Below are 230,686 nucleotides of genomic sequence, written 5' to 3'. Positions count from 1 at the left end.
TCTACGACGTACCGTTGCCCGGTGGTGCGGAGATCGGTGACCATCCGTACCGGGTGACCGCGCATTTCGACGATGTGCTCGACCTGGTACCGCAGTCGGAAGTGCGCGTGGACGACATCCCGGTCGGCCGGGTGGAGGCTGTCGAGCTCTCCGACGACGGGATGATCGCGGAGGTATCGCTCCTTGTCGACGGTGATGTCCGGCTGCCTGCCGACGCCGTGGCCGAGCTGCGTCAGACGAGCTTGCTCGGGGAGAAGTTCGTCGAGCTGGCACCCCCGCCGGGTGAGGCTGCGGAGGGGCTCCTCCAAGACGGGGCGGTCGTTCCCGTGGAGCGTACCGGTCGCAACTTCCAGGTCGAGGAGGTGCTGGGGGCTACGTCGATGTTGCTCAACGGCGGTGGGATCGGACAGCTCAAACAGATCACCTCCGAACTCAACGGTGTCTTCGACGGCAACTCGGAGGAGTTGCGGGAGTTGCTCGGTAACCTGGAGGAGTTCGTGAGCGGGCTCGACGAGCATCGTGAGGAGATCGTACGTGCGATCGACGCCACCGAACAGCTGTCCGGAACGCTGAATGAACGTACCGACCAGATCGGCGAGATTCTCGACGAACTCGGTCCGGGAATCGAAGTGCTGTCCGAGCAGAGCGACGAGATCACCGAGATGTTCGTCGCGATGGACTCGCTGTCCGAAGTAGCCACCGATACGGTGCGGCGTAGCAAGGACGACCTGCTGGACAGCCTGCGCGCACTGGAGCCGGTGCTGAGCGAGCTCGCCGAGGCAGGCCATGACCTGCCGCGCGCGATGGAGTTGCTGTTGACCTATCCGTTCACGGACGCCTCTCTCGACGCCGTGCGCGGCGACTACATGAACGGGTTCCTGGAGCTCGATGCGAACACCGCCGGCTCGGGCGGGTCCGCATCGCCCGCCGGGTTACCCCTACCGTCCGTGGACGCACCGACTGCGCCTGCCGGGGGTGGGAGCTGATGCTGAGCAGGCTTGTCCGGGTCCAGGTGACGGTGTTCGCGGTGATCGCGCTGGTCGGCATGTCCTTCGTGGGCGCGCGGTACGCGGGGCTGGACTCGCTCTACGACGGCTCGGGGTACACGGTCACGGCCGAGTTGGCGGAATCGGGCGGGGTGTTCACCCACGCCGAGGTGACCTATCGTGGCGTCGCGGTCGGCAGGGTGGGCGAGATGCGGATGGCCGATGACGGCATCGAGGTCGACCTGCGCATCGACGGTGACGCCCCTCCGGTGCCCGACGATGTCGAAGTGGTGGTCGCCAACCGGTCGGCGGTGGGAGAGCAGTATGTGGACCTGCGACCACGCCGGGAAGGCGAACCGTACCTCACGGACGGCTCGGTCATCGACGAGGAGGACAGCACACTGCCGCTCTCCGTCGATCAGGTGCTGCTGACCATCGACGATCTGGTGGAGTCGCTGCCCGGCGACGATCTCCGTACGGTCGTTGACGAGCTGTACGAGGCGACGCGGGGAACGGCGCCGAGCTTTCAGGCACTTCTCGACGCGTTGGAGAGTTTCGTCGACACGGCGACCGAACACCTGCCGCAGACCAAGGAACTGCTTGCGGACGGAAACACAGTGCTCGGAACGCAGCTCGATACGTCCGAGTCGATCGCTGCCTTCGGTGAGAACGCCAGGTTGATCGCCGAGGAGATCGCAGACGCCGACGGGGACGTCCGTCGTGTGATCTCCTCGGGCCCGGGCGCCGCGGGCGAGATCAGCACGATGCTTTCCGAGACGGATCCCGACCTGGGTATGCTGGTGGCGAACTTGACCGCGACCTCGGAGGTTCTCGTCGCGAACCTGGACGGCCTGGACACCATGATGGTTGCGTCACCGGAGGTGGTGGGCGCGGGATCGGACGTCTTTTCCGGAGGCGTCGCGAATTTCGGGCTGGTGACGACATTCTTCGATCCGCTGCCGTGTACCGAGGGCTACGAGGGAACCACCTACCGGGAGGCCCGCGATACCTCTCCTGCACCGCTGAATACCGGAGCCGGCTGCGTGCGGTGACGCGCCGCGCGCCCCTGCGCGCGGCATGTGGCGTTCCACGCGGACGGGAGTAGGACTTTCACCCGCAGCCCGGCGAGGATGGACCGCCGGGGCCGGCTCGACAGGCATGGGAACTACTTCGCGCGGGTTGTGTCGTGCAGACAAACGTTCACTTCATATTTGTGTGTGCACGATCAACACATTGTCCTGCCTTTCCTCGACGTGTGAGATGCCTGGTATTCACCGTATCGAGTGATATGCTGCACAAGGCAGGCAAATCGGTCGGGGCGATTTATTCTGTCGAATTGTGATAATTGGGTGGCGACAATATTTCGCTGTTCGGGGGCAGTGCGTCCGCTATGCCTTGCCGGGCGCCGGGCGAGGTCGTCGCGGGTGCTTCCCGGCTAACGGGAAGGCCGAGTGTGTACAGGGAGGGCACGTTTGCGTGGCCGGCCTACGGGCCGGTCGATCGGTGGGTGAGGTTGCCCAAGAGGCAGCGCGCGGCCACCCACGGCGGCCGAACGTCGCTGCGTCGTCCTCGGCCGAGGCGATCAACGTGAACGGCCCGAGTTCCGAAAGGACTGTCCGGGAGTAGGAGCGTATGAGTTTTCGAGGAAAACATAGGCGCGGCATACGCGCGCTCGCGGTGACCACTGTATCTGGGGTCGTCGGGAGCATGGTCGGCGTGGCAGGAGTCATGGCGGCGGGTGTCGGTAACGCGGAGACCGCGTCGTTGACACTGGACTACGAATGTCCGTTCCCGCTGATCGGTGTTCAGCAGGTCGAGGTCGAGATCACCGCGAACATCCCCGGTGAGATCACGGTGGGGGAGCAGTCGCCGAGGTTCGACATCGACACCGTCAGTACGGCACCGCCGGAGGCGACGGAAGGGCTCAACCTGGTGGGGGCATCCACCATCGAAGGCGAGGCACTCGCCGAGTCCTACGTGGATGCTCCGGAGGCCACGCTGGACCTGGAGGTGCCTGCGAACATTCCGGTGCAGGACGTGCCCGACGAGGGCGAGCTGATCGTCGAAGCGTTCGGCGAGGCGCCGTCCCTGACGTTCAGCGAGCCGGGTGATGCGCAGATCGGTGTCGGCGATCTGCTCCTCGAAATGACCCCACGGGACGAGAACGGTGAGCTGACCGGGCTCGGCACGTTCGAGTCGGACTGCGTCCAGTTGCCGGACCAGGACAACATCCTTGCGGAGATCGAGATCCTGCCCGACGAGCCGCCGGAGGTTCCGGTTGTGGGTGATCATTCGTTCGAGGTCGCTCAGGATGAGGTGCTGAGTGTGGAGGCGCCTGGTGTGTTGGAGGGTGCTTCTCCGGAGGATGTGGATCTGACGGCGCAGGTGGAGTCGGGTCCGTCGGCGGGCAGTGTGGATGTGGCTGCTGATGGGTCGTTCACGTATGAGCCGGAGGAGGGTTTCTCTGGTGAGGATGCGTTCTCGTATTCGGCGTCGTATGAGGTTGATGGTCAGCAGGTGGTTTCGGAGCCGGGTTCGGTGACGGTCGAGGTTGTCGAGGCCGAGCCGGAGCCGGAGCCGGGCCTGGAGGTCGGCTTCGACCTGATGGGCGAGACGTACATCAATGCGGCCGACAGCATGGCACCGCTGAGTGGCGGTGTGGACGCCCGAGTCGACCTGGAGAGCGGTGACGTCGAAGCCGATCTCGAGCTCGACCGCACGTTCACCAGCTTCCGGGTTCTCTGGATCCTGCCTGCCAGCGCACACATCGACTTCGAGCAGGTCGGTGCGACTACCGGCACCTTCCAGGACGGCCGGCTGGAGACGACCTCGGAGATGTTCGTCTCACTGCCGCGCGTGAGCGTGTTCGGGTTCCCCATCTCCTCGGGCGACAGCTGCCGGACCGTCGAGTCGACGCAGGTGCAGCTCGCCTCGGACGGGGACTTCTCCCCCCAGCAGGGCGGTGCCCTGTCGGGTGACTACACCCTGCCGGATTTCGAGAACTGTGGCCCGTTGACCAGGCTGGTCAACCACTACGCCTCGGGACCGGGTAACACGATCGACCTCGAGCTTTCCGCGAGGTCGAGCGGCTGATGATCGCGCGGCACCGTGCCCCTGCCCGCTGCCGGGCGGGGGCACGGTGCCCGCCCTCGCCGCGCCCGGGACGCCAGGCCCACCGCCGGTGTCACTCGGGTGACGGCACTCTTCCCGTCACGAACCGGATCAGCGAAAGGACCAGGAATGACGCGACGCGCGAACGTCCGAGCAGGCGCTGCCGCACTGGGTGCCGCCACCGCGGCGGGTGCTGTCGTGCTCGGCGCACTGTCGGCGGGAGCCGAAGAAGGCGGCTCCGAGGCATTCGGCGTCGAGCTCGACGGTGCGATCGAGTTCGGACCCGAGCCCCACGTCGTGTACGCCGGAGGCGAAACGGCTTCGGATTCGCGTGCCGGCATCGAGCTTCCGAACGATCTCGGGCGGATCGGCGTTGCCGACGTGCGCGCGGGGCAGGACGAGTCGTCCGCCAGGCTCACCGACATCGAGTTGCACAGCGCGGACGGGCCGCTCGAGCTCTCCGCGCTCGAGGTCCGGTGCAGGGGTGACGAGGGTGGCATCAGCGCTCTCGAGCTCGCGGACGTGTCCGAGGGCATCGAGTTGCCCGAGGGTGTGGAGGCTCCGGAGGAACTCCAGCCGGGCGAGATCGAGCCGGACACCGAGCTCGGGGTTCCCGGCGTGGTGACCGTGACGTTCAACAAGCAAGGAACGGGGCCGGACGGTGCGTTGACGGTCGCGGGATTGGTGCTCGACATCGAGGCCACGGGACAGGTCGTCACGTTCGGTTCGGTGACGTGTGCCGGTGGCGGGACCGGCGACGGCGATCCCGGCGATGGCGACGGGGACCCGGGTGACAGTGACGGGGACCCGGGTAGCGGTGGCGATGACGGTACCGGCGATCCCGGCGCCGCGCCCGCGAAGCCGACCGCAACCGCGCCCGCGCCCGTGACGACGCGCCTGCCGGTGACGGGTTGAGCCGTACCGCGTCAATCCGCTTTGGCACGTTCCTACAGTCCGAGCTGTGGAACTTGTCCGCGGAGTTCAGGCGCGCGGCCGGACAGCCAACCAGCGGCGCGGTGGCATTGCCGTGAGCGACCGGTGGATCTACGGTCGGTTGGCCCGACTACGCCAGGAGGACAAGGACGATGTTGAGATCTCGCACAGCTGTGGCGGGAGCCGTGCTCGCCACGTTGCTGGCGGCAGGATGCGGGTCGGACGACGGTGCGGGCGAACCGCCCGTGGCGGATTCGAGCGGGACCCCGGAACAGGACGGCGCCTCGAACGGGGCCGATGTGGATGATGAGGTACTCGCCTGGACAGGAACGATCTGTACGGCGTTACAGGACAGCGGCGCCGCGATCGAGATGCCGGAGATCGACCCGACGCATCCGGAATCGGCGCGCGAGGGGTTCTTGGACTTTCTCGGCAGCCTCGATACCGAGTTCGGTTCGCTGGATGACACGCTCCGGGATGTGGGCCCTCCGCCTGTCGACGGCGGCGAGGACACCTACGACGCCGCCATGGAAACCCTGCAGGAATCCAGGGAGGCGGTGCAGGAGGCCATGGTGAGCCTGGAGGAAGCCGAGGTCACCGACGAGGAGAGCTTCCAGGCCGCGGTCGTCGAGGCAGGCGCGAAGATGGAGGAGCTGGGCTCGCGGGACGGGCCGTCCGGTGATCTCCGGGAGAACCCGGCGCTCGAGGCCGCTTTCCAGGAGGCTTCGGAGTGCCGGAACGTCTGACGGCATCGCCGATGCCGCGCGCCGAGCGCGGGCGGCATCGGCACTGTCACGTAGTGAAAACCGGCGCCGTCACTTTTGTCGGCACGGGCGTGTTCGGCACGCCGGATCGGTCACGTCCCGGAAACAGCTTCGTCCGCCGTCCCCGGCGCGGTTAGAGTTTCGGTAGCCGTGCGTATCGCACACGACCGTCGGAGGGAAGACGTGGGCAGACGAGATGCCGGCCAGGCGGGTGGCTACGGTCCCGCAGCGCCCGGGATCGCCCACGAAGATGGGATCAGGCGTTCACGGCGCAACCGCCACGTGCCTGCGACCGATCTACTGGCCAGGGAAGGCAGGCCGATCGACGAGGACGACGGGCCCGTCCTCGGGGAGGCTGTGGCCTCGGTCCGGCGGGGGATGCTCGGCGTCGCGGCCGCACTCGTCGTGGTAGCCGGCGGCGCACCGGTCGTCCACGATGCGCTGTTCGGCGGCGAGTCCACGGCCGGTAGCGAGGACGGGCATCGCGCGGAGACCCGCGACGAGTCGCCTGCCGAGGGGCGCGACACCGTCGAACCCGCTTCATCGAGCAAGACGACGACGTCGACGCCCTCGGCCGAACCCGATCCGGCGGAGGCGGCGCCACCGGAGGAGCCCGAGCCCCGTCAGGGCCGTGACTCCGAGCCGCACCAGCAGACGGACGACCGGCAGCCCTCCGGCAGCGCGCCCGACTGGCGCGAGGAGTGGCAGGAGTACGTACCCGACCAGTACGAGGAGTACGCGGAAGACGGCTCGGAGTACCAGCGACGGTACTGGGGCGAGTAGCGGCGCACGGACGCTCGCCGGCAGGCCGACAACCAGCAGGCCGGCGTCCGGTGTGCCGCCGCGATCGTCACCGCGTTCTCCGGATGCCGTGTGCGGCGGTGAGGATTCCGATCAGTGCTGCGCAACACAGCAGCGCCAGCGCGGCCGCCAGATCGGTACCGTATGGATCGCCGACCGTCAGCGCGCGTACCGCGTCGATCGCGTAGGTCAGCGGGTTGACGGTCGCGACGGCCTCCATCCAGCCCGGCATCGACTCGACCGGCATGTAGGCGCTGGTGGTGAACATCAGCGGGAAGATCACCACGAACGACGCCGCCTGCATGACCTCCTGCGAAGGCCGCCAGGTGGCGATCGCGATGAAGACCCATGACATACCCCAGCCGACCGCGGCGGTCAGCGCGCAGGCTGCCACCGACGCGACCCAGCTCGTGGACCGGAAATCCAGCACGAGGACGGCCACGACCATGGCCGCCGCCAGCTGTACGACGAGGCGTAACGTGTCGGAGATCGATCGGGCGAGCAGGACCGCGAACAGGCTGATGGGCATCGTTCGTAGCCTGCCGACGAAACCGGATGTGATCTCGAACATCAGTGCCGCCCCTGAACTCATCGCCGTGATGACGGCGATCGTCACCAGGGTCGCGGGCAGAAGGTAGTTGATGTAACTGCCGTAGGACGCCACGCCGGGAAGCTCGCTGACACCCGCGAAAGCCTGGCTGAACAACAGCATGATCACCACAGGCTGGAGTATCCCGAGGAAGATGAGCCGGTAGTGACCGAACGCGGTCCGGATCGACCTCAGTGCCAGGACCCACAGTTGGGTGCCGAACCCGCTGACACCCCAGTGCTCCCGGTGTGCGGCCGGCGGCGAGCGGCGGATCGGTGTCGTCGGGGAAGTGGTGATGTCCGGGCGTGGGCCGCGCACCGGAGCGGCGTGCCTGCTCATCCCGGGTGGTCCCCCGCGCCGTGGAGTGCGAGATAGACATCGTCCAATGTGGGCTCGCTGACCGTGAGGTCGCCGACATCGACGCCGGATCCGTCCAACGTACGCACCAGTGAAGCGATGTCTCCCGTACCGGACACCGGGATGCGCAGCAATGGTTCACCGGAATCCCGCACCGGCCGGAAGCCGTGCGAGGCCACGCACTGTGCCGCGTACTCGGAGGCCGTGAGGCTCGGGAACCGGATCGCGACGGTGCGGTTCCCGAGAGAGCGTTTGAGGTCGGCGGGCCTGCCCTCGGCGACGACCCGGCCCCGTGCGAGGACGATGAGCGTATCGGCGAGCACGTCGGCCTCGTCCAGGTACTGTGTGGTCAGCAGCACCGCGGTGCCCTGGTGAGCCAAGTCGGTGACGATCTCCCACAGTACGTTCCTGCTGACCGGGTCCAGACCCGTCGTCGGCTCGTCCAGGAACAGTACAGGCGGCCGTGCGACAAGGCCGGCCGCCAGGTCGAGCTTGCGGCGCATGCCGCCGGAGTACGTGCGCACCTTCCGTCTGGCCGCGTCGGCCAGCCCGAACGCGTCGATGAGCTCGTCGGCCCGATCACGCGCCGCCCGCCTGCCCGCGCCGTACAGGCGCGCGAGGAGGACCAGCTGAGCGCGGCCGGTCAGCTCCTCGTCCACGGTAGCGAACTGTCCCGCGACGCCTATGCTGCGCCGCACATGGTGCGGAAAGCGCACGACGTCCCAGCCGCAGATCGTGGCCGCGCCGCTCGTGGGGCGTGCTCCTGTGGTGAGTATGTCGATCAGGCTGGTCTTGCCCGCCCCGTTGTGCCCCAGTACCCCCAGCACGGACCCTTCGTCGATGGTGAACGATATCCCGTCGAGCGCGACGACCTTGCCGTAGGTCTTGCCGAGCCCGAGGACATGTACCGGCGCGTGCGTCGGCATGTCGGCTAGCCGGACTTGCCGGAGCGGCGACCGCGAGGTTTGGTTTCCGTCCCGAGTGCTTGTCGCGCGTGCAGCGCGATCTCGATCATCAGACGTTCCCCGGGGTCGTCGAGCTTCTCGCCCATCAGCTTGTAGATCTGTTGCATGCGGTAGCGGACGGTCTGTGGATGCACGTCGAGGTGTTTGGCGGTGTCGTTGACACTGCCACGTGTACCGAGCCAGGTCAGCAGCGTAGTGCTCAACCGCGCGCGCTGCTTGGCTGTGAGAGTCTCAAAGGGACGGAGGGCCTGGCAGGTGAGCTCGGTGAGCAGGAACTCGTCCGCGAGCAGCACGAGCATCGTGAGGTGCTCGTCGCAACGCAGTAACGCGCGGGACGGGAGGATGCCTCGCTGCGTCAGGGTAAGCGCGCGTCGTGCGGTGACGAGCGAGCGGTGGAGTTCGTGCAACGGCACGAACGGACCGACGACCGCGGCCCTGCCGGACAGGTTCTCCTCGATCTGGCCCACGTGCCTGTCCGGGTCGGTGATGACCAGGCAGGGCTCGTTGCTTTCCAGGTCGACGAGGATGTCCCCGTCCAGTGCGTGCTCGGCGAGATCGTACTGGCCCGGCTGCGGTTCCAGGGCCACCGCAGCCGCACGTTCCGGTACATGCCACTGGGTGGCCTGTGCGAGCTCGGCTACGGTCTGCGGTGACGCGGGGTGCTCGGAGACCAGTGTCTTGAGCAGCTGATGACGACGGCGGGTGAATGTCCCGGTCGCGTGAGCCTGCGCTTCGGAATAACCCGATACGGCGGCCGAACACAGCTCATCGGTGTAACCGAAGATCGCGTCCGCGAGCGCGAACAGGGTGTTGCCGGGCAGCCCTACCGCCGCTCCCGCCGCATGGACGTGCCGCCAGGACACCCGCGCGCCGATCCGGACCGACTTCTGCAACGCGTCCAGTGTCCGTCCCTCGTGAAACTCGACCTTGCCCACGTAGCGGAACCACTCGTACCACTCGGACTTGTCGACCTCGCTGCGTCCGAGGTTCTCGACGACCTGCAGTACCGACTTCTCCACGCAGGTCACCAGAACCTTGCCGAACGCGCCCTCGAGGGGTTGCGCGTACTCGGGGACGTTCTCGCGGACCTCACGGATGATGTCCTTGATCATCCGGTTGGCCATCGGCCTGATGTACTCCTCGAGCTGCTCGCGAGGAATCGCGGCGAAGACGCGCTGCGGGTCCAGGCTCGTCAGCCGCGAACCCTGTGGCTTGTCGGCGGACGGCATCGCTCCGTCACCGGCGTCGGCACCGTGCGCCGGGCGATCTGAGGCATCGAGCCGCTCCCCGGTGGCGCCACCGAGCTGATGCAGAGCAACGCTCATGGATCTCGCCCCCCTGTGTACTCGTGACAAGACGTGGATATGGCCTCGTTGCCATGGGAATGAATGTGTGTGAGGAACAATAAGCAGGGGTTAATTCCGTGTCAATTGCCGGGCACGTCACGCCGCGGCTTCACTCGCACGAATAGATGAGTAAGCATGTTTTCTGCGCACGGCGGCGCAACATCGCTTACGCCGGTTGTCCGGTGCTGACAAGTTCGTACCGGCGTGAATGCGGGTTAACGTGAACGAGCTTCATATTATCTGCGGCCGTGTGACACATCGCCTGATATGTCAACGCGTGGGAGCGCCCCTGGTTACGGGGCAGGTCCGCACACGGGTGAGGACCCGCCGCCGAGCGGCATCACGTGCGGTGTCCGGACGCGGGGTCACATCGTTCGAAGGGTTCGGTGTCGCACCATTCCGCCTGCTTGTCATGTGTAGCGGACCGGCACAGAATTGATTGTCCTTCCGGTATGAATTCGTTCCCTCGTGCGCACGGGAGTGGATAACCGGGAAGGTGCCGTGCAAGGATTCGCCGAACATTACGGAGTGCGGTGTGGCCACGTGGCCGATCCCTTCGAAATCGTGCCGATAACCGGGCCTGCCGGGAATGATGCGCGGGTGGGTCCGTCGAATTGGTCGGGAGGCTGAGTCGTGCGGAAAGTCGAGTCGGGCGTGGGCCGTTACGGGCGCTCGTTCCGCCGTGCCGGTGTGGTCGCGTCGATCGCGGCGTTGGCGCTGGTCGCGTTCACAGGCGCCGCGAGTGGGCAGGAGTCCGGTACGGTAGCGGAGGAAGGCGGGGGTGCCGGGCTCGCGGGACCCGGCGACGACCCGTTCTACCAGCCGCCCGACCCGCTTCCGGACGCCGAGCCGGGTGACATCATCGAGTCGAGGCCGTCCAAGGCAGGACCACCGACCGCTCGGGAGCTGGCCGATGCCTGGCAGGTGCAGTACCTGTCGACGGACGCTCACGGGGAAGCGAACGCGGTGACCGGGACGGTCCTCGTACCCAAGGATGTCGACCCGAGCCAGGCACCGATCGTCGGACTGGCGCCGGGAACGCACGGTCCCGCGGCCGAGTGCGCTCCGTCCAGGATGATCGATGTAGGCGCGTTCTACGAGCAGAACCCGCTCAACGAGTCGCTCCGGCAGGGCTATGCCGTCGCGGTGCCGGACTACGAGGGCTACCACGAGGACCCGCGTACCACGTACATGGTTGGCAGCTCGATGGGTCCGGCCACTCTCGACGTGATCCGTGCAGCGCAACGACTGCCCGATGCAGACCTTTCGGCGGATGCTCCTGTGGCGCTGCGCGGGTACTCGCAGGGCGGTGCGGCCGCCATGTGGGCAGGGCAGATGCAACCGGACTACGCTCCCGAGCTGGATCTCGTCGGCATCGCGGGCGGTGGCGTTCCTGCCGACCTGGTCCAGGTGTCGCTACCGCTGGACGGCACCTGGGGATTCGGTGTGCTGGCATACGGGCTCATCGGACTCGACAACGCCTATCCCGAACTGGATCTCGACTCCTATCTCAACGAAGCCGGGCACGAAGCGTTCGCCGAGATGAGCGACGGGGCCTGCACGGTCGAGCTGCTGACGCGTTATGCCGGGGACCGGTTACAGGACTACACCCATCAGAGTCCGGTCGTGCAGCCGGATTGGGTCGAACGTATCGAGGAGAACAAGCTCGGCGAAGTCGGCGTCGACGTCCCCGTGTACCTGTATCACGCGAGCAACGACGACCTGGTCGCGTTCAACCAGGCCAGTACGTTGCGCGAGGACTACTGTGCACTGGGCGTGGATGTGACCTGGCGGCAGTTCGACGTCGAGTCACCCGCCCCGCACATCACGATGATCAACATTGGTGACGACCCCGTGCAGCAGTTCATTGCCGATCGGCTGGCGGGCGAGCCCGCGCGGTCGAACTGCTGACGGCTCCGGCGTGCGGGGACAGGGAGGATTCTCGTCCCGTCCCCGCACGCCCGGACGCGGTGAGCCGGAACCCGCGCACCACGGTTCGGGTTCGTCACAAGGACGCTGCAGCGGCCCGTGCTGTGACCGAACCGGCGCCTGGGTCGGTACCGGAACGTACGCCGGGGAGTCGCTGTACCGGCGCGCCGAGCGCGCCCGGAGTCACGGCGTATCCCGGGAGGCCTACCCCGTGAGCAGTACCCCGAGATGGGCCGTCGCGATGTCTGCCGACCGCGCAGGAGCGGTCACTGGTTGCGGTTGCTGCCGGCGAGGTCACCACGCGGCACCTCATCGGCCCCGGACTTCTCGGTGCTCGGCCGGTCCTGCAGGTTGATGACGACGCGGACGGCGACGAACACGAGCACGCCGATGATCGCGATCCATTCGAGTACCATACTGATCTCCGTGGGTCGGGTTGTCTCGCGAAAGTCGGATACCTTCGGCCCTATTCCATTGCCGGGCGGTTCGCCACGTGTGACTCACACGGGGTCGGTCGCGCACTGCTCGTGGGCAGTACGTGCCAACCGAGGCGTGAACTGCCCGTACCGGCTTTGCCGATCATTCGCGTCTTCTCCATGAGTGGATTCACCCGCTGATTCCGCATTCTACCCCCGGTGGTGAAGCGGATGAACGGGTAATTCGTCGGTGAACACGAGAGTGTGACGGTGGCGGGGAAATTTGTTCTCAGCGGCCAACTCCGCCTGTCTCGTTTGTTGGTGCGCCGAACCGCTCACTCGGGGCTGACCTGCGATTCCGGTGTGTGGTGCTGATCGTGTAGCGGCGGGACGTCGCCGGGCACGTGGGTGCCACCGCCGCTGTCGCGCCCGACATGCCGCGCTCCGTAGGCTCGGGGCAGGAGAAGCGTGTGTGGTCCGAGAGAACGGAGAGGTCAGTGGGCTGGGAGTTCTGGATCGACCGGGGCGGTACGTTCACCGACATCGTCGCACGGCGGCCGGACGGCTCCGTGGTCAACCACAAGTTGCTCTCGGAGAACCCCGGTCGCTATGCCGACGCCGCCATCGCCGGGATCCGTCACCTGCTCGGTCTGGCAGGCAGCGAGCAGATTCCCGGGGACCGGATCGACCAGGTACGGATGGGGACGACGGTGGCCACGAACGCGCTGCTGGAGCGCCAGGGGGAGCGTACGGCGCTGGTGATCACCCGGGGTTTCGCCGATGCGTTGCGTATCGGCTACCAGAAGCGGCCGGGCATCTTCGACCGCCACATCGTACTCCCCGAGCTGCTCTACGAGCGGGTGATCGAGGTCGACGAGCGGGTCGCCGCGGACGGCACGGTACTGCGCGGGCCGGATCTCGACAAGCTGGCAGGCGAGCTGCGGCAGGCCCGCTCGGACGGGATCGGCGCGGTGGGGGTGGTGTGCATGCACAGCCACCTGTACCCGGAGCACGAGCGTGCGATCGCCGAGCTCGCCGAGCGTGTCGGGTTCGGGCAGGTGTCCCGGTCCAGCGAGGCCAGCCCGCTGATGAAGCTGGTGCCGCGGGGCGACACGGCGGTGGTGGATGCGTACCTGTCCCCGGTTCTCGGCAGGTACGTCGACCAGGTCGCCGCGGAGATGCCGGGTGTGCGCCTGATGTTCATGCAGTCCAACGGGGGCCTGACCGAGGCGGGGCACTTCCGGGGCAAGGATGCCATCCTGTCCGGGCCCGCAGGCGGCATCGTCGGCATGGCGCGGATGTCCGGGCTCGCCGGGTTCGAGCACGTCATCGGCTTCGACATGGGCGGCACATCCACGGACGTCTCGCACTACGCGGGCGAGTACGAGCGGGTTTTCGACGCGCAGGTCGGCGGGGTGCGGCTGCGCGCGCCGATGCTGGAGATCGACACGGTGGCCGCGGGAGGCGGTTCGATCCTGCATTTCGACGGCAGCCGGTACCGGGTGGGCCCGGACTCGGCCGGCGCCGATCCCGGTCCCGCGTGCTACCGGCGCGGTGGGCCGCTGACGGTCACCGATGCCAACGTGATGCTCGGGCACATCCAGCCGGCGCACTTCCCGCACGTGTTCGGACCCGACGGTGACCGGCCACTGGACGCAGGCACAGTGCGTGAGCGCTTCACCGAACTCGCGGCGGCGATCGCCGACGGGACCGGCGACCGTCGCGCACCGGAGGACGTCGCGGAGGGTTACCGGCATATCGCGGTGACGAACATGGCCAACGCGGTGAAGCGGATCTCGGTGCAGAAGGGCCACGACATCACCAAGTACGTGCTCACCACGTTCGGTGGCGCGGGCGGCCAGCACGCCTGCGCGGTCGCCGACTCGCTCGGAATCGACACCGTCCTTGTGCCGCCCATGGCCGGGGTGCTCTCGGCGCTCGGCATCGGGCTTGCCGACACGACCGCGATGCGGGAGCAGTCCGTCGAGGCGCCGCTGACCCCGGGCGCGATGGACACCCTGCACTCCGGGGCCGACGCGATCGAGGAGTCCGCGCGCGCGGAGCTGCGCGCCGAGGGGATACCCGAGGACCGGATCCGGGTGACGCGGCGCGCCCACGTGCGGTACGACCGCACCGACACGGTCGTTCCTGTGGAGCTGACCGGGTACGAGGAGATGGTCGCCGCGTTCGAGCACGGCCACCGCGCGACGTACTCGTTCCTGCTGGAGCGCCCGCTGATCGTGGAGGCGCTGTCGGTGGAGGCGACCGGGCTGACCGAGGCGCCCGACCTGTCCGCGCTCGGCAAGGCCGGTACGGAGCCTGCCGGGCCGGTGGACAGGGTCTCGCTGTACACGGGGGGCGCGTGGCACGAGGTGCCGCTGTACGAGCGGGACAGCCTGCGCGCGGGCGACGAGGTCGACGGCCCTGCCGTTGTCGCCGAGGCGAACGCGACGACGGTGGTCGACGAGGGCTGGAAGGCGTACCTGGCAGACGGTGGCCATGTGATCGTCGAGCGGGTGCGGGCCCGTTCCGGAGCGGACGTCGGTACCGAGGCGGACCCCGTCCTGCTGGAGATCTTCAACAACCTGTTCATGTCCATCGCCGAGCAGATGGGCTCACGCCTGGAGTCCACGGCACAGTCCGTCAACATCAAGGAGCGGCTGGACTTCTCCTGCGCGCTGTTCGACCCGGACGGCAACCTCATCGCCAACGCCCCGCACATGCCCGTGCATCTGGGTTCGATGGGAACCAGCGTCAAGGAGGTGCTGGACAGGCGTGCGGGCACCATGGCACCGGGTGACGTGTACGCCGTCAACGACCCGTACCACGGGGGAACGCACCTGCCGGACGTCACGGTGATCACGCCGGTGTTCGACACGCCGGGCGAGTCCGTACTGTTCTACGTCGCCTCCCGTGGCCACCACGCCGAGATCGGCGGGATCACGCCGGGGTCGATGCCCGCGCACAGCAGGCATGTCGACGAGGAAGGCGTGCTGTTCGACAACTGGCTGCTCGCATCAGGCGGGCAGTTCCGCGAGGAGGAGACCCGGCAGCTGCTCGCGGGGGCGACGTACCCCTCGCGGAACCCGGACACCAACCTCGCTGACCTGCGCGCACAGATCGCCGCGAACCAGAAGGGCGTTGACGAGGTCAACAAGATGATCGACCACTTCGGACTCGACGTGGTGCAGGCCTACATGCGGCACGTGCAGGACAACGCCGAGGAAGCGGTTCGCCGTGTGATCGACAGCCTGGAGGACGGGGAGTACACGTACGAGATGGACTCCGGGGCGGTGATCGCCGTGCGGATCACTGTGGACAGAAAGCAGCGCTCGGCGACGATCGACTTCACCGGAACCTCGGCACAGCTGCGCACCAACTTCAACGCCCCGGCGTCGGTGGCGACGGCGGCCGTGCTGTACGTCTTCCGCACGCTGGTCGCCGATGACATCCCGCTCAACGACGGCTGCCTGCGGCCGCTGCGGGTACGCATCCCCGCAGGGTCGATGCTCGCACCCAGCCATCCGGCGGCTGTGGTGGCCGGGAACGTGGAGACCTCGCAGGCGGTGACCGGCGCGCTGTACGCCGCGCTCGGCGCGCAGGCGGAAGGGTCCGGGACGATGAACAACATCACCTTCGGCAACGAGCGGTACCAGTACTACGAGACGCTCAGCTCGGGTTCCGGAGCGGGTAACGGATTCGACGGGACGGACGTGGTGCAGACGCACATGACCAACTCCCGGCTCACCGACCCCGAGGTGCTGGAGTGGCGGTACCCCGTGCTGCTCGAGGAGTTCGCGATCCGCCGCGGCAGCGGCGGGGCCGGCCGGTGGCGCGGCGGGAACGGGGCGTCGCGCAGGTTGCGGTTCGCCGAGGCGATGACCGTGTCCACGCTGACCGGGCACCGGCGGGTCCCGCCGTACGGCATGGCGGGTGGCGAGCCCGGGGCTCGCGGGGCGAACCGGGTGGAGCGTGCCGACGGGAGTGTGGTCGAGCTGGACGGGTGCGACTCGGTGGAGCTGTTCGAGGGCGACGTGCTGGTGGTCGAGACCCCGGGCGGCGGCGGGTACGGAGCGCCCGCCACCCCGTGACGGGCGCTCCGTACCCCGCGTCGGGCGGTCCGGCACCCCGCGTCGGGCGGTCCGGTTCTGCTGAGGAGGTGTCCGGCAGCGCCCGCTCGCCCGTCAGCTCCTGCGGGTGCTAGCGCACGAAGTCGCGCACGTCCCGGTACACCCGCGGATCCAGCGATAGCTGGATGTGCTCCATGCACGCCGTCTCCGTGTTCGACGCACCTTCGAGGACCGTGCTGTCCTGCGGGATGATGACCTCGTCGCAGGGTGACCACCAGGTCCCGTAGTTCACCGGACCGGGTGTCTCGTCCTCGGCGTTGAGCTCCGCGAGGAACTCCGAACCGATCCGCATCTCGCGGCAGGAGTCCGGTGTGAAGCAGAAGGGGGTGGACGCCCACACCGTGCCGTGGTTGGGGCCGCCGAGCGATACCCAGTCGTCGACGTACTCGGTTCCCCCGCCGAACTTCAGGTACCAGCGCGAGCTGACACCACCCATCGAGTGCGTGATGATATCGATCTCGGCCACGCCGTGCTCGTGCCGAATGTCGTCGACGTGCCGCGCCACTTTCTCCGCGATCTCCTGGTTGGATTCCGCGCTCACGTAATCCATCGTATGGAGCCGTTCCGGGTTCCAGCCGTCGGCGACAAATTGGGTGATGAACGAGGCCCACTGCGCGCTGTTCTCGTTCCACCCGTGGATGAACAGGATCGGATCATGCCCCGTGTCTTGCGCGCGAGCCTCCTGCGTACTTGCCGTGCCCAGCGCGACCAGGGAAAAGGCTGCGGCAGCGAGAGCGGTGACCAGACGTCTCGTCGGGGTCGCCATCGCTTTCCCTCCCGTGGCAGAGGTCCGTTATTGTGGATCGTCAATATAGGCAGCCACAATTCCGGGGTCAACAAGAATCCGGTTGAGCAGTGCGCGGGCACATCTCGGTGTTGTCCGGTTGGAGTCCGCCGACAACCTCGCGCTCGTTTTTTGTGCGACTTCGCGCGTCCGCTCCCGGTGCGACGTCCCCGCCCTGATGGGGTGTAAGGCCGTGCACGCTCGCCCGTCAGGAGGGGTGACGCGGCTGGATGGGCCAGCCGATCGGTGGAAGGAGCAGACATGTACACCAGGACGTCACCGACCGCACGGCAGCGCCTCTCGTGGACCGCGACCGTCCTTGCGGCCCTGTCCCTGGCATTCGTGCCGGTGGGGACCGCGTTCGCGCAGCCGGAGGAACCCTTGGAGCCCGGGGACGCGCTGCAACCGGATGACCTGCTGACACCGGATGATGACCTGCTGCAGCCGAAGGACCCGGGCGGCGAGAATCCGGAACTGGCGATTTCCGTGGAGCCGCAGTGCGAACCCGAGGCGGGAGTCGGCTACGAGATCGACGGTGAGGGAGTACCCCCCGGTCCGCATCTCTACCGCGCCGACTGGCAGGAGCTGCCCGCGGGGTCCTCCGGTTCGGAGAACGGCAAGTCGGGTTTCATCAGCACAGGCGAAGGCGAGTTCGAGGTGCGCGGCGTCGCGACCGGGGTCCTGGCCGGAGCCGACACGTACGAGACCGAGTGGCAGGTCGTCACGGTCGACTGCACGGATGAGGACGACGGCGAGGACGACGGTAAGGACGACGACGGCGAGGACGACGGCGAGGACGACAGCGGTAAGGACGAGGAGGACGGCGGCGGATCCGGCTCCGGTGTCTCCCGGGACATCGTTGAGGCCGCGCCGAACTTCACCGGCTGACAGCACGGCAGCACGTAGGCCCGCCCATGCTCGTGGGCGGGCCTACGCATGTCCGGCAGCCGTTTCCGGAAGCAGCGCCGCAGGGGTGTAAGGCCGGTTCGGATGGATCGTCAGGACGGGTGGCAGGGCCGGCAGGCGGCCCGCAGGTAGAAGACCCGGGAGGATCCGATGAACGTCACGACTCGCGACCCGGAAACCCGCATGCGCCCGGCCCTCGTGCTGGTCGCGGTCGGCACGCTGTTGCTCGTGGTGGCGGGAGTGGTCGCTGCCGTGCTGGTGGCGGGCCGGGCAGCGACCCCGGCCGAGGACGGCTCCGGCGGCTCAGCGCGGCCCGGCGATGCGTCGTCAGCAGGCCAGGACGGCCCCGGCGCGCTGGTGGCGCGGGCCACCGGAGAGACAGCGATATACGACGACCCCTTGGAGCAGACCCCGTCCGGGACGGTTCCGGAGGTGACCCCGTTCGGTACCGAAACGGTCATGCTCGTCACCGAGAACGGCGCGGCAGAGCACGACGGCTGGTTGGAGGTCCGTACCCCTGTGCGGCCCAACGACGCGACCGGCTGGGTCCGGGAGGACGCGGTCGAGGTCGACGAGGTCGATCTGGCCGTGGATATCGACCTGGACGGCAGGGAGCTGACCGTGCTCGACTCCGGCGAGGAACTGCTGAGCACACAGGCAGGTATCGGTGAGCCCGCGTACCCGACCCCACCCGGTCGGTTCTACGTCACGGACAAGCTGCAAACCCCGGAACCCGGCGGGGCGTACGGTCCGTACGCGCTCGGGCTGTCCGCGTACTCCGAGGTCCTCACCGAGTTCATGGGAGGCGACGGGCAGGTCGGCATCCACGGCACGGATACACCGAGCAGCATCGGGCAGGCGTCCTCACACGGCTGCGTGCGGATCTCCAACGAGTTGATCGAGGAGCTGGCGCACATGCTTCCGCTGGGTACGCCGGTGACGATCTCGTGAGACGATGAGAACCCGGTCCCGGGAGCGATTATGCGCGAGCACGCCGCACACTCCGAGCGGGGCGACGAGGAGCTCGTCGTCGCCTGCTGCGCGGGCGAGCGCGCGGCCTTCGGCGTCCTGGTCCAGCGCTGGTTCGACCGGTGCTGGAACGTCGCCTGGCGGATCCTGTACGACCGCGACCTGGCCTCGGATACGGCCCAGGACGCCTTGCTGGCGGCCTGGGAGGGGATCGACAGGTTGGATACGCCCGCCGCGTTCGGCGGCTGGATCCTCCGGATCGCGCGCAACCGTGCCCTTGACCGGCTGGACAAGGAGCGTCGAGCCGTGCCCACCGCTGATGAGGGGGCCCTCGAACCGGGTCCCGAGTCCAACACGCTTGCCGACCCCGAGGCCGAGCTCACCCGCGCCCAGCAGCACGACCTCGTGTGGGCAGCGTCCGCCGCGCTCGGTGAACGGGATGCCAGCCTGCTCGATCTGCACCTGCGATACGGCATGGAGCCGAATGAGCTGGCTGCCGAGCTCGGCGTGGCGCCCAACGCGGCGCACCAGGCACTGTTTCGGATGCGTAAGCGGCTGGGTGGCGCGGTACGCGCGTGGCTGCTGTGGCGGGACGGAAGCCCGGGATGCGTAGCGTTGCGTGCGGAGTTGGCCGCCGCCGGGATCGAGCGGTTCACGGCGGAGACCGCGCGCCTCGTCGACCGGCATGCCGGTGACTGTGCGGAGTGCAGCGACCAGCGCGAGCGGGTGAGTGCGCCGTCCGCGCTGTTCTCGGCTGTCCCGCTGATGGCTGTGCCGCTGGCGACGCGCGCGGCGGCCGTACGGGAGCTGGCTGCTTCCGGGGTACCGACGGGAGACGCGGCTCCCGGCACGGTCGAGCTGCCCGCAGCGCCGGACGGCGATCCGGGGGTTCCTCGCGATGTGCGGGGACCCGAGACGGCCGCGGGTACCTCGACCGCATCGTCGTGGCGCCGTCCCGTTCGCGTGGCGGCCGCGACGTTGCTGCTGGCCGTGGCGGGACTCGGGGGTTGGCTGCTGTGGGGCGGTGCGGGTGAGGTGGTGTCCGAGGGGAACCCGGTGCCGGAGGCCGGTGTGGTCGAGGACGCGGATCGCGACACCACCACGCCGCCGACGCCGCCGGAGACCGGGGTCCCCGCGGAACCCGCGCCGCCGGAGCAGCGAGAGCCCACCCGGGACGCACCCACCCGAGACACGCCGACGCGGCAGGCGCCGACCCAGCCGGCCACGGAGGTGGCCGAGCCCGCACAGCCCGAGCCCGCTCCCGAGGTCGTCCGCTTCGATGTGGAGAGCTCGCAGCAGCAGTGCAGGCGAGGCGATGACTCGGCGCAACAGCCCCTTTACGGTCTGGTCCACCGGCTCTCCTGGGAGTCGACCCGCGCCGACGCGGCCACGTTGACGGTCGATGACGCCGATCCGGTCGATGTCGCTGTCACCGGTACCCGGCAGGAGTGCGCGCCCGCGGATGCCACGTTCACCCTCGAGGTCACCGGTCCAGGCGGGACGGACACCGCGACGCGGTCGGCGAGTGAGGGTTGAGCCGTGCCGTGTCGGGCGGTCCGGCACGCCGTGTCGGGCGCCGAGCCACAGCGCGTTGACTAGCCCGGTGCGTAGCGCTGGGTGACTTCCGACCAGGACAGTGGGGACAGCAGGCCCTGCCTACTGGCACCGCCTGCGATGACCAGTTCGTCGCGCACCACACCGTACCCCGCCCCATGTACGGCGAGCATGGATTCCGGGCCCTCTTCCCAGGTGTCCGCGCCGGAGGGCAGCAGGAAGTGCCGCTGGAGTACCCCTCCGGTGAGCGGGCTCGGGTCTTCCCCGTCGACGACGTGGACGGAACCGTCGACGACGCCGACGGCCATGGCGCTGATCGGTTCGGGCAGTGTCGGGCCGGCACGCCAGGTGTCGGTGACCGGGTCGTACACGTCCACCCAGTCGAGCAGGCCGCCGGTACGGCCACCCATCGCCCAGATCTCGCCGTCCAGCGTGACTGCCCGGACATGCTCCCGGTTGTCGCCGAGGGGCGCGCCGCGCGACCAGCCGTCTCCCGGCTCGAAGACGAGTATCTCGGTCGCCGGACCGTCGCCTCCGAAGGCGTAGAGCCTGCCGTCCAGCGCCACGAGGGCGTGTCCCATGCGTCCCTCGGGCATCGGCGGCTCGGATCGCCACCGCTGCGCCCCGGTGTCCAGCGACCAGACGCCGATTCGGGGTGACCAGTCGGTTGCCGAGGCCGCGCCGCCGGTGACGTAGATGGTCCCGTCCAGTTCGGCCGCCGCGGCGTGATGCCGCGGCTCCGGCAGGTCAGGGGCGCTCCGCCACCCGTCCTCTGCCGGGTCGTAGGCCTGCACGGCCGTCGACGTGCGGCCGGGACCGGTGAGCCCGCCGAGGACGAACGGCTCGCCGCCCGTGACGGCGGAGGCCACCTCGCCGCGCTGCTGGGGAAGGTCGGCCCCGCGCTCCCAGGACGAGCCGTCCTCGGGTGCCGGGTTGGTGGCGATCAGGGTCACCGCGCCGCCCACCACGAGGACGGGGAGCGCCAGGACGGTGATCAGTACGGCGCGGAGCACTCGGTGGGCCGGACGGGTACGCCGTGCGACTGCCATCGGTCCAGGATCCCCCGGTGCCGGTACGCGTATGCGGATTCACACGAGCGGCGGCGTGGCGCCCCTCGACGCATCACCCGTCACGCGACCGTTGCCCGTTCCCGGCGCTGCCTGCCTGCGGCAGCCGTCACGTAACACCACGCGAACAGGGCCCAGGCCACCGCGAATACCACTCCGACCGAGAGGTAGCCGAGCGTCCACAACACCGCGGGCGTGTCTTCCTTACGCTCCCGCTGCAGGAACGAGATCTCGTGGATGAAGTCGCGTTCGCCGGACTCCGCGCGGATCTCGGGGGCGTCCGCCTCCGGGTCCTCCGGGGCGTACAGCGGGGCGATCGCCATCGTGCGTAGCGGCGTGTGCAGCCGCAGCCCCGTCTTCCACTCTCCGTAGACCGGTAACGGCTCGGTCGACCGGTACACGCCGTCGTCGACCCGCTCCAGCTCGACGTTGTAGAAGTCGCCGCCCTGCCAGGCCAGGAACCGGAGCCAGATCGCGCCCTCGTCGGCATCGGAGGGCCGCAGCGTGACGGTGGCGTGCACCCACCGCGGCTCGGCGTCCTCGTGCGGGTAGGCCACATCCTGAGACTCGTCGCTCTCGGTGACCTCGAACTCCGCGCTGAGGCCGTCCTCGGGGGGCTGTGGCGGGACCGCCACGAACAACAGAGCGGCCGCGAGGAGCGCACCGGCGAGCCCGACGGCGTGCCGCGAGCGGAACCGCCCGCCGGCGGAGCCCTCGACGCCCGATACGGTGGCGCGCAGCGGGTCGCGCCCGGCGATGGCCTCGACACGCTGGTGTTGCCACGCCCCGATCGCGGCACCCGCGAGTGCGGCGGCGGTGCCGAGCGCGACGAACGCCGGCATCAGCTCGGTCGGCCAGGCGTACGGCATCACCACGCGCGAGAAGCCCCAGTCGGCAAGCATGCCGAGCACGCCGCTGGCGAGACCGGCGACGAGCGCGAAGCGGTAACCCAGCTGCCTGCGGGCCATGGCCAGCGCGACGAGCTCCACGACGACGGCCTGCCCGATGTAGGGCAGGAACGGGGAGGTGGGCATGTCCAGCGCGGCGGGCAACACGGCGTACAGGGCTCGCGATGCGAAGAACACGGCCAGCGCGATCACCGTGGCGCCGGGGCCGAACTGCATCCGGGCGAAGACCAGCACCCACGCGGACAGCAGCCCGACAAGCACCACCTGGCTGGCCAGCGGGAACTGCGGCACGCCGATGTCGAACTCCATCAGGAACGCCGAGGCGCCCATCAGCCACGCCCCGGCGAGTACCGGGGAGAGCACGCGTACGAACCGCCCGGAGCTGCCCACCTGGCGGGACTCGGCCAGCAGGAGCTGCAGGCCGAGGACGACAATGACGCCCCCGCCCACCATGAGCACGTGTGTCGGGCCCCAGAGGGTGACGTCCTGCCCGAAGAGGCGGTGCCAGATGTCGTCCAGCGGGAAGCCGCCTACTGCGACGAGCCCGGTGGCCGTGATCAGCACACTGCCCATCGGCACGTGCCAGTTACCAGGCAGCCGCAGCGTGCGGGCGGGCAGCGGCTCCCTGGCCAGGGAGGCACTCATGACACCGGTCAGGAAGATCCCGATGAGGCCGAGGTAGATCGGGTAGTGCGACGGGTTGTCCAGTGGTCCCTCATCCCTGCCGAAGAAGATGTGGGATGGGACGTCCCAGTAGACCCCGACAAGGGCCGCCACGCCGGACAGCAGCGCGGTGCCCATCGGGAGGGCCGCCCACCGGGGCAGGCCCGTGAGCCGGGCGGCCCAGTCGCCCAGCCGTCCGAGCGGGGTCCTCCTCCCGCGGCGTTCGGCGATGCCGAGCAGTACCAGCGGTACCACGGTGACCAGGAAGATCCCGAACGCGATCAGTACCTGGTCGAGGGCCGCGCCACCTGCCGGTGGCGAGTGGGTGAGAAGCATCGTCGATTCCTTCCGCGCGCGTGGTGCGTGGGCACGTGCAGCCGATGGCCCGTGGCCCCGGGACACTGACGCCGGACACGCAGATGAAACTTATGGTAACTGTTACCGAAAGTAACATCCTAATGGATGGGTGTATGGCGGCGGTTCTTTACCCGCACGGGTTACGGTTTACGGGTGAGCAGCTCAGCGCAGGGGCATGAGGCGCAGGACGGCACCCGTACGAGCTCGTACGCGCGATTCGGCCAGGAGTTCTTCCGTCACGCGGTCACGGTCGAGCGGATCGCCGAGTCGGTGGGTGACCTCGCGGGGCGACCGATCGAGTTCGGCCCGATGAGTGCCGGGCCGGGCGGTCTGGCCAAAGTCTCCGCGCGGGGGACGGTCGGCGAGCCCGTGGCGAGGCGCATCGCCGATACGGAGCCGCTGCGCTTCCGGGTGCACATCCCGGTGGACCTGCGATTGACGATCTCGCTCGGCGGTACTGCCCACCGGTTCCGGGCAGCGGTGGTGATCCCCGTGGAGCTGACCGCGCGGGCTGTCGAACCGTTGCGTGTGCACGTCGACGCCAGCCCGCCCGAGAACGGCGATATCGACGTAACTCTGCACGCCGACGGGGTCGGTGCCGGAGTGCTGCGGCGCGTGGCCGGTATCGAGGACGAGCTGCGCCGGTTCGTGGCACGCTACGTCGCTACGGAGATCGACGACCCACGGTCGGTCGAGGCCCGGCACGTCGACATCGCATCGATCATCGAGCGCGGCACACACCGCTCGGGATGACCGAGGCGGTCCGGAACTGGTGGCGTGGGACTGGTGGCGTGGCGCAACGGAGGTGGTGATGAGCGGGCAGGCTGACGACCACATGTCGGCTGAACAGTTCCGCGCGCACGGCAAGCAGCTCGTGGACTGGATCGCGGACTACCTGGCGGGAATCGAGTCCCACCCGGTACGCGCTCCGGTGCGACCGGGTGACATCCGTGCGCGCCTGCCGGAGAGCGCGCCCGAACACGGTGAGTCGTGGGACCGGATCCAGGCCGATGTGGATCGGGTGATCATGCCGGGTATCACGCACTGGCAGCACCCGAGCTTCTTCGCGTACTTCCCGGCCAACGCCAGCGGCCCGGCGATCCTCGGCGAGCTGCTTTCCGCGGGGCTCGGCGCGCAGGGCATGTTGTGGGAGACCGGCCCGGCGTGCACCGAGCTGGAGTCCGTGGTCGTCGACTGGCTGGCCGAGCTGCTTGGGCTGCCCGCGACGTGGCGGACCGACGGGCCCGGCGGCGGGGTGATCCAGGACTCGGCCTCGAGCGCCGCGCTGGTCGCGCTGGTCGCCGCGCTTCGGCGGGCCGGGCGGGTGGACGCCGACCGGACGGCGTGCACCGTGTACGTATCCGCGCAGACGCATTCCTCGATGGCCAAGGCGGCCCGCATCGCGGGCATCACCACGCCGAACCTGCGCACCGTCGACGTCGACCCGGACACCCTGGCGATGCGCCCGGACCACCTCGAGGAGCTTGTCGCGGCCGACGTGGCCGCCGGGTCGGTGCCGACGATGGTGTGCGCCACGATCGGCACCACATCGACGACGGCGATCGATCCGGTCGGCGCGCTCGGCGAGGTCTGCAGCCGCCACGGGGTGTGGCTGCACGTCGACGCGGCCTACGCGGGCGTGGCCGCGGTGTGTCCCGAGCTGCGCTGGATCAACGACGGTGCCGCCGAGTACGCGGACTCGTACGTCACCGACCCGCACAAGTGGCTGCTGACCAACTTCGACTGCAGCGTGCTGTGGGTCGCCGACCGGGGGCCACTGGTCGACGCGCTGTCCATCCTTCCGGAGTACCTGCGCAACCCGGCGACCGCCTCCGGTGAGGTCATCGACTACCGGGACTGGCAGGTACCGCTGGGGAGGCGGTTCCGCGCGTTGAAGCTGTGGATGGTGATGCGATGGTACGGCGCGACGAGTCTGCGGGAACACATCCGCACCGGCGTGGCACTGGCCGACGAGCTGGCGGGCTGGTTTCGCGAGCACGAAGACTTCGCGCTGCTGGAACATCATCCGTTCGGGCTGGTGTGCTTCCGGCCGTTGTGGCCGGCTCTGTCCCATAGGGACGCGGAGACCGCGACGGCCGCGTTGCTGGCGCGGCTCAACGACTCCGGCGACCTCTACCTCAGTCACACCAACATCGGCGGGCGCACGACGTTGCGGATAGCCATCGGGGCACCCGCGACGACGCGTGAGCACGTGCGCGTGGCGTTCCGGCGTATCGAGCAGGAGTACCTGGCGCTGCGTGAGGAACAGGCGGCCTAGCGGGAAAGCCGATGCCGGGCCTGGGTCGCGAACTCAGCACCGTCCCGCCTCGCGGGCCTGTCGCGGGGTCACGCCGTACCGCGCCTTGAACGCCGTGCCGAACACGCTGAGCGAGCGAAAGCCGCTGGCGTGCGCGATGCTCGCGATGGTGCGTTCCGACGCGGGCTCGCCGAGCCACCTGCGGGCCAGGTCGAGCCGGGCGTCGCGTAACAGCTTGCTCGGCGTCGTCCCTGTTCGCCGCAGCGCGAGCTGGATCTGCCGTAGTGACCAGCCCAGCTCGTGGGCGATGATGGCCGGTGTCAGCGCGGGATCGTGCGCATTCCGCCGTACGTAGTCGCGGACCGCCGAATCCACCGAGGTCAACGTGTCCGGGAGTGCGCCGTGCGGCCGCCCGAGCAGTGCGATGAGGTCGGTGATGGTGTCCGTGACCGAGCGGAACGTCGCGCCGTCGACGTCGCACCGCTGCTCGGAGAGTTCGCTGATCAGTGATGCGATGATCGCGCCGGTGCCGCGCCGCACACCCATGCACAGCGGTCCTCCGGCAGTGGGCACTGCGCCCGCCGGCAGGTTCATGATCCAGGCGCGGGTCCGCCCGTCGTGGGCCACGTCGAAGGGGCGTGTTTTCGTCACAACCGCTGCGCTGCCCGGCGCCACCTCGGTCGCGACGTCGTCCTGGCGCAACCGCAGCATCCCGGTGATGGGCACCAGCAGCCGCAGGCTCTCGTCGGCGTCGCTGCGCACGTCGTCGACGGTGCGGGTGTAGCCGATGCCGTCGGACCAGAAGTCCACGAGCTGCCGGTCGGCGGCGCGTTGCACGATGGTCCGGCCGTGGAAGGCGTCCGGGTCACCGAAGGCGAACCGCAGCGTGCCGTGGTTGCGACAGACGTGCTCGGCCCAGTAAGCGCTGCGGTCCGCCGCGGGAAGCCGCGCGGTGTCGACGTGCTCGACCTGGTAGGGCTCGGCGGTTGTCATCTCTACGCTCCCGGCGTCCGTTCGCGTTCTCGACAGCACCGTGCGCGAATCCGGCAGCACAGCGCTGCGCGCGTCCCTAGCGTGCGGCGTGGGTACAGCGACGCAGGTCACATCAAGGAGGCAATATGTTGATGGCCGCTGTCAATGGCACAGATCTCGCCTACGTCGACGAAGGACCACGCGAGGGCATCCCGATCGTCTTCAGCCACTCGCTGTTCTTCGATCGTCGCATGTTCAACGACCACCTTTCCCGGTTCGCCCGAGACGGGTACCGGGTCATCGCCTATGATCACCGAAACCAGGGCGCCAGCGCGCCGGCTCCACGGGACCAACTCGACATGGACACTCTCACCGACGACGCGGCGGCGCTGCTGGAGCACCTCGAGCTGAGCCGGTGTCACTTCGTCGGCAACTCGATGGGCGGGTTCATCGCGCTGCGGCTCGCCGCCCGGCGTCCGGACCTGCTGCTGTCGGCGGTCGCGCTCGGGTCATCGGCCGAGGAGGAGCACAAGCTGGCGGAGTTCAGCCCGCTGGTCGAGCACCTTACCCAGTATGGACCCGCCGATGTCCTCGACACCCTGATGTACATCATGTTCGGCGACACCACACTGCGGGACCAGCCCGAGCTGTGCGCGTCCTGGCGGTCGTACATGTCCCGGTTGCCGGCCGGCGTCGGTGACAGTGCCGACGGCGTCATCCGGCGCGGCCGCATCGTCGAGGAGCTCGCCGGATGCCGGGTGCCGGTGCTGGCGGTAGCGGCCAGTGAGGATCACGCCTACCCGCCGCCGATCTCCGGTGCGAATATCGCCGCTGCTGCCGCGTGTGAGCATGTCACTGTTGAGGGCGCCGGGCACTCGGTCGCGCTGGAACAGGTCGACATCGTGGCAGGGCACCTCGAACGGTACTTCAGTCGGGTTGGCACCACCATGTAGCCGGTTCCACGAGTCGACGCCCGCGAGCGGTAGCGAGCATGTGCGAGCTGCCTGGCGGCGCATCGCGTCCGAGTACCGCGCGATGCGGCCGGGGGTGTGCGCGTAACGCCCACCCCCGGCCTGCCCGTACATCAGAAGCAGGGCTCGTCCATGGTGTGGCCCTCCGCGGTGGGGCCGGTGAAGAGCTCCTGCTCGACGGTGACGCCGGTAGGGGCGTCCTCATCGACCCGGCTGATCAGGCTCTGCCGGAACACGCCCTCGTTCGGGTCGGCGGCGTAGTTGCCCGCCTCCTCGGGCAGCAGGCCCTCGTAGTCCACACTCTCCAGCGAACCGGCTGCCTCACGCAGACCTTCCCTGGTGAGCTCGCCCTCGTCCACGGCACGCTCGATCGCGGCCTTCATCGGGTAGGACCAGGCCCAGCCCGCAAGGTAACCCTCGTTGGGCTCCACATCGGGCAGCGCATCGCGCATCGCCTGATGGGCCTCCGTGTCCGCGTCCCAGGGCTGCCACGGCCCCGCGTGCAGGAACATGTTCTTGAACGCGTCACCGGCCGGGCTGTTCAGCAGCTCGGGGTTCCACGTAGGTCCGCTACCGACGAACCTGCCCTCGTATCCACGCGCGGCCGCCTGCCCGACGATGGTCGCGACGTCGGACGGTCCGGCGGTGAGGGTGACCAGATCGGGCTCCTCCGAGACGATCGCGTTGATCGCGTCGGACTGGTTGTCGGTGCCGGGAGGTGTCTCCACCGCCTGGAAGTCCAACCCGCGCTCCTCGGCGGCGACCTCCGCGCCACCGGCGCCGTCCTCGCCGTAGTCACCGGCGTAGTGCACCGCGACCACCGACTCGACACCCTGCTCGTCGACCATGTAGTCGACCGCGTTCATCATCTCCATGCAGTAGTTGGTCCCGGACTGCAGGATCACGTCCTCGAACAACCACTCGGACGACCACGATGCCGGTGCGCCGATGACGTCGTTGTTCTCCATGTCGGGCAGGATCGCCGCGGTCTGCGGTGAGCCGAGGGTCTGGGCAAGGGCGAGGACCTCGTCCCGGATCTCCTGGTACACCTGGTTGTGGATCTCGGGGTTGTACTTGTTGTCGCGGACGAAGCTGGTCACGTCGATGTCGTAACCGCCGATACCGCCTTCCTCGTTCACCCGGGCCCAGAACGCCTCTTGCGCCTGCGTGATGGGCTGCGCGAGGGCGGCGAACGGCCCCTCGCTGAGATCCGAGATCGTGCCGAGGTAGATGCACCCGTTGTCCTCGTTCGGGGTGTCGGGGCACGCTTCCTCGGTCACGCCGACGTCGGTTTCGACGTCACCCCCGCGGATCCCGCACGCCGAGGCGACGAGTGCTGTGGTGGCGATGACCGCCACCAGCGGAGCTTTTCGTCGATACATGGTCGGTTCCTTTCCCTGTGGTTGACACGGACGTCGGACTATCCACAGTGTCTGATCGTGTTTTCAGTAGGTAAACGGCCAGGCCTTCCAGTAGTTGCGTATGCGAAGCCAGATCCCGAACAGGCCGCGGGGTTCGAAGAGCAGGAAACCGATGATGAGCGCACCGTAGAGAACGCCTTCGACGATGAAGATGTTGATGCTGGCAGAGGGGTCGGTGGTCAGCAGGGGGAGGAACTGTGCGAGCTCGCGCGTGACCGGCGGGAGCAGGGTGATGAACATGGCGCCGAGGATCGAGCCGGAGATCGTGGCGACTCCTCCGATCAGGATCATGGCGATGTACTGGACGGACAGCAGCAGGTTGAACGCCGTCGGGTCGAAGAACCCTGTGACGATGTAGAGCAGCGCGCCCGCGCACCCGGCGTAGAAGGACGAGACGGCGAAGGCGATGGTCTTGTACTTGGCCAGCTGCACGCCCATGATCGACGCGGCCAGGTCGCGATCCCGGATAGCGTGGAACGCCCTGCCGATCTTCGAACGTGTCAGGTTGCGCGCCGCTACGGCGAAGATGACCAGCAGCACGAGCATCAGCAGGTAGATCTTCTGGTCCCCGGTGAGGATGTCCCCGTTCTCGTCGAAGGAGAAGCCGAACAGCTCGGGTACCGCGGCTTCCCTGCCGACCTGGGGGCCGCCGGTGAGCTCGTCCCACTCGTTGAAGATGTGCTCGCCGAGGAAGACGAGGCCGAGCGTGACGATGGCGAGGTAGAGCCCGCGTAGCCTGGTGGCAAGGGGTGCGACGAGGATGCCGGCGATCCCGGCGACGATGCCTGCGGCGGGTAGCCAGATCAGGATGTTGGTGATGCCGAACCCAATGGTCCGACCGTCCGGGTCGCCGGACAGTGCCGCGGCCGTGTAGGCGCCGATCGCGAGGAAGAAGGCGTGCCCGAGCGAGACCTGTCCACAGTAGCCCGTGACGAGGTTGAGCCCGATGGCACCGATCGATGCGGCGAGGCCGAGCGCGAAGATCTGCAGCGTGGGGTCGTCGACTACGAATGTCACGGCTACCGCGACGACGACCAGCGCTGCTACGGAGCGGCGCTTCGGCGTGGTGTTGAGCATCCGCATGTTCTCGGCGTAGGAGGTGAACATGTCGGGACGCCCCGGGAGCCGCTGCGGGCGCCGCTGCGACGTGGTGGAGGCCGGCGTGCTCATACTCGCTGCACCTCCTTCGTGCCGAACAGCCCGTACGGTCGGACCATGAGGACGATCAGCATAACCACGTACGGCGAGACAACCGAGAAGTTCGAGCCGAGCCACGGGGCGAAATCACTCTGGTAGGTGGCCACCAGCGACTCGACGACACCAACGGTGATACCGCCGACGATCGCCCCCTCGAGTGACTCGAGGCCACCGATGATGATCGCGGGAAGCGCCTTGAGCGCGACGATCCAGATCTGCTGGTCGATGCCGGCGTTGGAGGCGACGAACACGCCCGCGACGGCGGCCATGCCGCCTGCGATCGCCCAGGACAGCGCGAACACCGTGCTCACCGATACGCCTTGGGAAAGCGCGGTTTCCTGGTCGAACGCCGTGGCCCGCATGGCCAGCCCGAGCCGGGAGTACTTGAAGAACAGGAACAGCACGGTGATGATCACCAGTGCGGTGAGCAGCATGGCGATGTGCCGTTCCTGCACGCTCACGCCTGCGAACCGGACGGACTGCAGTCCCCACGGCGAGCCGACCTGCCGCACGTCGGTTCCGATGAAACCGTTGACGACGTTGCGCAGCGCGATGTCGATCCCGATGGTGATGATCGCGATGATGAACACCGGCTTGCCGATCATGGGGCGGACGACGCTGCGTTCCAGTCCCAACGCCAGCATGGCAGTCGCGGCTACGGCCACCGCGACGGCGACGAAGAAGCCCAGCGGCCCGACGAGGTAGCTCACCAGCACGGCACCGGCGAGCATCAGTGCGGGCTGGGCGAAGTTGATCACGCGGGTCGACTTGTAGATGATCACGAATCCGAGCGCCAGTAACGCGTATACCGAACCCGTACCGACGCCGCGCAGCAGGCTGCTGATCAGCTCGGTCATCCCTCCGCCTTCCCGTACATGTCGTCGACCAGATCGCTGAACTGCTTGTGCAGCGCGGATCGCTTGACCTTCTGTGTGGCTGTCAATTCCCCGTCCTCGTGGTCGAGCTCCTTGGGTAGCATGCGGAACTTCTTGACCTGCTCCACCTGGGCGAACTGCTCGTTGACGTCGTCGACGATGCCCTGGACCAGATCGATGACCTCGGGGCGCTCGGCCAGGTCCCGGTATGTGGTGTACGGGATCTGGCGCTGCTGTGCCCACTCGCCGACCGTGTCGAGCTCGATCCCGATCAACGCGGTCAGGTACTGCTTGCGATCGCCGATCACGACGGCTTCCTTGATGTACTCGGAGGCCTTGAGGGAGTTCTCGATCTCGGACGGGGCGATGTTCTTGCCGCCCGCCGTGATGATGATGTCCTTCATCCGGTCGGAGATCTTCACGTGTGTCCCGTCGACCCATTCGCCGACATCCCCGGTATGCAGCCACCCGTCGGCGTCGATCATGGCTTCGGTGGCTTCGGCGTTGCGCCAGTAGCCGGCGAACACGCCGGGATGCCGTGTCAGGATCTCGCCGGTCTCGGGGTCGATCTTCAGCTCGATACCCGGTTGGGGCTCGCCGACGGTGCCGAGCCTGACCCGGCCGGGACGGTTGGCAGTGGCCACGGCCGTGTTCTCGGTCATGCCGTACACCTCGTGCATGGGTACGCCGATCCCCATGAAGAACTTCAGGACGTCCGGGGCGATCGGCGCGGCTCCCGACGCGGCGAACCGGACCTTGCGCATGCCGATCCGGTCACGCAGCGCCCGGAACAGGATCAGCCATCCGATGACGTAGAGCGCACGGCTCTTCAAGGTGTGCCTGCCACCTGTCTCGACAAGCACGTCACCGACCCGGTCGGCGAGGCGCAGTCCCAGGCGGGCGATCCTGCGTTTGACCGGAGATGCCGACGACAGCTTGATGTTGACCCCGGCCAGGATCTTCTCCCAGATCCGCGGGACTCCGAACAGGATGGTCGGCTGGATCTCGGCGAGGTTGGTCTGGACCGTCTCGAGCGACTCGGCGAAGTTGACCTGCACCCCGGTCGCCACGTTGAACCAGGTCGTGAAGATACGCTCCGCCACGTGGCACAACGGTAAGTAGGACAGCATCACATCCGAGGAGTTCGGCGGGGGCGACGTGAAGCCGCCGCCGTCGACGAGCTCGGAGATGCAGAACTCGACGTTGGCCACCGTCAACATGGCACCCTTCGGCGGCCCGGTCGTTCCGGACGTGTAGACGAGCGTCAGTACGTCCTCCGGCGTGGCATCCGACATACGCTTGTCAACCGCGTCCGGGAACGACTCGCGATGCTCGGCGCCGAGCGCGATGAAGTCGTCCCAGTACAGGAGTTTCGGGTCGGTGTAACGCCTGCGGATTCCTCGCGGTTCGATATAGACGATGCGCTCCAGATCCGGGAGTTCATCGATGACCTCGAGGGTCTTGTCGACCTGTTCCTGGTCCTCGGCGATGAGGATCTTCGATCCGGAGTGCGACAGCAGGTAGGACACCTCGGGTGACGGGTTGGTGGGGTAGAGGCCTACCGTCATGGCTCGTACTGCCGCGATGCCGAGGTCGCTGAACAGCCATTCCTTGCGGTTCTCCGAATGCACGGCGACCCGGTCACCGGGCTCGGTTCCCAGCGCGAGCAGGGCGTGCGCCACGAGCTGGACGTTGTCCCAGTACGCCGCCCAGCTGATCTCCTGCCAGATCCCGTGGTCCTTCTCGCGCATCGCGACGCCGTTCGGAGTGCTTGCCGCCCGGTCCCGCACCCGGGTCGCGATCGTCGTCGTCTTCGTGCGCGTGGTGGCGTCGGTGGTCATGACATGCTCTCCTGTCCAAGGTAGGCGCTGATCACATCGGGGTGTGACTGCACCTCGCTCGGGGTTCCCGTGGCGATCGCCTCGCCGAAGTCGACCGCCATCACCCGGTCGGCGAGATCCATGACCAGCCCCATGTCGTGCTCGACCATGATGATCGGGATGTCCAGCTCGTCGCGAATGTCGAGGACGAAGCGGGCCATGTCCTCGGTCTCCTCGAGGTTCATGCCGGCGACGGGCTCGTCGAGCAGCAGCAGCTTCGGCTGCATGGCAAGTGCGCGGCCCAGCTCGACACGTTTCTGTACCCCGTACGGCAGCAGGCCGACCGGGTACGTGCGCCAGGCTTCCAGTTCGAGGAAGTCCACGATGTCCTCGGCGGCGGCGCGTGCCGCGAGCTCGGCACGGCGCGCGCGACCGAACCACGCCAGCGCCGCGGGGACCCCGTACGAGATGTGCGTGTGCCGTCCCAGCATCAGGTTGTCGATCACGGTGAGGTTGGCGAACAGCTCGATGTTCTGGAACGTCCGCGCCACACCGAGCTCGGCGATCGCGTGGGGGCGGAGCCGGAGCACGTCCGTGCCGTCGAAGCGGACCGTGCCCTGGCCCGGCCGGTACACTCCGGACAGTACGTTGAAGATCGATGTCTTTCCTGCCCCGTTCGGTCCGATGACCGCGAACAGCTCGCGCCGTCCGACATGGAACGAGACACCGCTGATGGCCTTGACCCCTGCGAAGGCCAGATGCACGTCGTCGAACTCGACGATCGGCCGGTCCTGCCCTGTCGCCGTCATGACAGCCACCTCTTACGCCGCTTGTAGTGCTTGACGTCCCGGAAGGACTTCGTCGTGCCCTCCGCTCCGAGGCCGAGATAGAACTCCCTGATGTCGGAGTCGGCAAGTAGCTCCTCGGCCGGGGAGTCCATGACGACCTTTCCGGTCTCCAGCACGTAGCCGTGCTCGGCGATCGACAACGCCATCGTGGCGTTCTGCTCCACGAGGAGCACCGTGGTTCCCTGCTTGTTGATCTCCACGATGAGGTCGCGGATCTGCTGGACCAGCAGCGGTGCGAGCCCCAGGCTCGGCTCGTCCAGCAGCAGGTAGCGCGGTTCCGACATCATCGCCCGCCCCATCGCCAGCATCTGCTGCTCACCACCGGAGAGGTACCCCGCTGTGGCGCGTTCCCGCCCGCGCAGGGACGGGAACAGGTCATAGATCCGGTCGATGTTCTGCCTGGCGTTCCGTGGGTTGGTGTGCGCGCCGACCCGCAGGTTCTCGTCCACGGTCAGCTCGGAGAAGATCCGCCGCCCTTCCAGTACCTGCTTGATCCCCAGGTTGACGATCTTGGTCGGGCCGTGCTGGTGAATCGGCTCCCCGTCCAGCGTGACCGATCCCTTGGTGATCTCCCCGTCGTGAATGTCGAGCAACCCCGTGATTGCCCTGAGCAGGGTCGTCTTCCCCGCGCCGTTGGCGCCGAGCAGCGCCACGATCTGTCCGTCGGCGACATCGAGGCTGACTCCCCGCAGCACCAGGATCACGTCGTTGTAGACGACCTCAAGATTGCGGACAGCGAGCATGCCACCTCCGTGTGCGGGTCAGGGCCGCGATCACGATGCGGTTGACGTGAGCATTCGTCATTGCGGGATCCTGGCCAAGGTCTGGTGCCGAAACTGTTATCGATTCTGTTTTTCCTTCGGCCGTGTGCGCTATGCCACGGAACCATACCTACCGGTCGGTTTGCCGTCTAGTGCTGATCAGTCGTCGCGCGGTCCGCTGAGGAAGGGAAGCGAGTGAGCACGAGGCTAGCTCCGTCCGCCCGCAGTGCCCTCCTCCTTGTGGAGGAGGAGGGGTACGGGGTGGTTCACGCGATTTGTTGACGAACGGCAACGGATGTCGCAGGATCGTGCGTTAGCTGAGCAGACCCCACGGAGGTGTGGATGGCATCGGCCCGCGTGGATCAGTCGACGACGGGGGCTGCTTCCGGCGCGGATGCCGGGAGCGACATCGCCGAGCAGGTGCGTCGTGGGATGCGCGGGATAGCGCAGCTGGAGGGGGTCTCCGCGGCGATCGGCGGCGGGGTCGCCCGTAGCGGCGAGAAGCTGGTGCTCAGCGAGCTTCTCGAGATGCGTACCTGCCTGCTGCTGGGGTCGGTGATCAGGCCCGGTATCGGGCTCGGGGGGATGGCGTTGCAGCGCCGCAGGCCGGTCGTGGTCGACAACTACGTGGAGTCGACCGGGATCACGCACCATTTCGACAGGGCCGTCATCGCGGACAACCTCACCGGTGCCGTCGCGATCCCCCTCCAGGTGCGCGGCACCATCCGGGCGGTGCTCTACGGCGCGACTCGCGACGGTTCCGCATGGGGTGAGCGGACCGTGGATGCCGCGACCGCGACGGTGCGCAACCTGGCCAACGAGATCGCGCTGGAGGAGGAGGTCCAGCGCCGTGTCCGGCTGCACCTGCGGCAGCGCGAGGTCGAGCCTTCCACGGGACCGGATGCCCACGACCTGGCCGAGGTGCGCGCGGAGCTGGCCTCGATCGCGGACTCGATCACCGACGCCGGGACGAGGTCGCGGCTCGTCGCGCTGAGCGACCGCCTGGTCGCCGGGGGCGAGCGGGACGGTGGTACGCGAGCGCGGCTGTCCCCTCGCGAGCTCGAGGTGCTCAGGCAGGTAGCGGTCGGCAGGACGAACTCGGAGATCGCCGACTCTCTCGGCGTGCTTCCGACGACGGTGAAGACCCATCTGAAGAACACGATGCGCAAGCTCGGCGCGCGCAACAGGATGGAGACCGTCTCGGTCGCGCGCAACACCGGTCTGCTGCGCTGACGTCCACGTCGCTCGCCGCGCGCCCGCCGGCCCGCTGGCACCGGGGCGGGACCGTGTACGGCAGGCGGGCCGCCGACCGTCCCGCGCGGCTCCCGTCCGGCGTTACCAGCTCACCCCCGGTGTGGGGTGGTAGTCGATACCCTGGTTGTCCATCCGCTCCGCCTGCATCGCGAGCCTGCGCTGGAAGCTCTCCCAGTCCCTGTCCTGCTGCGGGGTCCAGCCGACTTCGGCGAGCGCCTGGAGCCGCGGGAACATCATGCGTTCGATATCGCTCTCCGACTCGACCAGTTCGGTCCAGAGTGCGGTTTCCACGCCGTGGACGGCCGACTCGCCGACGCCGGTGAGGAACCGGGCCGGATCCCACTCGTAGGCGGCGCGCACGTCGACAGCCCCGGCCCAGTCGTTGCCCCACGGGTCGCCGTCGTTGTACTTCATGTCCAGATACGACTTGTTCGCCGGGGACATGATGATCGAGTTCCCGTTCTCGGCCGACGCTGTCGTGTCGGGATGCTCGCTCTCGATCCGCCAGTACTGCACGATCGCGGGTTCGGGAAGGTCCACCTGGCCGTACTCGTGCCAGCCGACCGGACGCTTACCCGCCTCCGTTACCATCGGTAGCACCCGTTCGAAGAACCGCGCGTAGTCGGCTTCGCCGGTCACCTCCGCCTCGTCTCCGCCGACGTGCAGGTACTCGCCGGGAGTCAGCTCGGCGACCTGGGAGATCACGTCGCTGACGAACTCGTACGTCCGTTCCGAGTCGATGCACAGCGAGGAGAACCCGACGTGGGTGCCGGTGTAGGGTTCCGGTCTCGACCCGTCACAGTTGAGCTCGGGGTAGGAGATCAGGGCCGCGTTCGTGTGCCCCGGCATGTCGATCTCGGGCACGATCGTGATGCCGCGGTCGGCCGCGTAGGTCACGATGTCCCGGTACTCCTCCTGGGTGTAGTAACCCCCTGGGCCACCCCCCACCTCGGTGGCGGCGCCGATCTCGGTCAGCTTCGGCCAGCCCTCGATCTCGATCCGCCACCCCTGGTCGTCCGACAGGTGCAGGTGCAGATGGTTGATCTTGTACTGCGCCAGGCGGTCGATATGGCGTTTGACCACCTCGGGCTCGAAGAAATGCCGCGCGATGTCGAGCATCGCCGACCGGTAACCGAACCGGGGATGATCCACGATCCGGCCACCCGCGACGCCCCACGTGCGGTCCACGCGTTCGTTCGCCTCGATATCGGCGGGAAGTTGCTGCCGCAGGGTCTGCACGCCGGAGAAGAACCCGTCGGCCGAGTCGGCAGCCAGCGAGATCCCGCCCGCCGTGACCTCCAGGGCGTACCCGCCCTCGGGAAGGTCTTCGGGCAGCTGCTTTCCGTCGCGCAGCACGATCTCCCGCCCGGGCCGCGCGTCCCCGCCGTCGATCACAGGGAGTGCGAAACCGGTGGCGGGTTCCAGCAGGTCGACGAGGTACTCGGCGGCCCGGCGCGCTCCGGAGCCGTCGCTGTCCAGCCGGATCCGGGTCTGTGCGGTCAGCTCGAAGTTGCTGCTCTCGTCGCCGGTCGCCCGCACCGGGGCGGGGATGATCTCGCCGAGCGCGGGTGTGTCCTCGGGAAGTTCCTCCAGTGGCATGGGCTGCTCCTGTGTGGGCGCGGTACCGGTCTCGTCCGGTTGTGCGTCGTCGCCGCCGGTGCATCCCGCGAGCAGCAGCGCGGCGACGATCGCGAGGCTGCGGGCGAGTGGCATCACGGCCTCTTTCCTGCTCGGCGTGGCGTGGGATTCCGGTTGGTTCCGCCCGGGTCCGGTCGACCGACGCGAGCGGGTCAGCTCCTCACTCTAAGTGGGCGTGCCCGGGTAGCACCACGCGGACGGCAACGTACTGTTGTTGGACAGTGAGGTAAACCGTGAGGGGAGCACGAGTGGACGTGTTCGCAGAGCTCGCAGGTAGCTTGCTTTCCTGGGCCTACCAGGTCTTCAGCCCTGGCGTGTGCCCTGGCGACTGGGTCTACGCCACCAGCACGGCCGGTGCGCTCATCGGGCTGTTCCCCGTACTCGCGGCGTTCGTGATCGCGGTGATCCGCCGGTTCACGGCGAACCGGTACAACGCGGTGACGCTCGGAGTCTTCGGCGGTATCAGCGTGCTGTGCGTGCTCGTGGTTCCGTGGATGCTGCTGATCGCGATCTCCGATACGTACCGCACGGTGTTCGCCGGTGGCAGCGCGGCGCTGGATGAGACCCAGGTCGCCAACCTCAACACGACCTATTGCGGATTCATCGGTGACCAGAGCACCTACCTGGGCGGCGGCCGCACCGTGTACGAGACGGTGCTCCCGCAGGCGGGTGAGGGGCTGATGTACGTGGTGCACCTCGGCGGCGTCGTGGGGCTGCCGTTGCTCATCCTGCTGGTCGTCATGCTGCACGCTCGCCTCGCGTTCCGCAGGGGCCCTGCATGGCCCGCCCGGCTGTTCTGGGTCCCCTTCCTCGCCCTTGTCGTGTTCACAGCGGGGATCAGCGCCAACACCGCGATGCATGCGTGGATCGGCCTCCTCGTGGTGAGCGTGTTGGGGCTGGCTCCGGTGTCGATGGTCGGACCGCCGAGCCGCAAGGCCGTGCGGCGCAGCGAGCAGTCGCCGCACCCACCACCCCCGCCGTCACGGCCGGAGCCGGAACGGCCCCGCGGTCACCAGCCGACCGCCGTCGCGACCGCGATGGCGCCTGCCGCGGCGCACCAGGGAGGCGGCCGGTACAGGCGGATGCGCAAGCTGGGGCACGGCGGGTTCGGTACCGTCTGGCAGGCGCAGGACAGCCAGCTCGGCCGTACCGTCGCGCTGAAGATCGCGCACAACCCGGACCACGAGACGGTGGAGCGTATGCAGCGGGAGGCCCGTGCGCTCGCCGCGGTAGACCACCCCAGTTGCGTGCGCGTCTACGACCTCGCCGAGGAGCACGACGGGCTCGCGCTGGTGATGGAGTACCTCGACGGCAGCCCGCTGTCCTTCTCGGTCGACGAGGACGGGCCGGTGGACGACGTCCGGGCTGCCCGGCTGTGGTCGACCCTGGCCGCGGCGTTGCTCGCCGCGCACGACAAGCATGTGCTGCACCGCGACGTCAAACCGTCCAACGTGATCGTCGACCCGTCCGGCAGTCCCCACCTGATCGACTTCGGCATCGCGCGCAGCAAGGGTGACGCCTCGATGACCGCGACCGGCATGATGATCGGCACCCCGGACTACACCGCCCCCGAGGTCGCAGCGGGTGAGCCCGCCTCGCCTGCCTCGGACGCCTGGCAGCTCGCCGCCACCGTCAGCTACGCGCTGACCGGCAAGCCCCCGCGCGGTGTCCGGGAAACCGCGATGGCCGCGCTCTCGGCGGCAGCGCGCGCGGAGGCGCCCTCCGAGCTGCCGGAGCGTAGCGCGCACGCCGCCCTGCTCGCTCGGGCGCTCGACCCGGACCCGCGGAACCGACCCAGCCTGCGGGAAGTGGTGCGCGAGGTCGACGGGTGGCTGGCGCGGGCAGGCGCATCGGCGCAGGGGCCGGTGACGCGCGTGCTGCCACAGGGCGCACCCCGGCAGGGCAGCACGCGCATCCAGCCGAGGGAGGAGTGAGCCGAGCTAGGTGAGCTCGGCGAACTTCTCGGTCTCGGCGGACTTGCCCGCAACGATGAGCAGGTCTCCTCGCCGCACGACGGTCTCGGCCGTGGCGTAGGTGAAACCCTCGCCGCGGCGTTTGATGCTCACCACGGTCACCCCGTACTTGGAGCGCAGCTGGCTCTCCCCGAGCGGGCGTCCCACCGCCTCGGCCGGTGCGACCGTCTTCACCAGCGCGTAGTCGTCCTCGAACTCGATGTAGTCGAGCATGCGCCCCATCACAAGGTGCGCCACGCGCTCACCCATGTCGTGCTCCGGAAGCACCACATGATGCGCACCGACCCGCTCCAGGATCCGCGCGTGCTGGCGGGACAGTGCCTTCGCCCAGATGTTGGGGATGCCGAAGTCCGCGAGCAGCGAGGTGGTGAGGATGCTGGCTTCCAGGTCCGCGCCGATCGAGACGACGGCGCGTTTGAAGCGGTGTACACCGAGCTGGCGCAGCGCGTCCGGGTCGGTGGAGTCGGCCACCGCGGCGTGCGTGACCTCCTCGCTGTACTGGTCGATGAGCTTGGGGCTGGAGTCGATCGCCAGGACGTCGGTCTTCTGCCGGACGAGCTCGAGCGCGAGTGATCCGCCGAACCGCCCGAGTCCGATGATCACTGCACGGCTTCCTGTGCTGCTGTTCTTAGCCAACGATGGGTCGCTCCTCGGGTAGTTCGTACTTGCGGGGCCGGTCGCGGAGTGCGAGCGCGGTGGCCAGCGTGATCGGTCCGAGCCGGCCGATGAACATCAGCACGGACATCATGATGTGTATCCCCGGCGGTAGGTCGGCGGTGATGCCGGTGGACAGGCCGACGTTGCACACCGCGGAGATCGCCTCGAACAGCACCTCGTCCAGGGCGAAGCGGGATGCGGTGAGCATGGTGATCGTGGTGAGCATGACCAGCGCCACGGTCAGCAGCGCGATGGTGAGCGCCTGGCGCTGCACGGCTGCCGCCAGCCTGCGCCCCATCACGTGCACGGTGGGCTCGCCACGGATCTCGGCGAGGATGACGAAGGCCAGCAGCGCGAAGGTGGTGACCTTGATCCCGGCCCCGGTACTCGCGCTGCCGCCGCCGATGAACATCAGTACATCGGTCACCAGCAGGCTGGGCCCGGTCATGTCGCCGGTCTCGACGCTGCTGAACCCGGACGAGCGCGGCATGGTGGCCGCGAACAACCCGGCAAGCAGCTTGCCGCCGAACCCGAGTGGGGCCATGGTGTTCTCGTTGTTCCACTCGGCGGCTGTGATGAAGGCGAACCCGGCTGCCAGCAACACGCCCGAGGTGATCAGGGTGATCTTCGTGTGAATCGACCAGCGGTGTGCCCTGCGGCGGCGTAGCCTGCGTGCCACCTCGAAGATGACCGGGAAGCCGAGCCCGCCGAGGATCACCGCGATGATGACCGGCAACGAGATCCACGGGTCGGCGACGAACCGGGCCATGCTGTCGGAGTAGAGCGAGAAGCCGGCGTTGTTGAACGCGGAGACCCCGTGGAAGACACCGAAGTAGACGGCCTCGCCCGCGGTGTAGTCGTAGGCGACGAGTAGCCGCCCGGTGAACAGCACCGCCACGACGGTCTCGACAAGGAGGCTGACCTTGATGATGCCGCTCGCGACGTCGCGGACCTCACCCAGCTGCAGGCTCTTCGTCTCGCGCTGCGCGGACAGCTGCATGCGCAGCCCGAACCGGCGGGACACCAGCAGGACAAGGACCGAGGCCGCGGTCATGATGCCGATCCCGCCGATCTGGATGAGCCCGAGGATCACGACGTCGCCGAACGTCGACCAGTACGCGCCGGTGTCCACGACGATGAGCCCTGTGATGCACACCGCCGAGGTCGCGGTGAACAGTGCGGTCACGAACCCGGCCGAGGTCCCGTCCTCGCTGGCGACCGGCAGCATGAGCAGCACGGTGCCGATGGCGACGGCGACGGCGAACCCGCCCATCACCGTGCGGGCAGGGTGACCGGCCACCGGAAGTGGCTTCCGGAGGACGGACCGCACCCGCCTGTCCCGCCGCGAGCCGGGACGGTTGGCGTCGAGGCTACTCATGGAGAGGAGAACCCCGGCATGGTCAGCGTGACTGGCGCACGCACTCCTGCAACTCCTTCACCTCGTGGTTGTCCGTCCGGCCGGCTCACCCGCCTGCCGGGCCGCGCACCGCGGCCGGCTCGCCGGGCGCCGCCGTCGCGTACTCCCCGCCGGCGACGTGAGCCCGACGCGGGCGTGGGCGACCCGGCATACCGATACGCCTCGTTGTGCCACAGGGAAGCCTAAACCCGCTTCGTCCCGTCTGCACGTGCGGTCGTGGTGGCGAAGCGTTCCGGCAGCGGTGAGTTCGCTCACTTCCACGACGGCAGCCACAGCCGGGCGTCCCACTGCTGTGAGGTGATCGGTTCACCGTTGAGTACCGGCCACAGCCACACGAAGTTCGCCACGGCCAGGCCGATGTAGAGCGACACCGCGAGCAGCCCGGTGGCGCGGCGTTCGTGGCCGCTGCTGGCTCGCCCCAGCACATGCCCCAGTGCCATGGCGAGACCGATGACCAGGAACGGTGCCATCGGCGCCGCGTAGAAGAAGTACATCTGCCTGTCGATGTTGGCGAACCACGGCAGGAAACCGGCCAGGTAGCCGACGAGCACGACGCCGTAGCGCCAGTCGAAGCGCAGCAGCGCCCGCCACAACGCCCAGGCAAGCAGCGGGATCGCCAGCCACCACAGCGCCGGCGTGCCGATCAGCATGGTGGCCTCGACGCACTCGTCCTGGCCACATCCGGTGACCCCGGAGCCGGAGTCGTAGTAGTAGAGCATGGGGCGCAGCCCCATCGGCCAGGTCCACGGCTTCGACTCCCACGGGTGCGGGTCGCCGTCCGGGGTCTCCAGGGTGCTGTGGAACTGCAGTATCTCGAAGGTGTAGTACCACAGCGAGTGCAGCGCGTCCGGGACGAACCCGAACGCGCCCTGGTCCACCTGGTTGATCTCCGCGTAGTGGCGGTCGGTCGCAGTCTCGCTGCGCAGCCATGCCCACCAGCTACCCAGGTACACCAGCACGGATACGACACCGACGGCCAGCGCCGCCGGTACGAGGTCCAGCCGCAGGACCGCGCGCAGCGGGCGCTCGACCCCGGCCGTGCGCCGGGCCGTGTAGTCGAAGATCAGCACAAGCAGCCCGACGGCGACCACGAAGTACAGGCCGGACCACTTGACCGCGCAGGCCAGGCCGAGGCTCACCCCCGCGCCGATGCGCCACCAGCGCACGCCGAGGCGCGGGCCGTACGCCGACGTGCCGATCCAGCCGTCGCGCACGGCCTCGGCGAGCCGCTGGCGCACCTGCTCGCGGTCGCGCACGAGGCAACCGAACGCCGCCAGCACGAACAGCACCAGGAAGATGTCCAGCATCCCCATCCGGGACTGCAGGTGCAGCACACCGTCGGTGATGGCCAGTACGCCGGCGGCTGCCGCAAGGAACGTCGAGCGGGTCAGCCTGCGGGTGATGCGGATGATCAGCAGGACGATGAGCACGCCGGCGATCGCGGCGCTGAACCGCCAGCCCCACGCCGTGTAGCCGAACAGCCATTCACCCAGCGCGATCAGGTGTTTGCCGAGTGGTGGGTGCACGATCAGCGTGAACCCGTAGTTATCCTCGTACCCGCCGTTGCGCAGCATCTGCCACGCCTGGGGGACGTAATGCTTCTCGTCGAAGACCGGCGTCCCGCCATCGGTGGGTGACCCGAGGTTCCACAGTCGCACGACGGCCGCGATGCCGGTGATCACCAGCGTGACGATCCAGCTGCGTGCCCCGTCCAGCGGCATCGGCCTGCCGAGCAGGGCGAGCTCCCGGTCGGAGGGTTCGGCACGGCGGTGCGCGTGCCGCGAGCGCGTGTCAGTGGCTTCGGGCAGCGGTGCGCTCGACGAATGCTGCACGCTCATGAGGCGCCCCGCATCGTGACGACCGACCGCGTTCGCACGCGCATCGCGATAAGCACCGGCACGAGGGACAATGCTATGCGGCGCCGGTGCGCGGCCGGAGCCCGGGAGGCCCGTACACATGCCGGTCGGCGGGGCGTTCTTCCGGCGGCCGGACCAGAGCTCGAGGAGTGACAGCGGTAGCGTCGTGGCCGGTTCCGCGTGGGGACGAAGGGAAACATGTCGACAGATCACCAGAGCGTCGGGCGGCTCGTGCTGGCCGCGACGCCCCTCGGCGACTCGCGAGACGCCTCGCCCCGGCTGGTCGAGTCGCTGGCCTCCGCCGATGTCGTGGCCTCTGAGGACACCCGCAGGACCCGCTCGCTGGCAACCGCGCTCGGGGTCACGCCGCGCGGCAGGGTGGTGAGCTTCTACGACGCCGTGGAGGCAGCGCGCATTCCCGCCCTGGTCGAGGCGGTTCGGGCGGGCGAGACGGTGCTGCTGGTCACCGACGCGGGTATGCCCAGCGTCTCGGATCCCGGATACCGCATGGTGTCGGCGTGTGTGGACGAGGAGCTTCCGGTGACGTGCCTGCCGGGCCCGTCCGCTGTTACCACCGCGTTGGCGCTGTCGGGGTTCCCTCCGGACCGCTTCTGTTTCGAGGGGTTCGCCCCGCGCAAGCCGGGGGAGCGGGAACGTTTCCTCAGCGGGCTACGCGACGAGCCGCGCACGGCGGTGTTCTTCGAGTCCCCGCATCGGGTGGCGAGCACGCTCACGGATGCGGTACGGGTGTTGGGTGCGCAGCGGCGGGCGGCGGTGTGCCGTGAGCTGACCAAACCGTACGAGGAGGTGCGCCGCGGCAGCCTTGCCGAGTTGGCTGAATGGGCGGCCGAGGGCGTGCGCGGCGAGGTCACGGTCGTGCTGGCCGGGGCGGTCGCCAGGGAGCCGGACCTCGCGGAGCTCGTCGCGGTCGTGCGGCAGCGCACCGAGCGGGGCGAGCGTCTCAAGACGGCAGCCGCCGCGGTCGCCGCCGAGTACGGTGCCTCGAAGAACGCCTTGTACGCAGCTGTACTCGCCGCGCGTGCCGAGGAGTGACGCCGCGCTGGTAGTCCCGCGGCGGCTGGATCAACACTGCTGTACTCGCCGCGCGTGCCGAGGAATGAGGTCCGGCTGGTAAGCCATGCGGCGGCTGGATGAACACTGCTGTACTCGCCGCGCGCGCCGAGGAGTGACGCCCCCGCGCGGTGCCCCTAGTGCTGTTCCCGCGCGTCGAGCTCGCAGGACTGCTCGGGTGCCGGGTGCCGCGACCCTTCGGCGGGTGGAAGGGTCTCCCTGGCGGGCAGCCACACCAGGGCGGCGACGAGGCTCAGCATGCCGGTGACGAGGAACGCGACCGGGTAGGAGATGCCGTCGGCCAGCGCGCCCGCGGCGAGGGGGCCGATGATCGCGCCGATGTCGGCGGACATCTGGAACGTGGCCAGGACGGGGCCGCCGCGGCCTTGCGAGCCGACGACGTCGGCCACGGTGGCTTGCTTGGGCGGTTGCAGCATGCCGGTGCCGATACCGGCCACCACCGTGGCGATCATGAACTCGGTGATCGAGTCGCTGAACCCGATCCAGCTGGTGCCACCGGCCGAGGCCAGCAGCCCGAGCAGCACCAGGGGCTTGCGCCCGATGCGGTCGGCCACCCTGCCTGACGGCATGAGCATGACCAGGTTGGCCGCGGCGAACACCGCGAACGCGATCCCGGCGAAGGCTTCCTCCTGCCGCAGCACCTCGACGATGAACAGCGGGACCAGCGATACGCGCACGCCGAACACGGCCCAGCCGGTGGCGAAGTTGGCCAGCAGCGCCGAGCGGTAGGCGTGGTCCCGCAGCGCGTCCACCAGCCGGACGGCAGGGGTGTCGTTGCTGTCCACCTTGGCGATGAGGGGCGAGCGCCGCAGCAGGAGCCACACCAGCACCGTCGCGATGATCAGCAGCACGGCGTAGAACAGGAACGGGGCGCGCAGGTTGATGGTGATCAGGCCGCTGCCTGCCAGCGGTCCGGTGACGTTGCCCGCGAGGAAACCCGCCCCGAACAGGCCCGATGCCCTGCCGCGCAGCTCGGCTGGCGTGACCCTGATCAGCAGGGCGATCGCCGAGACGGTGAACATGGTCGAGCCGATACCGCCGAACGAGCGGAACAGCACGAGCTGGGTGTAGCTGGCGGCGAAGGCGGCCGCGCCGGTGGACACCGCGACGATGAGTAGCCCGCTGAGGTAGATGCGGCGCTCGCCGAGCAGGGATACTCCCTTGCCGGCTACCGGGGCGAACACCAGGCGGGCCAGGGCGAACGCGCTGACGACGAACGAGGCGGCCGTCAGGCTGACGTCGAAGGTGCGCGCGAACATCGGGATGGCGGGTGCGACGATGCCGAACCCGGCAGCGATCAGGAAGTTCGCGCTGGCCAGTACCCACACCTCGCGGGGAAGCGACCGTGCCGGCGCGGAGACGTCACGCGTGGACACCAACCGGGCTCCCTTCCCTGACTGTTTAGCTACGCAAACTATATGTGCCGGGGGGAGCCGAAGGTGACATCGGTTCCTTCTACGGAGCCCGATGTCACCTTCGGCTCCCCCCGGCGATGAGGCGTTCGGGCTCGTCACCGCGGCGTCCGGGTGTGGGCGGGGTGCCGAGCAGCCGTTCGAGAGGAGCGGCCTTGTGCAGGCACTCCTGCCATTCGAGCTCGGGATCGGACGACGCCGTGATCCCGCCGCCGACCCCGAGCTCGGCATCGAACGCGCCCGAGGCATTCCTGTGCAGCTCGAGCGTGCGGATCGCGACGTTGAGCTCCGTGCCCGCCACCGGCGACGCCAGGCCGATCGACCCGCAGTACACCCCACGCGGGGCGGGCTCGAGCTCGGCGATGAGGTCGAGTGCGCGCGGCTTGGGGGCGCCGGTCACCGAGCCGGGTGGGAACGTGGCCCGCAGCAGGTCCTCGTCGCTCGCCTCCGGGGCGAGGGTGCCCGCGACGGTCGACTCGAGATGCCAGACCCCGGGAGCCTCCCGGACCGTGAGCAGCTCGGGAACCTCCACCGTGCCGACCGTGCTCACCCTGCCCAGGTCGTTGCGGACCAGGTCGGTGATCATGACGTTCTCCGCGACGTCCTTCTCGGACTCGCGCAGGAGCCTGGCATTGGCGTCGTCGGCAGGTCCGCGTCGCGGCAGGGTCCCCTTGATCGGGGTGGAGTGCACCCTTGTGCCGTGCCGTGCCAGGAACAGCTCGGGGGACAGGGAGGTGACCGCACCCCAGGGGCCCGCGAGGTAGGCGGCCCTGCGTGGACGCATGGCGGTTATCCCCTCGGCGAACAGCTCAGCGGGGGACCCGACGAACGTGCCGGTCAGCCGCGTGCAGATATTGGTCTGGAAGACCTCGCCGCGCCCGATGGCGTCGATACACGCGGACACGGCCCTCCGGTGCGTCTCCCCGGGCGGGCGCCGCAGCGTGGCCGGTTCCCACCCGTGCGACTGCCTGGCGGGCTCCGGGAGGCGGAGCAACTCGCCCAGCTCGTCCGCGAGCTCGGTGGGGTCGCCGTCACCGTCCTCGACGAGGGCCTCGAACCACCACTGGCCGTCGTTGTCCAGGCGCAGCACATGGTCGACCCACCCCCAGCCGGCAGGGGGCAGGGCCCCTTGCCGCGCGGAGGGGTCGGTCAGGTCGTAGGAGAGGTACCCGATCCAGCCGCCGCCCACGGCCCCCGGCACGTCGCAGTCGACCTCCGGCTGGGCGGCGGGTACCGCGAAGGCCGCGTTCGCGCCGGGGCAGGCGGTGATGCGCACGGCAGGGGCGAGGACGGCCCGCGAACCGAACCACTCCCCGGTCAGCGCGGCGGGCGGCGGAAGGCCGGCGTCGCGGGCCCGCACGTCCAGCAGCGGGAGCACCTGCTCCGGCAGCTGGGTGGACGGTAGGGGCCTGCGCACCAATCGCATACCCCTATCGTCGCGCGCGCGTACCACCGCCGCTCACCCGGGAGGGTGTACACCGGCGTCCTCATGCGCTCTCCCTGCGCGGATGCGCGCCGAACAGCATGACGGAGGTGACTCACGTATCGCCGGGGGCGAGTGGCGCACGGGCGCCCGCGAAGGAAAGGCCACCGGCTACGCGGTGACGCCGTATCCGTAGGCTTGACGACCATGAGCACACCCGTGTTGACCGCGGTGGCCTGGCCCTATGCCAACGGTCCCCGCCACATTGGCCACGTTTCCGGTATCGGCGTTCCTTCCGACGTCTTCGCCCGCTACCAGCGAATGGTCGGCAACAACGTGCTCATGGTCTCCGGCAGCGACGAGCACGGCACACCGATCCTGGTGCAGGCCGAGAAGGAAGGGCTCACCCCGCGCGAGACGGCCGACAAGTACCACAAGGTCGTCGCCGAGGACCTGCGCGGCCTCGGGGTCACCTACGACATGTACACCAGGACCACGACCGGCAACCACTACGCGGTGGTGCAGGACATCTTCCGCGCGTTGCACCACAACGGCTACATCATCCCGAAGACCACCACCGGCGCGGTGAGCCCGTCGACGGGCCGGACGCTGCCCGATCGCTACATCGAGGGCACCTGCCCGCTCTGCGGTTCCGACGGTGCGCGGGGCGACCAGTGCGACAGTTGCGGCAACCAGCTCGACGCTGCCGAGCTGATCAATCCGGTCTCCCGCATCAACGGGGAGAAGCCGGAGTTCGTTGAGACCGAGCACCTGTTCCTCGACCTGCCCGCGTTCACGGATGCCCTCGGCTCGTGGTTGTCCACCAAGACGAACTGGCGATCCAACGTCCTGAACTTCACCAAGAACCTGGTCGAGGACATGCGGCCCCGGCCGATCACTCGTGATCTGGACTGGGGCGTGCCGATCCCGCTGGACGGGTGGCGCGACCAGTCCATGAAGCGCCTCTACGTGTGGTTCGACGCGGTGATCGGCTACTTCTCGGCGAGCGTGGAATGGGCGCGCCGCAGCGGCGACCCGGACGCGTGGCGGCAGTGGTGGAACGCACCGGACGCCCGCCAGGTGTATTTCATGGGCAAGGACAACATCACCTTCCACGCCCAGATCTGGCCTGCCCTGCTGCTCGGCCACAACGGCGCGGGTGACAGCGGGGGTGAGGTGGGGCCCTACGGCGAGCTGAACCTGCCGAGCGAGATCGCCTCCAGCGAGTACCTCACCATGAGCGGCTCCAAGTTCTCCACCTCGCGCGGCACCGTCATCTACCTGAGGGACTTCCTGCGGGACTTCGGCCCGGACACGCTGCGCTACTTCATATCCGCGGCCGGGCCCGAGACCCAGGACGTGGACTTCACCTGGGACGAGTTCGTCCGCAGGATCAACTTCGAGCTTGCCAACGAGTGGGGCAACCTGGTCAACCGGGCGGTATCGATGGCGCACAAGAACGTCGGCGCGATCCCGCGTCCCGGAACACCCACCCAGGACGACGAGGAGCTCAAGGCGACCGCACGGGCCGCTTTCGACACCGTCGGGGCCCACCTGGAACGTTCCCGGTTCCGCGCTGCCACGGCCGAGGCCATGCGGGTGGTCTCGGCGGCCAACAAGTACATCTCCGAGCAGGCTCCGTGGAAGCTCGCCGACGACACGGAGCGCAGGGACACCGTGTTGCACACGACCCTCCAGGTGGTCTCCGACGCCAACACGCTGCTGACGCCGTTCCTGCCGCACGCGGCCCAGCAGGTGCACGAGCTGCTCGGCGGCACCGGCGTGTGGGCGGCACAGCCTGAGCTGTCCGAGGTGGACGACCTGGACACCGATGGCCGGGTCAACACGATCATCACCGGGGACTACACCACCGAGCAGGCACGGTGGGAGTCCGTGCCGATCGCGGAGGACCGCCCGTTGAGCAAGCCGAAGCCCCTGTTCGGCAAGCTGGACCCTGCGCTGGCCGAGACGGGACCGGAATGGGCACCGATCAAGGAAGACGGGCACCAGGCATGAGCGAGGAGCTTCCCCCGGTGCCGGAGCCACTGCCTGCGCCGGTGATCGACGCGCACACGCACATGGATGCCTGCGGGGCCACGGACGCCGCGGACGTCACCGCGATGGTGGATCGGGCCGAACGTGCCGGGGTCGCCGGCGTGGTCACCGTCGCCGATGACCTGGCCGCCGCACGGTGGGCAGTCGACGCCGCCTCGTGGGATCCGCGCGTGCGTGCCGCGGTGGCGATCCATCCGACCCGCACCACCGATTTCGGAGCGCACGAGCAGCAGGCGATCGAACAGCTGTCACGTGTGGACGAGGTGGTCGCCGTAGGGGAGACCGGGCTGGACTACTACTGGGACTTCGCCCCGCCGCACGCGCAGCGGGAGGCGTTCCGGTGGCACATCGATCTCGCCAAGCGAGTCGGAAAGCCGCTCATGATCCACGACCGGGATGCGCACGAGGACGTGCTGCGCATCCTGGAGGAGGAAGGCCCGCCTGCCGACGTGGTGTTCCACTGCTTCTCCGGCGACGCCGACATCGCGCGGCGGTGCGTCGAAGCAGGCTACGTGCTGTCCTTCGCAGGGACGGTGACGTTCCGCAACGCCCGGCAGCTGCACGCCGCGGCCCGGCTCGTGCCGCGCGAGCAGATCCTGGTCGAGACGGACGCGCCGTACCTGACACCACACCCGTACCGGGGTCGGCCCAATGAGCCGTACTGCGTGGCGTACACGGTGCGCGGGCTGGCCGAGCTGCGCGAGGAGCCGGTCGCCGAACTCGCCGCGGCCACCACGGCGACAGCGCGCCGGATCTTCGGCGCCGGAGAGTGGGCCGGGGCTACAGCGCGCTCCGGGAGCGCGCCAGGTGAGCGGCGGGCACCCTGAGGACGCGTACCGATGGACGCGCAGTGGTCAGCCACGGATCGTGACATCGCGGTGAACGGACTGCGACGCCAGTGGCCTCAACTCGTCCACGCGTGGTGTGACGACGGACACGCCGCCGCGCGCGGTGATTGCGGAACCCGCTGCTGTCCGTTATTGTCCTGTGACCGTACCGTCCGGTCATGGAAAGCCGTGATCGGGATCGGGCTCATCAGCACTTCGGGGGGTGCGGAGCCACACGCCGGAACCGCTTGCGCGAAAGGGATACAGCCCTGTGACTGTTGATGAGTCGCGCGGAAACTCGCGCTACGGCAGTCGATGGCACACATCGGACGCCGCGGTATCGGGACCCGTCGGCACTCTCGCGCGGCCCCACCAGGACTGGCCCCAGCAGGACTGGCCGCAGCAGGACTGGCCGCAGCAGGACTGGCCGCGTGCCGACGTCGACCACCCTGAGTTCTCCGCCGAACCACGCATCACGTACCAGGATCTCCGTGCCGCACTCGGGCCGCAGGTCGACCAGATGATGGCCGAGGCCGACGTCGACGCCGACGAGCTGATCAGGCTGGTCAACGCGCAGACGACGGTCCTGCCTGTCATCCCGGACGTGCCCGACACGCCGGGTGGGCTCTACATCGACGAGGCCTTGACCACCGAGCTACCGGTTGTCGCAGAGCCGGAACCGGAGGAGTCCGGCCTCGGCACCGCGGTGAAGCAGTGGAAACGGCGCTTCCTCAAGGGCGCGGTCGCCGCGGTACTCATCACGCTGACCGGCGGTGGTGCCAGCGCGCTCGCGATGAACAAGAGCGTCACGGTCGAGGTCGACGGCCAGGAGCAGACGGTCCGTAGCTTCGGCTCCACGGTCGGCGACGTGCTCGACGACGCGGGTATCTCGGTCGGCACGCACGACGCGCTGTCCCCCTCGCCGGACGCCTCGGTCAGCGACGGCGGGGTGATCAGCCTCGAACGCGGCAGGCAGCTCGAGCTCATCGTGGACGGGGAGACACGGGAGTCCTGGGTACGCGCCACCACAGTGGACGAGGCCCTTGGCCAGCTCGGACTGGGCGACATGCTCGATGAGGGTGCCTGGGTCTCCGAGTCCCGCCGCAGCGAGGTGCCGCTGGACGGCATGACGCTCGAGGTCAAGTCGCTGAAGACCATCACCGTGGTCGACGGTGCGGAGGAGCCGCAGCAGCTGACCACCCACGCGGTGACCGTCCAGGAGCTGCTCGAGGAGCTCGGCCTCGAGCTTGGCTCGGACGACGCGGTCGCGCAGGGCGTCGGCACCGAGCTCAGCGACGGCGAAGAGGTCCGGATCAACCGCACGGGTACCTCCGAGATCGAGGTCACCGAGGAGATCGAGGCGCCCGTCGAGGAGGTCGAGGACACCGACCTCGGCGTGGGTGAGCGCGTGGTCGAGGAGGAAGGCGCAGCAGGCGAGAAGCTGGTGACCTACCGCGTGACCCAGCGCAACGGCGAGGAGGTCGCGCGGGAGGAAGTCAGCAGCGAGGTCCTGAGCGAGCCGGAGCCCAAGGTGGTCCGGGTCGGCCCGGAGAACCCGCCGATCAGCGACGCAGCCGTCTGGGACCGTCTCGCCCACTGCGAGTCGACCAACAACTGGTCCATCAACACCGGCAACGGCTACTACGGGGGCCTGCAGTTCGACAAGCCGACCTGGGACGAGTACGGCGGCACCCGGTACGCGGCTTACCCGCACGAGGCCAGCAGGGAGCAACAGATCGCGATCGCGACCAAGCTGCGGGACGCTCGCGGCGGTTACAGCGCCTGGCCTGCCTGTGCGGAGAAACTCGGCCTACCGACCTAGTGCCCGGCAGCCGCCGAGCCGCAGGCCTCCTCGGGTACCACATGTGCACCGGAGGGGCCCTTCGGCCTCCCGGGCACGGCCCTCGCGCCAGGCCGTAGGCTGGGCAGTGTGGCCGGAACCTCGGATGTGGCACTGCTCGGTCCGGCGGACGTTCGCTCCCTGGCCGCCGAACTGGGGATACGCCCGACCAAGAAGCTCGGGCAGAACTTCGTGCACGACCCCAACACGGTTCGCCGTGTCGCCGGGCTCGCCGAGCTCAGTGGTGAGGACGTCGTTCTCGAGGTCGGTCCCGGTCTGGGGTCGCTGACCCTGGGGTTGCTCGACACCGGAGCGAGCGTGGTGGCCGTCGAGGTCGACAGCGGGCTGGCCGGATGCCTGGCGCGCACGGTGGCAGGCCGTGCCGGCCGGCACAGCGACCGGTTGACGGTGCTGTGCGCGGACGCGCTGCGCTTGGAGGCCGCTGACCTGGAACGCCCTCCCACCACCCTGGTCGCCAACCTGCCGTACAACGTCGCGGTGCCCGTCGTGCTGCACCTGCTCGCCGCGTTCCCCTCGGTGCGTCGCGCCCTGGTGATGGTGCAGGCGGAGGTCGCGGACAGGATGGTGGCCGGGCCCGGCAGCCGGGTGTACGGGGTGCCGAGTGTGAAGCTGGCGTGGTTCGGCACCGCGCAGCGTGCGGGCGCCGTGCCGAGGTCGGTGTTCTGGCCGGTGCCCAACGTGGATTCCGCGCTCGTGCGGTTCGACCGTGGCGAGCCGCCTGCGTCCGGGGACCGCGAGACGACGTTCGCGCTGGTCGACGCGGCGTTCGCGCAGCGGCGGAAGATGTTGCGTGCCGCGCTCGCCCCGTGGTTCGGCTCCGCAGCGCGGGCCGCCGAGTCGCTGGTCTCGGCCGGCATCGACCCTGCTACGCGCGGGGAGCGTCTCACCGTGGCCGACTTCGCGCGGCTCGCCGCCCAGGTGCGGGCCGCGGATTGTGACGTAAGTCAATGAGGTGCCCCCGTGGCTTGCCAGCAGGCAACCAGATGCGCTGTAATACGTGAGGTATCCATCCCGAGCGGCTGAGAGACCTGGCTCGCTGAAGCCGCAGCAACCGCCCGCAGGGCCACGCCGGATCGCGTGCTCCCCGTCACCACGGGCAGGTGCTACCGCCAGGTTCGATGGAGGAGTGCATGTACGTATCACGACTGCTGACACGACGTCGTGTCGTCGACGAGGGACGTCGGACCAACAGCGCCTGTCGTCGCTGACCGGTCCGTCCCCGTCCGCCTTCATCCCGCCCGTTCCGGTAGTGAGCCTGCCGAGCCGCGCGCGGGAGACCTCATCGAGGAGCATGTCGTGATTTCAGCTGAGAGTATCTCCAAGTCCGCGGCCGTGCCGCATACCTCGCCGACCCCGTCCGGGGCCATGGCGCTCTACGACGTGAGTACCGAGATCCCCGAGGGCTCGCTGAGCGGGTTGCTCGGCCCTGCGGGGTCGGGCACGTCGACGCTCGCGGCGATCCTGGGACTGCACGACGCGCCGGACTCCGGCGTGGTCCGCTTCAACGGCGTCGATCCGGTCGCGCTGGAAGCGGGCAAGCGCCGGGAGCTGCGCGCAAGGATCGGCCGCGTGGACTCGCGCTACGTGCTGCACCCGGAACGCACGGCCGCCGGCAACATCGCGGCCCCTCTCGAGCGTGCCGGCCTCGACGGCCCGGCGCGCAGGAAGCGGGTCGCCGAACTGATCGACCTCATCGGGCTGACCCGTGGGGCTGCCCGCAGGCCTGCCGAGCTCAGCGAGGGGCAACGCAGGCGGGTGGCGCTGGCGCGGGCGCTGGCTTCGCGCCCGTCGTTACTGATCGCCGAGGAGCTGACCGACGACCTCGACGGGGAGCAGTCGGGCGGGGTGCTCGCCGCGCTGGACAGAGCGTGGGCCGAGTACGGCATCACCGTGCTGGTGGCCACCACGGATGCCGGCGTCGTGCGCAAGATCTGTGACCATGTCAGCGTGCTCTCCGGCGGGCGGCTGGTGGAGAGCGGTGCGCTGCTGGAGCTGCTCGGCGACCAGGACAGCGTGACGGCGCGCAGCGTGCTTCCTGCCGTGGCGCACTCGGGCGCGGCGGCGGGCTTCGACCGGCTGGTCGATGTCGTGCTGGTCGGGCACGCGACCGTGGCCTCGGTGCTCGGTGAGGCGAGTACGCGGTTCGGCGTGGAGCTGAGCACGCTCGGGGGTGGAGTCACGAGGGTCGGCGACACGCCGGTGGGGCGTTTCCGGCTGGGCCTCAGCGGCGCGGACAGCGATGCAGCGCTGCGCTGGATCTCCGAGCACGGCGGCAGGGTCAGCGAGGCCGACCTGGGCATGGCCGGGGTCGACGAGCTGCTCGCCCACCAGACCCGCAGCCTCGCGGGCGTCGCAGTGTAGGGCGCGCCGTTCCGGGCTGAGCTACACGCCTGCGGGGGGTGCCCAGGTACGCTGGGACCGTGCTAGCCGTTGTGCCGCCGCCCGTCACGGTCCGCGCGCCATCCAAGATCAACTTGCATCTGGGTATCGGGGACCAGCGCTCGGACGGGTATCACGAGATCAGCACGGTGTTCCAGGCACTGTCGCTGTCCGACGACGTGACCGTGGCCGCCTCCGAGGAGCCGGGCGTCGACGTTCAGGGTGAAGGCACGGGCACGATCCCGCGGAACTCGGACAACCTTGCGTGGCGCGCCGTCCGCTTGCTCGCCGACCACGTCGGGCGGCCGGAGGACGAGGCCGGGGTCCGGGTGATGATCCGCAAGGAGATCCCGGTGGCAGGCGGCATGGCAGGCGGGAGCGCGGACGCGGCAGCCGTGCTGGTCGGCCTGTCCGCGCTGTGGGACCTGGACGTCACACGGGAGGACCTCGGCACGCTGGCCGTGCAGCTCGGCAGCGACGTCCCGTTCGCCCTCTCCGGCGGCACCGCGCTGGGGACCGGGCGCGGCGAGCAGCTCGTTCCCGTGCTGTCCAGGCACACCTTCCACTGGGTGCTCGCCTTCGACAACCGGGGCCTGTCCACCCCGAAGGTCTACGGCGAGCTGGACCGGTTGCGTGCCGTGGGCGACCCACCGCGGGTGGGTTCCTACGACCCGCTGGTCGAGGCGCTCGCCTCCGGGGACCCCCGCCAGCTTGCGCTGCTGCTCGGCAACGATCTCCAGGCGGCGGCGGTGTCGTTGCGGTCGAACCTGCGCCGCACGCTGCGTGCCGGGGTGGAGGCCGGTGCGCTCGCCGGGGTCGTCTCGGGTTCCGGCCCGACGTGCGCCTTCCTGTGCACCGACGGCGACTCGGCCGTCGAGGTCGCGGCACAGCTCGCCGGAGCCGGGGTGTGCCGCACGGTGCGGGTGGCGCACGGGCCCGTGCACGGTGCGCGCATCGTCGACGGCGAGGACTCGCCGGAGCCGACACCCCCGCCGCAGGTCCACGCCTGAACGTCCGCGGTGAACGGGCCGCCGCGGCCGGGGACGTCGCAGGTTCCCGGCTGGGGTGAATGAGGTACCCGGACGGGACAATGGTCCAGAACGCTCGTCGAGAGGCTGGAATCCGTACATATGGCGAACCTGATCAACACCGAGTCGATTGCCAAGTCCTATGGCGACCGGGAGTTGCTGCGTGGCGTCTCGCTGGGCATCGACACCGGCGACCGGATCGGGGTCGTCGGCCTGAACGGGTGCGGCAAGACGACCCTGCTGGAGATCCTCGCGGGTGTCGAACCCCCCGACAGTGGCCGTGTCAGCTGGGCGCGCGACCTGCGGCTGGCCGTGGTGACGCAACGGACCGACCTCACATCCGGTGCGCGGGTCGGGGATGCGGTGCTCGCCGGTTACACCGCCGACCACGAATGGGCCGCGGACCCGCGGGTGCGCTCCATCGTGCACGGCCTCGGGATCGACACGCTCGGTTTCGACACCGATGTCAGCACGCTGTCCGGGGGCGAGCGGCGTCGGGTGGCACTGGCCGCGGAGCTGGTGCGCGAGCTCGACGTGATCGTGCTCGACGAGCCGACCAACCATCTCGACATCGAGGGCGTGAACTGGCTGGCCGAGCACCTGCTCGCGCGGCGTGTCGCACTGATCGTCGTCACGCACGACCGCTGGTTCCTGGACACGGTGTGCAGCCGCACCTGGGAGGTGGTCGACCTGTCGGTCGAGCAGTACGAGGGCGGCTACGCCGACTGGGTGTACGCGCGGGCCGAGCGGGCCCGTATCGCCAAGGCCACCGAGGACAAGCGCCGCAACCTGGCGCGCAAGGAGCTCGCCTGGCTGCATCGCGGGGCGAAGGCGCGGACCTCCAAACCGAAGTACCGGGTGGAGGCCGCCGAGGCGCTGATCGCCGACGTCCCGCAGCCGCGGGACACGGTCGAGCTGCACGCCTTCGCGCGGCGCAGGCTCGGCAAGACCGTGGTCGAGCTGGAGGACGTGACGCTGCACGCGGGGTCGGTCCCCATCCTGGACTCGGTGACCTGGCGTATCGGCCCCGGCGAGCGGATCGGCATCGTCGGGGTGAACGGCTCGGGCAAGACCACGCTGTTGCGGCTGATCGGCGGGGAGGTCGAACCGGACGAGGGCACCCGGGTACAAGGCAAGACGGTGCGGCTCGCGCAGCTGGTGCAGGAGCTGGAGGACCTGCCGGGTGAGCGGCGGGTGCTGGAGGCCGTCGAGGACGTCGCCCGGCGTGTATCGCTCGGCAAGCAGGAGTTCACCGCCTCGCAGCTCGCGGAACGGTTCGGATTCGGTTCCTCGCGGCAGTGGACACGGGTCCGCGACCTCTCCGGCGGCGAGCGCCGCAGGCTCCAGCTCGCCAGGCTGCTGATGAGCGAGCCGAACGTGCTGCTGCTCGACGAACCGACCAACGACCTGGACATCGACACGCTCCAGCAGCTGGAGGACGTGCTCGACTCGTGGCCGGGCACCCTCGTCGTCGTCTCCCACGACCGGTACCTGGTCGAGAGGGCGTGTGACTCGGTGTACGCGCTGCCTGGTGACGGGACGGTCACGCACCTGCCGGGCGGTATCGACGAGTACCTCGCGCGGCGCGGGCGGCACGTCGCGCCCGGGCACAAGGACACCGGCGGGGCAGGGCGCAAGGAGACCACCGGCTCCGCCGCTCAGGAGGCGGCCGCTACGCAGCAGCGGCCGGCCACAGCGGATCGGCCGAGCGCGGCCGAGCAGCGCGCGGCGCGCAAGGAGCTGGCCAAGCTGGAGCGCAGACTGGACACCCTGGCAGGCCGGGAACGTGAGCTGCACGAGGAGCTCGCGGGGGCGGCCACCGATCCCGATCGCCTGATGGAGCTGGACACCGAGCTCAAGTCCGTTCGGCAGGAGAAGGACGAGGTGGAGAACCGCTGGATGGCCACGGCCGAGCAGGTCGAGTGATCACCACGGGCACGGGCACAGATAAGCTCGGGGTCATGAGTCGCTTCGTTGACACGCTGACCGCGACGGCAGCAGGCGTCGGGCTGCGTACCGGGATGACCACCGGTGAGCCGCACGAGCCGGTTCGCAGGACCTGGGCAGAGGTGCACGAGCGGGCGCGCGGGGCAGCGGGCGGGTTGGTCTCCGCCGGTCTGCGCCCCGGAGCCGCGGTGGGTGTGCTCGCAGCAGCCCCCGCCCTGATCGCTCCGGTCGCTCAGGCCGTGTGGCTGGCAGGCGGCAGCGTCACGATGCTGCACCAGCCGACACAGCGCACCGACCTCGCCGAATGGGCAGAGGACACGATCCGCGTGCTGCGGATGATCGGCTCCGACCTTGTGCTGCTCGGCGACCCGTTCGAGCAGCTGGCTCCGGTGCTCGACGAGCACGGCATCCAGTACCGGATGATCGCCGACCTGCTCGACGCCGAGCCGCTCGCCGAGCCGGTCGGCGCGGCTGAGGACGATCTCGCGTTGCTGCAGCTGACCAGCGGCTCCACCGCGGAGCCCAAGGCCGTCAAGATCACGCACCGCAACCTCTACTCGAACATGACGGCGATGATGGAGCGCTCCGAGTTCGACCCGGAGTTCGACACGATGGTGTCGTGGTTACCGCTGTTCCACGACATGGGCATGGTCGGCCTGCTGACCGTGCCCATGACCTTCGGCGTGGAGCTGGCCAAGGTCACGCCCGCGGACTTCCTGTCCGGCCCGCTGCTCTGGCCCGAGCTGATCAGCAAGTACCGCGCGACCATGACGGCGGCGCCGAACTTCGCCTACGCGATCACGGGCAAGCGGATGGCCCGGGTTGCCGAGGACGATGCCTACGACCTGTCCAGCCTGCGTATCGCGCTCAACGGGGCCGAACCCGTCGACGAGGAGTCCGTGCGCACGTTCGTCGAGGCGGGGCAGCGCTTCGACCTGGACCCCGGGGCGATCTTTCCGGCCTACGGGCTGGCCGAGTCCACGCTGGCGGTGTCGTTCGCCCCGATCGGCTCGGGCCTGGAGATGGACGTGGTCGAGACAACGGCGCTGGAGACGCGGAACATCGCGGTCGCCGTCCCGGAAGGTGACCCGCGGCGCGGTACCGAGCAGGTCCGCTCGTTCGCCGTGCTCGGCAGGCCATTGCCGGGGCTCGAGGTCGTCGTGGTGGACGAGAACGGTGCCGAGCTCGGCGAGCGCGAGGTCGGCGAGATCAGGCTCAGGGGGTCGGCCATGACCCCGGGGTACCTGACCACCGACGGTCCGGTAGCCGCGCTGGACAGTGCCGGATGGTTCGCCACGGGTGACACCGGCTACCTGGTCGACGGGCAGATCGTGATCTGCGGTCGCAGCAAGGACGTCATCATCATGGGGGGTCGCAACATCTACCCGACGGACGTCGAGCGGGCGGTGTGTGCGGTGGACGGTGTGCGTGCCGGAAACGCCGTCGCGGTGCGGCTCGACGCGGGCACCCGCAGGGAACGGTTCGCGGTCGTGCTGGAGTCGAAGTCGGCAGGCGACGAGGAGGCCGAGCGGACCATCGCCAGGGAGGTCTCCAAGCGCGTGGTGGATGCCGTCGAGATGCGCCCCTACGCCGTTGTGGTGCTCGAGCCGGGCAGCCTGCTCAAGACCCCGTCCGGCAAGGTGAAGCGCGCGGCCACGGCGTCCCATTTCGCCGAGGAGATCACCCGGCGCGGCCACGTCTGACGGTCGGCCACGCCGGGCCCGCCGGCACACCGTGTCGACCCGTTCGGCACACCGTGTCGGGCTGGTCGACACCTCGTGTCGGGTCAGCGCGCGTGGAAGATCGTCTGTGCCGCCGCGAGACCCTTCTCCAGCAACGTCTCGACGGCGTCGGCGCAGGTCCCGATGTGCAGGTCGAGCTCGCGGCGCTCGGCCGCGGAGAAGTCCTTGAGCACGTAGTCCGCGGCGGGCATCCGGCCGGGCGGGCGGCCGACACCGAAGCGCACCCGGTAGTAGTCCTTCGTGCCGAGCGACTTGGTGATCGACCGCAGGCCGTTGTGCCCGCTCTCCCCGCCGCCGAACTTCAGGCGAACCGCACCGAAGTCGAGGTCGAGCTCGTCGTGCACGGCGACGACACCGGACGGCTCGATACCGAAGTACCGTGCGAGGCCGGATACCGGACGGCCGGTGAGGTTCATGTACGAGCGCGGCTTGGCCAGCACGACGCGACAACCTGCCAGCCTGCCCTCGATGACATCGGCGCGCGCCTTGTGCGACGTGAACTTCTCGCCCATCCGGGAGGCCAGCTCCTCGAGGACGCCGAAACCGATGTTGTGCCGGTTGCCGGCGTAGCCGGGGCCGGGATTGCCGAGGCCGGCGAGCAACACGCGCTCGCCGGCTCCGGGGACATCGCTGGGTTCGGTCACCGCTGGCGGCGCAGGTCAGTCCTGCTCGTCGCCGGAGGCGGAGCCCTCGGTCTCCGACGGGTCCTCGACCATGCCCGCGCCCTCGGTGTCGGCCTCGGCCTCCATCGACTCGGCGCTCGGGGCCTCGTTCACCGCGACGACCAGCGCCTCGGGGTCGGTGACCAGGTTGGCGCCCTCGGGAAGCTCCACGTCACCCGCGTTGACCTGGGTGCCGATGTCGGCGCCGTCGATCGAGACCTCGAGGTACTCCGGGATGTGCAGCGCGTCCACCTCGACCGACAGCGTGTCCAGGTCGTGGTTGACGAGGCTGCCGCTGATGGCCTCGCCCGTGATGTGCAGCGGGATGTCCACGGTGACCTTCTCGCCGCGCTTGAGCACGAGCAGGTCGACGTGCTGGATGTAGTTCTTCAGCGGGTGCACCGTGATGGTCTTGGTCAGCGCGAGCTGGCGCCGCGAGCCGTCGACGTTCAGGCTGAGCACCGCGTTGCGCCCGTTCTCCCGGATGACGCGGGCGAACTCGATGGTGGGCAGGGTGAGGTGCTTGGGGTCGGTGCCGTGCCCGTAGAGCACCGCCGGGATCTTGCCCGAGCGGCGGAAGCGGCGTGCGGCGCCCTTGCCGAACTCGGTGCGGGGTTCGGCGGTCAGACGTACCTCGGACACTGGTGTTCTCTCCTTGCGATCGTGGTGCGGATCGTGACCGGGTCGGCGGTCGAGCCGCTGACACAGGAGCGTGTTCGAGGCGCGCGAGCACATGCTGCCGCATACCGCCACGCCGATCACGCTGGGCCGTGCCTGCTTCGTTGGGCCCGCCTCGCCGGGGCAACTCACCCATCGTACCCGCCCCGCCGCGACCGGCCGGTCACCCCTCACCCTGCGGTGTGCTGAATGACGCTTTCAGTCCATCTCGTGGACTGAAAGCGTCATTCAGCCTTCCGAAGGGAATCAGGCTTGGCCGTCGAACATGCTGGTCACGGAGCCGTCCTCGAAGACCTGCTGGATGGCTGTCGCCACGAGCGGGGCGATGGACAGCACCGACATCTTGGCGAAGCGCTTCTCCTCAGGGATCGGCAGCGTGTTGGTCAGCACGACCTCCCTTGCCGAGCTGTTCGCCAGGCGCTCGACGGCCGGATCGGACAGGATCCCGTGGGTAGCGGCGATCACGACATCCGACGCGCCCTCGTTGAGCAGCGACTCGGTCGCCTTCACGATCGTGCCGCCGGTGTCGATGATGTCGTCGATGAGCACGCACAGCCGCCCCTGAACCTTACCCACCACACGGTTGGCCACCGCCTCGTTCGGCTGGTCCGGGTCGCGTGTCTTGTGGATGAACGCGATGGGCCGGTCGCCGAGCTGCTGCGCCCACTTCTCGGCAAGGCGCACGCGGCCCGAGTCGGGGGAGACCACCGTGATGTCGCTGGTGCCGTAGTTGTCGCTGAGGTACTGGCAGAGCACGTTCTGCGCGAACAGGTGGTCCACCGGGCCGTCGAAGAAACCCTGGATCTGTGCGGTGTGCAGGTCGACGGTCATGATCCGGTCGGCGCCCGCCGTCTTGAACAGGTCGGCGATCAGCCGTGCCGAGATGGGCTCACGCCCCTTGTGCTTCTTGTCCTGGCGGCTGTACGCGTAGAACGGCATGATCACGGTGATCCGTTTGGCGCTGGCTCGCTTCAGCGCGTCCACCATGATCAACTGTTCCATGATCCATTCGTTGATCGGCGGGCACTGGCTCTGGATCACGAACGCGTCGACGCCGCGCACCGACTCCTCGAAGCGCACGAAGATCTCGCCGTTGGCGAAGGTTCGCGCCTGCTGCGGGGTGACGCTCACGTTGAGGTGCTTGGCGACCTCTTCGGCGAGCTCGTGGTGCGATCGCCCGGCGAAGAGCATCAGGTTCTTCTTGGGGGTCCCCGACTTGGGGCTCATGACTGCGACTCCCGATCCGTCTCGCTGTGGTCCATCGTGGCTCGTGCCTTCCGTGCCGCATCGGCGGCAGGTGTGTCCGGCCGTCGCCGCTCGACCCATCCGTCGATATTCCGTTGTGATCCTCCGGATACCGCAAGGGTCCCCGGAGGCACGTTCCGGCGCACGACTGCGCCCGCCCCCGTGTGCGCACCGTCGGCGAGCGTGACCGGTGCTACCAGCACCGTGTCCGAGCCCGTGCGCACGTAGGAGCCGACCGTGGTGTGGTGTTTGGCGACACCGTCGTAGTTCGCGAACACGTTCGCGCAGCCGATATTGCTGTGCTCACCGATGGTGGCATCGCCGACATAGGTCAGGTGCGGGACCTTCGTGCCGGTCCCGATGTCCGCCTGCTTGGTCTCCACGAAGGTACCGATCTTGCCCTCGGCGCCGAGGCGTGTGCCGGGCCGGAGGTAGGCGAACGGCCCGACGGAGGCGCCGTCCCCGACCTCCGCGTCGGTGCCGTGCGTGCGCAGCACGACGGCCCCCTCCCCGACGCGGACGTCCGTCAGCGTGGTGTCGGGCCCGATGCTGGCCGCATCCCCGACGGTGGTACCGCCGCGTAGCTGCACACCCGGCTCGACGACCACGTCGGGGGCCAGCGTCACGTCCGCGTCGATCCAGGTACTCGCCGGATCCACCACGGTCACACCGGCGCGCTGCCAGTGCCGCACGATGCGCCGGTTCAGCTCGGCGCCGACCGCGGAGAGCTGGACACGGTCGTTGACGCCCTCGGTCAGCCACGGGTCGTCGGCGACGAGCGCCCCGACGGTGTGACCATCCTCCCGCGCGATGCCCAGCACGTCGGTCAGGTACAGCTCGCCCTGCGAGTTGTCGGTGGACAGCCGCTCCAGCGCACCGGAAAGCACCCCGGCGTCGAACGCGTACACGCCGGAGTTGATCTCGTTGATGGCCAGCTGCTCCGCGTCGGCGTCGGCCTGCTCCACGATGGCGCGGACGGCAGAGCTCTCGTCGCGCACGATCCGGCCGTAGCCGGTGGGGTCGGTGAGTACGGCTGACAGGATCGTCACCGCATGCCCTGCGGATTCGTGCTCGGCCAGCAGTGCGGACAGCGTGTCCGTGCCCAGCATGGGCACGTCCCCGTAGGTGACGAGCACCGTGCCGGTCAGCGGCCGGGGCAGGGCGGCGAGACCGCACGCCACCGCGTCGCCCGTTCCGTTCTGCTCGGGCTGTACGGCGGTGGCAGGTTGCCTGCCGAGGCGATCACCGACGCCGGAGAGGTGCTCGTCGACCGCAGCGCGGGCGTGCCCGACCACGACGACGAGGTGCTCCGGGTCGAGTCCGGCCGCGGCGCGCACGGCATGCTCGACCAGTGACCGGCCCGCGAGCATGTGCAGCACCTTCGGGGTGGCCGAGCGCATGCGGGTGCCCTCGCCCGCCGCGAGGATCACCGTGCTCAGCGGGTCTCTTCCTGTTCGCTCGTTCGGCAAGTTCACCGTGTGACCACCTGTTACGGCTGGAGTGCTGTCCTGTCGGATGCCGCGTTCCACGCCTCGTGCCGGGCGGTTGCCACGGCCGATGCCGCGTGGAACCTATCCCGAGGACCGGCGTCGTGGCCGTGTCGAGGCGCCCTCCTCGGTCATGATGTCTCGGGAACCTGATCCTACGTGCCCGCGTGTCGCGATCACTGAGGGCGTACTTCGCTGCCTGCTTCGTCCGGGTCCTCAGCGGGAAAGTGGCCGTCGCCGCCGTCCGCGGTCGTGGTGGCGACCTGGCTGCCGCCGCCACGTTTGGCCTGGTACATCGCCTCGTCGGCACGGGAGAGTACGGCCTCGGGATGCTCGTGCGGTGCCATCGACACCAGGCCGATGGACAGCGTGACGCCCTGGGAGAGGTGGCTGGGTATGGCGGCGACGGCGCTGACGGCGCGGTTCATCGCGGCTTTCGCGGAGGAGGCCGGTGCCCCGGGCAGCAGCACGATGAACTCGTCCCCGCCGTAGCGGGCCACGAAGTCGTCGCCGCGCAGGGAGTCGCGGAGCGTGCTCGCGATCACACGCAGGACGTTGTCTCCCTCGGCGTGCGACTGCTCGTCGTTGACGACCTTGAAGCCGTCCAGGTCGACGAGCGCCACCGACAGCGGCTGCGCCGCCGCGGACCCGGAGAGGGTGCGCAGCTGGTCGTCCAGGGCGCGCCGGTTCGGGAGCCCGGTCAGCGGGTCCTGGAACGCCTGCGCGGCGATCGCGCCGTGCTCCGCGGACAGGCGCTCGTGCTCGCGGCGGGTCTGCAGGGTGACCGCGCGGGACTCGCGCATCGCCCAGAGCTCGGACTCGAGCGTGTCGGTGTAGGTACGCAGCGCTTCCGGGAGCTCGGCGTAGGGAGCTGTCTCGAGCCGGACGAGCTCGCGTTCCAGCGCGATCCGGATGGCGGTCGGCGCGTTGCGGTCCCGCATCTCCTGGAGCGCGCCCCGCAGGACGTCGACGCCCTCCGTGGTACGTTCCTGCTGTTCCAGGCAGCGCACCAGCGCGATCGCGACGAGCGGCTTCTCGTGCGAGGCGGAATGGCTGGTCTTCGGGAGTAACCGGGTGAGCCGGTCGATGTGTGCCGCGCCGGGGCTGGCGATGCCCACCGCGGCCGCGAGCGTGCCGATCTGCTCGACCGCCGGGGCCTCCGACCTGCGAAACAGCGACTCCGCGAACGGCGCCTCGGCCGAGCCTGCCATCGATGCCGCGAGGTGGAACTTCTCCCGGGACTCCGCGACGCGACCGACGCGTTCCAGGCGCAGACCCCATGCCAGCATCATGGTGATCAGGTTGAACACCTGCAGGGTGATCTCGTGCGGCCCGGCGCTGTCCCGGAGGGCGCGGTGGGCCATCGTGCTGACCTCCTCGGCGACCTCGTAGATCGCCAGCTCGTTGAGCACGATCCAGCAGTCGACCAGGGTGCTGGCCAGTGTCCGGTCGAACGCGCGGCGTTCCTCGGATGCCGAGGGCGCCGCGATGTCGTCGACGGTCGCCAGCGCGCGGGCGAGCTCGGTCAGCGCGGCGTCTTCCTTGTCGTCGAAGGCCAGCAGCCTTCCCTGCAGCGCGTGGGCGCCCGCACGCTGCACCACGAGGCCGTGCTTGCGGGAGTGGGCGAGCAGCTCGTCGATCAACGGCTGGGCGTCCTGGTTGCGGCCGGGCAGGGCCAGCCGCCCCATCGCCGCGCTCCGCAGAAGGTTGGCGATGAGCGCGGGGTCGCCGCGGCGTTGGGTTTCGCCGAGGATGGCGTCGATCTCGGAGATGATGACGCGCTGCTCGTTGCTGCTGACCAGCTGGACGGCGGCGCGCAGTTCGCGCGCGCGGCCTGCCAACCAGGCGTCGGAGACCTCGTGCAGGGCTGGTCGCCTGGCCGGCTGCCGATCATCCGCTCGCTCGCGCAGCGCGCCACCCCTTGCCGATCGTGGTGTGCTCCGCCGCCAGGATTCGAACCTGAACTGTCAGAACCAAAATCTGAAGTGCTGCCAATTACACCACGGCGGATCGGGTACGACCGCATCGTACCGCGCGGCCTGCGCGCCGGTTGGCCCGTGCACGCAGGCGCCACCACCCTAGCGGTTGGTCCGGCCGCCGTCCGGGGGACGGGGCCTCCCGGTGGGAGGTGGCGGCCGCCGGGCACTCCTTTTGGCGGTCGGACCGGAGCTTGGGGTGTCGCTGCGGTTGGTCCGGCCGCCGTCCGGGGGACGGGGCCTCCCGGTGGGAGGTGGCGGCCGCCGGGCACTCCTTTTGGCGGTCGGACCGGAGATGGGGGACGTCACTGCGCACGGTCCGGGTTCGGGGCCGGTTCGCGCCGCACACGGGGAAGTTGATGAGTCTTCCGCGGCACAAGGCACTCCCCAAGACGTATAAGTTCCGGTACCGTAGGTTACGGGACCGTAGGTAAGGCGATGCTGACTCGCCACCTTGTTGACAGTACGACGCAGGAGGTAGCGAAGCCCATGACGGCAACTCTGGACCGGCCGACCGGACCCGCTGATCAGCCTGAGCCCGCGGGAGCGAAACCCGTCATGAGCGGGAACCGGACGGCCGGCGTGCAAGCCTCCGTCTACCTCGGTGTCGTGATCCCGCTGCTGGCTCTGGCCGCCGCGATCCCGTTCGCGTGGGGATGGGGGCTCGGCTGGGTCGACGTCGGGCTGTTCGTCGTCTTCTACCTGTTCTCCTCGCTCGGGGTGACGGTAGGCTTCCATCGTTACTTTACACACAGCTCGTTCAAGGCCAAGCCGTGGTTGCGCAGCCTGCTGGCGATCGCCGGGAGCACGGCCCTGCAGGGCCCGGTGATCACCTGGGTCGCCGACCATCGAAGGCACCACGCCTTCTCGGACAAGGAAGGCGACCCGCACTCGCCGTGGATGTTCGGCACCTCGCCGTGGGCGTTGGCCAAGGGCTTCTGGCACGCGCACATGGGGTGGCTGTTCGAGCGCGGCAGCACCAACGTCGAGCGCTTCGCCCCGGACCTGGCCAAGGACCGCGCCATCGTGCGGATCGACAGGCAGTTCGCGCTGTGGACCGCGGTGAGCCTGGTCCTTCCGGGTGTGCTTGGTGGCCTGATCACCTGGTCGTTGTGGGGTGGGGTCACCGCGTTCTTCTGGGCAGGCTTGGTACGCGCAGGCGTGCTGCACCACGTGACGTGGTCGATCAACTCGATCTGCCACATGATCGGGGAGCGGCCGTACGCCGCGCGGGACCGGTCCGCGAACTTCTGGCCGCTGGCCATCGTGTCGATGGGCGAGTCCTGGCACAACCTGCACCACGCGGACCCCACCTCGGCGCGGCACGGTGTGGGTCGCGGTCAGTTCGACATCTCTGCCCGGCTGATCTGGATGTTCGAGAAACTCGGCTGGGTATGGAACGTACGTTGGCCTACCGAGCGGCGGCTGGCCAGGCTCTCCGCCAAGTCCGCGTAACCGTGCGGGGGCAGCGCGGCGAACGGCGCGGCGGACAGTGTAGCGAGCACTGCCGCCGGCCGTCTCGTTCCGCGCCCGTGCTACGGGCCCCTCCTCGGGCGTCGGTAGGGTAGCGGCGTGGCGGCCAGGCGACGGGCGAAGAAGCAAGCTGCCACCGGTACTCGACCGGCGGCTCCCGTGGCACGTGCGCGCATGACCGGCACCGAGCGCAGGCAGCAGCTGCTCGACGTGGCGAAGGCGTTGTTCGCCGAGAAGGGTTTCGAGGGTGCGTCGGTCGAGGAGATCGCGCACCGGGCGAATGTCTCCAAACCCGTTGTCTACGAGCACTTCGGGGGCAAGGAGGGCATCTACGCGGTCGTGGTGGACCGCGAGACGCATCTGCTGCTCGACCGGATGGTGTCCACATTGCACGGTGGTCATCCGCGGGCGATGTTGCAGCAGGCCGCGGACGCGCTGCTCGGCTACGTGGAGGAGTCGCACGACGGGTTCCGCATCCTGGTGCGCGACTCGCCTGTGGCCAGCTCGACGGGGACGTTCTCCAGCCTGCTCAACGACATCGCCAGCCAGGTCGAGCACATCCTCGCCCAGCAGTTCTCTGCGCGGGGTTACGATCCCAAGCTCGCCCCGCTCTACGCGCAGGCGCTGGTGGGGATGGTGGCGCTTACCGGGCAGTGGTGGCTGGGCGCGCGCAAGCCCAAACGCGACGAGGTCGCGGCGCACCTGGTCAACCTCGCCTGGAACGGCCTGTCGCATTTGGAGCACAAGCCGAAGCTGTTCCCCGAGGAGTAACGCGGGGCGGCTGCACCGCAACGACGTGTCAGGACGCCGGCCGCACCCGCAGCACGGTGTCGTCGTCGCCGTTGGTCGTGGTGACGTAGAGCGCGCCTTCCGGGCCGGTACGCGCGGCCCGCAGCCTGCCGTACGTCCCGTCCAGCTCCTCCGGCACGGCGACCTCGGTGACCTCGGCGTCTGCGTCCAGGCCGAACAGCAGTAGTTTCTCGCCGCGCAGCGCGGCCACGGCCAGCGCGCCGTCCCACCTGCCCCACTGCCGGCCGTCCAGGACGGCCGCGCCGCAGAGCGCCTCGGTGTCGTCGCCGGTGTCCCACCGGGCCGGTACGGCATCGGGGTAGCGTTCGAGATCGGTCATCGGCACGTTCTCGTCGTAGCTGTCCACAGTGCCGCCCTGGCCGGGATCCCAGCCGTAGTTTCCGCCGAGTTCGAGCAGGTTGATCTCGTCGGCGACGGCGGGACCGTGCTCGCTGATCAGCACCTGCCCTGTATCCGGGTGCACGGCCACGCCCTGGATGTTGCGGTGACCGTAGCTGGCGATCCTGCGCTCGTCGGCGTCGTCGGAGCCTGCGAAGGGGTTGTCCGGCAGGCCCTGCCCGGTGTCGAGGTCGACGCGCAGCATCGAGCCGCCGAGGCTGCCGCGGTCCTGCGGCACGTGCGGGTCGGCGGAGTCCCCTGTGCCCACCAGCAGCTCGCCGTCCGGCCCGATCGCAGGCCTGCACCCGGAGTGCCGCCCGCTCGGGTTCAGCGGCAGCCCGGTGACCAGGTCCCGGACGTGCTCGGCGCGCGTGCCGTCGGCGGACAGCCGCCATGTGACCAACCGGACGTCGACCGGCTGCCCGTCCGGGCCGTGCGCCTGGCAGGTGGTGAACTCGCGGCTCTCGGCGAAGTCCGGGTGCACCGCGATCCCCATCAGGCCGCCCTCCCCCTCGGCGTACACGTCGTCCAGGTCAGCGGCCACCTCGGTGGCCCGCGCGCCCGGTTCGCCGCTGCCGAGCAGGGTGATCCGGCCGGGGCGCTCGGTGATCAGCAGCTGCCCGCCGGGTAGGAATCCCACGTCCCAGGGGTGGGTGAACCCGCCTGCGATCTCGTCGACCTCGAAGCCGCTCACGTCCCCCGGCGACGGCACGGTGCCGTCGCCGGGGCCGCCGGGGCCGTCGGGGTCGTCGCCGGTGCTGTCGGTGCATGCCGCGAGCAGGAGTGCCGCTGCCAGTGCCAGGCCGAGACGTGATCCGCGCATGACCCCAGGATGACGTGCACGGCCGCTCGTGTGCAGTCTGTGCGCACCGGCACTCGCCCGACCCGTAAGCTGGAGGTGGTACCCCTGCACGCGGGTTCGTCCCGGGCAGGGGTCTGTCCGCATGTTCGGATCCTGGGAGGTACGCGCACCCGTGTCAGCATCGCTGTCCGGACTGTTGTCCACGGTTCTGCCCACCCCAGCCTTGCGTACGCTCGGTGAACGCGCCGGATCGGCCACCCTCGACGTGCAGGGCCCCGCCTCGGCGCGGCAGCTCGTCGCGGCCGCGATCGCCGCGCCGGACGGCGGTGACCGGCCGGTTCTCGCGGTCACCGCCACCGGCAGGGAGAGCGAGGAGCTGGCCGCCGCGCTGGGCAGCCTGCTGGGAGAAGAGGCTGTCGCGCTGCTGCCGTCCTGGGAGACGCTGCCGCACGAGCGCCTGTCGCCGCGGGCCGACACCGTCGGTAAGCGCCTCGACGTGCTGTACCGGCTGGCCCGCGCCGATCGCGGGGGCATCCGGGTCGTCGTCACGGCGGTACGCAGCCTCATCCAGCCGATCGCACCCGGGCTCGGCAACCTCGAGCCGGTGATGCTCCGGGTCGGCGAGGAGAGCGAGTTCGAAGACGTCGTCACCCGGCTCGCCGACCTCGCGTACACCCGGGTGGACATGGTCGAGAAGCGTGGCGAGTTCGCCGTGCGCGGCGGGATCGTCGATGTCTTTCCGCCGACGGCGGCGCACCCGTACCGGGCGGAGTTCTTCGGCGACGAGGTCACCGAGATCCGCACGTTCGCCGTCGCCGACCAGCGCTCGCTCGCCGAGGAGGTCGGCGAGGTCACCGCACCGGCCTGCCGCGAGCTGCTGCTGACCGAGGATGTCCGGGAGCGTGCCGGGGCGCTGGCCGCCGAGCACGCATCGGACACCGGTCTCGCCGAGATGCTGACCAAGATCGCCGGTGGGGTGCCCTGCGAGGGTATGGAGTCGCTGATCCCGGCGCTGGTGCCCGGCGAGATGGAGTTGCTGACCGACGCGATGCCGCGCGGGAGCCACGTGCTGCTGGCCGACCCGGAGAAGGTCCGCGCCCGTGCCCAGGACCTGGTGCGTACCGGCCAGGAGTTCCTCGAGGCCTCCTGGGTGAGCGCGGCGGACGGTGGCCAGGCTCCTCTCGACCTGGGGACATCGGCCTACCGCGATCTCGCCGAGATCGAGCGGCACGTCATCGATACCGGCAGGTGCTGGTGGACGTTGTCCCAGCTCACCAGCGAGGACCCTGCGGTGTTGAGCACGGATGTGGAGGCGGCACCCATCTACCGGGGGGACCTGGACCGTGCGGCCGCCGACCTGCGCGCGCACGTGTCCTCCGGAGGCGCCGCGGTGCTTGTGGTGGCCGGTGCGGGTACCGCGACCCGCGCCGTCGAGCAGCTCTCGTCCGCGGAGGTCCCTGCGACCTCGGCGGACGCCGGGTTGAGCGAGCCGCCGACCCCTGGCGTGGTCACGGTGACGTGCGGGGCGCTCGCGGAGGGGTTCGTCCTGCGGGATGCGGGCCTTGTCGTGCTCAGCGAGGCCGATGTCACCGGTCGCGGCGCGACAGCAGGTCAGTCCACATCGGATCTCAACACCAAGATGCCGTCGCGCCGCCGCAATGCCGTCGACCCGCTGGCGCTGAAAACGGGTGACTTCGTCGTGCACGATCAGCACGGCATCGGCAGGTACGTGGAGATGGTGCAGCGGACCGTCGGCGGAGCCACCCGCGAGTACCTGGTGCTGGAGTACGCCTCCTCGAAACGGGGGCAGCCGGGCGACCGGCTCTTCGTGCCGACCGACCAGCTCGACGAGGTCTCCCGTTACGTCGGCGGCGAGACTCCCGCGCTGAACAAGCTCGGCGGCTCGGACTGGCAGAACACCAAGGCCAAGGCGCGCAAGGCGGTCAAGGAGATCGCCGCGGAGCTGGTCCAGCTCTACGCCGCGCGGCAGGCGTCCCCCGGCTACGCCTTCGGCGACGACACCCCGTGGCAGGCGGAGCTCGAGGACGCCTTCCCGTACGTCGAGACCAGCGACCAGATGGCCGCCATCGACGAGGTGAAGTCGGACATGCGCAGCGGCGTGCCGATGGACCGTGTGGTCTGCGGCGACGTCGGCTACGGCAAGACCGAGATCGCGGTGCGGGCGGCGTTCAAGGCGGTGCAGGCAGGCAAGCAGGTAGCGGTGCTCGTGCCGACCACGCTGCTTGCCCAGCAGCACCTCAGCACGTTCACCGAGCGGATGGGCGCGTTCCCGATCACCATCAGGGGGATGTCGCGGTTCACCGACCCGCCGGAGGCGGAGAAGGTTCTCGCCGGGCTGGCCGCAGGCGAGGTGGACATCGTGATCGGCACGCACCGGCTGCTGCAGACCGGTATCCGGTACAAGGACCTGGGGCTGGTCATCGTCGACGAGGAGCAGCGTTTCGGCGTCGAGCACAAGGAGCACATCAAGTCGCTGCGCACCCACGTGGACGTGCTCACCATGTCGGCAACGCCGATCCCGCGCACGCTGGAGATGAGCATGTCCGGGATCAAGGAGATGTCGACGATCCTCACCCCGCCCGAGGACCGGCACCCGGTGCTGACCTACGTGGGCGCCTACGAGGAGAAGCAGGTGGCTGCGGCGATCCATCGCGAGCTGCTGCGGGACGGCCAGGTGTTCTACGTGCACAACCGGGTGTCGACGATCGACAAGGCGGCGCGCCGGATCCGCGAGCTGGTCCCTGAGGCGCGCGTGGTCGTCGCGCACGGACAGATGAACGAGCACAAGCTCGAGAAGATCATCCAGGGCTTCTGGGAGCGCGAGTACGACGTGCTGGTGTGCACCACCATCGTGGAGTCCGGTTTGGACATCGCCAACGCCAATACGCTGATCGTGGAGCGCGGTGACCAGCTCGGGCTCGCCCAGCTGCACCAGTTGCGCGGCAGGGTGGGGCGCGCGCGGGAACGCGGCTACGCCTACTTCCTGTACCCGCCGGACGCGACCCTGACGCAGACGGCGCACGACCGGCTGGCCACGATCGCGCAGAACACCGAGCTGGGCTCGGGTATGGCCGTTGCCATGAAGGACCTGGAGATCCGGGGAGCGGGCAACATCCTCGGCGCCGAGCAGTCCGGGCACATCGCAGGCGTGGGTTTCGACCTGTACGTGCGGCTGGTCGGCGAAGCCGTGGAGTCGTACAAGAAGGCGCTGGAGTCCGGCGGGCAGGAGCCGGAGGAGTCCGAGCCCGCCGAGGTGCGGGTCGATCTTCCGGTCGACGCGCACCTGCCGCACGACTACGTGCCCGGCGAACGGCTGCGTCTGGAGGCCTATCGCAAGATCGCGGCGGCCTCCGATGCCGAGGAGCTCAAGGCTGTCGGCGACGAGCTCGTCGACCGGTACGGCAACTATCCCGCGCCGGTGCGGCGGCTGCTCGCCGTCGCCGCGTTCCGCCAGGAGTGCAGGCAGGCCGGTGTGTCCGAGGTGACGTTGCAGGGCAGCACCGTCCGGTTCAGCCCGATATCGCTGGCCGACTCGCAGGTCGTGCGGCTCAAGCGGCTGTACCCGAAGGCGGTGTACAAGTCGGTGACCTCAACCGTGTCGGTCCCCAGGCCGACGGAGGGGGCGGCGGGCGGCCGGATGGGCGCCCCACCGCTGCGCGACGAGGAGCTCCTCGAGTGGTGCACCCAGCTGCTGCGCTCGATGACCGGTTCGTGAGCCGCGCCCTGTCGTAGCGCGCTAGATCCAGCCGTGACGGCGGGCGATGGCGCAGGCTTCGTGGCGGTTGGCCGCGCCGATCTTACTGGTCGCCGAGGACAGGTAGTTGCGTGTGGTGCCGACGGTCAGTGCCGCGCGGCGCGCGATCTCCTCGATCCCCGCCCCGTTGGCCGCGTATTCGAGCACATCGGACTCGCGTGGCGTCAGTGGTGAGTCCCCCGCCCCGATGGCCTCCCCGGCCAGTTCCGGGTCGACATAGCGCCGGCCGTCGCGTACCGCGCGGATCGCCTCGGCGAGCACGCGCGCTCGCACGGTCTTCGGCAGGAACCCGAGAACCCCTACCGACAGCGCCTTCTTCAGGTAGCCCGGACGCCCGTGGCTGGTCACGACCAGCATCCGGCACTCGGGCAGGTCGGTCGCCAGCCGCTCGGCGACCTCGAGCCCGCCGATGTCGGGCAGTTGCAGGTCGAGCACGGCGACGTCGGGCCGGTGCCGCACGGCCGTCGCGAGTGCCTCCTGGCCGGTTGCGGCCCGCGCGGTGATCTCGATGTCGGTCTCCAGTTCCAGGATCGCGGCCAGCGCGTCCCGGATGAGGTGCTCGTCCTCGGCGAGCAGTACCCGGATGGTCCGGGCTCGTGCGCTCTCGTCGATGTTCACGGGTGACTCCTCTCCGGCGCGAAGTTCACGGTGACGGTGAACTCTCCGCCGGAGCTACCGGCGGTCAGGCTCGCACTGACCCGTTCGAGGCGTTCGCGCAGACCGGTGAGGCCGTTGCCGGGCGAGCCGACGCGGCGCTGGTCCACGCCGTCGTTGGAGACGACCAGTGTACGGTCACGGAGGCGTATGCAGCATGTGGCGGCGGAGCTGTGCCGCAGGACATTCGTCGTCGCTTCGCGGATGACCCAGGCGGCCATCTCCTGCTCGTGCCCGGTCAGCGTGTCCGCACCTGCCTCGCCGAGGTCGGTGGTACAGGTGATGCCCGCTGCCTCCAGCAGCGCGCGCCCCGGCGACCTCGCCGTCGAGCTCGACATCCCGGTAGCCGTGCGCGAGGTCGCGGGTCTCGCGCAGCGATTCGTCGGCGAGACCGCGTACCTCCAGCATCTGCTCGGTGGCGCGCCTGCCGTCGCGCTTGCCGAGTTCGGCCGCCAGCTCGCTCTTGACCGCGATCGCGGCGAGGTTGCGTCCGAGGATGTCGTGCAGGTCCCGGGAGATCCGTAGCCTTTCTTCGGCCACGGCCAGCGCCGACTGCGCGGACCGGGCGTCGTCGAGCACGCGGACGACGTCCCGCAGCCACAGCGACACCCGTACCGTGGCGATCAGGCCCGCGGCGATGAGGGCGTGCAGGATCCCGGCGGGGATCGGTTCGATCACGGCAGCGGCGACGGCTCCGACACCCGCGGGCCACAGGACGCACGCGACGCCCCGTAACAGGGGCGCGACCGCAGTCGTGGCGACGTAGCCGATCGAGACCGCGATCCACCGTGCCGTCTCGGCGTCCGGTCCGGGCAGCAACACGGCCACTGTCCCCGTAGTGATGGTGGTGGCGGCGAGTGTGACCAGTGGCGGCACCGGCAGCGGCCGGACGTGCGGGTACTGGCGCGTCGTTGCGTGCAACAGCCACATACCCACGAACCAGTGGGTCACGAGCAGCGCGAGTAGTGTGCCCGCACTGCCGGGGGACCGCGACCCGGCCAGCACGGTGATCAGCCGGGCCGACGCGATCACCGGAACGGCCGCCAGCATCAGGTACAGCGAACTGTCGGTGTAGAGGTGCACCCGCCGCACCTGTGCCGAGTGGTCCAGGGGCCGGGCAGGTGTAGGGCACATGCGCCGAGCCTGCCACGCGGGCCTCGCGGCACGCACGCCCGCCGGGTCCGTGCTCATCGGCGGGGTTCCCAGCGGAAGTACGAGCGGGCCACGAGCGCGCCGAGCACCAGCCATCCCAGAATCACGAGCCCGGGTTCCCAGGCGTGCGTGAAGCTCTCCGCGAAACCGGCGCTGTCACCGTGAAGTGTGGTCCCCATCCAGCCGAGGGTGGCCAGCTCCATCACCGGGTGCAGCGGGAGGTAGGGCGCCAGCTGCCGGACCTGTTCCGGCAGCCCGTCGGCCACCAGAGGCAACCCGAGCACGGCGATCATGATCACTGGCATGCTGGTGATCTGGGCCGCTTCGGAGTTGCGGGTGACGGTGGTGGTGATGAGTGCGAGCGCGGTGAATGTCAGCGCACCGCCGAGTATACCGAGGACAAGCAGGACGGGGTTCGACGGCGCGGGTAGGCCTAGGGCCGCCGAGCCGACGAGGATCATCAACGCCACCATGGCCAGCGCGATACCGATAGCGGGCAGCGCCGTGCCTGCGAGGATCTCGGCATCGGAGCACTCACCGGCGCGCATCCGCTTGAGCACCAGCTCCTCCCGCCTGGCGACAACCGAGGAGAGCAGGTTGTAGTAGACGGCGAACAGCAACAGCGCCGCGATCATGAGTGTGAGCGCGGTGGTGGCGGCCTCGTCGGTCAGCTCGCCCTCGGCTCGCACGAACAGCAGCAAGGCGACCGGCAGCAACGGGATGACCACCGCGTTGAACAGCAGGAGCTTGTTACGCCGCAGCAGGGTCGTCTCGGCACGGGCAAGGGAGGCGACTCGCGCGACCGTTCCGGATCGCGCGCGGGTGGCGATGCTCATGACAGTGACCTCTCGTGTGTCGTGTCGTGCGCGCTTGCCGCGTGCTCCTCGCCTGCCACGGCCAGGAATGCCGATTCGAGCGAGGCGGTACTCGCCCGCAGGGACTCCAGCCGGATTCCCCGCTCCGCGGCCCAGCTCAGCAGTTCGGTAAGGGTGCCCTGCAGGTCGGCGGTGTGCACCGTGGTCGTCGTAGCGCTGGTGTGCACTGTGGACCCTGCGAGCTCGGGAATCGCGACCGGAGGTGTCGCGAAGGTGATCCGGGAGGGATGCTCGGCGACGATCTCGGCGACGCTGCCGGAACGCACGATCGCCCCGCAGTGCAGGATCGCGATTCGGTCGGCGAGCTCCTCGGCCTCGTGCAGGTAGTGCATGGTCAGGACGATGGCGGTACCCGCGGCGCGTAGCCGGCTGATCAGCCGCCAGGTGTTCCTGCGACTCTCCGGATCCAGGCCGGTGGTCGGCTCGTCGAGCAACAGCACCTCGGGGTTGCCCAGCAGGCTGAGGGCGAGGTCGAGGCGGCGGCGCTCACCGCCGGAGAGCTGTTTGACCGGCGTGCCGGCGCGCTGCTGGAGGTTGACCATCTCGAGACCTTCGGCCACCGGCCGGGGTTCGGACAGGGTGCCCGCCCACATCCGCGCGGTCTCGACCACGGTGAGGTCGGAGGGGAAACCGCCGGACTGCAGCATGATGCCCATGCGGGGACGTGCGGCGGCGCGGTCGGCCCAAGGGTCGTAGCCGAGCACGCGGACCCGCCCCGAGGTCGGTGCCGCGACGCCTTCGACGACCTCCATCGCGGACGTCTTGCCTGCTCCGTTGGTTCCCAGCACGGCCAGTACCTCGCCGTGGTCGACCCGGAAGTCGATGCCACGTACCGCTTCGAATCCCCGCCTGCCGCCGTAGCTGCGCCGCAGCGCGTCGACTGTGATGGCCGGTGTGCCTGCCGTTGCCGCGTTCATGTTTCAACTGTCCGGCGCGTACGGGCCTGCCACCAGTGCGCGGCATCATCGTTGTCCGTTCCGCTACTCATCGATGTCCCATGACAGATGTCATGGCAGGTGGTGCGAGCGCGCGAACCTGCCTTGCCACGGGGACACGCCGTGCTCCGATCCGGGACAGTTCGTGCTGGTATGGCGGCTACTATCGGGCCGGCCCGCTAAGGTCGGCGCGCATGGAGGACCGGCAGACAACGATCCGTAGCCGCGAGCTCGGCGAGGGGTTGCGCAGCGCCATGACGGGGGCCGGGCTCACCGGCCAGGACGCCGCCCGCCTGCTTGGCTGGTCGCCGAGCAGGGTGTCCCGCCTGCTCAACGGCAAGCGCGGCGGTAACGAGGTGGACGTGTCGGCCTTCCTCGCCGTCTGCCGCGTGACGGGCAGGGAGCGGGACCGGCTGCTGCGGCTCTGCCATGACAGCGGCACCCCTGGCTGGCTGCAGCAGCACGGCTCGCGCCTGCCCAAGCAGCTGCGCACGCTCATCGACCACGAGGACCAGGCGGTACGCATCTAGGACTTCCAGGCGGCGCTGGTGCCGGGGCTGCTACAGACGGGCGCGTACGCGCGGGCGGTGATCTCCCGCATCGCGAACGTGCCGGGCAGCGAGGTCGAGGACCGCGTCGCCGCGAGGCTGGGCCACCAGGCGCTGTTCAGCCGTACCCGCCCGGCGCGCTTCACGTTCTTCGTGCACGAGTCGGCGTTGCGCCTGCCGGTTGGCGGGCCCGCGGTGATGTCCGAACAGCTGCATCACCTGTTGCGCATGTCGGTGCGGCCGTACATCGCGCTGCGGGTGGTCCCGCTGGACCTCGGCGCGCACGCCGGCATGGCCGGCTCCTTCAAACTCCTGGAGTTCGCCGAGTTCGAGCCCGTGGCCTATGTCGACAGCGAGACCACCAGCCTGTTCCTGGAGGAGCCGGAGGAGATCGCCGCCTACCGGAACGTGCTGCGCGCCCTCGCGGGCACCGCGCTGGGTGAGGAACAATCGAGGGAGGTGATTGCCACGCTGGCAACCGAACTCTATCCGGATGGGGAGAGCCATCATGACGGTCCACGAGGCAGGCAGGCGCGACTGGCGCACGAGCAGCTACAGCGCGGGTAATGACTGCGTGGAGGTCGCCAGGCAGGCCACGGATGTCCTGGTTCGCGACTCCAAGAACCCGCGCGGCGGCACCCTGTCGGTGCGCACAGCGGGCTGGCTGGCGTTCCTCCGGACGCTGCGATGAGATCACCATTCGGGCATAGTCCGTGACGCAGCGCACAGCTGTGCCGTATGAATGGTGATGTGTTGAGGAAACCGCTCGAGACACTCATCGCCCTGCTCGCGGCAGCGGGCGTGGTCGGCGTCGTCGCGCTCGGGGTGTGGTTGGTCCGGGACGGTGCGCAACAGCAGGCAGCCGAGCGGGAGGCGCCGCCGGCGACCGCCGAGCACCCGCCGCCACCGGAACCGGAACCCGAGCCGGAACGCGCTCCCGCACCGGAGCTGTTCCCGCCCGCGCTGGTGACGAAGATCGACGCGGGCAGCAGCGCGGTCCGGTACCGGGGGCTGGCCTCGGCCGACGCGATGTTCGTCGAGCCGGTCGAGGGCGGGCTGACGCGCATGCTCGCGGTGCACTGGGGACAGCGCCCCGGCGCCCTCGGCCCGGTGCGCAGTGCCCGCGAGACCGACATCGAGCTGCTCGGCCAGTTCGAGGATCCGGTGCTGGCGTACTCGGGCTCGGCGTCGCAGCTGCGCCCGTCGTTGAACGCGGCCGGGTTCCGCTCGGTGACGCCCGGCAACGCGCCAGGGGGCTTCTACCGGGACAGCTCCCGGCCGAGCCCGCACAACCTGTACGCCCGGCCCGGCCGGTTGCCCGCCACCCCTGCCGTCGACGAGCCGTTCGCGACCGGCCCTGCCCCGGACGGGGGTGAGCCGACAGGGAGCTACCGGGTGAGCTACCGGAGCGCGTCGTACGAGTTCTCCTGGTCCGGCGACCGGCAACGGTGGCTCGTCGCGCGCGGCGGGAGCCCGCTCACCACCGCCGAGTCCGGGCGGCTCGACGCCGGCACCGTCGTCGTGCTGCGGGTGCCGATCGCGGAGGGCCTGGGAATCACCGACTCGACGGGCGCGCTGTCGCCGGTGGCGCGGACGGTCGGCTCGGGCGAGGCGCAGGTGCTGCGCGACGGCCGCAGGTTCGACGGCGAGTGGTCCCGTGCGGCTATGGACGAGGGTATGGAGCTGACCACTACGGACGGCGAGGAGATCCCGTACGCGGAGGACGGCAAGCTCTGGGTCCTGCTGGTCCCCCGGTAACCCCGTGTCCGGCAACCCGGCACCCCGTGTCGGGGCCTGCGGCCCGCTGGCCGGGCGCCGCCGCCGCTATGAGAAGCTACCGCTGTGGGCTGGATCATTCGTCGCTTCGCACCGATCATCGTGCTCGTCTCGTCCGTGCTGCTGCTCGCCGGATGCGTCAGTGGCCCGAGCAAGGCCTCGTCGGCGGCGATCGTCGGGGACGAGACGATCTCCCTCGAACAGGTGCAGCAGGACGTGAACTGGCTGCTGCACAACATGCCGGAGGCGCGTCAGGCCGAGGAGCAGGACGGCCTCGGGCAGTTCTCCCGCCACGTACTGCGGGCGCACATCCATCACGAGCTGCTCGGCGTGGCCGCCGAACGTGAAGGGCTCTCGGCCGAGCGGGAAGACGTCGACGAGATTCTCGAATCCTGGGGCGGGGTAGACGAGGCTCCCGCGGCTGTCGGGATCCCCCCGGAGTACATCGAGCGGTTCGCCACCGACATCGTGCTGCTGCAGGAGCTCGGCGAGCGCTACATCGACCGCGTGTCGGTCGACGTCGTCGGCGCCGAGGTCGCGGCCGACTCCCCCGAGGACCCCATGCGTGAGCAGGCCGTGGCGCTCGGCCAGGAGATCGCGGATGAGCCGGGACGGGCGAACGAGATCATCGAGCGGGAAGGGCAACCCGTCATCGACGAGACCTTCACCCCCGGCGATCTGATCGAGCAAGGGGCGATGGAGCTCGCCGCGAGTGCCCTGTTCAGTGCCGAGCCCGGCACGGTCGCCGTGATCCAGCCGAGCAGCCAGCAGCCGGTGTGGCTGGTCGCCCTGGTCACCGAGCGCGACGTCGACGGAGGCGAGGGCGATGCGGGGAGTGCGCAGGCCGACCCGCAGATGCTCTACAGCCTCGGGATACGCATGCTCGCTCCGATCGCCGATGAGCTCGGTGTCGAGGTCAACCCGCGTTACGGGGTCTGGGATCCCGCGGGCGTGGACATCGCCGAGAGCGAGGACCACACGGTCGGTGAACTGATCCCGGCACGTGACGTCGAGCCATGAACCGTCCAGCAGCCGCCGGTGTCTCCACGGTGAGCGGCCCTGGAGTCGCTCCCGGAACGGCGGTGGTGCTGTGCGCCCCGGCGCCCGGCGCGTCGTTACCCGCCGGGGCCGTACCCGCGTTGCGCGCCGCGGCTGCGGTGTACGCCGCCCAGAACCTTCCGGAGGACCTCGCGCGGGCCGCGGACGCGCTGCCCGCGCCGGAGGCGGCGCGGCTGTGCGACCTGGCGCGGGCCGAGCCCGTGGTCCTGTTGACGACCGACGCCGCCGACCCGGCAGCACGGGCGCTCGCCGACGCGGCAGCCGACGTGATCGGCGCGGAGGTGCCGCCGCTGCTCGAAGCCGTGCGCGTGATGGACCGGCTGCGCTCGCCGGGCGGGTGCCCGTGGGACGGCATCCAGACACACGAGTCGCTGCGGCAGTACCTCGTGGAGGAGACCTACGAGCTGCTGGAGGCCATCGAGACGGGCGATCGGGAGTCGCTGCGCGAGGAGCTCGGCGACGTCCTGCTGCAGGTGCTGTTCCACGCGCGGCTGGCCGCCGAGCACGACACGGATCCGTTCGACATCGATGCGGTCGCCGCGGACCTGGTGACCAAGCTCGTCAGCAGGCACCCGCATGTGTTCACCGGAAGTGCCGGGGCCGAGTCGGGGCACACGGCCGAGCGGCAGCAGGTGCGCTGGGAGGAGCTCAAGCGGACCGAGAAGGGCAGGGAGTCCGCTGTCGACGGGGTGGCGCTCGGCCAGCCCGCGGTCGCGCTGGCAGCCAAGCTGGCCCAGCGCAGCGCACGAGCCGGTGTTCCGGAGGAGCTGCTGCCTGCGCCGGAGGGTACGGGTGCCGCGCTGTTCGATATCGCCGCGCGGGCCAAACGTGCCGGTGAGGACCCCGAGGACGCGCTGCGCGTGGTGGCCAAGCGGTTCCTCGCCGACATGCGCGCCGCGGAGTCGTCCGCGCGGGAGGCAGGCATCGACCCTGCGACGCTGGACGAGGCGGGCTGGCGTCGCTTCTGGCCCGGCGTGCCGGGCTGAACGTACCGGCAGGGGCCGTCGTCAGTCCCGCAGTACGGCCAGCCGGGCGCTGACCTCACCCAGCGCTTCCTGGTAGTGCGGGAGCGGGTTCATCGCCGATGCCAGCTTGAGGTGCCCGAGCGCCTCGGCGAGCTTGCCGAGCCGCTGCATCGTCTTGCCGAGCGCGAAACGCGCGTAGTCGTCCGAAGGGTCGTGCTCGACGAGCCGGGCGAAAGCCTGCTCGGCCTTGCGTAACTGGGCGGAACGGAAGTAGGCGAGGCCCGCCACCAGCTGCACGCTCGGTTTGTCCGGTTCCTCGGCGAGTACCGGAGCCAGCTCGGCGAGAGCTTCCCTGGGGCGGCGCTGCTCGAGCAAGGACTCGGCGCGCCGGAACGCGGCGGCGTGGGACTGCCCGTCACCGGTCACGCACGCCCCCGGCGGTTGCTGCTCTCCCGCATCACCCGGCACGTCGTGCTGATCCATAGCGCCCTCGACGGTACCCGTGTGTACCGCTCCACACGACAGGTCTGCATCATGGTTGACTTCGGAGGTGTTGGTCCCCGACGGGTCACCCGTTGCTCGGGAGTGCTGGTCCGCGTCGGGTCACCAGGAACGAGGCGGTAGTGTCCCGGTCGGATCACGCGAACTCGGGTGACCCCGAGGTTCCTGCCGCCGGACTACGGCGAACGCGGGCACTGTGCCTGCCTCCGGCGAGGTGCGGCGCAGTGACCGGAACAACCGGCAACGAATCACCGGCGAGATGTGTGGACTGAAGCTATGAGCGACGCGAGCAACGACGAAGCCGGCTGGAAGGTACCTGCGGAGGTGTCCTTCCGCGGGCTGGCGCCGTACCTGTACTACGCGGATGCCGGCGAGGCACTGGAGTGGCTGATCAGGGTGTTCGGCTTCACCGAGCGGGTACGCTACGTCGACTCCGCGGGGTTCGTGTTCCAGGCGACGATCGCGGCAGGCGACGCGGAGATCGAGCTGGCCGGGGTCGGAGCCGACTACTGGGAGGCCAAGGGTGTCAGCGGGCCGGTCGGCCAGCTCAACATCGTCTACGTCGACGACGTCGACGCCCAGCACGAGCGGGTGCAGCAGGCGCTGGGACACATCGAGGTCTCGCGGCCGCAAGATCAGCCGTACGGGGCACGCATCTTCACCATTCAGGACATCGGTGGCAACAGCTGGACCTTCTGGCAGCACACCTCGGATACCGTGGAGCTACCGTCGGGGTGGCAGGAGATCAGGTCGGACTGAACCGGCGCTGGTGCTCCTGCGGTGGCCGCGTGCCTCGCACGGGTGACCTCGTACACCCGATAGGCTAAAGGGGCCGCGGGCGTGCGGCCCAGCGGGCGCGAGTACGAACGACACGGTTTCGGACGGTATTGAGGAGTTTGGCGTGGCGGTCATCGAGCAGGTAGGCGCACGGGAGATCCTGGACTCGCGTGGGAATCCCACCGTGGAGGTGGAGGTCGCGCTGGACGACGGGTCCCTGTCCCGGGCAGCGGTACCCTCCGGTGCTTCCACCGGGGAGTACGAGGCGGTCGAACTGCGCGACGGGGACACCGCACGCTACGGCGGCAAGGGAGTCAAGCGGGCCGTCGCCGGGGTGATCGGCGAGATCAACGACGAGCTCGCCGGCGTCGAGGCGGTGGACCAGCGCGTCGTCGACCAGAAGCTTGTCGACCTGGACGGGACGCCGGACAAGTCGCGGCTCGGAGCCAACGCCATCCTCGGTGCATCGCTGGCTGTGGCGCGGGCGGCGGCATCCTCCGCCGAGCTGGAGCTGTTCCGCTACCTCGGCGGGCCCAACGCGCACGTGCTGCCGGTGCCGATGATGAACATCCTCAACGGCGGTGCGCACGCCGACACCGACGTGGACATCCAGGAGTTCATGATCGCCCCGATCGGGGCCGACTCCTTCCGTGACGCGCTGCGCTGGGGTGCCGAGGTGTACCAGGCGCTGAAGTCGGTTCTCAAGGGTCGCGGCCTGAGCACGGGTCTCGGCGACGAGGGCGGCTTCGCCCCGAGCCTGTCGAGCAACCGCGAGGCTCTCGACCTGATCATGCAGGCCATCGAGAAGGCGGGTTACGCGCCGGGCCGGGACGTGGCACTGGCGCTGGACGTCGCGGCCACCGAGTTCTTCTCCGACGGCCGGTACACATTCGAGGGCACCACCCGCTCCGCGGCAGAGCTCACGTCGTACTACGCCGAGCTGCTCGAGGCCTACCCGCTGGTGTCGATCGAGGACCCGCTGTCCGAGGACGACTGGGACGGCTGGACCGAGCTGACGAGCAAGCTCGGTGGCAGGGTCCAGCTCGTGGGCGACGACCTGTTCGTCACCAACCCGGAGCGGCTCGAGGAAGGCATCAACCGTGGGGCAGGCAACGCGCTGCTGGTGAAGGTCAACCAGATCGGGACGCTGTCGGAGACCATGGACGCTGTGACGCTGGCGGGCTCGTACGGGTACAAGAGCATGATCAGCCACCGCTCCGGGGAGACGGAAGACACCACGATCGCCGATCTCGCGGTGGCCACGGGAGCCGGACAGATCAAGACCGGCGCACCGGCACGCAGCGAGCGGGTCGCCAAGTACAACCAGCTGCTGCGCATCGAGGAGAACCTCGGCGACGCCGCCCGGTACGCGGGTGACATCGCCTTCCCCCGGTTCGGTCACGAGGGGTGACCGGCGGTGCCCGGCGAGAGTAGGCCGCGCCGGACCGGCAGGACGCGCCGCCCGGTGCGCGTCCGCCGGGGCGGGGCCGCGCGGGTCGCCGGCGCGATGCGCTCTCTCGGGCTGTCCACCACGCGGCGCGCCGCTGTGGTGGCGATCGTGCTGTGCACCCTGGCGTTCACGCTCGCCGTGCCGCTGCGCACCTACCTCGCCCAGCAGGCGGAGGTCTCCCAGGAGGAGGAGCGCCAGCGCCGGCTGGAGGCCGAGATCGAGCGGCTCGAGGAGCGCAAGGCCGAGCTGGAGGATCCCGTTCAGGTGGAGGCCGAGGCCCGGGCGCGGCTGCGGTACGTGATGCCGGGAGAGACCCCCTACATCGTTCAGCTGCCCGAGGACTCCGCCGACGTCGGCGACGGGCACGGCGGCGAGGACGGTGCCTCGGACGGGGCCTGGTACGAGCGCGTGTGGGCAGGCGTCACGGAGTGACGTACGACCGTCGCGCGGGTGGTCGGCCGGTCGTGCCCCGCGGCGGGCCGATAGGCTGATCGCTGTGCATGGACGGGACGGCGCCGGGCTCGAACCGGTCACCGAGAACGACCGGGCGGTGGTCGCCGAGCAGCTGGGCAGGCCGCCGCGCGCGTTGCGGGCGGTAGCGGCGCGCTGCCCGAGCGGCCATCCGGCCGTGGTGCAGACCAACCCGAGGCTGGAGAACGGCACGCCGTTCCCCACGCTGTACTACCTGACGTGTCCCCGGCTGGGCTCCCTGGTCGGCTCGCTCGAGGCATCGGGGGTGATGCGCGAGATGACCGAGCGCCTCGCGCACGACACCGACCTGGCCGGCCGGTACCGGCGCGCGCACGAGTCGTACCTCGCCGAGCGCGACGCGATCGAGCCGCTCGGCCACGAGGTCACCGCGGGCGGTATGCCGGACAGGGTGAAGTGTCTGCACGTCCATCTGGCGCATACTCTCGCGGCCGGCTCCGGGGTCAACCCGATCGGGGACGAGACGCTCGACCTGCTGGACGGTAGCTGGCCGCAGGGGGAGTGCGCGGGGTAGCGGTACGCGCGGCGGATACGCTGAACGGCATGACGAGGGTTGCCGCGATCGACTGTGGGACGAACTCCATCCGCTTCCTGGCTGCCGAGCTGATGCCCAACCACGACAGCACCGTGACGTTGCGGGACCTGCACAGGGAGATGCGGGTCGTGCGGCTGGGGCAGGATGTGGACGCCACCGGCAGGCTCGCGCCGGAGGCGCTGGAACGCACGCGGGCGGCCCTTGCCGACTACACGCACGCCGCACGGCGCAAGGGTGCCGAGCGTGTGCGGATGGTGGCGACCTCGGCGACGAGGGACGCCAGCAACACCGCCGAGTTCTTCGACATGACCGAGCGGATCCTGGGGGTGCGGGCCGAGGTCATCACCGGTGAGGCCGAGGCGCAGCTGTCCTTCGCGGGAGCGGTGGCCGAGCTCGACCCGGACGACGGGCCGTTCCTGGTCGTCGACGTCGGCGGCGGCTCCACCGAGCTCGTGCTCGGTGACTGGGACGGACGGACGGCGCACGTGCGGGCGTCGTGCTCGGTGGACATCGGGTGCGTGCGCATCACCGAACGCGCGCTGCCGTCGGACCCGCCGACCGCCGAGGAGGTCGCCGAGGCGCGGAGGCTGGCCGCGGAGGTGCTCGCGGAGGCCTTCGACGCGGTCGACGTGTCCGCCGCGCGGACCTGGATCGGCGTCGCGGGGACCGTGACCACGATGTCCGCGATCGCGCAGGAGCTTCCCGAGTACGACTCCGAACGCACGCACCTGGCGGTGCTCGGTCCCGCGGAGATCGAGCGCACGACGAGCTGGCTGCTGTCCGCCGGACACGACGAGCGCGCGGCCAACCCGGTGATCCATCCGGGCAGGGTGGACGTCATGGGCGGCGGTTCACTGATCGTGCAGGTACTCGCCGAGGAGCTCGCCGCCCGCGGCGGCCCGGACACCCTCGTCGTCAGCGAGCACGACATCCTCGACGGCATCGCCCTGTCCCTCGCCGACTAACCCAGCGGGGTGGGAGCCCAATGTCACGTTTGGCTCCTTCTACGGAACCGAGGTCACCTTGGGCTCCTTCCGGCGCGTGCCGGGGGGTGGCTCAATACAGTCATACGGTGACAGTCGGGACTGATCGGGATCACTCGGTCAACGTAGGAAGCTTCGCTGGAAGAAGTCGTCGTCCTCGTCGTCCTCGTCCGCATCGCGCGACCGGTCGTCAGTGTCGGCAGCGCCGGTATCCGGCTGCCCGGTGAGGTCCCCGTCGGTGTTCAGCAGTGCCTCTCGCTCGGCAGGGTCCATGTTCTCCAGCGTGGACAGACACTCGTGGAAGAACTCGGAGTAAGCGGTGCTGTGCAGGAACTCGCTCGGCCTCCGGCGACCATTGACGACCTCTTCGGCGATCTCCCGGACCTCCGGCCTGCCGGAGCGGGTCAGCTCGCCGAACGCGTCGTTGATGCGCTGACGTAGTGCATCGATCTTCATCGTGTCGAACCCACCGTTACTGCCTCTCGTACTTCTCGAGGACCATGGGAAGGCCGTCCTCGGTCAGGATCTCGAGATTGTCCGCCCGGTCCGATCCTGTGGGGCCGGTGAGCCGGTCCAGCGGTACGAGCTCGATCTCGATGAACTTCGTGTTCTGCGTCTTGGCGAGAGCTTCTGCCTCCGTCGTCACCCCGATGACCTCGTCGATCGCCTCGCCCAGGTCGTCGACGAGCTTCTTCACACCCTTGGTGATGGCGGCGAACATGCCGATTCCGGTGGCGGCATCGGCGATGATGCCCATGGAGGGTTCCAGCGCGTGATACGCATCGATCGCTATCTGCGCGGCTTCCTCGTAGTGGCCCGCGAGCTCGCGCAACGGCTCAGCGGTACCTTGTTGCAGCTGGTTGGCGATGTCGTAGATCGCGACGTTGCATGCGGCGTACGCGTTACCTGTCCATGATTCCTCGAGCTGGTCGACGTGCCGCCGCAGGTTGGACGCGACACCGTCGATGCAGTCCGCGAGATTCTCCAGCGCCATGCTGTACTCGGTGAACTTGTCCCAGTCGCCCGCGAGCTTGACGCCGAGCCAGTCGAACGGGTCGGAGAACCCGCACATCGTGATGATCGAGCGGATGACGTAGGTGACGCTGAAGTACTCCAGCACGCTGCCGGGCTCGGGGCGCGAGTAGACGCTGTCGCTGCCGGCTTCCACGTCCTTCAGGCTCTCCGCGGGCTCGGTCTCGCGGACGTAGCCGGTCGCGGTCGTTCCCGTGTCCGGGCTGTAGTCGGTGGCGTCCCGGCGCTCGTTCATCATGCCGGATTCGGCACCGAACTCCCCCTCCAGCGCCCGGAGTCGAGATTGGACAGATTCCTCCTCGCTCCGGTACACGGCGAAAACCTCGCCCATGAACTCGGACAGCGTGGAGGTAAGGTACTCGTGGATGTGGTCGAGCTGGCTCTCCACCGCGCCCGAAGCCGCGCTGTGGCCCGACCGGAACGAGTTGATGATGCCGGTACCTGCGATCCCGAAGTCCGCGTGTCGTGCGATGTAACGCTTCCCTTCGGACACGTCCTCGCCGAGCTCGCCCAGCGTTGCGCGAAATCCGATCGCCGAGTCGATGTCGAACTCGAACGACAACGTCCCTGCCTCCTTGCCCGGTCAGCGCTGCTCGCACACCACGCGTGTCGCGGCCTGCCGTGGTGATCCACGCCAACGGTAGCCTGCACCGACCGTTGCCCGCAGGCGTTCGGGCAGAAACCTCGTATCGAGTTCCTACTCGATGCCTTCCGGGGTGGCGCCGCCGACCGGCACACCGGGTGCGGTGATCCGCTCGATCTCGGCGAGGTCCTCTTCGCTGAGCTGCACATCCACCCCGGCGATGCTGGCCTCGATCGTGCCGGGCCTGCGCGCGCCGACGATGGCCACGTGCACGCCGGGCTGGGCGAGGGTCCACGCGATCGCCAGCTGGCTGACCGAGGCGTTCTTCGAGGCGGCGAACGAGGCCAGCTCGTCGACGACCTCCAGGTTGCGGCGCAGGCTCTCGCCCCGGAACGCGCTGGCGTGCGAACGCCAGTCGCCAGGGGCGAACGTGCTCTGCTGGCTGAGCGTTCCGGTGAGCAGCCCGCTGCCGAGCACGCTGTAGGCGAGCACCCCGATGTCGTGCTCGCGCGCGTACGCGAGCGAGTCCTGCTCGACCGAGCGCCGCAGCAGGTGGTACGGCGGCTGCAAGGTCTCAACGGGGCGTATCGCGTCGAACTCGGCCAGCTGGGCCGCGGTGTAGTTCGACACGCCGACGTGGCGGATCTTGCCCTCGTCGACCAGCTCCTGCAGCGCGTTCGCGGTCTCCTCGGCCGGCGTGGCCGAGTCGGGCCAGTGCACCTGGTACAGGTCGATGTAGTCGACGTCCAGGTGGCGCAGGCTCTCCTCGACACCGTGCCGGAGCCACGACCTGCTGGCATCGCGTGGCCGGTCGGTACCGGGGTTGATGCCGCCCTTCGTCGCGATCACGATGCTTTCCCGGTTCCGCTTGAGCTCGGTGCCGAGAGCCCGGGACAGCAGCTGCTCGGCGGTGCCGAACCCGTAGGCCTGGGCGGTGTCGAAGAAGTTGACGCCGAGATCGTGAGCGCGGCGGATCGCGGCGATCGCCGACTCCGAGTCGAAGTCTCCCCAGTCCCCGCCGACCTGCCAGGTGCCGAAGGCGATACGGGACACGTCCAGACCACTTCTGCCCAATCTCGTCATCTGCATACCTCCAGCACAGCACTCCTGCGTGGCGTACGCACCCCGGAGGCGGATCGAGTACGTCACAGCCGCGGTACGTGTGCCGCCTACCTGTTCGAGCTGCTCCGTACGAACTCCTTCAAGTCCGCCGACTGCTGCAGCCGGGACGGCTCGTGCACGTACATCATGTGGCCGGCCGGGTAGTAGGCGCGCGAGATGTTGTCCAGCAGTTCGTCCGGCACAGCCAGGTGGGCCAGCGCGTGCTCGGCCGCGTAGTACGGCGTGGCCCCGTCGTAGTAGCCGAACGCGACATGCAGCTTCATGTGTGGATTCGCACGCATCGCGGCCGACAGCTTGTCCGACACGGTGACATGGGAGTTCTCGAACTCGGAGTAGGACCAAGAGGAGTTCACCCCGAAGCTCAGGATCTCGTACGGCAGGTCGTTCTCGTAGCCGAGCTCGGCGCGTACGTAGTGGTTCAGCGCCGCGGCGTAGGGTCCGTAGATCGCCGAGAACGACGGGTCGCTGGACATCCGCTCCAGCCCGTAGTCCGCCTCGGCGCCGGTGAACCGCGAGTCCAGCCTGCCGACGACGAGCCTGCGGTGCCGCAGCAGCTCGGTGAAGAAGCGCAGGTGCTCGACCCGCAGGTTCACGCGCTCGGTGTAGTCCGTGGACAGCCCGGTCAGCCGGGCGAGCCGGGCGGCGATGTCGGCGCGCTGCTCGGTGGTCAGTCGCGAGCCCCGCGCCAGCGCCCACAGGTAGTCGCCGGAGGCGAACTCCTCGGCCTCGGCGAGCAGCTCGGCGAGCTCGCGATCCGGGTGGAGACCGTGGTAGTGGGCGATCGCGGCGTAGGTGGGCACGTAGAGCGCGTAGGCGAGGTCGTTGCCCTCGGTGAAGAACTGGGTGCCGAAGTCGACGACCGAGGACAGCAGCATCAGCCCGTTGAGGTACATGCCGTACTTGGTCTGCAGGTGCTCGGCCAGCCCGGCGGCGCGTACGGTCCCGTACGACTCGCCTGCGAGGAACTTCGGGGACAGCCAGCGCCCGTTCCGGGTCACCCAGAGGCGGATGATCTCGCCGACGGAGGCGATGTCGGCGGTGAAGCCGTGGTACTCCTTCGGCTTCTTGCCCTGGGCGGCTCGCGAGTACCCGGTGGAGACCGGGTCGATGAACACGAGGTCACTGTGCTCGAGAAGCGATTCGGCGTTGTCGGTCAGCCCGTAGGGCGGTGGTTCCGGCGCGCCGACGTCGCCGGAGACCGCCAGGCGCGGCCCGAGTACGCCCAGGTGCAGCCACACGCTGGACGAGCCGGGGCCGCCGTTGAAGGCGAACGTGACCGGCCGGTGCTCCGGGTCGGCGCCGTCCAGAGTGTAGGCGGTGAGGAAGACCTCGGCCTTGGGGATGTGCCCGTCGAAGGTCTCGTCGGTGACCTGTTCCTCGCGGAGCACCATGCGCCCGGTCTGGGCGGTGTAGTGCAGGGTGCTCTCCCGCGTCGCCAAGGTGTGCTGCGTGGTGACCAGGTCATCTGTGGGAGCCGGAGGGGTGTCGCTGCGGTCGTCCCGTGCCGTGCCGTCGCCGGGGGTCTTCCCGGCATCGTCCGAGGATGTGGATGTCATGCGGCCGACCATAGCGGTTGGGGGACGAGCCGAAGGACTCCTCGGGTACCACATATGCACCGAAGAGGTCCCTCGGCTCGCCCCACCTGCGGTGCCGGCGGTGCGCCACAATGGCAGGCGTGTCTGACCGTCGCGCTCAGGAGCCCGCCGAGGCGGCCACCATCGCCGGGCTGGACGAGGCCGTCACCGGCTGCCGTGCGTGCGACCGCCTGGTGGCCTGGCGAGAGCAGGTAGCGCGGGACAAGCGCGCTGCCTTCGCCGACCAGGAGTACTGGGGCAGGCCGGTACCCGGGTTCGGTCCCGCCGACGCGGCGCTGGTCATCGTCGGGTTGGCGCCCGCGGCCCACGGGGCCAACCGCACGGGCCGCATGTTCACCGGCGACCGCTCGGGCGACGTGCTCTACGCGGCGCTGCACGAGGTGGGCCTTGCCTCGCAGGCGCGGTCGACGTATCCGGGCGACGGGCTCGCGCTGTACGGCACCCGGATCACGGCGCCGGTGCGCTGCGCTCCGCCGGACAACAAGCCGACCCCGGCCGAGCGGGACACCTGCCAGCCGTGGCTGGAGCGCGAGCTGACGTTGCTCGCGCCGAACCTGCGTGCGGTGGTGGCCCTTGGGGGCTTCGGGTGGCAGTCGGTGATGCGGGTACTCGCCGCCACCGGTTGGCAGGTGCCGAAGCCACGACCGCGCTTCGGGCACGGTGCGCACGCCGTCGTCGCGCCCCGTGACGACCATGCTCACCCCCGCGCGGGTGAGGTGCAGGTGTTCGGCAGCTTCCACGTATCGCAGCAGAACACCTTTACCGGCAGGCTCACCCCCGCGATGTTGCGCGATGTGCTCAGCGATGCGGCACGTGCCGCGAACTTGCGGTGAGGTGGCGTTCTAGCTCACAGACGGGTGGGCTGGGGTCGTGTCACAGTGCGCGAAGTGTAACGATGAATTCATGAGCGCACGAAAGTCGGAGCCGACCCGCATCCTGATCCTTGGCGGCGGGTACGTCGGCCTGTACACCGCTTTGGGTCTACAGCGCAAGCTTCGCGCCAATGAGGCTTCCGTCACCATCGTCGACCCCCAGCCGCACATGACCTACCAACCGTTCCTTCCGGAGGCGGCTGCTGGTGCGATCGAGCCTCGACACGTGGTCGTTCCACTGCGGCGCTCGTTGAAGCGTTGCCATGTGCTCACGGCTCGCGTCAACTCCATCGAGCACGAGAGCAAGTCGGTGACCGTGGAAGCCGCGGACGGGCACATCCAGGAACTGTCCTACGACGTGCTCGTGATCGCGCTCGGCTCCGTGGCCCGGCTGCTTCCGGTGCCGGGGCTGGCCGAGCAGGGCATCGCGTTCAAGACCATCGGTGAGGCGATCTACCTGCGCAACCATGTGCTCTCCCGGATGGACCAGGCCTCGAGCACGCTGGATCCCCAGCTGCGGAAGCGGTTGCTGACCTTCACCGTGATCGGTGGAGGGTTCGCCGGGATCGAGGCGCTGGCCGAGCTGGAGGACATGTCCAAGTTCGCCTGCCGCTACTACTCCAACATCAGCCCGGACGACATCCGCTGGGTGCTCGTCGAGGGCGCAGGGCGCATCCTGCCGGAGGTGCGGGAGAGCCTCGGTGCCTACACCGTCGAACAGCTGGAGAAGCGCGGCATCGAGGTGTACCTGTCGACGCTGGTGAAGTCCATGGAAGAGGGCCACCTCGTGCTGGACGACGGCACCGAGTTCGACAGTGACACGATCATCTGGACCGCCGGTGTCAAGGCCAACCCCGTGATCGCCTCCTCGGACCTGCCGCTGCACAAGTCCGGTCGCGTGCAGGCCACCGCGGCGCTGCAGGTCGCGGGCAGGCCGGGGGTCTGGGCGGCAGGTGACTGCGCGGCCGTTCCCGACCTGTCCAAGACCGCGGAGGACCCCACGGCCATCTGCCCGCCGAACGCCCAGCACGCCGTGCGCCAGGCACACCACCTGACCAAGAACATCCTTCGCACGCTCCGGGGCAACCAGCCGAAGGACTACTCGCACTCCAACGCGGGCTCGGTTGCCAGCCTCGGGCTGCACAAGGGTGTCGCGGACGTCTACAACATCAAGGCCAAGGGCTTCAAGGCGTGGAGCATGCACCGCATCTACCACGTAAGCCGGATGCCGACGTTCAACAAGAAGGCCCGCATCACCGTGGACTGGCTGCTCGGCGGCCTGTTCCGCCGCGAGGTCGTCTCGATGGGCCAGATCAACGACCCGAAGGCCGACTTCGCGCGGGTGTCCCAGCAGAGCTGAGGCTGCCGTCCCCGCCTGCGGGACGCTGACCCCGCAGGCGCGGGCCCCGGCGCCTCGCTCCTGCCGGCGGCGAATAAGCTCGTGAGTGCCCCCGTGGCCCAATTGGCAGAGGCGGTCGACTTAAAATCGATTCAGTGCCGGTTCGAGTCCGGTCGGGGGCACGGTTGGTGAGTATCGGCTTCCCGGACAGCACCCCGTCGGCGGCGTGGGTGTTGCCGTTGGGCATCGGACGGTTCCGGTGCCATGCCGCTCCACGGCATCCGGGTTAGGCTGACTGTTGTCGCCCGGCCGGTGGACGGCGGCGACGAGATGCTCGGGCCTGTGGCGTGCTGCGACTGGTGGGTGATGAGGTGACAGGTGCTGGTGGGGCTGCCGTGCGAGCTGAGGCCGAGTCCCTACCGGCGGAAGTGACCGGCTATATCGGCCGCGACGCCGAACTCCAGGAGGTCGGGCACCTGCTCGGTGCGACGCCGCTCGTGACGCTGACAGGGCCGGGCGGGGTCGGTAAGAGCAGGCTGGCGCAACGAGTCGCGGCGAGCGCGCGGTCGGAATTTCGCGATGGGGTGGTTTTCGTCGGCCTGGCCGACCTGCGTGACCCCGCGCTGCTGGTGTACACCGTGGCGGACCGGATCGGGCTCGGTGACCGCTCGGCGCGTCCGGCTGTGGAACTTGTCGTCGAGGCGCTGAATCGCAAGCGGTTGTTGCTGGTGCTGGACAACTGCGAGCACCTCGTTGACGCGTGCGCACGGTTGGTCGAGAACCTGCTTGCCGGGTGCAGCGACCTGGTCGTGCTGGCGACCAGCCGCCAGTCGCTCGGGGTGCCGGGCGAGCGGGTGGTTCCTGTTCCTCCGCTGGCAGTTCCCGAGTCCGGTGAGTCCGTCGAGAACCTGAAGCGGTGCGAGTCGGTGCGGTTGCTCGTCGACCGTGCGAACGCGGTGGCTCCGCCGTTCGAGGTCACCGAGGACAATGCGGCCGACGTGGTCCGGTTGTGTCACCAGCTCGCAGGTCTGCCGTTGACCATCGAACTTGCTGCCGTCCGGTTGCGCGCTCTGTCGGTCGGTCAGCTGGCGGATCGGTTGAGCAGGCAGTTCACGTTGCTCGACGGTGTCGGGCGCAGGGGGCCGAACCGGCACGAGACGCTTCGTGCGCTGATCGACTGGAGCTACCAGCTTTGCACCGAGCCCGAGCGGTTGCTGTGGGCGCGGTCCTCGGTCTTCTCCGGCAGCTTCGGCCTCGAGGCGGCGGAGGCGGTGTGCTCGGGTGACGGGCTGGACCGGCATGTCGTGCTGGACGTGATCGACGGGTTGCTCGACAAGTCCGTCCTGCTTCGCGAGGAACGGCAGGGCGAGGCGCGTTACCGCATGCTGGAACCGATGCGCCAGTACGGGGAGGACCGGCTACGCGCTTCCGGCGAGCACGTGGCCGTGCGCAGGCGCCATCGGGATTGGTACTTCGACCTGACGGCGGCCTTCGCCGCCCAGTGGATCGGTCCGGATCAGGCGGGGTGGCTCGACCGGCTCCGCCGGGAGCACGCCGACCTGCGGGTGGCGCTGGACTTCTGTGCCGGCGATCCCGCGGAGGCCGCCGTCGGTATGCGCATGATCTTCGCCTGCAAGGAGTACTGGCTCGGCAGGGGTCTCAACACCGAGGGGCGTATCCAGCTCCGCAAGCTTCTGGACGCCGCGCCGGAGGACGCTCCCGACCGCGCGCACGCGCTCTGGCACTACGCCTTCATCGCCCTTGTCCAGGGGGACACATCCGCGTTCGAGACCGCGCTGGAGAAGGCAGCCGAAGCCGCCGAGGCCGTCGACGACGACCTCGCTCGCGCGTACGTCCACCATGTGCGCGCCTACGCGGCATTGATCGGAAACGACATGCCGAAGGCCGTGGATCTGTTCGGGATCGCCGCGTCGATGTTTCGCGACCAGGAAGATCTCGGGGCGCAGCTGTGGTCGACGTTCAACTACGGTCTCGCGCTTGGCCTGGCCGGGGACCTCGACGGTGGCAGGAGGGTGTTGCGCGAGACCATCGCGGCGTTCACCGATCGTGGTGAGCTGTTCTGGAGATCGTGGGCACTGTGGTCACTCGCGGCCGCCGAGTACCTGCGCGGCGACTTGCGGCAGGCGACGGACTCCTGTCTTGAAGTGCTGCGGCTGCAGCAGCGTGTGGACGACCGGGTGTTGATCGCATTCGCCCTGACCGTCATGGCCGGGTGCGCGGCACACAGCGGGCGCCCGCGGATGGCAGCCAGGCTGCTGGGAGCCTCCATCACCGTGTGGCAGTCGCTGGGTGCCTCACCGAACCACTACGCCGCGTTCGTCGAACCGCTGCAGCGGGACACCGATATGGTCACCGGGGAGCTCGGCCAGGACGAGGCCATCAAGGAGTTCGCCATCGGCAGCGAGCTCTCGGTGGGCGAGGCCGTGGCATACGCGCTCGGCGAGCAGGAATCCGCCGGTGACATGCTCGTCGAGCAGTCGCACGACCCGTTGACGCAGCGCGAGGCGCAGATCGCCGAGCTCGTGGCGGAGGGGCTGACCAACCGCGCGATCGCCGATCGACTCGTGATCGCGCAGCGGACCGCGGAGACCCACATCGATCACATACTCACCAAGCTCGGTTTCAACAACCGGGCGCAGATCGCCGTATGGGTGACGATGAACCGGCGGAGTTGAACGTGCGAGACCGGCCGCGGACGGCCGGTGCGGCGCCGCGGCCGTACCGGGCTTCTGATGGCCGGTAGTCCGCCAACCGTGTGACGCGTGTAGGCGGTCGGGTGAAATCCCGGGAAACCCCGGTGGCCGGGAACAAAATCCTCCTTGCCGTTGTTAACACCCGTGCCCTCCGCGACGACGTGGAGGGTGGCAAGTCCGTGCGAAGAAGGCGAGGTGACGATCATGCGTATCCTGATCAGTAAGTTCTCAAGGTTTGTCAGCGATCTCAACCGGGCGCATGATGTCGCCCGTGGATTCGCTCCGCACCAGGGAGAGCGCCGGGCCAGGTGAGCCCTGCCGTCCGGACGGGGCGTGGGACCTCGGGTCCCGCGCCCCGTTTCGCGTGCGGCCCCGGTTTCTCGCGACCGCGGTTGATCGCCTTCGACTGTCCGATGCGGCCAGTGCGGTTAGAGTCGCGGTATGAACCCTACGGCGACCGAGCTGGCCGCCCGCGTCCGTGCGGGCGAGAGCGACCCTGTCCGGATACTCGAGGACACGCTTGCGCGGATCGGCAGCGCGGACGGCGAGCTCGGCTCGTTCCGCGCCGTCCGTGCGGAGTCGGCGATGTCCGAGGCCGCGGCCGTGCGGGACAGGACCGACCGCGGTGACCTTCCGCTGGCCGGAGTTCCGGTAGCCGTGAAGGATGTCGTGGCCGTCGATGGCCGGACCCCGCTGTGGGGTTCGGATGCCGCGCCGTCCGGTGTCGTGACGGACGATCATGTCATCGTGGCCCGGTTGCGAGCGGCAGGTGCGGTGATCGTCGGCGTGACCCGGGTGCCGGAGCTGTGCATCTGGCCGATGAGCGATGATCCCGACGGCGTGGCGCGCAACCCGTGGAACGCCGCCTACACCGCGGGCGGCTCGTCGGGCGGTAGCGCGGCGGCTGTCGGAGCGGGGTTGGTGCCGCTGGCCCATGGAACGGACGGTCTCGGGTCGGTGCGCTTACCGGCGGCGCTGTGTGGGCTGGTGGGTATCAAGCCGGGCGCGGGGGTCATCGCCGAGGAGGAAGCATCCTCCTGGTTCGGTATGTCCACGCACGGGCCGCTGGCCACCACGGTGGCCGACGCGGCGGTGATGCTGTCGGTGCTTGCCGACCGCCCCGACCTCGCGGAGGTGCACGAGCCCGTCTCGCCACTGCGCATCGCGATGTCGACCCGCCCACCGCTCGGCATGCCGGTCGCGCGCGCGTTGCGGGCCCCGGTGGACTCCGCTGCACGGCTGCTCGCCGACGACGGCCATAGCCTCGACCGGACCGGCCCGCGCTACGGCCTGACCACCCCCTGCGCGTTGCTGGCCCGCTGGTTCGCGGGACCCGTGCGGACGGCGACAGGTTGGGATCACGCGGTGCTGCAGCGGCGGACACGGCGCCACCTCGCCGCCGGGCGCGCGCTCCTGCGTGCCGGCCTTGTCCGCGAGCGCACGGCACAGCGATGGCGGGATCGTGCGCTGGAGTTCTTCGAGCACCACGACGTGCTCATCACCCCCACCTACGCCGCGTCACCGCCACGGGCCCGGCAGTGGCACCGGGCATCGTGGCTGCGTAACGCGCTGCCCGCACTGCGCTTCGCGCCGTTCACCGGGCCGTGGAACCTGGCGGGCTTCCCTGCGATGACGGTGCCCATGGCGACCACACGGCGAGGCGTGCCGGTCGGTGTCCAGCTCGTCGCCAGGCCCGGCGACGAGGCGCGGTTGATCGGGCTGGCCGCGGCGCTCGAGCGGATGAACGGGTGGCGGCGCACGGCGGTCGGCGTCACCTGAGCCGTCCGTCCCCGCGAGTGGGCCCGGGGCCGGGAGCTCGCTACTGCGAGGAGGTCCCCTCGTCGCCGCTTCGCGCGCTCACGGTGGCCTGCCGGGGCGGGGTCTGCTGCTTCGGCGTGCGCTTGGGCAGCGCGTCGTCCGCGCCGCCAGCGGCGTCCTGCCCAGCGGTGTCCCGCGCAGCGGTCCCCTGCACGTGCCCGTCGGGCGCGCTCGTCGACCCGGCCACTCCGGAGCTGCCCTCCGCGGCGGAGACGCCGTGCGCCTCCTCGCCGTCCTCGGCACGCGGTACGGGTAGCTGCTCCTCCTCGAGCGGCTCGATCGCGGCCTCGCTGCCTGCCAGGATCTCGTCGGCTCCGTTGAGCTTGTCCCTGGCATGGTTGCGGAGCGCGGCCAGCCTCTCGAGGACCGAGTTGGCCTCTGCGATCCTGCGGTCGGCCTCGGCCTGGGCGTCCGCGACCCGCTTCCTGGCTTCCTCTGCGGCGTCGGACAGCCTGCGCTCGGCCTGGTTCTTGCTCGCAGTCTGCTGGTCGGCGATGTACTTCTCCAGCGCGCTGCGCTGCGCGGCCATCGAGGCGTCGAACTCCTGCTCGATGGACCGGCGTTTGCGCTCCTCCTCGGCGTCGAGCTGTTCCCTGCGGCGCACCGCGTCGGTGGTGAGCTTCTGGACCTCCACGCGGGTTTCCTCGAGCGCGGCGCGGTGCTGGGCGTGCAGCTGCTGCGCCTGCGAGTCCAGTTCCTTGAGCAGCGACCGGTAGCGCTCGCGCAGGTCGATCGACGCCTGCGCGGTCTCCTTCCACCGTTCCTCGGCCGCCGTCTGGGCGCGGGTGGTGATCTCCTCGGCCTGGAGGTACGCCAGGTGCCCGACCCGCTGCATGCGCTCGTCGAGATCCTCCAGGTTCTCCGGAGGCACCAGCAGCTCCTCGACCCGCGCCTGGAGCTGGCCGTTCTCCGAACGCAGCGAGTCCAGCTGCTCGGTCAGCGAGCTCACCTGTGCTCGCGCGGAGTCGCGGTCCTCGATGAGGCGTTCCAGGGTGGTCTCCAGGTTCGCGAGGTACTCGCGGACCTGGCTGCGGTCGAACCCGTTCCACACATGATCGAATTCGCGCTGAAGAGGCGTCACGGTGTCGTCTCGCTTCGGGCTGGGCGAAGTCATGCTTCGACGTTACCTGCGTACGGAGTGTTGTGGTCGGAGGTGTGGGTTATCAGCCCCCTGTGCGGCACAACGTCCCGCACAGCTACCGCCCGTTGCGCGCGCCGGAGACTCACTCACCAGTGGAAGCCCCGGGTGAGCTTCACCAGAGCCGCGGCGGCACGGCCGAGTTGCTGCTCGCCTCGACCGATCTTGAGCTTACCCTCACCCCCTGCGGCGACGGAATCCGGGAAGACCCGGAATGCCTGATACGCGAGAGCGTCGGCGAGCCCGGGGGCCAGCGTGTAGGCCGTGCTGATGAGCTGGCCACTGGGGCTGCCGATGTGCTTCGGGCGGTCCTTGAGCGCGTGGACGACCATCGATGCGGCCTGCTCCGGCGACTTGGTGGGGAAGGCGTCGTAGATCTTGGTCGGCCGGATCATCGGTGTGCGCACCAGCGGCATGTGCACGGTCGTGAACGTGACCCCGTCGCCGTGCATCTCCACAGCCGCGATCTTGCTGAAGTAGTCCAGCGCGGCCTTCGACGCGACATAGGCCGAGAAGCGCGGCGCGATGCCCTGCACACCGATCGACGAGACGTTGACGATGTGCCCGAACTTGCGCTCGGTCATGTGCGGAAGCAGCGAGAGGATCATCCGGACCGCGCCGAAGTAGTTGATCGCGATCGCACGCTCGTAGTCGTGCATCCGGTCGTAGGACAGCCGGATGGCCCGCCGGATCGAGCGGCCCGCGTTGTTCACCAGCATGTCGACCCGGCCGTGGTCGGCCAGCATCGCGTCCACCGTCTTGCCGACCGAGTCGCCGTCGGTGAGGTCGCACGGGTAGATGGAGGCCTGCCCGCCTGCCTGGACGATCTCGCTGCGCACCTCCTCGAGCTCGTGCTGCCTGCGGGCGACCAGCAGCGGGTAGCCGCCTTCGGCGGCCACCTGCAGTGCGGTGGCGCGGCCGATCCCCGAGGAGGCTCCGGTGATCACCACCCTGCGGCCGTCGAGCTCGCCACGGGGGCCGTGCTTGCGCGCCCGGTACGGGTCGAGGTGCTCGGCCCAGTACGACCACAGCAGGCTCGCGTACTCGGACAGGCGTGGCACCTCGATGCCGTCGGGGGCGAGCTGCTTACGCGTCTCGGCGGAGGCGAACACCGACGGGAACGCCATGTTGTCCAGCAGCACAGGTGGCAGGCCGACCCGTTCGAGAACGGCGTCCCTCGCGATCGTCACCCCGGGGATGTAGTCGGAGACCTTGGCCAGCTGGATGATTCCCTTGCTCACGGTGTCACCGAGCTCGGCGGTGATCGTCGGTGCGCCCGCCGCGCGCGCGAAGGCGTTGTAGATCGAGGTCACCGGCTGGGGCTCCGGGTTGACCAGGTGGAAGGTGCGCTGGTTGAGCCCGTCCTTGCGGGAGAGCGTGTGCAGGGCCTTGGCGACGTAGTCGACGGGGACGATGTTGGTGTCGCCGATGTCCGGAGCGATGGCCGGAAGGCTGGGCAGCGCGCTCAGTCGTGCGATGGCGGGGAACAGGTAGTACGGGCCGTCGATCTTGTCCATCTCGCCGGTTCGCGAGTTACCGACGACGACCGCGGGCCGGTACACCCGCCACGGCACCGTCGACTGGGCGCGTACCAGGCGCTCGGACTCGAACTTCGTCCGGTGGTACGGCGTGGGCAGGTGCTGGCCCACGTCGAACATCTCCTCGGTGAACGTCCCCTTGTAGTCCCCGGCGACGGCGACCGAGGACACGTGATGCAAGCAGCCTGCCTGGATGTCGGTGCACAGGTCGATGACGTTGGCCGTACCGTCGACGTTGGACCGTACGTTGCTCTCCTCGTCGGCCGTGAGGTCGTAGAGCGCGGCGAGGTGCACGACGTTGTCGACGTTGCCGCGCAGCTCGGTGCGGTCCTCCTCGGTCATACCGAGCAGCTCCGTCGACACGTCACCGGTCACCGGCGTGAGCTTGTCCTGGTTCGGCCAGCGTGCGCTGAACCTGTTCAGCTTGGCCTCCGAGCCTGCGCGCACGGTGACCCATACCCGTTCGGTGTCGGCGTCGGCGAGGAGCAGTTCGAGGTAGTGGCGCCCGATCAGGCCGGTCGCGCCCGTCACCAGGTACGTGGTCATGAGACGTCCTCCTCTAACAGCGTCGCCGGCTGCCGCGTGACCTCGCTACCGTCCGCCGGGTAGCGGGGTGATGACATTCTGCTTCATCGGTAACAACGAGACCAGCGCAACCGCCGGTACGGTGGCCTGAGTTACCCGTCGAGGTGGCACCGCGTCCCGCGTGCCGCCGAGCGAGTTGAACGGGATGAGCGTGCGATAGCTCCCGTATGGGTAGGGTGAACGGTATACGGCTGAGGGAACCGGCCACGCCGAGTGGCCGTTGTACCTGTAGTAGGCGCTAGATCACGACATGTGCGAGCAGATCCAGGAGGATCCAGGTGCGTACCAGTAGTAACCCCGCGTTCCGCAACCTACCGGGTGGCGGCGCGGCCAGCGGACCATACGGATTCGGTCAGACGCAGGGTGGAGTGCCTGGTCAGGGCGCGCCGCGGACGGCTGCCGGCGAGGGCGAACGGCCCATCACCGTCGACGACGTCGTCATGAAGACCGGCGCGTGCCTCGCGACGGCGCTCGGCGTCGGCACGCTGACAGCCATCTGGGCGCAGGGCCAGATCGCCTCGGGTAGCACGGGTGCCGTCTACGGCGCGGTCTTCGGCGGCATGATCGTCGGGCTGGTGCTCGCCCTTGTCGTCATCTTCAAGAAGACCCCGAACCCGGCTCTGATCCTGAGCTACTCGGCGGCCGAGGGCGTGTTCCTCGGCGCCATCACGGGCGTGTTCACGGCCGCGTTCGGCAACCAGATCGCGCTCAACGCGATCCTCGGTACCGCAGGGGTGTTCGCCGTGATGCTCGTCGTGTACCGGACAGGTGCCGTCAAGGTCACCCCCAAGTTCAGGAAGTGGATCACCGGGGCGATCGGTGGTGTCTTCGTCCTGATGCTGGCCAACCTGGTGCTCGGCTTCTTCGGTATCAACATGGGGCTGCGCGACGGCGGTACGCTGGCGATCATCTTCAGTCTCGTGGTGATCGGTGTCGCGGCCTTCAGCTTCCTGCTCGACTTCGACATGGCCGACCACATGATCCGCGAGGCCATGCCGGCCAGGTGGGCGTGGTTCGTGGCCTTCGGGCTGATGGTGACGCTCGTGTGGCTCTACCTCGAGATCCTGCGCCTGCTGTCCTACTTCCAGGAGTAGGCGCGACGACTCTCCGCGAGACAGTGAACGGGGCGTCCGGTCGATCGGCCGGACGCCCCGTTCACGTGGGTCGGGGTCAGCTGAGCCGCTCGAGGACCATCGCCATGCCCTGACCACCCCCGACGCACATCGTCTCCAGCCCGAACTGCTTGTCGTGGTGCTGCAGCGAGTTGACCAGTGTCGAAGTGATCCGCGCCCCGGTCATGCCGAAGGGATGCCCGACGGCGATCGCGCCACCGTTGACGTTGAGCCGTTCGATGTCGATGCCGAGGTCGCGGTACGACGGGATCACCTGCGCGGCGAACGCCTCGTTGATCTCCACCAGGTCGATGTCGCCGATGGACATGCCCGCGCGGGCGAGGGCCTGCCGCGAGGCCCCGACCGGGCCGTACCCCATGATCTCGGGGGACAGTGCCGTCACCCCGGTCGAGACCACCCGCGCCAGCGGGGTGATGCCCAACTCGGCTGCCTTCGTGTCGGACATCACCACGACCGCTGCCGCGCCGTCGTTGAGCGGGCAGGCGTTCGCGGCAGTCACGCGGCCGTCCGGCCGGAACACAGGCTTCAGCCCCGATGCGCCCTCCACGGTGACACCCGCCCGCGGGCCGTCGTCGGCGTCGACCACGCTGCCGTCCGGAAGGGTGACCGGGGTGATGTCCTTGGCCCAGAACCCGTCGGCGATGGCTTTCTCCGCGAGGTTCTGGGAACGCACGCCGAACTCGTCCATCTCCTCCCGCGAGATGCCCTTCAGCCTGGCCAGGTTCTCGGCCGTCTGGCCCATGGCGATGTAGATGTCGGGGAGCCTGCCGCTGTCCCGGGGGTCCTCCCACGAGTCGGCGCCGTGCTCGGCGACGTGCGCCGTACGCGCTTGTGCGTCGGCGAACAGCGGGTTCTGCGTGTCGGGAAGGGAGTCGGAGCTGCCCTTGGCGAACCGGGACACCGCTTCGACACCCGCGGAGATGAACACGTCGCCTTCGCCCGCCTTGATCGCGTGCATCGCCATCCGAGTCGTCTGCAAGCTGGACGAGCAGTACCGGGTGATGGTCGTTCCCGGCAGGTGGTCGTAGCCGAGCTCGGTCGCGACGACCCGGCCCATGTTGAAACCGGACTCGCCGCCGGGCAGCCCGCAACCGAGCATCAGGTCGTCGATGGCCGCGGGGTCGAGTTGCGGCACCTTGTCCAGTGCCGCCCGCACCATCTGGGTGGCCAGGTCGTCCGGTCGCATGTCAACCAACGAGCCCTTGCCGGCTCGGCCGATGGGCGAGCGGGCGGTCGACACGATCACGGCTTCGGGCATGGGATGGCTCCTTCGTACCGGGGGCTTGTTCAACTGTCGGGCAGTACACCGCGCACCGGTCACCGGGCGTCACCCGGCACCTGCTTCGCGCACGCCTGCGCGGTCGGACCAGAGCTCGAGGTATATCAGCGGGGGGACCCGTCCGTCGACGTGTGCGTAGTCATGGAACGGCACCACGGGTGTCTCGAACGTTGTCGATTGTGCGACCGACACTATGCCGTGACGAACCTTCCCTGCCAGTCCGGCGCCCGCGCGTGATGCCTGACCAGAACGAACCGGCACCGGCAGGTGACCGGCGCCTGTGATCCGCGTGCCGAAGCGGCTCACGGAGCTGCCTGCGCGGGGTGCGCGGGATAGGGTGGTGCTGAGCGGGGAACAACCGCGACGGGTATACGAGCGCGCAACTCGCGTAGGAATGGGAATGGTGCGATGGAATACGCCGAGCACGTCATCGACCTGGTTGGCAATACCCCACTGGTCAAGTTGAACGCGCTGTCGTCAGCGCTCGCCGACGGCAACGGGCCCACCGTGCTCGCCAAGGTGGAGTACTTCAACCCCGGGGGTAGCGTCAAAGACCGCATCGCGGTGCGCATGATCGACGCCGCGGAGCAGTCCGGTGAGCTCAAGCCCGGCGGCACGATCGTCGAACCGACCTCCGGCAATACCGGAGTAGGTCTGGCTATGGTGGCTCAACGCAGGGGATACCGTTGCGTGTTCGTCTGCCCGGACAAGGTCAGCCAGGACAAGCAGGACGTACTCAAGGCGTACGGCGCCGAGGTCGTGGTGTGCCCGACCGCGGTCCCGCCGGACCACGCCGACTCCTACTACCAGGTGTCCGACCGGCTGGTCGAGGAGATCGACGGCGCGTGGAAGCCCAACCAGTACGCCAACCCCGCCAACCCGGCCAGCCACTACGACACGACCGGGCCCGAGCTGTGGCAGCAGACCGAGGGCAGGATCACGCATTTCGTCGCCGGTGTGGGTACCGGCGGCACCATCTCCGGAACGGGCAGGTACCTCAAGGAGGTCTCCGACGGGGCGGTTCGTATCGTCGGGGCGGACCCGGAAGGGTCGGTCTACTCCGGCGGAACCGGGCGGCCCTATCTGGTGGAAGGAGTCGGGGAGGACTTCTGGCCGGAGACCTACGACGCCTCGATCGCCGACGAGATCATCGCGATCTCGGACGCCGACTCGTTCCAGATGACCCGGAGGCTGGCCGCGGAGGAAGGGTTGCTCGTCGGTGGCTCGTGCGGGATGGCGGTCGCCGCGTCGCTCGAGCTGGCCGAACGGTTGGCCGCGGCCGGGCAGAACGACGCCGTGATCGTGGCGTTGCTCCCGGACGGTGGGCGCAGCTACCTGACCAAGGTCTTCAACGACGGCTGGATGTCGTCCTACGGCTTCCTCCCGACGGACGAGACCGACGCCACGGTCACGGACGTGCTGCGACGCAAGGACGGGTCGCTTCCCGAGCTGGTGCACACGCACCCGAACGAGACCGTCGCCGAGGCCGTCACGATCCTCCGGGAGTTCGGGGTGAGCCAGATGCCGGTGGTCAACGCCGAACCACCGATCATGGCGGCAGAGGTGGTCGGTGCCGTCAACGAGCGCGAGCTGCTCGACTCGCTGTTCGCAGGCAAGGCGGCGCTGGCTGACCGGCTCGACAAGCACATGTCGGCCCCGCTGCCGACGATCGGCGGTGGCTCCTCGATCAGCAACGCGATGACCGTGCTCGCCTCGGCCGATGCCGCTCTGGTGCTGATCGGTGGTAAGCCGGCCGGGGTGGTCAGCAGGCAGGACCTCCTCGGCTTCCTGGCTGGTGGCTGACGGCCGCGCTGGTGCCCGAGTAGGGGGTCGGGTGGGGTTTGTCCGGCGCATCGCCGGGTTGTCCGATAGCGTGTGTGACCGATGAGCGCTGTTCACTCCTCGAGCGGCAAGGTCGCCGCGGTCTCGGCTCCCGGAGCGCACCGTGCGCTGCCGGCTGAGACAGCGAGCTCGGTCGTGCCCACGTACGCTCCATCGCGAATAGCCCGTTCGCCGGACAAGACAGTGTTGAAGAGATCGTGTTTCCGCCAAGGGGGTTGAAAACCTAGATGAACGCTCCCCAACCACCGGACCAGTCGCCGGAGGGGAACGAGCAGCCGCAAGGCCAGCCAAACGAGTCCCCACCGAGTGATCCGCAGGCACAGCCGGACACGCCGTTCGGCAGCACACCGGAACCCACTCAGGTCGTCCAGCCCGGGTCGGCCCCGCAAGCAGGCCATATGGGCAGCGGTGACCAGTTCGACGGCCCCGAACAGACACAGATGGTGCAGCCGCCCCAGCCACCATCGGACAGCCCCGGGTCGGCCTCCACTCAGCTGATGCCGCCCGATATGCAACCGCCGCCCGCGATCCCGTACACCCCGCCGCCGAGCGCCGCAGACAACCCTGCTGCCGTGGGTCAGCAGCAGGGTGGATTCGCGCAGCAGCCTGGTGGGTTCGATCCGTATCAGGGCCAGCAGCAGGGAGGTTTCGCGCAGCAGCCTGGTGGGTTCGATCCGTATCAGGGCCAGCAGCAGGGTGGATTCGCGCAGCAGCCTGGTGGCCAGTACGCCCCGCCGTTCGGGGGGCATCCCCAGCAGAACTTCGGCTTCCCGGGCCAGCAGCAGGGAGGTTTCGCGCAGCAGCCTGGTGGCCAGTACGCCCCGCCGTTCGGGGGGCATCCCCAGCAGAACTTCGGCTTCCCGGGCCAGCCGGATGGCTTCGGCGGAGCGCCCCCGCAGCCCGGCTACGGCCGCTCCGGCGGTGCCGGTATGTCGATCGGCGGTCTCCTCGCGGGAGGTGTGGTCGCGCTGCTCGGCGTGGTCATCCTGATCTTGACCTTCGTCGAGATGGCCGACATGGGCGGCTACTCCAGCGCTCACGACCGGCTCGACCTCAGCGAATTCGGCCTGGCCTCCCCGGGCCTGCTGTGGTTCTACCTCGTCATGATGATGATCGGTGCGCTCGCCGCGATCGCGGGTGGTGTACTCATCGCGCTGGCCGGCAAGCTCGGCGCGGCGATGATAAGGATCGCTCCGATCGCCACGACTGCAGGCGGGGCACTGGTCCTGCTGTTCGTCATTCTGCTGTGGATCGGCCTGACCCCGTCCAGCGATGTGGACGTCGAAGGGGGCGTACCCGGAACGATCGTCACATCGCTCGCCCTGAGCGTGCTCGTACTCGCGGTCGGGGTTCTCGGCATGATCCCGCCCACCGCGCCCCTGTTCGGGCTCGGCAACGGACGTTCGGGAGGTCCTCAAGGAGCAGGTGCGTTCGCCCATCCCGGACAGCAGCCCGGTGGGTTCGGCCAGTACCCGGCCCCGTTCGGCCAGCCACCCCAGCAGAACGCGTTCGGCCAGTTCCCGCCGCAGGGTCCGCCGAGTGGTGGGTTCGGTCAGCCGCCGCAGGGTCCGTACGGCCAGCAGGCACAGGGTCCGCCGAGTGGTGGGTTCGGTCAGCCGCCGCAGGGTCCGCCCAGTGGTGGGTTCGGTCAGCCGCCGCAGGGTCCGCCCAGTGGTGGGTTCGGTCAGCCGCCGCAGCAGGATCCGTACGGCCAGCAAGGGCAGGGTCCGCCGCCCGGCTACGGGCCGCCACAGCAGTAGGCAGACGGCACACCCGGGCCCTTCGGGGGTTTCGTCCCTGCCCTTCGGACCGGTTCCGGCTCGGGGGGCAGGGGCACGTGTATGTGGGAAGCGATGTCCACAGGGGAACCTGCCGCTAGGGTGTAGGTGTCCGATCGATGGGGGTCGAGGCCGCGCGGACGCTGTGTCTGGGGATGTCCGGGATGCCGCCCGGCATCCCGGCGCCGCACCGATGAGCGCGGTTCGTGTCAGGGAGCGAGGATGAGCTACCCGCAGTACCCGGCGCAGGGCGGGTACCCGGCGATGCCGGCCTATCCGGGCTACACCGATGCGGAACCGCCCGCGAGCGGCGGCACCGCGATCACCGCAGGGGTTCTGGCATGTCTCTGTGGGTTGTTCGCCCTCTGGGGCGCGGTGCAGGCTTTCATGCTCAGCGCGATGTCCGTCGAGATGTTCGACGCGGAACTCACGGCAGGTGAGCGGGCGCGGGCGGAGTCCGCGATTCCGGGCTGGACGCAGACCGCCGGCTTCATCGGCGGGTCGGTTCAGCTGGTGATCGTCGGGTTGCTGATCGGCGGCGCCGTGCTGCTGTTCATGAAGAAGGCCGCGGGACGCTGGATGGTCGCCTCCGGGTGCGCGCTCGTCATCCTGTTCTCGATCGCCTCTTTCATCCTCACGTGGGTCGTGCTCGACTCGATGGTCGAGGAGTTCGCAGGCCAGGGCTCGTCGACAGGGCCATCGGCCCAGGAGGCCGAGTCCGTGCTCGGCGCCGCCATGGTCGTCGGTGGGATCGCGATGTTCTTCGTGCTGTTGCCGGCGATCGTGACACTGGTCCTGGCGCTTGTCCGCCCGACCCGGCGGTGGTGCGAGCAGGGCACGGGGTCGGTGTCGGCGAACGTGCCCCCGTACGGTGCTCCGCCGCCCTACGCCGGGCATCCGCCGCAGCAGCCGGGGTACCCGCCCCAGCAGCCGATGGCGCCGGAGGGGTACTTCCAGCGGCCGGAATGACGCGGTCGAGGCCGGAAAGCGGAACGGCCTCGTCGTGATGTCGCGGTACTTCGTCCCGGCTGATGGTGACGTCGTAGGCTGACGGCATGGCTCACGACGACCTCCACTACGGCTTCGAGACGCGTGCGATCCACGCGGGCCAGCATCCCGACCCACGTACCGGTGCCGTGATCGCGCCGATCTACCAGACGTCGACGTATGCGCAGGACGGTGTCGGTGGTACTCGCGAGGGTGACTACGAGTACTCCCGGACAGCCAACCCCACCCGCAGCGCCTCCGAGGAGGCGATCGCGGCGCTCGAACGTGCCCGGCACGGCCTGGCGTTCGCGTCCGGGATGGCCGCCTCGGACGCGGTGATCCGCGCCGCGCTCCGGCCAGGGGACCATCTGGTGCTCGGCAACGATGCCTATGGTGGCACGTTCCGGCTCATCGACAAGGTCCTGACGGGCTGGGGCGTGCGGTACAGCGTCGCCGACCTCACCTCCGCCGATGAGGTGCGCGCGGCAATGCGGCCGGAGACCAAGCTCGTCTGGTGCGAGTCCCCGAGCAACCCGCTGCTGGGAATCCCGGACCTGGCCACGCTGGCCCAACTCGCGCACGACGGTGGGGCACGCCTGGTCGTGGACAACACCTTCGCCACACCGTACCTGCAGCAACCCCTGGATCTCGGTGCCGACGTCGTCGTGCACTCCACCACGAAGTACCTGGGCGGCCACTCCGACGTGGTCGGCGGGGCCGTGGTCACCAACTCCGACGAGCTGCGCGAGCAGCTGTTCTTCCTGCGCAACTGCTCGGGTGCCGTTCCGGGGCCGTTCGACAGCTGGTTGACGATGCGCGGCATGAAGACGTTGGCGGTACGGATGGAACGGCACTGCGACAACGCCGAGCGGATCGCCGCGGAGCTGGTGGATCATCCGCGGGTCTCGCAGGTCTACTACCCGGGCCTGCCGGATCACCCCGGGCACGATCGCGCGACCAAGCAGATGCTGCGGTTCGGCGGGATGGTGTCGTTCACGCTCGACGGGGGCGAACCACACGCGCTGGAGACGGCCGCGCGGACCCAGCTGTTCACGCTCGCCGAGTCGCTGGGCGGCATCGAGTCGCTGATCGAGCATCCGGGCCAGATGACGCACGCGAGCGTCGCCGGCTCGTTGCTCCAGGTGCCGTCGAACCTGCTGCGGCTGTCTGTCGGTATCGAGAACGGTGATGACCTGGTGGCCGACCTGCGCGCAGCACTGGAGTAGGGCCGGAACCGGTGGCCACAGGGTGGGCCGCGCTGCCGGCTGCGGGATCGGCTGCGGGGCTCGGGAACAGGCGTGCCCGAGCGTGCCGGGGTCAGTCGCCCAGTTCCGCGCTCGGAACGGCGCCTGCCTCCTGCTGGGGGCGCGGCGCCTCGGGGACCTGCGCGGGGTCGACGCAACCACGGATCAGCTCGACGTGGCTGTCGTAGCGGACGTACATCCCGGGGTCGTCGCAGGTGGCGTGCTGAACGGTGAGGAAAGCGGCACCGGTGAGAGCGACCGCCGAACCGACGGCGCCGAAGAGGGCGGTCGCCTCGCGAAGTCTCCCGTGCCCCAGTGCCATGTCGAAGCTCCTGAACGTACGTGTTACGTGTGACACCCAGCGTACCTGGGCGTGGTGGGCGATGTGACTGGCGTGTCCCGTGGCGCGGTGCGGGTGGCATGATCAGGCGTTATGAGCCTAGTCACGATCGACGAGATCGACACCGCCCGTGACACCCTCGCGGACGTGGTGCGATACACCCCCATGGAGCACGCGATGGACCTCGCGCGCCTGCATGGCGGGGATGTGCACCTGAAGTGCGAGAACCTGCAACGGACCGGGTCGTTCAAGATCCGCGGTGCCTACACGCGGATTCACAACCTCAGCGAGGAGCAGCGCGCGCATGGCGTCGTCGCGGCCAGTGCCGGCAACCACGCCCAGGGGGTGGCGCTGGCGGCATCGCTGCTCGGCACCCGCTCGACGGTGTTCATGCCGGAGCGTGCGCCGCTGCCCAAACTCGCCGCGACCCGCGACTACGGCGCCGACGTGCACCTGCACGGTGGCCAGCTCGAGGAGACGCTCCGGGAGGCCACCGAGTTCTCCGAGCGGACCGGGGCCGTGTTCATCCACCCCTTCGACCATCCCGACATCATCGCCGGGCAGGGCACGGTCGGGTTGGAGGTGTTGGAGCAGGTGCCGGACGTTGCGACCGTGCTGGTCGCGACCGGCGGGGGCGGCCTCGTCTCCGGGATCGGTGCGGCGCTGCGGGAACGTAAACCGGACGCCAGGGTCGTCGCCGTGCAGGCGGCGAACGCGGCAGCGTTCCCACCGTCGTTGCGGGCCGGTCAGCCGGTCTCGCTGGCAAGCACGAACACCGTCGCCGACGGGATCGCGGTGGGGACGCCGGGACCCCTCGGCCTGTCCCACGTGGACTCGCTGGTCGACGAGGTCGTCACGGTCAGCGAGGAGTCGCTCTCCCGCGCCGTCCTGCTGTGCCTGGAGCGCCGCAAGCTCGTCGTCGAACCGGCTGGTGCGGCGGCGGTAGCAGCCCTGCTGGAACACGAGCACCGTTTCCAGCCGCCGATCGTAGCCGTGCTTTCCGGGGGAAACGTCGATCCACTGCTGCTGCTGCGCATCATCCGGCACGGCATGATCGCGGGTGGCCGGTACCTCTCGCTGCGCCTGCGGGTACGCGACACGCCGGGGTCCCTGGGTGTGCTGCTGACGCGCGTAGGTGAGCTCGGGGCCAACGTGCTCGACGTGGAGCATTCCCGTACCGCGGGAGCGCTCGAGCTCGAGGAGGTCGAGGTGTCGCTCAACCTGGAGACCAGGGGTCCCGAGCACTGCGCCGAGGTGGCGGCCGAGCTGCAGCGGGCCGACTACACCATCATTCCCTGAGCGGCGGGGTGGCGGGGCACGAGCACCGCGGTGCCCGTGCCCGCTGCCCGGCCGGCCACCGGCCGGCTGTGCCGGGTGCGATGGCTCAGAGGTTGCCGCGGCGCTGCTGTTCCCGCTCGATGGCCTCGAACAGGGCCTTGAAGTTGCCCTTGCCGAAACCGAGCGAGCCGTGCCGCTCGATCAACTCGAAGAACACCGTGGGGCGGTCCCCGATCGGTTTGGTGAACAGCTGGAGCAGGTAACCGTCCTCGTCCCTGTCGACGAGGATGCCGTGCTCCTGCAGCGTCTCGATCGGCACGCGCACCTCGCCGATGCGGGCGCGGAGCTCGGGGTCGTCGTAGTACGAGTCGGGGACGTTGAGGAACTCGACACCCGCCTTGCGCATGTGCCGGACGGTGCTGATGATGTCGTTGGTGGCCAGCGCGATGTGTTGGCAGCCGGCGCCGCCGTAGTAGTCGAGGTACTCGTCGATCTGGGAACGCTTCTTCGCCACGGCCGGCTCGTTGAGCGGGAACTTCACCCGGTGGTTGCCGTTGGCGACCACCTTGCTCATCAACGCCGAGTACTCGGTGGCGATGTCGTCACCGACGAACTCGGCCATGTTCACGAAGCCCATGACCCGGCGGTAGAAGTCCACCCAGTAGTCCATGTTGCCCAGCTCGACGTTGCCGACGCAGTGGTCGACCGCCTGGAAGAGCCTGCGTGGGGCCCCTTCGGCGCGCTCGATCGCGCCGTGCCGCGCGACGTAACCCGGCAGGTACGGCCCGGCGTAGCGGGACCGGTCGACGAGCGTGTGCCGGGTCTCGCCGTAGGTGGCGATGGCGCCGGTACGCACGGTGCCGTGCTCGTCATGCTCGTCGTGCGGCTCGTCGAGCACCGTCGCACCCATCGCGCGTGCATGCTCGATGCACCTGTCGACGTCGGCGACCTCGAGCGCCAGGTCGACCACCCCGTCGCCGTGCCTGCGATGGTGGTCGAGCAGTGGGGATGAGGGCTGCACGCCGCCCTTGACGACGAACCGGGCCGACCCCGAGGTCAGCACGAAGGCCTTGTGATCGGAATTGCCGGTCTCCGGGCCGGAGTAGGCGACCAGCGTCATCCCGAACGCCGCCTGGTAGAACCACGCGGCCTGAGTCGCGTTGCCCACGACGAACACCACGGCATCCATCGCGCGCACCGGGAACGGGTCGGTGGTCTCGTCGTGATCGACCAGGCCGACGAGCTGGCGCAACTGGTCATAGCTGACGTCGTCCATCTGCTCACCGGATCCAACCGTGTGTGTCATCTGGAACTCCTCGTGGACGCGTGGTGCGGTGGCGGTTCCACAGCGGGAGGGCGGTACGCGTGGTGTGTCGTACTCGAGTCCGCCGCGGTCGTCGCCGGGATCGCCGGTTACCCCGCAGGCCGGCCGCGCGTGCCGCCCTCCCCGTGTGGGATACATTCCAGCATCCACGTATGAGGCAAGATGTGCAAAAGACGCATTTTGCGCTAGGCAAAATGTGCAATCATAAGCCGGTAACGCCGATCATATTGAGCAACGTGTATAGGGAGAAGTCGTGGACGGGTCATCGCTGGACGCGCTGGACGCGCGGCTCCTGTTGCTGCTGGCCGACGAGCCCCGCCTCGGCGTGCTCGAGTGCGCGCGCCGCCTGGGGGTCGCGCGTGGCACCGTGCAGGCACGGCTGGACCGGCTCAGCGCCCAGCGCGTGGTGCGCGGGTTTCCCCCGGATATCGAGCCGGGCTCGCTCGGCTACACGCTCACCGCGTTCGCCGTTCTCGAGATCGCGCAGGGGCAGCGCGAGCACGTCGCGGACGCGCTCGCGGCGATCGACGAGGTATGCGAGGTGCACGCCACGACCGGGCAGGGGGACCTGTTCGTGCGGATGGTCGCGCGGTCCAACGACGACCTGCAACGGGTGATCGACACGGTCGTCGACGTCGCCGGGGTGCGGCGGACATCGACATCCATCGCGCTTTCCACGCCGGTCCCGCCGAGGATCCGTCCGCTGCTCGAACGCATCGCTCGGCGTTGAGCCCCCGGCGCGGGCCCGGACAGACACACGTCTGCCGGCGTCGCGAGCGCCGTCTCTCCGCCCGCGACGCCGGCAGGGGTGGTGCTCAGCCGGCCCGGCTCAGCGCGTGTACGGGACCGCCTTGATCAACGTGACCTTCTCCGTGCTGCCGTTCGGCAGCTCGTACTCACGCTCTTCACCTTCCGTGGCGCCGAGTAAGGCCTTGCCCAGTGGGGACTCCGGCGAGTACACCTCGTAGTCGTCCTGGGCACCCTCTTCTCGCGTGGCGAGGAGGAACTGCTCTTCCTCGTCCTCGCCTGCGTAGCGGATGGTGAGGACCATGCCCGGTTCCGCGCGACCGTCGCTCTTCGGGGCTTCTCCGACCTTGGCGTTGCGGAGCAGCTCCTGGAGGTACCTGATGCGGGCCTCCTGCTGACCCTGCTCCTCGCGCGCGGCGTGGTAACCGCCGTTCTCCCTGAGGTCGCCCTCTTCGCGACTCTCGTTGATCTTCGCGGCGATGACCGGGCGATTATCGATCAGCTCATCGAGTTCTCGCTTGAGCCTGTCGTAGGCATCCTGCGTCAACCAGGTCACCTTGGCGTCGCTCACGGTCACCATCTCCTCGGTACGTCTACCAACGCGGGTGTCGCGCCGGCCGTGCCGCTGCCTCCCAACGACACATATAACGAAAGACACGGCCCGTCGTGGACCGTGCCGATAGACGAGAATATCACGGTGAGCACGATGACGCCCGTGAGAAACGGTCCCCCGCCTACGTGAATCCCAGCTCAGGTGGGTTCCGTGCAGCGCAGTGCCAGGCAGCGGGCTGCGCCGCCGGTGTCCGGCCTCAACCGGTGGTACCGCCGCCGGAGGGGGTCAGGTACCCCGGGACGTCGTAGGAGCACGCGAACGTGTCAGCCGTGACCGGTGGCCGGGCGCTCCGGATGACGGCGCTGAGCACGGTATCCCCGTCCGACGGGGCGACGTAGACCTCCTTGCGCCCGCTCTCCGAGCCTGCCGAGTCCCGGACGCGCACGATGCAGACCGCAGGCCGTTCGGGTTCGTCCCTGCTCACCCGGATGGTGATCTCCATGGCGTCGTCGGACTGGACGGCGAACCCGATCCGCTCGGCCGAGATCGGCGCGGACCCGAGGTTGGTGTAGCCCACGAACGCGAGCACGCCGGCGGTCACGACAGCGGTGCCGGTGAACAGCCATCGCCTCCACCGGCGGCTACCGGCCGAGCGAGTCGGCCCGTAGCGCCCCTCGGGCAGACCCTCGGGCGGAGTCGAACCGGCATGGCCCACAACCAACCCTCCTGAACGTTACTGTCATGGATTCGAGGACAATAGGTTCAGTATCCGCGTACGCGGTGCGCCGGGCACACAGGGTTGGTCGCGGGAACTCGGACGAAGGGGTCGCGGAGCATGGACGAGAGTACCGGGGAGCGTCGAGCTGGCAGGCTGCGCATGATGACTGTGCACGCTCATCCGGACGACGAATCGAGCAAGGGCGCTGCGACCATGGCTCGATACGTGGCCGACGGGCACGAGGTGCGGGTCGTGACCTGCACCGGAGGTGAGGCCGGCAGTGTGTTGAACAAGGCGATGGACCGGCCCGAGGTCAACGCCAACCTCACCGAGGTGCGCCGCGAGGAGATGGCCACCGCTGCGAAGGTCCTCGGGGTCAGCCACAGCTGGCTCGGCTTCCTCGACTCGGGCCTGCCGGAGGGCGAGCCGTTACCGCCGTTGCCGGAGGGGTGTTTCGCGCTGGTCCCCCTCGAGGAATCGACGGAGGCGCTGGTCCGCGAGATTCGCGAGTTCCGGCCGCACGTGCTGGTGACCTATGACGAGAACGGCGGCTACCCGCACCCGGACCACATCCGGTGCCATGAGATCTCCGTGGCGGCGTTCGACGCGGCGGGCGACCCGAGCCGGTTCCCGGACGCCGGTGAGCCGTGGCAGCCGCTCAAGCTCTACTACTCGCACGGTTTCTCCCGCGCCAAGATCAGCACGTTCCACGAGGCCCTGCTTGCGCGCGGGCTGGAGTCGCCGTACGGGGAGTGGCTCGGCAAGTGGGACCCGGACAAGGCCGACGTGATGGAGCGGGTCACCACGCGGGTGCACTGCGCCGACTACTTCCACGTGCGGGACGAGGCGCTGAAGGCGCATGCCACGCAGATCGACCCGAACAGCCGGTGGTTCGCCGTGCCCCTCGACATGCAGCGCGAGGTATGGCCCACTGAGGAGTACGAGCTGGTCCGCAGCCTCGTGGACAGCACGCTGCCCGAGGACGACCTGTTCGCGGGGATAGAGGAATGAGCCGGGATCATGCCCACGACAGTGACTAGCCTGACGGTGCCCGCGGCACACGCCGCCGCGGTGGTGCTCGCTCAGCAACCCGGTCAGGGCGACAACGGCGGGCAAGGCGAGGACTTCGGCAAGTCGTCTCCGCTCGGCCTGCTGGTGCTGCTGCTGTTCTTCATCGCCGTCGCGCTGCTGGTGCGCTCGATGACCAGGCATCTCGGTCGCGTGCCCACGAGCTTCGACGGTGACGGCACCGGTACTGCCGGGGACGGCGAGGGCGCAGCGCGCGACGGCGGGTCGGCAGACGCCGGCGGTGTCGACGGCGCGGGCGGTGCCGCATCGGACTCAGCCGAGCCCCCTGTCGAGCCCCCTGTCGAGCCCCCTGTCGAGCCCCCTGCCGAGCCCCCTGCCGAGCACGGTGATCGCGCCGGGCCCGACGGTGCCCCCGGTCCGGCACCGGGGAGGTAACGTCCGACGGATCGCGCGCGGTCTGTCACGCTGGAGGCATGACCAATCGCCTCAACGCGGCAACGAGCCCGTACCTGCTGCAACACGCGGACAATCCCGTCGAATGGTGGCCGTGGTGCCAGGAGGCGCTCGACGAGGCCGAACGCAGGGACGTCCCGATCCTGCTGTCCATCGGGTACTCGGCGTGCCACTGGTGCCACGTGATGGCGCACGAGTCGTTCGAGGACCCCGCCACGGCCGCGGTCATGAACGAGAACTTCGTCAACATCAAGGTGGACCGCGAGGAACGCCCGGACATCGACGCGATCTACATGACCGCGACCCAGGCCATGACCGGCCAGGGCGGGTGGCCGATGACCTGCTTCCTCACCCCGGAAGGCGAGCCGTTCCACTGCGGGACCTACTACCCGGCGCAGCCGAAAATGGGCATGCCGTCGTTCACCCAGTTGCTGCAGGCCGTGATGGAAGCCTGGCGGGACCGTCAGGCCGAGCTGCGGGAGGCGGGTAGCAAGGTGGTCGAGCACCTTGCCGAGCAGACCAAGCCGCTGACCGAGCAGGCCGTGACCGCCGAGACGCTGGATGCCGCGGTGCGAACGTTGCACGAGCAGTTCGACGAGTCCGCCGGCGGGTTCGGCTCCGCCCCGAAGTTCCCGCCGTCGATGGTGCTCGAGTTCCTGCTGCGGCACCACGAGCGGACCGGCTCGGAGGCGGCCATGCGGATGGTCACCTCCTGTGCCGAGGCCATGGCGCGTGGCGGCATCTACGACCAGCTGGGCGGCGGGTTCGCCCGCTACTCGGTGGACGCGAACTGGATCGTCCCGCACTTCGAGAAGATGCTGTACGACAACGCGCTGCTGCTGCGCGCCTACGCGCACCTGGCACGGCGGACCGGCTCCGAGCTGGCCACCCGGGTGGCCGAGGAGACGGCGTGGTTCCTGCTGCGGGAGATGCGTACGGAGCAGGGAGCGTTCGCGGCCTCCTTCGACGCGGACACCGACGGCTCCGAGGGCCTGACCTACGTGTGGACGCCCGCACAACTGGTCGAGGTGCTTGGCGAGGACGACGGCCGGTGGGCTGCGGAGCTGTTCGGGGTGACCGAGGAAGGCACCTTCGAGGAGGGTGCATCGACGTTGCGGTTGCTCACCGACCCGGACGATGTCGCTCGGTGGCGGCGCGTGCGCTCCGCCCTGCACTCCGCCCGCTCCGAGCGTCCCCAGCCCGACCGCGACGACAAGGTGCTCACCGAGTGGAACGGGCTGGCGATCACCGCGCTCGCCGAGGCAGGCACGGCGCTGGGCAGGGAAGAGTTCGTGGATGCGGCGTCGGCCGCGGCCCGCTTCCTGCTCGACAGGCACGCCGACGGCGCCAGGCTGGTGCGTACCTCGCGGGACGGCGTGCCGGGGGACGCGGACGGGGTGCTCGGCGACTACTCGTGCCTGGCCGAGGGCCTGCTCGCGCTCCACCAGGCGACCGGCCAGGCCCACTGGCTGACCGGGGCGACCGGCCTGCTGGACACCGCGCTGGAGCGGTTCGCAGCCAAGGACAGCCCCGGGACCTTCTACGACACGGCCGACGACGCGGAGTCGCTTGTGCACAGGCCCTCCGACCCCGGCGACAACGCGAGCCCGTCGGGGGCCTCGGCGCTCGCGTCCGCGTTGCTGACAGCCTCGGCTCTCGCAGGCGCCGAGCACGCAGGCCGGTACAGGGACGCGTGTGAGTCGGCGCTGCGCCGGGCGGGCGTGCTCATCGAACGCGCCCCGCGGTTCGCGGGTACCTGGCTGTCGGTTGCCGAGGCTGCCCAGTCCGGTCCGGTGCAGGTCGCCGTCGTGGGTTCCGATGCCGCGCAGCGGGAGCCGTTGCACGCGGTCGCGGCGAGCCGCGCGCCCGGCGGCTCCGTCGTGCTGGCGGGTGTGCCGGACTCCGAGGGCGCGCCGCTGCTGGCCGGCCGCCCGACCGTGGACGGCGCCCCGGCCGCCTACGTCTGCGAGGGCTACGTCTGCCAGCGGCCGGTGACCACCCCGGACGAGCTCGCCGCCGCCCTCACCTGACCCTCACCGGGGTGGAGCCGAATGTCACGTTTGGCTCCTTCTATGGAACCAAGGTCACCTCGGGCTCCTTCGGGCGTGCGCGGGTGGTGGGAGCCCGAGGTGACATTCGGTTCCTCTATGGAGCCCGATGTCACGTTGGGCTCCCACCAGCCCGGTGCGTTCGGCCGGGCGCGCTCGCGCGCTACCGGGGCCGGGAGCCGTAGTCGCCGAACGGGTCGTCGCGCTCGCGGACAGCCTGGCGGAAGCCCGCTTCGGTGGCGCGGTCCACGAACGCCTGTCCCTCCGGGGTGTGCCTGGCGATGCCGTCGAGGAACGTGCCGAGCGTGCGGGAGGACGTGAACCCCATGTTCTCCGCCGTCTGGTTGCACAGCAGCTTGAGCATCTCCAGCTGGTTACCCGGCAGCCGGGCCATCCGGTCGGCCAGCCCGAACGCGTGCTCGTCGAGCTGCGCGTCCGGCACGCACTCGGCGATCAGGCCGATCTCGGCGGCGGTCGGCGCGGGGATCTCGTCCCCGGTGAGCAGGTAGCGTTTGGCTTTCTCGAACCCCATGCGGTACACCCACATGGCCGTGGTCGGCGTCCCCCATACCCGTGCCGGTGGGTAGCCGAACACAGCCGACTCGGACGCCACGATGATGTCCGAGCACAGCACCATGTCGGTGCCACCGGCGATGCACCATCCGTGCACTGCCGAGACGGTCGGTTTGGCCGCGTACCAGAGCTTGAGGTAGACGTCGACGAACCGGGACATCATCCGGAAGTCCCTCGCCGAGTCCCAGCTCTGCTCGGCGCTTTCCGCCGAGGCCTGGTAGGTGGTCGACCAGTCGAGCCCGTAACCGGCACAGAAGGCCGGGCCGTCCGCGCGCAGCAGCATGACGCGCACCTGCGGGTCGCGGTCGGCGTCGTCGACGGCCTCGGCCAGCTCGTCGCGCAGCTGCGGGGTGATGGTGTTGTACTGCTCGGGCCTGGCGAGCACGATCGAGCGGACGCCGCCCGCTGTCTCGGTGCGCAGAGCCTGGTTCATGCCGCGACCTGTGCGCGCTCGATGATCGAGCCGGTGTCGACCCCGCTGGGCAGGGTACCGAATGCCACGCCCCAGTCGCCGCCGAAGCGGCTTGCGCAGAACGCGTCGGCGACGGCGGGCTCGCCGTGCCGTACCAGCAGCGAGCCCTGCAACACCATGGCCATCGTTTCCACCAGCCTGCGCGCCCGGAACTGGATGTCGTCGTGGTTGGACAGCTCCTTGCCGAGCGCGCGGATGGCTTCGTCGAGCCGCGCGTCCGCCCCCGCGGCCTTGTTGACCTCGGCGAAGAACGCGTCCACCGACTCGGGTTGCTTGGCCATGGCGCGCAGTGTGTCCAGCGCGGCGACGTTGCCGGATCCCTCCCATATGGACACCAGTGGTGCCTCCCTGTACAGCCGGGGCATCCCGGACTCCTCCACGTAGCCGTTTCCGCCGAGGCACTCCAGAGCCTCGGCGGCGTGCGCCGGGCCACGCTTGCAGATCCAGTACTTGCTGGCGGCGAGGCCGAGCCTGCGGAAGGCGGCTTCCTGCTCGTCGCCCGCGGCTGCCCGGTCGGCGGCACCGGCGAGCCGGATCGCCGCGAGTGCGGCGGCCTCGGACTCCACGGTCAGGTCTGCCAGCACGTTGCGCATCAGCGGCGTGTCGATCAGCGAGTCCCCGAACGCGGCGCGGTGCGTTGCGTGGTGCACGGCCTGCACGACGCCGGCCCGCATACCCGCGGCGGCGCCGATCGCACAGTCCAGCCGGGTCATGTTGACCATGTCGATGATGGTGGGAACGCCGCGCCCCTCCGCGCCGACGAGCCAACCGAGCGCGCCGTCGTACTCGATCTCCGCCGAGGCGTTGGAACGGTTGCCCAGCTTGTCCTTGAGCCGCTGCAGGTGCATCCGGTTGCGGCTGCCGTCCGGGAGCACCCGGGGGAGCAGGAAGCAGGACAACCCGTTGGCGGTCTGGGCGAGCGTGAGGAACACATCCGACATCGGAGCCGAGGTGAACCACTTGTGCCCGGTGATGGTGTAGCTGCCGTCGGCGTTGGCCGTCGCGCTCGTGGAGTTGCTGCGCACGTCCGAGCCGCCCTGCTTCTCCGTCATGGACATGCCCGCGAGGACGCCGCGTTTCGTCGCGGGTACCCGCAGCCCGTAGTCGTACTCCTGCGAGGCGAGTAGCGGTTCGTACACCTCGGCAAGTTCCGGCGTGTGACGCAGCGCGGGCACCGCGGCGTAGGTCATCGAGATCGGGCACAGGTGCCCCGGCTCCACCTGCATCCACAGGTAGGTCTTGGCAGCGCGCGCCACGTGCGCGCCCTGCCGCTCGTCCTGCCACGGAGCGGCGTGCAGCCCGTGGCGTACCGCGACGTCCATCAGGGTGTGCCAGTGCGGGTGGAACTCGACCTCGTCGATGCGGTGGCCGTACCGGTCGTGGGTGCGCAACGCGGGCGGGTTCTCGTTGACCAGCCGGCCCCAGTCCTGTGCCTGCGCGCTCCCGGCGAGGGTGCCGAGCTCGTGCAGCTCGCCGGAGGCCCACCCGGCGCCTTCCCGCTCCACGGCCGCCTGCAACGTGGTGTCGGCGGCGACGTCGTGACCGGTCAGTGGGGGAACCTGGTTGGTGACCTCATGGGTGTGTGACATGGCTGCCTCCGGTGACGGGGGGTGTGGTCGGCGTGTTCGGCGACAGGGTGCCGCCTCCGAGCGCCTGGGCGGCGAAGGTGCACAGTGCGGGGATGACGTCGGCGTCCGCGCTCTCGGCGGTGAGCGGGCCGATCATGACTTCGGCGATGGCCCCGACGAGCGCTGCTGCGGAGATGTTCGCGTCCTGGGGCGGCAGCACCCCTGCGGTGACTCCCTCTGTGATGCGCGCGGCGACGACGTCCCGGAAGGCCTGGCGGAACACAAGGCGCTGCTGCTCGACGGGAGCGTCCACGGGTTCGGCGAGCAGGGCGTAGGCCAGCCGCGGTGTCTTCAGCGCGCGGTTCGCGAAGGTCTCGATCACCGCGGTGACGCGCTCGGTCACGCCGGAGGCGCTGGTCGAGGCCTGCTCGACGGCGGCGACCTCGCGCTCGACGACGCGGCGGAACAGCTCGGCGACGAGCTCGGCCTTGCTCGGGAAGTGCCGGTACACGCTGCCGATCGCCACACCCGCTTCGGCGGCGACGGCGGCGACGGAACAGCCCGCGTAGCCGCGTTCGGCCAGCAGCCGGACAGCGGACTCGAGCAGGAGCTCGCGTTGCGCGTCGAGCCTGGCCTGCACGCGCGGGGTACGTCGGTACGGCATGACAAGAGTGAATCATTGATTCACTGCTTCATGCAAGACCGGACGCAGCGCGTGATCGACCGGGGCGTGTTGTTGGCACGTTGCCGCGTGACGAGGGTGGGGTATCGCGTGACTTCCAGGATGCGGGAGCGCCGGCCCGTGACGTGCACTGAGAGGATGGAGACGTGGTCACGGTCGCGCGGCTGGTGACGTCGATCGATATCGACGGGGATGCCACGAGCAGGACACGGATGGATGTTTCGGCGTGCCACGAAGCCGAGCTCACCGACGGGCGTCGCATCGTGCTGCTCGACGATCACGGTTGGAGCGGGTCCATCAGGGACACGACAGCAACCATCCCGGACATCTGGACGTCCCACTCGCTCGAGGAGATCTGCGATACCGCGCGCATGGTGGTCGGGCCGGACGAGCCGCCCGATGACCTCTCGCACGAAGACATGGCAGCGCACCACTGGACGGTACTGGCGGGTATCCTCCGCCGGCACGGTATTGCGGCCGACGCGGCCGAGCTACGACACCTTCCACACGAGGTCGTGCCCAGCGCACGGCTGCTTACCCGCATCGGCCGCACGACACAGGACACACCACCCGGTGGCGAGCCGTACAACGGCTGATCGTGCTATACCGGCAGGCCGTCCCTCACCGCGTCGTCGAGCCACGGTCCGGCTCGCAGCTGGGCGTACATGGCGAGCCAGATCGCGATGTCATGAGCCCTGCCCACGCGCGACGTCGGTACGAGGCGCGGCTCACCTGCATGAGCTGCCAAGACATGGCTCGCTGGTTCTCGCGTGTTCTCGTCTGTGCCGGACGCTCGACGGCCTGAGTAGTGAGCACGTAGCCGTTGGCGTTGTCAGCTTGGGAACCATCCGCTCGTACCTTGGAAGTAGCCCTGACCTGCAGCTAACCCGAGTCAGGATGAGCCTCGGTTGACCGTGCTCGACCGTGCTTGGCCGCGCTTGGTGGCCCACTTGCGGCCCGTATCTGTCCAAACCTGGGCGTCCTGCCAGAGGCGCTACGTGGAACTCGGCCGCAAACCCCGGTTGCCGTGCCGGGCGCGCGCTCGGTAGCGTCTTCCTCGTGATCACCGGGACGGCGCTACGCCACGCACGGATTGGTGACCCGGCACAGGGTTGAGCCCGCGCGAGGTGCCAAGGTGGCGCCTGCCGGGTTGGCCGCGTGGACCTCCGCGGCATGGGTCCAACTGAACTTCCATCCATGTCAAGGCAATCCACAGCGAGGACACTCATGCCAGTCACTTTCAACCACACCATCATCGCGGCCAAAGACAGCGATGAGTCGGCGCGTTTCTTCCGCGACATCTTCGAGGCCGCCGAAGCCCCATCGTGGGGCGTATTCACTAACGTCCAGCTCGACGAGGGCGTGCTGCTGCAGTTCGCTGTGCCGCCGGTCGACGAGATCCAGATGCAGCACTACGCGTTCCTGGTCGACGACGAGCTGTTCGATCGGGCATATGCCCGCATCCGGGACCGCGGGATCGAGCACGCAGCCGACCCGTTCTGGAAACGCCCGGGCGAGATCAACAACGAGCACGGTGGGCGCGGCGTCTACTTCATGGACCCCGCCGGGCACGCCCTCGAAATGATCACCCGCCCGTACTTGTAGGCACCGCCCATCGTTCCTCCCTGTCCCCTTCGTCCTTGCCGCGCCTGGCGCCGTGCCGGCCGGGGCAAGGGTTTATCGCGTAGCGACGCCGGTGTACGCCTCGGTGCTGCTCGATGCCGGGGAATCGGTGAAGGCGTTGTCTCAGTACCTGGGTCACCCGGATCCTGGGTTTACGTTGCGCGTGTATACCCACCTGATGCCGTCGAGCCACGAGCGGACGCGCAAGGCCGTTGATGGCTTCTTCGACGTCGCGCTCCGGGACGATGAGATACAGGGTCAGCAGGCGGCCTGACGGCCTATGGACGGCCTGGCGATGTCCATGTACAGGCGTGATCGCAGCTAGGCGTACATGGCGAGCCAGACGGCGATGTAGTGGCAGATCGCAGCCATAGCGGTGCACGCGTGAAACGCCTCGTGGAAGCCGAAGGTCTCGGGCCACAGGCGGGGCCGCTTGGCTGCGTAGACGATGCCGCCCACGGTGTAGAGTGCCCCGCCCGCCAGCAGCAGCACCAGCGCTGCGACCCCGGCGTTCTCGAGGAGTTCGGGCAGCACGAACACGGCGACCCAGCCGAGCGCGATGTAGATGGGTACGCCGAGTGCGGCAGGGGCTGCCGGCCACAGCAGTTTCAGCAGCACACCGGCGAGCGCGCCACACCACACCACGGCGAGCACGACGTATCCCGTGGGCTGGGTCATCGCCAGCAGCGTGAACGGGGTGTAGGTTCCCGCGATGAACAGGAAGATCATGGAGTGGTCGAGGCGCTTCATCCACAGGTGAACGCGACGGCTCCGCCACGTACGGCGGTGGTACAGGGCGCTGACCCCGAAGACCCCGAGCACCGTAGCGGTGTAGATCGTGGTCGCCAGCGCCGCCTGGCCGGAGACCGTCGAGGCGGCCAGCGCCACCAGGGTCGTACCGGCCGCGAGCGCGACCAGGAAGGACCAGAGGTGAATCCACCCGCGCATCCGTGGCCGCTCGACCGTACCGATGGACGGATGCTGCGCTGACGAACCGGAAGGCGAGGAGTTCATCGCGGCACTCACACCGCCAGATTACGCTACCGTAGGTCGAGCTCCAGCGGACGTGGCCGACGACACCGGGCCGGGCGCAGCCGGTGTCGAGATGACGTAGCAGCACGACAGTGCGTAGGCTACCGGGGCGTGAGTGTCCGGTCGTTTCTTTCCAACCTGGTCTACGGTGCCTACAGCCGCAGGCTGATCCAGCAGGTCGGGGGGCGGACCCCGCGGCATATCGCGGTGATCCTCGACGGGAACCGCAGATGGGCACGCGAAGCCGGGTTCACCGACGTCAGCGACGGACACCGGGTGGGAGCGCTCAAGATCGCGCACTTCCTGCAGTGGTGCCAGGAGGCCGATGTCGAGGTCGTCACCCTGTTCCTGCTTTCGATGGACAACCTCAAGAGGCAGAACGAGGAGGTCCGTGCGCTGCTGCAGATCGTCGCGGGTGTCATCGACGAGCTGGCCGGGCCCGAGCAGCCTTGGCGACTGCGCATCGTTGGCGCAACGGACATGCTTCCCCCGGATATCGCTGCGCAGGTGAGCGCGGCGGCGATGCGCACGACCGCACGCTCGGGTATGGAGGTCAACGTGGCGGTCGGGTACGGCGGGCGCCAGGAGATCGCGTACGCCGTCCGCAGGCTGCTCGAGCAGCACGCCAGTGAGGGCACGACGATCGAGGAGCTGGCCAGGACTCTCGACGTGGACCACATCTCGGAACATCTCTACACATCGGGCCAGCCGGACCCGGACCTCATTATTCGGACATCCGGGGAACAACGTCTGTCTGGATTCCTTCTCTGGCAATCGGCAAATTCGGAATTCTGGTTCACCGAGGCATACTGGCCGGCATTTCGGCGGGTCGATTTCCTCCGGGCGTTGCGTGATTTCGCGTGGCGCGAACGGCGGTACGGATCGTAATTCGGCTATATGTGCCTGGAAACTGTCGGCTGTCCGTTTCCGGCGCCCGGCAGAAATGTCGCGTGGGCTGTCCGGCGCCGCGTGCCTGCCGAGCCGCCTGCCGTGTAGCGGGCGAGTGCGGGAGTGTCGCCTCGGTGCGGGGCGGTCACGCACGATGCGGGCCCCGGAGGTTCCTCCGGGGCCCGCATCGGATGCTCCGTGTCGTCACTCGCTGAACGAGTCCGCTGCGAGCGCGGGAGTGAGGGCGATTCCGGTGTAGGCGCTCGACACCAGGGATGCCGCGCCGTATCCGGCGGCGCCCCCGCCGTTGTTGAACTGGTGGAAGGCGTCTTCATAGGTGATGTCCCCATCGCCGACCGCGGGGCCGTCGGCGTTCACGTCCGCTGGCGATGCCGCTGCCGTGCCACCGAGCATCATGAATCCCGCTGCTGTCGCGGCTACGAAACCAGCTTTCTTCATCACTGTTTTTCTCCTCCATCGAGAGTGTTTTCCCGGATCTCGCTGTTACGTTCTGGCGCGATCCGCAATGAATAAGTTACCGGCGAGTCGGGAGTTTTGTTAAGCGGAATCCACCATTGTGTGACGGATAGCGGGGGAGTGTCACCTGAACGGGAAGTAATGCGCGGTACCGCGGCGAATTTTCATCGTTTCCGTGGTACCGATTGTTTGTCGCGCCGCTGTGTCAATAAGTCGGGCAGGTGACGACCTCGGGGCTGTCCGGTCGTGCGACGCAAAGTGCGACTACATTTCGTGATAATCGCTGATCAGCGCACCGTGCGGGTGACAGTCTCTTGGCCGTTACGTGACGAATTGGAAAATCACCGTGTCGCCTCCTGCGCGAGCACCCGTCGAGCGGGTAACTTCCGGAGCGATACCCCGTAACAAGGCGCGGGGTATTGCGGGAGGCCCTGGTCGTGGCTGTGGTTGGCCGAGCGACGAAAGGAGGGCACGAAGCGCACGCGGAGGTCGGCACGCGACTTCTGTGGTACCACCGCACCCTGCCTGGTGCGTATACGGGCGGGATGCGACCAGCCAGGGCAGTGCCCGGCCGATCCGAGTATGGGTGTGGTGCCGCGCCCCGTTGAGGGAGATTGCCGTGACTGCGCAGCGTTCGTCCCGAAGGTCAGTATCGAGCCCCACGGACGCCTCTCCGGACCGCCAGACAGCCGACAAGGAGCCCGACCACCCACATTCCGCAGCGAGCGACCGGCCGCACACTTACGTGCTGGACACCTCGGTGCTGATTTCCGACCCCTGGGCGATGACCCGGTTCGCCGAGAACAACGTCGTCCTGCCGCTGGTGGTGATCAGCGAGTTGGAGGCCAAACGGCACCACCCGGAGCTGGGTTGGTTCGCACGGGAGGCGCTCCGGCTACTCGACGATCTGCGGCGGCGGTACGGCCGGCTGGACGAACCCGTCGAGATCGGCGAGCAGGGCGGGACGTTGCGGGTGGAACTCAACCACTCCGACCCCACCGTGTTGCCCGCGGGGTTCCGCACCGACAGTAACGATCACCGGATACTGGCGTGCGCGTTGAACATGGGCTCGGAGGGCGGCGATGTCACCCTGATCACCAAGGACATCCCGATGCGGGTGAAAGCAGGGTCCGTCGGTCTGGTCGCCGACGAGTACCGCGCGCAGGACGTCGTGCCGTCCGGCTGGACGGGCATGGCCGACGCGGATGTCCCGCAGGAGGCACTCGACGCGTTGTTCACGAACAAGTCGGTCGACCTCGCCGACTACGGCCGGTCCGACCTCGCCGAGCTGCCCTGCCATACGGGGGTGCGGTTGCTCGCAGGAAGCTCCAGCGCGTTGGGCAGGGTCACCGAGGACAAGTCCGTCCGGCTGGTGCGCGGTGACCGGGAGGCCTTCGGCGTGCACGGGCGTTCGGCCGAGCAACGCATCGCGCTCGATCTCCTGCTCGACCCGGAAGTCGGCATCGTCTCGCTCGGCGGGCGTGCCGGTACCGGCAAGTCCGCTCTGGCCATGTGCGCGGGACTCGAGGCGGTCATGGAGCGCGGGCTGCACCGCAAGGTCGTCGTGTTCCGTCCGGTGTACGCCGTGGGCGGCCAGGACATCGGCTACCTGCCCGGCTCGGAGAACGAGAAGATGCAGCCGTGGGCGCAGGCCGTCTTCGACACGCTCGGTGCGCTGGTCAGCCAGAACGTGCTCGACGAGGTCTTCGACCGCGGCATGCTCGAGGTGCTGCCGTTGACGCACATCCGCGGCCGTTCGCTGCACGACTCGTTCGTCATCGTCGACGAGGCGCAGTCGTTGGAGCGCAACGTGCTGCTCACGGTGCTGTCCCGGCTGGGAGCAGCCTCCCGGGTGGTGCTCACGCACGACGTCGCGCAGCGCGACAACCTGCGCGTCGGGCGCTACGACGGAGTGGCGGCGGTGATCGAGAAGCTCAAGGGGCACCCGCTGTTCGCGCACATCACGTTGAACCGCTCGGAACGCTCACCGATAGCTGCCCTGGTCACCGAGATGCTGGAGGACCACAGCTAGCCGTAGGTGAGGAGCCGAAGGTGACAGCGGTTCCGTAGAGGGAGCCCGCTGTCACCTTCGGCTCCTCCCAGCGTTACCAGCCGTACGGGGTGGGGCGGCCCTCGGCGAAGCCTGCCGCGGACTGCACCCCGACCACGGCGCGTTCGGTGAACTCGGTGAGATCGCGCGCGCCCGAGTAGGTGCATGCCGAGCGCAGCCCTGAGCAGATCGTGTCGAGCAGGTCCTCGACACCGGGCGCCTTCGGGTCCAGCGCCATCCGCGACGAGGAGATGCCCTCCTCGAACAACGCCTTACGGGCCCTGTCGAACGGGCTCTCCCCGCTGGTGCGGGCGCCGACCGCGCGCTTGGACGCCATCCCGAAGGACTCCTTGTAGGGCCGCCCGTGCTCGTCGAAGCGCAGGTCGCCAGGCGACTCGTAGGTGCCGGCGAACCAGGACCCGACCATTACCGACGAGGCCCCTGCTGCCAGTGCCAGCGCCACATCTCTCGGGTGGCGCACGCCCCCGTCGGCCCAGACGTGCCCGCCGAGCTCGCGCGCGGCTGCCGCGCACTCGGCGACCGCGGAGAACTGCGGGCGACCCACGGCGGTCATCATGCGCGTGGTGCACATCGCCCCGGGGCCGACACCGACCTTGACCACGTCCGCACCCGCGTTGATCAGGTCCCTCGTTCCCTCGGCCGTGACCACGTTGCCCGCGACGACGGGCACCTCCGGCCGCACCGACCGTGCCGCCTGCAGCGCGTTGAGCATCTTCTCCTGATGCCCGTGCGCGGTGTCGACGACGAGCACGTCGATGTCCGCGTCCAGCAGGGCGCGCGTCTTCGCGGCGACGTCGCCGTTGACGCCGACCGCGGCGGCGACCCTGAGCCTGCCGTGCGCGTCGACTGCGGGGGTGTACAGCTCGGCGCGCAGCGCGGCTACCGGGGTGAGCACGCCCGCGAGCCTGCCGGAGGCATCCAGGCCGAGTGCCAGCGAGCTGCCGTGCGTGTGCAGCTCGTCGAACACCTTGCGCGGCGGTGTGTCCACTGGGAGGGCGACCGGGGCGTCCTCGACGACCTCGCCGAGGCGTGTGAACCGGTCGACGTCGCTACATGTCTCCTCGCGCACGATCCCGACCGGACGCCCGGACCCGTCGACGATGACGGCCGCGCCGTGCGCGCGCTTGCCGATCAGGTTGATCGCGTCGATCACCGCGTCGGACGGGGTGAGCACCAGGGGCGTGTCCCATACGGTGTCCCTGCCTTTGACCCAGGAGACGATCCGGGCCACGGCTTCCGGGTCGACGTCCTGCGGGAGCACGGTAAGCCCGCCCCTGCGAGCCACCGTCTCGGCCATGCGCTTGCCCGCGACCGCCGTCATGTTGGACACGACGATCGGGATCGTGGTCCCGGCCGCATCGGTTCCCGCGAGGTCGACGTCGAATCGCGACTCGACATCCGTCCGCGCCGGGACCAGGTACACATCGTCGTAGGTCAGGTCGTAGCTCGGCTTGCCTCCGTGTAAGAACCGCACACCCTCACGTTACGTGATACCGCAGGTTGTGCTGAATGACGCTTTCACTCCACGAGAGGGAGTGAAAGCGTCATTCAGCGCACCCGGGCCATGCCCAGCAGGTCGAGGGCGGTGTCCAGCTGCTCCGCGGTGATGCGCCCATCCGCGACGTGCCCGCGCTCCACCACGACCTCGCGGATCGGCTTGCTCTCGGCCAGCGCCTGCTTCGCGATCGACGCGGCCTCCTCGTAGCCGAGGTAGGCGTTGAGCGGGGTGACGATGGACGGCGACCCCTCGGCGTAGGCGCGGGCGTGCTCGGCGTTGACCCGCACCGTGGCCACCACCTTGTCGGCGAGCAGCCGCGACACCGCGGACAGCAGGCGGGCGGATTCGAGCACGTTGCGCGCGATCACCGGCAGGTTCACGTTGAGCTGGAAGTTGCCCTGCGAACCGGCGAAGGCCACAGCCGCGTCGTTGCCGATGACCTGCGCGACGACCTGGAGCGTGGCCTCCGGGATGACCGGGTTGACCTTGCCGGGCATGATCGACGAGCCGGGCTGCAGGTCCGGCAGCGCCATCTCGGCCAGCCCGGTACGCGGACCAGAGCCCAACCAGCGCAGGTCGTTGGCGATCTTGTTGAGCGAGACGGCCACGGTGCGCAGGTGCCCGGACAGCTCGACGACGCCGTCCTGGCTCGCCTGCGCCTCGAAGTGGTCCCGCGCCTCGACGAGAGGCAGACCGGTGACCCTGCTCACTTCCTCGGACACCGCGGAGCCGAACCCGTCCGGCGCGTTGAGCCCCGACCCGACAGCCGTGCCGCCGATCGGTAGCTCGCCGAGGCGGGGGACCGCGGAGTGCAGCCGCTCCACGCCGAACCGGATCTGGCTCGCCCAGGCACCGGCCTCCTGCCCGAACGTGATCGGCACGGCGTCCATCAGGTGCGTGCGGCCCGCCTTGACCAGGTGGGACCACTCGCGGGCGCGCTCCTCGACCGTGCCTGCCAGGTGCTCCAGCGCCGGGATCACCTCGGTCAGCACCGCCTCGGTGGCGGCGATCCGGATCGTGGTGGGAAAGGTGTCGTTCGACGACTGCGAGGCGTTCACGTGGTCGTTGGGATGCACGTCGCGGCCGAGCGTACGGGTCGCGAGGGTCGCGATGACCTCGTTGGCGTTCATGTTCGACGAGGTACCCGAGCCCGTCTGGAACACGTCGATGGGGAAGTGCTCGTCGTGCTCGCCCGCGGCGACCTCGTCGGCGGCCGCGGCGATGGCGGCGGCCATGTCCTCGTCGAGCACGCCCAGCTTGCCGTTCACCCGCGCGGTCGCGGCCTTCAGCAGGCCGAGCGCGCGGATCTGGGCCCGTTCCAGCCCGCGCCCGGATATCGGGAAGTTCTCCACGGCGCGTTGCGTCTGCGCCCGGTACAACGCGGCGACCGGGACCCGGACCTCGCCCATGGTGTCGTGCTCGATGCGGTAGTCGACGTCAGCCATGCTCCGAGTCTGGCTCACGGGGTATCGGGGCGAAACCGGGCATCCCCTGTCGTGTCCGCGATCCAGTCGGCGTGGGACACCACGTCGGTGTAGATCGACGGGCCCTGCGCGCAGGAGTCGCCGTCGTAGCCGGGCCTGCTCGTCACCCCGGCCAGCCGCCACTCGTCGCCGGTGTCGATGAGCTGCGGGCCACCGGAGTCGCCGTAGCAGGCTCCCGAGTCGCCTCCCGGGTTGTCGGTGCACAGTTCGGACTCGGCCGCGATGTCCGTGCACTCGCCTGGCTCGATCACCTCGGTGTCGAGCTGCTGCAGGGTCTCTGGTTGCTCGGTGCAGTCCGGTTCGGGGCAGCTGCGGCCCCAGCCGAGCAACCGGCTCGGCGTGCCCGGCTCGGCGGGCTCGCTCAGTTCGATCGGGGTGGCCGAGGTCGGCTCGCTCAGCCGCACGAGTCCGATGTCGGCGCCGGCAGCGTCCCAGTCGAAGTCCGGGTGCGGGTGGAACTCGGCGCCGGTCGTGGAGAACCCACCGGACGACCGGAGCGTACTGCCGATGCGCAGCTCCACGTCCTCCGGGGAACGGTCCTGGACGCAGTGGGCAGCGGTGACGACCCACTCCTCGGTGAGTACCGCGCCCGCGCAGTACGTCTGCTCACCGCTGGTGAACGCCACGATGAAGGGGTAGACCTGGTCGGCGTCGGACCCGCCGACAATGTGCGGGGTCGGGCCGCCCGCGCCGCCGTCGGCCGCGCCGTGCGCGGGCGGGAGCAACGTGGCCAGCAGCGCCGTGAGCGCGGCCACGGCGAGTCCGACGGCGTGCGGCGAGCGCCGCGGTCCCTGGGCAGCCATGACCTACGGCAGCGGGGGTGCGAGACGGTCCCCGGCGTCGGTGTGCCCGTCGAAATCCACCGACGTGTAGGAACGCAGCTTGTTCAGGCGGTGGTAGCCGTCGATGACCCGGACCGTGCCCGACTTCGAGCGCATGACGATCGACTGGCTGGTCGCCCCGCCCGCGCGGTAGTGGACGCCGCGCAGCAGGTCGCCGTCGGTGACACCGGTCGCGCAGAAGAACACGTTCTCGCCGCGCACGAGGTCGTCGGCGCTGAGCACCCGGTCGGGGTCGAAGCCGTGCGCCAGCGCGCGCTCCCGCTCGGTGTCGTCCTTGGGCCAGAGCTTGCCCTGCAGCGCGCCGCCGAGGCACTTCATCGCGGCGGCAGCGATGATCCCTTCCGGTGTGCCGCCGATTCCCAGCAGCATGTCCACACCGGTAGAGGGGCGCGCCGCGGCGATGGCTCCCGCGACGTCGCCGTCGGTGATGAACCGGATGCGCGCGCCCGCCTCGCGGACCTCGCTGACCAGTTGCTCGTGCCGGGGACGGTCCAGGATGCACACGGTCACGTCGCTGACGTCACTGTGCTTGGCCTTGGCGACGCGGCGGATGTTCTCGGCAACCGGTGCGGCCAGGTCGACGACGTCGGCGGCTTCCGGGCCGACGGCGAGCTTCTCCATGTAGAACACCGCGGACGGGTCGAACATGGCGTGCCGCTCGGCGACGGCGAGCACGGCGAGCGCGTTCGGCATCCCCTTGCTCATCAGGGTGGTGCCGTCGATGGGGTCGACGGCCACGTCGCAGGCGGGCCCGTCGCTGTTGCCGACGTGCTCGCCGTTGTAGAGCATCGGAGCCTCGTCCTTCTCGCCCTCACCGATCACGACGACGCCGTCCATGGAGACGGTGCTGATGAGTTGCCGCATGGCGTCGACGGCCGCGGCGTCCCCGCCGTTCTTGTCGCCCTTGCCGACCCACCTGCCTGCCGCCATCGCTGCGGCTTCGGTCACCCGGACGAGCTCCATCGCGAGGTTGCGATCCGGGCGTTCCTTGCGGCTGGATGGCGTGCTCGACGTACCGGAGCTGCTCATCGCTTCCTCCCATGGTTGGCCTTGAGGGCTGTTCACACGCCTGCCGACGGGGCTGCCCGTGGGCAGCCCGCGGCCGGCGACCGCGGGCCACGCGCGACGAGTCGTAACGTGACCACCGTGAACAGCCGGACTGGTGAACGAGCCCACTGCACGTTGGATTGTTCCAGATCGGGCCATACCGCCACCGCGGGCCGCTGACCCTGGGCGACCGGCGGGGGTGTAACGGTGCGACCATGAAGGGGTGAGTGAGCGGACAGGTGATCACCTGGCGGGCGGTTCCGGTGAGGCCGGCGAGGACGGTGTCGCGGTCGACGAGTCCACCCGCAAGCGGCTCGGGCACGGTGCCCGGGACATGGCGTGGTCACTGGCCGTGCTGCTGGCCATCGTCGGGGTGCTCACCTGGATCCTGGGTTCCTGCCAGCTCAGCCCGGGAGGACCCAGCGTCGACCCGGGCGCCGTCCCGGATGTGGATGCCGACCGGGAGCTGGCCAGGATGGCCCGGCGCGTCGACTTCCCGCTGCGCACACCGGAGCTGGACGAGGCGTGGCGGGCCACCTCGGCGAACATGTCCACCGCGTCCGGGCAGGACGGTGACCGGATCGTGCGCGTCGGGTGGGTCACCCCTGAGGGCGAGTACGCGCGGTTGGCGCAGTCGCCGGCGGTCGCGTCGTTCGTGGTGGCCGACGAGGCCGACGGGGTCTCGCAGGAGGTCGAGCCGGCGGGCAGCGTCGACATCGGTAGCCGTGCGTGGGCCGTCTACCCCGCGCACGAGCAGGAGCAGGCCTGGGTCACCTCGATCGACGGCGTGCGGGTCATGGTGACGGGGAGCGCGGGCGAGCAGGAGCTGCGCACGCTCGCCGAGGCCGTGCAGGTGGCCGACCCGTCATGACTCCGCGGTGCCGCCTGCCCCTTCGGCGTCCGTGCCGTCGGTGCCCGCGGTGCCAGTACCGTCTTCGGTGTCCTCGACCGAGGCCAGCGCGGCGTCGATGCGCTGGCGCGCCCCGTCGAGATGGCGCTCGCACACCTGCGCGAGCGCCTCACCCTTCTCCCACAGCGCCAGCGACTGTTCCAGCGACAAGCCGCCCGCCTCGAGCCCCTGGACGACCTCGATGAGCTGGTCGCGCGCCTGCTCGTAGCCGAGCCCGCCGAGCCCGCCGGAGTCCTCGGTGCTGCCGGGGTCGGGATGTGCCGTCTCCTCGTCACTCATCGTGCGCCTCTTCCGCTGTCGGACCGTGCGACCGTGCTGCTGCCGCGGTGACATCGTCCACCGTCGCGTGCACCACACCGTCACCGACCCTGATACGTAGGTCGCTGCCGTGCGCGACCTCGTCGACCGAACGGAGCACGGCCAGCTCGCCGGTCGCCGTGCGGTACTGCACCACCGAGTAACCGCGCTCCAGGGTGGCCGACGGGCCGAGAGCGGCCAGCCGTGCCCTCGCCGATGCCAGGGTGGACTGTTCGGTGGCCAGTATCCCGAGGGCGGCGCGGCGGGCGCGTTCGACGCGCGCGGTGACCTCTTCCCGCCTGCGTTCGATCGGCGCGTACGGGTCGGCGAGGACGGGGCGGCTGCGGATCTGCTCGAGCGTACGGCGCTGGGAGTCCACCCAGCCGCGCAACGCGCGGCGTGCCCGGTCACGGAGCTCGCGGACCCTGGCGGTCTCCTGGGCGACATCCGGCACGATGCGCTTGCTCGCGTCCGTCGGGGTGGAGCAACGCAGGTCCGCGACGTAGTCCAGCAGCGGGGCGTCCGGCTCGTGCCCGATGGCACTGACAACGGGGGTGCCTGCCGAGGCCACTGCACGGCAGAGGGCCTCGTCGGAGAAGGGCAGCAGGTCCTCCACGCTGCCCCCGCCCCGCGCGAGCACGATGACCTGGATATCGGGGTCGGCGTCCAGCTTCGACAGGGCCGTCAGGATCTGGGGAACCGCCTGGGCTCCCTGCACAGCGGTGTTGATCACCGTGAACCGGACGGCGGGCCAGCGGGACTGCGCGTTGGACAGCACGTCGCGCTCGGCGGCCGAGGCCCGCCCGGTGATCAGGCCGACGCCGCGCGGAAGGAACGGCAGGGCACGCTTGCGCTCGGCGGCGAACAGCCCTTCGGCCTGTAGCAGCTTGCGGAGCCGTTCGATGCGGGCGAGCAGCTCCCCGATACCGACCGAACGGATCTCCTTGGCGCGCAGGCTCAACGTGCCGCGCCCGAGGTAGAAGTCGGGTTTGGCGTGCACGACCACGCTGGCACCCTCCTGCAGTGGCGGGTCCATGCTGCGCAGCATGTTCATCCCGCAGGTGACCGACATGGACACGTCGGCAGAGGGGTCACGCAGGGTCAGGAAGGCCGTCCGTGTCCCCGGACGCGCGGAGATCTGGGTGATCTGCCCTTCGACCCACACCGGCCCCAGCCGGTGGATCCACTCCGCGATCTTGCGCGCCACGGTACGGACCGGCCACGGGTTCTCCGCCGTCGGACGGTCGGGCGTCGCGCTGCCCGCCGATGCCGTCACGAGCGCTGGTCAGGCTGGTCGCCCTGCTCGGTCTGCCTGCGCAGATTCGTGATGCGTCTGGACAGCATCCCGACGAAGGACGGCCGGTTGGCGTGCTGCTGCTCGTAGGCGAGCAGCTCCGTGAGCTGCTCCTCGCTCATACTGCGCAGGCGCGCTCTGACCTGGGGAAGGGTCAGGTCGGGGTAGTCCGGAAGCCACGCAGGCCCCGCATCCGCGACGTCCCCGCCTGCCCGGCTGCTCTCGCCGGGTTCCTCGCCGGGCTCCTCGTCGTGCCTGGTCTCGGCGAGGGCACGCTCCTCCTCGGCCCACGGGTCCTCGATCGACTCCCCGGCGAAGGCGGAATCGTCCCCCTCGGAGTCCGGCGGCACACGCGGGTACTGCCCGTTGGTGTCCGCGCGCGTCGGCCCGAAGACGAGGTCGGAGTCGTCGCGCGTGCCTGCCGCGGGGTCCGCGACGCCCGCGGTGTCGGCGCGCGTGACGTGCGGTGCGTCCTCGAGGTCCTCGTCGAAGGTGGCCCAGGCGGGTGTGTCGTCCTCGACCGAGCGCAACGCGGCCAGGACGTCGTCCCCCTTGATCGCCAGCTCGGTCACCTCCTGCTGCACGCGCATGGCGGCTTGCAGCATCTGGCTGGCTAGCGTCACGGGCAGGCCGGTGAGTTGCCGAGGCAGGTCCTTGGCACGTTCGGCCGCGCTGACCGCGAGCCCCGTCGCGACTCGTACTGGCAGCGGGAGTGGCTTCATGCCGTCAAGTCTCTCGCACCAGGTGTGTTCTGCCCAGGCGGGCTCGCCCTTGACGGGGCACCTGCCGGCGAGAGGGAAGCCTGCCGCGAGGGACGCCGCGGGAGCGGGTTATGAGTGTGGCCACAGCGGTACTACGGACCGCCGTGCGGTAGTCCGTATGCTGGTGGCATGACTGCAGCGAGCCAGGAGGGACAGCAGGCGGGCAAACGGGTCTTGCTCGCCAAGCCGCGCGGCTACTGCGCCGGTGTCGACCGTGCCGTGGTCACCGTGGAGAAGGTGCTGGAGAAGTACGGCCCGCCCGTGTACGTGCGGAAGGAGATCGTGCACAACCGGCATGTCGTGGAGAACCTCCGCGAGCGCGGTGTGATCTTCGTCGAGGACGTGTCGGAGGTCCCCGAGGGCGCGCGCGTCGTCTTCTCCGCGCACGGCGTGTCGCCTGCGGTGCACCAGGAAGCGGCCGATCGTGACCTGCGCACGATCGACGCGACGTGCCCGTTGGTGACCAAGGTGCACAAGGAGGTCAACCGTTTCGACCGCGAGGACTACGACATCCTGCTGATCGGTCACGAGGGCCACGAAGAGGTGGAAGGCACCGCGGGTGAGGCGCCGGACAACGTGCAGCTCGTCGACACCGCGGAGGACGTGGACAAGGTCGAGGTCCGCGACCCCTCCAAGGTGGTGTGGCTGTCGCAGACCACGCTCAGCGTCGACGAGACCATGGAGCGGGTCGACCAGCTGCGCGGCCGCTTCCCGCACCTGGCCGATCCACCGAGTGACGACATCTGCTACGCGACGTCGAACCGTCAGGTAGCGGTGAAGGCGATGGCCGCGGAGTGCGACCTGGTCCTGGTGGTCGGGTCGACGAACTCCTCGAACTCCAAGCGCCTCGTCGAGGTGGCCCTGCAGGCGGGCGCGAGCGCCGCGCACCTGATCGACTACCCGAACGAGGTCGACGAGGCATGGCTGGACGGCGTGCGCACCGTCGGCGTGACCAGCGGCGCGTCCGTCCCGGATGTGCTGGTCATGGAGTTGCTCGACTGGCTGGCCGAGCGCGGATGGAGCGATGTCGACGAGGTCACGACGGCGAACGAGAAGATCTCGTTCGCACTGCCCCGGGAGCTGCGGGACTCCTCGCCGGTGCGGTGAGGCCATCGCGCGGCCCCGCCGGGCGGACGGAACCGGGCTGGAGGTATCTCAGCGGCCGACGGCCGGCTACCGCTCGCGCGGGGGGCGCGGCCTGCGCGGGGGGCGGCCTTCCGCGTCGGGCCTCGGGCGGCCGCGGGCCTGCTCGTCCAGGAACGGCGGTGGCGCGGAGGGCGCCCCGGTCTCGCGCGGCGGCGCGGGGCGTTCCTGCCGTTCGGAATCCCACGGGCGTGGCCCGCGGGTGTCCTGTGTGGAGCGTCGCGGCTCGCGTCTCGGTACGGGCGGGTCGCTCGACGGCGGCGCGGGCCGGGCGGCAGGCTCCCGCTCGCGTTGCCGCTCCGGCTTGGGGTGCCGTGCGGAGTCCCGTGCAGAGCCACTGCCGGATCGTTGCGCGGACTTGCCCTCGCGACCCTTGGTCTTGTCCCCGCCCTGGCGGGTGCGTGAGGTCCGCTTGATCGCCTTGCCGTCGGGATCGCGTTGCGTGACCAGTCGTAGGAGGCCGATGCCGATGGTGGCGACCGTGGTGGCCGCCATGGTCGGGAAGTTGTCTACCAACGGGGTGCCGACGGCGATCGCGCGGGACATCGTACCGGTGCCCTCGGGCATCCCGGAGGCGTAGAGCACGACGCCGGGCACGGTGAACGCGAGGATCAGCGGCGGCTGCACGATCGGCCCGAACAGGTTGCGCCTGCGAACCGCGCAGATCGCGGCGACGCACCCGAGAACGAAGCCGACCTGGAACACAGTGTCGAGCCCGCCCCGCAGTTGCATGTCGAGTATGGCCCCGCCCAGGGTGAGGCCGAGGGCGATCGCGACAGCCACCGGCCACGATAGCCCCCGCGCGCTCCCGGCGATGGGGCGTTCGTCCCATGGCACGGGCTCGTCGCCACTGTCCTGGTCGTCGCGTCCACTGGTGCTCACCACGACCTCAACCGTAGCGGCTGGTGCGCGCGCAGTGCCGCCGCCCCGGGCCGCGCACGGACCGGGGCGGCCTTCTCGTGTGGACGGGCCGCGTGTGTCTACCCGGTGCCGTTGTGCTGCGCGGCCTGCTCACCTCGCCGGATCTCGGGCACGGCGTTGGGGCTGGCCGCCGTCTCGGTCAGCGGTGTCACGGCGGAACGGAAGCGTTCCAGCGCGTCCAGCTCCTTGCGCCGCGCGGCTATGAAGCGTTGCAAGTGTGTACTTGACACGTTCAGCGCGTCCACGGCGCCCGCGGCCGTGCGGTGCGCGGTCGCCGCTTGCGCGCGGATGTGCTCGACGTCCTCGGCCAGCGCGCGATCGTTGCCCGCGAACAGCGCGGCCGAGGCCAGGATCGCGAAGCCGGTCGGCCCGCACAGGAACACCCTGCGATCGAGCAACCACCGCAGCAGCTCCTCGTCGGTGTCGAGGGCCGCGACAACGGCTGCGTCGGAGGGAACGAACATGATGACCCCGTAGATCGCGTCCGCCCAGCGCTCGTAGCCCTTACCGGAGAGCTCCGCGGCCCGTGACCGCAGGTTGCGGGCATGTACCCGCAGTGCGTCGGCGCGTTCCGCGGCGTCGTCGGTCTCCATGGCCTCCGCCCAGCAGGCCATGCTCGCCTTCGCGTCGACGGGGACACTGCGGCCGCCACCCACGTACAGTACGAGATCCGGCTTGGCGGCGCCGCCGCCTGCGACGTCGGTCTGCAGGCTGAAGTGCAGGCCCTCACGCAGCCCGAGCGCGCGTGCGGTCTGTGCCAGGACCTGCTCACCGAGCTCGCCCCGACCGGACACCGAGGCGAAGGCCACCTGGTACCGGCGCAACGCGTCGTGCTGCTCGTCGAGCCGGGCCCGTTCGGTGGCCAGGTCGGCGACCGCTTGGTCTACCCGCCGCATGCTGTCGTTGTAGAGCCGCCAGAGCACGGCGACGGCGGCGGCCAGCAGCAACGCGACCACCACGGCGGCGGTGGTGATCACCGTGGATGTCACGGGTCCTCCTTTGTCAGCACGGATGCCTCGGGTGGCGGTGGCGCATCGGGCGCGGGCTCACCCCGCGGGCATGCCACCGATGATCACGTTCCAGCCTCGCAGGGACCACCGACAGTGTCCGGGCGCTCCCCGTTCGCGACCGGCCCGGTAGTCGCGCACGGCCCACCACGCGGCAGCCGCACGGCAGCCGCACGGCAGCCACACGGGGCCGTCGCGGTGGTGCCTTCGAACGGCCCGGCCGTGGGGACTCCGGCGGGTTGCCGGCGAGACCGCGCGTGCCGGGTTCGGCGCTGTCGGTACCGGGACATACCTTGGGGACATGCGCCTGCTGCACACTTCGGACTGGCATGTGGGTCGTACGTTCCACGGCGTGGACCTGCTGGCCGACCAGGAACGGGTGCTGGACCACATCGCCGAGATCGTCGTGGCCGACGGTGTGGATGCCGTGCTCGTCTCGGGCGACGTCTACGACAGGGCCGTCCCGTCCGCGGAGAGCGTCCGGGTCGCCTCGCGCGCCCTGCAGCGCATCAGCGATGCGGGTGCGCAGCTGGTACTGACCTCGGGTAACCACGACTCGGCTGCCCGGTTGGGGGCGTTCGGCGCGTTCGCCGCCGCGGGCGGGCTGCACCTGCGTACCGGCATCGGGCAGCTCGCCGACCCGGTCGAGCTGCACGACGAGCACGGCCCTGTCGCCGTGTACGGCATCCCGTACCTCGAGCCGGAACCGGTGCGGCACGCGTGGGGGATCGACGGAAGGGGACATGCCGCGGTGCTCGACGAGGCGTTGCGCCGCATCAGGGCCGATCTCGCCGGGCGCGAGGCGGCGCGTTCGGTGGTGCTCGCGCACGCGTTCGTCACGGGGGCCGAGGCCTCCGGCTCGGAACGCACCATCGAGGTCGGCGGTGTCGAGCAGGTTCCTGCCACGGTGTTCGACGGTGTCGACTACGTCGCGCTCGGGCACCTGCACGGCCCGCAGCGGGTGACCGGCACCGTGCGGTACTCGGGCAGCCCGCTCGCGTACTCGTTCGCGGAACGCACCGACCGCAAGTCGGTGTGGCTGGTCGACCTCGACGAGACGGGACTCGCGGAGGTCACCCGGCGCGAGCTCCCGGTGCCGCGCGCGCTGGCCACGGTCACCGGCAGCCTGGACGAGCTGCTGACCGCGGAGGACTACGCCGGGCTGGCGGAGTGCTACCTGTCCGCGACGCTCACCGACCCCGTGCGCCCCGTCGACGCGATGCGCAGGCTGCGTGAGCGGTTCCCGCACGCCGTGCATCTCGAGTGGCAGCCCGAGGGTGGCGACACGCAGGCCACGCTGCGGTACGCGCAGGTGGTGCGCGGTCGCAGCGACCGGGAGATCGCCGGGCACTTCGTGCGCGACTGCCGGGGAGCCGAACCGACAGGGTCGGAGGCCGACCTGCTGACCGAGGCACTCGCCTGGGCCGGTCGGGCCGACAGGGCGGGCAGCGGGGGTGATGCCGGATGAAACTGCATCGCCTGGACGTGACCGGGTTCGGGCCCTACCCCGACCACCAGACGGTCGACATGGATGCGCTGGGCAGCGACGGGTTGTTCCTGCTGCACGGCGATACGGGCGCAGGCAAGACCACCGTGCTCGACGCCGTGGCGTTCGCGCTGTTCGGGACCGTTCCCGGTGCACGGGGGGAGACCAAGCGGTTGCGCAGTGACCTGGCAGGCGCCGACACCCCGACCGAGGTCGGCCTCGAGCTGACGGTGCAGGGGTGCCGGTTCCGTGTGGTGCGCAACCCCGAGTACGAGCGCCCGAAGAAGCGCGGAAGTGGCACGACGACGCAGCAGGCCAAGGCATCCCTGACGTGGATCGCGGGCACGCCGAGCGGGTACGCGAACGAGCCGGTCACGCGGGTCGACGAGGTGTCGCGCACCGTGCAGCGACTGCTCGGGATGAGCGCAGAGCAGTTCTTCCAGGTGGTACTCCTGCCGCAGGGCGAGTTCGCGCGGTTCCTGCGCGCGGAGACCAGCGAGCGCGAGCAGCTGCTCGAGCAACTGTTCGCGACGCGGCGGTTCGCAGACGTGGAACGGTGGTTCCGCGAGCGTCGCGGTGAGCGGGGCAAGGAGCTGGAGGCGCTGCGGGCCCGCGCGCGCGAGTGGGCGGCCCGGGCCGCGCAGGTGGCGGACGTCGAGCAGCCGGAGGCGCCCACGGCCGAGTGGGTGCGCGGGCTCGAGCGGCAGGCGCGGGCCGAGCACGAGCAGGCGAGCGCGGCGGAAGCCGACGCCCGCCGGGCCCGGCAGGATGCCGAGTCCGTGCTCGCCGACCGCACGGCGCGCGCGGATCGGGTGCGGCGGGTCGCGGCGGCGCACCGGAAGCTGGCCGAGCTGGCCGGGCAGGCCGACGAGATCGACAACGCACGGCACCGGCTGGCGCGCGCCCGCCGCGCCGCGACGGTGCTGGAGGCGCAGCAGCTCGCCGACCGGGTCGCGACGGAGCTGGACAAGGCCGATCGGGTCGAACAGCAGCGGGTGAGCGAGCTGCTGGAGTGGGGGGAGCAGTCCTCGGACGGGTCGCCTGCCGAGCTGCGCGCTCGCGCGGGCCGCTTCCGGGAGGAGGCGGGCGCGCTGTCCGGCGCGATCGAGGAAGCCGAGCAGCAGCGCGTCGACGAGGCGCGGCTGGCAGAGACGGTCACGGCCGTCGAACAGGCCACGGCGCGCGCCACGAGCCTTGCCGAGTCGCTGCGCCAGGCGGTCGACGAGCACCAGCGCGCGCGGGAACGCGTGCTCGACCTGCGCGAGCGGCGCCTGGCCGGGATGGCAGGCGAACTGGCCTCCGCGCTCGATGCCGGAGCACCCTGCCCGGTCTGTGGCTCGACCGAGCACCCCTGGCCTGCCTCGCCCGACGCGGGCGCGGTCGCCGAGGAGGACGAGCGCGCTGCCGAACGTGCCGAGCAGGAAGCCCAGCGGGAGCGGGACCGCCTGGAAGCCGAGAAGGCCGAGGCCGACCGCGGCGCGACCCGTGCCGAGGCGGACCGCGCCGCGCTGGCGGGCACGGTGTCCGAACGCGCCGAACGGCTCGCCGCCGCGCGCGGTGAGTACCCGGACGTGCAACGGCGCCGCGCCCACCTGCTGTCGGTGGCGGCCGCGCTGGAGGCGCTGGCGGAGTCCCGTGCGGACGTCATCTCGTGCCGGCGCAGGCTGGCCGAGCAGCGCGAGGTCGTCTCGGCCGCCGTGTCCGACGCCGAGTTCGGGTCACTCGACGAGGCGCTGGCCGCGGGGCTCGGGCAGCGGGACGCCGACGCGCTCGAGGAGTGGGTCACGCAGTCCGATGTGGCCGCATCGGCGGCTCGGGAGGTCCTGGCCGACCCCGAGCTCGTCGACGTCGCCGCCGACGAGGAGGTCGATCTCGCCGGCGCCGAGCAGGCGCTCACACGGGCGCGGGAGGAGGCGGAGGCGGCGCTGGTGCGGGTGCGTGCCTGCGCGAGCAAGCGGGACGATCTCGCCACCATCGCCGAGTCGCTGACCGCGCGGCTGGCCGAGCTGGAGCCTGCGGAGGCGGCCTACGCCGAGCTGGACGCGCTGACCGACGTCGTCAACGGCCGGGGCCAGAACGCCCGGAGGATGTCGCTGCGCTCGTACGTGCTCGCGGCACGGCTGGAGGAAGTCGCCGTCGCGGGCACACGCCGTCTGCGCATGATGAGCCAGGGGCGTTACTCGTTCGTGCACTCCGACGCCGCGGGCGCGCGGGGCACCCGCGGTGGTCTCGGCCTGGACGTGCTCGACGACTACTCCGGGGCCGTGCGCCCGGCCAAGACGCTGTCCGGGGGCGAGTCCTTCCTGGCCTCGCTCGCGCTGGCGCTGGGGCTCGCCGACGTGGTGGCCACCGAGACCGGCGGGACCCTGCTGGACACGCTGTTCATCGACGAGGGGTTCGGCACGCTCGACTCCGAGACCCTCGACGTGGTGATGGGTACGCTCGACGAGCTCCGCGCCGGCGGGCGCGTCGTCGGTGTGGTCTCGCACGTCGAGGAGCTGCGCCAGCGCATCCCGGCGCGCCTGCGGGTCGGCAAGTCGCGGTCCGGGTCAACCATGCGGCTGGAGGGCGTGTGAGGTCGCCGCGTTACGCCGCTCGTGTTCGAGCAGCCACCGCTTGACGTCGACACCCCACCGGAACCCGCCGAGCGACCCTCCGGTGCGCAGTACCCGGTGACACGGTACGAACAGTGCCGCCGCGTTGCGGGCGCAGGCCATGGCGGCCGCGCGCACCGCGGGGCGCCGACCAGCGCGGGTGGCGAGCTCGCTGTAGGAGACGGGGTGCCCTGCGGGAACGTCCCGCAGGGTGGCCCATGCCTGCTGGAGGAACTCCCCGGATCGCTGCCGCACCACGATCTCGTCGATCGCGTCGAGCTCGCCCGCATGGTACGCGCGCACGGCCCTGGTCACCGGACCCAGATCGTGGCGGGCACGGAGCTCACCCGGCAGCAGGGAGCCCGAGATCCGGGTGGTGAGGTCGTCGGGCTCCGAGGTCCAGCCGGAGGCGAGGACCGCGCCGTCGGAGGCGACGATCGCGGTGAACGGTCCTGCGGGGGTGCCGGTGGTGGCCCAGAATGCGATTGTCATGGCGGTCGTCCTATCCGGAGTCGGGGTGAGCGGCGGTTGACGATGTGCGGGGCAGGCCCGTTGCCGTGCGGGGGGGGGGGTGAGCGCGGCGCGCCACAGGTGCATACCCGCGTAGGAGCGCCACGGTCGCCAGCGGTGCGCGCGGGCGCTGAGCCCGGCAGGGTCCTCGGGAAGGTCCAGGCGGGCGGCGCCGGTGCGCAGGGCGCGGTCGGTAACGGGAAGGATGTCGGGCGTGCCGAGCGCGCGGAGCAGGACGTAGTCGGCGGTCCACGTGCCGATCCCCGGCAGCGCGGTGAGCTCGCGATGCACCGTCTGCGGATCGCTGCCGATGTGCACCTCGAGCGCTCCCGATGCGAGGTGCTCGGCGACGGTGGCCAGCGCGGCGATGCGCCGCGTGGGGCCGCGCAGCGCCGTGGCCGCGTGCTCGGCGACGGCCTGCATGGTGGGGAACAGTGTGTCCGGTTCCGCCGCCGTGCCACCCTCCGCGGGCCGGTCGTCGAGTGGCGTGCCGAGGGTGCGCGCCAGCCGTCCGGCGAGCGAGCGTGCCGAGGCCACCGACACCTGCTGGCCCAGAACCGCCCGCACGACGAGCTCGTGCGGGTCGACGGTTCCCGGTACGCGGATTCCCGGTGTCGCGGCAACCCGGGGTGTCAGCGCGCTGTCGGCGGCCAGTGCGGAGTCCACCGCGACAGGGTCGGCGTCGAGGTCGAACAACCGCCGCACGCGCGCGACCGCGCTGCCGAGGTCACGAACATCGGTCAGGCGCAGGGTGCAGCGCACGTGCTCGGCTGCGGGTTCGGCGTGCACGATCGCCGGGCCGTGCGGCAGCCGCAGTGTGCGCGCGTAGCGAGCCTGCTCGTCCCCGGCCGCTGTGCGTACCGACTCGACGCCGGGGACGGCGCGTGCCGCCAGGTAGTCGAGCACCCCGCCCGCGTCGAAGGGGCGGCGGAACGGCAGCCGCACGGACACGCGCGTTCCCGGCGCGGAGTCTGCGGGTTCCGGTGCGCCACGGCCGCGCCGCGCCGGGCCGGAGGCCGCGTCGCGCAGCCGAGCGGGAGCGATCCCGAACACGGTACGGATGGTGTCGTTGAACTGCCGCACACTCGCGAAGCCTGCGGCGAACGCGACCTCGGTCAGCGGGAGCGGTGTGTGCTCGATGAGCAGGCGTGCGGCGTGCGCGCGATGGGCCCGGGCCAGCGCGATGGGGCCCGCGCCGAGCTCGGCCGTCAGCACGCGAGTGAGGTGGCGTGTGGAGTAACCCAGTGCGCGGGCCAGGCCGGTGACGCCCTCGCGGTCGATGACGCCGTCGCCGATCAGCCGCATCGCGCGACCCGCGAGGTCGGCGCGCAGGTTCCACTCCGGCGAGCCCGGCACGGCGTCGGGAAGGCACCGCCTGCAGGCACGGAACCCCGCGGCCTGGGCTGCGGCCGATGTGGGGTAGAAGGAAACGTTGCCCTGGCGCGGTGTCAGCGCGGGGCAGGACGGGCGGCAGTAGATGCCCGTGGTGCGCACGGCGGTGATGAACTGCCCGTCGAACCGGACGTCCCTGGCCGCGACCGCGGCGTAGCACCGGTCGAAGTCCCGCCACAGCTGTCCTGGCGGGGTGTGCTCCGCGGCATCGGTGGTCACGGCCCGGGTCGCTGTCATGCCGTCGATCCTGCCATCACGAGCCGCGCGGCACCGGCGGGAATCGGACATCACGATGGGCGGGCCGGAGCTGGGCCACCCCGGCCCCCTGTGGCTGGGTGCACGGGACGTCGGGGCGGCTGCGTGGCGACCCGTACACTGGGCTCTCGTGAGTTTGACCCTCGGTATCGTTGGCCTGCCCAACGTCGGAAAGTCCACCCTGTTCAACGCGCTGACCCGCAACGAGGCCGTCGCGGCGAACTACCCGTTCGCGACGATCGAGCCCAACGTCGGCGTGGTGCCCCTGCCGGACGCGCGGCTCGACAAGCTCGCCGAGATGTTCTCGTCGGCGCGCACCGTGCCCGCCACGGTGTCGTTCGTCGATATCGCGGGTCTGGTGAAGGGCGCTTCGGAGGGCGCGGGTCTCGGTAACCAGTTCCTCGCCAACATCCGCGAGGCCAACGCCATATGTCAGGTGATCCGGGTGTTCGACGATCCCGACGTGGTGCACGTGGACGGCAACGTCGACCCGGCGGGCGACATCGAGACGATCAACACCGAGCTGATCCTCGCCGACATGCAGACGCTGGACAAGGCGCTGCCGCGGATGGAGAAGGAAGCCAGGACCAAGAAGGAGAACCGTCCTGCGCTGGACAGCGCCAAGCAGGCACGGGAGATCCTCGACAGCGGGCGCACGCTGTTCGCCGCCCAGAACGAGATCGACCTCGACGCGGTGCGCGAGCTGTCCCTGCTGACCACGAAGCCCTTCCTGTACGTGTTCAACGCGGACGAGGGCGTGTTGCGTGACCAGGCCCGCCGCGAGGCGCTGACCAAGCTGGTGGCGCCGGCCGACGCGGTGTTCCTGGACGCCAAGGTGGAGGCGGAGCTGCTCGAGCTCGACGACGAGGAGTCGGTGCGCGAGCTGCTCGAGTCGGTCGGCCAGAGCGAGCCAGGCTTGTACTCGCTGGCGCGGGCGGGTTTTCACACGCTCGGCCTGCAGACGTACCTGACCGCGGGGCCGAAGGAGGCCAGGGCCTGGACCATCCGGCAGGGCGCGACGGCCCCGGAAGCGGCGGGGGCGATCCACAGCGACTTCCAGCGCGGCTTCATCAAGGCCGAGGTGATCTCGTACGAGGAGCTGATCGAGGCGGGTTCGCTCGCGGCAGCCCGGTCGGCGGGCAAGATGCGCATGGAGGGCAAGGACTACGTCATGCACGACGGCGACGTGGTCGAGTTCAGACACGGAGGAACGTCTGGCAGTGGGAAGAAATAGCCGGTCAGCAGATGCTCGACCGGGTCATCGCTCGTCGTCCTGAGTCGGCGGTGATCTGACGTGGCCGAACCGCAGCCCCCGTGGTCGTACGGGACTCTGAAGTCCGTCGCCGCCGTGCTGGCCGATACCGAGAACGGCCTGACAGGCAGGGAGATCGGCGACCTGCTCGTCCGGCTGAACATGAGCGATCCCTTGCCGGACGCGACGAAGCGCGACCGGCTCGCCGAGGCGTTCGTCGCCCGCCAGGACAGGGACCAGAGCTCGAACCGGATCATCACTTTCATCGTCGCCGCCATGGAGCCGGTCCGCTACCGGGACCGCCCCGAGCTCTTCACTCTGCGGCAGGATCGCCTCAACGAGCACCTGGCCTTCGTCGGACTCCGCGTCAACGACGCCGGCAAGGTCGCTCGTGGTGCCCGCGCGCAGACCTTGGACGAGGCAACTCGCATCGCGACGTCCATCCGCGACGAGCTGCAGCGCCGGAAGGCCCATCCCGAGGTGCTGCGGTACTGCTCGGTCGAGGTGCTGAAGAAGGCGCACTTCCATGCCTGCCTGGAGGCGACCAAGAGTATCTTCGACCGGCTGCGGATGACCACGGGCGCTCAGGGCGACGGCGCGGCTCTCGTCGACGCGGCGCTCGCCCTCGGCAAGACCGGCGTGCCAGCGCTCGCGATCAACTCACTGGGGACGCAGACCGAGTGCGACGAGCAGACGGGACTCGCAAACCTGATCAAGGGGCTCGGCGGCCTCTACCGCAACCCGACGGCGCACGACCCGCGGCTGAACCGGTCCGTGAGCGACGACGAGCTGCTCGAGGTGCTGACGATGGTCTCGATGGTCCATCGGAGGCTCGATGGGGCGCGCTCCGCCGACGGAGGCTCGCCGTGATCGAGGACGGGGACGACGACCACGAGGTCGACCCCGACGACGATGACGCCCCGCAGGCCGAAGGGCCGGAGCCCGACGAGTCGAGCGAGGACGAGGGCGTCGCCCGAGACGGCGGCTTCCGCATGCCGGCAGGGTTCGCCCAGTCACTGCTACCGAACTTGGATGACTTCTTGGCCAGCATCGTCGCGCCCCTGCAGGAGCGGATGCGGTCGTTGATGCCCGACTACAGTGCCCTTGCCCGCGAGGCCCTTGCGCCGATGAACGAGCGGCTCCAGGAGCAGATGGCTTCGATCGTCGCCAGCGTTCCGACATTTTCGGTGCCACCGCTCGACCTGCCCGCGCTGCAGGCTCCAGTTCTCAATCCTGCGACCCAGGAGATGTTCAAGAGGATCTCCGAGCAGCACGCGAGGACCGTGGAGGGCCTGCGGAAGTCCCTCGGGCCGCTCTTCGACCCGGAGGCGCTCCGCGGTCTCAACCGTGCCCTGCTGCCGCCCAACCTCAAGGAGCACGCGGACGAGATCAGGGCGAGCGACGTCCACGAGTTCGTCGAGCAGGAGGGCATCCCGCTTTACCTCGTGCCACGGGGGCGGACGGCGCTGCGGCTGCTGCGGGCGAAGGATCGCGCAGGACGGCGACGAGTGCTCGGCGACTGCTACGAGTCGCTCTTGGAGGACTGCGCCGCCGTGCTGGAACGGGCGGACCACGAGGCGATCAGCGATGAGCTGAGCTTCGCCCTCGACGGCCTCGGCGCGATGCGCGCCGGCCACGCTCGTTCGGCTCAGGCCATGTTCACCGTCACGTTGGACACGCTGATCTATCGCTTCTATCCCGATCGGAAGGCCCGCGGGGTCATCACGAATCGCAAGAGGGGCGCTGATGTTCCCGAGGCGATCGACGAGATGGGTGTCCGAGAAGCGTTCGTATGGCTGCCGATCTGGAACGCGCACGAGGAGTTCTGGAAGCACAAGGGCGACAAGGTGCCGCGCTACTACTCGCGCCACGCGAGCGTCCACGGCGTCTCCTCGCGCCAGTTCAGCAAGCGGAACTGCATCCAGGTGCTCATGCTCGTCACGAGCCTCATCGGCTACGCCGACCGGGTGGCCCGTGAATCCGGTTAGTGCTGCTGCGCGGGCCTGCGGCAGCGATGACGGCGCTGCTCAGTCCTCCCTGCCCTTGATGTAGCCGCGGTCCCTGAACTCCTGCGACGCCGCCGCCCAGTCCTCGGGGTGCGAGATCGGCAGGAGCCTGTGCTGCTGCTCGTGCGTGCTGTCGTAGGGCGTCGTGACCTCGAGCTTCATTCGGCTGTGGTCCTTGATCAGCAGCATCTCGACGACCTGCGCCGCGGTCTGCAGGTCGTCGGCGATCGTCTCCGCCGAGACGTCGGTGGGGGAGAGTACGGCCCCGCTCGAGGAGTCCAGGTCGACGTAGAAGCCGGCCTTCTTCTCCTCGTTTGCCTGCTTCCCAGCCGTCTCCGCGTCGCTCCGCTTCTTCGCGAAGAAGGCGTCCCAGCCCTCCTGCGACTCGTCCTCCGGGAGCTCGAAGGATTCGTAGTCGCCCCAGAACGACGCGAGCTCCTGACCGAAGACGAAGGCCTCCATGTACTTCACGGCGTGGCGGTGACCGTCCGACGTGAGCCGCGGGACATCTCGGGCCTCATCCGCGCCAGTGCTCCATGACTGCTCGAAGGTCTCGTAGATCCACAGCGCCTTGCCCAGCTCCTCCTGCGCGAGGACCGTGAGCGAGCGGGCGCGGCCGAACGATCCGCGCTCAAGCAGGGCATGGGCGTCGGCGATGAGCCCGGAGGCGTTGTCCATGAGCGCCTTCCAGAACGTTCGCGCTGTGTTCGGATGCATCTCCACAAGGCGATTCTCCCGCAGTGGAGTTCGAACCGTGACATAGCTAGATGGCGCAATCAGCGGGCTTCATGAGTTCCGGTTCAACCTTTGATCGAATGGCAATCTGACCTGCGAGAACACTTGCTTACGAACCGACTTGAAGGTCGCTCATGGTCCTCACGGCACGTCGTCGAGTTCCGCTTCAACGTGTAGGCGGTGATGACGAGACCCCGGTCGTCCTGGAGCGGTTCGTGTGTGCGGAGATCACCCCGAACCAGGATGTGCGGCTACGCTCGTAGCACCGGCGAGCGGAGGAGCCCGGCGCCGCGTCCCGTGGCCGCGGCGGTGTCAGTGCTGTGGTGTCAGTACCCGGCGAGCACCGCGTCGATGCGGTCCACGAGCGCGAGGTCGTTCTGCGTGACCCCGCCCTTCGAGTGGGTGCTCACCGAGAACCGGAGTGTGCGCCAGCGGATGTCGATGTCCGGGTGATGGTCGAGTTCCTCGGCGATGGCCGCGACCTGATCGACGACCTCGATCGCGCGCGGGAACGTGTCCAGCTTGACCGTCCTGACCAGCGCGGGGTCCTCGTGCGCCCACTCGGGCCGTGTCTGCAGTTCCGCGCTGATCTGCTCGTCCGTCAGTAGTTCCACCATGCCGTCCATGGTGCCAGCGAACCCCGGCCTTTCCCGCCACCCCGCGCCCGCATGTCCCCGGTGGTGTGCTGAATGACGCTTTCAGTCCACGAGAGGGAGTGAAAGCGTCATTCAACCACCCGTATGGACTGAAAGCGTCATTCAGCCACCCCTATGGACTGAAAGCGTCATTCAGCGTCGGGGTAGCGTCGTGCGGGTGACGGGCAGGGATGTGGTCGTGGGGGCGGCACTGGTGCGGGGCGCGCGCGTGCTCGCCGCGCGGCGCAGCCATCCCGCGAGCCTCGCGGGCTACTGGGAGCTGCCCGGCGGCCGGGTGGAGCCCGGTGAGTCCGATGGCGACGCGCTGCGCAGGGAGCTGCTCGAGGAGCTGGGTTGTGCCGTCCTCGTCGAGCATCGCATCGCGCAGGTCGAGCTCGCGCCGGGGAGGGTGCTGCGGGTCTACGCGGCGAGCCTGGCCGACCCGGCTGGCGAACCCTGCGCCGTCGAGCACGGCGAGATCCGGTGGGTGCCCGCGGAGGGACTGGGCGGGCTGGCCTGGCTGCCCGCCGACCGCGAGCTGTTGCCCGAGCTACGGCGGATGCTCACCCGCGCGGGTGCCGCGGGCGGGTAGCCGCACCGTACGGCGACCGGCTACGCGAATGAATGCGTCCTTAACAGGTGTCACAGCTCACACTGAGGACTACCCTGGGAACATGTATGTGGCTGTGAGTACCTACACCGCGCCGATCAACGAGATCGACTACGTGCTGCCCGAGCACGTCGAGTGGCTGGAGCGGCATTACGAGTCGGGTGACTTCCTCGTCTCCGGCAGGCGTGAACCGCGCGTCGGCGGCGTGATCATCGCTCGGCCCATGCTGCGCGGGAAGCTCGACGCGATCCTGGCCACCGACCCGTTCTCGTACCGTCACCTCGCCAGGTACGACGTCTACGAGTTCGCGGCGACCAGGACGGTCCCGGAGCTCAACTGGATCAACGAGGTGGTCGCCGCGCAGTGACCAGCCTGCGGCGGGGCCGCCCCGCCGCCGAGGTGTCGAGCACGTGCTCCGGTGGCGCCGGACCGTGTCCTGACGCGGTGTGTGCCTGTTCACAGCAAGGCCTCGGGTAATCTGGCCTTGACCACGTGCCGCTGCCGTGCTCCGGCCGATGGCACGGTGGTCCCTGCCCTTCTCGCGATCCCAGGAGCCCATGCGTGCCCGCAGTAAGCGACACCCTCAGCACGACGCGCACCGACCTGCGTAATGTCGCGCTCGTCGCGCACGTTGACCACGGCAAGACCACGCTCGTCGATGCGATGCTGCGGCAGTCCGGTGCCTTCGCCGAACATGGAGACCCGGTTGATCGCGTGATGGACTCGGGCGAGCTCGAGCGCGAGAAGGGCATCACCATTCTTGCCAAGAACACCGCGATCCGTCGCCACTGCGAGGACGGTCCGGTGACCATCAACGTCATCGACACCCCTGGCCACGCCGACTTCGGCGGTGAGGTCGAGCGGGGCCTGGCCATGGTGGACGGAGTGCTGCTGCTCGTCGACGCCAGCGAGGGCCCGCTCCCGCAGACCCGCTTCGTGCTGCGCAAGGCGCTCGAGGCGCGGCTGCCCGTCGTGCTTGTCGTGAACAAGGTGGACCGGCCGGACGCGCGGATCGCCGAGGTCGTCAACGACGCCTACGACCTGCTTCTCGAGCTGGCAGGCGAGATCGAGGGCATGGACGACGACGCGCTCGACGCGATCGTGAACATGCCGGTCATCTACACCTGCGCCAGGGACGGCATCGCCTCGCTGAACGCCCCCGCCGACGGCGACCGCCCGGACGGCGACAACCTGGACCCGCTGTTCGACATCCTGCTGAACCGGATCCCCGCCCCGCACGTCGAGCTCGACGCTCCGCTGCGCGCGATGGTCACCAACCTCGACGCCTCGCCGTTCGTGGGGCGAATCGCGCTGGCCAGGATCCACTCCGGCCGGTTGGCCAAGGGGCAGACGGTGGCGTGGATGCGCGCGGACGCTCCGGTCGAGCACGTCCGGATCACGGAGCTGTACCAGACCAAGGGCCTCGACCGCGCTCCGGCGAGCGAGGCTGCCGCCGGTGACCTCGTGGCGATCGCCGGTATCAGCGAGATCACCATCGGGGACACGCTCGCGGACAAGGACGACCCGGGTGCGCTGCCCCGCATCACCGTGGACGAGCCCGCGATCTCGATGACGCTCGGCGTGAACACGTCCCCACTGGCAGGCACGGGCGGTGGCGACAAGCTGACCGCGCGGCTGGTGAAGTCGCGCCTCGACCAGGAGCTGGTCGGCAACGTCAGCATGCGGGTGCTGCCGGGTGGCAGGCCGGACACCTGGGAGGTGCACGGTCGAGGCGAGCTGGCGCTCGCGGTGCTCGTGGAGCAGATGCGGCGCGAGGGATTCGAGCTCACCGTCGGCAAGCCGGATGTCGTCACGCGCACCATCGACGGGAAGCTGCACGAGCCGTTCGAGCGGCTGAGCCTGGATATCCCCGAGCCCTACATGGGGGCGGTCACTCAGCTGCTGGCCGCGCGGAAGGGCCGGATGGAGCACATGGAGGGGCACGGCTCGGACCGGATGGCGCTGGAGTACCTGGTGCCTGCTCGCGGCCTCATCGGCTTCCGGACCGACTTCCTCACCGAGACCCGCGGGGAGGGGATCGCCAACCACGTGTTCGAGGGGTACTTCCCGTGGGCAGGCGAGATCCGCAGCCGCAACAGCGGCTCGCTCGTCGCCGACCGCACCGGTGCGGTCACCACCTACGCGCTGACCCAGCTCGCCGACCGCGGGACGTTCTTCGTCGAGCCCGGCGCGCAGGTCTACGAGGGAATGGTGGTCGGAGAGAGCCCGCGCCCCGAGGACCTCGAGATCAATATCGCCAAGGAGAAGAAGCTCACCAACGTCCGCTCGTCGACAGCCGACGAGCTGGAGCGGCTGGCGCGTCCCCGCGTGCTGAGCCTGGAAGAGGCTCTGGAGTTCTGCGCCGCCGACGAATGTGTCGAGGTCGCGCCGAAGGCGATCCGCGTGCGCAAGGTGACCCTGGATACGCACCAGCGCGGCAAGGAGCGCACCCGCGCGCGCAGCCGCGACGCGGGCGCCTGACGGCGCCCCGGGTCGCCCGTCGCGGTCGGCCGCGTTCCCGCCCGCCCTTCGGGCGCGCCTGTGCTGTGACGCCCGAAAGGGTACGACACAGAGTAATGAAATCCGCTCGGCCAGATCCCCTCCGATAGTCGTGGACCGTTCGGCGTACCCCGGTAGGATGGTTCGTTTCTCCAGGTAGTCGCCAACTGGGTCGAACCGGTGAGCGGTTCGGGACTGAAGTCACCGATTGGTCACGATCTTCCGCGAACTCGTGACGCGGTGTGGCCCGCTTCCTAGTGTTCATCGGCGAGCTCGCCATACCAAGAAAGGTGTGGTGCGTCATAGGCTTCGGCCACACATGCCGTTGCGATGCGGGCCACACCGGCCCAGTGCTAGGAGGACACAGTCATAATGAGGAGATCACGATTCACCTCTGCGGTCGCGATGATCGCGGGGAGCGCGCTCGTGCTGAGCGCGTGTGCCGACAACGGTGATGATGCCGCCGGTGACGACGGCGGGGGCGGCGACACCATCACGTTGGCCTGGCCCCAGCCCTTCGACAGCTACAACAACACCACGGCCGGAGCGAACTCGTTCGCCAACGGTGTCGTGATGGAATGGGTGACCACCGGATTCTGGCACTTCGCGGGGGAGGACGGCCAGGTCACCCCGAACGAGGAGTTCGGCACCTACGAGCAGGTCTCCGACGACCCGCTGACGGTCGAGTACACGATCAACGAGGACGCCACCTGGTCGGACGGCGAGCCGATCGACTGTGACGACGCGCTGCTGTGGTGGGCCCAGCAAAGCGGTGAGTCGGACTACTCGGCGATCGGCACCGACGGGGTCGAGGACACCCAGGTGCCGGACTGCGAGGCGGGGGACAAGGAGTTCACGCTCGAGTACGAGCAGCCCTTCGCCGACTGGACCAGCAACGGGCCGAGCAACGGCAACGCTGCCATGATGCCCGCGCATGTCGTCGCCGAGCAGGGCGGTCTGTCCTCCGAGGAGTTCATCGAGGCCGTCAAGGCCGAGGACTGGGAGGCCCTCGAGGACACCGTCGACTTCTTCAACGAGGGCTGGCTCCTCGACGGCGCGCTGCCCGACGAGGAGCTGATCCCCTCATCCGGTCCGTACAAGCTGGACTCCTACCAGGAAGGTCAGCACGTCACGCTCACCTACAACGAGGAGTACTGGGGTGAGGCACCGGAGACCGAGACCATCGTGATCCGGGAGATCCCCGAGGAAGAGCAGGTCCAGGCCCTGGAGAACCAGGAAGTCGACATCATCAACCCGCAGCCGACGGTGGACATCGCCAACCAGATCGAGGCCGCGGAGGCCGCGGGTATCGAGTCGGCTGTCGAGAACCAGTACAGCTACGAGCACCTGGACTTCAACTTCAACGACGGGCCCTTCGCGGAGAGCCGCGAGCTGCGCGAGGCCTTCGCGCTGTGCGTGCCGCGGCAGACCATTGTGGAGAACCTGATCCAGCCGGTGATGCCGGAGGCCGAGACGAAGGACATCCGCAACATCGCGCCGTGGGACCCGGGCTTCGACGAGGCCATCGACCGTTCCTCCGAGTGGCTCGACGAGTACGGCGAGCAGGACCTCGAGCGGTCCCGGCAGATCCTCGAGGACGAGGACGCGGTCGGCACCGAGATCCGGCTGGAGACGCTGGACAACGAGCGCAGGAACAACGCGGGCACGCTGATCACCGAGGCCTGCGAGGAAGCGGGCTTCGAGGTGGAGTTCGACGCCAGTGCCGACTTCTTCGACACCAGCGGTGGTCTGTCGCAGGGCACCTTCGATGTCGCGATGTTCGCCTGGATCGGCTCCTCGGTGCTGTCCGGCTGGAACTCCACCTACCGGTCCCCGGAGGAGTGCTCCGCCGAGGGCAAGGGCAACAACATGGGGTGCTACTCCGACGAGGAGATGGACCAGATGCTCGATGACATCCTGCGGCAGAGCGACCAGGACGAGGCGCTGTCGATCGCGGCCGACATCGAGGAGAAGCTCTGGGCCGACCTGGCGACCATCCCGCTGTACCAGCACCCGAACATCGCTGCCTGGCAGCAGGACGTGCAGAACATCGTGATGAACCCGACGCAGACCGGTCTGGTGTGGAACATGCCGGAATGGAGCAGGGAGTGAGCTGACCCGGTGCGCCGTGCGGTGAGCTGACACCGGCTCACACGCGGCCCGCATCGGTATCGCACCGCGGCGGGGCCGGGAGTCCCCTTTCCCGGCCCCGCCGCGGTGTGGCCCCACCCTGATCGTTCCGCGTACCCAGGAGACTGCGCCATGCTCGCCTTCATCGCGCGGCGCCTGTTCGTCTCGGCCCTGGTCTTCCTCGCCGCCACCGCCGTGGTGTTCGTCATGGCGGCGAACGTCGGGGACCCCCTGGCCGAGGCCAGGCAGCTGCCGAGCGGTCAGGCCCAAGAGGCCGCGATCGCCGAGATCACCGAGCGGATGAACCTCGACGAACCCGTATTCGTCCGCTACTTCCGCTGGCTCGGTTCCGCGCTCACCGGCGATCTCGGTGTGAACGTGACCGGCCAGAGCGTCAATGCCATGCTGGAGAACGCCGTCGGCGCCACGCTGCAACTGGTTCTCGCCGCGACGGTGCTGTCCATCGTCGTCGGGATCACCATCGGGGTGATCTCCGCGCTGCGGCAGTACAGCGGCCTGGACCTGTCGGTGACCTTCGCCGCGTTCCTGTTCTACTCCCTGCCACTGTTCTGGGTGGCCACCCTGCTCAAGCAGTTCGTGGCCATCGACCTCAACAACTGGCTGGCCGACCCGAAGCTCGCCCTCTGGGTGATCGGGTTGATCGCGCTGTTCGTCGCGCTGTTCTGCGCCGCGCTGGTCGTCGGCGACCGCCGCAGCAGGGTGACCACCTTCGTGGTCGCGTTCGTGGCCATGTGCGCCCTGCTGTGGGCCCTGTCGGAGACCGGCTGGTTCGCTGATCCGGGGCTGGGCATATTCGTGATCTCCCTGACCGCCGTCGCGGGAGCGATCGGCTTCACCACGCTGTTCAGCGGGCTGGACTGGCACAGCCCGCCGATGCGTGCGGCGATGGCAGCCGCCATCGCCGGCATCGCCAGTGCGCTGCTGCTCGACCCGGTGCTGCGGGACCCGAACCTGGCCACGATCGCGCTGCTCGCCGTAATCACCGCAGGCGTGTGTTTCGCCATCGGGTGGCTGCTCGGTGGCGAGCTGTACCGGCGCTCGGCCGTCCAGTCCGCGGTGTTCACCGGCCTGTTCACCGGCGCGGTGATCTTCACCGACCGGCTGCTGCAGTCCTTCGCGAGCTACAGCGATATGAAGGGCGGCCGCCCGGTCTCCACGATCGGCTCGGGCACGCCCAACTTCCAGGGCACCTTCTGGCAGTCCGGTCTGGACTCCGTCGGGCACCTCGCCCTGCCCACGCTGGCGCTGATGCTGATCTCGCTGGCGACCTACACCCGCTACACCAGGGCGAGCATGCTGGAGGTGATGAACCAGGACTACGTGCGCACCGCGCGCGCGAAGGGCCTGCCCGAACGGGCGGTGGTCACACGGCACTCGCTGCGCAACGGCCTGATCCCCATCACGACGCTGACCGCCTACGACATCGGCACCGTCATGGGCGGGGCCGTGGTGACCGAGACCGTGTTCGGGTGGCGCGCCATGGGCAGGATGCTGCTCGACGGGATCAACCAGGGCGACCCCATGCCGATCATGGCGTTCTTCCTCGTCGCCGGGGGCGCGATCGTGGCGTTCAACATGCTCGCCGACATCGCCTACGGCTTCCTCGACCCGCGGATCCGGCTGTCCTGACAGGAGTAGGTGAATGATGCGCAGAACTAGGACGAAGCCGGCGCAAGCACCCAGCGGCACCGACGCGGTTCAGGGCATGGGGGTGCGGACGCGTACCCAGGGCCAGCTGGTGCTCCGGCGCTTCATCCGCCACAAGGGGGCTGTCGCGGGCATGATCGGTCTCGGGGCGATCGTGCTGCTTGCGGTGACCTCGATCGGTGCCGGACCGATCCCCGGCTGGTGGCCCAAGGACTTCTCCTCGACCGGAACGCTCGTCGACGGCGGCAAGCCGACACTGAGCCTGTTGCCCGGCTTCCTGGGTGGTTCCGGCCTGCAGATCGGCGAGCATCCCTTCGGGCAGGACAACGTCGGCAGGGACTACTTCGCGCTGACCATGCGGGGGACCCAGGTGTCGCTGGTGATCGCGTTCATCGTCGGTATCGTTGCCACCTTCGTCGGGACGCTCGTCGGCGCGGTCGCCGGGTACTTCCGGGGCAAGTCCGAGGCCGCGCTGATGCGGCTGACCGACCTGGTCATCACCATCCCCACCCTGCTGTTCGCGGGCATGGTGGCCGTGATGGCAGGGGACAGGGGCATCGTCGTGCTCGGGCTCGTGCTGGGGCTGGTGACCTGGACACCGACGGCGCGGCTGATCCGCGGCGAGGTGCTGTCCATCCGGGAGAAGGAGTTCGTCATCGCGGCCAGGTCGTTCGGTACGTCCGCGCGACGGATCATCGTCAAGCACATCCTGCCGAACACGGTCGGCATCATCATCGTCTCGGTGACGCTGGCCATCGCGAGTGCGATCATCCTCGAGTCGGCGCTGTCCTTCCTGGGGCTGGGGGTGCAACCCCCGGACACCTCGCTCGGCAGGATCATCAGCGACTACCAGAACGCGCTGACCGTGCGGCCGTGGTTGTTCTACTGGCCGGGACTTTTCATCATCGGCATCGTGCTGTCCGTGAACTTCATCGGTGACGGATTGCGCGACGCCTTCGACCCACGACAGAACCGGGTGCGTGACTGATGTCGACGAATCTGGAGCCCGCCAACGGCTCGCGGGTACACGCGGGAAAGACCCTCGCGGACTCGCTGCCCCCGTCCGACGAGGAGATCCTGCGGGTGGAGGACCTGACCGTGGAGTTCCCCACCGACGACGGCATGGTGCATGCCGTGCGCGGCGTGGACTACTCCGTGCGGGAGCGCGAGGTGCTGGGCATCGTGGGGGAGTCCGGCTCGGGCAAGTCGGTCTCCTCGATGGCGATCATGGGGTTGCTGCCCGGCAACGCGCGCGTACGCGGCAGCATCCGGTACCGCGGCAAGGACCTGCTGCGGATGCGGGAGAAGGAGCACCGTTCGCTGCGCGGCGAGAAGATCGCTATGATCTTCCAGGACCCGATGACCTCGCTGAACCCGGTGCAGACCATCGGTGACCAGCTGGCCGAGGCTGTGCTGTCGCATCACCTGGTCTCGCGCAAGCAGGCGCTGACGCGCGCGAAGGAGATGCTCGACCTGGTCGGGATCCCGCGACCGGAGGCCCGGCTGAAGAGCTACCCGCACGAGTTCTCCGGCGGGATGCGGCAGCGCGTGATGATCGCGATGGCGATCATCAACGATCCCGACCTCATCATCGCGGACGAACCGACAACGGCGCTGGACGTCACGGTGCAGGCGCAGATCCTGGAGAAGCTGCTCGAGGTCAAGGACGAGGTCAACGCGGCGATCCTGATGATCACCCACGACCTGGGTGTGATCGCGGGTATGGCCCATCGAGTCCTGGTGATGTACGCGGGCAGGCCGGTGGAGATCGGCAACGTGGACGTGGTGTTCAACCAGCCGCGCATGCCCTACATGGCCGGGTTGCTCGGCTCGCTTCCACACCTCGACGCGACCGAGCACGAGCGGTTGCGCCCCATCGTCGGTACCCCGCCGTCGCTGATCAACGTGCCGCCGGGGTGCCCGTTCTCCCCGCGTTGCCCGCTCGCGGACGACAGCGCGTGCGTGACCACCGAACCGGAGCTGGCGCCTACCGACGCCGACGAGCACTATGCCGCGTGCCACCACTGGTCCCGGCTGGCTCAGGTCGACGATCCGACGGCGTACTTCCGGGCCGAGAGCGAGAGGTCGCGATGAGCGTGATGGCAGACAGCGCGCAGCAAGCGGTATCCGGCGGGCAGGGCGAGCCCCTGCTCGAGGTGAACGACCTCGTGGTCAACTTCCCCGTGCGGGGTGGCGGGCTGCTACGCAGGAAGATCGGCGATGTGCAGGCCGTCAGCGGGGTGTCGTTCCACGTCAGCGAGAGCGAGACGCTCGGCATCGTCGGCGAGTCCGGTTGCGGCAAGTCCACGACCGGGCGGTCGTTGCTGCAGCTGAACAGGCCGAGCTCCGGGTCGGTGCGGTTCGGGGGCCGCGAGCTGATCGGCCTGAGCTTCCGGGAGCTGCAGCCGATCCGGCGTGACATGCAGATCGTGTTCCAGGACCCGTTCGCGTCGCTGAACCCGAGGATGCCGGTGAGCGACATCGTCGCCGAGCCGTTGAAGGTACACGGGACCTGGCGGGACGGCGGTGCGGAGCGTGTCGCCGAGCTGCTGGAGCTGGTGGGCCTCAGCCCGGAGCACGGCAACCGGTACCCGCACGAGTTCTCCGGGGGGCAGCGCCAGCGCATCGGTATCGCGCGCTCGCTGGCGCTGCAGCCGAAGCTGCTCGTGCTCGACGAGCCGGTGTCCGCGCTGGACGTGTCGGTGCAGGCCGGGGTGGTCAACCTCCTGGAGGACCTGCAGGACGAGTTCGGGCTGGCGTACCTGTTCATCGCGCACGACCTGTCCGTGGTGCGGCACATCTCCGACCGGATAGCGGTGATGTACCTCGGCAAGATCGTGGAGACGGGCACGCGCGAGGAGATCTACCAGGAACCGGCGCACCCGTACACGCGTGCGCTGCTGTCGGCGGCTCCGGAGGCGGACCCGGGCAGCGAGCGCGAGCGGGAACGCATCATCCTCAGCGGGGACGTGCCGAACCCGATCGACCCGCCGAGCGGTTGCCGGTTCCGGACGCGTTGCTGGAAGGCGGCCGAGATCTGCGCCACCGAGGAACCCGCCCTCGTCGACCGAGGAGGCGGGCACCCCGTCGCCTGCCACTTCCCCGAACGCTGAATGACGCTTTCAGTCCATTTTGGTGGTTGAATGACGCGTTCCGTCCACGAGAAGGACGGAACGCGTCATTCAACCCACGGGGTGGTGCGTCACGTCAGGGCGTGGGCGCGCGGCCGCCGCAGCGTACGCGGCGCGGAGCTCACGGGCGACCGCCTCGGGTTCGTCGCGGACGCGTGCCGGCAAGGACTGCAGCAGCACGACCCCGTGTGTCGCGTAGCGCGTGTTGCGCGCCATCGTGGCCGCGTAGCCGTCCGGGTCGCTGTGGTACTGGCGCGAGTCGATCTCCCAGGCCAGTGCGACGTCGTCGAACCACGCGTCCGGGGTGGCGATGTACTCGCCGTCCGGGCCGACCAGCCTGCCGTTCCAGGCCGGGACAGGCAGCTGCGACCGCTGCCATACGCCGTACGCGTCGATCTCGGCGACCGAGTGGGCTCCTTCGGAGATCTCCGCCAGTGCCTTGCGCGGGATCGCCGAGCCGCGTTGGCTGCCGCGTGCCAGTTCGGCCCTGAGCTTGTCGGGCGTGGTGAAGCGTCGCTGAACCGCCTCGGCCAGCAGCGCGCGGCACGGTGCGAGGGTCGTTATGCGCCGGCAGGCGTCGAGTACGGCGCGGGTGGTCGGTGCCAGCGGGGTGCCGCCCCGCACGACAGCGGGTGGCATGCGGGTCGTGCGCTCGACGACGGCGAACCCGTTGCTGTGCACCTTCCGGTCCGCCGGTACGAGCAGGTGCACTACGCCGTCGGTGCCGGTCCCGCCCGTCCCGTCGGTCTCGCCGGTCTTGCGCAGCCCGTGCTGCCTGCACGCCTCGAGGCCGGTGGCGACCGCGTCGGGCCCTGCGTACAGCAGGGCCGCCGAGACCTGCTGCTCGCGGGTCGGTGGGCCGTTGTGCAGGCACACGACACCGGGTAGGAGCCTGCGCCACGGTCCGTCCAGCCCGCACCTGCGGTAGGCGGTGTTCGCCGGTACGCCTAGCTCGGCCAGCCGGAGAACACGGATCACGCCGTTGGTGCTGTGCGACAGCAAGGTCTGGGTCTGGTCACGCCGCTGTGCTCGGGTCACGGTACGAGGATGTGGCCACGGCGAGCCGGCTCCCAGACCCTCATCGCTACGGTGTGCACAACTCCGTCCCTGTGGACGAGATGCTGAATGACGCTTTCAGTCCTTCTCGTGGACTGAAAGCGTCATTCAGCGTGCCACGGCAACGGTGTGGTCGGGGCAGCGATTAGGGTGGCAGCGTGGAGACCAGGTTATTGCTCGTTCACGCGCATCCGGACGACGAGACCCTCACCACCGGCGGGACCATCGCCCGGTACGCCGCCGAAGGCGCGGACGTCACGCTCGTGACCTGCACGCTCGGCGAGGAGGGGGAGATCATCCCTGCCGAGCTCGCCGAGCTGGGCTCACACGCCGGGGACCAGCTCGGTGGCTACCGCGCGGGCGAGCTGCGCGCCGCCTGCCGGGAACTGGGCGTGACCAGGCAGTTCTATCTCGGCGGTATCGGGCGCTGGCGCGACTCGGGCATGGCGGGCGCCGGCTCGCGGCATCACCCGCGGGCGTTCGCCACGGGCGCGTTCGACGAGCAGGTCGCCCAGCTGCGCGCCATCCTGCACGAGGTGCGGCCGCAGGTGGTGGTCAGCTACGACGCCAACGGCGGGTACGGCCATCCCGATCACATCCGGGCACACGAGGTCACACATGCGGCGGCCGAGGCTTCCGGAGCGGTGCAGCGGGTGTTCCACACGGTGGCACCTCAGACCCCAGTGCGGCGCGGAGTGCAGGCGTTGCGGGAGTTGCCCGGCGTGCCGTTCACCGTTCCCGAGCCCGCTGAGCTGCCCGTCGTCGCCGACGAGCGTGCCCACGCGGCGATCGATGTCGCCGGGCAGCTCGACGCCAGGCTCGCGGCGCTGGACGCGCACCGTACCCAGGTGAGCGTGTGGCGGGACGGGAGCGGCAGGCCGGAAGGGGCGTGCTGCGCGCTGTCCAACGGGATCGCGCTACCGAACCTGCACACCGAGTACTTCGAGCTCGCCTACGGTGGTACCGGTCCGGTGGCCACAGACCTGTTCGGTGGTCTCCGATGAGGGGCGAGGCCGTCATCGAGCGGGTGGTACTCGGCGTCCTCGTGCTCGACGCCGCGCTGCTGGCCGTGCTCGAGCTGTTCTTCCTGCCGTTGCGGCTGGACGGTCGCCTGCTGCCCGCGTTCGGGGACGTGCCGTTCCCGCTCGTCGTGGTGCTGGCCGTGGTGACGACCCCGCTGCTGGTGCAGCACGCGGGGCAGTGCGCGCGGCGGCTGGGGCGCACGCCGTGGTCTGCTGGGCTTCCACTGCTGGCCTGGTCGTGCACGCTGCTGGTGCTCGCGGTCGCGGGCCCCGGAGGTGACCAGGTGTTCGTCGCCGACTGGCGCACCATCGTGCTCCTCGCGGGCGGCGGTTTGACCGGTGCGTACTCCTTCGGCCGCGCGATGGCCGTGACGGCGCGGGCCACGGTTCCTGCGGCGGCAGGCGCGATGACCTCGACGTCGGTGCTGGGGAAGTGACCGTGGGAGGCATCTCGGATCGGCAGCTCGTCGCTGTGCTGCGGCCGTTCGTACGCGCGACCGGGCCCGTGCTGGACGTGCTGCGCGAGTCCGACCCGCTCGGTCTGCGCGCGCGTGCCGCGGAGGCCGCCGCGCGCGGTGCGGAGCCGGAGGACCTCGCCCACCTGCGGCCCACCGTGCGCAGGAGGCTGCTCAACGGTCTTGCGTCACTGCGGGTGCCGGGCACGCCTGCCTGGGAGCGGATGACCCCCGCACAGCGGGAGCGGTGGTGGGTGGGCCGCGTCGGCAGGTTCACGGCGTTGCTGACGGCGATACCCGGGCTGGGTGGCGCGCTGGCGCAACGCTTCCCCGTGCAGAGCGCCATCGGCGCCGCGTCCCAGGGTGTGCTGCTGTGCGCCATCGCGGGCGAGTACGGCATGACCAGACACGCCGACCGTGTCCGGCTGCTGGCGTGGGTCCTATTCGGCAGGACCATCGGGCACGACCTCGCGTCCGGTACCCACCCGGCGCACGACCAGGCCGGCGAGGACGCCAACACGGCCGACCTCACCGAGGAGCTGCGCGGTGTGCAGCGTGACCGCGGCCGGGTCACGCTCAAGGCGGTCGCGGTGACGCTCTGGCGGCTGGGTCGATCCCTGCAGGCCTTCGGTGACGAGCTGGACAACCGGCCGCGCGGCCGGTTCTGGCACCGGATGCTCGGCATGATCCCGGTACTCGGCGCGTTCGCGGGTTATCTCGGTGAGCGCTCCGCGCTCAAGCGGGCGGTCAAGCTGGCTCGCCGGTACCGGCAGCAGCAGGCGGGTAGCGGCCACGACCCGAGTGGCTCGCCCTAGGAGCGCCAGAACATGAACGCCGAGTACCCGGCTCCTGCCATCTCGACATCCCCGCCGAGCAGGCCGTACACGGTGGTGGACAGCGTCCAGAACGCCTCCCCTGCGTACGGGAACCCGATGATCACGGCGAACAGCGCGAGCGGGGCCCAGGGGCGCGCCTTCATGCCGAGCTCCCGTGCGCGCGGGGACAGGTAGGGCTCGAGCGCGCCGTACCCGTCCAGACCCGGAACCGGCAAGATGTTCAGCACGAACGCGAGCACCTGCACCATCGCCAGGTAGGACAGGCCGATCAGTAGACCGGCAGGCAGGGGAACGGCCGCGACCAGCGTGATCAGCACGATGCCGATGGCCAGGTTGGACAGCGGACCTGCCAGGGACACCGCCGAGGCGACCCCGCGGGTGCGGAGGGCGCCACGGTTGATCCACACCGCCCCTCCCGGCAGGGGGATGCCGCCGATGGCCAGCAGGAGCAGCGGGATCACCATCGAGAACACCGGGTCGGTGTAGTGGCGGATGTCCAGGGTGAGGTAGCCCTTCGCGGCCACCGCGCGGTCGCCGCCCCGGTAGGCCACGACGGCGTGGCCGAACTCGTGCAGGGTCAGCGACACCGCCCAGCCACCCAGTATGAGCAGTATGACACCGATGGTGCCGAGGACGCTGCGCGAGCCGAAGTCGATGGCCGTGCGCTCACCGAGCTGGTGGGTGTCGAACGGGGCGTCCACGGCCAGCAGGACCGCTCCGGCAAGGGTGGCGGCGAGCAGGCCGAGGAACACGGGGCTGGGGCGGATGGCGGATCGGTGCACGGGCCAAGTCTCTCTGGGAGGCTGCCGGTGCCGACGACCACCCCGCGGATCGTGGCGCCGTGTGCTCGGTATGAACTGCGTGTCGGGTTCGCGTCGGCGTGTCGGCTTGCGCTTGCGTCACACTTTCATCCCCCAAACCAGGGATCCGGCTTGACCGAATAGCATCACAGGGGTGTAATCACATTGATGTCATTCGCTGCAGCCCAGCAGGGTTGTGAATGTCCGGGCCTCGGGTATCGGTCCGCGGTACTGATCCGTCGGGTCGCCGGGGAGCCGAGCCGGTGTCGGTTGAGGGGCCGGCGCCGGACCGGCGCGAGCCGGATCCGTCCGGCCGTGCGGGTAGCGAGTGATGTCCGCCAACTTCGACGCGTGGAAGTAAGGAGGCGGACGTGCGAAACGCGGACGTAGGTCACCAGTCGGGGGCAGGTATGCAGTGGACAGAGAACTCCGGGCAGGAGTTGGACGTCCTTGCGGACCTGTTCGGCCTCGAGGAAGAGCAGGACTGGCAGGAGCGTGCGCTGTGCGCGCAGACCGACCCGGAGGCGTTCTTCCCGGAGAAGGGGGGTTCGACCCGGGAGGCCAAGCGCATCTGCCAGGGCTGTGAAGTACGCACGGAGTGTCTGGAATACGCGCTCGCTCACGACGAACGCTTCGGTATCTGGGGCGGACTGTCCGAGCGGGAGCGTCGCAAACTCCGGAAGCGAGCGGTCTAGACTCGACCCGTTCGTTGCCGTCGACGGGTCGAAAGGCACAGCTGAATGCACACCGCGCCGGTTCTCGCGGTCCTGGTGTGTCATGACGGTGAGGAGTGGTTGCCGGGAGCGCTGTCCGGGCTGCGGGCAAGCACGGTGCGGCCGTGGCATGTGGTCGCGGTAGACACCGGATCGGATGACAGCACCCCCGAGTTGCTCGAGGACGCGGCCGCAGGCGAGTCCCCCGTCGTCGACGAGGTGGTCACCCTTGCCAGGCATACCGGCTTCGCCGAGGCCGTGTCCGCGGGCGTGGCGCACGCGGATGCCACATGGCACGAGCCGGACGACTGGATCTGGGTACTGCACGACGACAGCGCTGTCGAACCTCACTGCCTGGCGACGCTGCTCAACGCCACCGAAGCGTCCCCGTCGGCGGGAATGGTGGGGCCGATCTCCCTGGACTGGGACGATCCCCGGCTGATCGTCGAGGCGGGGCTGACCACGGACACCTCGGGGCATCGCCGCGCGGACGCCGGCATCGGCACCTCGACCGGCGCGGCGCGCGGGACCACCAAGGAGATCACCGCGGAGCAGAGCACCGAGGTGCTGGCGATGCCGAGCGCGGGGGTACTGCTCCGCCGCTCGCTCTGGGACCGGCTCGGTGGCTTCGACACCGAGCTCGCCCTGCTGTGGGACGACGTCGACTTCGGGTGGCGCGCCAACGTCGCAGGCAGCACGGTGCTGTGCGTACCGATGGCACGGATCCGCCATGCCCGCGCGGTCGCGACCGGGCGACGCGGGCACGCGGCGCTGGATGCCGCCGGTTACCCCGGACCGGCTGCCGCGCAGCGCGCGCACGGCGTACGCACCTACCTGGTGAACTGCTCGCGCCCGGCGTTCGTGCTGGGCCTGCCACGGCTGGCGGCGCTGTGCGTGTTGCGGGCGCTCGGTTTCCTGCTTCTCGCCGCGCCGCGGCGGGCACGTGCCGAGCTGTCGGCCCTCGCGGTCGTGTTCCGGCCCGCTGCGTTGCGCCGCGGGCGGCGCGCGCGGGTGCCGCCGGAGGGGACGCGCCGCTCCGGCGGCGTGCGAGGGTTGTTCGTCGGCAGGTTCAGGAGGTTGTCGAACGGGCTGCGCGCGGGCGCGCTGTACCTGGTGCGGCGCAGCGTGGCACGTGATGCCGCGCTCGGGATCCTGGCAGGTCAGCCTTCGCGCGCGCAGTGGGTACCACCGGACCGCTCGGGCGCGGTCGCCGCACCGATGGCGGTGAGCCCGTCGGGAACGGCGGTCTCGAGGGACATGGTTGCGGTTCCGGTCTCCGGCGCGGCACCGGCGGAGCGAACCGACGAGGCGGCGCCTGCCCACGAGCCTGCCCACGAGCCTTCCCACTCGCCCACAGACGAGTCCGCCGGCGGGGCCCCGGTGCAACGCCCGAGCCCCGGCACGGACGGTGGTGAGCACCGGCTCGTGTTCGTCGAGGTGGACCGCAGGCGCATCCTCGCCGCTACCCTGCTCGCGCCTCCGCTGCTGCTCGCCGTCGGGCTGACCGCGCTGGCACTGTTCGTGCACTGGCACCGGCTCGGCCTCGACCTGGCAGGCGGCCGGTTGTTGCCGGTAGGCGACCTCACCCAGGTCTGGTCGAGCTACCTGGCTTCCTGGCACCCGGTCGGTGGCGGGACCTCGGCGCACGCGCCGCCCGCGCTGGCTGTACTGGGTGTTCTCGGCGCGGCCCTGTACCCGATCGGCGGTCCGCCTGCCGCGGTGGCGCTGATGCTGATCCTGGCCGCGCCGCTCGCGGGGTTGAGCGCCTACGCCGCGACCCGGAGGCTCGCGGTAGCAGGCTGGGTGCGTGCGCTCGTGGCGGCGGGTTATGCGGTGCTGCCGCCCGCGACAGCGGCCGTCGAGCAGGGCCGTGTCGGGGTGGTGCTGGCACACATCCTGCTGCCGCCGGTGACCGCGGGAATCGCCAGGGTGTTGCGGCCCGGTCTCGCCGGGGATCCCGCAGGTACGCGGTGGCTACCGAGCTCGGTGATGGCCGCGGTCGGTCTGGCCGTTCTCGGTGCCTTCTCACCTGCCACACACGTGCTCGTGCTGGCCGGGCTGCTACTGGCGTTCGTGCTCGTGCCCTCGACGGTCCGGATGGCACGGCGCGTCGCGTCGATGGCGATCGTCGCGCTGCTGCCGATCGCCCTGCTGCTGCCGTGGCCGGTCACGCTGGTCACACACCCGGAGCTCGTGCTGCACGGCATCGGGGCCCGGTTCACGGAGCTGCCGGTACAGGCCGCGATGCTGTTCTCCCTGCACCCCGGTGGCCCCGGCGCACTGCCGATCGGCGCGGTGCTGGTGGTGGCGGTACTGGTCGCGCTGATCCTGCGCCCCACGGTGCGTGCGCTTGCTGGGCTCGGCATCGCCGCCATCGGCGCGGCCGGGGTCGTGGCCTCGCAGCTGCTCGCCGCGTCGCCGGTTGCCGGAGGGCAGGAGCGCCACCCCTGGCCAGGGGCGCCACTGCTGGTCGTGGGGCTCGGCCTGCTCGCGGTCCTGCTCGCCGTGGCGTACCGGCGGGAGGAGCGCCGGTCCGCGGTGGCGGGGGTGCCGAGACTGATGACCGTGGGTGCGGCTGTCGCGATGACCGCGGCGTTCGTGGTGGCTGCCGTGCAGGTCGGCGGGGACGGTCCGCTCCGTGATGCGGACACCACCCGGTTGGCCTCCGCCGTCGCCGAGGACCTGGCTCGGTCGGGGGAGTCGGTGCTTGTGCTGCGCGGCGATGACGATCCGCCCCGGCAGGCCGCCGGCGGCATGCCCGCCTTCGGCGACGACGACCTGCCGCTGCCGGAGGGGGCTGCCGATCGGCTGCACGGGTGGCAGCAAGCCATGGTCGGAGCGCCGGGCGTGCCGAGGGGGTCCGACAGCGAGGTGCGCGATGCGGTGGCCGCGGCGAGCGCGGCCGGGGTTCGCATGGTCGTGCTCCCGCACGGGGTGGACAGCGCGGGCCTGCTCGAGGCGGGTGGTGAGCTGGTCAGCCCTGCCGCCGGGACGGCTGACGGGCGGCGTGTCGTGCGCCTCAACCCAGCCGGCGGGCCCGTCACATTGATCGCACCCGAGCTGAGCAGGCTCGCCATCGGAGGTGAGGCACCTCCCGGTGATGTCGAGACGAACGCTGTAGCGCCGGTCGATGCGGATCTCCCCGATGTGCGGGCACGCGTCTCGGACGGGGCCGCGGGCCGGTTGCTCGTGCTCGCGGCGACTCACGAGGCCGGGTGGCGCGCCGAGGTCAACGGCGAGGTCGTGCCGATCGTGCGGGCGTGGGGTCACCAGGTGGCTGTGGAGGTGCCCACCCGGGAGTCGGAGGTCGTCGTGGAACATGCCGGAACGGTGCGGAACACGCTGCTGCTGGCGCAGCTGGGCGCTGTCCTGTTCGCCGTGCTGACGGCGATCCCCTCGGGACGGAGGGGGCTACGATCCGCTCGCGACGGAGGCGACCGGGAGACACGCGCTGCTAGTCGCCCTCGATGATCTCGGGGTCCAGCCCGAGGTAGGCGGCGACCTGTTCGACGAGTACCTGGTGGATCAGCTCGACGAGGATGTCCTGCTCGGGTGCACGTGCCTCGAGCGGGTGGCGGTAGAGCAGGATGCGGGCGTGCGTGGGTAACCCCGCGTTGTCCACGCCGGCAGGTACGAGGCGTGACAGTGGAACTGCCCCGTCGTGCAGGATGCTCTCGCCGCCGGCCTCCTGCGGGGCCTTTCGCACGTCGGGCACGTCGTCGACGGCGACATCGAGGTTGGTCAGCTCGGCATGCCACCGGGACTCGACGGGCTCGAGTGCCGCGACCACGGCCGCGTCGAATCGCTCGGACCGGCTCGCCGCGGCGGGCAGCGATGCCGGTATCAACGGGCCGCGCAGGCCTCGGCCACGTCGATCGCGCCGTCGCCTGCGTTGCGGCCGCGCGCTGCGAATGGATCCCACGTTCTGCAGGGTACGCGCGTGGCCGCAGGCCTGTCGTCCCCGCGGTGCCCCGTGCGGGCGGGTACACGGACTTTGCCGCTGCCCGGCGTGCCAGCGCGACACGGACGGGTCCGGACGTTACAGTCCGGGCTGTGCCTAGCGTACGCGTGTGTTCCCGGACAGGCTGCCTCCAGCCGGCGGTCGCGACGCTGACCTATGCCTATCGGGACTCGACGGCAGTGGTCGGGCCGCTGGCCATCGCGTCCGAGCCGCACTCCTATGACCTGTGCGAGCACCATGCGGTGCGGCTGACGGCCCCGAAAGGCTGGGAGGTCGTCCGGCACGAGGGTGAGTTCGCCGAGGCCGAGCCGTCCGGTGACGAGCTCACCGCCCTTGCCGAGGCCGTCCGGGAGGCCGGTCGACCGCAGTACTCCGGGCGCGAACAGGACGATCCCGGCGGTGCCGAGGCCGGGCGGCGCGGTCACCTGCGCGTGCTTCCCGACCCCGCGGACTGAGGGTTCGCCGACCGTCGGCCTCTGGACAGCGGGCCAGGACGTCCGAGTAGGCTCGCGGACACTCCAGCTACACGGGTGTACGCGGTGCGTGTGGCTGGATGCTGCCGACCTGTCCGGTGATGGCCGGCGACCGCCTCCGACACCGGCCGGGGGCGGGGCGACTGGGAGAATGTTCCTACCGTTGGTGAGACAACATGGAGTGGGCGTGAGTGACCTTTCGGAGATCGTCAAGGCCTACGATATCCGCGGGGTGGTCGGGGAGCAGCTCGACGCGGACCTTGTCGCGCAGTTCGGCGGGGCGTTCGCCAGGTTGGTGCTGGCCGAGGGCGCCTCGGCGGTCGCGGTCGGCCACGATATGCGGGACTCGTCCCCTGGGCTGGCCGGGGCCTTCGCGCGCGGGGTGACGTCCCAGGGAGTGGACGTCGTCTCGATCGGGCTGGCCAGTACCGACCAGCTCTACTTCGCCTCGGGCAGCTTGAACCTGCCGGGGGCGATGTTCACGGCCAGCCACAACCCGGCCGAGTACAACGGCATCAAGCTGTGCCGGGCCGGGGCTGCCCCTGTCGGTCAGGAGTCCGGCCTCGCGGAGATCCGCGAGGTGGTCGAGCAGGGAGTTCCGGAGTTCGTCGGGGCAGGCGGAACGGTCGGCGAGCGGGACGTGCTCGGCGACTATGCGGCACACCTGCGTCACCTCGTCGACCTCTCCGGCTCGCGGCCGCTGAGGATCGTCGTGGATGCGGGTAACGGCATGGCCGGACACACGGTGCCGACGGTGTTCGACGGGCTGCCCATCGAGATCGTGCCGATGTACTTCGAGCTGGACGGGAGCTTCCCGAACCACGAGGCGAACCCGCTGGACCCGGCCAACCTCGTCGACCTGCAGCATGCGGTACGCGAGGCCGGAGCGGACGCCGGCCTGGCCTTCGACGGTGACGCCGATCGTTGCTACGTGATCGACGAGCGCGGTGAGCCCGTCCCGCCGAGCGCGATCACCGCGCTGGTGGCGGTGCGCGCGCTCGCGAAGGAGCCGGGTGCCGCGATCATCCATAACCTGATCACGTCGCGGGCCGTTCCCGAGATCGTCGCCGAGCACGGGGGGATACCGGTACGCACCCGGGTGGGGCACTCGTTCATCAAGCAGAAGATGGCCGAGACGGATGCGATATTCGGCGGCGAGCACTCCGCGCATTACTACTTCCGTGACTTCTGGCGTGCCGACACGGGCATGCTGGCAGCGCTGCACGTGCTGGCGGCTCTCGGTGCGCACGACGGGCCGCTGTCCACGCTGACCGGCCGTTACCAGCGCTACGTCGCGTCGGGTGAGATCAACTCCACTGTGGATGACCAGCATGCCCGTCAGCGTGCGGTCCGGGAGGCGTTCGCCGCGCGTGACGGGGTCGGCATCGATGATCTGGACGGGCTGACGGTCGAGCTCGCCGGGGGAGCGTGGTTCAATCTGCGGGCGTCGAACACCGAACCTTTGTTGCGGCTGAACGTCGAGGCGGAGAACGAAGTGGCTATGCGGGAGCTGACCGACGAGGTACTCGCGATCATTCGTGGCTGACCGGCCGGGCGATGGCAGCCTCCGCAGGAGGCAGGCGGCGTGCCGCCTGCCCGTCCGGATCAGGACCGTGAGCCGCGTGCCGGCTCGGCGTATCACGTGGTAGAGAGGGAAGCATGGCCTTCACGGTTGACAAGCAGTTGCTGGAGATCCTCGCCTGCCCGGCGCAGGATCACGCTCCACTGGTGAAGGGAACCCCGACCGATCCGGGTGCCGACGTGCTGAGCTGCACCGAGTGCGGCAGGCAGTACCCGATCCGGGACGGTATCCCCGTGCTCTTGCTCGACGAGTCCCACCGTCCCGGTGGCGATGAGGACGCACAGGAGGACATGCCCGATGGATCGGACGTCACGCGTGCCGATGGTGCTTGATGACTCCTTGCTCGACGACCCCGCGCGGCTGGCCGACGTCGACAGCGGCGGCGCCCTGCGGGCCGCGGCGATGGCCGGTGCCCAGGTGCGTTCCGCGTCCGAGCGGGCCGACGAGCTGGCAGCGAAGCTGGAGCGGCACGAGCCGCGCGCGCTGGTACTGATCACCCGCAGCGCCGTCGGCGACGCGGTGGCGCGGATGCTCGCCGCGCTGCTGGGACCCGGAACGCAGCTGCCGGTCGTGTTCGCCGACGTGGTGCCGAGCTGGGCGGGACCGCTGGATGCGGTGTACGCGCACACCGACGACCCCGGAGACCAGGAGCTGGCGGAGTCGCTGGACCGCGCTTGCCGGTACGGCGCCCGCGTCGTGCTCTCCGCTCCGGACGAGGGACCGGTGGCAGCGTCGGTGGCCGGCCGCGGTGTGCACATCGCCCCGCGCCGTGAGGTGGCCGCACGCCGCGACTTCGCGCACGCGCTCACCTGCGGCCTGCAGGTGCTCGCCGCGCTGGGCCTTGCGGAGGTCGACTTCGAGATGCTTGCCGACGAGCTCGACGCGGAGGCCGCGCGGGATCATCTCGGGCACGAGTCCTTCGTCAACCCGGCCAAGTCGCTCGCCCTGCGGCTCGCCGAGCGGACCCCGCTGCTGTGGGGGCTCGACCCGGTCGCCACCTCCGTGGCCGGCTACGCGGCGTTTGCCCTGGCCACCGATGCCGCCGTGGTGAGCGATGTCGCCGAGTACCGGCGCGCGGTCTCCCGAACGGCACTGCACCGCAGCGCGGTGGCGTTGTCGAACGACAACGACATCTTCGCCGATCCCTACGAGGGTGACGACGGGGCCGGGATGCGGGTGATGCTGCTCGCGGTGCGGACCGGCGCGCAGGCGGACGCGACTCGGCGTGCTGCCGAACACGTGCTGACCTCCGCGGATGTGCTCGACGCGAACGAGGAGATCGGCGCCGACGAGCCGACCCGGGCGGTCGCGCTGGCACTGCGGTTCGAGCTGGCCGCCCTGTATCTCGGTCTCGCCACCGGAACGGTCGGGGGCACGGGCCTGTTCGCGCCTGCTTGACCGCGTCGATCGGGACACGGCGGCCGTTCGCCTGCCACGGGTAAGGAGAGTGACTCGGAGTGGAGCTGCTGCGCAACGCCGTGCGACCGTACGCGTGGGGGTCGCGGACCGTCATCCCGGAGTTGTTGGGTAACCCCTCGCCTGCCGACCACCCGGAGGCGGAGCTGTGGATGGGAGCGCACCCCGGCGACCCGTCCACGCTGGTCGGGGCCGACGGCGCCGAACGCAGCCTCCTGGACGTGGTCGCGAACGACCCGGACAGCCAGCTCGGTACCGCGTGCACGCGGTTGTGGGGCGGCCGCCTGCCGTTCCTGCTGAAGATCCTCGCAGCGGACGAGCCGCTGTCCATGCAGGCGCACCCGACCGCTGAGCAGGCCCGTGAGGGTTATGCCAGGGAGGAGGGTGCCGGCATCCCGCGGGATGCCGGCGAGCGCAACTACCCGGACCCCACGGCCAAGCCCGAGCTGGTGTGCGCGCTGACGGAGTTTCACGTGCTCGCCGGGTTCCGCGATGCCCGGCGCACCGTCGAGCTGCTGAGAGCGATCGAACCGCCGAGCTTGAGCAGCTACATCGACCTACTGGCAGGCCAACCCGACGCTGACGGCCTGCGCGCGCTGTTCACCACCTGGATCACGCTTCCGCAGCAGACCCTGGATGAGGTGCTGCCGGACGTGCTGAGCGCGTGCGCCACGCATGCGGACGCGGGCGGCGAGTTCGCGACGGCGTGCCGCACCATCGTCGAGCTCGGTGAGCAGCACCCCCGCGACGCGGGCGTGCTCGCCGCGCTGCTGCTCAACCGGATCGTGCTTCGGGCGGGCGAGGCGATCTACCTGCCGCCCGGCAACCTGCACCTGTACCTGCGCGGGACAGCGGTGGAGATCCTCGCCAACTCGGACAACGTGCTGCGCTGCGGGCTGACCCCGAAGCACGTCGACGTACCCGAGCTGCTGCGCGTCGTCGACTTCGCAGACGGGGACATGCCCGTGCTCCGGGGCGAGTGCGCTGCGGGGTGCGAACGGATGCGCGTGTACCCGACCGATGCGGCGGAGTTCGAGCTGTCCCGGCTGTACTGGCAGGCGGGCGACGCGGAGGAAGCCCGCCTGCCGTACGCGGGACCGCGCATCGTGGTCTGCACGCAGGGCAGCGTCGTGCTGCGGGGTGTGGACGGCAGCGCGCGCGAGGTCGAGCTCGTCAGGGGGAGCTCCGTGTGGCTGCCTGCTTCCGACCCGGAGGTCGCGCTGTGGCCCGCCGACACGGGCGCGGACTGCCACGTGTTCTGCGCCACCCCTGGCAAGGCGTGACTCTCCCCGCCTGCGGTCCGTCCCACGTGCCCGGCGGCGGTGTGTGCGGACAGCCGCGACACCTGTCGCGGTTACCGGCCGGTGCCCCACCCTTCGGTTAGGGTTGCCTACCTGGAGTGGTGTGACCGCGTGCGGTTTCCGAGGAGGGGCGATGGCGAGTAGCGCGTACCGGCGCCTCGGTGCCGGTACGGCCGCAGGTGCCGTGCTCGTGGCCCTGGCGGCGTGTGGCCCGCAGCCGGGGTCCGGCGAGCCCGATGAGGGCAGTACGGCCGAGGCCGACGACGGCAGCACGCTGACCCTCTACTCCGACCGCGACAAGGAGCTCGTCGGTGGCATCGTCCCCCACCTCGAGAACACCACCGGGCATTCCGTGCACGTCCGTTACGGGGACGGTGCGGAGCTGGCCGCGCAGCTGGCCGAGGAAGGCGCGGACACCGAGGCGGACCTGTTCCTCGCCGAGAGCGCGGGAACCCTGGGCGCGCTTGTTGCGGGCGGCGTGCTGCGCGAGCTACCCGAGGAGGTGCTCGCCGTGGCCCCGGAGCGCTTCCGGGCATCCGACGGCAGCTGGGTGGCGACCTCGGCCCGGACGCGGGCGATCGCCTACCACCCCGGCCGGATCGACAAGAAGGACCTGCCGGAGACCACGGAGGAGCTCGTCGACGAGAAGTGGGCGGACGAGGTCGGCTACGCGCCCGAGGACAGCTCCTGGCAGACCTTCGTGTCCGGCCTGCGCCTGCTCGAGGGCGACAACGGCGCGCGCGATTGGCTGACCGACTTCGCGCAGAACGACCCGGCAGCCTTCCCGGACAACGCGAGCGTCCTGGACGCTGTCGGCAATGGCGAGATCGCGCTCGGCCTCGTGAATCACGACGACCATCGCACAACGACGGTCGAGCGAGGCGGTGCAGGCGTCGCCGCCGAGCTGCACCACACCGGGGCCGGTGACGCGCTCGGCCTCGTCGATGTCGCCGGGGTCGGTGTGGTGCGGTCCAGCGACACCCCGGAAGCGGCCGTGGAGGCGGCCCGGTTCCTGATGTCCGGCACCTCCCAGCAGTACTTCGCGGACACCGCCGCGGAGTACCCGATGCGCGCCAACGTGACGTCGACCCGGCACGACCTGCAGGATGTCGAGGAGCTGGACGGGCCGGACATCGACCTGTCCGAGCTGCCTTCCCAGGGGGAGACCAGGAAGTTGCTGGACGAGCTGGGGTTGGCTTGAGCACCGGAGACCGGTGCGGCCGGTCGGCAGGGAGCGGTCAAGGGGCGGTCAGGGGCGGTCAGGGGCGGTCAGGGGCCCTGCGGCTGCCGGGCTGCCTGCCGAACGCGGGTAGGTCGCTGAACAGCGTGGCCTGCTCGGTGCAGGAACCCTGGCCCCCGCCGGGGCGTTCCAACCCCGCGGCTATCGCGACCGCCCTGTCCCATTCCTGGTCGATGAGGTAGTCGGAGTGGCGGAGCGTGCCTGCGGCCCAGCGGTGCCCGCTGTCGTCGTGCGGGACGGGGTCCGGCAACCAGTGATCACCGCCGAGAACCAGAGCGCCGTTCGGGCTCTGCTCGGCCGCGGGTAGCGGGCCGATACCGCCGTCGGGCAGGTAACCGACGCCGAGCAACCGGTCGTCGACGATCTGGTGCCGCCAGGTCGTCACCCCACCACCGAAGGGATCGGTGCCGCGGCACAGCCCTCGCCAGCGTCCGTGCAACGTGCCGTACAGGGTGGCCAGTGAGGTATGCGGCAGCAGCGCGGGGAAGGCGCGCTGGTACCCCCACTGCAGCGGTGACCCGGCTGTGACCAGCCCGATCCGTTCCCGCTGGGCCTCATCCACCGACCCGACCAGCCGTGCGACGGCCAGCACCGCGAGCAGGCCGCCGTGGCTGTAACCGGAGACCACCACGTGGGTACTGGCATCCGCCAGGTGGTGCCGCACGCGATCGGCCACGTCGGGAACGACCTTGAGCGCGTACGAGGGCGGCACCACCGGGTGGGCCGAGCGTGGCCAGAAGTACACCAGATCGGCCAGCGCGCCGAGGTGCCGGTCACGGCCCTGCGTGCGCGCGGCCGTGTAGACCACCCGGAGCAGGCCCGCGGCGAGCAGGCCGAGAGCGAAGACGCCGAGCGCGGACAGGGGCTCCAGCCAGCCGGGCCGCTCCGTTCCGGTCATCCGCATGGCGACGAGCGCGAGCGCGCCGGCGGCCATGAGTATCACCAGGGCGGACACCAGCCGGTGCAGGTGCTTGCGTTCGATGATCGAGGCTGCCCACGCGTCGGCGGCACTCTCCCTGTCCTGCTCGTCGCTGTGCAGCATCCGCACGATCATCGGGATCCCGCGCGAGCGTTTGCGCAGCGGGATCGCGATGCCGTAGGTGATCGTCGCGATGAGAAGGGCCCCGACGGTTCCCGCTCCCCACAGCAGGGTGAGCGCCGTGTAGCTGGTGGGGAGCGCGAACCCTCGCTCACCGAGCAGCTCGCGTACCGCGATGGCGAGTCCCGCGCCGAACCCGGCGCCCGTCAGGCAGGCGAGGAACAGGGTGGGTGCGGCCACCCACCCGCCGAGCCAGGGCCGCAGCCTGCGTGGCAGCGCGCGCCACCGGGCGCGCGCCAGTATCACCGACGGCACGAGCAGGAGGCCGAACGCGACGCATCCGATCAGCAGCGCCGCGCCGATGGCCTCCACCATCGTGTTGATGCCGGGTACGCCCGCAGCGCCGCTGCTGTCCAGGGGCAGGTGGTACGCGCCCGCGGCGACCACAAGCGCGACGGCCACAATGAGCAGGAACACGACCACCGTGGGGGGTAGCAGGGTGCGTGGCCAGCGGGCCGTGTCGTCGAGCACGGCCGCCGTCACCAGCGAGGCCCCGAGCAGACCGAGAGCGCAGGCCCAGATGACCGCTCGCGGGGAGCCGTCCGGCGCGCCGAACACGCCGCCGAGGGGCAGTAGTGCGGTACAGCTCAGGGCCGTCACGGTGTGCAGCGCACGGAGTACCCGGCCGTTCCTGCCCGCGACAAGGGCATGCCCGGGCAGCTCGCCGTTGCCCGCATCGGGTCGGTCCGGGTGGACACTACCCGGTTCACCCGGTGGCAACCAGCGCAGCCCGGAGACCGTGTGCAGCACAGCGACCAGGATCAGCAGGGGCGTCAGCCCGATCGCGACGCGGACGAACTCGGCGCTCAGCAACGCCGGGGTGCCGCCGAGGCAGCCGGTCTGGGCCGGTGTGGTGTCCCCGAGGCAGGTGGCGGCGACCAGGTCGAGGCTGATGACGCCGAGCTGGGTGACGAACAGTGCGGTCAGGAGTATCCCGACGGCCCGCAGGACTGCGCGGAGCGCGGCCGCGCAGGCGCGGCTGAGCGGGCTCGACGGCACGACCGGCGGCAGCATCCCGTGTGCGACGTTGGCAAGGGCGAACGGGAACAGCAGCGCCCACACGGCCTTGACGGGTTCGCCCGAGGTCATCTTGTGCCACAGGTACCCCTCGAGCGTGCGGGGCATGGAGCGCCGTAAGGCCTGCAGTACCGGTCCGGGCGCGGGCCTGCGCAGCCGGTCCGATGGGCGGATGACCTGCGCTGTCTCGTCACCGGCCACGGTGACCGCCGAGACGGAGTCCAGCAGCCGTTCCCCGCTCAGCCCGACGAGGCCGGGCACGCGCAGCTCCACGACCCGGGTGTCCTGGCCGGGTAGTGCCACGGAGAGGCCTCCAAGATGGGTGCTTCCGGTGCCGACGTGCGTTCACCGGGTGTCTCGACTACGACCGTAGCGCGTGTGGGTAGTTGTACCGCGTACGCAACGCGGCCGGTCACCTCGAAGCGTGGTACGCGCTGGTCGCCGCGGGCCGTGGTGCGCGCCTGCCGGGACAGCGCCGTACCGGCGCGTGGTTACGCTGGCCTTCGTGGGCAGACTGATCGTTATCGAAGGACTCGACGGGGCGGGGAAGAACACACTCACGGACGCCTTGACGACCGCACTTCGCGCGGCAGGCGCGAGCGTGACCACGCTCGCCTTCCCCCGTTACAGCGAGGACATCCACGCCGACCTGGCGAGGGACGCGCTGCACGGCAGGCTCGGGGACCTCGCGGACTCGGTGAGCGGGATGGCATTGCTGTTCGCGCTCGACCGCTACGGCGCCGCCGGCCGGATCCGCGCGGACCTCGGCCGTTACGACGTCGTGCTGCTGGACCGCTACGTCGCTTCGAACGCGGCATACGGGGCGGCCCGGCTGCGTCAGGACGTCGACGGCGGGTTCGTCGAGTGGGTGCGCCAGCTGGAGATGGACCGGTTCGCCCTACCCGAGCCGGACGCGCAGATCTGGCTTCGGGTGCCCACCGACCTCGCCGCCGATCGTGCGCGGCACCGCGAGCGCGCGGACGGGTGCCGGGCGAGGGACGCCTACGAGTCGGACGCAGGCCTTCAGGAGCGTTGCGGGCAGGTGTACGGGCAGCTGGCCGAGCGCGCGTGGCTGTCGCCGTGGCACGTCCTGGACGGGGCCGAGCGGGTCGATGCCGAGGGGCTGGCCGCGCTGTTGTGGCCGGGTAGCGCCGACTAGCCCGATCGGACGAAGTTACTGCCCCGTTCGGGAGCACTCCTCGCACGTACGTGGGTCGTGCGCCGCCGTGTCGGCAGCGAATGCGAACATGACCCCATGAAGGCACGCGTGCTCGTTGTCGATGACGACCCGGCTCTGGCCGAGATGCTCACCATCGTGCTTCGTGGTGAGGGATTCGAACCCACGGTTGTCTCCGACGGTACCCGGGCATTACCCGCGCTGCGGGAGCTCAAGCCCGACCTCGTCCTGCTCGACCTGATGCTGCCCGGCATGAACGGTATCGACGTGTGCAAGGCGATCAGGGAGGAGTCGAACGTCCCTGTCGTCATGTTGACGGCCAAGAGCGACACCGTCGACGTGGTGCTGGGCCTGGAGTCCGGCGCCGACGACTACATCGTCAAACCGTTCAAACCCAAGGAGCTCGTCGCCCGTGTCCGGGCGCGCATGCGCCGTACGGAGGTTGAGCCCGCCGAGACCCTGACCATCGGGGACCTGTCCATCGATGTGCCGGGTCACGAGGTCACCAGGGATGGCAAGCCCATCTCCCTGACCCCGCTGGAGTTCGACCTGCTCGTCGCGCTCGCGCGTAAGCCCCGGCAGGTGTTCACCAGGGAGGTGCTTCTGGAGCAGGTGTGGGGCTACCGGCACGCAGCGGATACGCGCCTGGTCAACGTGCACGTGCAGCGCCTGCGGTCCAAGGTCGAGAACGACCCGGAGCATCCCGAGGTGGTGTTGACCGTACGCGGCGTGGGGTACAAAGCCGGTCCCCCGTAGGGTGGAAATGTGAGAGATCGGGCCGCCGACATGACGCGTGCGGTTGCCCGGCGGATCGGCCGGCTGGGACGCCGAGCCCGGCAGCAGTGGTCCGGGATCGGCAGCCTGTGGCGCACGTCCCTGCAGTTCCGGGTGACTGCCTCGACGCTCGCGCTGTCCTCGGCAGTGGTCTTCCTGCTGGGCATGGTGTTGCAGAACCAGATAACGACCCGGCTGCTCGAGACCAAGGAAGCCGACGCCATCGAGCAGACGCGCGCGTCCTTGCAGGTCGCCGAGCAGGAGCTGGTCGGTATCGACGCCGACCCGGACACGCTCGGCGCCCGGTTGGAGAACGCGCTGACCCAGATCACCAGCACAGCTCCCGGTGGTGGTGACACGTCCGGCTCGGCTGCCGGGGACTTCGAGCCCGTACTCGCCAGCGGCGGCTCCGACCGGCCGGAGGAGGACACGGTCTCGGCGGGCGCCTACCACAAGGTCCCGGACGGCCTGCGGGAGTTCGTGGAGTCCGGGCTGGAAAGCACCCAGATCCACACGGTCGGTGGCGAGACGTACCTGATCGTCGGCGCCCCGATGACGTCGACGCCCCGCCAGCCGCAGCTCTACCTGTTGTTCCCGCTGGCCGCCGAGCAGAACACCGTGGCTACCGTGCAGAACACGCTGGTGTTCGGGGGTATCGTCCTGCTCGGCCTGCTGGCGGCGATCGCGAGCCTCGTGACCCGGCAGGTGGTGCTTCCGGTACGCAGGGCCGCCAACGCGGCCGGGCGGTTCGCCGAGGGGGAGCTGGACAAACGGCTGTCGGTGGTCGGCGATGACGACCTGTCCAAGCTGGCGATCTCGTACAACGAGATGGCCGCGAGTATCCAGCAACAGATCCGTCAGCTCGAGGAGTTCGGGCAGCTGCAGCGCCGCTTCACCTCGGACGTCTCGCACGAGCTGCGCACCCCGCTGACGACCGTGCGGATGGCGGCCGACGTGCTGTACGCCTCCCGCGAGCAGTTCCCGGACGGGTTGTCCCGCTCCGCGGAGCTGCTCGTCGACGAGCTGGACAGGTTCGAGGCGCTGCTGCGCGACCTGCTGGAGATCAGCAGGCTGGATGCCGGGGTCGAGGAGCTGTCCGCGGAGCACATCGACGTGCGCACCCTCATCGATCGGGTGTACGAGCAGGTCCACGGTCTGGCAGGCAGTGCGGGCAGCACCATCGAGCTGGACCTGCCCGAGGAGGAGGTCTACGGGGATGTGGACGCGCGCCGGGTGGAACGGATCCTGCGCAACCTGCTCGCCAACGCGGTCGATCACTGCGAGGGCTTGCCGGTGCGGGTGCAGCTGGCCGCCAACGACGAGGCGGTGGCGATCGCCGTGCGGGACTACGGTGTCGGTCTGCGTGTGGGGGAGGCCGAGCTGGTGTTCAGCCGGTTCTGGCGTGCCGACCCGTCGCGTAACCGGAGGACCGGTGGCACCGGGCTCGGGCTGGCGATCAGCCAGGAGGATGCCAGGCTGCACGGTGGTGAGCTCCTGGCATGGGGGCTGCCCGGCTACGGCTCGTGTTTCCGGCTGACGTTGCCGCGTCGCATCGGGGAGAGCTTCGAGGTGAGCCCGCTGGGGCTGCCGCCGGACCCGCCCGATGTGCCGGAGAACGTGGAGGGGCCGACGGAGCCGCTCGCGCAGGTGCCCTCAAACGTCCCGGTCGCAGACGTATCCGGCGTCACTGCCGCCGACGGAGAACTCACCCCCGACGGCTCCGAGAGCTCCGACCGTTCCGAGCCTGCCGCGCTGCTGGAGGCCGGGGAGACGGTCGTGGAGCCGGAGGGCGGCTCCGGTGACGCGGACGGCAGGCGCGACGATGGTACGGGTGACGTGCCGGGGGAGGACGACGGTCGTACGGGTGACGTGCCGGGGGAGGACGACGGTCGTACGGGTGACGTGCCGGGGGAGGACAGTGAGACGACCGGTGACCCCGGGGACGGGGACGGAACGGACCGGGAAGAGGTGGGGCGATGAGCGCGGTATCCGTCGAGCGCCTGCCCGCCCGGGCACGCACGGCACGGTGGGTCGCCGTGCTGGTCGCCGTGGCCCTGCTGGGCGGGGCGTGCGCCAACGTGCCTCAGGAAACCCAGCCGCAGGCCATCGGTGAGGACGACACGCGAACCGGGGAGCAGGACGAGCTCGAGGGCCCCGAGGACGACCTGTCGTCCACAGAGATCGTGCGCGGTTTCGTGGAGGCCAACGCGCGGTCGGCCGACCACGAGGCCGCGCGCCTGTACCTGGAGGATGACTCGCGGGAGACGTGGCGGCCGTCCAGCAGCATGGTGATCCTGGACAGCTCGCCCGACACGGTCCCTGCGGACTTCGAGGAGCAACCCTCCAAGGAGAACGAGACTGCGGTGCTGTTGCGCGGTACGCAGATCGGGTCGTTACGCGGTGACGGCTCGTTCGACCCGATGCGCAGGGAGTACGAGCGGGTCATCCGGCTGCGCAAGCAGCCGAACGGGCAGTGGCGCATCGTCGACCCGCCGAGTGAGGTCATGACCACCGAGGATGAGTTCACAGCCAACTACCTGCGGGTCCCGCTGTACTTCTTCGCTCCGGACAGCGATGTGCGCGTGCCGGACCCGCGGTACCTGCCGCGCAGGCCGCAAGCCGGGCAACCGAGCAAGGTGATCGACCTGTTGCTGGAGGGGCCGTCCGGGTCGTTGCGCTACGCGGTGGACAACCCGCTCGGTGAGGACGTGACCACCGAGACGAACGTGACGGGGTCGCCGGATGGCGCGCTGGTCGTGCCGCTGACCGGTGTGGAAGGCGTGAGCGACGAGACGCGGGAGCGTATCGCCGAGCAGGTCGTGATGTCGCTGGACAACGTCACGTCCAGCCGCGTTCGGCTGCGAGCCGACGGGGCGCCGCTCATCCAGGGCAACGAGGACCTCCGCCGTGCCGACATGCCGGACGCCTCCCCGCTGATCGTGCCGAGCGCCGACCTGCCGGGCATGTCGGTCGTCAGCGGCGCGCTGCATTCTCTCGGCACCGGCGGGCCCGTTGAGGGGCCCGCAGGAGAGGGGGAGTACGACCTGGTCAGCGCAGGCCAGTCACTGGACGGGGAGCAGCTTGCCGCCGTGGAACGCCGTGACGACGGGGTGCACCTGCGCGTCGGGCCGGTCAGTGGTGACCTGCAGCGCGTCGAGCTGGAGGGTACGGTCCTGACTCGGCCCACGTGGTGGCCGACGCTGACGGAGGACGCGGTCAGCAACGAGGTATGGACCGTGCAGGACGGCGAGAAGGTCGTGCGGGTCGTGCAGACCCAGCAGGGCACCTGGACGCCGCTGACGGTGGACTCCAGCGAGCTTGTCCCGTTCGGGGAGATCAGTGGTCTTCGCCTGTCCAGGGACGGCACGCGCGCAGCCGTGGTCACCGAGGACGGGCTGGTGATCGCGGGTGTCGAGCGGGAGGAGAACTCGGTCGCGTTGCGCAACCCGCGGGTGATCCGGGAGGGCAGGTTGGTCGAGGTCACCGATGTCGACTGGATGGCGCAGGACACGCTCGCGGTGGCGACCGCATCGGAGTCGCGTCCGGTGACGCAGGTCAGTGCGGACGGGTTCCGCATCGACTCCTTCCGGGACACGAACCTGTCCCCGCCCGTCCACGCGATCACGGCGGCACCCGGTCGTTCGGTCGTGGTCTCGGACGTGCTCGGCCAGTGGGTCACCTCGGATGTCGGCGACGTGTGGCAGCAGCACCCGAACTCGGAGGGCGCGGGCTCGCTGGCGAAACCGTTCTACCCGGGCTGAGAAGCCCGGCGCGGGCGGGCCGGGCGTGTCGGTACCGGCTGGCAGGGTCCGGGCCGTGGGAGATCCGCTGCCGTCGCTGAGGCGCGCGGCCACCGCCGCGCTGGACCTCGTGCTGCCGGCGTCCTGCGCGGGCTGTGGCCGGTACGGCGAGCCGTGCTGCTCGCGGTGTCGCCCGGCGCTGCTCGTCCCGGCTCCGCTCGCAGGCGAGCCGGGTCGGCGTGTGACGTCCGGCTCCGGTGTCCCGGCGTACGCGCTCGCCGGTTACCGGGGAGTGCCGCGCAGGATCCTGCTCGCCTACAAGGAGGGTGGTCGGCGCGACCTCGCACCGGTGCTGGGCGAGGTGCTGGCGGAGGCCTGCGTGGCACTCGCGCTGACCGGCGACCGGGAAGGCGGGACGCTCCGGCTCGTCCCCGCACCGTCCCGTTCCTCGGCCGCCCGGGCGCGGGGTGGGGGCCACGTGCTGCGTCTCGCGCGGCATGCCGCGGCGGTGCTCGACCGCGGCGGGCATCCGGCCTCGCTCGCCCCTGTGCTGCGACTGGGGCCGGGAGCGCTGGACTCGGTCGGGCTGGACCGGGCGCAGCGCACGGCCAATGTCACGGGGAGGATCTCGGTCGCCGGCGCCTGGCGCTGCGCGGCAGGGGACCGGGTCGTGCTCGTCGACGACGTTGTGACCACCGGAGCCACGGCGGCGGCGTGTGTGCGGGCGCTGCGCGATGCCGGTGCCTGCGATGTGGCGGTGCTCGGCATGACCGCGATCGGGCACTGAGCCGGCGCCCGGCGTGGCGATCAGCAGGCCTGTCGAGTGATACGCCTGCCGGTGGCGGGGCGTTGGCGGGGCGGTGGCTGGGTGTTGGCGTGCCGAATCCGCCGCCCTTGCCCGGAACGATGACTACCCGCTGTGCGTTGTACGGGTATGCGGCACGCTACGCCCCTCGATACGGCGAAATTCGCCGGTGACTGCTCCGGTCGGGGCGGGAGCAGAACGGGCAGGTTTGCGAGCAGCGTCTTCGATCGATGGGCCGATCCGGTGAAACGTCTCCGCCCGCAATGGTTCGTTTCGGGGAACTTCCGGTTCGGCGCCGTCGCTCTCCGCAGCAGCGCAGGCGCATCACTCATCCGCGGATATCCCCCGGCTCGGGGGCTGTCGAAAACGTCGTTTGGCGGCTAACGTGCAGCGCTATCAGGTAGTACACCGACCGCAGGGAGGTGACGAGTCGATGTCCCCGTGCCGGTCGTTCGAGCCGATTCCCGGCTTGGTGCCACGGACCGGCACAACTCTCCAATCCGAAGCAATCTCGCGATCATTCAGCGAGGAGGTCGTGTATGGACATCGTCGTGAAGGGCCGCAACGTTGAGGTGCCTGATCACTATCGGACCCATGTCAGCGACAAGCTGACCAGGCTCGAACGGTACGACAGGAAGGTGACCCGCTACGAGGTCGAGCTTTTCCACGAACCGAACCGCCGCCAGTCTAAGAAGTGCCAGCGCGTCGAGATCACGGGCAAGGGTAAGGGAGCGCCCGTCCGCGCTGAGGCCTCGGCGGCCGACTTCTACTCCGCGCTCGATTCCGCGGTGAACAAGCTGGAGAACCGGATGCGCCGGATGCACGACCGGCGGCGCGTGCACTACGGGCGCCGCTGCCCCGAGTCCGTCGCCGAAGCAACCTCGGTCGCGGCCGCGGGCGAGTCGGCCCCGTTCGCCAACGGACGGCGGCCTGCGGCGCCGACCGCGGTTCTCGAGTCACCGTCGCCGGTCGACGTGGCGTCCGAGGCCGAGACGGCCGGGCAGGACACCGGGTTCTCCGAAGTCGATGTTCCTGAGCAGCGCTGGGACGATGGCCTCACCGAGCACGTACCGGGGCGCATCGTTCGCGAGAAGCAGTATTCGGCTGACCCGATGACGGTGGACCAGGCACTCTACGAGATGGAGCTCGTCGGTCACGACTTCTACCTGTATCACGACGCCGACGCCGGCAAGCCCAGCGTCGTCTACCGGAGGAAGGGCTTCGATTACGGTGTGATCCGTCTCGGCTAGCCGGTACGCCCGGACACCGGACGGCACACCACAACTCACGTGTACATCACAGCTGCCCCGGGACGATCGTCCCGGGGCAGCTCGTGTAACGGTGCCGGGTGGTACTGCGCCCCGAAGAGTCCGGATGGCGGTCGGTGTCACACTGTCCAGGGCGGCAGGCGTATGCGTCGGTGCCGTGCGGTTGCCTACGATGGGAATGAAGGGCGCGACGGGCGGACGGCCGCGAGGACCACCGGCCGCCGCCGAAGGCACACCAACGAAAACAGCGAGGTCGAACCGGAATGGTTTTGAGCCGCCTGCTCCGTGCGGGCGAGGGAAAGCTGGTCAAGAGGCTGCGGCGCATCGCTGACCAGGTCAACGCCCTCGAAGAGGACGTCAAGAGTCTGTCGGACGCCGAGCTGCAGGCCAAGACCGAGGAGTTCCGCAAGCGGCACGAGTCCGGTGAGTCCCTCGACGACATGCTGCCGGAGGCGTTCGCGGTCGCCAGGGAGGCCTCCCAGCGGGTGCTGGGGCAGCGGCATTTCGATGTCCAGGTCATGGGAGGTGCCGCGCTGCACCTCGGCCAGGTCGCCGAGATGAAGACCGGTGAAGGCAAGACGCTGACCTCGGTGCTCACCTGCTACCTCAACGCGATCTCGGACAGGGGCGTGCACGTCGTCACCCCCAACGACTACCTCGCCAAACGTGACTCCGAATGGATGGGCCGCGTCTACCGTTTCCTGGGCCTCGACGTCGGGGTGATCATGGCGCAGATGCCTCCCAAGCAGCGCAGGGAGGCCTACAACGCCGACATCACCTACGGCACGAACAACGAGTTCGGCTTCGACTTCCTGCGCGACAACATGGCATGGAGCCTGGAGGAGTGTGTCCAGCGCGGGCACAACTTCGCGATCGTCGACGAGGTCGACTCGATCCTGATCGACGAGGCGCGTACCCCGCTGCTCATCTCCGGCCCCGCTGACCAGTCCTCGCGGTGGTACAACGAGTTCGCCCGGCTGGCTCCGATGATGTCCCGCGATGTCCACTACGAGGTGGACGAGCGCAAGCGGGCGATCGGTGTCACCGAGGCAGGGGTGGAGTTCATCGAGGACCAGCTCGGCATCGAGAACCTCTACGAGTCGGCGAACACCCCGCTGGTCGGGTATCTCAACAACGCCCTCAAGGTCAAGGAGCTGTACCAGAAGGACAAGGACTACATCGTCCGCAACGGTGAGGTCCTCATCGTCGACGAGTTCACCGGCCGCGTGCTCGCCGGTCGCCGGTTCAACGAGGGCCTGCACCAGGCGATCGAGGCCAAGGAAGGCGTCGAGATCAAGGCCGAGAACCAGACGCTGGCCTCGATCACGTTGCAGAACTACTTCCGCCAGTACGACAAGCTCGCAGGCATGACCGGTACGGCCGAGACAGAGGCCGCCGAGTTCCACCAGACCTACAAGCTCGGGGTGACCCCCATCCCAACGAACCGGCCGATGATCCGTGTCGACCAGCCGGACCTGATCTACAAGTCCGAGGACGCCAAGTTCGAGGCCGTCGCCGCGGACATCGACCAGTGCTACCGCAGGGGGCAGCCGGTGCTGGTCGGCACGACCAGTGTGGAGCGGTCGGAGCGCCTGTCCAAGCTGCTGGTCACGCGCGGGGTGCCGCATGAGGTGCTCAACGCCAAGCAGCACGGCAAGGAAGCCTCGATCATCGCGCGGGCAGGCCGCAAGGGCGCCGTCACCGTCGCCACCAACATGGCTGGTCGCGGTACGGACATCGTGCTCGGTGGTAACCCGGACATCATCGCCGACGAGGTGCTGCGCGAACGGGGCCTGGACCCGGTCGAGCACTCCGAGGAGTACGAGGCCGCCTGGCCCAAGGTGCTCGAGGAGGTCTCCGCGCGGTCCGAGGCCGAAGCCGACGAGGTGCGTGAGCTCGGCGGCCTGTACGTGCTCGGTACCGAGCGGCACGATGCCCGGCGTATCGACAACCAGCTGCGTGGTCGTTCCGGCAGGCAGGGTGACCCCGGCGAGTCACGCTTCTATCTCTCCCTCGGCGACGACCTGATGCGGCGGTTCAACGCGGGCATGGTCGAGCGGGTCATGCGGACCATGCGGCTGCCCGACGACATGCCGATCGAACACAAGATGGTCACCAAGGCCATCCAGAGTGCGCAGACACAGGTCGAGCAGCAGAACATGGAGATCCGCAAGAACGTCCTCAAGTACGACGAGGTGATGAACCGCCAGCGCGAGGTCATCTACTCCGAGCGGCGGCGCGTGCTCGAGGGCGAGGACCTGCGCGAGCAGGCGCGGCACATGCTGCGCGATGTCGTGACCGAGTACGTCACCTCGGAGACGAGCGAGGGCTACGCCGAGGACTGGAACCACGAACGCCTGTGGACGGCGCTCAAGGGGCTCTACCCGGTGTCGGTGACATGGGACGAGCTGTGCGAGAAGCACCCCGAGATGGACGGCAAGGTGCTGCTCGAGGAGTTGCTCGAGGACGCCATGGCCGCCTACGAGCGCCGCGAGGCCGAGGTCGACGCGGTGGTCGGCGAGGGGGGTATGCGCGAGCTCGAGCGGCGCGTCGTGCTGTCGGTGCTTGACCGCAAGTGGCGCGAGCACCTCTACGAGATGGACTATCTCAAGGAGGGCATCGGCCTGCGCGCGATGGCCCAGCGCGACCCGGCGATCGAGTACCAGCGCGAGGGCTACGACATGTTCCAGGCCATGCTGGAGTCCCTGAAGGAAGAGACCGTCGGTTACCTGTTCAACCTGCAGGTCGAGAAGGCGGAGCCGGACCAGGTCGCGCCGGAGGAGGTAACCGAGGTCCCCGCCGCGGGCGGCTCGGGCGACGGCAAGTCCGCGCAGGGAGGCAAGCACGCCACGCCGCCCCCGCCGCAGCCCCAGGCCGAGGACGAGAGCGTGCCTGCGGCTCTGCGCGGTAAGGGCCTCGGCAACCAGCGCGACCGCGCGTTGACCCTGTCCGGGCCGGACGAGTCCGGCGACGTGAGCAAGCGCGGCGCAGGCGCCGAACGGGACGGCTCCTCGGCGGGTGCCGGTGGGGCCAACTCGGGTAGCAGGCGGGAACGCCGGGCGGCGGCGCGCGCGCAGGCGAAGAAGGGCAAGAACCGCGCGCGGCGGTGAGCGGCGGCCTCCCGGTAAGGGCCCTGCGGGCGTCGTCGCCGAAGCCAGGCGGACCGTGCGGGGGAATCAGGCGGCCCGGTGGGCTCGCCGGCCCGCGTAACCTGTCGCCGGGGGCAGGAGGATGTCGAAACAGGTACACAGCCAGCCGTGCCACCGGGCGTCGAGCCGGGTGAGCAGCGCGAACGCGTGCGTTCGCCCGTGCGCGGTCGCGCAGACCTCGAGCGCACGCACGCCGCACCGTTGCTGGTGCACGGTGCCCAGCACGTACCGCCGTTCGGGCGGTACGCGCGGGTGCGCCTGCCACTTCCGGACGACCGGCTCGCTGACCCGGCTGCGTAACCGGGCGATGTAGCGCTGGCCGGTGGCCACCTCGATGAGTGCGGTGAGCAGGCTCCGTAGCTCGGGCTGGGCAGGAGGGTCGGGAATGGCCGGTGCCTCCCCTGGCACGGCGCATCCCGTCGCGGTGGGACCGCCGTGCTCGGGGGATGCCGTGGTGAGTGGCAGCGCCAGCTGGTCCTGGTGGTGCGCGGTGGCCCGCGGCGCGGCGCGATGCGGCTCGCAGGTGGCGAGCGGTCGGACGAGGGATGTCTCGCGTGCCTGCCTGGCTGTATGGGACATGTGCGTACCTCCCGGTCCCGGGTGCCGATGACGGTTCGTCACCTTCTAGAGCCGGAGCGTGTTCCGTCCGGTCACGACTGCACCGAGTGGGTGAAAGGGGAGGCTCGGCGTGCTCAGCCCCGCGGGTGGGTGACCCGCTCGTCGCGGCGTGCGACCTCGAAGCAGAGCACGGCGGCGGCAGCGGAGACGTTCAACGACTCGACGTGGCCGTGCATCGGGATGGACAGCCAGCCGGTGACGCGCTCCCGGACCGGTTCGCTGATGCCCGCGGACTCGCCGCCGAGGACGAACGCGGCCCTCGGCGGCAATGTCGTCTCGTACAGCGAGCGGCCGTGCTCCGCGCGCAGCGCGAGCAGCTCGAACCCGGCTCCGGAGAGGGCGCTCGCGGCTTCGGCCGCTGTGGCGCAGCGCAGTACCGGGGCCCGGAAGGCGACGCCCGCGGAGGCCTTGACCACGAGGGGGTCCAGCGACGCGACTCCCCTGCGCGGCACGACGATCCCGTCGATGCCCGCCGCGGTCGCGGTGCGCAGGATCATCCCGAGGTTCGCGGGCGTGGTCACACCGTCGACGAGCAGGACGCGCCCGGGGCCGTCGGGGGCGTCGAGCGCGGCTGCCAGCGGCCGCATCCGCGGTGCGACGACGTCGGCGAGCACGCCCTGGTCCTGCCTGCCGTTACCTGCCAGCACCTTGACCCGGTGCGCGCTGGCGGTGTCCACGCGCACGCCTCGCGACGCCGCGGCCCGGCGGATCTGCTGCACGCCGCGCGCGGACTCGGCGATGATCACTTTGTCGACAGCGAGCTCGTCGTCGGTGAGCACCTCGAGTACGGGATTCCTGCCGTACACGGTGATGAAGCGATCCTTGGGCGAGCCACTGTCCGTCACCACCCCAGCATCTCACGTGTGCTGAATGACGCTTTCACTCCATACGGAGGGTTGAATGACGCTTTCAGTCCATCTGCGGGACTGAAAGCGTCATTCAGCCTTCGGTATAGCGAGCGGGTGGGCGCGGGTGGCCGGGCCGTGTGTCAGGATCGTGTACATGCCCGATCGTCTCTCCGCGATTGACGCCTCCTTCCTGTATATGGAGGACGCGTCGACGCCGATGCATGTCGGGGGGCTCGCCGTCTTCGACCGACCGGCTGCGGGCTTCGACTTCGGTGATGTGCTCGCACTGGTCCGCCAACGCCTTGTCTACTTGCCGCGCTACCGGCAGCGCGTGGTGTCCGTTCCCGCGAACCTGGCCCGCCCCGTCTGGGTCGACGATGTCGATTTCGACCTCAGCTACCACGTGCGGCGCTCGGCCCTTCCGGAACCGGGCTCCGATGCGCAGCTGCACGAGCTCGTCGCCCGGTTGATGTCCCGGCCTCTCGATCCTGGGCGTCCACTGTGGGAGATCTACTTCGTGGAGGGCCTGGCGGACGACCGGATCGCGCTGGTGACCAAGACCCACCAGGCAGTCGTCGACGGTATCGGAACGGTCGAGCTCGGTCAGCTGATCCTTGACTCGGTGCCGACCGACCCCGAGCCCGTGGACGAGCTGTGGGAGCCGCGGCACGAGCCGAGCAGGACGGAGCTCGTCGCGGACGCGCTCGGCGAGCGGGTACAGCAGCCGGGGTTGCTCATGGAGAACGCCCGGTCGGTGGCCTCCGATGCCGTGAACACGATCGGCAAGGTCGCCGGTGTCGTCGGTGACCTCGCCTCGGCGTTGCGCACGGTGATCCGCCCTGCCCCTGCCTGCCCGCTGAACGTCGAGGTCTCCGGCGGGAGGGTATTCGCGGGCGTGCGCACCAGGCTGGCCGACTACCGGGAGATCCGTAAGAGGCACGGGGGCACGATCAACGATGTCGTGCTCGCGGCGATCAGCGGGGCGCTGCGGGAGTGGATGCTGACGCGCGACACGGCGCTGACGCAGGACAGCACCGTGCGAGCGCTCGTCCCGCTCGCGGTGGTCGACCCCAACACGATGGCGTACTCCTCGGCGGGGATCGTGGGCAACGAGGTGGCGCCGCACCTGGTGGACCTGCCGGTCGGGGAGAGCGACCCGGTGGTGCGCCTGCAGCACATCAGCTATGCGATGGGTGAGCACAGGGACTCGGGTCGCTGGGTAGCAGCGCGTAGCCTGCTCAGGGTCGGCGGATTCGCGCCGCCGACCCTGCATTCACTCGGGGCGAGGACCGCGGGAACCCTGTCGGACAGGATCTTCAACCTGGTGATCACGAACTCGCCGGGGCCGCAGGTGCCGATGTACGCCGGACGGGCACCGATGACGGAGATGTTCCCGATCGTGCCGCTCGTGCCCAACCACGCACTCGCAGTCGGAGTGACGTCCTACGACGGCGGTGTCTATATTGGATTGAACGGTGACCGTAAGGCGGTGCACGACATCGAAGCGTTCGCGACCATGTTGGAGGAATCAGTGGAAGAGCTCCGGGAGACGCTGCGATGAGGGTGTACCTGCCTGCGACGATCGCCATGCTGAGCGAGCTCAGCTCCAGCGGTGAGTTCCTCCCCGTCAACGGCACGGCCTTCGCGGTGACGCCTGCGTTGCGGGAGTTCTACACCAGCGGTTCGACCGAGGAGCTCGAGTACGCGGCCCTGCTGGAAGCGGCCCGCGCCTCGCTGCGGCTGATCGCCAGTGAGCGGGACCTGGCCGACGAGCAGACTCCGGTTCGCACGCGCCGCGTCGTCGTCTCGGCCGACCTGGACGACGTGACGGTTCGTTCGGACCTCGATGACGCCGTGGTGCGGTTGTCCGGGTCGGTACCGATGACGTCGGTGGCCGCCGTGCACGTCGATACCGCGGAGGCGGAGTCGGCGGTGAGCGTGGCCGCCGAGGTGGTGGACTCGGCCGACCTCGGCGACCAGGATGCCGAGCTGGCCCTCGGCGACGTGGAGGATCACGAGCTCGCCTGGTACGCGCCGCAGGAAGTGCCGTTCCTGCTGGAGCTGATGTAGCGCGGCGACGTTCACGGCCTGCGAGGGGAGGGCATGGGCCGGTGGTTCGTGTCACGATAGAAGCATGAACCCGTTCGAGGGGCACGCACCGATGATGCGTGCCCCGTCCCTGCCGGGTTCGTCGGATCCGATATCGACGACAACGGCCCACAAGGCTCATAACCACCCTCGGGAGGCGAACGCATCATGGACGCGATCACGTCCGTTCCCACTCCTCGTAACGAATCGGTGTACACCTACGCACCGGGGAGCGCAGAACGCGAATCGTTGCAGCGCACACTGGCCGAGCTGGCTTCGGAGAAGCGGGAGCTGCCGCAGACCGTCGCCGGTGCGAAGCGCATGGCCAGGGGCGAACCGTTCAACGTCGTGGCCCCGCACGAACACGGTCATGTGCTGGGTTCCTGTGCGCAGGCAAGTGACCAGGATGTCGCCGATGCCGTCCGCGCGGCCAAGGACGCGGCACCCGCGTGGCGGGAGCTGCCGTTCGACGAGCGGGCTGCCGTCTTCCTGCGCGCTGCTGACCTGATGTCGGGAGCGTGGCGTGACACGCTGAACGCCGCGACGATGCTGGGCCAGTCCAAGTCGGTACACCAGTCGGAGATCGACGCGGTGTGCGAGCTGGTCGACTTCTTGCGGTTCAACGTGCACTTCGCGCGGCGTATCCTCGCCGAGCAGCCGATCTCGGTTCCCGGCACCTGGAACCGGGCGGAGTACCGCTCACTGGAAGGCTTCGTCACGGCCATCACGCCGTTCAACTTCACGGCGATCGCCGGGAACCTGCCGACCGCCCCAGCCCTGATGGGAAACACGGTCGTGTGGAAGCCGACGCCGACACAGCAGCTGGCCGCGCACTTCACCATGCGGATCCTGGAGGCTGCCGGCCTACCGCCCGGCGTGATCAATATGGTGACCGGCGACGGCGCCGCTGTGAGCAGGGTGGCGCTCGCGGACCCGGATTTCGCGGGGTTGCACTTCACAGGGTCGACAGCGACGTTCAAGATGCTGTGGCGCACGATCGCCGACAATCTGGATACGTACCGTTCCTACCCGAGAATCGTGGGCGAGACCGGTGGGAAGGACTTCATCGTCGCCCACCCGTCGGCGCATGTGGACAAGGTGGTCACCGGGATCGTCCGTGGCGCCTTCGAGTATCAGGGACAGAAGTGCTCGGCGGCGTCGCGGGCCTACGTGCCTCGGTCGTTGTGGGACAGCGGGCTGCGCGAGCAGCTCGCCGATGTCGCCAAGACCATCAGCTACGGCGACGTCCGGGACTTCTCGAACTTCGGCGGTGCTGTCATCGACCACCGCGCGTTCGCCAAGCACCACGCTTTACTGTCTCGTGTGGATGGTGATCCGGACCTGGAGGTTCTGGTAGGCGGGTCGTGTGACGACTCGGTGGGTTACTTCGTGGAGCCGACGGTGCTCACCTGTACCGACCCGCATCACGAGGTGTTCTCCACGGAGTACTTCGGTCCGATCGTGGCCGTGTACGTCTACGACGATGCCGAGTACTCCAGTGTCCTCCACCTCGTGGACTCCACGGCACCGTACGCGTTGACCGGTGCGGTCTTTGCCGACGACCGGGATGCCGTGGCCGAGGCGCACCGGGTGTTGCGGTACGCGGCAGGGAACTTCTACGTCAATGACAAGCCCACCGGTTCGGTGGTCAACCAGCAACCGTTCGGTGGTGCCCGGGCTTCGGGTACCAACGACAAGGCCGGTTCGCTGTTCAACATGGTCCGCTGGACGAGCCCGCGGGCGATCAAGGAGAACTTCGACGCACCGACCGACCACACCTACCCGCACATGGGGTGATGCGGTGCGCCGCGGTGGCAGCGGCTCGGCAGGCCGGTGCCACCGCGGCGCACCGCCCGGTGATCGGACCTGCCGGGCTACTCCTCGGGCTCCTCGAGGTCTTCGAAGCCCTCGGCGCCGCCCATCTCCGGCTGGGGCATCTCGCCGACCTGGTCCTCGGGTGGTGCCTCGATCTCCACGGGCTCACCCCAGTCGCTGTAGGTCATGGTCATTGTGGCCTCCGCCATCTCCGGCGGCACATCCTCGCCTTGCTGCTCGGCCATGGCCTGCATGAACGGCCCCATGTCGGCGACGAACCTCAGGGGAAGATCGTCGTCGTTCATCCAGAGCTCGATCGGCAGCGTGCCGAGCTCCACGCCGGACATCTCGTCGCCGAGTTCGCCGCTGAGGTCGGCGGCGTACCGCTCGACGAGCTGCTCGGCGTCGACGTCGATGGCGTAGTAGGTCGCCGACTCGCCGTCCAGCTCCGCGTCCTCATCGGTATCGGTGATCTCGCCGGACTCCTGGAGCAGCTCGATCATGTGCCGGGGGTCGTTCTGTTCGATCAGGGCCTCGTCCATCATGGGTGAGTCCCCGAGAGGCATCTCGATCCACGGCTTGTCCGGGTCCGCCTGCATGCCGGGGCCGGATCCCATCCCCTCCGGCATGTCCGGCATCTTCATGTACATCGTCTCGTCGATCAGCCGGACCTCGAAGTCCATGTCCATGGCGTTCATGGTCATCGCCATGGCGGTGTCGGCACCCTCGAAACGCCCCTCGCCGGATGCCTCCATGGCCATCATGCCCATGTCCATGTTCATGGTGAAGCTCGCCGAGTTGTGCTCGGCCGTGCTCTCGCCAGCCGCCCCCGCCAGGGCCTCGACGTCGGTGAAAGCCGATGACCCTTGGCCGACGGCGCCACCGTTGCAGGCGCCGAGCACCATGGCGCAGGCGACCGCCCCGGTGGTCACGAATGGTTTGCGCATCGAATCTCCATGTCGGTCGGTCGAAGGCCCCCACGGACCCCCGTACGGTCGTCGCTGCTCCGAGCTCCGCCCGGCCGCGTCGCCCTGTTCAGCGACGATACTCGTTCTCGTCGAGCCGTGAGACAATCCGGGCGGACCGCGTCACGGACAACCTTTCAGACATGTTCTATCACTCGGACGCATGAGGGTTGTACCGAGTTCCAGGCTACGTTCGCCGAGCGCGCATCACTCGTGCTCGCCGGGATCCGCCCCTGACCGGGAAAGCAGTAACCTGCGCAGTGAGGTCAACCGGCCTGCTGTCGCCGCACCGCCGGTGACGACCGAGTCGAGCGCGCAGTCGGGGTCGTCACCGGAGACACCGCCGCCGAGATGCCCGCAACCCGGTTTGCACTCCTCGGCGGCCTCGGCGAACTCGGGGAAGGCTGACACGATGTCGCTCGGCGTGACGTGCGCCAACCCGAACGAGCGGACGCCGGGCGTATCGATGATCCAGCCGCCGTGCGGAAGAGGCAGGGCGACGGCCGTGACCGAGACGTGCCTGCCCTTGCCCACCGCGCTGACCTCTCCTGTGCGCAGGTCGGCGTCCGGTACGAGCCGGTTGACCAGCGTGGACTTGCCGACACCCGAGTGGCCGACGAACGCGGAGACACGCCCGGTGAGGATCTCGTCGAGCTCGGTGATGTCCGCGTCGTGCCGGGTGACGACGACGGGAAGGTCGAGCTCGGCGAAGCGCTCGAGTACCGGCCCCGGATCGGCCAGATCGGCCTTGGTCAGGCACAGCACCGGCCGCAGGCCGCCGGTCAGGCAGGCCACAAGGCACCGGTCGATGAACCCCGTGCGGGGCGCGGGATCGGCCAGCGCGGTCACGATCAGCAACTGTTCGGCGTTGGCGACGACGACCCGCTCGTACGGATCGGTGTCGTCGGCCGTCCTGCGCAACAGGCTGCTTCGCTCGTCGACCCGGACGATGCGCGCGAGCGTGCCGGGCCGGCCGCTGGTGTCGCCGACGACACGGACCTGGTCGCCCACCACGATCGGCGTTCGCCCGAGCTCCTTGGCGCGCATCGCGGTGACGGTGTGCCGCGGGTCGCCGTCGACCGCGCAGGTCCACCGGCCGCGGTCGACGGCGACGACCATGGCACGGGCGGCGTCGGAGTGGTCGGGTCGGCGCTTGCTTCGCGGGCGTGATCCCTTGCCGGGGCGTACCCGCACGTCGGATTCGTCGAAGCCGTGCCAGTCCGTGCTCCGCAACGCGTCGCCTCATTCCGTACTCAGGACGTCCCCGCCGATGATCCCGTACCGGTCGCGGGTTGACCACTCGTGGTCAGGTCGCGAGTTGGCTCGCACACACCGTGTGGACGTGCGAGGATAGGGTGACGCACCGCTTGTGGCCGGGCACTTCGCTGGGCACGTGGCTGGGGAGGCGAGCGACGGCGGATGCGCCGGTGCCCGGGTGGTCGACGAGGAGGCTGGCGATGTGCGGACGGTACGCGGCGACGAAGGACCCTGCCACCATCGCGCGCGAGTTCGAGGCACTCGACGAGGTCTCGGACAGCGCGGAGGCCGCGCCGGGGCCGAGCTACAACGTGGCGCCGACACGCCCGGTGACGACGGTGGTCCGGCGGCATCCCCGTGCCGAGGACGGCACTGTCCTGACCACCGAGGCCGCTTCGCGCCGGGTGCGCGGGATGGTGTGGGGCCTGGTCCCGTCCTGGGCCAAGGACCCGTCGATCGGCCAGCGGATGATCAACGCCCGTGCCGAGACCGCGGCGAGTAAGCCTGCGTTCCGCAAGGCCGTGGCCCGGCGGCGGTGCCTCGTCCCTGCGGACGGCTGGTTCGAGTGGCAGCGCGGCTCCGCGGACGGTCGGCGGCCGTCCAAGCAGCCGTACTACATGACGGCGGGCGACGGCACTTCGCTGGCGTTCGCTGGCATCTGGGAGACCTGGCGTGACCCGGAGCTTCCTTCCACGGCGTCGCCGACCGTGACCTGCTCGGTACTGACGACCGATGCGGTCGGTGCGCTCGCCGATATCCACCACCGGATGCCGTTGCTGATGCCTCCGCATCTCTGGGACGAGTGGCTGGATCCGGACTCCGGCGATGTCGCCGACCTGCTGGCGCCGCCTGCTGCCGGACTCGTCGAGCGGCTGGAGATACGTCCGGTGTCCGAGCGGGTGGGTAACGTACGCAACAACGGACCCGAGCTGATCGAACGGATCGACGTCGACGGTGCCCAGCAGCAGGCCCAGCAGCAGGCCCAGCAGCAGGTGCCGCTGTTCGACACCGGTGGAACAGGGATGCCATGACGACCACGATGATCGATACCAGGCACGGCCCGGCGCGTGCCGAGCTGCACTGTGCGGAAGAGGGCAGCGCGGCCTTGCTGCTCGGGCACGGGGCGGGTGGCAATATCGACGCCAAGGACCTCGTCGTGGTCACCCGTGCCGCCCACGACGCAGGGGTACATGTCGCGCTCGTCGAGCAGCCCTACCGGGTGGCGGGCCGTCGAGCGCCCGCCCCTGCCAGGCAGCTGGACGAGGCCTGGTTGACCGTCGCCGACGAGCTGGCACGGCACTGGTTCGACGGCATGCCGATGGTCTTCGGCGGTCGGTCGTCGGGTGCCAGGGTGGCCTGCCGCACCGCGGCCGACGGCGCTGCCGTGGCGGTGCTGTGCCTGGCTTTCCCGCTCCGCCCGCCGGGTAAGGGCCCCGACGGGGGTAGCAGGCAGGGTGAGCTGGACTCCGTTGAGGTTCCGACCCTGGTGGTACAGGGCGAGCAGGATCCGTTCGGGGTGCCCCAGGCCCGCAGGCACCACGAGATCGTGACCGTCTCCGGAAACCACTCGCTCGACTCCGACCTCGACGCGGTCGGGCGCGCTACCGGCGAATGGCTCGGCAGGGTGCTACGCCCCCTCGTGTGACGCCCCGACGCTGTCGCGGAACCGCATGCTGAACTGCCTGCAGTGTGATACCCGACCGTGTGGCTGATGTCGGTCACGGATCGTGTGCGCCGGCCTGTGCCGCTCGTCGGCGAGCACGAGAGTGCCCCGGCTTGTCGAAGAGCGCCCGCCCTGGTCGGCGTCACACCCCCAGGTGTCGTTGACCGAGTTGATGATGATGAGCTCGGGATAGTGCGGGAGGTCGACGGTATAGCCACGGGACTCGAGCTGCTCACCGAGCCAGGGATACCAGTACTGGTCCGGTGTGCAGTACGTGCCGTGGAAGATGATCGCATTCTTGCCCACTACTGCTCGTACTCGTCGTGTAGGCGCCACCACGCGTAAGGCGAGCCTTGCGGCCACCCTTCAGGCGAGTCCTCCCATGTCTCCTGCCTGCCGAGCGGTGTCAGGTCGAGCAACGTCCAGCTCGTGCCGAGCGTTTCCACGCCGCGGGCCGTCGTATGGTACGTGCGGTAGACCTCGTCGTCCTGCCGGAGGAACACGTTCAGCGCGAAGCCGTCACCCTGCCCGATCTCGGTGTAGAAGTCGTTGCCGTACGCGGAGTACCACGGGACGGTCCATCCCATCCGCCTCTTGAACGGCTCGAGCTCGGAGTACGGGGCGGGGGACATCAGGACCAGCGATGTGTCGCGCGCGTGCAGATGCGCGAGGTGGGGGAGGTTGTCGACGAACATGGAGCAACCTTCACACCGGTGATCGGAACCCGGCTCGAACATGAAGTGGTAGACGATCAACTGGCGGCGCCCGTCGAACAGCTCGGGAAGGCTCACCCGGCCTTCCGGGCCGGTGAAGGTGTAGTCCCCCTCGATCCGCGTCATCGGCAGTCGGCGTCGCTTGGCGGCCAGCGCAGCGAGTAGGCGCGTCGCCTCCTTCTCCTCGGCCAGGAGCTTGTTCCGGGCACTCTCCCACTCGGAGTGGGACACGATCTGCGGGAGATTCACCTGACACTTCCTTCCTCTCGGCTGTGACGTTCCCCGGTCGGGCTCCTCACCCGCCCCACGCAGGGGCGGTCGTGCGAACCGAGCCGGCGCTCGCGGCCTCCCCGTGGCCACGGAGCGACCTGCCGTGGCAGGAGGCTCTCTCCGGCGTCCGCCGACGGAGACGCGTGCGGCGGTACCGGAAGCTGCGCTCGGCAGTGCCCCAACACAGAGGTCGATTCTCGCACCGCCACCGCTCGACGACATCTTGCAACGTGCTGACTTTCCGAGCGAGACAGCGCGCGGCGTGCCGGTAGACCGCGCGTCCGGATGTCCGTATTGAAATACCTCTGCGGGACAACGCAAGACGCAAGACCCGGAAGGGGACAGCGCGGGCGAGTACGAAGCGAAAGCGATCGGCCGGACAGCCGCGGAGCCGGTCTTGGACAGTGTGGGCACGGACCTCACGCTCTCCGTGGTGTGGGAGAACCGGTAGTTCCTCGGTTGTGCCGTTCGTTACCTCGCGGGGCAGTGCGGCGTCCGGCAGTTCATCGATATCGGTGCCGGCCTGCCCGATATGGAGAACACGCACCAGGTGGCACAGGCGCCTGGTTCCTACACGGCGATCTCGCACCTGACGACCGACTCTCCTTCCGAGGAAGAGCACGCCACGATGCAGAACATCTACAGCAGGGCCACTGCCCCGATGGCGCACCGAAACCCAGCGGAGAACACCGGACTTGTCGGTGGATTCGCTCTGGTCCCTCCGGGCCTGGTGCGCCCTGCGGAGTGGCACCCGGACGATACCCACGAGCGCAGCGTCGAACGCATGTACGCGGGCGTCGGGCGCAAGCGGTAGCGACCGTGCCGCGCCGGAGCGCCCGGTCGCGCCACTCCCGAAGCGACCGGGCGCTTCCCGCCGGGCTACCGGCGCAGGCCGGAGCCCGGTACGGGGTTCATGCGGGCGGGGAATGCGTAGTGGGAGCGCGCTGTTGTACCGGGCATGCCGACGCTGACCGAAACCGTGCCGAGTGAGGCAAGCTCCGAGACGGCCCCCGAGCCGGAGACGCTACCGGGCGTTTCCGAGGCGAGCAGCGTATCCTCAGCGACGTATGCGTACCCCATTATGGCCGCGTCGCGACGTGCCCGCCGTCAGGTGTGGTGGTCCGGTACCGGCGCGGAATCGGGAGGAGCCGGTTTGGCTGATGAGGGCCGACAGGACGATGCCGAGCTCATCGAACGTTTCGAGCGTGACGCGATGCCGTTGCTCGACCAGCTCTACTCGGCCGCCATGCGGATGACCCGCAACCCGGCGGATGCCGAGGATCTGGTGCAGGAGACGTACCTGAAGGCCTACCGCGCGTTCGGGACGTTCAAGGCCGGTACGAACCTCAAGGCTTGGATGTACCGCATCCTGACCAACACCTACATCAACGGGTACCGCAAGCGGCAGCGCCAACCGGCCGAGCAGCCGACCGAGGAGATCCAGGACTGGCAGCTCGCGCAGGTGGCAGGGCACACCTCGGGCGGCCTGCGCTCGGCGGAGGTCGAGGCGCTGGACAACCTGCCGGACACCGACGTCAAGGATGCTCTCCAGCGGCTTCCCGAGGATTTCCGGCTCGCGGTATATCTCGCGGACGTGGAAGGCTTCGCGTACAAGGAGATCGCCGAGATCATGGACACTCCGATTGGCACCGTGATGTCGAGGTTGCATCGTGGGCGCGGTCAGCTACGCGAGCTGCTCGCTGACACCGCCCGCGAACGGGGATTCATCCGGGATTCGCGCGCGGAGGTGACGCGATGACCAACGACAGCTGTGGTAGCCAGGACGGGCCGGACTGCACGGAGGTCCTCGCCGAGGTGTACCGGCTGCTCGACAAGGAGTGCCCCCAGGAGCACGAGGCCGAGCTGCGCAAGCACCTGGAGGAGTGCCCGCCGTGCCTCGAGCAGTACGGGATATCCGAGCAGCTCAAGCAGCTCCTGGCGCGCAAGTGCGGCGGCGAGCACGCGCCGGACGGGCTCAAGGACCGGCTGCGGGAGACCATCCGCACGACGGTGGAGGAGCGGTCCGGCACCGACATCGGGGATGTGACCGAACGCACCAGCAGCGCCGAGTAGCGGGACCGACCCGCGGGAGGGGTGCGCGAGCAGGGCCGGGCCGTGCCCGGCACCCCGCCCGAACCGGCCGGTCTAGGAGTGCGGCTTCTTACCGTGGTTGGCGGCGTTCTTCTTCTTCATCCGCCGCTTGCGTGTGCGTTTGGACACAGTGCCTCCTAACTCGGCCACATCACCACCGTGGGCATCGGCCGGTGTCGCGTTCCACGTCTGCGGCACGGCTCGAGTCGGCTCGCAGGCCCGGCTCGCCGCTGTGCCGTGCGAGGACCCGTGAGCCCGGCCCAGTCTGGCATGCCTGTGGCGTACTGGCGAGCGGTGTGGGGGTGGACCTGCCGGTTTGATTGGATGGGGAGGTGTCCACGCTTGCCGATCTGCTCGCCGAGCACACCGGCCTGTCCGGGGAAGCAGCCGATCATCTGCAGACGGTCGTCGCCGAGTGGCAGCTGCTCGCCGACCTGTCGTTCGCGGACTTCCTCATGTGGGTGCCGATCTACGGCAACGAGGACGGGCGCGTCGACAGCCGTACGGAGTTCGTCTGTGCCGCCCAGGCGCGCCCCACCACCGGGCCGACGGCGCACCCGGAGGACGTCGTCGACACGCGACTGACGATCACCGACTACCCGCAGCTGGCGCGGGCGATCCGGGAGGTGCGCATCTTCCGGGAGGAGGATCCGCACTGGTTACACGACGTGCCGATGCGCAGGGAGGCGATCCCGGTCTCGTTTCGGGGGCAGGTCATCGCCGTGCTCAGCCGGGAGTCCACGCTCGTCACGCCGCGCGTGCCCAGCTCGCTCGAGATCGCCTATCTCGGCAGTGCCGCGGACCTGTGCCAGATGATCGCGGACGGGACCTTCCCGAACCCCGAGTCGCTGACCGGGGTGCACACCAGCCCGCGGGTGGGAGACGGTTTCATCCGGCTGGACGGGTCCGGGACCGTGGTCTTCGCGAGCCCGAACGGCCTGTCCGCCTATCACCGGATGGGGCACGAGGCCGACCTGGTCGGTGAGCGGCTGGTCCCGCTCACGAAGTCCCTGATCGCCGACCCGTTCGATGCCACCGAGATCGCGCACCGCATCCACGACGCGCTCGAGGGGCGGCCGGGGAGCCGGGCGGAGGCCGAGTCGCGACCGGGCGCGGCCGTGCTCTTCCGGGCGATCCCGTTGCGCCCATCCGGAGTGGCAGCGGGTGCGCTGGTACTTGTGCGGGACGTGACCGAGGTCAAACGCCGGGATCGTGCGCTGCTCAGCAAGGACGCCACGATCCGGGAGATCCACCACAGGGTCAAGAACAACCTGCAGACCGTGGCCACACTGCTTCGCCTGCAGTCCCGTCGTACGTCGAGCATGCAGGCCCGGCAGGCGCTTGAGGAGTCGGTGCGGCGCGTCTCGTCGATCGCGATGGTGCACGAGTCGTTGTCGGTGTCCGTGGACGAGCGGGTGGACCTCGACCACCTGCTGGACAAGGTGCTGCCGATGCTCGGCGAGATCACGACCGCGGAGTCGCCGTTGCAGCTGAGCAGGGAGGGATCGTTCGGTGTCGTGGTCGCCGACATCGCGACACCCCTGGTGATGGTGCTGTCCGAGCTGGTGCAGAACGCCGTCGAGCACGCGTTCCCGGAGGGCAGCGCGGGCAGGGTGATCGTGCACGCGCGGCGGTCGGCCCGGTGGCTGGATGTCACGATCTCCGACGACGGTCGAGGCCTTCCCCGGGACTTCTCCGTGGAGACTGCGGACGGGTTGGGGCTGCAGATCGTCCGTACGCTGGTGACATCCGAGCTGCGGGGGTCACTGTCGATCAGTGCGCGTGAGCCGCACGGGACCCAGGCCTCGGTCCGGATCCCCCTGGTGCGCAGGCTCTAGAACGCCATGCGCTGTCCGGCCGGCCGGGGACCTGTGCAATACTGAAGCCGGTGCCACCACGGGGGTGGCACCGGCTCGTTCGATCACTACGTTTCGAAAGGCCTGTTCTCAGGCGGTGCGCATGCCAACGTTGGCACGACGGCGCTTCAAGGCGCGCCGCTCGTCCTCGCTCATGCCGCCCCACACGCCGGAATCCTGCCCGGTTGCCAGTGCCCAGGCCAGGCAATCGGATGCGACGGTGCAGCGGTGGCACACGGCTTTCGCCTCGGCCTCCTGCACGAGTGCAGGACCCGTGGTGCCCACGGGAAAGAACAGCTCCGGGTCCTCGTCTCGGCAGGCCGCGTGGTGGCGCCAGTCCATTTCGTGAGCTCCTTCGTGGCGACGCGGATAAGCCGCGCCACGGTCGTCATGGCGGTCGTTCTTCTCGGGGTGCTTGTGAATGCTTTCACGAAGCGCCGAATCGGGCAAGGGTTTTTGCAAGATCGGTGAGTCAGCTCACCCGGGCGAGCTACTGCCCTGACCTGCGGATTCCTTTGTCAATCTCGGCTTGTGGCCATGCCTGTGCCAAGCGGGATGCTGTGAACGGCTACCATGCATCGCCGAGTGGTCAGCGGCAGATTGGCCGGGACGATCACATGGGCCGCGCCGCGCACGACGGCGCGAACGAGGTGAGTCTCATACGAGCACGGTCAGCGCTTGAGGAGCACTGGCGAACTCGACCGTGGACTCCATCCCCACGTAATCCCCATCAACCTGAAAGTTTACCGGATCATCGGCGTGCACGCTCAGTTTTTCCACGTTGGCGTGCTGCACGAGCCCGCGACCGCGGCGCACGCCCTTCCGGCTCAGCGCGCGACGAAGGTGCCCGAGCACCCGGGGCAGGGCCAGGCTGCGCAGGCCGAACACGCCGAGGCCGGTATCGAACGAGCAGTCGGGGTTGAGGCGGATCGGCCTGCTGCCCAGATAGCTCCACGGGTCGGTGTTGGAGACGAACACGGTGCGCACGGTCGTCTCGTCCTCCCCGGCTATGCTGACCGTCAACGGCGGCCTGCCCTGCGGCGGCCGGAAGTAGCACCTTGCCGCCACGCGCGTGTAGAGCGAGGGACTCGCTTGCTTGCCACGTCGCCGGTCGACCCCGGCGACGACGTCGGCGTCCCAGCCGAGGCCGGCACTGAACGTGAACAACCTGCCGTTCGCCGATCCTAGGCCGATGCGCCTTGTGCTTTCGGCCGCGATGGCCTCGAGGAGCAGGTGGGTCGTCTCGAGGGGGTCGGGTGGTAAGCCGAGCGACCTGGCGAACACGTTGGCCGAACCACCGGGGACGACGGCGATCATCGGTGCGCTCCGCGGGTCCGTGTCACGCGTGTACCGGCCCTCGCCGCCCAGCATCCCGTTGACGATCTCGTTGACCGTGCCGTCCCCGCCGTGTGCGATGACGAGGTCGGTGCCTGCCTGGTGCGCTGTCGCGGCGAGCTCGGCGGCATGGCCACGATGGGATGTCTCCGCGACGGTCAACGTGAGCCTGCTGGCAAGGGCATGGCTGATGACGTCCCGGACACCGGGTGTCGTGGACGTGGCCCGCGGGTTCACGATGAGCAGAGCGCGCACTCATGCAGCGTACGTCGCCCGGTGGAGTGAGCATGCACGTCCCCCGGGAGTTGCCGTTCGCTTCGCGGGGAGCGCACTCGCACCCCGCAGCGTGACCTCCACTCCCGTGCTTGCCGCGTTCCCGTCGGGCGGGCGGGACCGGTCGAGGCGCCGTGCCGGCCCGCTCGTCCGCGTGTCGTGTCGTGATGAGTGCACCCCGGCGACCGCCAGCTCACCGACGACGGTTTGATCCTCGCCTCTGTGACGCCCATGGCAAAACGGCCAACCGAGTGATTCACCACGTGGGCTTACTACGGACAGTCATGCGCTTCCGGCCGGTGCGCTCGTCGACGTGCCCGCCGGCCGGTCGTCGCGGGGAACCGGGCGTGCCCAGAACAGGGCCCAGAACAGGGCCCAGAACAGGGCCCAGAACGGGGCTGGAACTTGGCGCCGAACTGGGCTCGGGGCACGGTCGTCGGCCTGCGCGGTCCCGGGTGTGCGTGCCGGGTGAACGGAGCCTGCGCGGTACGATCGGGGTTGTTCGCCGATGCGGGAAGGTCGTGACGCGTGCGGCTCGCGGACGTAGTGATGCCGGCGCCACTGCAGGTGCGCCTCGCCGGGCTCCTCGTGGCGCTGCCCGGCCTGTTCGGCATGGGGTTCTCGCTGGTGTTGCTCCTTTCGGCGGTGTTCGGCTCCGCGACCACGCAGGGCGGCAACAGCGTGTACGGCGAGGCCGCCTACTACGCCGTGCTCGGTGGAGGCACGCTCGCGTGCGGCATCGGGCTGCTGCTCGGGCAGTTGTGGGCGCGCTCGCCGTCGCTGGTCGTTGCCGTGATCCTGGCCGGCGCCGGTTGGTACATGCTCGGACCGTCCTCGCGTCCTGAGCTCGGCCTGCCGCTGCTTGCCCTGACCATCGGGGTGGTCGTGCTGCTGTTCCGCCAGCCGTCCAAGGCGTGGGCGCTCGGGCAGGAGGGAGCCGACCTGGACGGCCCGGAGGGCGGCCGGAGCTGAGCGTACCCGGCCGTGCCCGGCCGTCGTGCTGCGCACCGTTGCCGGTTACCCCGCAGGTCGCGCGCCGCCGGCGTGGGTCGCGAGCCCGGTCAGCGCGTCGCCGGTGAGCCGGAACACCGTCCATTCGTCCATCGCCACGGCACCGACCGACCGGTAGAAGTCGATCGCGGGGGTGTTCCAGTCCAGCACCCACCACTCGAGCCGCCCGTAGCCCCGTCGCGAGCATTCGCGCGCGAGCTCGGCGAGCAGGGCCTTGCCGAGGCCGTGGCCACGGTAGGCGGGTCGTACGTAGAGGTCCTCCAGGTAGATCCCGTGCACACCGCGCCAGGTGGAGAAGTTGAGGAACCACAGCGCGAAGCCGGCCGCCACGCCGTCGAGCTCGGCGACATGCCCGAACAGTGCAGGCTGGTCGGCGAACAGGGCGGCGTCGAGGTCCTCGCCGGTGAGGTGACACTCCTCGGGAGCCTTCTCGTACTCCGCGAGCTCGTGAACCAGCGTGACGACATCGGCGACGTCGTCCTTCGCGACGGGGCGGACTCGGGTGGACGGCACGGCTGACCTCCGGGCGACGACGGTGCTCTCCTCCGGGCTCTCCTCCGGTTCTACGGGGTAGCTTATTCACCGCGCGGGGCCGGCAGTGTGGCGAGGTCGGGCAGGCAGCCCGCGCTTGCCGGTGGCCGGCGCGGGCCGGGGTGCCGTGAAGGTTACTGACGAGTAGCATCGAGTCGGCACGCCGCTGCGCGCGGCGGACGGAGAGTATCGCGACCGCGTGCGTGCGAACGAGCGCACGGAAACAGCGCGACCGCGAGCACGAGGAGAGGATGAGGAAGGGAAGGACCGCGATGACTGCCGCCCCGACACCCCCGACACTGGCGTTGTGGAAGCGCTTGAGCGGTCTTCCTGGTGGACACAAGGTGTTCTCCACGGCGATCGCGCTCAGGGTCCCGTACTTCAGCACGGTGCTGCCCACGGTCCGGGTGCTCGAACCCGGCCGGTGCGAGGTGACGGCCCCGAAGTGGTTCGGGGTGTACAACCACATCCGGACGTTCCACGCGATCGCGGCGTGCAACCTCGCGGAGATCGCGATGGGCATGCTTGCCGAGGCGACGGTTCCGGTGACGCACCGGTGGCTGCCGAAAGGGATGACCGTCCACTACCAGGCGAAGGCCGAGACCGGTCTGCGCGCGGTAGCCGAGCTCGGCGAGATCCCGGAGTTCGGCACCGACGGGATGGACCTGCCCGTACCGTTCACGGTGTACGACAAGCGCGGTGAGTCCGTGGTCACCGGCGAGATCACGATCTGGGTGACGCCCAAGAAATGACGGTGCGGGCAACGGCCGGACCGGAGCTCGGGACATACCGGCGGTTGGGCCGGCCGCCGTCCGGCAGACGGGGCCGCCGGAGGCGGTCGCGGTTGCCGGAGCTCTCTTTCGGCGGCCGGACCGGAGCTCGGGACATACGCAGTGATCAGTCCCGCGCCCGTAGCCGTTCGTAGTGGGCCAGGCAGTCCGCGTAGCGGGGTAGCACGCCGTGACTCGCGGCGTCGGCCAGGCCCGGGGCCCGGCGATCCTTCCTGGACAGTACGGGCTCGACATCCTCGGGCCACGGCAGTGCCAGTTCCGGGTCGAGCGGGTCGAGGCCGTGCTCGGCAGTCGGGTTGTACGCGGTCGAGCACAGGTAGACGGCCACGGCGTCCTCGGTCAGTGCGGTGAACGCGTGCCCGAGTCCTTCGGCTACGTAGACCGCCCGGCAGCTCGCCGCGTCCAGGTGTACCGCCTCGTGCGCGCCGTACGTGGGAGAGCCCGTGCGTATGTCGACGACGATGTCCAGCAACGCACCCCGCGCGCAGTACACGTACTTCGCCTGGCCGGGTGGTGTGTCGGCGAAGTGGACACCGCGGATCACACCGCGCCGCGAGACGCTGTGATTGGACTGGGCCACCGCCAGCGGGTGTCCGACGGTCTCGTGGAAGGTGGCCGACTGGAACGGTGCGGCGAAGTGCCCCCGGCCGTCCGGGAAGACCTGCGGGGTGAACTCGTAGGCGCCCCGGATGCTCAGCTCACGTGCGTGCATGGGGAAAAGCCTCGCACGTCGCCCCGGCCGCGACGTGGCGGTACCGTTCGCACGTCGAGTGCCGGATCTGTGAGATGCACCGCAAGGAGGCAGTGTGCGGGGTGGATCGGCTGCGATACTATGCGATCAGCAGCAACAGTACTGCCGGTTGTAGTATCACAGCCGTGGCCGCAGCAACAGCTAAGCGGCACGTCCCGCATACTGCCCGCGCATCAGGTGCCACCGCACCCGCGCCGAGCCGGATGAGATAATCCCCTTATTCTCGCGCGTCCGCGATCGCGACGCGCGTCTTGTTGAGTATGGCCGTTCCGGCCCCGTCCCGGCTCACCGGCACGAGGCCACGGCCGAGAACCGAGTACACGATGACAGGGACAGCCATGATCGAGAATGCCCGTTCCAGCACAGCTGAGCACACTCGCCCCGTGACGGAGGAGGAGATCTTCGACCTCCACGAGGACGGCAAGCTGGCGGTAAACGCGGTAGGCTCGATCGCGGACCCTCGAGAGCTGGCAATCGCGTACACCCCCGGGGTCGCCAAGGTCAGCGAGGCGATCGCGCAGAACCCGGCACTCGCGTCCCGGTACACCTGGGCGCATCGCATGGTGGCCGTGGTCAGCGACGGAACTGCCGTGCTCGGTCTCGGCGACATCGGCGCGAGCGCGTCGCTTCCGGTGATGGAGGGCAAGTCCGCCCTGTTCAAGAACTTCGCCGACCTCAACGCCGTTCCGCTGGTGTTGGACACCACCGATGTGGACGAGATCGTGGAGACACTCGTGCGGTTGCGGCCGTCGTTCGGGGCCGTCAACCTCGAGGACATCGCCGCGCCGCGGTGTTTCGAGATCGAGGACAGGCTCAAGAACGAGCTGGACTGCCCGGTCATGCACGACGATCAGCACGGTACCGCGATCGTGGTGCTCGCCGCGCTGCGCGGCGCGAACATCACGCTGGGCAGAGAGCTCGGTGAGCAGCGGGTGGTGATCTCGGGCGCGGGCGCTGCCGGGGTGGCGTGCGCCCGGATCCTGCAGGCGGCAGGTGTCGCCGACGTGACGCTGCTGGACTCGCGGGGCATCCTCCACGAGGGCAGGGAAGGCCTGCACCCGGTCAAGGCGGAGCTGGCCGCAAGCACCAACGCGGCAGGGCTGACCGGTGGCCTCGACGAGGCCATGGTCGGCGCGGATGTGTTCATCGGTCTGTCCGGCGCGACGATCGACGAGAACCTGCTGTCGGTCATGGCGCCCGATCCCATCGTGTTCGCGTTGTCGAACCCGGAGCCGGAGGTGCATCCGCACGTCGCGGGCCGCTACGCGAGCGTGGTCGCCACGGGGCGCAGTGACTTCCCGAACCAGATCAACAACGTGCTCGCCTTCCCGGGCGTCTTCCGTGGCGCGTTGGATGCCGGTGCGCACACGATCACCGACAACATGAAGATCGCCGCCGCCGAGGCGATCGCGATGGTCGCGGCGGAGGACCTCTCCGTCGAGCGGATCATGCCGAGCGCGCTGGATCCGCGCGTGGCCCTCGAGGTCGCGACGGCCGTCGCGAAGGCCGCAGGTGAGGACGGCGTGGTGTAGCGCGTCCGGTCGTTCGAGCCGAAGGGCTCCTTCGGTACCTGTGCGGTACGCGAGGAGTCCTTCGGCTCGCCCAAAAATCCTACTTTCGTCCGGAGATATTCGGACGCGGCGGTGTGGGCCGGATCGGGGTCACCCGCTCGCCTGTTCGCGTCAGTCGATTGATCGGACTTCGACCGGGAACCGGTAAACGCACACGAGATTGCGTTTACCGGTGGTGCGTGAGCGCCTGTTCCGAGATTCTTCGAGAATTTCCTACTATCGTACCTTGTCGTGTTTCCGGACGTGCTCCGTACGACCCGAAATCTTCTCGCATGCCCGGCGCGCGTCTCGCCGGTACCGTGAGTCGCTCTGGTTGTGCGCAGGTGACAGGACTGGCGACGGTCCACGGGGCGGCGAACGATCCCCGAGATCTCCCCGTGGAATCATGTTCCGGTCCTGGTTCGTCGGTCGTGCCCCGAACTCCGCGTGACCGGCTTTTCCCGGACGAGTGTTGGCGCCCGGCCGCCTGTTCGTCCCGAAACTTTCAGCGGCACTTCAGAATGGTGTCGCGTACCCTGCTCGTTCCGCGATATCAAGGCCTGTCGTGTTCCTGATCGCCCGAATTAGTGTTCGGCGCGCGTTCGATCGAACGCGGAGAACACCGATCACGGGATCCGCCACATGGATTCCGTGTGGATCGTACTTGGGAGGCGATCAGAGTGACCCGAAAATGGAGATCGAGAAGGACAGCGGTCCTGGGCATAGGGATAGCTGCCGCCGTTGCCGTACTCAGCTCGTTGAGCGGCAACGCGGTCGCGGGTGCCGACCCTGAAGGACAGGTCCGGGGCGCCGAGAATCCGGATGCGATCGAGGGCAGCTACATCGTCGTCTTCGACGACAGCGTCCCGAACGCCGCTGCCGACGAGACGGCGCACAGCCATGCCCAGCGCAGGAATGCCGAGGTCGAACACACCTACTCCGCGGCGATACGTGGTTACGCGGCCGAGATGAGCGAGCGCGACGCCCGGCAGGCAGCCAACGACCCGGAGGTGGCCTACGTCGAACAGAACACGACCGTCCAGCTGCAGCAGGAGGAGCAGCCCAACCCGCCGTCCTGGGGTCTCGACCGCATCGACCAGCGCGACCTGCCGCTCGACGATGTATACGGGTACTCGACGACGGCGTCGAACGTGAACAGCTACATTCTCGACACCGGCATCAACTTCTCGCACAACGACTTCGAGGGCCGCGCCCAGCCCGGCTTCGACGCCATCGGCGACGGCCGCAACGGTGAGGACTGCCAGGGTCACGGCACCCACGTCGCGGGCACCGTCGGCGGTTCGGCGCACGGTGTCGCCAAGGGCACCAACCTGTACAGCGTGCGGGTGCTCGACTGCGACGGCCGCGGAACGAACGCGGGCGTGATCGACGGAGTCGACTGGGTGACCGAGAACCATCAGGGGCCCGCTGTGGCGAACATGAGCCTCGGTGGGGGAGCGAGCACGGCCCTCGACGACGCCGTGCGTAGCTCGGTGGCCTCCGGAGTGACCTACGCGGTCGCCTCGGGCAATGACAACGCGGACGCGTGCAACTACTCGCCCGCGCGTGTCGCCGAGGCGTTGACGGTCAACGCGACCACGTCGAGCGACTCGCGCTCGTCGTTCTCCAACTACGGCACCTGCACCGACATCTTCGCGCCGGGCAGCAGTATCACCTCGGCCTGGATCGGCTCGGACAGCGCGACCAACACCATCTCGGGCACATCCATGGCGTCCCCGCACGTCGCCGGTGCCGCCGCGCGCTACCTCGCCGACAACCCGTCGGCCGGCCCCGGTGAGGTCAAGGATGCGTTGGAGAGCAACGCGACGAGCGGAGTCGTGGGCAACCCGGGATCCGGATCGCCGAACAGGCTGCTCTACACCGGAAGCGGCGACGGCGGTGACCCTGACGACCCTGACGACCCGGACGACCCGGAGCCCGGTACGTGTAGCGGGACCAACGACAACCGGGTCGACATCCCGGACAGCGGACCGGTAGCCACCAGCTCCATCACGTTCACCGACTGCGGCAGGGCGGCCTCGTCGTCGTCGACCATCTCGGTGGACATCAAGCACACCTACCGTGGTGACCTGGTGATCGATCTGCTCGCACCGAACGGTGACGAGCTCCGGTTGAAGGACTCGAACGCGTGGGACAGCGCGGACAACGTGCAGGGCAGCGTCGACAGGGACCTGTCGAGCTACGACGCCGACGGCGAGTGGCAGTTGCGCGTGGACGACGTGTACTGGAGTGACAGCGGCTACATCGACAGCTGGTCACTCGACCTGTAGTCGGTAGCAGTCCAGGTGTAGGCAGTAGAAAGCCCCGGCGCCGAGGGGGAGGGGGTGCGCCGGGGCTACTGCCGGCCCTGGGGGTCGACCGGCTTCACTCTTTACGGTAACCCGGGTGTTGTCCGGCTGCAACCGTCGTCGCCTGCGACGCTGTCAGCTCAGCGCCTCGTCGATGATCGCCTTCTGCTCGACCTCGTGCACCTTGGGCGAGCCCGCGGAAGGCGCCGCCATGGGCCTGCGGCACACGACTTGAAGCGGCTCGGAGAACGCCTCCGGCACCCGGCGAGGCAGGTTCAACCCGAAGAACGGCCACGCGCCCTGGTTCTCCGGCTCCTCCTGGGCCCACACCACCGAGGTCGCGCCCGGGTAGCGCTGCAGGGCAGCCCGCAGCTTGTCCTTCGGAATCGGGTAGTACTGCTCGATGCGCACCAGCGCGATGTCGTCGATCTGCCGCTTCTCCCGCTCGGCGGCCAGCTCCCAGTACAGCTTCCCCGAGGTGAGCAGTACCTTGCGTACCTTGGCGGGATCCACCGTGTCGTCGTCGATCACCGACAGGAACCGCGAGGACCCGGTGAAGTCCTCCAGAGAGGACCGCACGTTCTTGTCCCGCAGCATGCTCTTCGGGGTGAACAGCACGACGGGGCGGTCCACCCCGTCCAGGGCGTGCCTGCGCAGCAGGTGGAAGTAGTTCGCTGGGGTGGACGGAACCGCGACGGTCATGGAGTGCTCGGCGCACAGCTGCAGGAAGCGCTCGATGCGGCCGGAGGTGTGGTCGGGGCCCTGTCCCTCGTGCCCGTGCGGCAGCAGCAGGACCACGCCGGAGTGCTGGTCCCACTTGGCCTCGCCCGAGGAGATGTACTCGTCGATGACCACCTGGCCGCCGTTGACGAAGTCGCCGAACTGGGCCTCCCACAGCACGAGGGCGTTGGAGTTGGCCACCGAGTAGCCGTACTCGAACCCGAGCGCGGCGAACTCCGACAGCGCTGAGTCGTACACCATCACCCTGCCCTGGCCCTCGGCGAGGTTCTGCAGGGGGGCGTACTCCTTGCCCGTGTTGCGGTCCATCAGCACCGAGTGGCGCTGCACGAACGTGCCGCGCCGGGAGTCCTGACCGGACAGCCGGACTAGGCGCCCGTCCAGCGCGAGCGCACCGAACGCGAGCAGCTCGCCGAACGCCCAGTCGATGTCACCCTCGCGGGACATCTTGTGGCGCCGCTCGAGCACCGGCTTGACGCGCGGGTGCGGGGTGAAGCCCTCGGGCGGGTTACCGAAGGCGTCCCCGATGCGCTCGATGACCTCCTGCGAGATCGCGGTGGGAACCTGTGCGGGAAGTTGCTGGTGGTGCTCGACAGAGGGGCTTGCCTCGATCGGGTGCTTCTCCAGCTCGCGCACCTCGTTGAACACGTGCTCGAGCTGGCTGGAGAAGTCGCGCAACGCGGTCTCGGCCTCCTCGAACGAGAGGTCACCCCGCCCGATCAGCGACTCCGTGTAGATCTTGCGGACGCTGCGCTTGGTGTCGATGATGTCGTACATCGCCGGCTGGGTCATCGAGGGGTCGTCCCCCTCGTTGTGGCCGCGCCGCCGGTAGCAGAGCATGTCGATCACGACGTCCTTGTTGAACGCCTGGCGGTAGTCCACGGCCAGCTTGGCGACCCAGTACACCGCCTCCGGGTCGTCCCCGTTGACGTGGAAGACCGGTGCGCCGATCATCTTGGCGACATCCGTCGCGTAATGGGTCGAGCGGGCATGCTCCGGCGCCGTTGTGAAACCCACCTGGTTGTTGATGATCACGTGTACGGTCCCGCCGGTGCGGTACCCGCGCAGCATCGCGAGGTTCAGCGTCTCGGCGACCACACCCTGCCCGGCGAAGGCCGCGTCCCCGTGCAGCAGGACGGGCAGCACGGTGTAGCCGGCACTGCCCTTGTCGAGGATGTCCTGCTTGGCCCGCACGATGCCCTCGAGGATCGGGTTGACCGCCTCCAGATGCGACGGGTTGGCGGTCAGCGAGACCTTGGTCTCGCCGTCCCCGAACATGCGGAAGTACTTGCCCTCGGCGCCCAGGTGGTACTTGACGTCCCCGGAGCCGTGCGCCTGCCCGGGGTCGAGGTTGCCCTCGAACTCCTGGAAGATCTGCGCGATCGGCTTGCCGACGATGTTGGCCAGCACGTTGAGCCGCCCGCGGTGCGGCATGCCGATGACGACCTCGTCGAGCTCGTGCTCGGCGGACTTGTCCAGCAGGGTGTCCAGCAGCGGGATCACCGTCTCGCCGCCTTCGAGGGAGAACCGCTTCTGGCCGACGTACTTGGTCTGCAGGAACGTCTCGAAGGCCTCGGCCGCGTTGAGCTTGCTCAGGATGTACTTCTGCTCGGGTGTCGGCGGCTTCTCGTGCTTGACCTCGATGCGGTCCTGCAGCCACAGCCGTTCCTCGGGGTCGACGATATGCGTGTACTCGATCCCGACGGTGCGGCAGTAGGAGTCGCGCAGCACACCGAGTATGTCGCGCAACCGCATGCGTTGCTTGCCCGCGAAGCCGCCGACGGCGAACTCGCGGTCGAGGTCCCACAGCGTCAGCCCGTGCGAGAGGATGTCCAGATCCTCGTGCCTGCGCTGCCGGTAGTTGAGCGGGTCGGCATCGGCCATCAGGTGCCCGCGCATCCGGTAGGCGTCGATCAGCTCGAGCACCCGTGCGTTCTTGTCGATCGCCCCTTCCGGGATGTCCTCGACCCAGCGCACCGGCTCGTACGGCAGCCGGAGCGAGGTGAAGATGTCGTCGTAGAACCGGTCCTCACCGAGCAGCAGCGCGTGGATGCGTTTGAGGAACTCGCCGGACTCGGCGCCCTGGATGACCCGGTGGTCGTACGTCGACGTCAGGGTGATGATCTTGCTGATGGCGAGGTCGACGAGGGTGTTCTCGCTGGTGCCCTCGAACTGCGCCGGGTACTGCATGGCACCGACCCCGATGATGCAGCCCTGCCCGGACTGCAGCCGGGGCACGGAGTGGTTCGTGCCGATACCCCCCGGGTTGGTCAGCGAGATCGTCGTCCCGGAGAAGTCCCCGGCGGTGAGCTTGTTGTTGCGCGCCTTCTTGATGATCTCCTCGTAGGCCTGCCAGAACTGCAGGAAGGTCATGTTCTCGACGGCCTTGACGGAAGCGACGACCAGGTTGCGCTGCCCGTCCTTGCCCTGCAGGTCGATGGCGATGCCGAGGTTGACGTGTTCGGGCGTCACGGCGTGCGGCTTGCCGTCGATGAGCTCGTAGTGCCGGTTCATGTTCGGGAACTCGCGCAGCGCGCGCACCATCGCGTAGCCGATGAGGTGCGTGAACGAGATCTTGCCACCGCGTGTGCGCTGCAGGTGATTGTTGATCACGATGCGGTTGTCGGCCATGAGCTTGGCAGGCACCGCTCGCACGCTCGTCGCCGTCGGCACCGTCAGCGAGGCGTCCATGTTCTTCGCGATGGCCGCGGCCGGACCGCGCAACAGGGTGGTGTCCCGCCCATCGGCTTGCTGCGCGTCCTGCTGGGACTTCTGCTGGGGCTGCTGCTGCTGGGGTTTCTGCTGGGGCTCCGCGGCGGTGCCGGTCTGTGCCGTGGCCGGCGCTGCCTGCCGGGTCTGGCCCGCCGTGCCGGACGGGGCGGCGGCGCGACTCCCGGAGTCCTGGCCGGACCCGTCCGCCGAGGTCTGCCTCGCCTGCTGGCCCTGTTGGCCCTGCTGCTCGGGTTGCTGGGGCGCCTGCTCCTGCTGGGGCGCCTGTTCCTGCTGGGGTCGCTGCGTGGCGGCCTGCTGAGCCTGCTGGTCCTGGCTTGCCGTTGCGGACTCACCGCCCGCGTCGCGCTTGCCGTCGCTCGCGTGCGCCGACTTGAAGTCGGCGAAGAAGTCGTGCCAGGCGGGGTCCACCGAGTTCGGATCGTCGAGATATCGCTCGTACATCTCCTCGACGAGCCATTCGTTGGGACCGAACTGCGAAGCAGGAGTACTGCTGGACACGACTAGATTTCGCCTCAATCCGTCTCGTTGTCTTGTTCACCTGTCGGGTCGTCCACACGCCCGTGGCTCGGCGCGACCCCGGTAGACCCACCGCCGGGCGCAGGCGACTCAGCCGTCGTGGGCCGCAAACCGGCCGCCCTGCTCGACTGGATCGGAATCACCCTCCTGCGGTGCGTGTACCACCTCGTACCTACCAGGCTATCGCTTTCTCCGCGCTGTGTGGCGAGCAGTCCCGTGGCCTGGTGGATGGATCACAGATGGGCGAGCGGGCACCCGCGTCACGGAGCCGCCGCGCGGGTTTGTGAGCTCGCGTTCCACAGCCGCGTGTACGCACCGTGCCTGGCCAGCAGCTCGGCGTGGCTGCCGTCCTCGACGATCTCGCCGCCGTCGAGCACCAGGATGCGATCGGCGCGCGCGGCCGTGGGCAGCCGGTGCGCGACGAGGAACGTGGTGCGGTCCCTGGCCACCCGCTCGCTCGCGCGGAGCACGGCCGCCTCGGTGTGCGGGTCGAGAGCCGCCGTGGCCTCGTCGAGCAGCAGGATGTCGGGGTCGACGAGTTCGGCGCGGGCCAGCGCGACCAGCTGCCGCTGACCGGCCGACAGCGACTGGCCCCGCTCGCCGACCTGCTGCGCGAAGCCGTTCGGCAGTGCGGCGACCATGTCGAGCGCGCCGACGGCACGGACCGCGTTCTCGACCGCCGTGTCACTGGCCTCCGGCCGCCCGTAGCGCACGTTGTCCGCGACGGTGCCGGAGAAGAGGTATCCCTCCTGGGGGACGACCCCCATGCGGCCGCGGAGCCGTTCGGGGTCCAGGTCGCGTACGTCGATACCGTCGACGGTGACCCGGCCCGAGGTGACGTCGTACATCCGCGCGATCAGCTTGACCACCGTCGACTTCCCGGCGCCGGTCGGCCCGACGAGGGCGACCGTCCGGCCGGGCTCGACCGAGAAGGACATGTCCCGTACCGCAGGGGTATCGGTCCCCGGGTAGCGGAAGCCGACGCCGGTGAAGGCGACCGCGCCACGCAGCCGGTCCGGTATCGCCGTGGGTGCGTCCGGGACGGGCACCGACGTCGGGGTGGCGAGCAGGTCGCCGATGCGCCGTAGCCCGACCTTCGCCTGCTGGTAGGCGTCGAACACCCCGGACAGCTGCTGCACAGGCGCGAAGAACAGGCCGAGGTAGAGCACGAACGCCATGAGCACGCCGGGGCTGATCCGCCCTGCGGCGACGTCGTGCCCGCCGACGAAGACCACGGCGGCCTCCACGAGGCCGGACAGCATGGTCACGAACGGGAAGTAGGTCGCGATGTAGCGCTGGGCCCGCAGGCGGGTGCGCCGGTAGGCGTCGCTGCGCGAGGCGAAGGCCGACGCGGAGTGCTGCTCCCGGGTGTAGGCCTGCGCCACACGCAGGCCGGTCACGTTCTCCTGCATGTCGGCGTTGACCGCGCTGACCTTCTCCCGTGCCTCCGTGTAGGCCACCGAGACCCTGGCGCGGAAGATGGCGGTGGCGATCACCAGCACGGGCAGCACGGCAAGCGTGAGAAGCGCGAGCCTGAGGTCGGTCACCAGCAGCGCCACCGCGATGGCCACGATGGTGAGCAGGGAGACCACCGCGTTGGCAAGGCCGGTCTGCAGGAACCGGGACAGCGCGTCCACATCGGTGGTCATCCGGGTCATGATCTTCCCGGACAGCTCCCGCTCGTAGTAGTCCAGCCCGAGCCGTTGCAGGTGCGCGTAGCTGCGCACCCGCAACAGGTAGAGCATGCTCTCGCCCGCGCGTGCGGTCAGCCGCGTCTGGACGGCGATCACCAGCCAGTTGGCCGCGACGATGCCCGCGCCGAGGGCGGCCACCGCGAGCACGACCGTCTGCGCTCCGGCGCTGACACCGTTGTCCACCCCGTAGCGGTACAGCGACGGCAGCGCGATCGTGGCGAGCGTGTCGGCTGCGACGAGGGCGATGACGGCGGCCAGCAACCACCGGACGGGGCGCAGCAGCCGCACCGGCCGGAAGTCGGGGTCGGGTGCGGTGGGGTCCGTTCCGTTCAGGTTCGGGGTGCCCCGCGCGGGCGGCAACCTGTCGACGGCGCGCAGCAGCTCCGGTGTCGGGGGCGTGTCCAGGGACGCGCCCGCGCCGTGCCCGCCGTGCGCCGCGGAGGCTCGCGTCGCGGGCTCGGCCGGTCCGGACGCGGCGGAGGCTCGCTCGCCCGGGTGATCGCCGTCGCCCGAGGCGTCGGGCCACAGGCTGTCGCCAGGGGGTCGCTCCGTGTCGCCCGGCGGGGGCGACGGCCGGGTGGAGTCGATGTCCTCGTCGGAACCGGCTGTGAGCTCGCGGAACAGCGGGCACCGGTGCTCGAGCTCGCGTTCGGTGCCGACATCGACGACCGTGCCGCCGTCGAGCACGGCGATGCGGTCGGCGAGCCGCAGCGTGGAGCGGCGGTGCGCGATCAGCACGGTGGTCCTGTCGTCGGTGACCGCATGCAGCGTCCGGTGAATGGCCGACTCCGTCGCGGTGTCCACGGCCGAGGTGGCGTCGTCGAGCACCAGCACGCGCGGGTCGGTCAGCAGGGCCCTCGCGAGGCTCAGCCGCTGCCGCTGCCCGCCGGACAGGGTCAGGCCGCGCTCACCGACCACCGTGTCGTACCCGTCGGGCAGCGCGGTGATGAACTCGTGTGCCTGCGCGGCTTTCGCCGCGGCGACGATCTCCTCCTCGCTGGATTCCGGGCGACCGTAGGCGATGTTGTCCCGGACCGATGTGGAGAACAGGAATGCTTCCTCGAACACGACGCCGATCGCGTCGCGCAGGTCGCCGAGCCGGAGGTGGCGTATGTCCCGCTCGTCGTGCGGCGGGCCGACCCGGATGGCACCTGCGTGCACGTCGTAGAAGCGGGGCAGCAGCAGCGAGATCGTGGACTTGCCTGAGCCCGCGGTGCCGACCACGGCCAGTGTCTCGCCCGGGTGGACGGTCATGGTGATGTCGTCGAGCACCGGGTCGGTGCGAGTGTAACCGAACCGCACGTCCTCGAACCGGATGCCGATTGGTCCGGTGGGCAGTCCTGTGGCGTCCGGGTGTTCGGTGACCTCCGGCTGGGCGTCGATCAGCTCGTAGACCCGCTCGGCGCCCGCGCGGGTGAGCTGGGCCTGCACGACCAGGTTGGCGATCATCCGGGAGGGGCCGATCAGCGCGGAGACGTATGCCGCGAAGGCCAGGAACGTGCCGAGGCTGATGTCGCCGCGAAGGGCGAGGATGCCGCCGAGACCGAGTACCGCGATCTGCCCCGCGGCAGGCAGCGCGGAGGTGGTCGCTGTGGGCACGGCCGACAGCCGGGCTGCCCGCATCCGCTCGGCGAACAGCGTGCGCGCCAGCCGGTCGAGCTTGCCCGTCGCGACGCGTTCCCTTCCGAAGCCCTTCACCACCCGCACGCCGGTGACGGTCTCCTCGACGTGCTGTGCGATGTCGGCGGAGCGCTGCTGGGCCGACCATGTCGCGGGGAACAGCTTTCGCCTGCTCACGCCGACGACCACCGCGACGGCGGGGGCCACGATGAGCGCGATCAGCGTCAGGGTCGGCGACATCCACAGCATCGCGGCGAGCGCGAACACGGCGTAGATCATCGAACCGAGCGCGAGCGGCAGCTGCATCATGAAGCCGGTGAGCAGCTGCAGGTCGCTGATCGCGCGCGAGGCGATCTGGCCGGTCCGCATCGCGTCCTGCTTGCCGCCGTCCAACCGCGACACCGAGCGGAATACGGCGTTGCGCAGGTCGTGCTGGACGTCCAGGGTGAGCCTGCCACCGAGGTAGCGGCGGGCGAACGCGCTGCCGAAAGTCAGTACGGACAGCCCGACCAGGGCAAGGGCCAGCGGTCCGAGGCGGTCGGTGCGCCCTTGCACGGCGTCGTCCACGCCGAACTTGACCAGCAGCGGGCCCGCCGCCTGCAGCCCGACACCGAGCATCGCGGCGCCGAAGGCCAGCACCACGACAGCCGGATGCCGCCAGCAGTCCGTTGCCAGCCTGCGCACCCACCCACCGGAGGTGGAGCCGAATGTGACATCGGGTGCCGTAGAAGGAACCGAGGTCACATTCGGCTCCCGCACGCTCGAATGGGTCACGTCCCCAGGTTAGGTGTGCGCACCGTGCCGGCACCGCGGGGGAGCCGAATGTGACCTCGGGCTCCCTAGATGGAGCCAAGGTCACCTTGGGCTCCTACCGCCTCGTGCCAGCCAGTAGGAGCCCAAGGTGACCTTCGTTCCATAGAAGGAGCCGAACGTGACATTGGGCTCCCACCCACCCGGGGCGGGGGCGGGTCAGGTGATGTCGCGGGTTTGGGTGGAGATCCAGCCGCCGCCGAAGACCAGGGCGGACCAGCCGAGGAAGACGAGCCCGGAGAGCCACCATGCCAGCGCCCCGGTCGCACCGGCCACCGCTCGTACACCGTCCTCGAGCCACGGCGGCACCGACTCCGCGGTCGTCAGGAACAGCTCCGCGGCCATCGAGCCGGTCAGCCCGTTGACGGAGCCGTTCGGCAGGAACCCGATGACATCCGGCGCATGGATGCCCAGCACGAGCTGCGCGCCGTTCTCCACGACCAGGAAGTAGAGGATGAGCAGCGTGATGACCCCGGGGACGCTGCGGACCAGCGCTCCCGCTCCCACGCCGAACAGCGTCATCAGGATCGAGGCGAGCACGCCGACCACCGCCAGGCCGAACCACCCCGCGCCGGTGGGCAGCCGGTCACTGTCCGTGGAGATCAGGATGCCGATGGCCACGGACAGGATGATCGCCAGGCCGTAGATCGCGCCCCATGCGACGTAGACGATGGTCTTGGCCAGCAGCGCCGACACGCGGTTCGGGGCGGTGAGGAACGTCGTGGTGATCGTCTTGGTGGAAAACTCCGCGCTGATGGCCAGCGCACCGAACACCAGCGGGAACAGGGTGGCGAGGTTGATGCTGCGCGCGATCGCGAAGTAGCTGACGATCCACTCGCCGGAGTCCACGCCGAGGACCGTTTCGAGCTCCCTGGCCTCGGGTCCGTCGAGCAGGTCGACGAACGCGTTGCCCAGATAGCCCGCACCGAGCGCCCAGCCGAAGGCGACCAGGACGGTCGGGATCAGCAACCCCCACCAGAGCTTCGTCGTGGTGATCTTGCGGAACTCGGCCTTGACGAGCCTGCCCATCACTGCTGCCCTCCCCACGGGGTCCGGCCCTGGTCAGGGCGCTGGTACGCGGTCGGATCCTGCTGGTACCCGGGTCCGCCGGGCGGCTGGCCAGGCGGCGTCCCCGGTGGTGGCCCCGGTGGTGGCCCCGGCGGTGGCACCTGGCCGTGTGCCTGGCTGTACTGGTGCTGGACGGGTGCTGCGTACTGCCCGCTGGTCAGCTGGAAGTACAGCTGCTCGAGGTCCACACGTTCCTCCTCGACGCCGTACAGCGCCACGCCTGCCTGCGCCGCGATGTCGCCGACCTGTTTCGACGTCGCACCCTCGACGGCGATGCGGCCGTCCTGCAGGGTGCTCACCTCGGTGATCTGTTGCTCGCCGAGCGCTGTCACCAGCGCCTGGGCGTCGCCTGCCTGTACGAGTACGCGGGAGCGCTGTGAGTTGCGCAGGTCGTCCAGCATCCCGTAGTACATGGTCTGCCCCCGGCTGATGATGACCACCTGGTCGATCGTCTGCTCCACTTCGGCGAGCAGGTGGCTGGAGACCAGTACCGTACGCCCCTGCGCGGCGAACCCGCGGAGGAACTGGCGGAGCCAGGCGATGCCTTCCGGGTCGAGCCCGTTGCCCGGCTCGTCGAGCACGAGCACCTGCGGGTCACCGAGCAGCGCGGTGGCCAGAGCCAGCCGCTGGCGCATGCCGAGCGAGAAGCCGCCGACATTGCGGTCGCCCGCCCCGGTCAGCCCGACGAGTCCCAGCACCTCGTCGGCGCGCTGGTCGCTGACGCCGATCGCGGAGGCGAACACCTTCAGGTGATCCCGTGCGGTGCGGCGGGCGTGAAAGCTCTGCGCCTCGAGTACCGCGCCCACGACCGCACCCGGGTTGCCGAGCTGGTGGTACCGGCACCCGTTGATCGTCGCCGTGCCTGCTGTGGGGTTGACGAGCCCGAGGATCATGCGCAGCGTCGTGGTCTTGCCAGCGCCGTTGGGCCCCAGGAACCCGGTTACGGAACCGGGCTCGACCGTGAAGCTGAGGTTCTGCACCGCGGGGATCGAGCCGAAAGTCTTGCTGATGTTGTTGACGACGATCCGGCCACTGCGGTCGTGCATATCGCCTCCCTGGTCTCACGCCTGCTGGGGGGCATCTTGCCGCATACCCCGTGAGGCGGTGTGAAGTCGGGGGCGGTTCGGCGGCCTGACGGCCGCTCGATGCGCGATATGCGTAGATCGTGACCGCCAAATGACGCTCGCGGCGCCTGTTTCGGTAAAGAACCGGAAAATCTACCCCCCGGGTGAGGCAGACGCATGCGTGAACGCCTAAGCTTGAGGGTGGCGGCCCGCTCCCGGTGACCCCCAGGCTGGTTGAGCGGGCCGCCCCTTTCGTGCGGGGGTGCGTCGTCGGGTGTCACCGCACCGCGAGCCCCTCGGCGGGGACCGGTGCCGGCGCGATGTGGAAGAGCTCGACGAACAGGTTCAGCAGCTCGAGGTCGCCGCGTACGTCTGCCTCCCCGCCTGCGAGCAGCTCGCTCGGGGTGACCTCGCCTGCCAGTAGTTGCTTGAGCCGGAACGTCTCGATCACGAGATCGGCATCGGGGAGCGCCCCCTCCGCGACCTTGAGTACGCCGTCGTCGACCATCGCGTGCACGACCATGTCGCCGAATCGGAGCTCGTAGTTCACCCGGACCTCGCTCGCGGCCTCTGGCTGGAACGTCGCGTACAGCGCCAGGATCGCCGAGTCGAGCGTGAATGCGTCGTCGTGGCCGGGCTCCCCGATCGACCGTGCCCCCCAACGGCCGAGCTGCAACAGCACCGGTTCCAGCTCGCCGCCGTACTCGGTGAGCTCGTATATCACTGATGCCTCGAGGTGTGGTTGTACCCTGCGACGAATCACCCCGGCCTGTTCGAGCTCGTTGAGCCGCGCGGACAGCATGCTCGACGGGACGCGTGGCAGAGTCTCCCGAAGGTCGCTGAACCGCTTGGGACCGAGAACGAGATCGCGGACGACGAGCATGGCCCACCGCTCGCCCACCAGCTCGAGAGCGCGTGCCAGGCCGCAGAACTGTCCGTAGGTTCGACCAGTCATACTTGTGTCCTCACTGTCGTTCGAATGCGCGAGGGCATTGTTGGATCCATCTGGGTTTCTTGCTGAAAACTCCGGTTCCGGCCCGTCGGACAAGGACTTCGTGGCCGCAGAGCGATCCGGCGCTGCGTTGCTGCGTAGGTTTTTTCAAGTATTCTGCGATGTCCTCGAGGCTCGCTCGATACACGCATGAACGGGACCCGGCCGGTCACGTGGCCCTTGCCGGGAAGCCGTTCCGCCGGCGCCGCCGCGGCGTGCTGCGCGGCCTTCCGGTGTACCTCAGCGAGTTGCGTCGCCTGCGGACAGCAGTTCGTGATGCAGCCGTTGCAGCTCTTCGCACGGCTCGACCCCCAGTTCCTCGTTGAGTACGGTACGCAGCTTCCGGTACGTGGCCAGCGCGTCCGAGCGCCTCCCACTCAGGCTGAGCACGCGCATCAGCTGGCCGTGCATGGCCTCTTCGCACGGCTCGACCCCCACGAGCGCGCGCAGCTCACCGATCAGCTCGCGGTGCGAGCCGGCCTGAAGCTCGGCCTGGATGCGCAGATGCTGAGCCGCACGCCGCTGTTCCTGTAGATCCACAGCGTACGACGACAGCACCGGACCGCAGTTCACATTGGCCATAGGTGGCCCCGTCCAGAGCGACAGGGCGGCGCGGAGGGAGCGGGCGGCGGCGGAGTAGTGATCGCGTTCGAGTAGGTCGCGACCTTCCTGAAACAGCTGCCGGAACGTGAACACGTCGATCCGCGCGGGATCTACCGTGAACACGTAGCCCGCGTGCTTGGTGACGAGCAGTTCCTCTCCCTCGGGGCGAGCTGGTTCTGTTCGATGCACTTGCGGATCTGGTAAACGTACGTGTGCATCGTCGTTCGGACACTGCGCGGTGGCTCGTCCGCCCATAGCTCCTCGACGATCGAGTCGATCTGCACGAGCTTGCTGGGACGCAGCAACAGCATCGCGAGCAGCTGGAGAACCTTAGGTGCCGACGGGGCGTAGTCCGTCCCGTCCTTGAGTACTTCCAGTGGTCCGAGGAGAGTGAATGTCGTCGAACCCACGGCGCCGTGACCGGCAGAGCCGCGCTCGATATCAGGTCCGCGCCACACCGCAGGATCGGAATGCATGGGAAACCCCTCTCATCCTTGGCTGTCACGGCGAGCTCATTTCCTGGATACCACCTCGAGATGTCGACCACCCTTTCCTGGTACGAATAGCCGTAGACGGTCCGCGAACCCGGACTTCGGACATCTGATGTGTGCGTTTTTCGTAGAATGCCGAAGGCGGGCGCCCGATGGCAGTGAGCTCGCAATGAGCCCGGGATGAATCGGTTTGGCGCGGGCATGACAAGAACACGCCCACCGTATGAGGAATTCACTGTTCGTTCTCACGTCGTGCGGAACACAATCTTCGATGTACCCGCAACCGCATATGACAACGGAGGAGTTGCCATGCAGGACCGAAGCGTTCCGCATATCGCAGCAGATGCTGGGACGCGGCTCGCTGAGCTACGAACCGACACCGAACACGCTGCACGGCTGGGCGCAGGCGGACGCCGACGTGAAGGACATCCTGGAGCGTGACGGCCTGGCCGAGGTAGCTCCGTGGACGAACGACCTGGTCGGCGCGTACACGGTGCACCCGCTGGCGTCCTGCCGCATCGGCGACGACCCCCGGACCTCGGCCCTGGACGATCGTCACGAGCTCCGCGACCATGCCGGCATCTTCGTCACCGACAGTTCCGCGGTGCCGGGTGCGCTTACGGTGAACCCGGCGATGACCATCGCGGCACTCGCCGAGCGTGCCATGCCGGGCATCGTCGACGCCGCCCGGGAGCGGGGGATCGACGTTTCCTACGGCGTGCCCGTCCCCCGTGCGGACGGCGGGCAGGCGGACCCGTGCCGGTGACCGTAGGCTCGGCAGAGCGCTAGCGGCCGGGCCGTACCCACGGGACGGGTAGCCGGCCGGAACGTCCCGCAGGTGGCGGTTGCCCAGCGGTATCCGGGAGGTGTCGATGACCCGCAAGCTCGTCCGGGTAGCACTGCGGAGATCGCAGGCGCAGGTACACCACGTCACTCCGGTGGCTCCCGGTGCGGCGCGTGGCCGTGTGGCCGAGGTGTACCGGCAGGTCGAGCGCGACTTCGGCATGCTGGCTCCTCCGGTTATCCTGCATTCGCCCGCTCCCGACGTCCTCGCGTCCGGCTGGCTGATGCTGCGCGAGACACTGCTCGTGGACGGCCGCGCCGGGCGAGCGGCCAAGGAGACGGTGGCTGCCGCCGTGTCGGAAGGAAACCGGTGCCCGTACTGCGTGGATGTGCACAGCGCGACACGGGACAGCCTGCCGTCCCCGAAGGGCGGCGATGCCCTGGCGGGATGGGCGGGGAAGTGTGCGGAGCAGCGACGATGCCCGCGTGACCGCCCGCCGTTCCCGCGCGACCAGCTTGCCGAGCTCGCCGGGGTGGTGGTGACGTTCCAGTACCTGAACCGCATGGTGACCCTGTTCCTCGGCGACTCCCCGATACCGGTGGAGGTGCCGGAGGCGGCACGCTGGCACGCGCGACGCCTCCTCGGCCGGTTCATTCGCCCCGGGAGGAGGAAGCGGATCCGGCCAGGAGCGTCGCTGCACCTGCTGCCCGCCGCCCTGGTGCCCGATGAGCTGTCCTGGAGCACGCGGGAGCACGGCGTCGCTACGGCCCTGGCGAGGGCATGCGCGGCCATCAGTAGGGCCGGCGAGCGTTCCGTGCCGGCCGGTGTACGCGCGGTCGTCGATGCGGAGCTGGCCGCGTGGCGCGGGGAGCCTCGCGGGCCGAGTCGTGCGTGGGTGACGTCGGCGGCGTCGTCGCTGGCCGCGGACGAACGGCCTGCCGCGCACCTCGCCCTGCTGACTGCGATGGCACCGTACCAGGTGGACGGCGCCGTGATCGAGGATTTCCGGGACCGGAACGGCGGTGACCGTGAACTGGTCGAGGTGACCGCGTGGGCCAGCATGGCCGCCGCACGCCGGGTGGGAGCGTGGCTGGGGCCCAGCACGGTGAGAGAAGACGACGGTTCGCCTGCCGGCCATGCTTGAGGCTGGCGAACCTGCCGTGTACTCGGGCGCGGTTGCGTCACCGCGCGACTCGATGGGCCCGGTGTGCGCCTACCTTCGCTCGAGTCCGCATTCCCGACGAGAGGAACGATTCGTGATGGAGCTAGAGGATGTCATCTCCGACCTGACCGCCGAGGGGCAGGAGGTCGACACGATGGTCGCCGACATCGACGCGGCGACGTGGACGCTGGACACCCCGGCTCCGGGGTGGACGATCTCCCATCAGATCGGACACCTGGCTTTCGTCTTCCGCATAGCCGGCCTGGCCGCCGCGGATCCTGAGGGTTTCGACAGACTGACATCCCAGCTCGGCGGTGACTTCGACGCGGCGGTCAACTCGGCTCTCGCCGAGTATGTCAACCAGCCACCGGAGCAGCTGCTCGATCACTGGCGCGCCGAACGCGACAGGGCTGTCGCGGCACTGGCCGCCGTGCCGCAGGAGCGACTGGTTCCGTGGTTGGTCGACCCGTTGCCAGCAGCGGTACTGGCGTGTGCGGGAATGATGGAGCTGTTCGGCCACGGCCAGGATATCGCGGATACACTCGGTGTGCGGCGGGAGCGCACCGACAGGATCGGGCACATCGTCGGATTCGCCGTGCGCACCTGGGAGTTCGGATATCAGGCACGGGGACTAACCCCTCCGGATGTCGATTTCCGTTACGAGCTCACCGCGCGCGCTGGGAGATGTACGGGCCGTGGCCCTCGCGCTCGAGGGGTTCGCCGGTGCTCTGGCACTTTCCGGTGAGTGCGAGGCCGCTGCCACACTGCTGGGTACCGCCACGGCGTTGCGGGAGTCGGCAGGGGCTTCGCTTCCGCAGGCGGAGCGCGACGATATCGATCGCGTCTCGGCCACTGCACGCGACGCCCTCGGCGAGGAACGCTTCGAGTTCGCTTACCACCACGGCACAGCTCTCGACCTCGACACGGCACGCGCCATGGGGTTGCGGTAGGCGCCGTGTGTCGCGTGCGCCTCGGGGCAGGCTGTCCCCGTGCGCGCTCCGGCTCGCTTCTCCGCGAGCGCCGTGCACATCCCGAACCGTGAACCTCGCAAGTCAGGAGACGTGGCACGAGGCCACCCGGCGCGAGCATGCGGTATCAGCACAGAAGTCCACGCCGCAGCGCGACGTGGGACACAGCTGCCCGCCACGCTACGAGGAGTATACGGTGACTATCCGCAACGCACCATCACACGAAGAACTGGTCCAGCGCGCCGCCGATCTCGTCCCGTTGCTGCGGAATAATGCAGTGTGGACAGAGGAGAACAGGTGTCTCCCGGACGAGTCGATCGAGGCCATGGCGGAAGCGGGACTGTTCAGGATGCGCGTTCCCGCGCGGTATGGCGGGTACGAGTGCAGTGCTCGTACGCTGGTCGATGTCGGGACGGAACTCGGCCGGGGTGACGGTTCGGCCGCGTGGACGGCATCCGTGTGGTGGATCCCTACGTGGATGGTCGGGCTGTTCCCGGACGAGGTTCAGGACGAGGTGTTCTCGACACCGAACGTCCGCGTGTGCGGAACGGTGAGCCCCAGCGCTTCGGCCGCCTACACCGATGGCGGGATCGTCGTGAACGGGAAGTGGGGATTCATCAGCGGCGCCAGGCACAGTCACTGGCAGGAGATCATCGCCATGGCCCCCCACATCCGACGGTGGACAGCAGCCGGTCATGGCGCTGGTACCGATGTCGGATCTGACGATCGTGGACGACTGGTACGCCGCCGGCCTCTGCGGGTCCGGGAGCGTGAGTACCGTTGCCGAGGACGTGTTCGTCCCGCAGGAGCGCGTGCTTCCGCTCATGGATGTCCTGCAGGAGCGGTACGCGTCCGTGCGCAACGCCGACTCACCGATGTACCGTTCGCCCTTGCTGGGCATGGCCGCCGTACCACTTCACCAACAACGTGACCGGGGCCCTCGACTGGCTGGTGCCACTCGGTGTCCTGATGGCAGGCACCATGCTCAACGTCAGGTTGACCGGACGCTGGCCGCTCATCCTCGGCTGGGTCGGCGGCTTCGGCGCGCAAGCCGTCGTCCGATGGGACGTGCTGGATCACTCGCTCGTGGCAGCGCTGATGCCGATGACCGGCGTGGCGTTCATACTCTTCACCAACTACATGATCACCGACCCCGGAACGACACCGGGTCGGCCGCGGAACCAGGTTGTCTTCGGCGTGACGACGGCGGCGGTGTACGGAATCCTCGTCGCCTGGCACGTGGTGTTCGGCCTGTTCTTCGCGCTGGTGATCACCTGCATGCTGCGCGGTCTAGTGCTGGTGACCGCTCCGTGGTGCGGGCAGGCGCTTGCCGAGGGCCGGCGCCGGGTAGCCGGGCGGGTCGGCAGCACCCGGCCGTCGTCGACGGCAGGCGTCGACGGGGCGAGATGAGGGGAGACATGCGATGACCACGACACCTCAACCGGAGCGCACGCGGGACGTGCGTGCCGCGAGTCCCTGGCGGGTCGTGCTGTGCAGTGCCCTGGCAGGCGTCGTTCTGGCCGTGCTGTGGTCGCCGTACCTGGTCGACCACGTGATCGCCGGAGGGATCGCCAACCCCGTGTTCGGCGGCGATATCCGGGAGATCACCATCACCGGGTCCGGAATGGCCATCGCATTCGCGTTCATAACCGGGATGGCCGGCATGTTCACCGCCTGCAACGTCGCCGTGTTCAGCGCGCTCGCCCCGATGACGGCACAACGTGCCACCGCACGCGACAGCGTAGCCGTCCTGCTGCGGCCGGTGGCGTCGCTGCTGTCCGGTGCGGTGCTCGTCGCAGGGCTGTACGGGGCGGTAGCGGTGTACTTCAGCAGCGGCATGCCGCAGCTGTCCGACGCCAGGATCGGCGACCCAGAGGCCGGGATACCGGTCCGGTTGGTGCAGGCAGGCATCGTCTTCGGCGTGATCGGTGTCGTCATGTTGTGGCGCGGGCTCGCCTACGCCGGGATCGCACCGAACCCGCTCGCCGGAGTGTTCGCGCGACACTCCTGGGCCGAGATGTTCTTTCTCGGCGGCCTGATCGGAGCGTTCCTCATCGGCAGGCCGTTCCCGCCGTTTCGCAACCTGTTCGACTACGCCGCCTCGAGCAACGATCCCCTGCTCGGGTTCGTCACCTTCGCGCTGCAGTCGGTCGGCAACGTCATCGGCGTGACCGTGATCTTCGTGGTGGTCGTGCTCGTGACGCGCGGACGTTTCCAGCGGTGGCTCGTCACCAGGCCCGGCCGTCCGGAACGGTTCGCGGCCGCGGCGTTCGTCGTGGTGGGCACGTTCTTCGTCTTCTACTGGGCGGTCAAGCTCGGCTACCGCGCGGGCGTGATGTGGTGGCCGACCTTGCCGTACCAGTGATAGCGGCGCGGACGGCAACGGCGTTCCGCACAGGCGGCATGTGACCTCCGTACGGTCCGATACCCGGGTCTGTGCGGCGCACGCCGCTGTGTGCGGCCGCACAGACAGGCAGGTCGCACGGATGCCGACGGCGTCAAAAATTCTGGCGGGGTCCGTTAAGGGTGAATGGCCTGGCGTGTGTGCCCCAGCACAATCCGAGAAGGCATGGTATCCGCGTGTCCGTTGATCGAGTTTCGGAGTATCATGTGAATGCGTATCCGGAGTCTCGGGTGTATGTGTTGAGCAGGATTCCAAGGAAATCGATGGTCGGCGCGGACGGTGGAAATCGGCTCATGGCAGCGTCCATGTGGTGTGGAGCGCGAGTCGAAATTCCGCTGTCTAATCCGTCGAGCCAATTGTTCGGCATGTTCCTGCTCCGTCCTCATGGGGCGCTGAACTCGAATGCGACGCCTTTCCAAGCCGGATCGTGTGCAGCGCGGCGATAATATGAGCTGCGAGCGGATCGCGATCGTTGGTACCGGACTTCGCTATCCCTGTGCCCGTTCGAGCGCCGAGCCGTTGGAGAACGTGCTGGCCGCCGCGCCTTCCGGCGACTGCCCGAGGAGCGGATGAACCGTGCGGACTACTGGTGGCCGGACCCTGACGCGGTCGACCGCTTCTGTACGAGAAGACAGCGGTGCCGCGCGACTTCGAGTTCGATAGGGTGGATTACCGCGTCGCCGGTAGTACGTACCGGTCCACGAACCCGACGCACTGGCTGGCGCTCGACGTGGCGAGTCAGGAGCTGGCCGCATGTCCGGCGTATGGTCGCCGGTGATGTCGACCTGTCGATAGATCTCATCCGGGTGATCCGGTTCGACAGGACGGGAGTGTCGGCTAGCGGGGAGGTGAAGGTACGCGTGATCGGGTGCAGCCTGGTGCCGTGCCCTCCCGCGAGGATAATCCCTTTCATGGTGGTCCCTTCCGGCGATCCTGGTCGGGTGCGCCGCCGTCGATGAGCAACCCGGTCCATGCATAGGACCCCGGGATCGAGGGCCGGTCGAGGTCCGGTCCAGGGAACCGTTCCCGGCACGGGGTTGCCGTGGCGCGCCGCGCGCTAGTCGACGAGCACGCCGGGGTTGAGGATCCCGTGCGGGTCCAGGGTGTGCTTGGCGGCGCGCAGCACCGAGGCGAACAGCTCGGGCCGCTGCCGGTCGTACCACGGCCGGTGGTCACGACCGACCGCGTGATGGTGCGTGATGCTGGCGCGGTGGGAGTGCAGGATCTCGCCTGCCGCGGCCTTGATCTCGTCCCACTGCGCGACCTCCGAGCCACGGCGGCCCGGGACGATCACGGTGAAGTAGGGCGCGGGACCGTCGGGGTAGACGTGTGTGAGCCTGCAGTTGATCGTCGGGGTGGCACCGGTGATCCCGGTGACGGCCGCGCCGAGTTCCTGCTGGATGGCCTCGTACAGCCCGAGGGCGCGGTCCCAGGTGCACGAGGTCTCGAAGGTCTCCACGATCGCGCTCATCCTGGCGAGCCCGTCGCGCTGGTAGGGCATGCGCAGGAACGCGGAGCGCCAGGAGCGCACCGCGTCGTCCTCCGAGCCGCCGGAGGAACGTTGGCGGCCGCCGTGCTCGCCTGCCAGCTCGACCGCATGGGCGAGCTGCTCGTCGACAGGGAAGTGGGCGGACTCGAAACCGAGCACGAGCACGCTCTCGCCCCCGCCTGCGGCCCCGGACAGCAGCGCCTCGCCCGGGTCGAGCAGGCGGCAGTTGCTCGGGTGCAGCCCCGACTGGGCGATCGCGCGGACGGCCTCGAGCGCGTCGCCGAACGCGGCGAACGAGACCGGGGTCGATGCCGTGTACCGGGGCCTGTCCTGCACGCGCATCCAGGCTTCGGTGATGACTCCCAGCGTCCCCTCGGAGCCGAGGAACATCCGGTCCGGGGACGGTCCGGCTCCCGAGGAGGGCAGCCGCAGCGACTCGGCCGTACCCGCAGGCGTGAGCACGCGCAGGGACTCGACGAAGTCGTCGATGTGCGTGTGCAGGGTCGCGTAGTGCCCGGCGGCGCGCGTGGCCAGCCAGCCGCCGAGCGTGGAGAACTCGAAGCTCTGCGGGAAGTGCCGGAGCGTGTAGCCGTGCGGCCGCAGCTGGTCCTCCAGCGCGGGGCCGAACGCCCCCGCCTGGATGCGGGCCGCGCGGTTGACCGGGTCCACCTCGAGCACCTCGCCGAGAGCGGAGAGGTCGAGGCTCAACGTGCCGCGGTGGTCGCCGCCCCGGTACTCCACCCCGCCGACGACGGAGCTGCCCCCGCCGTAGGGGATCACGGCGATCGAGTTGGACATCGCCCAGTCGAGCAGCTCGACGATGTGGAGCTCGCCGCGCGGGTAGGCGACCAGGTCCGGTGGGGTGGACAGCTGCCCGTAGAGCGCGCGCACGACGTCGCGGTAAGCCTGCCCGAAGGTGTGCGCGGCACGGTCGGCCGGGTCGGCCGAGCAGAGGTGTTCCAACGAGGTCGGCGCCCGCAGCCGGGGTGCGGGCAGGTGCAGATCGCTGACGTCGGGGACCGGGAGCGGGGCCTCGGCAAGGCCGGGAAGCAGGTGCGCGAGCTCGACGCACTCGGCGTCGGACAGCGCGTCGTGCCGCCGTCCCCAGCCCCACCAGGATCGTGCGGGATCGTTCACGGGGAGCTACCGTATCGCGTGACCGCGCCCCGTACAGCCCGCGAACGTTGCCGGGACGACCGCTCGGGAAACCCGGCCGCCCCGGCCGGCCGTGCGCGGTGGATCTACTGCGGTGCGACGCCGTTGGCGTGGCGCAGCTGTCCCTTGCCGTCGAACTGGAGCTCCAGCGACTTCCAGCCGCCTTCGGCGTCGAAGTAGAGCCAGATCTTGCCCTTGTGGTCGATCTTGTGCTGGATGCCGTCGCCGTCGGGTGCAGTGACGCCGAACCAGAACGAGCCGGTCCCGCTGCTCGCCCCGAGGCAGTAGTTGTCCGGGCCGAGACGTACCGGCTCGCGGTAGACCGTCTCGTCGAAGTCGGTGAGCCCGTGGTCGACGCGGTAGAAGTCGAACTCGGCCTCGAAGTTGTCCTGCTCGGGATCGGACGTCCGGGTCACGACGTCCCCGGGCTCGAGCTCGACAGGGTCGGCCTGCCCGCGCAGGTTGTTGTGCTGGCTATCGCAGGCGTCCGGGCCCTGTGACATGCCCTGGCCGTCGCCGCTGGCTACCGCCGGGCCCGCCATGACGCCGAGTGCGAGTATCGTGGCCCCGCCCGCCAGTACTATCCGTCGCATCGTTGGATCCCTCCTCGGGAGATGGGGTCGAGTATGACTCTCCGACGGGGAGCCACCAGCCCGCAGAGGACGCGGCTGCAATGGCCGACACTACGGAAATGTCCGATATTGGTCAATTGGCGTAGAATTGCGCGCAGGATTTTCGGGGGAGCTGGACGCCGCTGCCGCGACGATCCGCTGGCACCCCTGTCAGCTCCCGCGCGGTTCGTCGCGGACGCCCATCTGTATCCGGCTCCTGGACTCCGGCTCGGCCAGCCCTCGTTTGATGGATCAGCACTGCAGGCGGGAGGTAAGGGTAGCTGCCGGTTGGGTCGCCCTCACCGCACAATGCGGCTACACACGCATGGCGTGTTGGGTTCAATCATTCGTTAGTGCCGGTGGTCCGCGTATCTGGAGAAATGCTCCGTTGGTCTGTAGGCGTTGACGAGGCGTTGCAACGGGAGCAGGAATCGATTCAGCATGATCAAACCGTATGCGAGCGGTGAAGTGCGACCTCCGACCCCGGGAACCGCTCGCGTGCAGGTCATGGCGGCAATTCGGAGGTCTGACGCCTCGGCTCGGCCCGGTCACGCACCTCCTGTTGGCCACCGCTCGCGAGCTGCTGTATTCTCGCAGGTCACACGGCCCGTTTTAGGCGAGCCGTGACTCCGGCCAACTCGGCCGGACTCCATTGCGGCTGCACGAACTCAACGTCCGAACCCCGCGACCACGAGTCGTAGTGACTCCGGCCAACTCGGCCGGACTCCATTGCGGCGTAATGGATATCGGTGTCACGCACGATAGGACTCCTGTGACTCCGGCCAACTCGGCCGGACTCCATTGCGGCGGGGACCGTGGACAGGACTGATGTGCCGGAGCGGGTGACTCCGGCCAACTCGGCCGGACTCCATTGCGGCATGTTCGCGGAGCGGGCGAACTCGGTACGGAATTTGAAGCCGGTGACTCCGGCCAACTCGGCCGGACTCCATTGCGGCACGTCTGCGGGCTGTTGTAGCCGGTCGGCGAGACTGTGACTCCGGCCAATTCGGCCGGACTCCATTGCGGCGAGGACGTTTCTCGGGTCGAATCCGTGCGCGCGCACCACGGTGACTCCGGCCAACTCGGCCGGACTCCATTGCGGCTTGTCGCTCGAGTCGAGCCACCGAGCCCGGGAGAAGCCGTGACTCCGGCCAGCACGGCCAGACTCCATTGCGGCACGGTGCTTCGGAATGCCGGCGAGCAGCCGGCCACCATGTGACTCCGGCCAGCACGGCCGGACTCCATTGCGGCCCCGGCCCGGCGTGATCGGGCTGCCTGCCAGCACACCCGAGTTTTGCCAGATTAGTGCGTAGGCTGGCTGGCCGTGTTGATGGCGTCGAGCGCGTGTTGGAGGTCGTCGGGTAGCGGGTCGGCGGCTGTG

General features: G+C 69.4%; 193 protein-coding genes, 2 tRNA genes, 8 pseudogenes, 1 CRISPR repeat array and 1 riboswitch (1 of these 205 cut by a window edge). Of the genes and pseudogenes, 115 read left to right on the top strand and 88 right to left on the bottom strand.

Going from position 1 to position 230,686, the window contains the following annotated elements:
• The 6 genes from CHB84_RS02550 to CHB84_RS02525 all read left to right on the top strand — a co-directional run.
• Window positions 1-986 carry the 3' portion of an MCE family protein gene (locus CHB84_RS02550; protein ID WP_089299826.1) on the top strand. 94 nt of this gene lie to the left of the window's left edge, so 986 of the gene's 1,080 nt are visible here — the last part of the coding sequence; its start codon lies off the left edge, out of view; it ends in the stop codon at window positions 984-986.
• Window positions 986-2,038: an MCE family protein gene (locus CHB84_RS02545; RefSeq protein WP_089299825.1), complete on the top strand. Its 1,053-nt coding sequence runs from the start codon at window positions 986-988 to the stop codon at window positions 2,036-2,038. The genes CHB84_RS02550 and CHB84_RS02545 overlap by 1 nt, the downstream gene beginning before the upstream one ends.
• 625 nt (window positions 2,039-2,663) lie before the next feature.
• Window positions 2,664-4,079 (top strand): Ig-like domain-containing protein, encoded by a 1,416-nt coding sequence (locus CHB84_RS22695; protein ID WP_176439750.1) that lies wholly within the window; start codon window positions 2,664-2,666, stop codon window positions 4,077-4,079.
• Between the two features lie 147 nt (window positions 4,080-4,226).
• A complete protein-coding gene (locus tag CHB84_RS02535; RefSeq protein ID WP_089299824.1) occupies window positions 4,227-5,012 on the top strand; it encodes a hypothetical protein in 786 nt (261 codons plus the stop codon).
• 170 nt (window positions 5,013-5,182) lie between these two features.
• Window positions 5,183-5,776 (top strand): hypothetical protein, encoded by a 594-nt coding sequence (locus CHB84_RS02530; RefSeq protein ID WP_141134552.1) that lies wholly within the window; start codon window positions 5,183-5,185, stop codon window positions 5,774-5,776.
• A gap of 201 nt (window positions 5,777-5,977) precedes the next feature.
• Window positions 5,978-6,577 (top strand): hypothetical protein, encoded by a 600-nt coding sequence (locus tag CHB84_RS02525; protein ID WP_141134551.1) that lies wholly within the window; start codon window positions 5,978-5,980, stop codon window positions 6,575-6,577.
• A gap of 67 nt (window positions 6,578-6,644) precedes the next feature.
• On the opposite strand, the gene CHB84_RS02520 is transcribed toward CHB84_RS02525, so the two are convergent.
• Genes CHB84_RS02520 through CHB84_RS02510 form a run of 3 tightly spaced genes read right to left on the bottom strand, consistent with a single transcriptional unit; the run spans window position 6,645 to window position 9,831 of the window.
• A complete protein-coding gene (locus tag CHB84_RS02520; RefSeq protein WP_089299821.1) occupies window positions 6,645-7,523 on the bottom strand; it encodes an ABC transporter permease in 879 nt (292 codons plus the stop codon).
• Window positions 7,520-8,467, bottom strand: coding sequence for an ATP-binding cassette domain-containing protein (locus CHB84_RS02515; RefSeq protein ID WP_089299820.1), 948 nt, complete (start codon window positions 8,465-8,467; stop codon window positions 7,520-7,522). Before CHB84_RS02515 ends, CHB84_RS02520 begins: the two co-directional genes overlap by 4 nt.
• 5 nt (window positions 8,468-8,472) lie before the next feature.
• Complete coding sequence (locus tag CHB84_RS02510) at window positions 8,473-9,831, bottom strand: PucR family transcriptional regulator (protein ID WP_089299819.1); 1,359 nt, start codon at window positions 9,829-9,831, stop codon at window positions 8,473-8,475.
• A gap of 675 nt (window positions 9,832-10,506) precedes the next feature.
• Between CHB84_RS02510 and CHB84_RS02505 the strand changes: the two genes are divergently transcribed.
• Window positions 10,507-11,763 carry a lipase family protein gene (locus tag CHB84_RS02505; RefSeq protein ID WP_425432266.1) on the top strand — a complete coding sequence of 419 codons (1,257 nt, stop codon included), beginning with the start codon at window positions 10,507-10,509 and terminating at the stop codon, window positions 11,761-11,763.
• Between the two features lie 284 nt (window positions 11,764-12,047).
• Here the strand turns inward: CHB84_RS02505 and CHB84_RS22690 are convergent, their stop codons facing one another.
• Entirely contained in the window at window positions 12,048-12,197 is a 150-nt protein-coding gene (locus CHB84_RS22690) for a hypothetical protein (RefSeq protein ID WP_176439749.1), read from the bottom strand.
• Window positions 12,198-12,694: 497 nt separating this feature from the next.
• Between CHB84_RS22690 and CHB84_RS02500 the strand changes: the two genes are divergently transcribed.
• The gene (locus CHB84_RS02500; protein ID WP_217898443.1) at window positions 12,695-16,288 is read left to right on the top strand and encodes a hydantoinase B/oxoprolinase family protein; all 3,594 of its coding nucleotides are present in this window, start codon (window positions 12,695-12,697) and stop codon (window positions 16,286-16,288) included.
• A gap of 109 nt (window positions 16,289-16,397) precedes the next feature.
• Here CHB84_RS02500 and CHB84_RS02495 read toward each other — a convergent pair whose 3' ends face one another.
• Entirely contained in the window at window positions 16,398-17,093 is a 696-nt protein-coding gene (locus tag CHB84_RS02495; protein WP_089299818.1) for an esterase/lipase family protein, read from the bottom strand.
• 279 nt (window positions 17,094-17,372) lie between these two features.
• On the opposite strand from CHB84_RS02495, the gene CHB84_RS22685 reads away from it, so the two are divergent.
• The 3 genes from CHB84_RS22685 to CHB84_RS02475 all read left to right on the top strand — a co-directional run bounded on the left by CHB84_RS22685 (window position 17,373) and on the right by CHB84_RS02475 (window position 20,522).
• Window positions 17,373-17,999 (top strand): hypothetical protein, encoded by a 627-nt coding sequence (locus CHB84_RS22685; protein ID WP_176439748.1) that lies wholly within the window; start codon window positions 17,373-17,375, stop codon window positions 17,997-17,999.
• Between the two features lie 168 nt (window positions 18,000-18,167).
• Window positions 18,168-18,968 carry a L,D-transpeptidase gene (locus tag CHB84_RS02480; RefSeq protein ID WP_089299815.1) on the top strand — a complete coding sequence of 267 codons (801 nt, stop codon included), beginning with the start codon at window positions 18,168-18,170 and terminating at the stop codon, window positions 18,966-18,968.
• A gap of 30 nt (window positions 18,969-18,998) precedes the next feature.
• Window positions 18,999-20,522: an RNA polymerase sigma factor gene (locus CHB84_RS02475; protein ID WP_089299814.1), complete on the top strand. Its 1,524-nt coding sequence runs from the start codon at window positions 18,999-19,001 to the stop codon at window positions 20,520-20,522.
• Window positions 20,523-20,581: 59 nt separating this feature from the next.
• On the opposite strand, the gene CHB84_RS02470 is transcribed toward CHB84_RS02475, so the two are convergent.
• Both CHB84_RS02470 and CHB84_RS02465 read right to left on the bottom strand, forming a co-directional pair.
• Entirely contained in the window at window positions 20,582-21,589 is a 1,008-nt protein-coding gene (locus tag CHB84_RS02470; protein WP_089299813.1) for a Kelch repeat-containing protein, read from the bottom strand.
• Between the two features lie 80 nt (window positions 21,590-21,669).
• Window positions 21,670-23,514, bottom strand: a complete 1,845-nt coding sequence (locus CHB84_RS02465) for a hypothetical protein (RefSeq protein ID WP_089299812.1) — start codon at window positions 23,512-23,514, stop codon at window positions 21,670-21,672.
• A 174-nt stretch (window positions 23,515-23,688) separates the two neighbouring features.
• On the opposite strand from CHB84_RS02465, the gene CHB84_RS02460 reads away from it, so the two are divergent.
• On the top strand, window positions 23,689-24,288 hold the full coding sequence (locus CHB84_RS02460; RefSeq protein ID WP_089299811.1) for a hypothetical protein: 600 nt from the start codon (window positions 23,689-23,691) through the stop codon (window positions 24,286-24,288).
• Between the two features lie 82 nt (window positions 24,289-24,370).
• Window positions 24,371-25,813 (top strand): pyridoxal-dependent decarboxylase, encoded by a 1,443-nt coding sequence (locus CHB84_RS02455; protein WP_089299882.1) that lies wholly within the window; start codon window positions 24,371-24,373, stop codon window positions 25,811-25,813.
• A 33-nt stretch (window positions 25,814-25,846) separates the two neighbouring features.
• On the opposite strand, the gene CHB84_RS02450 is transcribed toward CHB84_RS02455, so the two are convergent.
• Entirely contained in the window at window positions 25,847-26,785 is a 939-nt protein-coding gene (locus CHB84_RS02450; RefSeq protein WP_089299810.1) for an AraC family transcriptional regulator, read from the bottom strand.
• A gap of 131 nt (window positions 26,786-26,916) precedes the next feature.
• Here CHB84_RS02450 and CHB84_RS02445 point away from each other — a divergent pair, with 131 nt between their 5' ends.
• The gene (locus tag CHB84_RS02445; RefSeq protein WP_217898442.1) at window positions 26,917-27,717 is read left to right on the top strand and encodes an alpha/beta fold hydrolase; all 801 of its coding nucleotides are present in this window, start codon (window positions 26,917-26,919) and stop codon (window positions 27,715-27,717) included.
• A 131-nt stretch (window positions 27,718-27,848) separates the two neighbouring features.
• Here CHB84_RS02445 and CHB84_RS02440 read toward each other — a convergent pair whose 3' ends face one another.
• The 6 genes from CHB84_RS02440 to CHB84_RS02415 all read right to left on the bottom strand — a co-directional run bounded on the left by CHB84_RS02440 (window position 27,849) and on the right by CHB84_RS02415 (window position 34,639).
• Complete coding sequence (locus CHB84_RS02440) at window positions 27,849-29,117, bottom strand: ABC transporter substrate-binding protein (RefSeq protein WP_089299808.1); 1,269 nt, start codon at window positions 29,115-29,117, stop codon at window positions 27,849-27,851.
• 63 nt (window positions 29,118-29,180) lie between these two features.
• Window positions 29,181-30,326 carry a branched-chain amino acid ABC transporter permease gene (locus CHB84_RS02435; RefSeq protein WP_089299807.1) on the bottom strand — a complete coding sequence of 382 codons (1,146 nt, stop codon included), beginning with the start codon at window positions 30,324-30,326 and terminating at the stop codon, window positions 29,181-29,183.
• The gene (locus CHB84_RS02430) at window positions 30,323-31,210 is read right to left on the bottom strand and encodes a branched-chain amino acid ABC transporter permease (RefSeq protein ID WP_089299806.1); all 888 of its coding nucleotides are present in this window, start codon (window positions 31,208-31,210) and stop codon (window positions 30,323-30,325) included. Before CHB84_RS02430 ends, CHB84_RS02435 begins: the two co-directional genes overlap by 4 nt.
• Entirely contained in the window at window positions 31,207-33,069 is a 1,863-nt protein-coding gene (locus CHB84_RS02425) for an AMP-dependent synthetase/ligase (protein WP_089299805.1), read from the bottom strand. Before CHB84_RS02425 ends, CHB84_RS02430 begins: the two co-directional genes overlap by 4 nt.
• Complete coding sequence (locus CHB84_RS02420; RefSeq protein ID WP_089299804.1) at window positions 33,066-33,857, bottom strand: ABC transporter ATP-binding protein; 792 nt, start codon at window positions 33,855-33,857, stop codon at window positions 33,066-33,068. Before CHB84_RS02420 ends, CHB84_RS02425 begins: the two co-directional genes overlap by 4 nt.
• Window positions 33,854-34,639, bottom strand: coding sequence for an ABC transporter ATP-binding protein (locus tag CHB84_RS02415; protein ID WP_089299803.1), 786 nt, complete (start codon window positions 34,637-34,639; stop codon window positions 33,854-33,856). The genes CHB84_RS02420 and CHB84_RS02415 overlap by 4 nt, the downstream gene beginning before the upstream one ends.
• Window positions 34,640-34,999: 360 nt before the next feature.
• On the opposite strand from CHB84_RS02415, the gene CHB84_RS02410 reads away from it, so the two are divergent.
• On the top strand, window positions 35,000-35,890 hold the full coding sequence (locus CHB84_RS02410; RefSeq protein ID WP_089299802.1) for a response regulator transcription factor: 891 nt from the start codon (window positions 35,000-35,002) through the stop codon (window positions 35,888-35,890).
• Window positions 35,891-35,992: 102 nt separating this feature from the next.
• Here the strand turns inward: CHB84_RS02410 and CHB84_RS02405 are convergent, their stop codons facing one another.
• Window positions 35,993-37,624 carry a beta-N-acetylhexosaminidase gene (locus CHB84_RS02405; RefSeq protein WP_089299801.1) on the bottom strand — a complete coding sequence of 544 codons (1,632 nt, stop codon included), beginning with the start codon at window positions 37,622-37,624 and terminating at the stop codon, window positions 35,993-35,995.
• Window positions 37,625-37,797: 173 nt separating this feature from the next.
• Here CHB84_RS02405 and CHB84_RS02400 point away from each other — a divergent pair, with 173 nt between their 5' ends.
• Window positions 37,798-39,483, top strand: coding sequence for a serine/threonine-protein kinase (locus CHB84_RS02400; protein WP_089299800.1), 1,686 nt, complete (start codon window positions 37,798-37,800; stop codon window positions 39,481-39,483).
• A gap of 6 nt (window positions 39,484-39,489) precedes the next feature.
• Here CHB84_RS02400 and CHB84_RS02395 read toward each other — a convergent pair whose 3' ends face one another.
• The 3 genes from CHB84_RS02395 to CHB84_RS02385 form a co-directional block, all read right to left on the bottom strand.
• Window positions 39,490-40,158 carry a potassium channel family protein gene (locus tag CHB84_RS02395; protein ID WP_245818509.1) on the bottom strand — a complete coding sequence of 223 codons (669 nt, stop codon included), beginning with the start codon at window positions 40,156-40,158 and terminating at the stop codon, window positions 39,490-39,492.
• Window positions 40,151-41,557, bottom strand: a complete 1,407-nt coding sequence (locus CHB84_RS02390) for a TrkH family potassium uptake protein (RefSeq protein WP_089299798.1) — start codon at window positions 41,555-41,557, stop codon at window positions 40,151-40,153. The genes CHB84_RS02395 and CHB84_RS02390 overlap by 8 nt, the downstream gene beginning before the upstream one ends.
• Before the next feature lie 290 nt (window positions 41,558-41,847).
• The gene (locus CHB84_RS02385; RefSeq protein WP_089299797.1) at window positions 41,848-43,434 is read right to left on the bottom strand and encodes a dolichyl-phosphate-mannose--protein mannosyltransferase; all 1,587 of its coding nucleotides are present in this window, start codon (window positions 43,432-43,434) and stop codon (window positions 41,848-41,850) included.
• A gap of 216 nt (window positions 43,435-43,650) precedes the next feature.
• Between CHB84_RS02385 and rsmI the strand changes: the two genes are divergently transcribed.
• On the top strand, window positions 43,651-44,505 hold the full coding sequence (gene rsmI, locus CHB84_RS02380; protein ID WP_089299796.1) for a 16S rRNA (cytidine(1402)-2'-O)-methyltransferase: 855 nt from the start codon (window positions 43,651-43,653) through the stop codon (window positions 44,503-44,505).
• Window positions 44,506-44,660: 155 nt separating this feature from the next.
• On the opposite strand, the gene CHB84_RS02375 is transcribed toward rsmI, so the two are convergent.
• The gene (locus CHB84_RS02375) at window positions 44,661-45,920 is read right to left on the bottom strand and encodes an MFS transporter (protein ID WP_089299795.1); all 1,260 of its coding nucleotides are present in this window, start codon (window positions 45,918-45,920) and stop codon (window positions 44,661-44,663) included.
• A 94-nt stretch (window positions 45,921-46,014) separates the two neighbouring features.
• On the bottom strand, window positions 46,015-47,382 hold the full coding sequence (locus CHB84_RS02370; RefSeq protein WP_089299794.1) for an aminodeoxychorismate synthase component I: 1,368 nt from the start codon (window positions 47,380-47,382) through the stop codon (window positions 46,015-46,017).
• A 204-nt stretch (window positions 47,383-47,586) separates the two neighbouring features.
• On the opposite strand from CHB84_RS02370, the gene metG reads away from it, so the two are divergent.
• The 9 genes and pseudogenes from metG to CHB84_RS02330 all read left to right on the top strand — a co-directional run bounded on the left by metG (window position 47,587) and on the right by CHB84_RS02330 (window position 59,179).
• Window positions 47,587-49,395 carry a methionine--tRNA ligase gene (gene metG / locus CHB84_RS02365; protein WP_089299793.1) on the top strand — a complete coding sequence of 603 codons (1,809 nt, stop codon included), beginning with the start codon at window positions 47,587-47,589 and terminating at the stop codon, window positions 49,393-49,395.
• Window positions 49,392-50,261 (top strand): TatD family hydrolase, encoded by an 870-nt coding sequence (locus CHB84_RS02360; RefSeq protein ID WP_089299792.1) that lies wholly within the window; start codon window positions 49,392-49,394, stop codon window positions 50,259-50,261. The genes metG and CHB84_RS02360 overlap by 4 nt, the downstream gene beginning before the upstream one ends.
• 472 nt (window positions 50,262-50,733) lie before the next feature.
• Window positions 50,734-52,083, top strand: coding sequence for a resuscitation-promoting factor (locus tag CHB84_RS02355; RefSeq protein WP_245818516.1), 1,350 nt, complete (start codon window positions 50,734-50,736; stop codon window positions 52,081-52,083).
• Window positions 52,084-52,191: 108 nt separating this feature from the next.
• The gene (gene rsmA, locus CHB84_RS02350) at window positions 52,192-53,073 is read left to right on the top strand and encodes a 16S rRNA (adenine(1518)-N(6)/adenine(1519)-N(6))-dimethyltransferase RsmA (protein WP_245818508.1); all 882 of its coding nucleotides are present in this window, start codon (window positions 52,192-52,194) and stop codon (window positions 53,071-53,073) included.
• A 52-nt stretch (window positions 53,074-53,125) separates the two neighbouring features.
• A riboswitch (SAM riboswitch) is annotated at window positions 53,126-53,247 on the top strand.
• A gap of 171 nt (window positions 53,248-53,418) precedes the next feature.
• A complete protein-coding gene (locus CHB84_RS02345; RefSeq protein ID WP_342743905.1) occupies window positions 53,419-54,483 on the top strand; it encodes an ATP-binding cassette domain-containing protein in 1,065 nt (354 codons plus the stop codon).
• Between the two features lie 59 nt (window positions 54,484-54,542).
• Window positions 54,543-55,511 carry a 4-(cytidine 5'-diphospho)-2-C-methyl-D-erythritol kinase gene (locus CHB84_RS02340; RefSeq protein ID WP_089299790.1) on the top strand — a complete coding sequence of 323 codons (969 nt, stop codon included), beginning with the start codon at window positions 54,543-54,545 and terminating at the stop codon, window positions 55,509-55,511.
• A gap of 120 nt (window positions 55,512-55,631) precedes the next feature.
• A pseudogene (locus CHB84_RS23970) lies at window positions 55,632-56,030 on the top strand (ATP-binding cassette domain-containing protein); the annotation flags it as partial.
• Between the two features lie 516 nt (window positions 56,031-56,546).
• A pseudogene (locus CHB84_RS23965) lies at window positions 56,547-57,455 on the top strand (ATP-binding cassette domain-containing protein); the annotation flags it as partial.
• A 35-nt stretch (window positions 57,456-57,490) separates the two neighbouring features.
• A complete protein-coding gene (locus CHB84_RS02330; protein WP_089299879.1) occupies window positions 57,491-59,179 on the top strand; it encodes a fatty acyl-AMP ligase in 1,689 nt (562 codons plus the stop codon).
• 83 nt (window positions 59,180-59,262) lie between these two features.
• Here CHB84_RS02330 and pth read toward each other — a convergent pair whose 3' ends face one another.
• From pth to CHB84_RS02300, 6 genes are all read right to left on the bottom strand, one after another.
• Window positions 59,263-59,862: an aminoacyl-tRNA hydrolase gene (gene pth, locus CHB84_RS02325; protein WP_089299788.1), complete on the bottom strand. Its 600-nt coding sequence runs from the start codon at window positions 59,860-59,862 to the stop codon at window positions 59,263-59,265.
• A 15-nt stretch (window positions 59,863-59,877) separates the two neighbouring features.
• Window positions 59,878-60,522: a 50S ribosomal protein L25/general stress protein Ctc gene (locus tag CHB84_RS02320; RefSeq protein WP_089299787.1), complete on the bottom strand. Its 645-nt coding sequence runs from the start codon at window positions 60,520-60,522 to the stop codon at window positions 59,878-59,880.
• A gap of 282 nt (window positions 60,523-60,804) precedes the next feature.
• Window positions 60,805-61,785: a ribose-phosphate diphosphokinase gene (locus CHB84_RS02315; protein WP_089299786.1), complete on the bottom strand. Its 981-nt coding sequence runs from the start codon at window positions 61,783-61,785 to the stop codon at window positions 60,805-60,807.
• The gene (gene glmU, locus CHB84_RS02310; RefSeq protein ID WP_281251723.1) at window positions 61,782-63,278 is read right to left on the bottom strand and encodes a bifunctional UDP-N-acetylglucosamine diphosphorylase/glucosamine-1-phosphate N-acetyltransferase GlmU; all 1,497 of its coding nucleotides are present in this window, start codon (window positions 63,276-63,278) and stop codon (window positions 61,782-61,784) included. The genes CHB84_RS02315 and glmU overlap by 4 nt, the downstream gene beginning before the upstream one ends.
• 188 nt (window positions 63,279-63,466) lie before the next feature.
• Window positions 63,467-65,131, bottom strand: coding sequence for a GGDEF domain-containing protein (locus tag CHB84_RS02305; protein ID WP_245818507.1), 1,665 nt, complete (start codon window positions 65,129-65,131; stop codon window positions 63,467-63,469).
• 97 nt (window positions 65,132-65,228) lie between these two features.
• Window positions 65,229-65,300: transfer RNA gene (locus tag CHB84_RS02300), tRNA-Gln, on the bottom strand.
• 455 nt (window positions 65,301-65,755) lie between these two features.
• On the opposite strand from CHB84_RS02300, the gene CHB84_RS02295 reads away from it, so the two are divergent.
• Window positions 65,756-66,721: an acyl-CoA desaturase gene (locus CHB84_RS02295; RefSeq protein ID WP_089299784.1), complete on the top strand. Its 966-nt coding sequence runs from the start codon at window positions 65,756-65,758 to the stop codon at window positions 66,719-66,721.
• Between the two features lie 192 nt (window positions 66,722-66,913).
• Window positions 66,914-67,510: a TetR/AcrR family transcriptional regulator gene (locus CHB84_RS02290; protein WP_089299783.1), complete on the top strand. Its 597-nt coding sequence runs from the start codon at window positions 66,914-66,916 to the stop codon at window positions 67,508-67,510.
• Between the two features lie 28 nt (window positions 67,511-67,538).
• Here CHB84_RS02290 and CHB84_RS02285 read toward each other — a convergent pair whose 3' ends face one another.
• Complete coding sequence (locus CHB84_RS02285) at window positions 67,539-68,750, bottom strand: PQQ-dependent sugar dehydrogenase (RefSeq protein WP_089299782.1); 1,212 nt, start codon at window positions 68,748-68,750, stop codon at window positions 67,539-67,541.
• 121 nt (window positions 68,751-68,871) lie between these two features.
• On the opposite strand from CHB84_RS02285, the gene mfd reads away from it, so the two are divergent.
• Entirely contained in the window at window positions 68,872-72,465 is a 3,594-nt protein-coding gene (mfd, locus tag CHB84_RS02280; protein WP_089299781.1) for a transcription-repair coupling factor, read from the top strand.
• A gap of 21 nt (window positions 72,466-72,486) precedes the next feature.
• On the opposite strand, the gene CHB84_RS02275 is transcribed toward mfd, so the two are convergent.
• From CHB84_RS02275 to CHB84_RS02260, 5 genes are read right to left on the bottom strand one after another with little or no spacing between them, the layout of a single operon-like run.
• Window positions 72,487-73,122, bottom strand: a complete 636-nt coding sequence (locus CHB84_RS02275; protein ID WP_245818505.1) for a response regulator transcription factor — start codon at window positions 73,120-73,122, stop codon at window positions 72,487-72,489.
• Window positions 73,119-73,268, bottom strand: coding sequence for a hypothetical protein (locus CHB84_RS22680; RefSeq protein ID WP_176439747.1), 150 nt, complete (start codon window positions 73,266-73,268; stop codon window positions 73,119-73,121). Before CHB84_RS22680 ends, CHB84_RS02275 begins: the two co-directional genes overlap by 4 nt.
• Window positions 73,269-73,296: 28 nt before the next feature.
• Window positions 73,297-74,349 (bottom strand): sensor histidine kinase, encoded by a 1,053-nt coding sequence (locus CHB84_RS02270; protein WP_141134549.1) that lies wholly within the window; start codon window positions 74,347-74,349, stop codon window positions 73,297-73,299.
• On the bottom strand, window positions 74,346-75,146 hold the full coding sequence (locus CHB84_RS02265) for an ABC transporter permease (RefSeq protein WP_089299779.1): 801 nt from the start codon (window positions 75,144-75,146) through the stop codon (window positions 74,346-74,348). The genes CHB84_RS02270 and CHB84_RS02265 overlap by 4 nt, the downstream gene beginning before the upstream one ends.
• On the bottom strand, window positions 75,143-76,102 hold the full coding sequence (locus CHB84_RS02260) for an ABC transporter ATP-binding protein (RefSeq protein WP_089299778.1): 960 nt from the start codon (window positions 76,100-76,102) through the stop codon (window positions 75,143-75,145). The genes CHB84_RS02265 and CHB84_RS02260 overlap by 4 nt, the downstream gene beginning before the upstream one ends.
• 212 nt (window positions 76,103-76,314) lie before the next feature.
• Here CHB84_RS02260 and CHB84_RS23390 point away from each other — a divergent pair, with 212 nt between their 5' ends.
• From CHB84_RS23390 to CHB84_RS02235, 6 genes are all read left to right on the top strand, one after another.
• A complete protein-coding gene (locus tag CHB84_RS23390; RefSeq protein WP_245818504.1) occupies window positions 76,315-76,650 on the top strand; it encodes a helix-turn-helix domain-containing protein in 336 nt (111 codons plus the stop codon).
• A gap of 15 nt (window positions 76,651-76,665) precedes the next feature.
• A complete protein-coding gene (locus CHB84_RS23385) occupies window positions 76,666-77,235 on the top strand; it encodes a DUF5753 domain-containing protein (RefSeq protein WP_281251726.1) in 570 nt (189 codons plus the stop codon).
• Window positions 77,177-77,359 carry a DUF397 domain-containing protein gene (locus CHB84_RS02250; protein ID WP_089299777.1) on the top strand — a complete coding sequence of 61 codons (183 nt, stop codon included), beginning with the start codon at window positions 77,177-77,179 and terminating at the stop codon, window positions 77,357-77,359. The genes CHB84_RS23385 and CHB84_RS02250 overlap by 59 nt, the downstream gene beginning before the upstream one ends.
• A 62-nt stretch (window positions 77,360-77,421) precedes the next feature.
• The gene (locus tag CHB84_RS02245; RefSeq protein ID WP_176439746.1) at window positions 77,422-78,426 is read left to right on the top strand and encodes a DUF3048 domain-containing protein; all 1,005 of its coding nucleotides are present in this window, start codon (window positions 77,422-77,424) and stop codon (window positions 78,424-78,426) included.
• A gap of 84 nt (window positions 78,427-78,510) precedes the next feature.
• Entirely contained in the window at window positions 78,511-79,464 is a 954-nt protein-coding gene (locus CHB84_RS02240; RefSeq protein WP_089299775.1) for a SurA N-terminal domain-containing protein, read from the top strand.
• The gene (locus CHB84_RS02235) at window positions 79,461-80,489 is read left to right on the top strand and encodes a nucleoside triphosphate pyrophosphohydrolase (protein ID WP_089299774.1); all 1,029 of its coding nucleotides are present in this window, start codon (window positions 79,461-79,463) and stop codon (window positions 80,487-80,489) included. Before CHB84_RS02240 ends, CHB84_RS02235 begins: the two co-directional genes overlap by 4 nt.
• Window positions 80,490-80,510: 21 nt before the next feature.
• Here the strand turns inward: CHB84_RS02235 and CHB84_RS02230 are convergent, their stop codons facing one another.
• Window positions 80,511-80,951 carry a tetratricopeptide repeat protein gene (locus tag CHB84_RS02230; protein ID WP_089299773.1) on the bottom strand — a complete coding sequence of 147 codons (441 nt, stop codon included), beginning with the start codon at window positions 80,949-80,951 and terminating at the stop codon, window positions 80,511-80,513.
• 294 nt (window positions 80,952-81,245) lie between these two features.
• Here CHB84_RS02230 and CHB84_RS02225 point away from each other — a divergent pair, with 294 nt between their 5' ends.
• From CHB84_RS02225 to CHB84_RS02205, 5 genes are all read left to right on the top strand, one after another.
• Window positions 81,246-81,728 (top strand): VOC family protein, encoded by a 483-nt coding sequence (locus CHB84_RS02225; RefSeq protein WP_089299772.1) that lies wholly within the window; start codon window positions 81,246-81,248, stop codon window positions 81,726-81,728.
• A gap of 142 nt (window positions 81,729-81,870) precedes the next feature.
• Window positions 81,871-83,157: a phosphopyruvate hydratase gene (gene eno, locus CHB84_RS02220; protein WP_089299771.1), complete on the top strand. Its 1,287-nt coding sequence runs from the start codon at window positions 81,871-81,873 to the stop codon at window positions 83,155-83,157.
• Between the two features lie 6 nt (window positions 83,158-83,163).
• Window positions 83,164-83,628 carry an FtsB family cell division protein gene (locus CHB84_RS02215; RefSeq protein ID WP_425432263.1) on the top strand — a complete coding sequence of 155 codons (465 nt, stop codon included), beginning with the start codon at window positions 83,164-83,166 and terminating at the stop codon, window positions 83,626-83,628.
• 64 nt (window positions 83,629-83,692) lie between these two features.
• Window positions 83,693-84,199 carry a DUF501 domain-containing protein gene (locus CHB84_RS02210; protein ID WP_089299770.1) on the top strand — a complete coding sequence of 169 codons (507 nt, stop codon included), beginning with the start codon at window positions 83,693-83,695 and terminating at the stop codon, window positions 84,197-84,199.
• 29 nt (window positions 84,200-84,228) lie between these two features.
• Window positions 84,229-85,185, top strand: coding sequence for a Ppx/GppA phosphatase family protein (locus CHB84_RS02205; protein ID WP_089299875.1), 957 nt, complete (start codon window positions 84,229-84,231; stop codon window positions 85,183-85,185).
• A 138-nt stretch (window positions 85,186-85,323) separates the two neighbouring features.
• Here the strand turns inward: CHB84_RS02205 and CHB84_RS02200 are convergent, their stop codons facing one another.
• The 4 genes from CHB84_RS02200 to CHB84_RS02185 all read right to left on the bottom strand — a co-directional run bounded on the left by CHB84_RS02200 (window position 85,324) and on the right by CHB84_RS02185 (window position 89,496).
• A complete protein-coding gene (locus tag CHB84_RS02200; RefSeq protein ID WP_089299769.1) occupies window positions 85,324-85,659 on the bottom strand; it encodes a hypothetical protein in 336 nt (111 codons plus the stop codon).
• A gap of 16 nt (window positions 85,660-85,675) precedes the next feature.
• Window positions 85,676-86,797 carry a hypothetical protein gene (locus CHB84_RS02195; protein WP_089299768.1) on the bottom strand — a complete coding sequence of 374 codons (1,122 nt, stop codon included), beginning with the start codon at window positions 86,795-86,797 and terminating at the stop codon, window positions 85,676-85,678.
• A 135-nt stretch (window positions 86,798-86,932) separates the two neighbouring features.
• Window positions 86,933-87,901 carry an aldo/keto reductase gene (locus tag CHB84_RS02190; RefSeq protein ID WP_425432262.1) on the bottom strand — a complete coding sequence of 323 codons (969 nt, stop codon included), beginning with the start codon at window positions 87,899-87,901 and terminating at the stop codon, window positions 86,933-86,935.
• An 86-nt stretch (window positions 87,902-87,987) separates the two neighbouring features.
• A complete protein-coding gene (locus CHB84_RS02185; RefSeq protein WP_089299874.1) occupies window positions 87,988-89,496 on the bottom strand; it encodes a S10 family peptidase in 1,509 nt (502 codons plus the stop codon).
• Between the two features lie 119 nt (window positions 89,497-89,615).
• Here CHB84_RS02185 and CHB84_RS02180 point away from each other — a divergent pair, with 119 nt between their 5' ends.
• From CHB84_RS02180 to CHB84_RS02160, 5 genes are all read left to right on the top strand, one after another.
• Window positions 89,616-90,368, top strand: a complete 753-nt coding sequence (locus tag CHB84_RS02180) for a uracil-DNA glycosylase (protein WP_245818502.1) — start codon at window positions 89,616-89,618, stop codon at window positions 90,366-90,368.
• Window positions 90,369-90,438: 70 nt separating this feature from the next.
• Window positions 90,439-91,767: an NAD(P)/FAD-dependent oxidoreductase gene (locus CHB84_RS02175; protein ID WP_089299765.1), complete on the top strand. Its 1,329-nt coding sequence runs from the start codon at window positions 90,439-90,441 to the stop codon at window positions 91,765-91,767.
• An 87-nt stretch (window positions 91,768-91,854) separates the two neighbouring features.
• Window positions 91,855-91,928, top strand: a tRNA-Leu gene (locus CHB84_RS02170).
• A gap of 213 nt (window positions 91,929-92,141) precedes the next feature.
• Window positions 92,142-94,442, top strand: a complete 2,301-nt coding sequence (locus tag CHB84_RS02165; protein WP_245818501.1) for an ATP-binding protein — start codon at window positions 92,142-92,144, stop codon at window positions 94,440-94,442.
• A 459-nt stretch (window positions 94,443-94,901) separates the two neighbouring features.
• Window positions 94,902-96,239, top strand: coding sequence for an amidase (locus CHB84_RS02160; protein WP_089299764.1), 1,338 nt, complete (start codon window positions 94,902-94,904; stop codon window positions 96,237-96,239).
• A 40-nt stretch (window positions 96,240-96,279) separates the two neighbouring features.
• Here CHB84_RS02160 and CHB84_RS02155 read toward each other — a convergent pair whose 3' ends face one another.
• The gene (locus CHB84_RS02155; RefSeq protein ID WP_089299763.1) at window positions 96,280-97,392 is read right to left on the bottom strand and encodes a DivIVA domain-containing protein; all 1,113 of its coding nucleotides are present in this window, start codon (window positions 97,390-97,392) and stop codon (window positions 96,280-96,282) included.
• Between the two features lie 113 nt (window positions 97,393-97,505).
• Complete coding sequence (locus CHB84_RS02150; RefSeq protein ID WP_089299762.1) at window positions 97,506-99,500, bottom strand: SDR family oxidoreductase; 1,995 nt, start codon at window positions 99,498-99,500, stop codon at window positions 97,506-97,508.
• A gap of 317 nt (window positions 99,501-99,817) precedes the next feature.
• On the opposite strand from CHB84_RS02150, the gene CHB84_RS02145 reads away from it, so the two are divergent.
• Entirely contained in the window at window positions 99,818-100,633 is an 816-nt protein-coding gene (locus tag CHB84_RS02145; RefSeq protein WP_089299761.1) for a Bax inhibitor-1/YccA family protein, read from the top strand.
• Between the two features lie 76 nt (window positions 100,634-100,709).
• On the opposite strand, the gene CHB84_RS02140 is transcribed toward CHB84_RS02145, so the two are convergent.
• Window positions 100,710-101,930 carry an acetyl-CoA C-acetyltransferase gene (locus CHB84_RS02140; RefSeq protein ID WP_089299760.1) on the bottom strand — a complete coding sequence of 407 codons (1,221 nt, stop codon included), beginning with the start codon at window positions 101,928-101,930 and terminating at the stop codon, window positions 100,710-100,712.
• Window positions 101,931-102,359: 429 nt separating this feature from the next.
• Between CHB84_RS02140 and CHB84_RS02135 the strand changes: the two genes are divergently transcribed.
• The 4 genes from CHB84_RS02135 (at window position 102,360) to CHB84_RS02120 (ending at window position 107,784) form a co-directional block, all read left to right on the top strand.
• Window positions 102,360-103,754, top strand: a complete 1,395-nt coding sequence (locus tag CHB84_RS02135) for a cystathionine beta-synthase (protein WP_089299759.1) — start codon at window positions 102,360-102,362, stop codon at window positions 103,752-103,754.
• Window positions 103,755-104,020: 266 nt separating this feature from the next.
• Complete coding sequence (locus tag CHB84_RS02130; RefSeq protein ID WP_089299758.1) at window positions 104,021-105,553, top strand: TgpA N-terminal domain-containing protein; 1,533 nt, start codon at window positions 104,021-104,023, stop codon at window positions 105,551-105,553.
• 240 nt (window positions 105,554-105,793) lie between these two features.
• Window positions 105,794-106,540: a hypothetical protein gene (locus CHB84_RS02125; RefSeq protein ID WP_089299757.1), complete on the top strand. Its 747-nt coding sequence runs from the start codon at window positions 105,794-105,796 to the stop codon at window positions 106,538-106,540.
• Between the two features lie 86 nt (window positions 106,541-106,626).
• Window positions 106,627-107,784 carry a cystathionine gamma-synthase gene (locus CHB84_RS02120; RefSeq protein WP_089299756.1) on the top strand — a complete coding sequence of 386 codons (1,158 nt, stop codon included), beginning with the start codon at window positions 106,627-106,629 and terminating at the stop codon, window positions 107,782-107,784.
• Window positions 107,785-107,875: 91 nt separating this feature from the next.
• Here the strand turns inward: CHB84_RS02120 and CHB84_RS02115 are convergent, their stop codons facing one another.
• Entirely contained in the window at window positions 107,876-108,124 is a 249-nt protein-coding gene (locus tag CHB84_RS02115) for a hypothetical protein (protein WP_089299755.1), read from the bottom strand.
• A 111-nt stretch (window positions 108,125-108,235) separates the two neighbouring features.
• On the opposite strand from CHB84_RS02115, the gene ilvA reads away from it, so the two are divergent.
• Window positions 108,236-109,441, top strand: a complete 1,206-nt coding sequence (gene ilvA, locus CHB84_RS02110) for a threonine ammonia-lyase (RefSeq protein ID WP_089299754.1) — start codon at window positions 108,236-108,238, stop codon at window positions 109,439-109,441.
• Window positions 109,442-109,526: 85 nt separating this feature from the next.
• Here ilvA and hppD read toward each other — a convergent pair whose 3' ends face one another.
• Window positions 109,527-110,726 carry a 4-hydroxyphenylpyruvate dioxygenase gene (hppD, locus tag CHB84_RS02105; RefSeq protein ID WP_089299872.1) on the bottom strand — a complete coding sequence of 400 codons (1,200 nt, stop codon included), beginning with the start codon at window positions 110,724-110,726 and terminating at the stop codon, window positions 109,527-109,529.
• A 271-nt stretch (window positions 110,727-110,997) separates the two neighbouring features.
• On the opposite strand from hppD, the gene CHB84_RS02100 reads away from it, so the two are divergent.
• Window positions 110,998-111,474: an Lrp/AsnC family transcriptional regulator gene (locus tag CHB84_RS02100; protein WP_089299753.1), complete on the top strand. Its 477-nt coding sequence runs from the start codon at window positions 110,998-111,000 to the stop codon at window positions 111,472-111,474.
• Between the two features lie 99 nt (window positions 111,475-111,573).
• Here the strand turns inward: CHB84_RS02100 and greA are convergent, their stop codons facing one another.
• Window positions 111,574-112,071, bottom strand: coding sequence for a transcription elongation factor GreA (gene greA, locus CHB84_RS02095; protein ID WP_089299752.1), 498 nt, complete (start codon window positions 112,069-112,071; stop codon window positions 111,574-111,576).
• Between the two features lie 229 nt (window positions 112,072-112,300).
• Window positions 112,301-112,759 (bottom strand): DUF4307 domain-containing protein, encoded by a 459-nt coding sequence (locus tag CHB84_RS02090; protein ID WP_089299751.1) that lies wholly within the window; start codon window positions 112,757-112,759, stop codon window positions 112,301-112,303.
• A 120-nt stretch (window positions 112,760-112,879) separates the two neighbouring features.
• Here CHB84_RS02090 and mca point away from each other — a divergent pair, with 120 nt between their 5' ends.
• From mca to CHB84_RS02075, 3 genes and pseudogenes are all read left to right on the top strand, one after another.
• The gene (gene mca / locus CHB84_RS02085) at window positions 112,880-113,773 is read left to right on the top strand and encodes a mycothiol conjugate amidase Mca (RefSeq protein WP_089299750.1); all 894 of its coding nucleotides are present in this window, start codon (window positions 112,880-112,882) and stop codon (window positions 113,771-113,773) included.
• A gap of 9 nt (window positions 113,774-113,782) precedes the next feature.
• A pseudogene (locus CHB84_RS02080) lies at window positions 113,783-114,005 on the top strand (hypothetical protein); the annotation flags it as partial.
• 259 nt (window positions 114,006-114,264) lie between these two features.
• On the top strand, window positions 114,265-116,274 hold the full coding sequence (locus tag CHB84_RS02075) for a thioredoxin domain-containing protein (RefSeq protein ID WP_089299749.1): 2,010 nt from the start codon (window positions 114,265-114,267) through the stop codon (window positions 116,272-116,274).
• 181 nt (window positions 116,275-116,455) lie between these two features.
• Here the strand turns inward: CHB84_RS02075 and CHB84_RS02070 are convergent, their stop codons facing one another.
• The 3 genes from CHB84_RS02070 to CHB84_RS02060 are packed head-to-tail and all read right to left on the bottom strand — an operon-like array spanning window position 116,456 to window position 119,569.
• Complete coding sequence (locus CHB84_RS02070; protein ID WP_089299748.1) at window positions 116,456-117,298, bottom strand: crotonase/enoyl-CoA hydratase family protein; 843 nt, start codon at window positions 117,296-117,298, stop codon at window positions 116,456-116,458.
• Window positions 117,295-118,926 carry an isovaleryl-CoA dehydrogenase gene (locus CHB84_RS02065; protein WP_089299747.1) on the bottom strand — a complete coding sequence of 544 codons (1,632 nt, stop codon included), beginning with the start codon at window positions 118,924-118,926 and terminating at the stop codon, window positions 117,295-117,297. The genes CHB84_RS02070 and CHB84_RS02065 overlap by 4 nt, the downstream gene beginning before the upstream one ends.
• Window positions 118,910-119,569, bottom strand: coding sequence for a TetR/AcrR family transcriptional regulator (locus CHB84_RS02060; protein WP_089299746.1), 660 nt, complete (start codon window positions 119,567-119,569; stop codon window positions 118,910-118,912). Before CHB84_RS02060 ends, CHB84_RS02065 begins: the two co-directional genes overlap by 17 nt.
• 164 nt (window positions 119,570-119,733) lie before the next feature.
• Here CHB84_RS02060 and CHB84_RS02055 point away from each other — a divergent pair, with 164 nt between their 5' ends.
• The 3 genes from CHB84_RS02055 to CHB84_RS02045 all read left to right on the top strand — a co-directional run bounded on the left by CHB84_RS02055 (window position 119,734) and on the right by CHB84_RS02045 (window position 121,484).
• Complete coding sequence (locus CHB84_RS02055) at window positions 119,734-120,183, top strand: hypothetical protein (RefSeq protein ID WP_089299745.1); 450 nt, start codon at window positions 119,734-119,736, stop codon at window positions 120,181-120,183.
• 631 nt (window positions 120,184-120,814) lie between these two features.
• The gene (locus CHB84_RS02050) at window positions 120,815-121,192 is read left to right on the top strand and encodes a VOC family protein (protein ID WP_089299744.1); all 378 of its coding nucleotides are present in this window, start codon (window positions 120,815-120,817) and stop codon (window positions 121,190-121,192) included.
• A 91-nt stretch (window positions 121,193-121,283) separates the two neighbouring features.
• Complete coding sequence (locus CHB84_RS02045) at window positions 121,284-121,484, top strand: site-specific integrase (RefSeq protein ID WP_245818500.1); 201 nt, start codon at window positions 121,284-121,286, stop codon at window positions 121,482-121,484.
• A 47-nt stretch (window positions 121,485-121,531) separates the two neighbouring features.
• Here the strand turns inward: CHB84_RS02045 and trhA are convergent, their stop codons facing one another.
• Complete coding sequence (trhA, locus tag CHB84_RS02040) at window positions 121,532-122,224, bottom strand: PAQR family membrane homeostasis protein TrhA (protein WP_089299871.1); 693 nt, start codon at window positions 122,222-122,224, stop codon at window positions 121,532-121,534.
• A 129-nt stretch (window positions 122,225-122,353) separates the two neighbouring features.
• Here trhA and CHB84_RS02035 point away from each other — a divergent pair, with 129 nt between their 5' ends.
• Window positions 122,354-123,130 carry an isoprenyl transferase gene (locus CHB84_RS02035; protein ID WP_089299743.1) on the top strand — a complete coding sequence of 259 codons (777 nt, stop codon included), beginning with the start codon at window positions 122,354-122,356 and terminating at the stop codon, window positions 123,128-123,130.
• 204 nt (window positions 123,131-123,334) lie between these two features.
• On the opposite strand, the gene CHB84_RS02030 is transcribed toward CHB84_RS02035, so the two are convergent.
• Complete coding sequence (locus CHB84_RS02030) at window positions 123,335-123,589, bottom strand: hypothetical protein (RefSeq protein ID WP_245818499.1); 255 nt, start codon at window positions 123,587-123,589, stop codon at window positions 123,335-123,337.
• A gap of 763 nt (window positions 123,590-124,352) precedes the next feature.
• Between CHB84_RS02030 and phoH2 the strand changes: the two genes are divergently transcribed.
• Complete coding sequence (phoH2, locus tag CHB84_RS02025; RefSeq protein WP_089299741.1) at window positions 124,353-125,639, top strand: RNA 5'-3' helicase PhoH2; 1,287 nt, start codon at window positions 124,353-124,355, stop codon at window positions 125,637-125,639.
• A gap of 73 nt (window positions 125,640-125,712) precedes the next feature.
• Here the strand turns inward: phoH2 and CHB84_RS02020 are convergent, their stop codons facing one another.
• The 4 genes from CHB84_RS02020 to glpX all read right to left on the bottom strand — a co-directional run bounded on the left by CHB84_RS02020 (window position 125,713) and on the right by glpX (window position 130,531).
• Window positions 125,713-127,152: a GuaB1 family IMP dehydrogenase-related protein gene (locus tag CHB84_RS02020; protein WP_089299740.1), complete on the bottom strand. Its 1,440-nt coding sequence runs from the start codon at window positions 127,150-127,152 to the stop codon at window positions 125,713-125,715.
• Window positions 127,153-127,226: 74 nt separating this feature from the next.
• Window positions 127,227-128,621 (bottom strand): class II fumarate hydratase, encoded by a 1,395-nt coding sequence (locus CHB84_RS02015; RefSeq protein WP_089299739.1) that lies wholly within the window; start codon window positions 128,619-128,621, stop codon window positions 127,227-127,229.
• A 14-nt stretch (window positions 128,622-128,635) separates the two neighbouring features.
• Window positions 128,636-129,463, bottom strand: coding sequence for a S1 family peptidase (locus tag CHB84_RS02010; RefSeq protein WP_089299738.1), 828 nt, complete (start codon window positions 129,461-129,463; stop codon window positions 128,636-128,638).
• Window positions 129,464-129,466: 3 nt separating this feature from the next.
• Complete coding sequence (gene glpX / locus CHB84_RS02005; protein WP_089299737.1) at window positions 129,467-130,531, bottom strand: class II fructose-bisphosphatase; 1,065 nt, start codon at window positions 130,529-130,531, stop codon at window positions 129,467-129,469.
• A 241-nt stretch (window positions 130,532-130,772) separates the two neighbouring features.
• Here glpX and CHB84_RS02000 point away from each other — a divergent pair, with 241 nt between their 5' ends.
• Window positions 130,773-131,420, top strand: a complete 648-nt coding sequence (locus CHB84_RS02000) for a DUF4245 domain-containing protein (RefSeq protein WP_089299736.1) — start codon at window positions 130,773-130,775, stop codon at window positions 131,418-131,420.
• Here the strand turns inward: CHB84_RS02000 and CHB84_RS01995 are convergent.
• Genes CHB84_RS01995 through CHB84_RS01985 form a run of 3 tightly spaced genes read right to left on the bottom strand, consistent with a single transcriptional unit; the run spans window position 131,415 to window position 133,772 of the window.
• A complete protein-coding gene (locus CHB84_RS01995) occupies window positions 131,415-131,738 on the bottom strand; it encodes an exodeoxyribonuclease VII small subunit (protein ID WP_089299735.1) in 324 nt (107 codons plus the stop codon). The two genes, CHB84_RS02000 and CHB84_RS01995, sit on opposite strands and share 6 nt — an antisense overlap.
• Entirely contained in the window at window positions 131,731-133,032 is a 1,302-nt protein-coding gene (gene xseA / locus CHB84_RS01990) for an exodeoxyribonuclease VII large subunit (RefSeq protein ID WP_089299734.1), read from the bottom strand. Before xseA ends, CHB84_RS01995 begins: the two co-directional genes overlap by 8 nt.
• Window positions 133,029-133,772: a lipid droplet-associated protein gene (locus CHB84_RS01985; protein WP_089299733.1), complete on the bottom strand. Its 744-nt coding sequence runs from the start codon at window positions 133,770-133,772 to the stop codon at window positions 133,029-133,031. The genes xseA and CHB84_RS01985 overlap by 4 nt, the downstream gene beginning before the upstream one ends.
• A 168-nt stretch (window positions 133,773-133,940) precedes the next feature.
• Here CHB84_RS01985 and CHB84_RS01980 point away from each other — a divergent pair, with 168 nt between their 5' ends.
• Entirely contained in the window at window positions 133,941-134,918 is a 978-nt protein-coding gene (locus CHB84_RS01980; protein WP_089299732.1) for a 4-hydroxy-3-methylbut-2-enyl diphosphate reductase, read from the top strand.
• 66 nt (window positions 134,919-134,984) lie between these two features.
• On the opposite strand, the gene CHB84_RS01975 is transcribed toward CHB84_RS01980, so the two are convergent.
• Window positions 134,985-135,836: a DUF6542 domain-containing protein gene (locus CHB84_RS01975; RefSeq protein ID WP_141134548.1), complete on the bottom strand. Its 852-nt coding sequence runs from the start codon at window positions 135,834-135,836 to the stop codon at window positions 134,985-134,987.
• Between the two features lie 98 nt (window positions 135,837-135,934).
• On the bottom strand, window positions 135,935-136,864 hold the full coding sequence (locus CHB84_RS01970; protein WP_089299730.1) for a DNA recombination protein RmuC: 930 nt from the start codon (window positions 136,862-136,864) through the stop codon (window positions 135,935-135,937).
• A gap of 319 nt (window positions 136,865-137,183) precedes the next feature.
• On the opposite strand from CHB84_RS01970, the gene CHB84_RS01965 reads away from it, so the two are divergent.
• Window positions 137,184-138,350 (top strand): exonuclease SbcCD subunit D, encoded by a 1,167-nt coding sequence (locus CHB84_RS01965; RefSeq protein WP_089299729.1) that lies wholly within the window; start codon window positions 137,184-137,186, stop codon window positions 138,348-138,350.
• On the top strand, window positions 138,347-140,944 hold the full coding sequence (locus CHB84_RS01960) for an AAA family ATPase (protein ID WP_089299728.1): 2,598 nt from the start codon (window positions 138,347-138,349) through the stop codon (window positions 140,942-140,944). Before CHB84_RS01965 ends, CHB84_RS01960 begins: the two co-directional genes overlap by 4 nt.
• On the opposite strand, the gene CHB84_RS22675 is transcribed toward CHB84_RS01960, so the two are convergent.
• Together CHB84_RS22675 and CHB84_RS01955 are read right to left on the bottom strand one after the other, a co-directional pair.
• A complete protein-coding gene (locus CHB84_RS22675; RefSeq protein ID WP_176439753.1) occupies window positions 140,918-141,454 on the bottom strand; it encodes a methylated-DNA--[protein]-cysteine S-methyltransferase in 537 nt (178 codons plus the stop codon). The two genes, CHB84_RS01960 and CHB84_RS22675, sit on opposite strands and share 27 nt — an antisense overlap.
• 84 nt (window positions 141,455-141,538) lie before the next feature.
• A pseudogene (locus CHB84_RS01955) lies at window positions 141,539-143,101 on the bottom strand (DNA-3-methyladenine glycosylase 2 family protein); the annotation flags it as partial.
• A gap of 148 nt (window positions 143,102-143,249) precedes the next feature.
• Here CHB84_RS01955 and ychF point away from each other — a divergent pair.
• From ychF to CHB84_RS01940, 3 genes are read left to right on the top strand one after another with little or no spacing between them, the layout of a single operon-like run.
• A complete protein-coding gene (ychF, locus tag CHB84_RS01950; RefSeq protein ID WP_089299870.1) occupies window positions 143,250-144,353 on the top strand; it encodes a redox-regulated ATPase YchF in 1,104 nt (367 codons plus the stop codon).
• 60 nt (window positions 144,354-144,413) lie between these two features.
• Window positions 144,414-145,241 carry a TIGR02391 family protein gene (locus tag CHB84_RS01945; protein WP_089299727.1) on the top strand — a complete coding sequence of 276 codons (828 nt, stop codon included), beginning with the start codon at window positions 144,414-144,416 and terminating at the stop codon, window positions 145,239-145,241.
• Window positions 145,238-146,359, top strand: coding sequence for a hypothetical protein (locus CHB84_RS01940; RefSeq protein WP_217898441.1), 1,122 nt, complete (start codon window positions 145,238-145,240; stop codon window positions 146,357-146,359). Before CHB84_RS01945 ends, CHB84_RS01940 begins: the two co-directional genes overlap by 4 nt.
• A gap of 39 nt (window positions 146,360-146,398) precedes the next feature.
• Here CHB84_RS01940 and CHB84_RS01935 read toward each other — a convergent pair whose 3' ends face one another.
• Entirely contained in the window at window positions 146,399-147,094 is a 696-nt protein-coding gene (locus tag CHB84_RS01935) for an AbiV family abortive infection protein (protein WP_089299868.1), read from the bottom strand.
• Window positions 147,095-147,438: 344 nt separating this feature from the next.
• The gene (locus CHB84_RS01930; protein WP_089299867.1) at window positions 147,439-147,729 is read right to left on the bottom strand and encodes a 4a-hydroxytetrahydrobiopterin dehydratase; all 291 of its coding nucleotides are present in this window, start codon (window positions 147,727-147,729) and stop codon (window positions 147,439-147,441) included.
• 196 nt (window positions 147,730-147,925) lie between these two features.
• Between CHB84_RS01930 and CHB84_RS01925 the strand changes: the two genes are divergently transcribed.
• The 8 genes from CHB84_RS01925 to CHB84_RS01890 all read left to right on the top strand — a co-directional run bounded on the left by CHB84_RS01925 (window position 147,926) and on the right by CHB84_RS01890 (window position 157,767).
• A complete protein-coding gene (locus tag CHB84_RS01925; protein WP_245818498.1) occupies window positions 147,926-148,339 on the top strand; it encodes a (deoxy)nucleoside triphosphate pyrophosphohydrolase in 414 nt (137 codons plus the stop codon).
• A gap of 82 nt (window positions 148,340-148,421) precedes the next feature.
• The gene (locus CHB84_RS01920) at window positions 148,422-148,724 is read left to right on the top strand and encodes a YciI family protein (protein WP_089299726.1); all 303 of its coding nucleotides are present in this window, start codon (window positions 148,422-148,424) and stop codon (window positions 148,722-148,724) included.
• 194 nt (window positions 148,725-148,918) lie between these two features.
• Complete coding sequence (gene typA, locus CHB84_RS01915) at window positions 148,919-150,838, top strand: translational GTPase TypA (protein WP_089299725.1); 1,920 nt, start codon at window positions 148,919-148,921, stop codon at window positions 150,836-150,838.
• Between the two features lie 390 nt (window positions 150,839-151,228).
• A complete protein-coding gene (locus tag CHB84_RS01910) occupies window positions 151,229-152,968 on the top strand; it encodes an ABC transporter family substrate-binding protein (RefSeq protein WP_089299724.1) in 1,740 nt (579 codons plus the stop codon).
• Between the two features lie 150 nt (window positions 152,969-153,118).
• A complete protein-coding gene (locus CHB84_RS23380) occupies window positions 153,119-154,636 on the top strand; it encodes an ABC transporter permease (protein ID WP_089299723.1) in 1,518 nt (505 codons plus the stop codon).
• A gap of 13 nt (window positions 154,637-154,649) precedes the next feature.
• Window positions 154,650-155,642 carry an ABC transporter permease gene (locus tag CHB84_RS01900; RefSeq protein WP_089299722.1) on the top strand — a complete coding sequence of 331 codons (993 nt, stop codon included), beginning with the start codon at window positions 154,650-154,652 and terminating at the stop codon, window positions 155,640-155,642.
• Window positions 155,642-156,748 (top strand): ABC transporter ATP-binding protein, encoded by a 1,107-nt coding sequence (locus CHB84_RS01895; protein WP_089299721.1) that lies wholly within the window; start codon window positions 155,642-155,644, stop codon window positions 156,746-156,748. Before CHB84_RS01900 ends, CHB84_RS01895 begins: the two co-directional genes overlap by 1 nt.
• Window positions 156,745-157,767, top strand: a complete 1,023-nt coding sequence (locus tag CHB84_RS01890) for an ABC transporter ATP-binding protein (RefSeq protein ID WP_089299720.1) — start codon at window positions 156,745-156,747, stop codon at window positions 157,765-157,767. The genes CHB84_RS01895 and CHB84_RS01890 overlap by 4 nt, the downstream gene beginning before the upstream one ends.
• Window positions 157,768-157,836: 69 nt before the next feature.
• Here the strand turns inward: CHB84_RS01890 and CHB84_RS01885 are convergent, their stop codons facing one another.
• Window positions 157,837-158,823 (bottom strand): hypothetical protein, encoded by a 987-nt coding sequence (locus CHB84_RS01885; protein WP_141134547.1) that lies wholly within the window; start codon window positions 158,821-158,823, stop codon window positions 157,837-157,839.
• Between the two features lie 176 nt (window positions 158,824-158,999).
• On the opposite strand from CHB84_RS01885, the gene mshB reads away from it, so the two are divergent.
• From mshB to CHB84_RS01870, 3 genes are read left to right on the top strand one after another with little or no spacing between them, the layout of a single operon-like run.
• Complete coding sequence (gene mshB, locus CHB84_RS01880; RefSeq protein ID WP_089299719.1) at window positions 159,000-159,845, top strand: N-acetyl-1-D-myo-inositol-2-amino-2-deoxy-alpha-D-glucopyranoside deacetylase; 846 nt, start codon at window positions 159,000-159,002, stop codon at window positions 159,843-159,845.
• Entirely contained in the window at window positions 159,842-160,300 is a 459-nt protein-coding gene (locus tag CHB84_RS01875; RefSeq protein ID WP_089299718.1) for a hypothetical protein, read from the top strand. The genes mshB and CHB84_RS01875 overlap by 4 nt, the downstream gene beginning before the upstream one ends.
• 2 nt (window positions 160,301-160,302) lie before the next feature.
• Window positions 160,303-161,133, top strand: a complete 831-nt coding sequence (locus tag CHB84_RS01870) for a hypothetical protein (protein ID WP_089299717.1) — start codon at window positions 160,303-160,305, stop codon at window positions 161,131-161,133.
• Here the strand turns inward: CHB84_RS01870 and CHB84_RS01865 are convergent.
• Entirely contained in the window at window positions 161,130-161,936 is an 807-nt protein-coding gene (locus CHB84_RS01865) for a site-2 protease family protein (RefSeq protein WP_089299716.1), read from the bottom strand. The two genes, CHB84_RS01870 and CHB84_RS01865, sit on opposite strands and share 4 nt — an antisense overlap.
• Window positions 161,937-162,364: 428 nt before the next feature.
• On the opposite strand from CHB84_RS01865, the gene CHB84_RS01860 reads away from it, so the two are divergent.
• Complete coding sequence (locus tag CHB84_RS01860) at window positions 162,365-162,649, top strand: WhiB family transcriptional regulator (protein ID WP_089299864.1); 285 nt, start codon at window positions 162,365-162,367, stop codon at window positions 162,647-162,649.
• A gap of 45 nt (window positions 162,650-162,694) precedes the next feature.
• Window positions 162,695-166,138 (top strand): glycosyltransferase family 2 protein, encoded by a 3,444-nt coding sequence (locus CHB84_RS01855; protein WP_089299715.1) that lies wholly within the window; start codon window positions 162,695-162,697, stop codon window positions 166,136-166,138.
• On the opposite strand, the gene CHB84_RS01850 is transcribed toward CHB84_RS01855, so the two are convergent.
• Window positions 166,122-166,589 carry a metallopeptidase family protein gene (locus CHB84_RS01850; protein ID WP_089299714.1) on the bottom strand — a complete coding sequence of 156 codons (468 nt, stop codon included), beginning with the start codon at window positions 166,587-166,589 and terminating at the stop codon, window positions 166,122-166,124. The two genes, CHB84_RS01855 and CHB84_RS01850, sit on opposite strands and share 17 nt — an antisense overlap.
• Window positions 166,590-166,720: 131 nt before the next feature.
• On the opposite strand from CHB84_RS01850, the gene CHB84_RS01845 reads away from it, so the two are divergent.
• From CHB84_RS01845 to CHB84_RS01820, 6 genes are all read left to right on the top strand, one after another.
• On the top strand, window positions 166,721-167,083 hold the full coding sequence (locus CHB84_RS01845; protein WP_089299713.1) for a DUF3499 domain-containing protein: 363 nt from the start codon (window positions 166,721-166,723) through the stop codon (window positions 167,081-167,083).
• A 205-nt stretch (window positions 167,084-167,288) separates the two neighbouring features.
• Window positions 167,289-168,647: a phosphomannomutase/phosphoglucomutase gene (locus tag CHB84_RS01840; protein ID WP_089299712.1), complete on the top strand. Its 1,359-nt coding sequence runs from the start codon at window positions 167,289-167,291 to the stop codon at window positions 168,645-168,647.
• Window positions 168,648-168,760: 113 nt separating this feature from the next.
• Complete coding sequence (locus CHB84_RS01835) at window positions 168,761-169,015, top strand: Trm112 family protein (RefSeq protein WP_089299711.1); 255 nt, start codon at window positions 168,761-168,763, stop codon at window positions 169,013-169,015.
• On the top strand, window positions 168,981-170,081 hold the full coding sequence (locus CHB84_RS01830; protein WP_245818497.1) for a phosphoheptose isomerase family protein: 1,101 nt from the start codon (window positions 168,981-168,983) through the stop codon (window positions 170,079-170,081). Before CHB84_RS01835 ends, CHB84_RS01830 begins: the two co-directional genes overlap by 35 nt.
• A gap of 59 nt (window positions 170,082-170,140) precedes the next feature.
• Entirely contained in the window at window positions 170,141-171,382 is a 1,242-nt protein-coding gene (gene manA, locus CHB84_RS01825; protein WP_089299709.1) for a mannose-6-phosphate isomerase, class I, read from the top strand.
• Window positions 171,383-171,533: 151 nt separating this feature from the next.
• Complete coding sequence (locus CHB84_RS01820; protein WP_089299708.1) at window positions 171,534-172,601, top strand: extracellular solute-binding protein; 1,068 nt, start codon at window positions 171,534-171,536, stop codon at window positions 172,599-172,601.
• A 58-nt stretch (window positions 172,602-172,659) separates the two neighbouring features.
• Here the strand turns inward: CHB84_RS01820 and CHB84_RS01815 are convergent, their stop codons facing one another.
• Window positions 172,660-175,059: a hypothetical protein gene (locus tag CHB84_RS01815; RefSeq protein ID WP_089299707.1), complete on the bottom strand. Its 2,400-nt coding sequence runs from the start codon at window positions 175,057-175,059 to the stop codon at window positions 172,660-172,662.
• Window positions 175,060-175,261: 202 nt separating this feature from the next.
• On the opposite strand from CHB84_RS01815, the gene CHB84_RS01810 reads away from it, so the two are divergent.
• From CHB84_RS01810 to secA, 7 genes are all read left to right on the top strand, one after another.
• A complete protein-coding gene (locus CHB84_RS01810; protein WP_089299863.1) occupies window positions 175,262-175,915 on the top strand; it encodes a dTMP kinase in 654 nt (217 codons plus the stop codon).
• 96 nt (window positions 175,916-176,011) lie between these two features.
• Complete coding sequence (gene mtrA / locus CHB84_RS01805) at window positions 176,012-176,689, top strand: MtrAB system response regulator MtrA (RefSeq protein WP_089299706.1); 678 nt, start codon at window positions 176,012-176,014, stop codon at window positions 176,687-176,689.
• A gap of 9 nt (window positions 176,690-176,698) precedes the next feature.
• A complete protein-coding gene (gene mtrB, locus CHB84_RS01800; protein ID WP_245818496.1) occupies window positions 176,699-178,687 on the top strand; it encodes an MtrAB system histidine kinase MtrB in 1,989 nt (662 codons plus the stop codon).
• Window positions 178,684-180,468, top strand: a complete 1,785-nt coding sequence (locus CHB84_RS01795; protein ID WP_089299705.1) for an LpqB family beta-propeller domain-containing protein — start codon at window positions 178,684-178,686, stop codon at window positions 180,466-180,468. Before mtrB ends, CHB84_RS01795 begins: the two co-directional genes overlap by 4 nt.
• 55 nt (window positions 180,469-180,523) lie before the next feature.
• Entirely contained in the window at window positions 180,524-181,234 is a 711-nt protein-coding gene (locus CHB84_RS01790; protein WP_245818495.1) for a ComF family protein, read from the top strand.
• Window positions 181,235-181,791: 557 nt separating this feature from the next.
• Window positions 181,792-182,502, top strand: a complete 711-nt coding sequence (gene hpf, locus CHB84_RS01785) for a ribosome hibernation-promoting factor, HPF/YfiA family (RefSeq protein WP_089299704.1) — start codon at window positions 181,792-181,794, stop codon at window positions 182,500-182,502.
• Between the two features lie 281 nt (window positions 182,503-182,783).
• Window positions 182,784-185,630 (top strand): preprotein translocase subunit SecA, encoded by a 2,847-nt coding sequence (secA, locus tag CHB84_RS01780; RefSeq protein ID WP_089299703.1) that lies wholly within the window; start codon window positions 182,784-182,786, stop codon window positions 185,628-185,630.
• Window positions 185,631-185,696: 66 nt separating this feature from the next.
• Here secA and CHB84_RS01775 read toward each other — a convergent pair whose 3' ends face one another.
• Together CHB84_RS01775 and CHB84_RS01770 are read right to left on the bottom strand one after the other, a co-directional pair.
• Window positions 185,697-186,248, bottom strand: coding sequence for an Rv3235 family protein (locus CHB84_RS01775; RefSeq protein ID WP_089299702.1), 552 nt, complete (start codon window positions 186,246-186,248; stop codon window positions 185,697-185,699).
• A gap of 113 nt (window positions 186,249-186,361) precedes the next feature.
• Window positions 186,362-187,132 (bottom strand): TrmH family RNA methyltransferase, encoded by a 771-nt coding sequence (locus CHB84_RS01770; protein WP_425432260.1) that lies wholly within the window; start codon window positions 187,130-187,132, stop codon window positions 186,362-186,364.
• A 157-nt stretch (window positions 187,133-187,289) separates the two neighbouring features.
• Here CHB84_RS01770 and CHB84_RS01765 point away from each other — a divergent pair, with 157 nt between their 5' ends.
• From CHB84_RS01765 to pruA, 3 genes are all read left to right on the top strand, one after another.
• Window positions 187,290-188,696, top strand: coding sequence for a WS/DGAT/MGAT family O-acyltransferase (locus tag CHB84_RS01765; RefSeq protein WP_089299700.1), 1,407 nt, complete (start codon window positions 187,290-187,292; stop codon window positions 188,694-188,696).
• Window positions 188,693-189,205: a DUF6912 family protein gene (locus CHB84_RS01760; RefSeq protein WP_089299699.1), complete on the top strand. Its 513-nt coding sequence runs from the start codon at window positions 188,693-188,695 to the stop codon at window positions 189,203-189,205. The genes CHB84_RS01765 and CHB84_RS01760 overlap by 4 nt, the downstream gene beginning before the upstream one ends.
• 186 nt (window positions 189,206-189,391) lie before the next feature.
• Window positions 189,392-191,020 carry an L-glutamate gamma-semialdehyde dehydrogenase gene (pruA, locus tag CHB84_RS01755; protein ID WP_089299698.1) on the top strand — a complete coding sequence of 543 codons (1,629 nt, stop codon included), beginning with the start codon at window positions 189,392-189,394 and terminating at the stop codon, window positions 191,018-191,020.
• A gap of 77 nt (window positions 191,021-191,097) precedes the next feature.
• On the opposite strand, the gene CHB84_RS01750 is transcribed toward pruA, so the two are convergent.
• Entirely contained in the window at window positions 191,098-191,985 is an 888-nt protein-coding gene (locus CHB84_RS01750; RefSeq protein WP_089299697.1) for an SCO4651 family lipoprotein, read from the bottom strand.
• Window positions 191,986-192,210: 225 nt separating this feature from the next.
• On the bottom strand, window positions 192,211-193,236 hold the full coding sequence (rsgA, locus tag CHB84_RS01745; protein ID WP_089299696.1) for a ribosome small subunit-dependent GTPase A: 1,026 nt from the start codon (window positions 193,234-193,236) through the stop codon (window positions 192,211-192,213).
• Window positions 193,237-193,460: 224 nt separating this feature from the next.
• Here rsgA and CHB84_RS01740 point away from each other — a divergent pair, with 224 nt between their 5' ends.
• On the top strand, window positions 193,461-194,291 hold the full coding sequence (locus CHB84_RS01740) for an SOS response-associated peptidase (RefSeq protein ID WP_089299695.1): 831 nt from the start codon (window positions 193,461-193,463) through the stop codon (window positions 194,289-194,291).
• On the top strand, window positions 194,288-194,905 hold the full coding sequence (locus CHB84_RS01735) for an alpha/beta hydrolase family protein (RefSeq protein ID WP_089299694.1): 618 nt from the start codon (window positions 194,288-194,290) through the stop codon (window positions 194,903-194,905). Before CHB84_RS01740 ends, CHB84_RS01735 begins: the two co-directional genes overlap by 4 nt.
• Here the strand turns inward: CHB84_RS01735 and CHB84_RS01730 are convergent.
• Both CHB84_RS01730 and CHB84_RS01725 read right to left on the bottom strand, forming a co-directional pair.
• A complete protein-coding gene (locus CHB84_RS01730; RefSeq protein ID WP_089299693.1) occupies window positions 194,888-195,229 on the bottom strand; it encodes a hypothetical protein in 342 nt (113 codons plus the stop codon). The genes CHB84_RS01735 and CHB84_RS01730 overlap by 18 nt on opposite strands.
• Window positions 195,229-195,885 (bottom strand): DUF899 domain-containing protein, encoded by a 657-nt coding sequence (locus CHB84_RS01725; RefSeq protein WP_089299692.1) that lies wholly within the window; start codon window positions 195,883-195,885, stop codon window positions 195,229-195,231. Before CHB84_RS01725 ends, CHB84_RS01730 begins: the two co-directional genes overlap by 1 nt.
• 484 nt (window positions 195,886-196,369) lie before the next feature.
• On the opposite strand from CHB84_RS01725, the pseudogene CHB84_RS23760 reads away from it, so the two are divergent.
• The 4 genes and pseudogenes from CHB84_RS23760 to rsrA all read left to right on the top strand — a co-directional run.
• A pseudogene (locus CHB84_RS23760) lies at window positions 196,370-196,456 on the top strand (SAM-dependent methyltransferase); the annotation flags it as partial.
• Window positions 196,439-196,720, top strand: coding sequence for an SAM-dependent methyltransferase (locus CHB84_RS23375; protein ID WP_245818494.1), 282 nt, complete (start codon window positions 196,439-196,441; stop codon window positions 196,718-196,720). The pseudogene CHB84_RS23760 and the gene CHB84_RS23375, both read left to right, overlap by 18 nt.
• Before the next feature lie 339 nt (window positions 196,721-197,059).
• Window positions 197,060-197,665, top strand: coding sequence for a sigma-70 family RNA polymerase sigma factor (locus CHB84_RS01710; RefSeq protein WP_245818493.1), 606 nt, complete (start codon window positions 197,060-197,062; stop codon window positions 197,663-197,665).
• Window positions 197,662-197,979 carry a mycothiol system anti-sigma-R factor gene (rsrA, locus tag CHB84_RS01705; RefSeq protein WP_089299689.1) on the top strand — a complete coding sequence of 106 codons (318 nt, stop codon included), beginning with the start codon at window positions 197,662-197,664 and terminating at the stop codon, window positions 197,977-197,979. Before CHB84_RS01710 ends, rsrA begins: the two co-directional genes overlap by 4 nt.
• Window positions 197,980-198,051: 72 nt before the next feature.
• On the opposite strand, the gene CHB84_RS23960 is transcribed toward rsrA, so the two are convergent.
• Window positions 198,052-198,126: a 50S ribosomal protein bL37 gene (locus CHB84_RS23960; RefSeq protein WP_425432264.1), complete on the bottom strand. Its 75-nt coding sequence runs from the start codon at window positions 198,124-198,126 to the stop codon at window positions 198,052-198,054.
• A gap of 203 nt (window positions 198,127-198,329) precedes the next feature.
• On the opposite strand from CHB84_RS23960, the gene CHB84_RS01700 reads away from it, so the two are divergent.
• Entirely contained in the window at window positions 198,330-199,835 is a 1,506-nt protein-coding gene (locus CHB84_RS01700) for a sensor histidine kinase (RefSeq protein ID WP_089299688.1), read from the top strand.
• Window positions 199,836-199,943: 108 nt separating this feature from the next.
• Here the strand turns inward: CHB84_RS01700 and CHB84_RS01695 are convergent, their stop codons facing one another.
• A complete protein-coding gene (locus tag CHB84_RS01695) occupies window positions 199,944-200,195 on the bottom strand; it encodes a WhiB family transcriptional regulator (RefSeq protein WP_089299687.1) in 252 nt (83 codons plus the stop codon).
• A gap of 315 nt (window positions 200,196-200,510) precedes the next feature.
• Complete coding sequence (locus CHB84_RS01690; RefSeq protein ID WP_089299686.1) at window positions 200,511-201,443, bottom strand: diacylglycerol/lipid kinase family protein; 933 nt, start codon at window positions 201,441-201,443, stop codon at window positions 200,511-200,513.
• 567 nt (window positions 201,444-202,010) lie between these two features.
• On the opposite strand from CHB84_RS01690, the gene CHB84_RS01685 reads away from it, so the two are divergent.
• Window positions 202,011-202,433 carry a hypothetical protein gene (locus tag CHB84_RS01685; RefSeq protein WP_141134546.1) on the top strand — a complete coding sequence of 141 codons (423 nt, stop codon included), beginning with the start codon at window positions 202,011-202,013 and terminating at the stop codon, window positions 202,431-202,433.
• Window positions 202,434-202,478: 45 nt separating this feature from the next.
• On the opposite strand, the gene CHB84_RS01680 is transcribed toward CHB84_RS01685, so the two are convergent.
• Window positions 202,479-202,985: a GNAT family N-acetyltransferase gene (locus tag CHB84_RS01680; protein WP_089299684.1), complete on the bottom strand. Its 507-nt coding sequence runs from the start codon at window positions 202,983-202,985 to the stop codon at window positions 202,479-202,481.
• A 290-nt stretch (window positions 202,986-203,275) separates the two neighbouring features.
• Here CHB84_RS01680 and CHB84_RS01675 point away from each other — a divergent pair, with 290 nt between their 5' ends.
• Window positions 203,276-203,755 (top strand): hotdog fold domain-containing protein, encoded by a 480-nt coding sequence (locus CHB84_RS01675; RefSeq protein ID WP_089299683.1) that lies wholly within the window; start codon window positions 203,276-203,278, stop codon window positions 203,753-203,755.
• Window positions 203,756-203,900: 145 nt separating this feature from the next.
• On the opposite strand, the gene CHB84_RS01670 is transcribed toward CHB84_RS01675, so the two are convergent.
• Together CHB84_RS01670 and CHB84_RS23755 are read right to left on the bottom strand one after the other, a co-directional pair.
• Entirely contained in the window at window positions 203,901-204,506 is a 606-nt protein-coding gene (locus CHB84_RS01670; protein ID WP_089299682.1) for a dTDP-4-dehydrorhamnose 3,5-epimerase family protein, read from the bottom strand.
• Between the two features lie 256 nt (window positions 204,507-204,762).
• Window positions 204,763-204,885 (bottom strand): hypothetical protein, encoded by a 123-nt coding sequence (locus CHB84_RS23755; RefSeq protein ID WP_281251721.1) that lies wholly within the window; start codon window positions 204,883-204,885, stop codon window positions 204,763-204,765.
• A gap of 43 nt (window positions 204,886-204,928) precedes the next feature.
• On the opposite strand from CHB84_RS23755, the gene CHB84_RS01665 reads away from it, so the two are divergent.
• Window positions 204,929-206,077, top strand: coding sequence for an NAD(P)-dependent malic enzyme (locus CHB84_RS01665; protein WP_245818492.1), 1,149 nt, complete (start codon window positions 204,929-204,931; stop codon window positions 206,075-206,077).
• Between the two features lie 692 nt (window positions 206,078-206,769).
• Window positions 206,770-208,386, top strand: coding sequence for a S8 family peptidase (locus tag CHB84_RS01660; RefSeq protein WP_089299861.1), 1,617 nt, complete (start codon window positions 206,770-206,772; stop codon window positions 208,384-208,386).
• 153 nt (window positions 208,387-208,539) lie between these two features.
• Here the strand turns inward: CHB84_RS01660 and CHB84_RS01655 are convergent, their stop codons facing one another.
• From CHB84_RS01655 to CHB84_RS23880, 7 genes are all read right to left on the bottom strand, one after another.
• Window positions 208,540-212,373, bottom strand: coding sequence for a multifunctional oxoglutarate decarboxylase/oxoglutarate dehydrogenase thiamine pyrophosphate-binding subunit/dihydrolipoyllysine-residue succinyltransferase subunit (locus CHB84_RS01655; RefSeq protein WP_089299680.1), 3,834 nt, complete (start codon window positions 212,371-212,373; stop codon window positions 208,540-208,542).
• Between the two features lie 278 nt (window positions 212,374-212,651).
• A complete protein-coding gene (locus CHB84_RS01650; protein WP_089299679.1) occupies window positions 212,652-216,449 on the bottom strand; it encodes an ABC transporter ATP-binding protein in 3,798 nt (1,265 codons plus the stop codon).
• Between the two features lie 225 nt (window positions 216,450-216,674).
• A complete protein-coding gene (locus tag CHB84_RS01645; protein WP_176439745.1) occupies window positions 216,675-217,544 on the bottom strand; it encodes a hypothetical protein in 870 nt (289 codons plus the stop codon).
• Window positions 217,544-218,629, bottom strand: coding sequence for an ABC transporter ATP-binding protein (locus tag CHB84_RS01640; protein WP_089299677.1), 1,086 nt, complete (start codon window positions 218,627-218,629; stop codon window positions 217,544-217,546). Before CHB84_RS01640 ends, CHB84_RS01645 begins: the two co-directional genes overlap by 1 nt.
• A 295-nt stretch (window positions 218,630-218,924) precedes the next feature.
• Window positions 218,925-219,602, bottom strand: a complete 678-nt coding sequence (locus tag CHB84_RS01635; RefSeq protein ID WP_089299676.1) for a winged helix-turn-helix transcriptional regulator — start codon at window positions 219,600-219,602, stop codon at window positions 218,925-218,927.
• A 276-nt stretch (window positions 219,603-219,878) separates the two neighbouring features.
• Window positions 219,879-220,430: an AfsR/SARP family transcriptional regulator gene (locus tag CHB84_RS01630; protein ID WP_342743902.1), complete on the bottom strand. Its 552-nt coding sequence runs from the start codon at window positions 220,428-220,430 to the stop codon at window positions 219,879-219,881.
• Window positions 220,352-220,552: an AfsR/SARP family transcriptional regulator gene (locus CHB84_RS23880; protein ID WP_342743912.1), complete on the bottom strand. Its 201-nt coding sequence runs from the start codon at window positions 220,550-220,552 to the stop codon at window positions 220,352-220,354. Before CHB84_RS23880 ends, CHB84_RS01630 begins: the two co-directional genes overlap by 79 nt.
• A 502-nt stretch (window positions 220,553-221,054) precedes the next feature.
• On the opposite strand from CHB84_RS23880, the pseudogene CHB84_RS01625 reads away from it, so the two are divergent.
• The 8 genes and pseudogenes from CHB84_RS01625 to CHB84_RS23360 all read left to right on the top strand — a co-directional run.
• A pseudogene (locus tag CHB84_RS01625) lies at window positions 221,055-221,498 on the top strand (GMC oxidoreductase); the annotation flags it as partial.
• 106 nt (window positions 221,499-221,604) lie between these two features.
• Window positions 221,605-222,660: a carboxymuconolactone decarboxylase family protein gene (locus tag CHB84_RS01620; RefSeq protein WP_089299675.1), complete on the top strand. Its 1,056-nt coding sequence runs from the start codon at window positions 221,605-221,607 to the stop codon at window positions 222,658-222,660.
• 115 nt (window positions 222,661-222,775) lie between these two features.
• Window positions 222,776-223,423: a maleylpyruvate isomerase family mycothiol-dependent enzyme gene (locus tag CHB84_RS01615; protein ID WP_089299674.1), complete on the top strand. Its 648-nt coding sequence runs from the start codon at window positions 222,776-222,778 to the stop codon at window positions 223,421-223,423.
• Window positions 223,374-223,628, top strand: a complete 255-nt coding sequence (locus CHB84_RS01610) for a hypothetical protein (protein ID WP_089299673.1) — start codon at window positions 223,374-223,376, stop codon at window positions 223,626-223,628. The genes CHB84_RS01615 and CHB84_RS01610 overlap by 50 nt, the downstream gene beginning before the upstream one ends.
• A 343-nt stretch (window positions 223,629-223,971) precedes the next feature.
• On the top strand, window positions 223,972-224,577 hold the full coding sequence (locus CHB84_RS23875) for an acyl-CoA dehydrogenase family protein (protein WP_342743911.1): 606 nt from the start codon (window positions 223,972-223,974) through the stop codon (window positions 224,575-224,577).
• Window positions 224,574-225,056: a hypothetical protein gene (locus tag CHB84_RS23365; protein ID WP_245818489.1), complete on the top strand. Its 483-nt coding sequence runs from the start codon at window positions 224,574-224,576 to the stop codon at window positions 225,054-225,056. Before CHB84_RS23875 ends, CHB84_RS23365 begins: the two co-directional genes overlap by 4 nt.
• Window positions 225,057-225,069: 13 nt before the next feature.
• A complete protein-coding gene (locus CHB84_RS01600) occupies window positions 225,070-226,011 on the top strand; it encodes a hypothetical protein (RefSeq protein WP_089299672.1) in 942 nt (313 codons plus the stop codon).
• A gap of 486 nt (window positions 226,012-226,497) precedes the next feature.
• Window positions 226,498-226,801 (top strand): annotated as a pseudogene (locus CHB84_RS23360) (beta-ketoacyl synthase N-terminal-like domain-containing protein); the annotation flags it as partial.
• 96 nt (window positions 226,802-226,897) lie between these two features.
• Here CHB84_RS23360 and CHB84_RS23955 read toward each other — a convergent pair.
• The 3 genes and pseudogenes from CHB84_RS23955 to CHB84_RS01585 form a co-directional block, all read right to left on the bottom strand.
• Window positions 226,898-226,963, bottom strand: a pseudogene (locus CHB84_RS23955) (sugar phosphate nucleotidyltransferase); the annotation flags it as partial.
• A 144-nt stretch (window positions 226,964-227,107) separates the two neighbouring features.
• Window positions 227,108-228,676, bottom strand: coding sequence for an FAD-binding oxidoreductase (locus CHB84_RS01590; RefSeq protein WP_089299671.1), 1,569 nt, complete (start codon window positions 228,674-228,676; stop codon window positions 227,108-227,110).
• Window positions 228,677-228,780: 104 nt separating this feature from the next.
• Window positions 228,781-229,287: a hypothetical protein gene (locus tag CHB84_RS01585; protein ID WP_141134545.1), complete on the bottom strand. Its 507-nt coding sequence runs from the start codon at window positions 229,285-229,287 to the stop codon at window positions 228,781-228,783.
• Between the two features lie 641 nt (window positions 229,288-229,928).
• Window positions 229,929-230,556: direct repeats of the CRISPR family, unit length 36 nt; unit sequence GTGACTCCGGCCAACTCGGCCGGACTCCATTGCGGC.
• Between the last annotated feature and the right edge of the window lie 130 nt (window positions 230,557-230,686).

The sequence above is a fragment of the Haloechinothrix alba genome (genome assembly GCF_900188115.1).
Classification (GTDB): Bacteria; Actinomycetota; Actinomycetes; order Mycobacteriales; family Pseudonocardiaceae; genus Haloechinothrix; species Haloechinothrix alba.
This window is presented reverse-complemented; position numbering and strand designations above follow the sequence as displayed.

Coding starts and splice junctions, on each gene's coding strand:
- CHB84_RS02545 (WP_089299825.1), top strand. CDS start 986: ATGCTGAGCAGGCTTGTCCGGGTCCAGGTGACGGTGTTCGCGGTGATC.
- CHB84_RS02535 (WP_089299824.1), top strand. CDS start 4,227: ATGACGCGACGCGCGAACGTCCGAGCAGGCGCTGCCGCACTGGGTGCC.
- CHB84_RS02530 (WP_141134552.1), top strand. CDS start 5,183: ATGTTGAGATCTCGCACAGCTGTGGCGGGAGCCGTGCTCGCCACGTTG.
- CHB84_RS02520 (WP_089299821.1), bottom strand. CDS start 7,523: ATGAGCAGGCACGCCGCTCCGGTGCGCGGCCCACGCCCGGACATCACC.
- CHB84_RS02515 (WP_089299820.1), bottom strand. CDS start 8,467: ATGCCGACGCACGCGCCGGTACATGTCCTCGGGCTCGGCAAGACCTAC.
- CHB84_RS02510 (WP_089299819.1), bottom strand. CDS start 9,831: ATGAGCGTTGCTCTGCATCAGCTCGGTGGCGCCACCGGGGAGCGGCTC.
- CHB84_RS22690 (WP_176439749.1), bottom strand. CDS start 12,197: ATGGTACTCGAATGGATCGCGATCATCGGCGTGCTCGTGTTCGTCGCC.
- CHB84_RS02495 (WP_089299818.1), bottom strand. CDS start 17,093: ATGGCGACCCCGACGAGACGTCTGGTCACCGCTCTCGCTGCCGCAGCC.
- CHB84_RS22685 (WP_176439748.1), top strand. CDS start 17,373: ATGTACACCAGGACGTCACCGACCGCACGGCAGCGCCTCTCGTGGACC.
- CHB84_RS02480 (WP_089299815.1), top strand. CDS start 18,168: ATGAACGTCACGACTCGCGACCCGGAAACCCGCATGCGCCCGGCCCTC.
- CHB84_RS02475 (WP_089299814.1), top strand. CDS start 18,999: ATGCGCGAGCACGCCGCACACTCCGAGCGGGGCGACGAGGAGCTCGTC.
- CHB84_RS02470 (WP_089299813.1), bottom strand. CDS start 21,589: ATGGCAGTCGCACGGCGTACCCGTCCGGCCCACCGAGTGCTCCGCGCC.
- CHB84_RS02465 (WP_089299812.1), bottom strand. CDS start 23,514: ATGCTTCTCACCCACTCGCCACCGGCAGGTGGCGCGGCCCTCGACCAG.
- CHB84_RS02455 (WP_089299882.1), top strand. CDS start 24,371: ATGTCGGCTGAACAGTTCCGCGCGCACGGCAAGCAGCTCGTGGACTGG.
- CHB84_RS02450 (WP_089299810.1), bottom strand. CDS start 26,785: ATGACAACCGCCGAGCCCTACCAGGTCGAGCACGTCGACACCGCGCGG.
- CHB84_RS02445 (WP_217898442.1), top strand. CDS start 26,917: ATGGCCGCTGTCAATGGCACAGATCTCGCCTACGTCGACGAAGGACCA.
- CHB84_RS02440 (WP_089299808.1), bottom strand. CDS start 29,117: ATGTATCGACGAAAAGCTCCGCTGGTGGCGGTCATCGCCACCACAGCA.
- CHB84_RS02435 (WP_089299807.1), bottom strand. CDS start 30,326: ATGAGCACGCCGGCCTCCACCACGTCGCAGCGGCGCCCGCAGCGGCTC.
- CHB84_RS02430 (WP_089299806.1), bottom strand. CDS start 31,210: ATGACCGAGCTGATCAGCAGCCTGCTGCGCGGCGTCGGTACGGGTTCG.
- CHB84_RS02425 (WP_089299805.1), bottom strand. CDS start 33,069: ATGACCACCGACGCCACCACGCGCACGAAGACGACGACGATCGCGACC.
- CHB84_RS02420 (WP_089299804.1), bottom strand. CDS start 33,857: ATGACGGCGACAGGGCAGGACCGGCCGATCGTCGAGTTCGACGACGTG.
- CHB84_RS02415 (WP_089299803.1), bottom strand. CDS start 34,639: ATGCTCGCTGTCCGCAATCTTGAGGTCGTCTACAACGACGTGATCCTG.
- CHB84_RS02410 (WP_089299802.1), top strand. CDS start 35,000: ATGGCATCGGCCCGCGTGGATCAGTCGACGACGGGGGCTGCTTCCGGC.
- CHB84_RS02405 (WP_089299801.1), bottom strand. CDS start 37,624: ATGCCACTCGCCCGCAGCCTCGCGATCGTCGCCGCGCTGCTGCTCGCG.
- CHB84_RS02390 (WP_089299798.1), bottom strand. CDS start 41,557: ATGAGTAGCCTCGACGCCAACCGTCCCGGCTCGCGGCGGGACAGGCGG.
- CHB84_RS02385 (WP_089299797.1), bottom strand. CDS start 43,434: ATGAGCGTGCAGCATTCGTCGAGCGCACCGCTGCCCGAAGCCACTGAC.
- rsmI (WP_089299796.1), top strand. CDS start 43,651: ATGTCGACAGATCACCAGAGCGTCGGGCGGCTCGTGCTGGCCGCGACG.
- CHB84_RS02370 (WP_089299794.1), bottom strand. CDS start 47,382: ATGCGATTGGTGCGCAGGCCCCTACCGTCCACCCAGCTGCCGGAGCAG.
- metG (WP_089299793.1), top strand. CDS start 47,587: ATGAGCACACCCGTGTTGACCGCGGTGGCCTGGCCCTATGCCAACGGT.
- CHB84_RS02360 (WP_089299792.1), top strand. CDS start 49,392: ATGAGCGAGGAGCTTCCCCCGGTGCCGGAGCCACTGCCTGCGCCGGTG.
- CHB84_RS02330 (WP_089299879.1), top strand. CDS start 57,491: ATGAGTCGCTTCGTTGACACGCTGACCGCGACGGCAGCAGGCGTCGGG.
- CHB84_RS02315 (WP_089299786.1), bottom strand. CDS start 61,785: ATGAGCCCCAAGTCGGGGACCCCCAAGAAGAACCTGATGCTCTTCGCC.
- CHB84_RS02295 (WP_089299784.1), top strand. CDS start 65,756: ATGACGGCAACTCTGGACCGGCCGACCGGACCCGCTGATCAGCCTGAG.
- CHB84_RS02290 (WP_089299783.1), top strand. CDS start 66,914: ATGACCGGCACCGAGCGCAGGCAGCAGCTGCTCGACGTGGCGAAGGCG.
- CHB84_RS02285 (WP_089299782.1), bottom strand. CDS start 68,750: ATGCGCGGATCACGTCTCGGCCTGGCACTGGCAGCGGCACTCCTGCTC.
- mfd (WP_089299781.1), top strand. CDS start 68,872: ATGTTCGGATCCTGGGAGGTACGCGCACCCGTGTCAGCATCGCTGTCC.
- CHB84_RS02270 (WP_141134549.1), bottom strand. CDS start 74,349: ATGAGCACGGACCCGGCGGGCGTGCGTGCCGCGAGGCCCGCGTGGCAG.
- CHB84_RS02265 (WP_089299779.1), bottom strand. CDS start 75,146: ATGAGCATCGCCACCCGCGCGCGATCCGGAACGGTCGCGCGAGTCGCC.
- CHB84_RS02260 (WP_089299778.1), bottom strand. CDS start 76,102: ATGAACGCGGCAACGGCAGGCACACCGGCCATCACAGTCGACGCGCTG.
- CHB84_RS23390 (WP_245818504.1), top strand. CDS start 76,315: ATGGAGGACCGGCAGACAACGATCCGTAGCCGCGAGCTCGGCGAGGGG.
- CHB84_RS02250 (WP_089299777.1), top strand. CDS start 77,177: ATGACGGTCCACGAGGCAGGCAGGCGCGACTGGCGCACGAGCAGCTAC.
- CHB84_RS02235 (WP_089299774.1), top strand. CDS start 79,461: ATGAACCGTCCAGCAGCCGCCGGTGTCTCCACGGTGAGCGGCCCTGGA.
- CHB84_RS02230 (WP_089299773.1), bottom strand. CDS start 80,951: ATGGATCAGCACGACGTGCCGGGTGATGCGGGAGAGCAGCAACCGCCG.
- CHB84_RS02225 (WP_089299772.1), top strand. CDS start 81,246: ATGAGCGACGCGAGCAACGACGAAGCCGGCTGGAAGGTACCTGCGGAG.
- CHB84_RS02205 (WP_089299875.1), top strand. CDS start 84,229: ATGACGAGGGTTGCCGCGATCGACTGTGGGACGAACTCCATCCGCTTC.
- CHB84_RS02200 (WP_089299769.1), bottom strand. CDS start 85,659: ATGAAGATCGATGCACTACGTCAGCGCATCAACGACGCGTTCGGCGAG.
- CHB84_RS02190 (WP_425432262.1), bottom strand. CDS start 87,901: ATGACGAGATTGGGCAGAAGTGGTCTGGACGTGTCCCGTATCGCCTTC.
- CHB84_RS02185 (WP_089299874.1), bottom strand. CDS start 89,496: ATGACATCCACATCCTCGGACGATGCCGGGAAGACCCCCGGCGACGGC.
- CHB84_RS02175 (WP_089299765.1), top strand. CDS start 90,439: ATGAGCGCACGAAAGTCGGAGCCGACCCGCATCCTGATCCTTGGCGGC.
- CHB84_RS02160 (WP_089299764.1), top strand. CDS start 94,902: ATGAACCCTACGGCGACCGAGCTGGCCGCCCGCGTCCGTGCGGGCGAG.
- CHB84_RS02155 (WP_089299763.1), bottom strand. CDS start 97,392: ATGACTTCGCCCAGCCCGAAGCGAGACGACACCGTGACGCCTCTTCAG.
- CHB84_RS02150 (WP_089299762.1), bottom strand. CDS start 99,500: ATGACCACGTACCTGGTGACGGGCGCGACCGGCCTGATCGGGCGCCAC.
- CHB84_RS02140 (WP_089299760.1), bottom strand. CDS start 101,930: ATGCCCGAAGCCGTGATCGTGTCGACCGCCCGCTCGCCCATCGGCCGA.
- CHB84_RS02135 (WP_089299759.1), top strand. CDS start 102,360: ATGGAATACGCCGAGCACGTCATCGACCTGGTTGGCAATACCCCACTG.
- CHB84_RS02130 (WP_089299758.1), top strand. CDS start 104,021: ATGAACGCTCCCCAACCACCGGACCAGTCGCCGGAGGGGAACGAGCAG.
- CHB84_RS02125 (WP_089299757.1), top strand. CDS start 105,794: ATGAGCTACCCGCAGTACCCGGCGCAGGGCGGGTACCCGGCGATGCCG.
- CHB84_RS02120 (WP_089299756.1), top strand. CDS start 106,627: ATGGCTCACGACGACCTCCACTACGGCTTCGAGACGCGTGCGATCCAC.
- CHB84_RS02115 (WP_089299755.1), bottom strand. CDS start 108,124: ATGGCACTGGGGCACGGGAGACTTCGCGAGGCGACCGCCCTCTTCGGC.
- ilvA (WP_089299754.1), top strand. CDS start 108,236: ATGAGCCTAGTCACGATCGACGAGATCGACACCGCCCGTGACACCCTC.
- hppD (WP_089299872.1), bottom strand. CDS start 110,726: ATGACACACACGGTTGGATCCGGTGAGCAGATGGACGACGTCAGCTAT.
- greA (WP_089299752.1), bottom strand. CDS start 112,071: ATGGTGACCGTGAGCGACGCCAAGGTGACCTGGTTGACGCAGGATGCC.
- mca (WP_089299750.1), top strand. CDS start 112,880: ATGGACGAGAGTACCGGGGAGCGTCGAGCTGGCAGGCTGCGCATGATG.
- CHB84_RS02075 (WP_089299749.1), top strand. CDS start 114,265: ATGACCAATCGCCTCAACGCGGCAACGAGCCCGTACCTGCTGCAACAC.
- CHB84_RS02070 (WP_089299748.1), bottom strand. CDS start 117,298: ATGAACCAGGCTCTGCGCACCGAGACAGCGGGCGGCGTCCGCTCGATC.
- CHB84_RS02065 (WP_089299747.1), bottom strand. CDS start 118,926: ATGTCACACACCCATGAGGTCACCAACCAGGTTCCCCCACTGACCGGT.
- CHB84_RS02060 (WP_089299746.1), bottom strand. CDS start 119,569: ATGCCGTACCGACGTACCCCGCGCGTGCAGGCCAGGCTCGACGCGCAA.
- CHB84_RS02050 (WP_089299744.1), top strand. CDS start 120,815: ATGCCAGTCACTTTCAACCACACCATCATCGCGGCCAAAGACAGCGAT.
- trhA (WP_089299871.1), bottom strand. CDS start 122,224: ATGAACTCCTCGCCTTCCGGTTCGTCAGCGCAGCATCCGTCCATCGGT.
- CHB84_RS02030 (WP_245818499.1), bottom strand. CDS start 123,589: ATGAAGAAAGCTGGTTTCGTAGCCGCGACAGCAGCGGGATTCATGATG.
- CHB84_RS02015 (WP_089299739.1), bottom strand. CDS start 128,621: ATGGCTGACGTCGACTACCGCATCGAGCACGACACCATGGGCGAGGTC.
- CHB84_RS02010 (WP_089299738.1), bottom strand. CDS start 129,463: ATGGCTGCCCAGGGACCGCGGCGCTCGCCGCACGCCGTCGGACTCGCC.
- glpX (WP_089299737.1), bottom strand. CDS start 130,531: ATGAGCAGCTCCGGTACGTCGAGCACGCCATCCAGCCGCAAGGAACGC.
- CHB84_RS01995 (WP_089299735.1), bottom strand. CDS start 131,738: ATGAGTGACGAGGAGACGGCACATCCCGACCCCGGCAGCACCGAGGAC.
- CHB84_RS01985 (WP_089299733.1), bottom strand. CDS start 133,772: ATGAAGCCACTCCCGCTGCCAGTACGAGTCGCGACGGGGCTCGCGGTC.
- CHB84_RS01980 (WP_089299732.1), top strand. CDS start 133,941: ATGACTGCAGCGAGCCAGGAGGGACAGCAGGCGGGCAAACGGGTCTTG.
- CHB84_RS01965 (WP_089299729.1), top strand. CDS start 137,184: ATGCGCCTGCTGCACACTTCGGACTGGCATGTGGGTCGTACGTTCCAC.
- CHB84_RS01960 (WP_089299728.1), top strand. CDS start 138,347: ATGAAACTGCATCGCCTGGACGTGACCGGGTTCGGGCCCTACCCCGAC.
- CHB84_RS22675 (WP_176439753.1), bottom strand. CDS start 141,454: ATGACAATCGCATTCTGGGCCACCACCGGCACCCCCGCAGGACCGTTC.
- CHB84_RS01935 (WP_089299868.1), bottom strand. CDS start 147,094: ATGCATCCGAACACAGCGCGAACGTTCTGGAAGGCGCTCATGGACAAC.
- CHB84_RS01930 (WP_089299867.1), bottom strand. CDS start 147,729: ATGGTGGAACTACTGACGGACGAGCAGATCAGCGCGGAACTGCAGACA.
- CHB84_RS01920 (WP_089299726.1), top strand. CDS start 148,422: ATGTATGTGGCTGTGAGTACCTACACCGCGCCGATCAACGAGATCGAC.
- CHB84_RS01910 (WP_089299724.1), top strand. CDS start 151,229: ATGAGGAGATCACGATTCACCTCTGCGGTCGCGATGATCGCGGGGAGC.
- CHB84_RS23380 (WP_089299723.1), top strand. CDS start 153,119: ATGCTCGCCTTCATCGCGCGGCGCCTGTTCGTCTCGGCCCTGGTCTTC.
- CHB84_RS01900 (WP_089299722.1), top strand. CDS start 154,650: ATGATGCGCAGAACTAGGACGAAGCCGGCGCAAGCACCCAGCGGCACC.
- CHB84_RS01895 (WP_089299721.1), top strand. CDS start 155,642: ATGTCGACGAATCTGGAGCCCGCCAACGGCTCGCGGGTACACGCGGGA.
- CHB84_RS01890 (WP_089299720.1), top strand. CDS start 156,745: ATGAGCGTGATGGCAGACAGCGCGCAGCAAGCGGTATCCGGCGGGCAG.
- CHB84_RS01875 (WP_089299718.1), top strand. CDS start 159,842: ATGAGGGGCGAGGCCGTCATCGAGCGGGTGGTACTCGGCGTCCTCGTG.
- CHB84_RS01860 (WP_089299864.1), top strand. CDS start 162,365: ATGCAGTGGACAGAGAACTCCGGGCAGGAGTTGGACGTCCTTGCGGAC.
- CHB84_RS01855 (WP_089299715.1), top strand. CDS start 162,695: ATGCACACCGCGCCGGTTCTCGCGGTCCTGGTGTGTCATGACGGTGAG.
- CHB84_RS01835 (WP_089299711.1), top strand. CDS start 168,761: ATGGCCTTCACGGTTGACAAGCAGTTGCTGGAGATCCTCGCCTGCCCG.
- CHB84_RS01830 (WP_245818497.1), top strand. CDS start 168,981: ATGGATCGGACGTCACGCGTGCCGATGGTGCTTGATGACTCCTTGCTC.
- CHB84_RS01820 (WP_089299708.1), top strand. CDS start 171,534: ATGGCGAGTAGCGCGTACCGGCGCCTCGGTGCCGGTACGGCCGCAGGT.
- mtrA (WP_089299706.1), top strand. CDS start 176,012: ATGAAGGCACGCGTGCTCGTTGTCGATGACGACCCGGCTCTGGCCGAG.
- CHB84_RS01795 (WP_089299705.1), top strand. CDS start 178,684: ATGAGCGCGGTATCCGTCGAGCGCCTGCCCGCCCGGGCACGCACGGCA.
- hpf (WP_089299704.1), top strand. CDS start 181,792: ATGGACATCGTCGTGAAGGGCCGCAACGTTGAGGTGCCTGATCACTAT.
- secA (WP_089299703.1), top strand. CDS start 182,784: ATGGTTTTGAGCCGCCTGCTCCGTGCGGGCGAGGGAAAGCTGGTCAAG.
- CHB84_RS01775 (WP_089299702.1), bottom strand. CDS start 186,248: ATGTCCCATACAGCCAGGCAGGCACGCGAGACATCCCTCGTCCGACCG.
- CHB84_RS01765 (WP_089299700.1), top strand. CDS start 187,290: ATGCCCGATCGTCTCTCCGCGATTGACGCCTCCTTCCTGTATATGGAG.
- CHB84_RS01760 (WP_089299699.1), top strand. CDS start 188,693: ATGAGGGTGTACCTGCCTGCGACGATCGCCATGCTGAGCGAGCTCAGC.
- pruA (WP_089299698.1), top strand. CDS start 189,392: ATGGACGCGATCACGTCCGTTCCCACTCCTCGTAACGAATCGGTGTAC.
- CHB84_RS01750 (WP_089299697.1), bottom strand. CDS start 191,985: ATGCGCAAACCATTCGTGACCACCGGGGCGGTCGCCTGCGCCATGGTG.
- CHB84_RS01740 (WP_089299695.1), top strand. CDS start 193,461: ATGTGCGGACGGTACGCGGCGACGAAGGACCCTGCCACCATCGCGCGC.
- CHB84_RS01735 (WP_089299694.1), top strand. CDS start 194,288: ATGACGACCACGATGATCGATACCAGGCACGGCCCGGCGCGTGCCGAG.
- CHB84_RS23375 (WP_245818494.1), top strand. CDS start 196,439: ATGGAGAACACGCACCAGGTGGCACAGGCGCCTGGTTCCTACACGGCG.
- rsrA (WP_089299689.1), top strand. CDS start 197,662: ATGACCAACGACAGCTGTGGTAGCCAGGACGGGCCGGACTGCACGGAG.
- CHB84_RS01695 (WP_089299687.1), bottom strand. CDS start 200,195: ATGGACTGGCGCCACCACGCGGCCTGCCGAGACGAGGACCCGGAGCTG.
- CHB84_RS01685 (WP_141134546.1), top strand. CDS start 202,011: ATGCCGGCGCCACTGCAGGTGCGCCTCGCCGGGCTCCTCGTGGCGCTG.
- CHB84_RS01675 (WP_089299683.1), top strand. CDS start 203,276: ATGACTGCCGCCCCGACACCCCCGACACTGGCGTTGTGGAAGCGCTTG.
- CHB84_RS01670 (WP_089299682.1), bottom strand. CDS start 204,506: ATGCACGCACGTGAGCTGAGCATCCGGGGCGCCTACGAGTTCACCCCG.
- CHB84_RS23755 (WP_281251721.1), bottom strand. CDS start 204,885: ATGGCTGTCCCTGTCATCGTGTACTCGGTTCTCGGCCGTGGCCTCGTG.
- CHB84_RS01645 (WP_176439745.1), bottom strand. CDS start 217,544: ATGGGCAGGCTCGTCAAGGCCGAGTTCCGCAAGATCACCACGACGAAG.
- CHB84_RS01640 (WP_089299677.1), bottom strand. CDS start 218,629: ATGCACGACCGCAGTGGCCGGATCGTCGTCAACAACATCAGCAAGACT.
- CHB84_RS01635 (WP_089299676.1), bottom strand. CDS start 219,602: ATGACTGGTCGAACCTACGGACAGTTCTGCGGCCTGGCACGCGCTCTC.
- CHB84_RS23880 (WP_342743912.1), bottom strand. CDS start 220,552: ATGCTGTTGCTGCGTCCCAGCAAGCTCGTGCAGATCGACTCGATCGTC.
- CHB84_RS01620 (WP_089299675.1), top strand. CDS start 221,605: ATGACCCGCAAGCTCGTCCGGGTAGCACTGCGGAGATCGCAGGCGCAG.
- CHB84_RS01615 (WP_089299674.1), top strand. CDS start 222,776: ATGGAGCTAGAGGATGTCATCTCCGACCTGACCGCCGAGGGGCAGGAG.
- CHB84_RS23875 (WP_342743911.1), top strand. CDS start 223,972: ATGGCGGAAGCGGGACTGTTCAGGATGCGCGTTCCCGCGCGGTATGGC.
- CHB84_RS01600 (WP_089299672.1), top strand. CDS start 225,070: ATGACCACGACACCTCAACCGGAGCGCACGCGGGACGTGCGTGCCGCG.
- CHB84_RS01585 (WP_141134545.1), bottom strand. CDS start 229,287: ATGCGACGGATAGTACTGGCGGGCGGGGCCACGATACTCGCACTCGGC.